This is a genomic window from Cryobacterium sp. TMB1-7 (assembly GCF_004402435.1).
In the GTDB taxonomy this organism is placed as follows: Bacteria; Actinomycetota; Actinomycetes; order Actinomycetales; family Microbacteriaceae; genus Cryobacterium; species Cryobacterium zongtaii.
Genome location: NZ_SOFZ01000029.1, coordinates 568696 through 768309 on the forward strand (window position 1 = coordinate 568696; position 199614 = coordinate 768309).

Below are 199614 nucleotides of genomic sequence, written 5' to 3' on the forward strand. Positions count from 1 at the left end.
CTAGTGATTGTGTCGATTCGCTGAGCCGGACCGGCCTAGCTGGCGATCGCCGGGATGATGGCGCCGGAGAACACCTGCCAGGCCAGCGCCGTTTTCGCGACCAGGCTCAGGGTGATGTAGGTGCGTTCGCCCTGCAGGTAGCTCTTCCACTTGCCCACCTGCTTGTATTGCAGCCACTGGTTGATGGCGAAGGTGTTGAAAAACACGAACAGGGAGATGACGATACCGACCACGAACCCGGGGGCCGCAACGTCACTGGCACTGCCCGGACGAAGGAAGTAGATCAACACCAGGATCCAGGGCACGATGCCCACCATGGACCCGAGGATGAACGGCAGCAGCCGCCCCGTACCCGGCTGCTCGTACTTCTCTTGCAGCGCGCCGAACATGATCATGGCGGCGTTGACGGCGAACACCGCGACCAGCGCGCCGATGTCGGTGACGCCGTTGATTTGTAGGATCAGCCAGATCATGATCGACGAGCTCAACGAATACTCCACCCAGCGGAAGTAGTTGTGGTTGTTCAGCAGTCCCTGCTTATAGCGTGCAAAGAACCCGGGGCTGGAAATGAGGAAGTGGAAGAAGGCGCTGAGCGCGAGGAACGCGACGACGCCGATGCCGATGTTCACCTCGAAGAGTGTCACCCGTTCCGGCGGGATCGGCACACCGGGAGGGCCGGCCAGGTAGTCGGCGGTCACGGCGAACAGAACCTGCGAGCTCAGCATGGTGAGAACCACCGTGAAGCCGATGGCCTGGATCAGATGCAGACTTCCGGCGACAACGTTATAGATGCGCAGCCGATCGATCTGCTCGTCAGGCGTGTTGACCCTTTTGGCCATGGGACGACTCCTTCGTTCGTGGGCGCCAGGGCCCCTGAGGACATCTTGGCACCGCCGTATCCGTTATTGGTTCGACGAGTGAGGAGCGGGCTGAGGCCGCCAGTTCTCCTGTACCCGCGTTCTAGGGTTAGCGACGATCAATACTCTTGCTTCCCCGCATATCCTTCAAAAACTCCACTCGACTTGGCCTTAAGCCGAGTGCCGGATTCATGTGCCTGCCCGTTGAGCCGGTCCCCCGCTCTCAAGCCGGGTTCGCTGTCCGGAGTTTGCGTGGGGCGGGGACAGTATTGAGGATTGTTGAGGTCAGGTCGGCGTTGCGGTCGGATAATGCTCAGGTACATTCCCACAGAGATGAGCAGAGTTCCAGCGGATCGTTGCGGCGGGTCAGCCGTGCTTCCGGTCACGTCTTCCGGTCGGTGGGTGGCGGGGTGTCCTTGAACAGGTCCGCTAGCCAGTTCTCGCCCCGGGATGCAGTCTTTTTGGATTGGCTGACAGGCGGGGTGTCCATATTCTCGCTCGCGGAGCTTGTCGCTCGCAGCGGGGGTAGTGACGGTGGCCGGCCTGGACGACTGCGGGCGCCGGCGAGGGCAATGACTTTGTCCAGTTCCCCGCGATCCAACCACACCCCCCGGCAGATCGGGCAGACGTCGATCTCCACGCCGGCTCGGCGAGCGACTGCCAGCATGGCTCCGTCGTGAGGGCAGTTCATGTGTGCTCCTTTTCTGTGGCTGAACAATACGGCGGCTGGCGAAGCGGGCGAATACCCCAAACATCACCAAAGGATCAGGGGTTTCGAAGAGAACAAAGGGGTGAGCGGGAACCACGCGACGCACAGTACCCCCCATTCGCTGACCCTTCCGGCGGGAGCCGGGAGCCGAAGTGTGGCGCGCGTGGCGCTAAAGGCCTCGACGTATACCTGCGATAGCGTCACCTCCACACCCGCCGTGCCTGCATCCCGAATTACCTCGGCGAGCATCGCCCGACGTCGGCGTTCACTCGATGCTGAGAGGACGGCCGGATCGATGCTGAATCCACCCCGTTCTGGCTGCGCGTGCACCCCGACGTGCGCGGTCCGTTCGGCCAGCACTCGTACGCCGGCAAACAGTCCCACCCAGCGGTCCCTGTCGCGGGGAAGAACGATGTGCACACACAGGTCATCGTGGCGGGTGAGCTTGAGGAGGTCTTCAGGCCACAGCTCCCCATCTAAGACCAGGCGGCCGACCGGCGCTTCGTACGCAGGGCCGCGGAGCTGGCAGTCGCGGGGAGAGTGCGTCATCGTGATCAGCTCGATTCCGGGCAGGGCCGGTCGTGCAGCTGCACCCGGGCGCCCCAGTCATCGACCGGATGCCACACCCCGGTCGCCTCAGTGGTGCGATCGATGACCGCCCGGACAGTGCCCGGAATATCTCCTGAATTGCGCAGACTGCCGCATCCCGGCACCGGACCCCCGCAGGTGTCGTCAACGCCGACGGTCCACGCGACGACCAGAATGCCGGCTACCGCGAGCAGCGGCAACGCAAGCACCGCCGGCGTTACACCTCGACGGCCTCTCCGCACTGTCTGCGGTTGAGAGTCCAGATCCACCGAGGGGTCCAGGTCACTCATCGAAGCGATCCTTTCCGCCCCCGGCGGGCACTCGGCCACGGCGGCCGAAGACCGGCTCAACCGCAGCAAGTTCCTCGTCGGTGGCGATCCGGAACGCCCCAGCGGCCTCGGCCTGCACCTCGCGTCGGCCTTGACCGCGGGTGGCGCGGAGGCTGGCCACGATGGACACCGTGATGATGGTCACGACTACGGCCAGGCTGATCGTGGTCGGGATGTAGAAGACATCCAGCAGCAGCATCTTGATACCCACCCAGATCAAGACGAAAGCGAGTCCGATCTTGAGGTAAATGAACCGATGGATCAGGTCCGCGAGCAAAAAATACATCGCCCGAAGCCCCAGGATGGCGAACGCGTTCGCGCTGAAGACCAGGAACGGTTCGCTAGTGACGGCGAAGATAGCCGGGATCGAGTCGACGGCGAAGATGATGTCCGTGATTTCCACCAGCACCAGCACGGCCAGCAGCGGGGTCGCCACCACGATTCCTGCCTTGCGGATCAGGAACTTCTGCCCGTGGTAAGCGTCGGTCATCGGCACGAACCGGCGAAACACCTTGAGAATGCGGGATTTCTCGGGGTGGACGTGGTCGTTGCGAGAGCGGAACATCCGCCACCCGGTGTAGATCAGGAACGCGGCGAATACGTACAGGATCCAGGAGAAGTTCTCGATCAGCGCGGCGCCGGCGGCGATGAAGATCCCGCGGAAAATCAGGGCGCCCAGGACGCCGAGGAACAACACTCGGTGCTGGTACTCGCGCGGGACCGCGAAAGCGGCGAAGATAATCGCCCAGATAAACACGTTATCTACCGCGAGGGATTTCTCGATCAGGTAGCCAGCGAAGTACTGCTGCCCGAATTCTGCCCCCCACAGCGTCCACACGAGCACGCCGAACGCGACACCGAGAGACACCCACACGATCGACCACACGGCGGCTTCCCGCACACCGATCACGTGAGCTTTGCGGTGGGCGACCAAGTCGACCGCAAGCATCAGCAGGATCACACCCAGGACAGTGAACCACGCCCACAGAGGGACAGTCATGACAAAGACCTCCACGAAATTATCGTGAAGGTCTCATCGGCCTTGCGGCCCTGCGCACCGGAACCCACGGAGGGAACGTATTGACGATGCGGAGCGAGGATTACTCCCCTTCTATGGATATTCAACACGAGAGGCGTGCTTCACGTCAACTGGGCCAGCCGAGGATTCCCTGAGCGAAGGATAGAAACTGCTTGTTTGACTCGCGCCGGGTATCTGGCTCGACTAGGCTCACCTCGCGGTTCAGCGGGCTGCAACACAAGAACGGTGGTTGCGGTGAAAGCTTCGGGACTCGACCTGAATTCGCGGTTGAGGCGCTACCCATGGGTGTCGCGGGCACTGAACGCGGAGGCCGTTTATGGCACCGTTTTGACCGCTGGCCTAATTTCTGCGTTCTCCCTCTACAACCCGGGACTACCCGTCCTGATCGCCCGCACTGTCGGCACCGTGTTGGTTTTTTGGGGCGCACACGTGTACGCCGAGATTGTCGGCAATCGGGAAACGAGCTGGCGGGAAGCGGTGCGTGAGGCTCTGCAACGCTCCGCCGGATTACTGTGGGCCCTCATCGTCCCGGTGGTCTGCCTAGCCTCAGCCGCAGCGCTTGGGCTTTCGATGGATGCCGGCGTCGACGTCTCGCTGTGGGGTGCCGTGATCACCCTGGCCGTGTTGGGATGGTGGGCAGCCCGACAACGTCGCGCCACCCTCGTGGCAAAGCTCGCCACCGCCGCCGCCACCGCCGGCATGGGTGTCGCATTGATCGCCCTCAAAGCGCTCGTACACTGACCGATCCCTTGCCGCCAGACTGGGCCGGGCTAACTAGTGCTCTTCGCAGCCTGCGGCCCAGGTCGTAACCTGCGTCGATGGGGCCGTCACAGAGAGTTACCTCGTGAAGGTCAGCGTCGACCTCGACGTAACCCCATGCTGCACGGACCAGCGCCAACGCACGACGGAACAGACGTCGAGTGCGTGTACCCGATGGCTTCTCAAGCTCGGCGACCAGGTGGTTTGACGCGCGATCCATTCCCTCATCTTGAGGCATATCAAAGCGCCTCGGTTGGTGTGCCTCCTGGTTGAGGTTGAGAGACGCTCCACAAATCAGTCGGGCGCCAATAGGCTGAATGGCCTACTTCCCAGAGCGGCCAGAAGTCTGGAACGTCTGCCGAGCGGCCCGAGGTCCCCAACGCGTAACGAATTTCAGCCAGCCACGCTACTTCGTTGTCGTCAATCTCTAAATGAAAACCAACTTCGCACGGGGCGTGCACTGGTATTCCTGTCGGATCGATCCGCTGCTGACGGCACCCTGTCAATCGACGCCGGCCACCGTGGCTGGTAGAGGATCGCCTAACAAACTTTCGTCCGCAGCCGGCGTCTCGTATCCAACCTTCGCCACAACGGTCAAGGGGGGAGATATCGGCGCACATCGGCGCTACCGTGAACCTCATGCTCCGCAGCGAATTAATTCACGCTCTGATTCAAGAGCGGATACGTACCTGCGAAGAAGCATGTGACGAACTGGTCCGTGTGAGCGAGATGTGCGCAGAGGAATGTCTAGCAGTGACCGGTGATGGGGAAATCACCACGTGTTTCCTAGCCGACTTGTACTGCGTTGAGATTGGACTTGTGACGGCCAGGGTTCTTTCATGGACGACCAGCGCCAATCACGCAGCAGCGATCTTGATCCTGGATGCCTGCGTGGAAGCCTGCACAGAGTCCGTGATCGCATGTGAGCGAATGGCTCAGCTCCACCCCAAGTGGGCAACCTGCACAAAAGCGTGCCACCGCGTGAGTAACGCCTGCACAGACCTGCTAGTAGCCCTCTCCGTCCGATAGACGATCGTCTATCGACCGTACGCCACGCGACGAGTGCGAGGGCGACGTCGTGAAGTAGCGCGAAGCGATCCAGATTACTCAAACGCGAATAGGCGTCTTCGGGCGGGGACTCCCCTCCCCATCGATTGCCGTAATCGATAAAGAGGCCCCGCTCGTCGCGATAGATCCCCACTGGGATCGTGGGGTGTCGATACTCACTCATGGTCACACGCCAGTCGTCAGCGTTCTCTCCATCGAGCGATCCCTTCCGGGCCCTCCTCCGCGGCTCGAAACCCAGGGGCTTTAAGGCACTAGGTTGCGAGACACTGGCGCCAGCTGACGGCACTGTGGCGCCAGGCTCACGGGCAACGACGGGCTCGAGCATCTGCTGGCAGCAATTGCCAGTTGAAACGGGGCTGTGGTGACCAAGACCAGTTGAAAAGGTACCGGTCTAACGGCGTATTTCTCTACCGAAGAGAATCAATGTGGACACGATCACAACGACAAGCAGTACAGACCAAATCGGGCTTTCTCGGTGCCCAGCAACGTTGTATTTCAGGGCCAGTATTCCGAAAATTGCTAGCAATCCCACTATCGGTATGAGAACCCTCTTCAATTTGCTCCGCTGTCTGTAGGGCGCGGCAACTCTGAAGCGAGTGGGGCCTCGAAGACCACTTCACCAGTTTGTGTCGCCGCCGGCCGGTCGTGTGTGGCCGCGCTTGCAGACGCTGATTGAGCCCCCCAAACACTGACCAAGATTAGGACACCTGCCGTGGCAAGGCTGGTCGCGCGATTCCTAACTCTCATTGCAATCCCCCTCATGGATCGAGAGCGCTCGGACGAGTGACTTACCCTGGTTCCGTCTGCAGTCTAGGCCGAACGCCATGGACTGCGACACCTCGGCCCGTGCGTAAATGCGCTTCAAACACACTCCCGTCCCGTTGAGCGCCGGCGGCGTGCCCCTCGTCGATTGAAAAGGTGGTCTTCAATATCGAGCATGCCATGGGATATGACACAGCGACGTTACAAGACACCTCACGCATGAATCGGACTGCATCCGCGGGCTGGCGCGCCCGTCTCGCGCGATCTGGGACATCGTTCACCCCGCGTTCACCGTCTTCAACCCTGAGCGAGAGACCTTTGCCAACGTCTGGTCACCGTTCCACGCTGACTTCCCGACCTTCCACGAACACACCGCCGACGTCTTAGCCAAGTACCGCACTTCCACGTCGTTTCGGCCGCAACCAGATATGCCCACAAATGTGTTCGACATATCCAGCGTTCCGTGGGCGTTAGATACGAGACAAATCATCTGCCACTCGTCGGCTGGAGAGGAATCTCCTACGTCTCGTATCCCATGGGTTTCGAAACACTCTCGTTTCGAGACAGCTCAGCTCACACGAAAAACCGCACTCTCGCCAACGTCTGGACGCGACAACGGCCGCTTCAGAAGTTTCGAACGCAGCCTGAAACCGGCCAGCTACCAGCCCAGAGAGATGGCGCGGAGCGCCCCAACGTGGGCCGAGTACGCGATGCGGCCGCTCTTGGTGAGCTTCACGAAAGTCGAGGTACGCGAGCAAGTGGCGATGGCTGCCGCTCCGAAACCAATCACAGCGGCAACAAGCCCTGCGATCGGCGCCGCTGCAGCCCCCACCCAGATCAGCAGGAGGGCTGCAGTCACGGCTCCAACTCCGGTTGTCCCAAGTCCAGTAGCAGCTATGATCTTGCTTGTGTTACAGCTGTTCGCCCCGAATTTGCGGTCAAAGTAACCGGCGTAACACCGGAGGCGACAGGTGTTGGCGGAGGTGTTTGCGGTGCGGCATTGGCCGCAGAGTTCGCCCCAGGAACAAGGGCGACCACCGTCGTGGCCGTGAGAAGGAGGGCCTGCCACTTGCGGCGGCCAGTATGAGCGTTTATCTGTGATCCCCTTTGAATACTGTCGGTTGTTTTCTTCTCTACGGGATGTCCGCCTAGGTCCGAAAGGTTCAATAGCAGAGACAATTTGCAGGCGGTAGTCCCTGTGCCGTAGCGATTAGCTGGTTACCTGTCGCGAAACCTAAGTCTTCGCCGACACCAAACGCAGCCGCCGGAGTATTGGGCCCCTCGAGCGCCACCAGTTATTGCGGTTGAGCGCCGCTGAATATCGCGTTTCAGCGCCAATGGGTAGCGCCGGTGAGCGCCAGCGGTTCAGCTCGAGCTCACCGGCGTGGGTCACGCCGCGTCGTAAGAGTCGGAGGGACGGGGAACGTTGCGGGTGGAGTCTGCGAGCTTTCGTAATCGCGACTAGCTCGTCTGCGAGCTCGGTCTGTAGGCTTTCTTCGTTGACTGCCACGGCTTTTCCTGGCCTGTCGGTCATCATTCGTGAGATACGGCTGCGCCTAAGCACGGCGGAAGGTTCGCACCGCGTCGCCACTGAGGAGCTGCTCAGGCTCAACCGCGACTCTGAGAAAGCTCAGGCTCCTCGAGTCGCTCCCGCGTCGTAGCGAACGTGCCGGCCGACCTTGAGGTAGGGCGGGCCCGTGTGGGTCGGTCGCCAGTCCTTCAGCGTTCGCTCGGGCAATTTGAATAGCTCGGCGACCTCGAGCTGGGTCAGGAACGTCGCGGTGATCTGCGTTGTCGCGTCCATACCCAGAAGGTCCGCGCACGAAGCCGTGGGCAGCCCGTTTGGTTCAGGACGGGTCCGTATGAGCCGGTGCAGCACGTCACCATAGCAACCGTGAGCGGGGGGGGGGGGGGGGTTGGACCGCTTCCGGTCACAGAGGCCGTTTAGGCCTAGTTGGGAGGAGGGACGATGGGCTGTTTCGCCGCGGAATCCTGCGCCTGTTACTGCTGGGGTACCTGGACTCGAACCAAGAACAAATGAACCAGAATCATCCGTGTTGCCAATTACACCATACCCCAATGCGTTGTCCGAGGACCGCGCCGAAAAGTAACTCTATCCCACTCCGGGGCGACCAGCCAAATTGACGGGAGGGTGTGTCGCAAGCGGGCCGAGAAGTTCCCGGTTTATCGCCACCGCGGCGCGAGCTCCCTCTCCGGCCGAGACCAGCAGTTGCTCCGGGCCGGGCGGAGTGGTGTCCCCCGCGGCGTAAAGCCCGGGCACCGAGGTGCGACCCTGATCGTCGACGACAAGCAGGCCGGCGGCATCCGTTGTCGGGGTCAGCGACGCAGCGAACGTGGCGGCAGCCTCGTACTTGGGGCGCACGAACCCGCCCTCTCTGGCCACGAACTCGCCGTCGGCGACCTGGATGCCGGTCATGACTCCCCGCTCCCCCACCACGTCGGTGAGCGGGCGGCGGTCGACGCGGATGCCGCGCGCGGCCAGTGCGGCCTCGTCGGCGTCGGTGACCTGGCCGACACCGTTGGTGAAGACGATCAGGTCGTCGGTCCACTGCGAGATGAGCAGGGCGTGTTCGGCGAGGTCGTCGGTCTCGCCGATCAGGGCCAGGGCCCGGTCGGCCTCTTCGTAACCGTCGCAGGCGATACAACTGTGCAGGTTGGTGCCGTACCAGGCGCGAATGCTCGGCAGCGCCGGCAGCGTCTCGGCCAGGCCCGTGGCGATGAGCACGGTGCGCGCGGTGACCACGCGGTTCTTCTCGCCCCGCATGCCCTTGGTGGACACGGTGAAGCGGGCGGCGGCGGCGGCGGGCAACTGCTCGACGGAGCGCACCAGGCCCATGTGGAACTCGGCGGCCGGGTAGGCCTCGTACTCCTCGCGGCCGATGCGGCGCAGCTCCAGCGGCGGCACGCCGTCGCGGGTGATAAAGCCGTGCGAACGCAGGGTGGCGGAGTGCCGGGGCCGGTTGCTGTCGATCATCAGGGTGCGGCGGCGGGCTCGCACGAGGTTGAGCCCCGCGGCCAGGCCCGCCGGGCCGGCACCGATGATGACGACGTCATACGGCGCCTCAACGGCACCGGCAGCGGAATCGCTGCCGGCACCGGCGCCCAGCAGACCGTCCGAGCTCATGACACCAGGGTCGCCGAGAGCCGATCCAGGCGAGCCAGCGAGTCGGCCCGGCCGAGGATCTCCATCGACTCGAACAGCGGCGGCGAAATCTTGCGACCGGAGACGGCGACACGCAGCGGGCCGAACGCGACCCGCGGCTTGAGGCCGAGGCCACCGATCAGGGTGTCAGTGAGGGTGCTGTGCACGAGTTCGTGGGTCCACTCCTCTTCGGGAATGTCGCGCAGCGCTGCCGTGGCGGCCGTGAGAATCTCGGCGGCGTTCTGCGGGAGCGAGGCGAGCGCATCCGGCTGGTGCTCGAGCTTGTCGGCGCTCTCGAAGAGGAAACCGAGCATGTCCGGCGTCTCACCGAGCAGGGCGATGCGCTCCTGAACCAGCGGGGCGGCGGCGGCGAGGATGGCCTGCTCGGTGTCACTGAGCGGCTCGGTGAGCACGCCGGCGTTCACCAGGTAGGGAACCACGCGGGCGGCGAAGTCGGCCGGCTCGAGCAGACGGATGTGGTCGCCGTTGAGCGATTCGGCCTTCTTGAGGTCGAAGCGGGCGGGGTTCGGGTTCACGTCGACCACGTCGAATGCGGCGATCATCTCTTCGATGGAGAACACGTCGCGGTCGTGGGTGAGCGACCAGCCCAGCAGGGACAGATAGTTCACCAGGCCCTCGGGGATGAAGCCCCGTTCGCGGTGCAGGAACAGGTTCGACTCCGGGTCGCGCTTGGAGAGCTTCTTGTTCTTGTCACCCATCACGTAGGGCAGGTGGCCGAAACGCGGCACGAAGGTGGTCAGGCCGATGTCGATCAGCGCGTGATACAGCGCGATCTGGCGGGGCGTGGACGAGAGCAGGTCTTCGCCGCGCAGCACGTGGGTGACACCCATCAGGGCATCGTCGACGGGGTTCACGAACGGGTAGAGGGGATGGCCGTTGGGGCGCACCACGACGAAGTCGCTGAACGAGCCGGCCGGGAAGGTGATCTCACCGCGGACCAGGTCGTCGAAGGAGAGCTCGGTGTCCGGCACCTTGAGGCGGAGCGCGGGCTCGCGACCCTCGGCGCGGAAGGCCGCCTTCTCTGCGTCGGTGAGGTCGCGCTCGTAGTTGTCGTAGCCGAGCTTGGCGTCCCGGCCGAGCTTGATGTTGCGCTCAGCGATCTCCTCGCCGGTGGCGAAGCTCTCGTAGATGTGGCCGGATTCGATGAGCTTGGCGATCACGTCACGGTAGATGTCGTAGCGCTGGGACTGGCGGTACGGCTCGTGGGGCCCGCCGGCCTCCACGCCCTCGTCCCAGTCCAGGCGCAGCCAGCGCATGGCGTCCAAGAGCTGGGTGAAGCTCTCCTCGCTGTCGCGGGCGGCGTCGGTGTCCTCCACGCGGAAGATGAACTTGCCCCCGTTGTGCCGGGCGTAGGCCCAGTTGAACAGGGCCGTACGGATCAGGCCGACGTGCGGCGTTCCGGTGGGCGAGGGGCAGAACCGCACACGCACATCAGTGCCGGTTGCGGTCGAGAACGGGTGCGCTGTTGTAGTAGACATACGACATTCATCCTACCGAGCGAGCGGCGCGCCCGGGGTGTGTTCACGGTCTGCCCCCACGAGTGACCAGGGCGCCGCGTCGATCTCGCCGATGGCCCGGATGGTGGCAGCCACGGCCGGAATCGACTCCGCGCCCTCCGTTCCCACCAGGTGAATCGTGCGGAAGTCGCCGCCCGCGGTCGGCCGGGCGACGATCCCGGCCGGCAGGGGCGACGCGGCGATGGCCAGGGCGGGCACCAGCGCCACCCCCAGGCCCGCCGCGACCATGCCGAACACCGCCACGACGTTGTCGGTCTCGTAGGAGATGCTGGGGCTGAAGCCGCTGCGGGTGGCGAGGTCGAGCAGGTGCGCCCGGCAGCGCGGGCAGCCGCCGATCCACTGGTCATCGGCCAGCAGGGCCAGGTCGATCCGGTCGCGGCCGGCCAGGGGGTGCTCGCGGGGCACAACCACGAGCATCTCGTCGCGCCAGAGCGGCACGACGGTGAGGCCCTGGGCGCTCTGCCGGTGCGGGTCGGCCTGGTCGCCCGTGTAGCTGAAGGTGATCGCGAGGTCGGCGGCCTGGTCGCGCACGGCCCGCACGGCCTCCGGCGGTTCGGCCTCGAGGTAGTTCAGCTGCACACCGGGGTGCCGCTGGGAGAGGCCGCGCAGCACCGTGGGGATGACCGTGGCCGAGGCGGAGGGGAAGGCGGCGAGGGTCACCCGGCCGCTCCGCAGGCCGGCCAGGTCGCTGAGTTCGCCCGCCGCGGCATCCAGCGCCTGTGTCACGGTGGCGGCGTGCCGGGCCAGGATGCGGCCGGCCTCGGTGAGCCGCACGCCGCGGCCGGCCTTGGTCACCAACGGCATGCCCAGGCGGGCCTCGAGCCGTTTGAGGTGCTGGCTCACGGCCGGCTGGCTGTAGCCGAGCGACCGGGCCGCCGCGGTGATCGAACCCAGCTCATTGATGCGGTGCACGATGCGCAGCGCGTGGGAATCTACGTCGAGTGCACGGTGAAGATTTTCGGGCATGCCCAAATCATAACCACTGGTTATCTGATTGATCGAGGACTGGGCGTTGCCGAATGGATCGAACGGGGCAACGCTGGATGGATGCGATCCACCGTTCCGTCCACTGTTCCGCCCGTAGCCCCGGCTCCCGCCCCGACCATGCCCCAGGTGCGGGCCGCCTACGCCCCCACGAACACGCGCTACCTGGCCGCGTGCACCTCGGGACTGCCCACCCTGGACACGGTGCGGGCGCTCCGCGAGGACGCCGGCATGTGGGGCAGCGGCCTGGCCTCCCCCGCGCACTACCAGGCCGAAATCGACCGGGCCCGGGCTCTCTACGCCGGGCTGGTCGGGGTGGGTACCGACCGGGTGGCGATCGGGTCACAGGCGTCGGTGATGGCAGCCGTGCTGGCCGCATCCGTGCCAGAGGGGTGCGAGGTCGTCTGCGTCGACGGGGACTTCACGTCGATGGTCTTCCCGTTCCTGCAGCAGGAGCACCGCGGGATCACGGTACGCCACGTTCCGGTGGCCCAGCTCGCCGCCTCGCTCACCGAGCGCACCTGGCTGGTCGCCTTCTCGCTTGTGCAGTCCGGCACCGGTGTGATCGCGGATGCACCGGCCATCCGCGCGGCAGCAGCCGCGGTGGGTGCATTCACCCTCTGCGACACAACACAGGCCACCGGCTGGCTGCCCGTACACGCCGGCGACTTCGATGCCACCATCTGCCACGCCTACAAGTGGTTGGGTGCACCGCGGGGCGCGGCCTTCCTCACCGTGCTGCCCGCGCTGGGCGAGGTGCTGCGCCCGGTGCAGGCAGGTTGGTTCGCGGGCGACGACCCGTGGGCATCCTGCTACGGCCCGACCATGACCCTGGCGACGGATGCCCGACGCTTCGACGTGTCACCGGCCTGGCCGGCCTGGGTGGGCACGCGGGTGGCTCTCGAGTTCTTCAGCTCACTCGACTCGGCCGCCGTGTACGCCCACGACACCGGTCTGGGCAATGCCCTCTGCGCCGGGCTCGGACTGCCCGAACACAATCAGGCCATCGTCACCTGGGCCGATCCCGCCGGAACCGACCTGGCCCGACTCACCGCCGCCGGTATTACCGCGTCCGGCCGGGCCGGCCGCGCCCGCGTGGCCTTCCACCTCTGGAACGACCCCACCGACGTGGCTGCCGTCTTGGCCGCCCTGGGGCGCTAGCCTCGCACGAAAGCGGCCCTGTGGTCGCCTCGGGATGGTGAGGCGACCATAGGACCGCTTTCGCGAAACTGCCTGGTACGGCTGAGCGCTGCTACTTCTGGGCGGCCACCGCGTCGATGATTGCACTGGCGAGCTTCACCGAGGAGGCCGGGTTCTGGCCGGTGTAGAGGTTGCGGTCGATCTCGATGTGCTCGGCGAACGAGGCACCCTCGACGAAGTCGGCCCCGAGCTCGACCAGCCGCGCCTGCACGAGCCACTTGGCCTTCGGGGCGAGTCCGCCCAGGGCCTCTTCGGCGTCGGTGAAGCCGGTCATGCGGTAGGCCAGGAACGGCCAGGTGCCGTCAGCGGCCGTGGCGGCCAGAAGTGCGGCAGGGGCGTGGCAGAGCACACCGAGAATCCGGCCGGATGCGATGGTGTCCGTCATGATCTGGCCGCTGGTCGTGTCGACCGCGAGGTCCTCCATGGGGCCGTGTCCACCGGGGTAGAAGACCACGTCGTAGTCGGCGGCAGTGACGTCGTCGATCGAGGCCGGGCTCTTCAGCGCGGGGATCGAGTCGAGATAGCTGCGGAGTTCGGTGGAGCGTTCTTCGCCTCCGGTGGCCCCGGCGGCCAGGCTGCCCTCGTCGACGGTGGGCGCGACGCCCTTCGGGGTGGCGATGGTGATCGACCAGCCGGCCTCGGTGAAGAGGCGGTGCGGCTCGGCGAGTTCCTCGGCCCAGTACCCGGTGGGGTGCAGGGTGCCGTCGTTGAGGGTCCAGTGGTCAGCAGCGCTGACAACAAAAAGTACGGAAGTCATGTTTCTCCTAGATCGAATTCAGTGAATCGGTTGCGGCGGTTGCGGATTAGTGCCCGGCCGCGGCGGAGTCAGAGGTCTTGACCACCATCTTGCCGGTGTTCTCTCCACGAAGCATGCCCAGGAACGCATCGACCGAGTTCTCGATGCCCACAACGACGGTCTCGTCGAAGACGATGTCGCCGGCCGTGAACCAGGCGCCCATCTGCTCGGTGAAGGCCGGGAAGTGCTGCAGGTAGTTGCCCACGGTGAAGCCCGTGAGGGTGAGCCCGCGGGTGACGATGTTGACCATGTTCTGCACGCCGGTGGGGCCATCGGTGCGGTTCATCTGCGAGATGGCGCCGCAGAGTGCGGCGCGGCCGCCATCCTTGAAGGCACCGAGTGCGGCGCTCAGGTGGTCGCCGCCGACGTTGTCGAAGTACACGTCGATGCCCTCGGGGGCGGCTTCGGCCAGCTGGGTGGCGAGGTCGCCGGTCTTGTAGTTGAAGGCCGCGTCGAAGCCGTACTTCTCGGTGAGCAGGGCCACCTTCTCGTCGGTGCCGGCGGAGCCGATGACTCGTGCGGCACCCTTGAGGCGAGCGATCTGGCCGACCATGCTGCCCACGGCACCGGCTGCGCCGGAGACGAAGACGGTGTCGCCTGCCTTGAACTTGGCCACCTCGAGCAGGCCCACGTAGGCGGTGAGAGCGGTCATGCCCAGCACGCCCAGGTACGCCGACGACGGCACGTTGGGGATCTCGGGAACGACGCGGAAGCCCGCGGCATCCTCCTGTACGACATCGCGCCAGCCGTACTGGTGCACAACGAGGCTGCCGACGGGCACGGACGCCGCGGCCGACTCGACCACGTGGCCGACGGCGCCGCCGCCCATGGTCTCCCCGAGCACGAAGGGCGGAATGTAGGACTTCACGTCGTTCATGCGGCCACGCATGTAGGGGTCGACGGAGATGAAGTCGTTAACAACGCGCACCTGGCCCGCCGCCAGGTCGGGCAGGTCGATGACCGCGGTGCTGAAGTCCGTTGCGGTGGGCCAACCGGTGGGCCGGGCGGCGAGCTGAATCTGAGTGCTGGTGGCTGTCGTCATGAAAAGAGTCCTTACTGTTCGCGATCGGTGCCGGGGGCGTCCCTGTTCTCAACGGATGGTTTTCTGCACCGATCGTTTTACTATAGCCGGGCTATCGTTTATAGTGAAACGAGCGGTACAGAACATTCACAGCAACACCGCTCGCAACACCCACGGACCAGACGTCCGCGGACGGAAGGCAGACAGCTCATGGGACGGCTCCAGACGTTCGACAGCACCACGGTCGTGCAATCCGCCCGCGACGTCTTCTGGGACCGCGGCTACGACGGCGCATCCCTGGCCGACCTCGAGACGGCGACGGGTGTAAACCGGTCGAGCCTGTACCACGCGTTCGGCAGCAAACGCGGGCTCTTCGACGCCGCCGTCGCCGATTACCGCGACACCGTCATCCGGCCGCGCCTGCGCGGCCTGCAAGCGGATGGCGCCGGCCGCCAGGAGCTGCTGGCCTACTTCGACGAACTGCGGGAGGCCGTGGCGACGCTGCCTCTGGACTCCCCCCGACGGGGCTGCCTCCTGGTCAACTGCGCCACGGGTCTGGCCACGCACGACGAACCCGCCCGGGAAGTGGTCGAGGCATACCGAACCGAGTTGGCCGGCGCACTTCGCAACGCCCTCGCCGGCGGACCAGCCGAAAACACCGACGAGCGGGTGCGAACCCTCGCGTCGCTCTCGATGAGCGCGATGCTGCTCGCGAGGGTCAATGCCGCCGAGTCGGCCGCGCTTCTCTCCACGGCCGCCGACCAGGTCCGCGCCTGGTTCCCGCTCTAACTGTTCCCCGTCCGGACAATTGGTCCCGGTGCGCCGGGCACAATTGTCCGCTTGGGCAACAGTCGCTGCCTAGGAGCGGGCGATTCCCCACTCCGCCGCGAAGACCTCTGGCGTGAATTCGTTCAGCTCGCGGCGCACCGTCTCCAGCATGGAGTCGGCCAGCTGCGAGTCGTTCTGCCCGGAGCGGTAGACCTCGCGCCCATCGGCCCTGACCCGGATGACGAGGTCGGCGACCGCCGGTCCGATCGGGGTGTCTCCCATGCCGAGCAGGCTGACCGCCAGCGACGCCACGGTGCCGGCGAGCATCCCTGCCCGCCGGGCCATGGTGACCTCGCGCGGTTCCAGGTCGGCCGTGTACAGCTCGGCAGCGTTCATCGGTCCCCCGTCGGTCCGGTCGGTCAGGCCGGGCGGCGAACCGGGTTGGTGAGCACGCCGAGGCCCGGGATCTCGATGCTCGCGGTATCGCCGTGCGACACTCGCCGTGCGGCGCTGGACGAGCCGGTGAGGATCACATCGCCGGGCAACAGGGTGAACGAGTGCGAGAGGAACGAGACGATTTCCGCCATCGAGAAGGCCAGCAGCGACACCTCTCCGCTCTGGAACTCCACGTCGTTGACCCGGCCGAGCACGCGGCCGTCCGTAGGGTCGAACTCGGTGTCCATAACCGGTCCGAGCGGGCAGAACGAGTCGAAGCTCTTGGCCCTGGCCCCGTGGCCACTGCCCTCGGCCAGGTCGACGGCGGTGACGTCGTTGGCGATTGTGTAGCCGAAGATGGCCCCGGGAGCGTCGGCGACGCTGAGATTCTTGGCGACCCGGCCGATCACGATGGCCAGCTCACCCTCGACGCGCACATCGTCGGAGGCCGCGGGCAGCACGATCGGGTCGTTGGGGCCTACGACGGTGGTGTTGGGCTTGAGGAAGAAGCGTGGCTCGGCGGGCTCCCCCGGCGCGGCAAGCGCCGCGGCCTTCTCCGCGGCATCCGCGAAATAGGCGCCGGCCAGGCCGACGACCTTGGAGCGCGGAATCACCGGCGCGAGCAGCGCCACATCCACCAGCGGCAGGCGCGCGCCGGTGGGGTTGTAGCCGGCGAACATCGGGTCGCCGGTCAGGACGACCAGTTCGTCGTCGTCGATGATGCCGAACGCGATGGTTCCGGCGTGGCTGAACCTGGCGATCTTCACGCCGTCACCTCCGCGTCCAGACGCATCAACCAGCCATGCCGGTCGGGCAGACGGCCGTACTGGATGTCGGTGAGCTCCTGACGGAGCGCCAGGGTGATCTCCCCCGCGGCAGCGTCGGCGTCGCCGATGGTGAAACCGACGGCCTTGAGCTGGGCGATCGGGGTGACCACGGCGGCGGTGCCGCAGGCGAACACCTCGGTGATCTCACCGGATGCCACGCCGTCGCGCCACTCGTCCACCGTCACGTCGCGCTCGATCACGGTCATTCCGCGGTCACGGGCGAGTTGGATGATGCTGTCGCGGGTGACGCCCTCGAGGATGGTGCCGGTGAGGCGGGGGGTGACGAGGGTGTCGGTGCCGTGCACGAAGAACACGTTCATGCCGCCGAGTTCGTCGATGTGGGTGCCGGTCTCCCCGTCGAGGAAGAGCACCTGGGCGCAGCCGTTGTCGTAGGCCTCCTGCTGGGGCAGCAGGGAGGCCGCGTAGTTGCCACCGCACTTGGCGGCTCCGGTGCCGCCGCGACCGGCGCGGGAGTACTCGGTGGACAGCCAGATCTTCACCGGGGCGACGCCGTCGGTGAAGTAGGCGCCGGCGGGGCTGGCGATCACGTAGTAGCCCACCTTGTGCGCGGCCCGCACGCCGAGGAAGCTCTCGTTGGCGATCATGAACGGGCGCAGGTACAGGCTGGTCTCCGGGGCGTCGGGCACCCAGGAGCCGTCGACGGCGATCATCTGCTTGACGGATTCGAGGAAATCGGCCACTGCGAGTTCGGGCAGCGCCAGCCGGCGGGCGGAGCTCTGCAGGCGTTCGGCGTTCTTCTCCGGCCGGAACGTCCAGATGGAGCCATCGGCATGGCGGTACGCCTTCATGCCCTCGAAGATCTCCTGGCCGTAGTGCAGCACCGAGGAGGCGGGGTCGAGCAGCAACGGCCCGTATGGCGTGACCCTGGCGTCGTGCCAGCCCTTCTCGATGGTCCAGTCGATGGTGACCATGTGGTCGGTGAAGTGCTTGCCGAAGCCGGGGTCGGCGAGGATCGTTTCGCGCTCAGCGATGCTGCGGGCGGTCTGTGACGGCGTGCGCTCGAACTGGAGCGGGAAAGATGTGGTCTGCTGGCTCATGGGAGTCCCTTGTGTTTAGACGGGAGTGCGGTTAGGCGGGAGTGCCGGTCAGGCGGGACACGATGGCATCGCCGACGGCGCTGGTGGATCGTGGCTCCGCTGCGACGCTGCGGGCGATGATGTCGGCCGTGACGGCCGCGCTCACCCTGGCCGACGCATCCGCCAGACCGAGGTGGTTCAGGAGGAGCGCGACAGAGAGGATCGCCGCCGTGGGATCGGCCAACTGCCGGCCCGCGATGTCGGGTGCCGAACCGTGCACGGGTTCGAACATGCTGGGGAAGCGACCTTCCGGATTGATATTTCCGGATGCCGCCAGGCCGATGCCGCCGCTGATTGCCGCTGCCAGGTCAGTGAGAATATCGCCGAAGAGGTTGTCCGTGACGATGACGTCAAATCTACTCGGATTCGTGACCAGGAAAATCGTTGCCGCGTCCACGTGCAGGTAATCCACGGTCACGTCAGGGTATTCGGCGGCAACCTCGGTGACGATGCGCTGCCAGAGGCTGCCCGCGAAGACGAGAACGTTGGTCTTGTGCACCAGGGTGAGCTTCTTTCGCGGGCGGTTCTGGGCCGCTTCGAAGGCGTAGCGCACGACCCGTTCCACGCCGAACGCCGTGTTGACCGAGACCTCGTTGGCGACCTCGTTCGGTGTGCCCTGACGGATGGCGCCGCCGTTGCCGACGTAGGGACCCTCGGTGCCTTCGCGCACGACGACGAAGTCGACGTCGCCGGGGTCGCCGAGCGGGCTGGGCACACCGGGGAAGAGGACGCTGGGGCGCAGGTTCACGTAGTGGTCGAGGGAGAAACGCAGTTTGAGCAGCAGCCCGCGCTCGATGTTGGCGTTCTTCAGCCGCGGGTCGCCGGGCAGCCCGCCGACGGCGCCGAGCAGGATGGCGTCATGGGCGCTGATCGCGGCCAGGTCATCGTCGGTAAGCACGTCGCCGGTCGCGAGGAACCGGGTGGCACCGAGTGAGAAGTGGGTGAGCTCGAACTCGACGGGGTCGGCGTGGGTCACGGCGTCGAGCACCTTCAGCGCTTCGGCGACGACCTCCGGGCCGATGCCGTCTCCGGCGATGACTGCGAGCTTGACTGAGCGGGACATGCGGCTCCGATTACGGTGAGGCAGCCGGTGGGCTGGCGATATTGGCGCGATATTGGCTTGGAGATACCCTGCAAATCAACCCTACTGTGCCCATTTGGCTGTCTATGCTTGAGGACCCTGACCATGTGCGTCGTCGGCGTGCGTGTGCCATCCCCGAAGAAAGCAGTTCACCATGAGTATCGGATTGGGAATCTTCCTGTTCGTCGTCGGCGCCATCCTGGTGTGGGCCCTGAACATCCAGGTCGACATGATCGACATCGACCTCGTCGGTTACATCTTGATGGGTGCTGGCGCGCTCATCTTCGTGCTCGGCCTGGTGTTGCTCACCCGCCGCCGCAGCAGCATCAGCACCACTCGCAGCGCCGTCGACCCGGTCAGCGGAGAGCGCGTCGTGCAGCGGGAGCGCTCGATCGACGACGTGTAACCCTCGCTTCACCAACGCTCCATCCACAAGAAAGCCCCGGATTCGCATCCGGGGCTTTCTTGTGTGTGCGGCCTGTGAGGCAGCGGTGTCCTATTCGGTGATGTCGATGGCGACCATCACGTCGGCAGTGATGGCTTCACGCACGGAGGCGAGCAGACTGGCCGGCACCGGCGAGTCGACGGTCAGCACGCTCAGCGCGGGGCCGCCGGCCTCGTGCCGCGCGATCTGCATGCCGGCGATGTTGATCTCGGCGTCGCCGAACTCACGGCCGTAGACCGCGACGATGCCGGGACGGTCGGTGTACAGCATGACGATGAGGTGCTCGGCGAACGGCACCTCCACGTCGTAGCCGTTCACTTCGACGATCTTCTCGATCTGCTTGGGGCCCACCAGGGTGCCGGACACCGAGACCTGCGAACCGTCGGCGAGGGCGCCGCGGAGGGTGATCAGATTGCGGTACTCGGGCGATTCGGCCTCGGTGATCAGGCGCACCGCGACACCGCGCTGCTCGGCGAGCAGGGGCGCGTTCACGTAGGAGACGGTTTCGCTGACCACGTTGGTGAAGATGCCCTTGAGCGCGGCGAGCTTGAGCACCGAGACGTCGAACTCGACGATCTCACCACGCACCTCGATGTCGACGCTGGTGAGCGGGCTGTGCGCGGCGAGTCCGGAGAACACCTGGCCGAGCTTCTCGACCAGCGGGATGCCGGGGCGGACCGTCGGGTCGATGATGCCACCGGCGACGTTGACGGCGTCGGGCACGAGTTCGCCCGACAGCGCGAGCCGCACCGACTTGGCGACCGAGACGCCGGCCTTTTCCTGAGCTTCGTCGGTGGACGCGCCCAGGTGCGGGGTGCTGATCAGGTTGTCGAGGCCGAGCAGCGGTGATCCGGTCGGCGGCTCGTTGACGAAGACGTCGAGGCCGGCACCGGCGATGGTCCCGTCGACGAGGGCCGTGTACAGGTCGGCTTCGTCGATGAGTCCGCCGCGGGCGACGTTGACGACGTACGCGGTGGGCTTCATCAGCTTGAGCTGCGGGGCGCTGATCATGCCCGTGGTCTCGGGGGTCTTCGGCATGTGGATGGTGACGAAGTCGGACTGCGCGAGCAGTTCGTCCAGGCTCACCGGGTGCACGCCCAGCTGCTGCGCACGGGCCGAGGTGATGTACGGGTCGAACGCGATGATGTTCACGCCGAAGGCCTGCAGACGGGCGGCCACCAGGGCGCCGATGCGGCCGAGGCCGATGATGCCGACGGTCTTCTCGTACAGCTCGATGCCGGTGTACTTGGAGCGCTTCCACTGACCCTGCGCGAGGGCGCCGTGGGCCGGCGGGATGTGGCGGGCCAGGCTGAGGATGTGGCCGACGGTGAGTTCGGCGGCGGAGATGATGTTGGAGGTAGGGGCGTTGACGACCATGACACCGGCCGCGGTCGCGGCCTTGATGTCGACGTTGTCGAGGCCGACACCGGCACGGGCGATGACCTTCAGGTTCGGTGCGGCGGCGAGGGCCTCGGCGTCGACCTTGGTCGCGGAGCGGACCAGGATGGCGTTGGCGGAAGCCAGGGCGGAGAGCAGTGCGGCACGGTCAGTGCCGTCGACGTTGACAACGTCGAAGTCGGGCCCGAGGGCATCGACAGTGGCAGGCGAGAGTTCTTCGGCGATTAATACGACGGGCTTCGACACGAAAACAGATCCTTAGAAAGCGTCGGGCGAGGGAAGCTCGCGCCTCGACGGTGGGGCGCCAGATACCACAACACCTTACTGGCACCACAATGGAGCCATGAGCCCCGAGTCAGTGACCTACGTCCTAACCGTGCTGAGAATCGTCCTTGCGGTGGTGTTCGTCGTCGCCGGGATCAGTCATTTCGTGCCCGCGGTTCAGCGCACGATGTCGGCCATGATCCCGCCACGACTGCGCGTGCGGGGCCTGTTGGCCCCGCGGAACCTCGTGATTTTCACCGGTCTGTGCGAGATTGCCGGCGGCATCGGGCTGCTTCTCGAATCCACCCGTGTTACATCCGGTGTCGCTTTGGCCGTGTTCCTCGTGGCCGTCTTTCCCGCCAACGCTTACGCGGCGCGGCACAAGGACCGGTTCGGCGCTGTCGCGATTCCGTTGGTTCCGCGGCTGCTCGGCCAGCTGGCGCTGATCGGTCTGGTGCTCGTGGCGGGTCTGGCCGGCTGAGCCAGCCTCTCAGGCCCTAGACGATCAGGCTGCCGAGGCCGAACACGAAGATGTCGAGGGAGATCGCCGAGACCAGGGCCAGCCCGGCCAGCAGCAGAAGCGCCTGCGGACCGGCTTCCCGGCGGCGGCCGAGCCAGAACGCGATCCCGAAGACCACGATCGGGACGAGCACACCCGCCAACAGCAGGCCCCAGCCGAAGCCGCTCAGGGTGGTGTCGAGCGACTGGGCGGCACTGTTGAGGCCCAGCAGGTTGCCCAGGCCCGACCACGCGCTGTACGCGTAGAACAGCCCGAACAGGATGGCGATGGTCGCGGAGAGCCACGCCGGCGTGCGACGGGTGCGCTGGGGTGCGGTGGTTGCAGTGCTCATCAGAGTCCCCCGGTTCCGGCGATGAAGGGCAGTGGGGCCAGCAGCACGACTCCCAGGATGAGCCAGGTCCAGCGCAGACGCGGCATGCCGCGGGTGAGCCAGTACGAGGCGGCGAACCACACGAGCGGTGCGGCCACGGCCAGCCAGGTGCCCAGTGAGAACATGAACTGCGACAGCGGGTCGGTCAGCGGATTCTCGATGCGCCCCACTCCGATGAACCAGCCGATCGTGTAGAGCAGGTAGACGCCCGCGAGGATGCCCAGACCAACGAGGGCCGGCGACGACAGGGCCGCCTTGCCCGCGGGTGCATCGACGTAGCCACCCGGTGATCCGGTGACGGTCCAGCCCTCGGGGAGGTCGGCAGCAGGCCCATCCGCGGGCTCGGGTGGGTTGGTGCTGCCGGACACGAGGGTGGGATCGTCGTCGCCGGCCCAGCCGAGCGCGTCGTCATCCCGGGAAGAAGTCATGCGCTCAGCCTATTAGTTCAGTGGCTGATCAGCACCTTGAGCGCGTGGGTTTCGGCGGCGCGGGAGAACGTGTCGTAAGCGTCTTCCACCTGGCCGAAGTCGAAGGTGTGGGTGGCCAACCGGTCTGCGGGGATCTTGTGCTGGGCCACCAGCTTCAGCAGCATCGGCGTGGTGTTGGTGTTCACCAGGCCCATGCTGATGCTGATGTTCTGGATCCACAGGTTTTCAACGTGCAGCGACACGGGCTTGCCGTGCACACCCACATTGGCCAGGTGTCCGCCGGGCCGCACGATCTCGGTGGCCATGGTGAAGGTCTCCGGGATGCCGACGGCCTCGATGGCCACGTCGACGCCGGCGCCGTCGGTGGCGGCGAGCACCTCTTCTCGCCACTCCGGTCGTCCGGAGCGCACGGTGTGGGTGGCCCCGAAGGTCTTGGCCTGTTCGAGCCGGTTCTCGTCGATGTCGACGGCCACGATCGACCCGGCGCCGTAGAGTCCCGCGGTGGCGATGGCGGCCAGGCCGACCGGACCGGCGCCGATCACGGCGACGACGTCGCCGGGTGCCACCTGGCCGTACTGCACACCGATCTCGAACCCGGTGGGCAGGATGTCCGAGAGCATCACGGCCTCGGCGTCGGTGACGGAGTCTGGCAGCGGGTAAAGCGAGTTGTCGGCGTAGGGCACCCGCACCAGTTCGGCCTGGGTGCCATCGATGAGATGGCCGAAAACCCAGCCGATGCCCGAGCGGCCCTCGTCGCCGAGACAGTGCGAGTAGAGGCCCGTCTTGCAGTTCGCGCAGTGTCCGCAGGACTTGATGCAGGAGATCAGCACCCGCTCGCCCACGATGATGGATTCCACCGACTCCCCCACCGCGACGACGGTGCCGACACCTTCGTGCCCCAGGATGCGCCCGGGCGTCACGGCGGGCACGTCGCCCTTGAGGATGTGCAGGTCGGTGCCGCAGATGGTGGTGGTGTCGATGCGCACGATCGCGTCGGTCGACCGCACGATCTGCGGGTCCGGCACGTCGGTCCAGGATTTCACGCCAGGGCCGCCATAAACGAGTGCTTTCACGATGACGCTCCTTCGAGTCAGTTGTGCGCTGCCCCCGCTGATGCGCGCCATAGTACTCGCGCGGTAGTCTGGTGGGCTCGTTCGACCCCGGGCGAAAACAGGTTGATCATGCAACACCATCTCGATACCAACCGCGCGAACTGGGACGATCGGGCCGCGGCCCACGCGGTGCGCACCGGGTTCGGTTACGGAGTGCAGCGGTACGTCGACGATCCCGCGCTTCTGTCGGATGTCGTCCGCTTCGACCGCGAGCGGCTAGGAGATATCGCCGGGCTGACGACGGTGCACCTGCAATGCCACATCGGAACCGACACGCTCTCGCTGGCCCGGTTGGGCGCCCGGGTCACCGGGCTTGACTTCTCGTCGGTGGCTCTTGCCGAGGCCCGCGCCCTGGTCGCCGAAACCGGGGACGCCGTCGAGTTCGTCGAGTCCGATGTGTACGCGGCCCTCGCCGTTCTTCCGCAGGCCGGCTTCGACCTGGTCTACACGGGCATCGGTGCCCTGTGCTGGCTGCCGAGCATCGACCGATGGGCGGCCGTCGTCGCCGGCCTGCTGGCACCGGGCGGTCGCCTGTTCATTCGTGAGGGTCACCCGATCCTGTGGACCATGGACGAGCGACTCGCCGATGACCTGCACCTGCGATTCCCCTACTTCGAGCAGCAGGAACCGTTGGAGTGGGACGACGATTCCAGCTACGTCGTGACGGATCGGCCGATCACCAACACGAAGACCTACGAGTGGAACCACGGGATCGGCGAGATCGTCACGGCGCTCTTGAACGCCGGCCTCACCCTGACGATGCTCGTCGAACACGACAGTGTGCCGTGGGAGGCCCTGCCCGGCCAGATGATCGAGCGACCCGACGGCGAGTTCGCGCTCGGTGAGCGAGCCGGGGTCGCACCGCTCAGCTACACGATCCAGGCCGTGAAGCCGCTCGGCTGACGGGCACCGCGGCGACTCAGCGGTGCCGCACGGCCCTGACCACGGCGATGCTCACCGCGATGACCCAACCCAGCACCCCGGCCAGGCAGACCCGCTCGGCCAGGCCCAGCAGGCCGGGGGCGATCGCGGCGGTGACGCCCAGCGACACCAGGCCGACGGCGGCGACCCCGGTGAGCCACGCGGCGGCCGGATACGCGCGCGGCAGCTCGCTGCCGCGGAGCCACCTCGTCAGCAGGGCGAACGCCACCAGCGCGGCGACGAAGCCCGCGGCCGCGACGATCAAGTGCGCGGCGCCCGGCGCGGTGGTCGGGGCGAGCCCCGGCGCATCGGCGGGTGGGATGTCGGTGGGCAGGAATGCCAGCGCGGCGGAGCACACCCCGGCGAACAGCATCAGGACCAGGCCGGCCTGCCGCAGCGGCGACCGCGGGCCGAACGAGGAGAGCGCGGCGACGGCGCAGAGCGTCACCACTCCCCTGGCCAGGAAGTTCAGGTTCATGATCCAGCCGTACGGCCCCACCGCGAGGTTGCTCTCGGCCTCCGAGATCACGCTGTAGTGCGGCGGTAGCAGCTGCAACACCACGTCTACCAGAACGTAGAGCACAGCGCCAACGAGGGCGACGGTCGCCAGCAGTCGGGTCCCGGGCCGGCCGGTGAACCGGGCCGTGACCGAGCTCTCGCCTCCGGCATTCATAGCGTTCACCTGCGGAAGCCTATCGGTCTGCCGGGGACGCTCGTAGACTTCCGCCATGGCTCGAGACGAGTCCCCCGGCGTCCCCTTCGCCATCCCTGGTGCTCCGGCCCCGACCGTGGGCCGGCACCACGTGAACGGATGCCGCCTGTACGCCGAGGTGCGCGGCGCCGGCCCGCCGCTGCTGATCATCGGCGCCGCCAGCGACGACGCCGAGATGTTCCGGCCGATCGCCGAGCGGCTGGCCGGGCTCACCGGCGTCGCCGGGTTCACCGTTGTGACCTGGGATCCCCGCGGCACCCGACGGAGCACGAGGCCGGGCTGGCCATGCGATTCGTATACCCACGCCGACGATGCCGCCGCGCTGCTCCAGGACCTCGGGGTCGTTCCCGCCGCGATCTTCGGCGCCAGCGCCGGTGGGATCGTGGCGATTCGGCTCGCCGTGCGGCATCCGGACCTGGTGCGACAGGTCCTCGTGTACGAACCGGGCTTCTTCCGCAGCACGGATTCGGGCGCCGCGCTGCTGGCCCGCACCACCGACGCCGTGCGAAAGCACCTGCGGGAGCGCACCGACGACTGGGCCGGCGCCCTCGCCGTGGTGGCGCGTATGGCGGGGCGGGACCCGGCCGCCCGGCTGAACAGCCCCGACGACTCCGCAGGCCGGGGTCCGCTCGACGCCCCGCCCGGGCTCGAGTGGTACACCGAGCGCGGGGCGGCCCTGGCCGAGAACTTCATTCGGGACGACCTGCCGCGCACCGGGGAGACCGTCGACCCCGCCCTCCTGCGCGCAACCGGCAGCGACATCCGTTTCGCGTTCGGCACCGACTCCGCCCCGGTGTTCCGGGAGATCGCCGAGACGCTCACCCGCGCCCGCCAACGCACCGGCGCAGATCCGCACCTGCCGGACGCGATCAATGGAGCCGCCCACCTCGCTTATCTCACCCCGGACCCGATCGCACGCTACATCCGCGCACGGTGCCTGCCCGAGGAAGAGGTCGACTAGCTCGCCGAGTCGCCGCAAACACCCCCTTCGGTGGCTCTGAGGGGGAAGGATGCCGCAACTCGACGCGAGGCCGTTTCCGTGAGTTGCCAGTTGGCGCCCCATCATGGCGTCCGAAGGGGCTTCAACTGGCAACTGACGGCGCATTCACCTTGTGAGCGGCGCCGGCACACGCCGAAGGGGCCAGTCGATTCGACTGGCCCCTTCGGGTGAAACAGGTACGGAGTTAGCGGGCAGCTTCGCCGTCGACGTAGTCGTCGTCGTTCGAGGCGTTCCAGGCGAAGAGCTTCCGCAGCTCGCGGCCGGTGGCCTCGATCGGGTGCTCTTCGCCCTTCTTGCGCAGGGCCAGGAACTCGGGAGCTCCGGCATCCTGGTCGTTGATGAAGCGCTCGGCGAATGCGCCGTTCTGGATGTCGGCGAGAACGGCCTTCATGTTCTCCTTGACGCTCGGGTCGATGACGCGCGGGCCGGAGACGTAGTCGCCGTACTCGGCGGTGTCGGAGACGCTCCAACGCTGCTTGGCGATGCCGCCCTCCCACATCAGGTCGACGATGAGCTTGAGCTCGTGCAGCACCTCGAAGTAGGCAACCTGCGGCTGGTAGCCGGCCTCGGTGAGAACCTCGAAGCCGTACTGGATCAGCTGCGACGCGCCACCGCAGAGAACGGCCTGCTCACCGAACAGGTCGGTCTCGGTCTCTTCGGTGAAGGTGGTCTTGATGCCGGCGGCACGCAGGCCACCGATCGCCTTGGCGTAGCTGAGGGTCAGCGGCCAGGCGTTGCCGGACGCGTCCTTCTCGACGGCGACGATGACGGGAACGCCACGGCCGGCCTCGAACTCGCGGCGCACGGTGTGGCCCGGGCCCTTGGGGGCGACCATGACCACGTCGACGCCCGCGGGCGCCTCGATGTAGCCGAAACGGATGTTGAAGCCGTGGCCGAAGACCAGGGCCTTGCCGTCGGCGAGGTTGGGGAGGATGTCGTCCTTGTACAGGTGACGCTGCACCTGGTCGGGTGCGAGGACCACGATGACGTCGGCCCAGGCGGATGCCTCGGCGGCACTGAGGACGGTGAAGCCGACCTCTTCGGCCTTGGCACGCGACTTCGAGCCCTCCTTGAGTCCGATGACGACCTCGACGCCGGAGTCGCGCAGGTTCTGCGCGTGGGCGTGGCCCTGCGAGCCATAGCCGATCACGGCGACCTTCTTGCCCTGGATCAGGGACAGGTCGGCGTCTTTGTCGTAGAAGATTTCAGACAATGTGGTGTTCTCCTTGGTTTGTGTATTTGTCGGGAAAATTTTGTTTGGCGTTCTTGTCGAGAAGGTGCGCTGGTCGAGCTTGTCGAGACCTTAGTTTTTGAAGACGCGTTCGGTGATCGATTTGGATCCCCGACCGATGGCGAGGAGGCCCGACTGGGCGATTTCCTTGATGCCGTATGGCTCGAGCACCCGCAGGAACGCCTGGGTCTTGCCGGAGTCGCCGGTCACCTCGATCACGACGGCATCCGTGGACACGTCGACGACCCGGGCACGGAACAGGGTGACCGCTTCGAGGACCTGGGAGCGGGTGGTGTTGTCCGCCCGCACCTTGACGAGCAGGTGCTCGCGCTGGACCGATTGGCTCGGGTCGAGCTCGACGATCTTGATGACGTTGATCAGCTTGTTGAGCTGCTTGGTCACCTGTTCCAGCGGGGCGTCCTCGACGTCGACGAGGATCGTGATGCGCGACAGGCCGGGGATTTCGCTGTGGCCGACGGCGAGGCTCTCGATGTTGAAGCCGCGCCGGGCGAACAGGCCCGCGACGCGGGTCAGCAGTCCGGGCTTGTCCTCGACGAGGAGGCTGAGAACGTGGGTACTCATCGGTTACTCCTCTTCCCAGGTGGGGGCGTGGTCCTTGGCGTACTGCACGAAGCTGTTGCTGACGCCCTGCGGCACCATCGGCCACACCATGGCGTCGCGGCTGACGATGAAGTCGATCACCACGGGCCGGTCGTTGGTGGCCAACGCAAGCTTGATCGCGTCGTCCACCTGGTCGGCGCGGGTGACCCGGATTCCCAGGGCACCGTACGCATCGGCCATCTTCACGAAGTCGGGCACCATCGCGGTGCCGTGACCGGTATTGAGGTCGGTGAAGGAGTGCCGGCCGTCATAGAACAGCGACTGCCACTGACGCACCATGCCGAGCGACGAGTTGTTGATGATCGCCACCTTGATCGGGATGTTGTTGATCGTGCAGGTGGCGAGTTCCTGGTTGGTCATCTGGAAGCAGCCGTCGCCGTCGATGGACCAGACCGTGCGGTCGGGTTCGGCGACCTTGGCGCCCATGGCCGCGGGCACCGAGTAACCCATGGTGCCGGCCCCGCCGGAGTTGAGCCAGGAGTTCGGCCGCTCGTACTTGATGAACTGTGCGGCCCACATCTGGTGCTGGCCGACGCCGGCGGCGTAGACGCCCTCGGGCCCGGTGAGCTCGCCGATGCGCTTGATCACGTACTGCGGGGCGAGCAGGCCGTCGGCCGGTTCGCTGTAGCCCAGCGGGAACTTCTCCCGGAGGCCCTTGAGGTAGGTCCACCACTCGGAGATGTCGGGGGTCGTCGTGGTGATCGCCTCACGGTAGGCCACGGTGAGGTCGGCGATGACGTCCTTGGCGTCACCCACGATGGGCACGTCGGCGGCGCGGATCTTGCCGATCTCGGCCGGGTCCACGTCCACGTGCACGATGGTGGCATTGGGCGCGAATTCGGAGGCCTTGCCGGTGACCCTGTCGTCGAAACGGGCGCCGAGAGCGATGATGAGGTCGGATTCCTGCAGTGCCAGCACGGCAGCGACGGTTCCGTGCATGCCGGGCATGCCCAGGTGCTGGTCGTGCGAGTCGGGGAACGCTCCGCGGGCCATCAGGGTGGTGACGACGGGGGTGCCGGTCAGTTCGGCCAGCTCGAGCAGTTCGGGTGACGCCTGGGCGCGGATGACACCGCCGCCGACGTAGAAGACGGGCTTCGCGGCGCCGGCCAGCAGCGCCGCCGCGGCCTGAACCTGCTTGCCGTGCGCCTTGGTGATCGGCCGGTAGCCGGGCAGGTCGAGCTTGGGCGGCCAGATGAACGGTGCCTTCATCTGCTGGGCGTCCTTGGTGATGTCCACCAGCACCGGGCCGGGACGGCCGGTGTTGCAGATCAGGAACGCCGAGGCGATGGCGGCGGGGATGTCTTCGGGCCGCTTCACCAGGAACGAGTGTTTGGTGATCGGCATGGTGATGCCGACGATGTCGGCCTCCTGGAAGGCATCCGTGCCCATCAGCGTGGAGAAGACCTGGCCGGTGATCGCCAGCAGCGGCACCGAGTCCATGTAGGCGTCGGCGATGGCCGTGACCAGGTTGGTCGCGCCGGGGCCGGAGGTGGCGATGGCCACCCCGACCCGGTTGCTCGAGGACGCATAGCCCTCGGCGGCATGGCCGGCGCCCTGTTCGTGGCGTACCAGGATGTGGCGGATGTCGTCCTGGTTCATCAGCTCGTCGTAGAGCGGGATGACGGCGCCGCCGGGCAGCCCGAAGACGTCGGTGACGCCGAGCATCTTGAGGCTGCGCAGAATTGCGCCGGAACCGGTGAGGATTTCAGGCGTTCCGGACACGGCGTCGGCGGACGGCGCGCTGGGGGTCGGGGCGGATGGCACGGGCAAAGGTTCCGTGGTCATGAGAGCAAATCCCTAATTCGAATGACGGATGGTGTCGATTATCCCGTGGTCGCACCCAGGGCCGCGGACTGCACGAGCTTGGAGTACTTGGCGAGAACGCCACGGGTGTAACGGGGAGGAAGTGGAGCCCAGCCTTCTCGGCGGGCGGCCAGCTCTGCGGGGTCGACCAGTAGGTCAAGCGAGCGAGCTGCGATATCGACCCGTATCAGATCACCATCGCGCACGAAGGCGATCGGACCTGCGTCCACCGCTTCGGGTGCTATATGGCCGATACACAGTCCGGTTGTGCCGCCTGAGAATCGACCATCAGTCAATAGTAGTACATCGGCTCCGAGCCCAGCGCCCTTGATGGCCGCGGTGATCGAGAGCATCTCGCGCATGCCCGGGCCGCCCTTGGGGCCTTCGTAGCGGATGACGACGACGTCACCCTTGAGGATCTCCCCCGCGGTGAGGGCGTCCATGGCCGCGCGTTCACGCTCGAAGACCCGGGCGGGGCCCTCGAAGATGTCGCTGTCGAAGCCGGCGGTCTTGACGACGGCGCCCTCGGGGGCGATGGAGCCCTTGAGGATGGTGATGCCGCCGGAGGCGTGGATCGGGTTGTCCAGGGTGCGCAGGACCTTGCCGTCGAGCTCGGGCGGGTCGATCTCGGCGAGGTTCTCCGCCACGGTCTTGCCGGTGACGGTGAGCGCGTCGCCGTGGATGAGACCGGCCTCGAGCAGGGCGCGCATCACGGCGGGCACGCCGCCGTGACGGTCGACGTCGTTCATGACGTACTTGCCGAAGGGCTTGAGGTCACCGATGTGCGGCACGGTGTCGCCGATGCGGTTGAAGTCGTCGAGGGTGAGCTCGACCTCGGCCTCCTGCGCGATGGCGAGCAGGTGCAGCACCACGTTGGTGGAACCGCCGAAGGCCATGGCCACGGCGATGGCGTTCTCGAACGCCTTCTTGGTGAGGATGTCGCGGGCCGTAATGCCTAAGCGCAGCAGGTTGACCACGGCCTCGCCGGAGCGGTGCGCGTAGTAGTCGCGGCGGCGGTCGGCGGAGGCGGGCGACGCGGAGCCGGGAAGGCTCATGCCCAGGGCCTCGGCGACGCTGGCCATGGTGTTGGCGGTGTACATGCCGCCGCAGGCACCCTCGCCGGGGGCGAAGGCGCACTCGATGCGCTTGGCGTCTTCCACGCTCATGCGGCCGGCCTTGACGGCGCCGACGGCTTCGAACGAGTCGATGATGGTGATGTCCTTCTCGGTGCCGTCGCTCAGCTTCACCCAGCCGGGTGCGATGGACCCGGCGTAGAGGAAGACGCTGGCGAGGTCCAGGCGCGCGGCGGCCATGAGCATCCCGGGCAGCGACTTGTCGCAGCCGGCCAGCAGCACAGAACCGTCGAGGCGTTCGGCCTGCATGACGACCTCGACGGAGTCGGCGATGACCTCACGGGAGACCAGGGAGAAGTGCATGCCCTCGTGGCCCATCGAGATGCCGTCGGAGACCGAGATGGTGCCGAACTGCAGCGGGTAGCCGCCGCCGGAGTGCACACCCTCCTTGGACGCCTGCGCGAGGCGGTCCAGGGACAGATTGCATGGGGTGATCTCGTTCCAGGAGCTGGCGATGCCGATCTGGGGCTTCTCCCAGTCCGCGTCGCCCATTCCCACCGCTCGGAGCATGCCGCGGGAGGTGGTGGCCTCGATGCCATCGGTGACGTCGCGGCTACGGGGCTTCATATCGAACTCAGACATGCACCGAGTCTAGAACGTCGCGGGCGGCACACCCGTCATGACGACCGGTGGCACGCCCGCGACGCGGGACCTACTGCTGCTGCGTGGCGGCGGCGCGGAAGTCTGCTAGGAGCGCCAGCACCTGGGTGACCTCCTTCGGGCCCCGCACCCGATAGCCGGCCTGGGTAGCGCCCGGGCCGATCTTGAGGCCCAGGTCGCCCTCGCCCAGCACCGTGAAGGCGTCTTCGTCGGTGACATCGTCACCGGCATAGAGCACCCTGTCGGCGCCGGTGTGCGCACGCAGGCGTTCGAGGGCGTCGCCCTTGGTGCTGGAGCGCACCGAGAACTCGAGCACGTTCTTGCCCTCGCGCACGGTGAGGGCAGGCAGCAGCTCGGCCAGCTGGTCGCGGGCCTCGCGCTGCACGGCCTGGCCGTCCTGCGCGGTGGCCAGGCGGGTGTGCAGCGCCAGGCCGGCCGGCTTCTGCTCGATCCAGGTGCCGAACACCGGGCCGGAGATGCGCTCAAGCACCCGGGTGAGGGTGTCGAGCTTCTCGACCTCTTCGGGTACCAGACCCAGCTCGATGCCGTTTGCGTCCAGCTGCACCTCGATACCGTGCGATCCGGTGAGCAAAACCTCGCTCTGCGGTTCGGCCACATGCTTGAGGCTCACCAGGGCCCGGCCGGAGACGAACGCGACACGCACGCCGGGCAGGTCGAGCAGCCGCTGCACCACGTCGTGGGTGCCGTCGACCGCGCGGGCGTCCTCGGGTTCGTCCACGTGCGGCGCCAGGGTGCCATCGAAGTCGAGGGCCACCAGGATGGTCTCGGCCGAGCTGATGTCCTTCAGCGCCGACACGAGGTTCTCCGGCACGCCGCTGGGCACGGCGGCCCCGCCGGTGAGGGTCTGCAGGAACGAGGCGGACCAGGTGGCCACGTCGTTGTCGAAGACCTTGCGGCGGAGGGCCCGCATGCGCCTCGTGCGTTCGCGCTTGGGCATGGTGACGGCCTTCATGATCGACGCCTTCATGCCGTCGATGTCGTGCGGGTTGATCAGTACGGCCTGCTTGAGCTCGTCGGCAGCACCGGCGAATTCGCTGAGCACGAGCACGCCGTCGCCGTCGTAGCGCACCGCGACGTATTCCTTGGCGACGAGGTTCATGCCGTCCCGGAGGGCCGTGACAAGCATCACGTCGGCGGCCAGGTAGAGCGCCACCATCTCTTCCCGCGGGTAGCCATGGTGGTGGTAGCTGATGGCGGTGTGGCTGATGGTGGAGTAGTCGCCGTTGACGCGGCCGACGGCGAGTTCGATCTCGTCGCGCAACTGCATGTAGGTGGCCACGCGCTCGCGGGACGGGCTGGCGACCTGTACGAGCGTGACGTCCTCGACGCTCAGAGTGCCGTCGGCGAGCAGCTCACCGAAGGCCTTGATGCGGTGACCGATGCCCTTGGTGTAGTCCAGACGGTCGACGCCGAGCATGATCGTTTTAGGATTGCCGAGGTCCTCGCGGATCTGGCGGGCGCGTTCCTGAATCTCCGGTCGCTTGGCCATTTCCTCATAGGCCTCGGCGTCGATCGAGATCGGGAAGTGCTTGGCGATGACCCGGCGGTGCTGGCCGTTCTGGCTGGGCACGTCCACGGCGACACCGCGGGTGGCGTAGCCGAACAGGCGGCGCACGGCGCGAGAGAAGTTGCCGGCATCCGCCAGCCGCTGGAAGCCGATCAGGTCGGCGCCGAGCAGGCCGTCGAGGATCTGCTTGCGCCAGGGCAGCTGGGCGAAGATGCCGTACGGCGGGAACGGGATGTGGTTGAAGAAGCCGATCACCAGGTCGGGGCGGGCGTCGCGGAGCATCCGCGGCACCAGCTGCAGCTGGTAGTCGTGCACCCAGACCGTGGCGCCGGGCGCTGCGGATGCCGCGGCCGCGGTGGCGAACCGGCGGTTGACCTGGACGTAGGCGTCCCACCATTCGCGGTGGTAGCTGGGTGAGGCGATCACGTCGTGGTAGAGCGGCCAGAGGGTGTCGTTGGAGAAGCCCTCGTAGTAGAGCTCGAGGTCTTCGGTGCTCAGGCGTACGGGCACGATCGAGATGCCGTCGTTTTCGAAGGGCTCGAATTCGCGGTCGGCCACGCCGGGCCAGCCCACCCAGGCGCCGTCGGAGGCGCGCATCATCGGTTCGAGGGCGGTGACCAGGCCGCCGGGCGAGGTGCGCCAGCTTTCGGTGCCGTCCTCGGCTACTTCGTAGTCGACCGGAAGCCGGTTGGAGACCACGACCAGGTCGAAGTGACCGGGCGCGACCGAATCGGGGCCGGGCTCCGCGCCGGCCTCTCCGGTGGTGTCGGGTGCGGTGACTGATGCGGTGGTGTCTGCTGCGATTTCGATGACTCATCCATTCCGGTGCCCGCCTGTGCGGCGCACCTGGCTGCATCTCGAGGTTACCAGCGAAGGCTATGCTGACGCCGTGATTCGCATCGGCATGAGCTCCACCTGCGTGTACCCGCTGGGGTTGGAAGACTCTTTCAGGTTGGCGAAGCAGGCAGGGTTCGACGGCGTTGAGATCATGGTCACCCGTGACGAAGCCACCCAGGATGCGGCGGCGCTGACCGCGCTATCCGAGCGGTACAGCCTGCCGATCTTCTCGATCCACGCACCGGTTCTGTTGCTCACCCACTTCGTCTGGGGCCGGGACCCCCGGGTGAAGTTGGAGCGGTCCGCCGAGCTCGCCGGGCTGGTCGGCGCATCGACGGTGGTTGTGCATCCGCCGTTTCGCTGGCAGGCCGGTTATGCGGAGGACTTTCTCGACATCGTGCGGGAGCTCGGCGCCGGCACCGGCCTTCAGATCGCCGTCGAGAACATGTTCCCGTGGAAGATCGGCGGGCGAGGGGTCAAGGCGTACTCCCCCGGTTGGGACCCCACGGTGATGGACTGCGCCGCGGTGACCCTCGATTTCTCGCACTGTGCGCTCAGCGGCCAGGACAGCCTCGCGATGGCCACGGCCCTGGGCGAGCGTCTGCGCCACGTGCACCTCTGCGACGGCACGGGCTCCCTCGACGAGGGCCGGGTCTTCGACGAACACCTGGTGCCCGGCCGCGGCACCGAGCCGGTGGCCGAGGTGTTGCGGAACCTCGCCGCGGTGAACTGGGACGGCACCATCGTGGCCGAGGTGAACACCCGGACCGCCCGCACCGAGCCGGAGCGCCTGGCCCTGCTGACCGAAACCCTCACCTTCGCCCGCGACCACACCCGAGAGCTGTGACTCAAGCACCTAAAACCCGAGTTTTTTGGGGCTTTTCTCTCAGTTCGCGGGTTGTCGGCTAGCGTGTAGCCATGCGAAAGTTCTTGTTCAACACCGCAATGATCAGCGTCGTCGTCGGCGGCTGGCACATCCTGCAGGCCACCAAGAACGGTCCGAGGGACTGGCGCCTGGTGCTCACCTGGATCGGCTGGGGACTCAGTGTCGCGGTCGCCGTCGGCAACGTGGTGAAGGACGCCGACGAGAAATCCGTGCCGGGCGCCACTGCCGTGAAGGTTAAGTAGCGGGCATCCCCCCGCCAGTCCCCGTTCTGCGGCGTGTCCCCCGTGATTTCGGGGTGGAGAAGGCGAAACTGGTCTTCTCGCGTTGTTAGTAGGAAGGGGCTCACGATGTTCGGTCGTCGACGTCGCACCGCACCCGTCATCCAGGCCCCGGTTGCTCCCGCTCCGGCAGAACTCAGCCGCGCCGAGGTCTTTGAACATCTCCACGCCGCGCTGGCCGATCTCGTCGGCGCCGAGGGAGCCTGGACCCTGGTCCCCCGCCGCTCCGATGACACCGATGTGATCTTCCACGGGCTCAAGGCCCACCAGATCGCCGAGACCCTCACCGAGCTCCTGGCTGCCGAGACCATGCGCCTGCGCACCGATACCCAGGCAGCGCCCCGCAACATCGCCGAACCCCGCACCGACACCCCGATGGACGGAATCACGGCCGTCAACACCGGCGCCCTCCTGGTGTCCTCTGGTGCGGAACCGACCGCACTGCCCTGGAACCCGGCTCCGATCTCGGTGTGGGCCGAACCGACGTCCGGCGCCCGCGCCGGATCGGCCACGATCAGTCGCCTCGTCGCCTAAGCACCACCCGCGCTGCAGATCAGGTCGAGCTGCTACTCCCGCGGTTGCGGGTAGCCGCGCCGTAGATGAGCAGCACGATGATCGACCCGAGAATGGCGATCACCCAGGTGCGCAGGTCGAAGAACGACCCCATGTCGACCCCGAAGATCAGGCCGGCCAGCCAGCCGCCCAGCAACGCGCCGACCACACCGAGCAGCAGGGTCACGAACCAGCCGCCACCCTGCGTTCCGGGGAGGATCAGCTTGGCCAGGGCGCCGGCCAAGAGGCCGAGCAGGAGAAATCCGAAGAAACCCATGAGAACTGCCTTCCGTGTCCCGGCATCGGTGAACTCTCCGTCCGGCTGCGACGATCATAAAACCGCACAGGTCCGACGGATAGGCGTGCCGATGGCAGCGGGAAACCGGACCGGAGACCCCGGCCGGGACCGGTGACCAGCGTTCCGCCGGATTTTTTGTAGGTATTCCACTGCGGCGCCCTGCCGAGGAAATCTAGATTGAAAACCATGACAGCCCCCACCGTTCCCGCCCGTAGAGTCACGGCCCGCCTCAGCGTGCGCGACCTGGCGCAGATCGCCATTTTCGCCGCCCTCATCGCCGCCCTCGGGTTCCCCGGCGCGCTTTCCCTGGGCGCCAGCACCGTGCCGATCACGTTCCAGACCCTCGGCGTGATGCTGGCCGGCGCAATCCTCGGAGCGCGCAAGGGTTTCTTGGCCGTGCTGCTGTTGCTGGTCCTCGCCGCGGCCGGGCTGCCCCTGCTCTCCGGTGGGCGCGGCGGCCTGGTCTGGTTCACCACCTCCCCCTCCGCCGGCTACCCCTACGGATGGCTGCTGGGCGTCGTCGTGATCGGCGCCCTCACCGCGTGGCTGCTGCCGCGCTACCCGTTCTGGCCGGCACTGGGCGCCACCGTTCTCGGCGGCATCGTGGTCGTCTACCTGATCGGGGTGCCCGTCACCGCCATCAACCTGGGCCTGCCGCTGTGGGCCGCCGCCGTCGACAGTACGAAGTTCCTGCCCGGCGACCTGGTGAAGGTCGTCGTGACGGTCCTCGTCGCCAAGCAGGTGCACCGGGCGTACCCGGGCCTGATCACCCCGCGCCGCACGGTTCCGGTCTCCGCGCCCGTCGACGCCCGGGCGTGAGCGTGAGCGCCGCCGGCATCCGTTTCGAGGACGTCTCGCACGGCTTCGACGACCAGCCCGTGCTGCGCGGCATCGACCTGCACCTCACCGAACGCCGGATCGGCATCGTCGGCGCCAACGGCAGCGGCAAGTCGACGCTGGCGCGCATGATCAACGGCCTGGTCACCCCCACTAGCGGCACCGTCACGGTGAACGGCCTGGACGTGCGCCGGCAAGCCAAGCTCGTACGGCGCGAGGTGGGCTTCATCTTCACCAATCCCGACAACCAGATCGTGATGCCGACCGTGCAGGAGGATGTGGCCTTCACCCTGCGGCGCCGGGGCCTGGCCGCCGACGAAATCACGGCGCGCACGGCAGAGGCGCTCGATAGGTTCGGTCTCACCGCTCTCGCCGAGCGCCCCGCGCACCGTCTGTCCGGCGGTCAGAAGCAGCTGCTGGCCCTCGCGGCGGTGCTGGTGGCCGGGCCCAGCATCGTAGTGGCCGACGAACCGACCACCCTGCTGGATGCCCGCAACACCCGTCTGATCACCGGGCTGCTGGTGTCGCTGACCCAGCAGGTGATCGTGGTGACCCACGACCTGGAGGTGCTGGACGGGTTCGACAGGGTGATCGTGGTCGACGAGGGCCGGGTCGTCGCCGACGACGTGCCCGCCACCGCTCTCACCGCGTACCTGAGCCTGCTGTCATGACCGGGCCGGCATGATCGGGCTGTACCGGCCGGGGACCTCGCTGCTGCACCGCGCGCCGGCGGTGTTCAAGCTGGCCGTGCTCGCCGTCGCCATGGTGCTGGTCGGCCTGGCGGCCGATCCCCTGGTGCTCGCGGGGGAATTCGTGGTCGTGGTCGCCCTGTACGCGCTGGCCGGCATCCCACCCACGGCGGCCTGGCCACAGATCGGTCCGATCCTGTGGATCCTGGTCTTCGCCGTGCCGGTGCAGGTGCTGGTCGCGAATGGTTCGGCGGAGGGCTGGACCACGGCCGGTCTGATGGCCGGCCGGCTGCTGGTGGCCGTGGCCCTCGCCGCCCTTTTCACCCTCACCACCACGGTCACCGCGGTGCTCGAGGCGTTCCAGCTGCTGTTGCGGCCGTTCCGGCGCTGGGTGGATGCAGACAGGGTGGGGCTGCTCGTAGCCCTGACCCTCCGGTGCATCCCATTGGTGGCGGAGATCGTGCGGGAGGTGCTCGACGCCCGGAGGGCGCGCGGCGCACAGGGGTCGATCATCGCCCTGGCCGTCCCCGTCGTCGTACGCTCGTTGTACGCCGCCGATGCGATCGGAGAGGCCCTCGCCGCACGCGGATTGGACGACTGATCGAATTGACCACTGACAGCAGCCCTCGAACCGTTCTGCGCACCCGCATCAGATTCGCCGGTTGGACCGCGCTCACCGCGCTGGCCCTCGGGATCGTGGCCGTCCTGTTCTGGACGCAGCTCGTGATGCCCGCCGACCGCACGGCCGCCCAGGCCGTGTTCGACGACCCCGCCGTCACGGTGACCGACACCGACGTCTCCGTCGTGATCGCCCCGGCCGAGGAACGCTCGGTCGCCGGCCTGGTCTTCATTCCCGGCGCCAAGGTCGACCCGTACGCGTACCTCGCCACCCTGGCTCCCACCGTGGCAGAGACGGGGATGACCGTGGTCATCACCAAACCGGTTCTGAACCTCGCCTTCTTCGACCAGCGTCCGCTGGACACCTTCACGGCCACCGCGCCCGATGTGGCGGCGTGGTTCGTAGGCGGCCACTCGCTCGGCGGCGTGCGGGCCTGCATGTACGCCGAGGACAACGAGGTCGCCGGCCTGGTGCTGTTCGGCAGCTACTGCGCCTCGGCCGTCGACGACGAGCTGCCGGTGCTGAGCCTCAGCGGGAGCGAGGACGGCTTGAGCACCCCGGCCAAGATCGAGGACACCGCCGACCTGCTGCCCGCCGACACGACCTTTGTGCGGATCGAGGGCGCCAACCACGCCTCCTTCGGAGCGTACGGGGCTCAGCCCGGCGACGGCGAGGCCACGCTGACCCGGGCGGCATCGGAGCGGGCCATCACCGAAGCGCTGTCGAGCTTCATCACGCTGCGAGCTCCGCAGTCGCAGTGACCCGGCAATCGCACTGACCCGCGGGACCTGCTGCTCTTGTCGGTCGCCGGGGCCGGGGCCACTATGACTCGTGTCGGCGAACGTCGCCACGACCCGGGAGGACTCATGCACGCACTCGTCGTCTATGACACGAACTATGGCAGCACCCGCACCATCGCCGAGGTGATCGCCACCGAATTGGGCCAGGGAACCACCACCCTCAGCGTGTCCGACATCACCGAGGCAAGCCTCGACGGCGTCGACGTCCTGGTGGTGGGATGCCCGATCAACGGCTGGAAGCCGACCGATCGGATGCGCCGGTTCCTGCGCACCCTCGCACCGGGCTCCCTCGCCGGTGTGCGGGCCGCCGCGTTCGACACCCGCATCAAGCTATTCATCCACGGGGATGCGGCGGCCAAGATCTCGCACGCCCTGCACGCCGCCGGCGCCACTATCGTGGCCAAGCCACACGGCTTCGTTGTCGACGGCACCGAGGGGCCGCTGGCCGCCGGAGAGACCGGCAAGGCCGGTGCCTGGGCGGCGTACATCGGCGCCGAACTGCGCGCCAGCGCCTGAGACGACCGCGCCAGAGACGACACAGAAACGGCCCGTGCCGAGGCACGGGCCGTTCATGGACGGGCAGTCGACTACGCGGTGAGCGAGTCCACATACTCCTGGTTGTCTTCGATCCACTTCGCGACGATGGGGCCGTAGTCCTGGCCGTCGTAGTCAACGAACATGGCGGCTTCGAGCGACTGGAGCTTGTCGAGGTCCATGGTGTAATCGGCGATCCACTTGGTGGCCTGCGGGAAGTCGGTGGAGAAGTCCTTCTTGCCGTAGGCGTGGATGGTCTCCGAGGCGCCGAGGGTGCCTTCGGGGTCTTCGAGGTTCTTCAGGTCGAAGGTGTCGTAGGCCCAGTGCGGCGCCCACAGGGTGACGGCGATGTTCTCGCCGGACTTCTCCGCAGCGGTCAACTCGGTGAGCATCGCTGCGGTCGAGGAGGTCTGGTAGTCCATGTCCTCGAGGCCGTAGGTGGGGATGGTGTTGTCGGTCACGGCCTCGGTGAGACCGGCGCCGGGCTCGATGCCCACGAGACGGTTGTCGAACAGGTCGGCGTTATCGGCCAGCTCGGCGAGGGTGTCGATCGGCGCATCGGCGTTCACGGCGATGGTGTTCTTGGCTTCGTCGTTCCAGGCCCCGAGTTCGGTGATGTCGTCGCCGTACTCCTCGAGGTAGGACTTGTGGGTGTTCGGCAGCCAGACGTCGAGGTTGAGGTCGTAGTCACCGGTGGAGAGCCCGGCGTAGACCGGTGCAACGTCGGCGTACTCGAGTTCGACGTTGTAGCCCTTCTCGTCGAGGATGGCCTTCCACAGCTCTGATGCCGCGATCCCCTCGTCCCAGCCGTTGAACACGGCGATGGTGAGGTCCTTGTTGTCCGAGTTGCCGTCGCCGACGGTCTCGGCCTCGGCCGCGGTGCAGCCGGCCAGGGCGAGCATGCCGATGGCACCGGTGGCGAGGATCTTGAGTGAACGGTTCTTCATGTGTCTGCCTTTCGTGTCACCTGCTGGTGGTGACCGGGGTTGAAGCTGCGGGGGTTGAAGCTATGGGTGGAGCTAGACCTGGGACGGCTCGCGCTCGGCGGCCTGCGTCGGTGTCACGGCCGGGGCTACGGTCGGTTCCACGGCGACGGCCGCGGCCGGAGCGTGGACCGGGTGGGCGCGGCGCTTGCGAGCGGCGAGCACCCTGCTGATCGGGGTGTTCCCGTTGCCGAGAGCCGCGGTGAGCCGGTCCAGGAAGATCGCGAGGATCACCACGGAGAGGCCGGCCTCGAAGCCGAGCGACACGTCGATGCGGTTCAGGCTGGCCACGACCTGCTGGCCGAGACCGCCGGCGCCGACCATGCCGGCGATGACGACCATCGAGAGCGACAGCATGATCACCTGGTTGATACCGGCCATGATGGTGGGCATCGCCAGGGGCAGCTGAATCTGACGCAGGATGCGCCACGGTGACGCACCGAAGGCCTGGCCGGCTTCGACCACCTCGCTGTCGACGCTGCGGATGCCGAGTTCGGTGAGCCGAACGCCGGGAGCCATGGCGAAGATGATCGTCGCCACGATGCCGGGAACAACACCGACGCGGAACAGGATCAGCGCGGGGATCAGGTACACGAAGGCCGGCATGGTCTGCATGAAGTCGAGGATCGGGCGGATGATGCTGGACGCCACGCCGGACTTGGCCGAGAGGATGCCAAGCGGCACGCTGAACAGGATCGCCAGGACGCTCGCGACGAGCACCAGGGCGAGCGAGTCCATCGCGTTCTCCCACTGGTCGACACCCACGATGACAACGAGGCCGACGACGGTGCCCACGGCGAACTTCCAGCCGCGGATCATCAGTGCCAGCGCCGCGGCCACGAGGATGATCACCCAGAACGGCGGTGTGGCCAGAATGAGGTCGACGAGGTCGTAGGCGCCGCTGAAGATGGCGCGCACGAAGTCGAAGAAGAACCCGAAGGTGTCGGTGATGAAGTCGATGAAGGTATCGGCCCAGGAGCCGAGGGGAATCCGGAAGTCGTTCACGGCTGTACTCCTTCCGACGCGGTTTCGCGCAGGGTTTCGGTGATGATGCTCATCGAGATGGTGGCCGGCGGTTCCATCACCGGCAGCTCACCGGTCGTCGGACTGACATTGCCGAGAGCCGCGAGCAGGGTCACCCGGGGGATCACGCCGAGCAAGCGGTTGCGATCGTCGACCACGGCGATGGGCAGGTCGCTCTCCACGGCCAGTTCGACGAGGTCGACCAAGGCGGTGTCGGCGGCCACCGCGGTGGCGTCCAGGATGATGGCCCGCAGGTCGCCGTCGCCGGCCTTGACCTGCTTGAGCACGTCCCGGTCGCGCACGACCCCCGCGAAGCTGCGGTCACGGCGCAAAACGAAAGTGGCCGAGGTCTGCAGGTCGCGCATGGTACGGAGAGCCGCACGCGGGCCGGCGGTGACGGTGACCACCGAACGCGCCGGCTCCATGACGCTGCCGGCGGTGAGCACCCGCGCCCTGTCGACATCCTGCACGAACTGGGCGACGTAGTCGTTGGCCGGGTCCGTGAGGATCTCTTCGGGCGTGCCGATCTGCACGATCCGGCCGTCGCGCATCACGGCGATGCGGTCGCCGAGGAACATGGCCTCGTTGAGGTCGTGGGTGATGAAGATGATCGTTTTGCCGAGTTCGGCCTGCAGCTCGATCAGCTGTTCCTGCATTTCGCGGCGGATCAGAGGGTCCAGGGCGGAGAACGCCTCATCCATCAGGAGAACGTCGGTGTCGGCGGCCAGGGCCCGGCCGAGGCCGACGCGCTGCTGCATGCCACCGGAGAGTTCGGAGGGCAGATTGTCGGCCCATCCGTCCAGTCCCACCAGGCGGATGATGGTGCGCGCCTTGGCGAGGCGCTCCTCACGGGGCATGCCCTGCACCTCGAGGCCGTAGGCGACGTTATCGATCACCGTGCGGTGCGGCAGCAGGGCGAAGTGCTGGAAGACCATCGAGATGCTTTGACGGCGCACGTCCCGCAGCTTGGCCGCCGGGATGCCGGTGATCGGGGTGTCTCCGACGGTGACAGTGCCGCTGGTGGCCTCGAGCAGGCCGTTGAGCATGCGGATGAGGGTGGACTTGCCCGAGCCGGAGAGGCCCATCACCACGAAGATCTCACCACGCTGCACCTCGAAGGAAGCGTCGATGACGGCGGCCGTTCCCAGGTGCGCGAGCTCGTCACGGCTCGCGCCGCTCTGGAGTTTCTTGACGATGTCGTGCGGTTTGCGGCCGAAGGCCTTGTAGAGCCTGTCCGCCTTCACGGCGATTCCCGGTGCTACTGCTGCTGCAGTTTCTGTCTGCTCCGCCTCGCTGGCGGGTACTTCTGCCTTGACGGCGATGATTTCGGTCACGGATTCTCCGGAGCACGCCGAATAGACCGCCTGAGCGGTCGACAACACGGGGCTCGCTGTGTCGGACGGGTAGGCCGAGACCGGCCTCGACACCGAGAAACGGCGTGGGCTGGAGCGACCATGGGATCGCGTCCGTCTGGGCCTCACCGTACGCACGCGGCCGTCCCAGTCGAGCTGGGGGCTACGCGTTCGCGTCCTGGTGAAGGGTCGGAAGACCGTCACCGAGCCTACCACGGTAGGGCACGCCAGACCCCTGGACCCCCGACTCGCCGACCCACAACGTGCACTCTCAAGTGCTGGTCAGCGGGGATAAAGCGTCCCGACTCAGATCAGCACGCCAGGGGCACCGGCCCCGGCGCGGCGGTCTGGGCGTACGTTCTCCCTAGAGGTCAGGATGGTCACGACGACGTGGCCCAGTGGTGCGGCCGGGAAGGATGGGTGCGAACTATGCACGGGTGGAGCATTACACGCCGGCTGTTCGTCGCTCATTCTGTCTTCATAGTGTCTTTGGCCGTGTTCGTGAGCACTGCCGCCTTCGTCGACGCCCGGGACCGCGGCTACTCCGAAAGGGCCGACCGGCTACTCGCGGTAGCGGCCGCGATCGCCGACAGCCCGTTCGTGGTGACGGCGGCGACATCGCCGGATCCGACGGCGGCGCTGCAGCCGTACACGCTCGAGGTCAACCGGGACGCCGCGCTGGACTTCATCACGATCATGAGCCCGGCGGGGGTCAGTTGGACGCACCCGGACCCCGCCGAAATCGGCCGGCAGTATGTCGGCCGCACGGGCCCCGCCACGGCCGGAATGTCGTTCACCGACGTCACGCCGGGCACCCCCGGCCCGTCGGTGCGCGCCGTGGTGCCAATCCTCGACTCCGACGGCGAAGTGGTGGGCATGGTGGCCGCCGGCGTGAGAACCAGCAACCTGCAGATCGCCCTCGACGCCCGGCTGCCCGCCATCCTGGCGATAACGCTCACCCTGCTCCTGGCGGGTTCGCTGGCCACCTGGGTTCTGCGACGTTACCTGCGCCGGGTCACCCTGGGCTGGGGGCCGGAAGAACTCGCCCGACTGTTCGTCCATAACGACTCCGTGGTCAACTCGGTGCCAGAGGGGCTGATTCTCGTGGACGGTGCCGGCGATCTGGTGCTCTACAACGATCGAGCCGCAGAGCTGCTCGGGCTGCCGCCGCGGCCCGCCTCCCGCGCCGCGGGCGCCTTCTCGCCACGCATCGACGACCTGGACCTGCCGCCCAGCCTCGCCGACCTGTTGCGGAGCGGCAGCACCGTGGCAGACGAGATCCACCTGTGCGGGTCCCGGGTGCTGGTGGTGAGCCAGAACCCGGCAGAGCCCACCCCCAGCCGGCTGGGTACGCGGGCGGCGCCGGTGGGAACCGTGGCGACGCTCAGGGAACGCTGAGCCCGGTCAGTGCAGGCGCCGCGCCCGCACCACGACGTCTTCGGTGTGGTGGGCACCGGCACCGGTGGCCACGTGGCGGGGCCGGGTTTCGTCGACCTCGATCCGCCAGGTGTCGTCCAGCAGGGCCGCGACCTGGGCCGGGCTCACGTACAGGTCGGGATCAAAACCGTGCGCGGCGGCCTCAGCGGCGGTGGGCGTGGGGTGGTGCACGATGAGCAGCACACCCCCGGGCGCGACGGCATCCAGCAGGGCGCGCTCCGCGATATTCTCGTCCGTGCGCAACAGGGCGGGGTACTGCGCGGAGACCAGGTCGAAGCTCGCCGCCGGCAGGGCCGCCTCGACGAGTCCGGCGTGCAGCCAGCGCACCGTGCCGCCGACCAGGTCGGCTCGCACGAGGTCGGCCTGGCGGGCGGCGCGCTCGAGTGCCACTCGTGAGACATCCAGCGCCGTCACGTCCCAGCCCTGTGCCGCCAGCCAGAGGGCATCGGCGCCCTCGCCGCAGCCGACGTCGAGGGCCCGCCCCGGCCGCAGGTGGTGCGTCTCGCTGACCAGCGCGGCGTTGGGCCGGCCGCTCCACAGGGTCTCATTTCCGGCGTAGCGCTGATCCCAGAAGTCTCCTATTGCGTCGGGCTCCTGGGGTTCACGGGCGGTGTCGTTGGTGTGCATGACTGCATCCTCCCTCGTCGGCGGCACGGCGACAAACTGGCTTGCCGAACCGGCAACCGGCCTGCGCCCCGGGGGCTCGTCGAAACGATAGCCTCGTCGCATGACAGCTGAGCCGGGGCGCCGTGGACGTGCCTGCTGAGAGCCGGGCGGCGCCCACGAAGGCCGATGTGCCCGCCGCCCGCCACACCCTGCAGATACTCACCCACCTGGCCGCCCAGCGCGGGCCGGTACCGGCGTCGACCATCGCGCAGACGCTCGGGCTCCCCCGGTCCACCGTCTACAGGCTGCTCGGCGTGCTCACCGAGCTCGGCTTCGTGCTGCACTTTCCCGAGGCCCGTCGGTACGGCATCGGCCTGGCCGCCTTCGAGCTGAGCAGCGGCTTTGCCCGGCAGGAGCCCCTGGCCCGGCTGGGCCGGCCAATCCTGGCCTCGCTCGTCGACACCATCGGCGAGAGCGCGCATTTGGCCGTGCTGCACGGTCGCGATGTGATCTACCTCGTGGAGGAGCGCGCTCCCCGCCGCCCCGCCCTGGTGACGGATGTCGGGGTGCGCCTGCCCAGCCACCTCACGGCCAGCGGCCGGGCGCTGCTCGCGACGCTGCCGGTCGCGCAGGTGCGGGCCCTGTTCCCCGACCCGTCCGCCTTCGTGCAGCGCGACGGCGGCAACACCCCGGCGCCGGGCGGCGTGAGCAGCTATCGCGAGCTGAGCCGGCTCCTGGCCGAGGTGCGCGCGCAGGGCTACGCGGCGGAGGACGGCGACGTCACCCTGGGTCTCGCATCCGTCGCGGTGGCCGTTCGGGACCACAGCGGCTGGCCCGCCGCCGGCATCGCCGTGACCTTCGCCCGGTCCAGCGTGCCGCCGGAACGCTGGCCGGAGGTCGCCGCCGCCGTGGAGCACGCCGCGGCCGAGTTGGGCCGCCGCATCAGCGGTCGAACCGGCTAATTTTTCGAAAAAGTGAACCGGTCTGAACCTTTTGGCCTGCCGTCTCGTTGTACAGAGTGGATGACCACCATCCGCTCGCCAATTACACGCGAAGACTATGAACGAGGGTGACATGCAGAAAAAGACGAAGATCGGGCTGTGGATTGCGGGCGGAGTTGTCGTCATCGGCGGTGCCGCCCTGGCCTTCGGGCCTGCGGTCTATGCCGACTACGCCAACAGCACCGTCGAGGCGGCCCCCACCATCGCCGCGGGCACCCCGGGCCCGACGGATGCCGGCGCGGCCACCGAGGTCAACGCGGACGACCTCTCCGGCACCTGGAGCGTGGCCGCGGACTCTTTCGCGGGCTACCGCGTCGACGAGGTTCTGCAGGGCAACGACGTGACCGTGACCGGTCGCACGGCTGACGTTTCCGGTGAGCTCACCGTCGACAACCTCTCGCTCACCGCCGCCACGATCACGGTGGACGTGGCGAGCATCGCCACCGACGAAGGCGCCAGGGATGCCTACTTCCGGGACTCCGCGATGGAAGCCGACGACTTCCCGACCGCCACCTTCACGCTTACCGCACCGGTCACCCTCGAGGCCCCCGTGGCCGGTGTCGCGCAGACCCTGAGCGCCACCGGCGAACTCACCCTGCACGGCGTCACCCAGCCGGTCACGGTGGAGCTGCAGGCCGCGCTCACCGAGGCCGGCGGGCAGGTTGTCGGCAGCATCCCGATCACCTTCAGTGACTACGGCGTCGACGCCCCCGACCTCGGCTTCGTCTCGGTCGAAGATGCCGGCTCCGTCGAGTTCGAGCTCTTCGTCGCGCAGAATTAGTCCAGCAGAGCCGTGTTCATTGTGGGCATCGGGCAGACCGGGAGGTGACCGTGGCAGAGCCACACGCGGAGCTCCTGCGGGCGCTGCACGACGCCCACGGGCCGGCACTGTTTCGGTACGTGGTGCGTTTGACCGGGGATTACGGGTTCGCGCAGGACGTGGTGCAGGAGACCCTGTTGCGCGCCTGGACGCGGCCGGCGTTGCTGGACCGGGATGACGACGCCGCTCGTGCCTGGCTGTTCACGGTGGCCCGCAACCTCGTCATCGACGACAGGCGCAGCGCTCGGTACGCCCGTGAGATCGCGACCGATGACCTGCCGGAGAGGTCGTCGACCGACGCCACCGAGGCCATCCTGGATCGCTGGCTGCTCACGGATGCCCTCACCGCGCTCACTCCCGAGCACCGCACCGTACTGGTGAGCGCCTACTACCTCGGGCAGTCGATCGCGGAAATCGCCCTCCTCCAACAGGTGCCGGAGGGCACCGTGAAGTCCCGCCTGCACTACGCCCTGCGAGCAATGCGGCTCGCCCTACAGGAAAGAGGGGTCACCGAATGACCTCCGACCGCTTCCGCGAGTGGGACGCCGCCTACCTGCTCGGCGCGCTCAGCCCCGAAGACCGGCACGCCTTCGAACGCCACCTGCCGACCTGCCCCGCCTGCGCCGTCGCCGTCGCCGAACTCGCCGGGCTGCCCGGCATCCTGGCGGCCCTGCCCGCGGCGGAGGCCGTGGCGCTCACCGAAACCACGCCCACCGAGATCGCCGCCTCTGCACCCCTGAGTGACGCGCATCTGCGCGCCGCGCCGCACCAGCCCGGAGCTGTGCAGCGGCTCGCCGGGGCGGCCGTCGCCCGCACGCGGCGCAACCGGCTGCGTCTGGCCGTGGCCGGCACGGCCGTCGCTGCCGGCCTCGCCCTGGGCGGCGGGTTCCTCGGCGCCACCCTGGGCACTCCGGCGACTCTCGAGGCCGCACCGCCCTCATCCGCACCGTCCGCCACCGCGCCGCCCACACCCGCCGACCCGGCCCCGACGATGGTCGTTGCCATGGAGCCCGTGGAGGACGACGCCCTCACCGCGGCCCTCACCATCACCGACACCGACTGGGGCACCCGGTTCGACTGGTCGTGCGTGTACCTCAATCAGCTCTGGAAGGACAACGGGCCCCAGGACTACGACATGGTGATGACCGATCAGGACGGCACCGCGACGGTGCTCGCGACCTGGACGGCGACGAGCCCGAGCACCGAGAACCTCGCCGCGTCGACCGATGTGACCCTCGACCAGATTCGGAGCGTCGAGATCCGGGCCGGCCTCAGCGGCCTGCCGCTGGCGCACACAGACCTGTAGGACCGTTCGGAGAGTCAGACCGTGAGCGGCCGCAGTGTCCGCTCAGCCTGAACGCGCACCGCCGTCGAAACCGCGTCGAGCAGCGGCGACGCCAGGTTCCAGCGCTGCCAGTAGAGCGGCACGTCCACCGGATGCGCCGCCGCCAGCTCCACCAGACGGCCGTCGGCGATCTCGTCCAGACACTGCTGCTCGGGCAGCACTCCCCAGCCCATGCCCAGCAGCACTGTGCGGGCGAAATCGTGGGAGGTGGGGATGACGTGCCGGGGTGGGTCACCGGGCCCGCCGGCGTGCGCCCGCAGGAAGGAGTCCTGCAGGTCGTCGTTGCGGTCGAAGGTGACCACGGGCGCCTCCGGCAACGCGGCGAGTCCGTGGGCGAGCCAGCGGGCCACGAAGGCCGGCGTGGCGACTGCACGGTAGCGCATCCGGCCCAGCGGCTCGGTGACACAGCCCTGGATCGATTCGCGGTCGGAGGTGACCGCGGCCATCACGGCGCCGGAGCGCAGCAGCGAGATCGTGTGCTCCTGGTCTTCGCGGTGCAGGTCGAAGGTGATGTCGAGTTCGTCGGCCACCCCGGCGAGCGCGCCGAGGAACCAGGTGGCCAGGCTGTCCGCGTTCACGGCGAGGGAGATCTGCACGGACCGTTCGGCGGACCCGTTCTCGCGCAGCGCTCGCTCGGTGTCGGCCTCCAGGAGTTCGACCTGGCGCGCGTAGCGCAGCACCACCGCACCGGCGGCCGTGAGGCAGACCGGGGTGGTGCGCTGCACGAGGACCCGGCCGCAGGACTGCTCCATGGCCTTGACCCGCTGCGAGACCGCCGACGCCGTGACGTGCAGCCGGCGGGCGGCCTTCTCGAAGGTGCCGTCCTGTACCAGGGCGCGCAGGGTCTCCAGCTGGTCGAGGGTGAAGCGTTGCATAAGTCCAGCTTACGCATCCTAAGAAAACGTAGCTGGACTGAATCACCGAGACTCCCTAGCGTGGGAGGCATGACACCTGCGACAACCCTCCTCCCCGCGCTGTTGGGCCTGGTCACGGGTCTGTCCCTCATCATCGCCATCGGCGCCCAGAACGCGTTCGTGTTGCGGCTGGGCATCGAGGGCCGCACCCGGGTGATCGCGCCGGTGGTGGCCATTGCCGCTCTGTCCGATGCGGCTCTCATCCTCGCTGGCGTGCTGGGAATGGGTGCCCTGGTGGCGGCGGCACCGGCGGTCATGGTGGTCGTGCGACTGGTCGGGGCCGCTTTCCTGGTCGGTTACGGCCTGTGGGCGGCGCGGCGGGCCATCCGTCCGGGCGCGCTTCTGGTGACCGGGTCCTCGGGCAGCACCGGGATGCGGGTCGCCGTGGGCACGGTTCTCGCCCTCACCTGGCTCAACCCGCACGTTTACCTGGACACCGTGGTGTTCCTCGGCGCCGTGGCCAGCCAACAGGACCCCGCCGAGCGCTGGTGGTGGGCCGGCGGCGCCATCACGGCTAGCATCCTGTGGTTCACCGGCCTCGGCTTCGGGGCTCGTCTGCTGCGCCCGATCTTCGCGCGCCCCGGTGCCTGGCGGGTGCTCGACGGCGCTATCGCTGTGCTCATGCTCGCCCTCGGCGCCCGGCTCGCGTTCGACCTCTGACCCCGGTCGGCCGGCGGAGCGGCGGTACGCTTGCCCCGTGCTTTCCAAGGACCTGATCCGCCTCTACCCCGAGCTGTACCACGTGGCAGCGGATGGGTCGTGGCCGTCGATCGAGCGGCACGGACTGCTCAGCACGTCCTCGCTGGTCACCCGATGGGGCGTGCGGCAGGGGGCACCGCAGGCCGCGATCCTCACCAAGCGGCGTGGTGAGTCGCTGGAGTTGGAACATCCGGACTACGGCACCGCCGTCATCCGGCACCAGAAGGCGATTCACGAGTCATCGCTGGCGGCCGCGCTGGAGGACCTCTCCCCCAGCGAGTGGTACACGATGCTCAACGACCGGGTGTTCTTCTTCCTGCAGAAGCCGCGGCTGAACGAGCTGCTCGCCGCGCGCTCCTACCGGGACGACGCCCACACCGTGATCACGGTGGACACCCGCAGCCTGGTCACCGCGCACGAGGCCGACATCGAGCTCACCAGCGTGAACACCGGCTTCGCGCAGCGATTCAGCACCGAGCCGCGCGGGCGGGACAGCTTCCAGTCGATCGAGGAGTTCGCGCATCCGACCCGGTCGCACGCTTCGACCAAGGTGGTGGATGTTGCCGAACTCGCGGTGTATCGCGGGGTGCGCGACATCGCCAAGCACGTGAAGCGCGTCGAGCGGATGCGCGAGGGCACGGTGCTCGAGCGCTTCGTCTAGCCGCGCGGCGTCCCGCCGCACTGTTCCCGTTCCGGACACGTTCGGCGGGCGCACCGGGACCATTTGTCCGCCGGCAACAGTTGCAGCCGCGGAGGCGGCTCAGACGCCCTCCCGGGCCTCCAGCCAGCCGGTGTGCACGGCCTCGAGGAAGGCCTCGTAGTCCTTCTCGTTCTGGTCGGCATACCGGTTGGAGAAGTCGGTGACTGCGCGGTCGAACGTGTCGCTCTTTCCGAGGTACGCCGCGATCGCGACGGGGTCGCCCGACCTGGCGTGGGCCCGGGCGAGGGTCCAGCCGCAGGCGTGCGCGTAGAACGTCATCCCCATCGGCACCATCGCCTCCACGATCGCCGAGCCCTTCATGTCACGCAGCTGACGCCAGTACAGGTACCGGTCGGCCTGCACTCCCTTGGTCCAGCCCAGGAAGATGTCGCTGGCGGCCTGCATCATCCGTTGCCCCTGCACCACCCGCTCCCCCGGCTGCTCGTAGACGCTCTTGGGCAGGTGGTCCTCGAGCACGGATGCCGTGGCCTCCTTCACCTGCAGGAACAACGGGTCCTGCTCGTCGCGGCCCTGCAGCAGGGCGATGAACGCCCGGTTGCCGACGCTGCCGACACCCACCACCTTGTGAGCCACATCCACCACCTCGAAGCGTTCGAGCAGCCGGCGCCTGTCGTCCTGCAGGCTCTCGCGGTACGACCTCAGCTGTTCCAGGACCGCCGCCTGCACATCGTCGGACGACAGGCCGAGGGACTCCGCGAGGTCGCGGACCGGAATGACGATCGGCGGTTGGCTGATGATCCGGTACTGGCCGTCGACGAGCTCGGCAAGCTTGGACAGAGCCTGCATGCTGTCGCGGGAGCGTGCCTTCGCGGCGTTCTTCAGCGCGGTCTTCTCCAGCCCCTTGGCCGCCTTTCGCGCCGCCTTGTCCTTCTGGGTGGCCCTGGCCATGTCCATGGCCTTGAGCATCTCCTGCTCGGTCATCCGGGCATACCAGATGTCCATGGTGCGCATCGCGGCGAACTGAGCCATCCCCTCCCGATAGGAGCGCACGGCTTCCAGCGTCACGCTCCGGATGTCCGCGGCACTGAACCCGTTGTTGCGGGCCGCGATCGTGAAGCTCGCCGTCATGCGCAGCACGTCGTATTCAAAGGGACCGGGCAGGGTCTCATCGAAGTCGTTGAGGTCGAAGAGCAGGTTGCGCTCCGGCGACGCGAACACGCCGAAGTTGGAGAGATGGGCGTCACCGCAGAGCTGGACTATGAGTCCGGCGCGCGGGGTGTCTTTGAGGTCGGTTGCCATGATCTTGGCGGCGCCGCGGTAGAAGGTGAACGGCGAGACCATCATCCGCCCGTGCCGCACCGGCACCAGATCGGGCACCCGGGTGCGATTCTGCTCCTCGATCAGAGCGACGGGGTCGGGGCGGTCGGCGGCCGGCTCCCACCCGTTGTGGCTGGCGCGGGGGGTCTCGGCTCTCGCCGCCTTGCCTCGAGCGGCGCGCGCGACCACGGTCGGGTGCTCGACGATGTGGGGCGCGCTGGTCCGGCGCTCGGTGCTCGACCGCGTGGTGGACGGCTTCTTGGCGGGGGCCTTCTTCGCGGGCGCTTTCTTGACGGGCGCTGTCTTAGCGGTCGCTTTCCTGACGGGCGCATTCTTCGCGGTCGGTTTCTTCGCGAGCGCTGCCTTGACGGGCGCTTTCTTGACGGGCGCTTTCTTGACGGGCGTTTTCTTCGCAGGCGCTTTCTTGACGGGCGCTTTCTTCGCGGTCGCTTTATCTGCCATGGTGGCGGCTCCTCTGTGGACGACGCTGGAGCCCTCGCGAGCGGCGAAACCCTCCGGCGGGCGGAAAGACCCTGTGAAGGGTCCACGATTGCCCGGGGGTCGGCGGCTGTCAATGCCCGCCGTGGCAAAAAGTGTTCAGCCGGTGGGTGCCCGGACACCACGCGTTGAGCCTGGACGCCGAGTCCGTCGATGCCCAACTCGAGGCCTCCACTATGACGGCAGGGGCTCGACGGTGGCGCCCTCGCCAGGGATACCGACGTCCCGAAGTACTGGATGCTTCGCGCCGGCCGGCCACTCCCGGTAGCGCCGAAAGGCCAGTGGCAGGCCTCGCGCGATAGACAGGTCCGGGCTGTCCATCACCTGCAGATGCAGGTGCGGCTGGGTCGAGTTGCCGGAATTCCCGCATTCGGCCAGAGGTTGCCCCGGGTTTACGGTGTCTCCCGGACGAACGCGAATGGAACCGGCCCGCAGATGCACGAGAGCCAGAAACCCGGCACCCCCGACGAGTTCGATGACGATGTGATTGCCGGCGATGGCTCCCACTCCGGCCCGGAGCCGCGCCACCTGGCCCAGGGCGTATGGCACGAGCGCCAGCTGAGATCGCCGGGCGGGGTGGTCGACCTCGCCGTCGAACGCCTCGACGACGACGCCGGCGGCCGGTGCCAGGATCGCCCGCCCGTAGGCGAAGAACCGCTCCGGTGGTTCTGTGCCGACGTAGGTGCCCCAGTCGCGGCTGGCTGCCGTGCGCCCGCGATCATCCACCCCGGTGAAGTCGATCGCGTAGCGCTCGCCGAGCAGGTCGGTGCCATGGCTCGGCACGCGTCGGGCCGGGCTGTTGCCCGCCAGCCACCGGCCCGCGAACGGCAGGGCGAGCACGACCGGGCCGCGCGCCGGGGGCTGGTTAGCTGGCGGTCTGCTCACGGCGCGGCAGGACCCAGCCCGGCCGCACGAAGTGGCAGGTGTAGCCGTTGGGGTAGTTCTGCAGGTAGTCCTGGTGCTCGGGCTCGGCCAACCAGAAGTCGCCGACAGGTTCCACCTCGGTCACGACGGGGCCCGGCCAGATACCGGATGCGTCGACATCCGCGATGGTGTCGCGGGCGACGCGCTCCTGCTCGGCATCCGCGAAGAAGATCGCCGAACGGTAGCTGCGGCCACGGTCGTTGCCCTGGCGGTCCTTCGTCGACGGGTCGTGGATCTGGAAGAAGAACTCCAGCAGTTCCCGGAAGCTGGTGCGCTCGGGGTCGAAGGTGATCTCGATCGCCTCGGCGTGGTCGCCGTGGTTGCGGTAGGTGGCGTTCGGGGTGTCGCCGCCGGTGTAGCCCACCCGGGTGGAGAGAACGCCCTCGCGCTTCCGCACCAGTTCCTCGACGCCCCAGAAACAGCCGCCGGCCAGTGTCGCCTTCTCAGTGGTTGTGCTCATAGTGTCTCTCCTCGTGTCGTGGACATTCCCTGGGCACAACGTGTCGGCGTACCGGCCTGTTCCGGCGCTCCCGTCACACACAGCCCGCTCACAGCTTAAGCGGTCGTTTGAGGGTACAGAAAAGCCCGGCCGCACACTCGCGGCCGGGCTTGTCTTTCGTGTGGTGCACCCCCCCGGACTTGAACCGGGAACCCGCTGATTAAGAGTCAGCTGCTCTGCCAATTGAGCTAGAGGTGCGTATTTTTGTGCATATCGTTCAGGCGGGGCATCCCCGCCGACATGAGACATTACCATCAGTTTCGGCGCTCGCGCCAATCGAGAGCTGACATCGGCGTGTCGCGCCCCAGTCACTATTCTGGGGAGCGTGACCGAGACCCTGCCGCCCACCCTCGCCGATGATCTCACGCTGGCCCTCGAGCTGGCCGATGCGGCCGACGCGATCTCGATGGCCCGATTCGAAGCCCTCGACCTTGTTGTCACCACCAAGCCGGACCGCACCCCGGTGACGGATGCCGACCAGGCGGTCGAGCGCGCCATCCGTGCTCTCCTGGCCGAGCGGCGCCCCGGCGACGGAATCCTCGGTGAGGAATTCGGCACGGCGGGGTCGACGACCCGGCAGTGGATCATCGACCCGATCGACGGCACCGCCGGCTTTTTGCGGGGCATCAGCATCTGGGGCACCCTGATCGCCCTCGCGATCGACGGGGTTCCGGTGCTCGGTGTGGTCAGCTCCCCCGCCCTGGGTAAACGGTGGTGGGCCGCGACCGGCGGCGGAGCCTGGGCGACCGATGCCCGCCGTCCCGAGGCCGCGCCCACCCGTCTGCACGTCTCCGGTGTCGAGACCCTCGCGGACGCGTCCCTCAGCTACGGCAGTATCCAGCAGTGGGATGCGGCCGGCCGGCTCGACGGGCTCGTGGCGCTGACCCGGCAGGTCTGGCGCACCCGGGCCTACGGCGACATGTGGTCGTACATGCTGCTCGCCGAGGGACACCTTGACATCGCCGGCGAATTCGACCTGCAGCCGTACGACATGGCGGCCCTGGTGCCTATTGTGCAGGAGGCCGGTGGCGTGTTCACCTCGGCCGATGGCGCGGCCGGCCCGTGGCACGGCAGCGCCCTGGCCACCAACGGCCTGCTGCACCAGCCGGCGCTGGACGCCATCGCCCCACCGGTTCGCTGAGCCGACCCCACTGGGCAGACGGCGCTAAGAGCCCGGACCTACGGCCCCGCGGTGTCGGCTCGGTCGACGGCGCCGGCCGACTGCCAGAGCTCGTACTGCAGCAACAGCGCCAACTCGCGCAACAACACCAGGTCAACGTCCTCCTGGGAGCGGGGGTTCTGGTCGTACACGCAGAGCGCGCCGATGCGTTCGCCCGAGGGTGATTCGATCGGGAAACCGGCGTAAAAGCGCAACCGGGGACCGGAGACGACCAGAGGATTGTCCCGGAATCTCGGGTCAAGCCGCGCGTCGGGAACAACCAGAGCCGCCGACTCGAGCACCGTGACGGTGCAGAACGACTCGCTGCGGGGAATGTCGAACACCGCGAGGCCCACCGTCGCCTTGTGCCATTGCCTGTGACCGTCGATCACCGTGAATGCGGCCGCGCTGGTGCCCAGCGACGAGCGGGCCAGCGCAACAATCCGGTCGAACCGCGCCTCCGGTGCGGTGTCGAGCAGGTTCAACGCCATCAGCGCCCGGTGCCTGGCCTGTTCGATCTCCTCGGGCGTGCGGCCCTGCACTTCGGGTGCCGGCACCCCATCGGTGCGTCGCAGGGGCTCCAGCGGGCCGGCCATCGGCTCGGCCAGCACCTCCGCCCAGAGGTCGTAGTCGCTCGCGGACCGGAACCGGCCGGACCTGGCGACCGGCGTGCCGGGCAGCCTCACGAAGGTCAGCCGGTCGACAGCGGCACAGACGTCTTCGCTCACAGCGTTGAGCTCCAGCGCGTGCCTGCCGGCCAGTGCGCCGAAGGGGCCGTTGAAGGCCGGAATCAACGCCACCGGGGCGATCCCGGCGACGAAGACCTCGGTGCCGAGGGAGCTCGAGTGCTGGATCTGCTCAACCAGGCTGGCGAGGTCCCGGCGCCAGGCCCGTGTGGACGTGAGCCGGCCCGCGTCGAACAGGCCGAGGGTGAGCACCACGGCGTCGTATCGCCACAGGTTGGCGAAGTCGATGTGCTCTGGCGCGTTGCGCGGCGTCATGTTCGACCGGGCGATCACGTCGACATCCACGCCGCGACCGGTGCGGGCCGTGAGCGCCCTGGCCAGAGCGCCCGGCAGTGCGAGGGTGTGACTGAGCACACCCCAGCCGATGGCCGGTCCGCCGCCGACGATGAGGATACGGTCACTGTCGATTCCCGGCGAGTGCGCCTGGGGAGCATCGTCCGGCACCGGGATGCCGCGGAACTTGCGCTCTAGAGTAGCGAGCCAGGCGAGCATCACGGGGACCATCGCGCACCGCAGGGCTTCGCGCACGTGACCCTCCAACTCGAAGTTGTTGGTACTGGACGGTCGTAGGCGTACATTGCATACAACTGGGTCTCATCATACGCATCCCCCGGTGTCATAAGATTCTGTAGTGTCCCCTGTTACAGATCCCCTGCGTATCGCCCTGGTTTCCCTGCACACCTCCCCCGGTGCCGAGCCCGGTTCGGGGGACGCCGGCGGCATGAATGTCGTGGTGCGGCACCAGGCCGAGGCCATGGCCGCGCTGGGCCACCAGGTGGAGATCCTGACCCGACGGTCCTCCCCCGAGATGCCCGCCGCCCGGAGCCTGGGCGCCGGCGTCACCCTGCGTTACCTCGACGCCGGACCGCTCCGCTCGGTGCCCAAGGGCGACCACGAGGGGTTCATCGACGAATTCCGTGCGCAGGCCGCCGCGCTGGGTCCGTGGGACGTCATCCACTCGCATCACTGGTTCTCCGGCATGGCGATGCTGCCACTGGCCCGCGAGCTGGGCGTGCCGCACGTACAGAGCTTCCACTCCATCGCGGCCGACGAGGCCACCCCGCTGTCGGCGGGCGAGCGGCCCGAATCCGGCGGGCGGATGGCCGGCGAAGCCTGGCTGGCCCGGGAATCGGACCTGATCGTGGCCGTGAGCGCCGCCGAGGCCGACACCGTCGTGCGTCGGCTCGGCGGGTCGATGAACCGCATCGCGATAGTCCCACCCGGCGTGGACGGGTCCCTTTTCCATCCCGTCGCGCCCGCAGCAGCCGGAGCGGACCGGGCCACGCCATCGGACCGCGGCTACGCGGTGGTCGCCGGGCGCCTCCAGCCGCTCAAGGGCCTCGACCTGGCCATCGAGGCCATCGCCGCCGTGCCGGCTCACCTGAGGCCGGAGCTCGTGATCGCGGGTGACGCCTCGGCCGACTACGACGGCTACATCGATGAGCTGAACCGGCTCGCGGCCCGGCACGGCATTGAGAACGGGGTGCGCTTCGTCGGTCCGCGGTCCCGCGTCGACCTGGCGGCCCTGCTCCGCGGCGCCCGGGTGGTGCTGGTTCCCTCACACTCCGAGACCTTCGGCCTGGTGGCCCTGGAGGCCGCGGCCAGCGGTGTTCCCGTCGTCGCCCAGGGCACGGGCGGACTGCGCGAAGCTGTGCTCGACGGCGACACCGGTCTGCTCATCGAGTCGCGCGACCCGCAGGTCTGGGCGGATGCGCTCACCGACGTGCTCGCGGACCCCGCCCTGGCGCGGCGCCTGTCGCTGGCGGCCCGCGCGCGCGCCGAGACCTTCGACTGGTCGCGCTCCGCCGCGTCCCTGCTCGACGTTTACTGCGCCCTGCTGCCGGTATCGGTCTGCGCGTGAGCCTGCTCGACGGCCAGCGGTCGGTGCTGTTCGTGCACGCCCACCCCGACGACGAGACCATCTCCACCGGCGCACTCATCGCCGAGTTCGTCGCCAGGGGCAGCCGGGTGTGCCTGCTCACCTGCTCACGGGGCGAACGCGGCGAGGTCGTCGACGGTCCGCTCACGGCCCTGGCCGGCACCGAGGAGCTGGCGCGCGAACGGGAACTGGAGCTCGAACGGGCCACCGGCATCCTGGGCATCACCGAACGGTTCTGGCTCGGTGAGCCGCCCGCCAGGGTCGACGGCCTCGAGCCCCGCCGCTACCGCGACTCCGGCATGGTCTGGATTCGCCCCGGCCTGGCCGGGCCGGCGGACGACGCCGCCGACGACGCCCTCTCGGTGGCGCCGCTGGCCGAGGTCACGGCCGACATCGCGGCCCTGATTGTGCGGCTGCGGCCGTCCCTGGTGATCAGTTACGACGACGGCGGCGGTTACGGGCATCCCGACCACGTGCGCGCCCACGATGCCGCCCACGCCGCGACCACGGCCACCGGCACCGCCTTCGCCGAGGTCCTCGAGGCACCCGCGGGCGACGAAGAATGGTTCGATCTGCCCCAGCACCTCGCGGTGGTGACGGATGCGCTGCGCGCGCACGCAAGCCAGCTCACCGTGCACGGCACCGAGATCGTGCACTCCGGCGGTCAGCGCGAGGCGATCGGCACCTCCGCCGGCCTGCGGCTGCACCCACACCCCGCCGTCTGACCATGGCGAGCGTCCTCAGCCGAGGATCGCTCCAGCGGCCACCGTCACCCTCTCGGCGCGCCGAGCCGGGGTCAACGTCCTGGTGAGCAGCCGGCGCAGCTCGGGCCGGCCGCCCCGGCTGAAGGCGGCACGCTGCTGTGCCGCACCGGTGCCGTCGACTCTGAGCCGGGCCACCGCCTCTCGCACCAGTTCGACGTCGCCCAGTTCTACGAGCTCGGGCTCGAGCATCCGCACGAATCGGCGGAGGCAGCCGTGAGCCGGGGCCAGCCCGCCGCGCAGCGGATCGAAGACCTGCCGGTCCATCCCGTGATGGGCCGAGTGCAGCAGGGCAGCGGAGAGGAGTTCGGAGGGCATCTGGGCGGATGCGCTCGCGGCGGCGGCCTGCGCGGCCGGCACCCCGAGTGAATGTGCCACGAACGCCCGGCACAACGCGGTGATGAACAGCGTGGTCTGCGCATCGAGCTGTGCGTCTGCCACCCGGAACTCGATCGTGGGCAGGTGCTCCGAGAGCCGTACATCCCACATGATCACACCCAGGTCGACGGTGCCGCCAATGCCCAGCAGTCGTGCGATGCGTCGGTCGTAGTCCGCGGCGTCGAGGAAGGCCGGCGGGCAGCCCGAAGTCGTCCACCGGCGCAGCAACACCGTGCGCCAGCTGTCATGCCCGGTGTCCTGCCCCCGCCACAGCGGCGAGTTCGCGGCGATGGCCGTGAAGAGCGGCAACCAGGGCCGCACCGCATTCAGGACGATCACCCCGGCCTCCCGGCTTGGGATGCCGACGTGCACGTGCAGACCGCTCACCTGATGGTCGGCGATCACGGCGTCCATGGTGCGCACGATTCGTTGGTAGCGCTCGGTGTCGGTGATCGTGGGGAACGCCGTCGTGTCGGGCGGGGTGCCGACACTCGCCACGATCACACCGAGTTCGGCCGCCTGGTCGGCGACCGCGCGTCGAAAGCCCGTCATGGCCGTGTGAGCGTCGTCCATCTCTTCGAACACCGCCGAAGCGTGCTCGATCTGGGAGGCCAGGAACTCCCGGTGCGTCACGCCCTGCCATTCGGGCATCGTCGACAGGTGCTCGAAGGCCTGGGCGCCCACATCCACGGGGAACAGGGTGTCAGGATCGAGGAATTGGAACTCCTCTTCGATGCCAAACGTAGCCACGTTGACCTCTTCCGTCGCCGTCGGATCACGACAGTGTGAACCGTCTGCGACGAGTGTGACCTGTAGCCGGATGGCGGTCAAGGGTCTTGCATCACCCTGTTGGGGGAACCGGACCGCCCTCGGTGGACGGGTGCACAATGGTCGCGTGCGCGCCACCGCGGCGGTGCCGGATGGGAGATGGACGGATGTGCAGATGGCTGGCGTACCTCGGGGAACCCCTGCAACCCTCAATGATCGTGCTCGACGCTAAGCACTCGATAGTCGCGCAATCGCTGAACTCCCCGCTCGGAGCCGAGACGGTGAACGGGGATGGCTTCGGCTTCGGCTGGTACCCCACGGGAGCCCCGAAGGGCACCGCACCGGCGCTGTTCCACAGCATCGAACCCGCGTGGAACGACGCGAACCTGAGCGAGCTCACCAGGGCTCTCACCAGCCCGCTCTTCTTCACCCATGTTCGCGCGGCAACCGCACCGCCGATCCAGCAGACGAACTGCCATCCGTATCGCTATCAGAACTGGATGTTCATGCACAACGGCGCCATTGCGGGGTGGCGCGAGCTCAGGCGCGACCTGACGTTGGCGATCGACCCGTCGCTGTACCCGAACGTGCTCGGCACGACGGACTCAGAGGTGCTCTTTCACCTCGCGCTGACCTACGGGCTCCGTGATGACCCTATCGATGCCATCGGGCGCGCCATTCGCACCGTCGAGTCTGTCGGCCACGATCACGATGTGCGTTTTCCCTGGCAGGGCACCGTCGCCGTCTCCGACGGCACCACCTTGTGGGCCTTCCGTTACTCGACCCAGGGACGCACGCGCACGTTGTTTCATTCGGCGGACATCCGCACGCTCCGCCAGATGTACCCCGACCAGGAGCGGCTGGCCGCCTTCGGTGATCATGCGAAGGTCGTGGTGTCCGAGCCGCTCAACGACCTGCCCGGCGCCTTCGTCGAGGTACCGGAATCGTCCGCACTCATTCTCGAAATGGACGGGTATCGGCATCAGCCCTTCCTGGTCGACTGACCACGTCGGGCCGGCCGCTCCTGAATACACAAAACGCCACCTCGAGAGGTGGCGTTTTGCATGTTGGTGGTCAACAGCGTGTGGCAACAACCCAATGGTGGAGATGCGGGGAATTGAACCCCGGTCCATTGCTGTGGTCATGTTTCTTCTACGGGTGTATCCAGTGAAGGCGTTCTACTCGGCTCCGGAACTTGCCACTGGCAGCTGATCCGACGAGCCCAGCCCTCGTTTGAGTCCCCCTATACCCCGAGGCTCAGGATAGGAGCAATCTCTCTAAATGACGTCAGGATCCGAGTAGAGAGCATTCCCGGTCTGACGGTCTCAATGTGGTTCTACTTAGGCCGCGAGGGCGAAAGCGGAACGCGAGACAGTGCGGTTTGAATTGGCACTTATTGTTTTGCAGAGATCGTTTACGAGATAACCCTGCATCCTCGACCCGCTTCTCACAGTTACGCAGGCAATGTCGAAACCGATCATCCCCATGTTCACGTGCTGCCGACTCGAATGAGTTGCGCAGAACGCGGTTGTTGTCACACGCTGTTGAGTTACCAATCCTGTTTCCAGAACCGCAGTGGCGAACATTGCAGCTCACCACCACGGCCTTTCAGGATACAACACTTTCGCGCCACCCCGGTAGCGACGGATGCCGCATGCCGTCATCGACAACGCGCCGTCTAGCGAAAATGTTTACGATACCTGGCCTACAGATTCATGACAAATTCTCGCATACTTCTACGATTTATGAGATAATGGGCGTATGGACGACGAGCTGGCTCCAGGCTCCCCCGCACCGACGGGAACTTCTCCCACCGGCTCCAATCTCCACGACTGGAACACCGGCCTGGCCGGGCCGGCACCGGATGCCGGCAGCGTGAGCGGCACCGCCGACACTCAGTTCGGCGGTGAGGGCAAGCCGGAGTGGCGGGATCCGTCGGCGATCCCGGGGGTGCAGCGTGCGTTCACCGGCGCCTTCGGTGAAAAGCTCCGGGTCCTCGCGGATGCCGCGGGGATGGTGCAGGCCGTTCTGGAGTCGACCGACCTCGACTCGCTCAGTGACGCGGAGGTGGTGGCGTTCACCCAGACGGTCGAGAATGCCGGCCGGCCCGTGGACGCGGCCCGGGTTGGCGCGGCGACCGTTGTCGGATACCGGTCCCGCCCCGGGTTGGGCCGGGATTCGATGGCGTGGCGGTTGGGGGCGTCGCATCAAAGCGACCTGCTCACCCGCCTCACCTTGGCGTCTCGGCAGGAGATGAAACGGCGCCTGGCGCTGGGTGAGAAGGTGGCCCAGAGGATGCTGGCCGGCCAGGTGCTGGAGCCGGAGTTCCCCGCGGTGGCGGCCGCGATGCGCGCCGGGGAATTGGGGATCGATGCGGCGGAGACGATCGTGAAGGGGCTGGCCGACTATAAGGTGCACGGCCGCTTCGATGCCGACCAGGCCGACGTCGAATCCGCCGAGCTCGGCCTCGTCGAGCGGGCGACAGGGTCGGTCTTCGATCGCACCCGCGGCCCCGGCGACAGCGACATCCGGTGCACCGGTCCGATTCTGCGGCGTGGCGATTCGGAGGGGTTCACCTATCCGGCCGATGATCTGCGGTCCCTGGCGGCACGGATGCAGGCGCTACTAAACCCCGACGGGGCCGCCCCGAACGCGACCACGGTTGAAGCGAAATCCACCATATCCTTCGGCGAGCTCACCCGGGGCCTCTACCCGCTGCGTGGCGGCGTGACCCCGGTCCTCAAGGGTGTCATCCAGAACCTGTTCAACACCTTCCAATCCGCCCGCTCCGCACCACGGTTCCCGTCCGCACAGGAACAGCAACGCATCGAAGCCGGCGAACTCGTGCCCGGCGAGCTGATCGACGAACGCACCGGCGGGGAGAAGCGCGCCGATATTCTCCGCGGCATCCTGGTGCAGGTCGCCCAAGACCCCCGCACCCCGACCATGGGCGGCATGCCACCGACGGTGATGGTGCATGTGAACGCGGCCGACCTCCTCAAGGACGCCGGCGTCGGTTGGATCGACGGCGTCGACGGGCCGGTCTCGATGAAGACCATTACGCAGATGATCGACAACGGCGGCTTCCAGCCCGTCTTCTTCGGCAGGGCCGGTGCCGTCCTCGGCCTGGGCTCCAAAGCCCGTTGTTTCTCCCCGATGCAACGCAAAATGATCACCGCCAGAGACGGTGGCTGCATCATCCCGGGCTGCGACTGCCCACCCCAGTGGACCGAAGTACACCATGTGGTGCCGTGGCAGGTCGGTGGGAAAACCCATGCTTCCAACGGGGTATTGCTGTGCTGGTACCACCACCACACCATCGACAGCAGCGGGTGGAGAATCCGGATGGTCGGCGGGCGGCCGCGAGTGATGGCCCCGCACTGGATCGACCCGTCCGGGACATGGCGCACACCCGGAAAACACCGGGCGCACGACCCGAAGACCCGACCACAAGACGAGTAGCGGCCAGATTGAGCGGGCGACTCGGGGCGGGGCGGGTCTGGCTAGTCGCCGAGGTTGCGGCGGGCGGAGATGGCTCGGTCGGACTCGCGCTTGTCCTGGCGTTCGCGCAGGGTCTGCCGCTTGTCGTATTCCTTCTTACCCTTGGCCACCGCGATCTCGACCTTGGCCTTGCCGTCGCTGAAGTAGATCTTCAGCGGAATCAGGGTGTAGCCGCCCTCTTTGGTCTTGTGGCTGATCTTGACGATCTCCGCCTTGTGCAGCAGCAGCTTGCGCTTGCGACGGGGCGGGTGGTTCGTCCAGGTGCCGGCGGTGTACTCCGGAATGTGCACGGCATCCAGCCAGGCCTCCCCGGACTCGATGAACGCGTAGCCGTCGACGAGGGACGCCCGTCCGGCGCGGAGGGACTTCACCTCGGTGCCGCTGAGCACCATTCCGGCCTCGTACGTATCCTCGATGAGGTAGTCGTGGCGCGCCTTGCGATTGGTCGCGACGACCTTCTCGCCTTTTTCCCTGGGCACGGCATTCTCCTCGATCGGTTCAGTGAAGCGGCCAGGCATCCGCCGGGCAGCCCATCAGTCTAGTGCATCGGATCAGACCTTCAGATAGCGGGTGATCGCGAAGTTGGCCGACGCCGCGGCCAGCGCCGCACCGAGCACCAGCAGGATCGGCACCACGGTGAACGCGTCATCGAGGCCGACCAGGGCGAAGCCAGTGAGACTGGCACCCAGGTAGCCCTGCACGAAGTAGTGCACGATCGCCACGATCGCCCCACCGGCCAGCAGTGAACCCAGCAGCGCCGCGAAGACACCCTCGAGGATGAACGGCGTTTGGATGAATCGGTTCGACGCACCCACCAGTCGCATGATGCCCAACTCCTTGCGCCTGGAGAACGCCGACAGCCGGATGGTCGTGGCAATCAGCAGGGCCGCCGCCACGAGCATCAACGATGCGATGCCGATGGCTGTATAGCTGGCCACGTTCAGCACCGAGAAAATCTGATCGAGGTACTTGCGTTGATCGGCGACATTCTCGACCCCGGCGACGCCGGACAGGCTCTCGACCAGCACTTCGGAGTCCTCGGGGTTGTTGAGGTTGACCCAGAAGGTCTGGTTGAGCTGTTCGGCTGTCACGTAGTCGGCCACGGGGTTGCCCGCGAACTGCGTTTTGAAGTTCTCGAACGCCTGCTCGTGCGTCTCGAAGTAGTACTTGTCGATGAAGGTTGCCAGGGTCGGGGACTCCAGCTGCGCCTGCACCGAGTCGATCTGCTCCTGGGAGGCTTCGCCTGCGGTGCAGGTCTCCCCCGGCGAGATGGCGGTGCACATGTAAATGCCCACCTGTGCGCGGTCGTACCAGAAGTTCTTCATCTGGCCGATCTGCATCTGCATCAGGATCGCCGCGCCCACGAAGGTGAGCGAGATGAAGGTGACCAGCACGACCGAGACGACCATGGAGGCGTTGCGGCGCAGGCCGTTGGATGCTTCGGAAAGCACAAGTCCGAGTCTCATCGGGTGGGTCCTACGTTCTGCTCACTGGTGGGATCGGCCTTTTCGCCCGGAGCCCGCAGGCCGAGCTTCTCGGCCAGGGTGAGCTGTTCTGGTTCGTCGTGTTGGGTGACCGGGAGCACCGGCCTGGACATCGTGGAGGTCGGCTGCTCGACCGGCGGCGCAGCGGCCTGCTGGTCGGGTTCCGGCTCAGGGGTTTCCGGCTGACGGTCAACCGCTGCGGGCTGCTCGGCCATGACCGGAACCGGCGGGATGGGCGCCACGACAGGGACCAATGGGGTGGAAGCCACGACCGACAGGGGCTCGGCCCGTTCGATCGCCGGTGCCGGTTCGGGCGTCGGCTCTACCGGCAGCGCGGTGCTCACCGCAACCGCGGCGGCCTCGACCTCGGCCGATGCCACCTCCTGGGGCAGCACCTCCGGCGCGGGGTGGGTCAGCGGCGTGGCCGGGGCGGAGCCCGTGGCCGGCATCCGCGAGGACCTCGACGCGGCCCGCTCGCCGGGGGGCAGCACCATCGGGATGGCCGCCGTGGCGTAGCCGCCCTGACGCTCGTCGCGCACGATCTGGCCCGCGGAGAGTTCGATCACGCGGCGCTTCATCTTGTCGACGATGCCGGCCTCGTGCGTGGCCATGATCACGGTGGTGCCGCCGGCGTTGATCCGGGCCAGCAGCGACATGATCTCCGCACTGGTGGTGGGGTCGAGGTTTCCGGTCGGTTCGTCGGCGAGAACGATCTGCGGTTTGTTCACGATCGCTCGGGCGATGGCCACGCGCTGCTGCTCACCACCGGAGAGTTCGTGTGGCAGACGCTGCGCCTTCTCAGCCAGGCCCACCATCTGCAGGGTGTCGGGCACGGCTTCCTGGATGTACCCACGGGACTTACCGATGACCTGCAGGCTGAACGCGACGTTGTCGTAGACGGTCTTGTTCGGCAGCAGACGGAAGTCCTGGAAGACCACCCCGAGGTTGCGACGGAAGTAGGGCACCTTGCGGTTGGAGATGGAGCGCAAATCCTGGCCGAGCACGTGAATGCTTCCGCTGGACGGCTTCTCCTCCTTCAACATCAGGCGAAGGCAGCTCGACTTTCCCGAGCCCGAAGCCCCGACCAGGAAGACAAACTCGCCGCGAAGAATTTCGACGTCGATTGAGTTCAGGGCCGGTCGGTTCGTACCGGGATATTTCTTGGTGATGTGATCAAATCGGATCATGGCGTTTCGAGCCTAGGCAGCCATCCGGGATTTACCTACTTGCGACATGCCTCAAGCAGCAAGTCCAAAGGTTGACACGCCTAGTCGGTGGGGGTCTTGCGCCAGCGGATGCCGGCGGCGATGAATCCGTCCAGGTCACCGTCGAACACGTTGGACGGGTTGTTGACCTCGTACTCGGTGCGCAGGTCCTTGACCATTTGATACGGCGCGAGCACGTAGCTGCGCATCTGGTCACCCCAGCTCGCGGTGATGATTCCGGCGAACTCCTTCTTGGTGGCCGCCTCCTGCTCACGCTGCAGCAACAACAGCCTGGACGCCAGCACCCGCATCGCCGCCGCGCGGTTCTGGATCTGGCTCTTTTCGTTCTGGCAGCTCACCACCAGTCCGGTGGGCAGGTGGGTGATGCGCACGGCGGAGTCTGTGGTGTTCACCGACTGCCCGCCGGGGCCGCTGGAGCGGAACACATCGACGCGGATGTCGTTGTCGGGAATCTCCACGGCCTCGGCCTGGGCGATCAGCGGGACCACCTCGACGGCGGCGAAGGAGGTCTGGCGCTTGCCCGCGGAGTTGAACGGGCTCATCCGGACCAGCCGGTGCGTGCCGGCTTCGACGCTGAGGGTGCCGAACGCGTACGGCGCGTTCACCTCGAACGTGGCGGACTTGATACCGGCCTCTTCGGCGTAGCTCACGTCGAGAACGTTGGTGGTGTAATCGTGCTGCTCGGCCCACCGCAGGTACATGCGCAACAGCATCTCGGCGAAGTCGGCGGCGTCCACGCCACCGGCCCCGGCCCGGATGGTGATCACGGCAGGGTTGGGGTCGAACTCACCGTTGAGCAGGGTGTGCACCTCGAGGTCGCCGAGGACCTTCTGCACGCTGCGCAGTTCGGCCGTGGCCTCATCGGCCGATTCCTGGTCGCCCTCGGCGTTGGCCAGCTCCACGAGCACCTCGAGGTCGTCGAGGCGGGACTCGATGCTGTCGATGCGTTTGAGCTCGCTCTGGCGGTGGCTGAGCTCGCTGGTCACCTTTTGGGCGTGCTCGGAGTCGTTCCACAGGTCGGGGGCACCCGCCTGGTCGCTCAACTCGGCAATGTCCAGCTTCAGCCTGTCGATGTCGATCACCGACCGGATGTCGTCAAACGTGGCCCGCAGCGCGGCGATCTGCTCAGAGAAATCCAGCTCAATCATTGTGGAATCCAGCCTACCGGGCGAGAGGTAACATCGAACGGATGAGCACCGAGCGCCCCTTCAGCCTCCGGGGAGTGGCTCTGGCCGCGTTTCTACCCACGCTGCTCTTCTCCATCGGCGAGGGTGCGATGATCCCGCTCATCCCCCTGGTTGCGGACGGCCTCGGCGCGTCGCTGGCCTTCGCCGGTTTCATCGCGGCCATGGTCATGGTCGGTGAACTCGTCGGCGACATCCCCAGCGGCGCGATAGTGTCCCGCATCGGCGAACGCAACTCGATGATCGGGGCGTCGCTGCTGGCGATCATCGCCGTGCTGGTCTGCATCGTCGCCCCCAACCCGGTCGTGCTGCTGGTGGGCATCTTCCTGATCGGCCTGGCCACGGCCGTGTTCGCTCTGGCCCGCCATGCCTTCATGACCAGCTACGTGCCCGTGGCCTACCGGGCCAGGGCGCTGTCGACCCTCGGCGGCGTCTTCCGCGCCGGTTGGTTCGTCGGACCGTTCCTGGCCGCCGGGGTCATCCACCTCACCGGCAGCACCACCGCCGTCTTCTGGGTGTTCATCGTCTGTTGCGTGGCCGCCGCCGTCGTGCTGATGCTGCTGCCGGATCCGACGATTACCTTCGCGAAGCCTGCTCCCGTCGCCGTCGCGGAGACCGCGGGACTGTTCAGCACCATCTGGCGCTACCGGGGCGTGCTGCTGCGGCTGGGCACCGGCGCGGGGCTGGTCGGTGCGATGCGGGCCACCCGCACGGTGCTGCTGCCGCTCTGGGCGGTCAGCATCGGCATCAACGAACCCGACACCGCCCTCATCATCGGCATCGCCGGCGGCATCGACTTCGCGCTCTTCTATGCCAGCGGCCAGATCATGGACCGCTTCGGGCGCATGTGGACCGCGATCCCGTCGATGACCGGACTGGGGGTCGGCATGCTCGGCCTCGCGTTCACCCACGATCTGCCCGAGAACGTGGCGTGGTTCATCGCCGTGGCGATGTTCCTGTCCGTGGCCAACGGTATCGGCAGCGGATTGCTGATGACCCTGGGCGCCGACCTGGCGCCGGCCGGCGGCCCGGCCCCGTTCCTGGGCGCCTGGCGGTTCACCGCCGACTTCGGCAGCGCCGCCGCTCCCCTGGCCGTCGCCGCCATGATCGCACTGTTGTCGCTGTCGGTGGCCAGTGCTGTGATGGGAGTGGTGGGCCTGGTGGGAGCCGGCGTGCTCTGGCGCTACATTCCGCGGTACGCCCCGCGCCACCCCCGTTTTCCCCCGAGAGAAAGATAGCCAGCATGCCCCTGCACGGAGAGTACGAGCCCAGCCCCGAGAAGTGGGTCCGCGACCAGGTCGAACTCTACGAGACCTCCGCCGGCACCAAGGGCACCACCATGCGCGGGATGCCCGTGATCGTCCTGAGCACCCTCGGCGCCAAATCCGGCAAGATCCGCAAGGCTCCGCTCATGCGCGTCGAACACGACGGCCGTTACGCCGCCGTGGCGTCGCTCGGCGGCAGCCCGAAGAACCCGGTCTGGTACGCCAACGTGCTCGCGCATCCGCTCGTCGAGGTGCAGGACGGTCCGGTGCGACGCGACATGCTCGCCCGGGAAATCACCGGCGACGAGAAGGCCCTTTGGTGGGAGCGGGCCGTTCTGGCGTACCCCGACTACGCCGATTACCAGGTCAAGACCGATCGGGTCATCCCGGTGTTCCTGCTCGAACCCGTCGCCGAGCGGGCCTCCTAGTGGCCAAGCCACCGGCCCGGTCGAAGCGGCGCGGACCCCAGCTGGACCGGATCCTGCTCGAGAACCTGCTCGACAACGACGGCGCGCTGGTGGGCCGCGGTGACGACCGTGAGGCCGAACGCTACAGCCGGGTGGACTTCTCCGGCCGGGACTTCACCGGCACCCGGTTCGCGGAGTGTGAGTTCCACGGCGTCGACCTGAATACCACGGTGCTGCGCGGCAGCACCTGGAACGAGTGCGTCGCCACCGAACTGCACGCGGCCGTGTTCAGCGCGCCACGATCGAGCTGGCGGGACGTGCGCATCGAGCACTCCAGGCTCGGCTCGGTAGAGCTCTACGACTCCAGCCTGCGCAGCGTTCAGCTGGACGGGTCGAAGCTGGACTTCATCAACCTGCGCAACGCCACCCTCACCGACGTGCTCATCTCCAACTGCATCATCGACGAGCTCGACCTCTCCGGGGCCACCGTGCAACGGCTGGAACTCCGCGACTGCCGGATCGGCACCCTCGACGTGGCCGGCGCACGGCTGACCGACGTAGACCTGCGCTCCAGCGACTTCTCGGCCATCCACAGCCTGGAAGGGCTCAGGGGCGCCACCATCGACGACGCCCAGCTCGCGCTGCTCGCTCCGTTGCTCGCGGCGCAGCTGGGCATCCTCGTTGAATAAAAGTAGGGCTCTCTAGAGCCACTTCTCGGCAAGGTGCTCGGCCACGACCCGGCGGATGGTGCCGGTACTGCCGCGCAACACGATGCTCTCGGTGCGGATCTTCGGCCCCATCTTGCGCACCCCGCCGACCAGCTGGCCGTCGGTGACGCCGGTGGCGACGAAATAGGTGTTGTCGCTGGTGACGAGGTCGTTCACGCCCAGGATGCGGTCAAGGTCGTGGCCGGCGTCGATGGCCCGCTGGGCCTCGTCGTCGTCCTTGGGGTGCAGCTTCGCCTGGATGAAACCGCCCAACGCCTTCAACGCACAGGCGGTGATGATGCCCTCCGGGGTGCCGCCGATGCCCACGCACATGTCGATCCGGGTCTCGGTGATGGCCGCGTTGATGCCGCCGGCCACGTCGCCGTCGAGCATCAACCGGGTGCCGGCGCCCGCCGCGCGCACCTCTTCGATCAGGCCGGCGTGCCGCGGCCGGTCGAGGATGGCGATGGTCATGTCGGACACATCCTTGCCCTTGGCCTTGGCCAGAGCGCGAATGTTCTCGCCGATCGGCTGGCGCAGGTCCACGACGTTGTGGCCCTCCCATCCGGTGACGATCTTGTCCATGTAGAACACGGCACTGGGGTCGTACATGCTGCCCCGGTCGGCGACCGCGATCATGCTCAGTGCGTTCTGACGCCCGTTGGCGGTGAGTGAGGTGCCGTCGATGGGGTCCACCGCGATGTCGCAGGAGGGCCCGCGCCCGCTGCCGACGTGCTCGCCGTTGTAGAGCATCGGCGCGTCATCCTTCTCGCCCTCGCCGATGACGACGACGCCGTCGAAATCGACAGTGCCGAGGAATTTGCGCATCGCGTCGACGGCGGCACCGTCTGCGGCGTTCTTGTCGCCGCGGCCGATGAACGGCACAGCGCGGATGGCGGCGGCTTCGGTGGCCCGCACCAGCTCCATGCCGAGGCTGCGGTCGGGGTGGAGGTAGAGAGAATCGTGTTCAGTAGTCACTGTGTATTGGTGTCCTTCGAGGTCGTATGTGGGTTGCTGAGGGACGCGCCGGAACTACGCCGGTACGGGGCCAGCATACCCAGCGTGCCTAGAGCGGGACCTTGTACCCCGAGCGCTCACACAGAAGCCCTCGCTAGACTTGACGGACACCCCCGCTCGATTTCGAGGAGAAGCAATGCCCATCGCAACCCCAGACCAATACGCCGAAATGCTGAACAAGGCCAAGTCGAAGGGGTTCGCGTACCCCGCATTCAACGTCTCCTCCTCGCAGTCCATCAACGCCGTTCTCCAGGGCCTGACCGAAGCCGGCTCTGACGGCATCATCCAGGTCACCACCGGTGGCGCCGACTACTTCGCCGGTCACACCGTCAAGAACCGTGCCGCCGGCGCCCTCGCGTTCGCCAAGTTCGCGCACGCCGTTGCTGACAACTACCCCGTCACCGTGGCCCTGCACACCGACCACTGCCCCAAGGGTGCGCTGGACGACTTCGTCCTGCCCCTCATCTCGGCCTCCGAGACCGCCGTCGCCGATGGCTTCAACCCGATCTTCCAGTCGCACATGTGGGACGGCTCGGCCATCGCGCTCGACGAGAACCTCGAGATCGCCAAGGGCATCATCACCCGCACCAAGGCGATCAACGCCATCCTCGAGGTCGAGATCGGCGCCGTCGGCGGCGAAGAAGACGGCGTTGAGGGCGACATCAACGACAACCTGTACACGACCTCCGACGACACCGTCAAGATGATCGAGGCCCTCGGCCTCGGCGAACAGGGCCGCTATATGGCCGCCCTCACCTTCGGCAACGTGCACGGCGTCTACAAGCCCGGCAACGTCAAGCTGCGTCCGGAGCTCCTTGCGGAGATCCAGGCCAGCGTCGCCGCCAAGTACGGCACCAGCGCACTGCCCCTCGACCTCGTCTTCCACGGTGGCTCGGGCTCGACCGATGCCGAGATCGCCGAAGCCGTCGCCAACGGTGTCGTGAAGATGAACGTCGACACCGACACCCAGTACGCGTTCACCCGCGCCATCGCCGACTACATGCTGAAGAACTACGACGGCGTGCTCAAGGTCGACGGCGAAGTCGGAAACAAGAAGCTGTACGACCCGCGCGCCTGGGGCAAGGTTGCCGAGACGGCCATGGCCGCTCGCGTTGCCCAGGCCACCCGCCAGCTCGGTTCCGCCGGGCACTCCAACAGCTAGTTCAACAGAAAACACCGGATGACGATGGCAGAGAACGCTTCAGACCAGACCCCGGCGGTCACCCCGCCGGTGGACTACCGCCCCCAGCCCCGCTACGGCGAGCTGGCTCCGGAGGGCTGGACCTGGACGCCGCCGCAGGACGAACCCGTTCCTGCGGCCTCTGCCGCCGCATCCACCACGGTGACGCCGGCCCGGGCGACGCGGGGATCGGCCGAACGGCCGGCCTCCGCGGCGCCAGGTTCGGTGCCGGGAACGGCGCCTGCCTGGGACCGACCCCTCACCATCAGCCTGCTGGTCTTCGGGCTGCTCGGCGCCTACTTCACCATCTCGATTCTCGGCAGCCTGCCGCAGGCCCTGGCGATGCTCTATTCGCAGGCCGAACTGGGTGAGTACACCGTGACGGACTCCGTCACCGCGATCATCACCGGCGGCAGCATCGGCCAGGCCGTCGTCTGGGTGGCCGCGGCCGTCTCGTCGATCCTGCTGCTGCTGCGCGGCCGACGCGCGTTCTACGTTCCGATCATCGGCGGCGTCGTCGCGTTTGTCCTGCTGGTCGCGGCCGTGGCCGTCGTGCTCGCCGGTGACCCGGCGTTGCTCGAGTACCTCAGCCAGCCGTAAGGCCCGGCCAGCCACCGACTACTCCGGTCGACTGACCCTGCCCCCGAGCGCACGCGCGTCGGTCTTGCCCTGCAGGTCTTTGCGCAGCTCCTTGGGCAGCGAGAAGAGCAGGTCTTCTTCGGCGGTCTTGATCTGCTCCACGTCGCCGTAGCCGGCGCCGGCCAGGTCGCGCAGCAGTTCCTCGACGAGTTCCTCGGGCACGGATGCTCCGCTCGTGACGCCCACGGTGTTCACGCCGTCGAGCCACTCCTGCTTCACTTCGTTGGCGTAGTCCACCCGGTAGGCTGCCTTCGCGCCGTACTCCAGCGCCACCTCCACCAGGCGTACCGAGTTGGACGAGTTCGCCGACCCCACCACGATCACCAGATCGGAGTCGCGGGCGACCTTCTTGATGGCCACCTGACGGTTCTGGGTGGCGTAGCAGATGTCGTCGCTGGGCGGGTCCTGCAGGTTCGGGAACCGGGCCCGCAGCCGGCGCACCGTCTCCATGGTCTCGTCAACGCTCAGCGTGGTCTGCGACAGCCAGACCACCTTGTCCGGGTCGCGCACGACGATAGTGTCGGCCTCGTCCGGGCTGCCGACGAGCGTCGTGTGCTCCGGCGCCTCGCCGGCGGTGCCCTCGACCTCTTCGTGGCCTTCGTGGCCGATCAGCAAGATCTCGAAGTCGTCGCGGGCGAAGCGCACAGCCTCGCGGTGCACCTTGGTGACGAGCGGGCAGGTGGCGTCGATGGCCGACAGACCGCGAGCGGCGGCGGCGTTGACCACGGCCGGCGACACGCCGTGCGCGCTGAAGACGATATGCGAACCGGTGGGGACCTCATCCACTTCTTCGACGAAGATGGCGCCCTTCTTCTCGAGTTCGCTCACCACGTGGGTGTTGTGCACGATCTGCTTGCGCACGTAGACGGGCGCCCCGTACAGTTCGAGGGCCTTCTCCACCGCGATGACCGCCCGGTCCACGCCGGCGCAGTAGCCGCGCGGGGCCGCGAGCAGCACCTTTTTCGGCCCGACCACCGGGGTATCCTTGAGCCTGTTGCGCAGGCTGGGAATTCTGGGCATGCCAAGGCCGATCACGGGCGCATTAGTACTGGTACTCACCCGAACAGTCTAAGCGGGCATGTCTGAACGGACCGTGCGAGCCCTCAGCAGACCAGGAGACCCATGAACGCTGTCACGATGCCCGCCGCGGGCGACGAGCCGCCCACCGTCGACGCCCCCTGGCCCGTCGCCGTGCTCTCCAACAAGATCCGCGGCTACATCGAACGGCTCGGCACCGCCTGGGTGGAGGGCGAGATCGTGCAGTGGGGCACCAGCGGCGGCAACGTCTACGGCAAGCTCAAGGACCTCTCGGTGGATGCGACGGTGAGCTTCACGGTCTGGTCGTCGGTGAAGGCCCGCCTGACCGGTGACTTCAAGCAGGGCGACAGGGTCATCGCCCTCGTCAAGCCCAACTACTGGGTCAAGGGCGGCTCCCTCACGATGCAGGTCTTCGAGCTGCGCCACGTGGGGCTCGGCGACCTGCTGGAACGGCTCGAACGCCTGCGCGCGCAGCTCAAGGCCGAGGGCCTCTTCGACGCGTCCCGCAAACGATCGCTGCCGTTCCTGCCGCACCGCATCGGGCTGGTCACCGGCAAGGACTCCGACGCCGAGAAAGACGTGCTCCGCAACGCCCAGCTGCGCTGGCCGGCCGTCGACTTCAGGGTGGTGCACGCCGCCGTGCAGGGCGACCGGATGGTCGGTGAGGTCACCGCGGCCATCAGGGCGCTGGATGCCGACCCCGAGGTGGACGTCATCATCGTCGCCCGCGGCGGCGGCGACTTCCAGAACCTGCTCGGCTTCAGCGACGAGTCACTCGTGCGCGCCGTCGCGGCCTGCACTACCCCGGTGGTCAGCGCCATCGGCCACGAGGCCGACCGGCCGCTGCTCGACGATGTCGCCGACCTCCGCGCCTCGACTCCCACCGACGCGGCGAAGCGGGTGGTGCCCGACGTCTCCGACGAACTCAACAGGGTGCAGCAGGCGCGGGCGCGGCTGAGCAGCCGGCTCACCGGTATCCTCGCCACCGAGGTCGACAGGCTCGGCCAATTGCGCAGCCGACCGGTGCTCGCCGGCGCGGACTGGATCATCGACAGTCGTTCGCAGGACCTCACCCGCTACGTGGCGCGCGGCACCGAGCTGATGCACCGTACTCTCGAACGCGCCGGGTCCAGCGTGGTCGAGCTGCGCTCCCAACTGCGCGCCCTCTCCCCCCAGGGCACCCTCGATCGGGGCTACGCCATCGTGCAGCTGCCGGACGGCCACGTGCTGCGCTCCAGCGACCAGGCCCCGGCCGGCACCGAGCTGCGCATCACCGTGGGCGTTGGCACCGTGCCCGCGGTCTCGAAATAGATGGAAAGAAATAGGATGGATGACATGACTTCGTCCGCAGCCCCGACTCCGACCACCGCCGGCACCGTCCCGGCGGTCGACTCGCTCAGCTACGAGCAGGCCAGGGACGAACTGATCCGTGTCGTCTCGGTCCTCGAGCAGGGTGCGTCCACGCTCGAGGAATCCCTGGCGCTCTGGGAGCGGGGCGAGGCCCTCGCCACCCGCTGTGAGGAATGGCTGATCGGCGCCAAAGCACGCCTGGACGCCGCCCGCGGCGCGGCCACCGCGGAATGAGCCGCAGTCCCCGCCCACCGCGCGTCGTCGCGGAGCTCGGCCGCCCCGAGACCGCCGAGGAACGCGCTAGGCGGCTGGCAACCAACTCCAAGAACTACCGGTCCCGCAAGACCATCAACAACCTCGTCTACTCGCTGTTGGCGACCCTCGGCGCGGTCATCGTGCTGGTGCTGATCGTGCCCCGCAGCGACACCCCGATCAATCGCGAGGTCGACTACACGAGCGTCGCCGAACAGGCGCAGTCCGGCGTCGAGGAACCGCTCGTCGTGCCCGAGCTCCCACCCGGCTGGACCGCCAACGCCGCCCAGTGGCGCCAGGGCGGCAACGACGGTGTCTCGAGCTGGTACCTCGGCCTGCTCACCCCCGAGAATGAGTTCATCGGGCTCACCCAGGCCGTCGACGCCAACCCCACCTGGCTGGCCGACCAGCTCGAAGACGTCGAACCGACCGACACCATCACCATCGCCGGTCTGGACTGGGCTGTCTACCGCAATCCCGCGCCGGCCGCCGACCGGGGCAACTTCGAATCCGCCCTCGTCACCGAGGCCGGCGACAGCAGCTATCTCCTCATCGGCACCGCCACCGACGAAGAGCTGACCGTGCTCGCCGCCGCCGTGGCCCGGCAGATCAACACCGAACCGACCGGCACCGAACAGAACGGCTCCAGCGAATGACCGACACACCGACTCTGACACCGGCCCAGGTCTGGAACGACCTCGCCGCGGGCAACGAACGCTTCGTGGCGGGCACACCGCAACATCCCCGGCAGGACGTCGACCGTCGCGCCGAGACCGCGTTCGTGCAGAACCCCATGGCCGCCCTGTTCGGTTGCAGCGACTCCAGGCTCGCCGCCGAGATCATCTTCGACAAGGGCCTGGGAGACCTGTTCGTCGTGCGGAACGCCGGCCAGGTCATCTCCGATTCGGTGCTCGGCTCACTCGAGTACGCCGTTGCGGTGCTCAAGGTGCCTTTGATCCTGGTACTCGGCCACGACAGGTGCGGCGCGGTCCGAGCCGCCATCGACTCGCAAGCCGAAGACGCCGAGGCCCTGCCGCCGCACATCAACAGCATCATCGAGAAGATCGTGCCGGCGGTGCGCCGCGTCAATGGACCCGAAACCGGTCCGCTCGACCCCGACGATGTGGATGCATCCGCCGTGGGCCGGGAACACCTGCGCGACACCGTGGCGGAGCTCGTGCAGCGCTCCGAGATGATCAGCGCCGCGATCGCAGAAGGTACATTGGCTATCGTCGGTGCGAACTACAGGCTCCTCGAGGGCCGCGCAGATCCTGACCTCGTCGTCGGCGTCGTCTAGGAACTCTCGACACCGACCGGCAACCCGCATGAATCGAAAGGTATGACACACCGTGGTGGACATTTCAGCTGAGACAGAATTCCGGATCGAACACGACACGATGGGCGAGGTCCGGGTTCCCGCCGACGCGCTCTACGGTGCGCAGACGCAGCGGGCGGTCGAGAACTTCCCGATCTCCGGATCCGTGCTCGAGTCCGCCCAGATCGCAGCCCTGGCCCGCATCAAAAAGTCGGCGGCCCTCGCCAATGCCCGTCTGGGCGTGCTCGACTCGAACATCGCCGACGCCATCGCGGCAGCCGCCGACGAGGTCATCACCGGTCGATACGACGCCCAGTTCCCCATCGACGTGTACCAGACCGGCAGCGGAACCTCGTCGAACATGAACATGAACGAGGTGCTCGCCACCCTCGCCACCCGCCGCCTGGGCAGCCCGGTTCACCCCAACGACCACGTGAACGCGTCGCAGTCCTCCAACGACGTCTTCCCCACCTCGGTGCACATCGCCGTGACCAGCGCCCTCATCGACGACCTCATCCCGGCCCTGGATCACCTCGCGGTCGCGTTCGAGGCCAAGGCCGAACTGTGGGCGACCGCGGTCAAGGCCGGCCGCACCCACCTGATGGACGCCACCCCGGTCACCCTCGGCCAGGAATTCGGCGGCTACGCCCGCCAGATGCGCCTGGGCATCGAACGGGTGCGCACCGCGCTCCCCCGCGTCGCCGAGGTGCCGCTGGGCGGCACCGCCGTCGGCACCGGCATCAACACGCCGGCCGGTTTCCCGCAGCTCGTCATCGAGCTGCTCTGCGACGAGACCGAGCTGCCGATCACCGAGGCCATCGACCACTTCGAGGCCCAGGCCAACCGTGACGGCCTGGTCGACGCCTCCGGTGCTCTGCGCACCATCGCCGTTGGCCTCACCAAGATCTGCAACGACCTGCGTTGGATGGGCTCCGGCCCCAACACCGGCATCGGTGAGCTGAGCATCCCCGACCTGCAGCCGGGCTCGTCGATCATGCCCGGCAAGGTCAACCCGGTCATCCCGGAGGCCGTGCTCATGGTCTGCTCCCGCGTGATCGGCAACGACGCCACCATCGCCTGGTCCGGCGCCTCCGGCGCGTTCGAACTCAACGTGGCCATCCCCGTGATGGGCACGGCGCTGCTCGAGTCGATCCGGCTACTCACCAACGGCGCCCGGGTGCTCGCCGACAAGACCGTCGACGGCCTCGAGGCCAACCTCGACCGTGCCCGCGCGCTGGCCGAATCATCGCCGTCGATCGTTACCCCGCTCAACCGGGTGATCGGCTACGAAGCCGCCGCCAAGGTGGCCAAGCACTCCGTGGCGCAGGGCCTCACGGTGCGCGAGTCGGTCATCGACCTGGGCTTCGTGGAACGCGGCGAGGTCACCCTCGAGCAGCTCGACACGGCCCTGGACGTCCTGAGCATGACCCGGCCGCCCCAGGCACGCTAACCCGTACCGCGAAAGCGGCGAACCGGTTGCTTCAGCTTCGCTGAGGCAACCGGTTCGCCGCTTTCGCGCCTCTATGCCAGCTCGTTTCCCTCCAGCATCTCGGTGACCAGGGCGGCGATGGCGCTGCGCTCGGACCGGGTGAGGGTCATGTGGGCGAACAAGGGGTGGCCTTTCAGCGTTTCGATCACACTCGCGACACCGTCGAAGCGCCCCACCCGCAGGTTGTCGCGCTGGGCCACATCGTGGGTGAGCACCACCCTGGAGTTCTGTCCGATCCGGCTGAGCACCGTCAGGAGCACGTTCCGCTCCAGCGACTGCGCCTCGTCGACGATCACGAAGGCGTCGTGCAGGCTCCGACCACGGATGTGAGTCAGCGGCAGCACCTCGAGGATGCCGCGCTCGACGACCTCCTCCAGTACGTTCTCGCTCACCAGCGCCCCGAGGGTGTCGAACACAGCCTGGCCCCAGGGACCCATCTTCTCCTGCGCGTCACCGGGCAGGTAGCCGAGCTCCTGGCCGCCCACCGCGTACAGTGGCCGGAACACCATGATCTTGCGGTGCTGCTGCCGTTCCAGCACGGCTTCCAGGCCGGCGCAGAGGGCGAGCGCCGACTTCCCCGTCCCCGCTCGACCTCCCAACGACAGGATGCCGATCTCCGGGTCCAGCAGCAGGTCGATCGCCAGGCGTTGCTCCGCCGAACGTCCGTGCAGGCCGAACAGGTCGCGGTCCCCGCGCACCAGGCGCAGCTCGCCCCGCCCGGTGACCCGCCCTAGGGCCGAGCCCCGGTCGGAGTGGATCACCAGGCCCGTGTTGACCGGCATGTCCTGCACCAGGCGGGTCTGCAGGGACTCCTTGTCGTAGAGGTCGTTGACCTGCTCGGCGCTCAGGGTGATCTCGTCCATGCCCGTCCAGCCGGAGTCCACAGCCAGCTCATGCCGGTACTCGTCTGCGGTCAGTCCGATCGAGGCGGCCTTCACCCGCAACGGCAGGTCCTTGGACACCACGGTGACGGCGAGTCCGTCGTTGGCCAGGTTCATGGCCACCGCGAGGATGCGCGAGTCGTTGTCGCCCAGCTGCAACCCGGAGGGCAGCACCGACATGTTCGAGTGGTTCAACTCGACCCGCAGGCTGCCGCCCTCCCCCACCGGGATGGCGAAGTCGAGTCGTTCGTGCTTGACCCGCAGTTCGTCGAGGTAACGCAGCGCCTGCCGGGCGAAGTAACCGATCTCCGGGTCGTTGCGCTTGGACTCCAGTTCGGTGATCACCACCACCGGCAGTACGACGGAGTGTTCGGCGAACCGGAAGATCGCCTTCGGATCGGACAGGAGAACCGAGGTGTCCAGCACGAAGGTGCGCTCGGTTTGGTCGACCCCTGACGGTGTGTGTTCTGCGTTCAGGTAGTCGGTTCGATTAGCGGTCACAACCACTCCCACCCCGCACCCGAGGGTGCGGATTTGTTGGCGAGCGGCCACAAGCTTTTTCTCGAGCCGTACTTATGTGGCCGTCTCGATCAGGTGCCATACCTGATGAGATGAACGTACGTCGAGTGGCTGGGAATTAGAAAAGCGACACGCCCAACGTCACGAGACGTTAACGTTCGTCGGGCGGGTGCCGGCCAGGTCAGTATCCGGCGGCGGCCGCGTACGCCGTGAAGGCGCCGCGCAGCATGCCGACGGTCTCGTCGGCGAGGTGCGCGTGCACGCTGAGCCGCACCGTGCCGCCCCGGGTCGTGACCGTCACGCCGTGGTTGTGCAGCGCGGCACCGAGCGCGGTGAGACGTTCCGCGGGCGGTGCGAGTACCACCAGGCCGGCCCGATCCCTGGCGTCCCTGGCGGACAGCACCGGAATGCCGAACTGGTCGGCCAGGTCGATCAGTCGCTCGACGTTGGCGCACACCAGGGCCTCGATGGCGGGCAGGCCCGCGACCTGGATCTCTTCCAGCGCCGTCGCGAACCGGGCCTGGGCGATGCCGTCCCCGTTGGTCACCCCGAACGCCGACGCCGCGTGTGCCGGCGGCGGCACCTGGTCCCACGGCTCGGTGATCTCGGTGCCGGTGAATCCGGAGACAACCGGGGTGAGCCGTTCCACGGCGCGGTCGCTCAGGGCGAGGAAGCCGGTGCCCCAGCCGGCCCTGACCCACTTCTGGCCGCCGGAGGCGACGACATCGGCCGCCTCGTAGGCGGCATCCACCACCCCGAAGCCCTGGATGGCGTCGACGATGAGCAGCCTGTCACCGATGACCTGCCGGATGCCTTCCAGGTCGGCCCTGAAGCCCGTGCGGGAATCGACGAGGCTGACGGCGACCGCGACGGTGGTCGGTGTCAGCTGGTCCCGCACCTGGCCGGGAGTGACCGCTCCGGCGCTGTTCTCGCCGCCGTCGGCCGTGAGCCACTGCGGCGTCGCCACGTGCAGGGCCTCCGCGGCACGGCTGGCCGCGAACGGCAGGCTCGGAAAGTCCGCCGGTGACAACAGCACGTCACCGGTCAGGCCGAACATGGCGTGCATGAGGCCCATGCTGGTGTTGGGTTGGGACACGATCTGGTCGGCCCTGAACCCCAGGCCCGCGGCCACGGCGGTGCGCATCCGCAGATCTTGCTCGCCGAAGTGGCCGAGGCTGCCGTGTCGGGCCCTGGCCAGGATCTCGGTCTGGCCGCGCGTTTCGGCGACGACGGCACTGGACATGGGGCCGATACGGCCGTAGTCCAGGTAGCCGGGGTCTTCGGTGAAGCCGTTCAGGAAGGCGGCGAGGGGCGTCTCGACCGCGCTCACCCGCCGAACCTGCGGTGCCGTTTGGCGAAGTCGCGCAGGGCCCGCAGGAAGTCGACCTGGCGGAGGTCGGGGCCGAGGGCCTCGACGAAATAGAACTCGCTGTGCGCGCTCTGCCAGAGCATGAAGTCGCTGAGGCGCTGCTCGCCCGAGGTGCGGATGACGAGGTCGGGGTCGGGCTGGCCGCCCGTGTACAGGTGCTGGCCGATGAGTTCGGGGGTGAGGGTCTCGGCGAGGTCCTCGAGAGTGCCGCCGTGGGCATGGTGGGTGGCGACGATGCTGCGCATCGCGTCGGTGATCTCGGTGCGGCCGCCGTAGCCGACGGCGAGGTTCACGTGCAGGCCCGTGTTGGCGTGCGTGCGGGCCTCCGCGGCGGACAGGGCGCCCTCCAGGGGCCCGGGCAGGCACTTCTTCGACCCGACCTGCTGCACCTTCCAGTCGCGGTAATGCGACAGGTCCTCGGCGAGGTCGGCGATGATCTCGAAAAGGGCGTCGAGTTCCTCGGTCGGGCGCTGGGTGAGGTTGTCGGCCGAGAGCAGGTACAGCGTGACGACGGAGATGCCGAGATCGTCGCACCACTCCAGGAATTCGCGCATCTTCGCGGCCCCGGCCCGGTGCCCGTGGGCGGCGGAGTCGTAGCCGAGCTGTTTGGCCCACCGACGGTTGCCGTCGATGATCATGGCCACGTGCCGCGGCAGGACCGCCGCGGTCAGCCCGCGACGCAGCCGACGCTGGTAGACCCTGTAGAGGAGTCCGCGTCCGAGGGAGAATTGCCGCATCTGCACACAGTTACGCTAGCTCAATCCGGCCCGCGTTCGCGCCGCGGCGCCGCCGAGGCTGCCGTATCCTGACAGCATGGCCGCTACGGATGACATCCCGAATCTCCCCCTCCTCGAAGACGAGATCGAGCATCCGGTTCCCGAAAAGCCCACCTGGCGGGGCTGGATCCACGCCGGCACGTTCCCGGTCACCATCGTCGCCGGCATCATCCTGCTGCTCGCGGCGGACGGCCCGGCTGCTAAATGGAGTTCGGCGGTCTTCGTGGCCAGTTCGATGCTCCTGTTCGGCAACTCGGCGCTGTACCACCGCTTCAACTGGCAGCCGCGCACCCGCATGGTGCTCAAGCGCATCGACCACGCCAACATCTTCCTGCTGATCGCCGGATCGTACACGCCCATCACGGTGCTGGCCCTGCCGCCGGACAAGGCAGTGCTGCTGCTGACCCTGGTCTGGGGCGGCGCGATCCTCGGCATCGCGTTCAGGGTGTTCTGGATCAACGCCCCGCGCTGGCTGTACGTGCCGCTCTACCTCGCGCTGGGCTGGGGCGCGCTGATGTTCATCGTCGACTTCTTCCAGGCCGATGCCCTGATGATGACCCTGATCATGGTCGGCGGGCTCTGCTACTCGGTCGGCGCCGTCGTCTACGGTCTCAAGAAGCCCAACCCGATCCCCGGGGTGTTCGGCTTCCACGAGATCTTCCACTCGCTGACCGTGGTGGCGTTCCTCTGCCACTGGTTCGCGATTCTGATCATCGCCACGCATCCGCTGTACCCGTAGGCGGGTACCCCTGAGCTCAGGCTTCTGGCGTGTCCTTCTTCTGGGCGGCCAGCGCGTCGCGTTCGGCGACCTCGGCCTGCAGCCGTTCCTGCATCTCCGCACGGTATGTGGTGCGGCGGATGCGGCGGGCCAGGTCCATGCCCAGCAGCAGGGTCACGGCCGCGACGAAGAAGATCGCGAAGAAGCCCCACGGGCCCGGTGTGACGGTGTCGGGGTTGAACTCGGGCGCCGGGGTGTTGGACAGGATGAAGCTGACCACGGGAGAGTACATCCCGCTCACGCGTCGTCCCTCACACCACTGAAAAGATCGGATTCGGGCATGTTCGTGTCAACTTTCGATTCGACGAGTTGGAAGTCCTCGTAGGGCCAGGCCTTGCGCACCATGTCATTGGGCCAGAAGAAGAAACTGCTCGTCGGCGACACCTGGCTGGCATGTGACCGCAAGGCATCGTCGCGCACCTCCAAGAAGTCCCCGATCGGCACGTGCGTCGTGGCCAGGTTCGGGTACTCGCTCATCCGTTCCCTGGCGCTGGCCAGCGGTTCGAGCAGGTCGGAGTCCGGTTCGGTGATGCTGAGTTCGAGGTACATGGCGTCCATGCGCTCGAGGTTGAAGATGCGGTCGTAGTACAGCTTGTCGATCTGCCACGGCGCGCCGGCATCGGGATACCGGTCGGCGTCGGCCGCGGCGCGGAACGCCTCGACGGAGACCTGGTGGCAGCGAATGTGATCGGGGTGCGGGTAGCCGCCGTTCTCGTCGTAGGTGATGAGCACCTGGGGACGGAAATCGCGGATGATGCGCACCAGGGGTTCGGCCGAGTACTCCAGGGGCACGTCGGCGAAGGAGTTCTTGGGCACCCCGCCGTCGTCGGCCATGCCGGAGTCCTGGTAGCCCAGCCAGAGGTGTTGGATGCCCATCGTCTGCTGGGCCGCCGTCATCTCCCGGCGGCGGAGGCCGGCGAGGTCGCGCTCGGCCATGGCCACGTCGGCCAGGTCCTCGTTGAGGATACTGCCGCGTTCACCGCCCGTGCAGCTCACGATGAGAACCTCGGCGCCGAGGCTTCGGTAGTACGCGTACGTCGCGGCGCCCTTGCTCGACTCGTCGTCGGGATGGGCGTGCACTGCCAAGAGCCGCAGGGTCATGAAACTCCTCAGAAATGCCAGCTAACCTAAGGTACAAGCCTAATCGTTGAACCGTGAGTGTGGAGTCTGAGTGGCCGTGAGCAGCAACCTCGACGAACGCTATGGGCGAACCCCCGGCAGCACCCGCCGCGACCGCCGGGTGTTGTGGGTCGTTGCCGGACTCTTCGCCCTGATCCTCACCGGATGGGTCGTCTGGGCGGGCCTTGACGGCGCGGGCCCGGAGATCGAAGCCAGGGACACCAGGCACCAAATCATCGACGAGAACGGCATCAGCGTGACCTTCGAGGTGTCGCTGCCCCCGGAGAAGGCCGCCAGCTGTGCTGTGCAGGCGCTCAACGAGTCGTTCACCGTGGTGGGCTGGAAGGTCATCGATCTGGCGCCGTCCGCCGACTACACCCGCTCGTTCACGGAGATCGTGAAGACGACCGAGTTGAGCAACACCGGATTGATTTACCGCTGCTGGTTGACCTAGACTGATGTATTCGCCCTGACAGAAGTCGGGGCGTCCGCTGTATGTCGTGACGTACTAGGCCGCGATGTTCTAGGACGTGACGTGTCAGGCCGTGACCTGCCCAGCGACGAACGGCCGCTTCCTGCGGCACCATCGGCGCACTATCTGCCGGCGCACCACCGATCAGCACGAGAAGGAGAGAACCATGACTACCGAAACCTCGGTCACCTGGCTAACCCAGGAGGCCTATGACCGCCTCGCTGCGGAGCTGGACACTCTCAGCACTGTTGCTCGGGTGGACATCGCCAACAAGATCGAGTCCGCGCGGTCGGAGGGCGACCTCAAGGAGAACGCCGGCTACCACGCGGCCAAGGAGGAGCAGGGCAAGATGGAGGCGCGCATCCGCACCCTCACCCTGCTGCTGCGCACCGCAGAGGTGGGCCACGCCCCCGAGAGCAAGGGCGTCGTCGAGCCCGGAACCGTCATCACCGCCACCATCGCCGGTGACGAGAGCCGGTTCCTCATCGGCAGCCGGGAGATCGCCGGCGACAGCGACCTGGACGTGTACAGCGAGAAGAGCCCCCTGGGCGAAGCCATCATCGGGCTCAAGGTCGGCGCGAAGACGAGCTACGAGACCCCCAACGGAAAGCAGATCGCCGTGGAGATCCACCTCGTGGAGACCTTCACCGGCTAACTGCCCCTGGTGACTCGAACGGCCGGCTGCTCACGCAGCCGGCCGTTTTTGTGTGCCCGGTCTAGTCGGTGCGGGGATCGTACCCGGCGGCGCGCAGGGTGTCGACGACGTGTTGGCGGTGTTCGGGGCCGCGGGTCTCGACGCTGATGTCCAGCTCGACCTCGCTGATCTGCAGGCCGGCGCCGTGGCGGGTGTGCAGGACCTCGATGACGTTGGCGTGCGCCTCGGCGAGCAGCTCGGAGATCCGGGCGAGCTGGCCGGGACGGTCGGGCAGCATGATCCGCAGCTTGAGGTACCGGCCGGATGCCGCCAAGCCGTGGCTGATCACGCGCTGCATGAGCAACGGGTCGATGTTGCCGCCCGAGAGCACCGCAACGGTGCGGCCGGTGTTCGTGATCTTGCCGGCCAGGATGGCGGCGACCGAGACGGCTCCGGCCGGCTCGACGACGAGCTTGGCCCGCTCGAGGAGCACCAGGATCGCCCTGGCCATGTCGTCCTCGCTGACGGTGACGATCTCGTCGACGGCGTCGCGGATGATGGCGAAGTTCAGCAGGCCCGGCTTGGCCACGGCGATGCCGTCGGCCATGGTCGGGGTGATGTCGATGGCGAGGGCCTCCCCCGCGGCGATGGACGGCGGGTACGCTGCAGCGTTCTCCGACTGCACCCCGATGACCCGGATCCGACGGTTGTGCCGTGCCGAGTACTGCTTGAGCACACTGGCCATGCCGGAGGTGAGCCCGCCGCCGCCGATCGGCACGATCACGGTCTCGAGGTCGGGCATCTGGTCGAGGACCTCGAGGCCAAGGGTGCCGGCGCCGGCCACCACGTCCGGGTGGTCGAACGGGGGAATCAGGACCGCGCCGGTCTCGCGGGCGTACTCGGCGGCGGCCAGGAGCGGCTCCGCGACCGTGTGCCCGCGCAGGATCACCTGGGCGCCGTAGTCGCGAGTGGCCTGCAGCTTGGGCAGCGCGACGCCGACGGGCATGAAGATGGTCGCCTCGATGCCGAGCTCCCTGGCGGCGAACGCCACCCCCTGGGCGTGGTTGCCGGCGGAGGCGGCGACGACGCCGCGAGCCTTCTCCTCGTCGGTGAGCTTGGACAGCCGGTGGTACGCGCCGCGGATCTTGTACGATCCGGTGCGCTGCAGGTTCTCGCACTTGAGGAAGACCGGTGCACCGAGGATCGCCGAGAGGTAGCGGGAGCTTTCCATCGGCGTGACATCGGCCACCCGCGACACCACGGTGCGGGCGGTCTCGAAGTCGTCGAGGGTGGGGCCGGCCAAGGTTGTGTCGGCACGGGCTGCGCCGGCGAGAACTGCGGGGGTGTCTGTCATGGACGGGTCTCTCTTACTCTGCTCTCGGTGACGGCGACTGTGCGCTGCGGCCGGAAGCCCGGCCGCTGCGGAATCGTCTGCCACAGAATGGAGCCGGGTGCAGCGCCGGCCGGCGGCACTCCCCCGCGCCAGGCACCGCTATGGATGTAGCTGATCATAACGTTCAGCACGGCAGCGACGGGAACCGCGAACAGGGCGCCGGGGATGCCGGCCAGCAGCGCACCGGCCGCCACGACCAGCACCACGCCGAGCGGATGCACCTTGACGGCGGTGCCCATGATCAACGGCTGCAGCACATGGCCTTCGATCTGCTGTACGAGCAGCACCACCCCGAGCATCAGCAGGGCCACGAACCAGTCGTTGAAGATCAGCGCTATCAGCACGGCCACGGCGCCCGTGGCCACGGCGCCGACGATCGGGACGAACGAGCCCAGGAACACCAGCACGCCGATCGGGATGGCCATCGGCACGCCCAGGATCGCGGCTCCGGCGCCGATGCCGATCGCGTCGATCGTGGCGACCAGGATCTGCACCCTGGCGAAGTTGCCCAGGGTCGTCCAGCCGGCCGCGCCGGCTCCGGCGACGGCAGGTCGCGCCCGGCGGGGGAAGATCCGGACGATCCAGTTCCAGATGCCCTTACCGTCGATGAGGATGAACAGCAGACTGAACAGGGTGAGGAGCGCACCCGTGGCCAGGTGCCCCAGCGACGACCCCAGCGACAGGGCGCCGCTGATGAAGATCTGGCTGTCGGCCTGGAGGGCGTCGACGGCCTGGCTGAGATAGCCATTGATCTCGGCGTTGCTCAGCTGCAACGGCGACGCCGCCAGGACCTCCTTGAGGTTCGCGTACGACGCCGCGAACCGGGCGCTCAGCCCCACCGAGCCGGCGGCGATCTGCGTGACGGCCAGCGTCACGAGACCGGCGATCACCGCGAGGGTGCCGACCAGAGCCGCCGCGACGGCGAGCCCCTTGGGCCAGTGATGCCGGGTGAGGAAGCCGACCAGCGGTACGAGCAGGGCGGACACCAGCACCGCCACGAGCAGCGGGATCACGATGAAGCGCAGCTGCACGATGAGGTACAGCAGCACGGCGATCACGGCGGCGATCACGAGAAGACGCCACGCCCACGCGCCGGCCAGGCGGATGCCCGCCGGGATGTTCTCGTCCACGCCGTTGGTCTCCGGCTGCACCGGCGTGAGGACCGCCGTGATAGGCGCGGTCGAGGGGGTCGTTCGGAGTTTACGCCGGCGGCCGAACCAGCCGGGACTTCCCGTGGGTGTGCTCACCGAACCAGTCTAGGACGGCGTGGGAGCGCGGCGGCGAGGTCCTGCACAGCTTCCACCGGGACGGGTGCGCCGGCAAAGCGCACCAGCACGCTCTCGCCCACCTGATGGCGGTCGCGGACGTCGTGTTGCACCACGACGGTGCCGCCTTGCTCGAGTTGCACGCTGGTGCGGCGCAACGAGCCGAGGAAGCTGGAGACCAGCACGGTGCCCGCCAGGCTCATGCCTGCCGGAGCGTCGCCTGGCGTCCCGGCAGTGACCAGCGTCAGGTCCTCTGGACGCACGAAGACCCGCACCGGCCCATCGGCGTGGGACGGGTCGAGCAGCGGCAGGACCACCCCGTGCACCTCGGCGAAGCCGTGCCGCACCGCTCCGGGCAGCCGGTTGCTCAGCCCCACGAAATCCGCGATGAACGGCGTCGCCGGCCTGGTGTAGAGCTCCTCCGGCGTGCCCACCTGCTCGATCCGGCCGTCCCGCATCACCGCGACCCTGTCGGCGACGGCGAGGGCCTCGTCCTGGTCGTGCGTCACGAAGAGGGTGGTGATGCCCAGTTCGGTCTGGATGCGCCGGATCTCATCGCGCAGCTGCACCCGCACCTTGGCGTCCAGCGCCGAGAGCGGTTCGTCGAGCAGCAGCACCCGGGGCCGGGTGACCAGCGCCCTGGCCAGGGCCACCCGCTGCTGCTGGCCGCCGGAGAGTTCGTGCGCGAACCGGCCGTAGTGGGCGTCCAGGCCGACCAGGGCCAGGGCCGCCGCCGCCCGTTCGCGGCGCTCGGCGGCCGGCACCCGGCGCATTCGCAGTCCGAATTCGACGTTCTCGCCGGCGCTCAGGTGCGGGAACAGCGAGTAGGACTGGAACACCATGCCCATGTCGCGGCGGCTGGTCGGCAGCCCGGAGACGTCGTCGCCGTTGATCAGGATGCGTCCGTCGTCGCAGCTCTCCAGGCCAGCCAGCACCCGCAGCGCCGTGGTCTTGCCGCTGCCGCTGGGGCCGAGCAGGGCCACGAGTTCGCCGGGCTGCAGGGTGAGGTCGAACTCGGTCAGCGCAAGGTGGCTGCCGTAGCGCTTGGCCACGCCGGCGAACTCGACGACAGTCTTCTGCTGAACTGTGGGCGTTTGGATGTGACTCATGACTGGTCTCCGCCGGAGGTCGGGGTGGTCGGGGTGAGGGTGGTCGGGGTGCGGGCCGGCCGGCGACGTTCGGTGCCGAGCCGGCCGATGGCCAGCAACAGCAGGAACGCCGCGAACAGTGCAAGCAGCGAGAGGATCACGGCGCTGTACGGGTCGTTCTTGCTGACCACCACGAGCGCGGTCTGCAGGTTGACCCGGCTCAGTAGCGACGCGATGGTGAACTCGCCCAGCACCACGGCCACGGCGATGAACGCGCCGGCCAGGATGCCGCGGCGGAGGTTCGGGACGAGCACCCGCACCAGCACACTGGCCCAGCCGGCACCGAGGGTGCGCGCCGCCTCGCTGAGCGTGCGCACGTCCACACCGTCGAGGTTGGCCTGGATCGCCCGGTAGGCGAACGGCAGCACGGTGATGCCGTACGCGAATGCCAGCGTCCAGACGCCGCTGCCCGCGAACCGGGCCAGCACGCTGAACACCGGGGCCAGGCCCACCACGAGCACGATCGCGGGGATGGAGATGGGCAGGATGCACACGATCTCCAGCGTGCGGCGCAGCCGGGGGAACCGGATGTGCACGAGCAGCATCGTCGGCACCAGCAGCACCAGCACGATCATGACGGTGCCGACGGCCAGACCCACCGAGTTGCCGAGGGCGACCAGAACCGGGGCGTACTCGCCGGTCAGCCCGTTCTGGAACAGCTCGATCCAGCGCTGGAAGTCGTAGCCGCCGACCAGGCCGCGCCGCAGGGTGAACTCGATCATCGCGAGGATCGGCACCGCGAAGACCAGGCCGACCCCGCCGAGGATCAGCAGCCTGGTGAGCCGACCGGGCGCGTGCGCGACGCCGCGCACCGACCGGAGACCCGCCGTCATCGCTGCCACCTCGCGGCGCGGGACGCCAGCTTGGAGTAGCCGATCATCACGACGGTCATCACCAGGATCATGCCCAGCGCCAGCGCACCGGCGAGGTTCTCCCGGCCGAGCATGGTCTCGCTGGTCAGCGCCGACCGGATCTGCAGCGGCACGATCTGCGCGCCCTGGCTGGTGAGGGTGGCGGCGGTGGCGTACGAGGAGAACGCGTTGGCGAACAGGAGTAGCAGGCCGCCCAGGAACGACGGCGCCAGCACCGGCAGGCCGATGCGCAGCCAGTAGGTGCGCGTGCTGCCGCCGAGGGTGGCGTTGGCTTCCGCCCAGGTCGACTTGAGCGACGCGAGCGCCGGCATGAAGGTGATGATCATCAGGGGCACTTGAAAGTAGATGTACGGCAGCACCAGGCCGGGCAGTTCGTAGAGCCAGACCCCGTCGGCGAAGATGTCGATGCCCAGACGCTCCTGCAGCAGCAGGGTGACCATGCCCTGGATACCGATGGTCGCGGTGAACGCGAAGGCGAGCATGGCGCCGCCGAACTGGGCGATGACGCTACTGAGGGAATCGACGGTGGAGCGCAACGCCCCGTCCGGGCGGGCGCCGAGCAGGGCGTAACAGACCAGGGCGCCCACGACGGCGCCGATGATCGCGGTCAGCGCCGACAACCAGATCGAGCTGCCGAAGGCGGCCAGCACCACGGGGTCGCCGAGCGCGGCGACGGTGCCGAGGGTGAAGCCGCCGTCGTTGCCGATGAAGCCGGTGCCGACGGCGATCAGGGTCGGCAGGGCCAGGAAGAGCAGCACATAGACCGCGAACGGCAGCAGCCCGAAGGCTGCTGCCGGCACACGGAACCTACTGGACAGCCGCGGCCCACTTTTCGCCGAGCAGCGTTGCCGCGGCTTCGCTCTGCGCGGCGGTCGGGACCACTGTGGTGTCCGGCACGGCGGGCAGGGCGTCGAACAGGTCGGCGTCGATGGTGCCTTCCGCCGCCATGGCGTCGGCGCGCGCCGGGCGGGCGCCTCCTTCGAGCCAGAGGTTCTGCGCTTCGTCGCTGTAGAGGAATTCCTGCCAGAGGCGCGCGGCGGCCGGGTGCGGCGCATCCACGTTGATCGCCTGGTTGTAGTAGCCGGCGTAGCCGGTGCCGGGGAAGACCACGACCTCCCAGTTGCGCTCACCCTCCAGCTGGGCGCCGTAGCCGACGTTGAGGTAGTCCCAGTCGAAGACGACGGGGGTCTCGCCCGAGGCGATGGTGGCGGGGGTCGGGTCGACCTTCACGAAGTTGCCGGCGGCGTTGAGGCCACTGAAGAAGTCGATGCCGGCCTGGAAGTCGTCCACCGAGCCGTCGTTCTGGACGGCGGCCATGCCGACGGCGGCGAAAGCCGCTCCGGCCTGGGTCGGGTCGCCGTTGATGGCGACCTTGCCCTTGTAGTCGGCGCCGAGCAGGTCGGCCAACGACTCGGGTGCGGGAACGGCGTCGGGGTCGTAGCCCACGGCCATGTATCCGCCGTAGTCACCGACGTACAGGCCGCTCTCTTCCTTCAGCGCGTCGGGGATGTCGGACCAGGTGGCCACCTGGTAGGGGGCGAACTGGTCGGTGTTGGCCAGGGCAACGGCCAGGCCCAGGTCGAAGACATCGGGGGCGGTGTCCTGGCCGGCCAGGTTCTCGGCGGCCTGGATTTCCTCGGCGCTGGAGCCGTCAGGGGCGGCCTCGGTGATGGTGATCTCGGGGTACTTCTCGGCGAAGAGGTCCAGAACAGCGCCGTAATTGGCCCAGTCCCGCGGGAGGGCGATGACGTTCAGGGCGCCCTCCTCGATGGCGGCGGCCTCGAGGCCGGCCAGGTCGCCGAAGGCGGAGATGCTGGTGGCGGTGGCCGCGTCGACGGAACCGTCGGTGCCGGTCGCCTCGGCGGTGCCGCTCGCGCAGCCCGTAAGGGTGAGAGCGACGATGGCTGTCGCGGCGAGGGAAGCGGCCAGGGTGCGGGTGGTAAGCAAGGGTCCTCCGTATGAGAGAGCAGGGTGATGGCCGGCTGTACCGGTCGCTGCGAGACTAGAAGCGGCGGGTTGCGCAGGCACACCGCAGGGTTGAACGCGGCGTGAACGTCGGATGTCGCCGGCCGCCGGTAGGGTCGAGGCGTGCTCCAGACGATCTCGCCTGCCCTCGCCCGCCGTGTCGCCCTCGCCGCGCAGGGCTTCGGCCGCCCGGCCGCGCCCACTCCAGGCATCCGCCAGCTCGGCGCCCTCGTGGAGCGGCTCGGATTGCTGCAGATCGACTCGGTGAACGTCTTCGAACGCAGCCACTACGTGCCGGCCTTCAGCCGTCTCGGCCCCTACGACAAGGCCCAGCTCGACAGGTTGAGCACCGGCGCCAAGCCGCGGCTCACCGAGTACTGGGTGCACGAGGCGTCGCTGATCCCGGTGGATGACTGGCCGCTGTTCCGCTGGCGGATGCAGGCATACAGGGACAAGGCCGCCGCCGACGACACCCACTGGTCGCAGGAGAACGCACCCATGCTGGCCTGGCTGCGGGCCGAGCTGGCCGCCAACGGCCCCATGCGCGCCAGCGCGATCGAGCACGACGCCAACAAACGCAGCGGCCCCTGGTGGGGCTGGTCGGATGTGAAGATCGGCCTGGAGACGCTGTTCCGCTGGGGCGACGTGGTCAGCGGCGGCCGCCAACGGTTCGAGAGGGTCTACGCGTTGCCCGAGCAGGTCTTCCCGACCGCGCTGCTCGACCGCGAGGTACCGGCCGCCGACGCGCACCGTGCGCTCATCTCGCAGGCGGCCCGGGCCCACGGCATCGGCACTGTGAAAGACCTGGCCGACTACTTCCGGTTGCGCACCGAGCCCGCCCGCGCCGCCATCGCCGAGCTCGAGGATGCGGGTGAGCTGATTCCGGTCGAGGTTCCCGGTTGGGGCCGGGGCGGGGCCGCCGGCGCCGCCTGGTTGCACCGGGACGCCCGGCTGCCCCGCCGGCTGGACGCCGCGGCGGTACTCAGCCCGTTCGACCCTGTGGTCTGGGAACGGGCGCGGGCGCTACGACTGTTCGGCTTCCACTACCGCATCGAGATCTACACCCCCCAGGAGAAACGGCAGTTCGGCTACTACGTGCTGCCGGTGCTGCTCGGCGACACCATCGTGGGCCGTGTCGACCTCAAGAACGACAGGCAGGCCGGGGTGCTGAGGGTGCAGGCCAGCTGGGCCGAGCCCACCGCGCCCGCCGACACCGCCGCACGCCTGGCCGAGGTTCTGCGGAGCACCGCGGCCTGGCAGGGTCTGTCCGACATCGAGGTGGTCCCCCGCGGCAACCTCGCGGCCGCTCTCGCCGCGGAGTTCTAGCGCCAGAGATCTAGCGCTTTAGAAGGTGCTGCCCATCGCGTGCAGTCGCTCGATGCGCTCGGTAAGCGGCGGGTGGGTGGCGAAGAGCTTGTCCATCACACCGGGTTTGAGCGGGTCGGCGATCCACAGGTGCGCCATTGAGGTGTTCTGCTTGCGCATCGGGCGGCCGTACTCGCCCAGCTTGGCCAGGGCGCTGGCCAAGGCATCCGGCTGACGGGTGGTCAGCGCGCCGGTGGCATCCGCGAGGTACTCGCGCTGCCGCGACACGGCCAGTTGCACGACCGAGGCGATCAGCGGGGCCACGATCATGGCGACCAGGCCGAACACCAGCACGATCGGGTTGCCGTTGTTGTTGTTGCCGCGGCCGAAGAACGCCATTCGCAGGAAGATGTCGGAGATGAAACCGACGGCCACGACCAGGCCGAAAACGATCATCGAGACGCGGATGTCGTAGTTGCGCACGTGCCCGATCTCGTGGGCCATGACGCCCTCCAGTTCGGCGTCGTCCATGATGTCGAGCAGACCGGTGGTGGCGGCCACGATGGCGTGTTTGGGGTCCCGGCCGGTGGCGAAGGCGTTGGGCGCCGGGTCGTTGATGATGTACACCTCGGGCATCGGCGTGCCCGTGGTGATGGACAGGTTCTCCACGATGCGCCAGAGCCGGGGGTGATCGGTGACGCTGTTCACCCGGATGCCCCCGCTCATGGCGATCGACTGCCGACCGGCTGCGAAGTACTGGATCAGCGCGTAACCGCCGGCGATCACCAGGGTGAGGATGAGCACGCCGGGACCCTGTACGCCGTAGGCAAGACCGGCGAGCCAGCCGAGCCCGGAGATGATCACCACGAACAGCACAATGATGAAGACGGTGTTGCGCTTGTTACGCGCGATCGCGCTGTACATGGGTCCTCTTCGGGGCTGCGGTTACAGGTGTGGCGGCTAGAACTGCACGCGAGGCGGTTCGGCGATGGCCGCGGCGTCGCTGACCTCGAAGAACTCGCGCTGGCTGAAGCCGAGGTTCTTCGCGAACAGGTGGTTCGGGAAGACCTGGATCTTGGTGTTCAGCTCGCGCACGCCACCGTTGTAGAACCGGCGGGAGGCCTGGATCTTGTCTTCGGTGTCGACCAGCTCGCCCTGCAACTGCAGGTAGTTCTGGCTGGCCTGCAGCTGCGGGTACGCCTCGGCGACGGCGAAGATGCTCTTCAGGGCCGTCTGCATGTGGTTCTCGGCCGCGGCGGCGTCCACCGGGCCCTGCGCGGAGAGAGTCTCGGCGCGCGCCTTGGTCACGTTCTCGAAAACCGACTTCTCGTGAGCCGCGTAGCCCTTGACGGTTTCGATCAGATTGGGGATGAGGTCGGCACGGCGCTTGAGCTGCACAGTGATGTCGCTCCACGCTTCATCCACCCGCACCTTGAGGGTGATGAGCGAGTTGTAGGTCGCCCACAGGTAGATACCCGCGATCGCAACGAGTGCGACGACGATGAGGACCGGGATGAGCCATTCCATGGCAGCGTCTCCTTGCGATTTGACCTGGGCGATACGTGTTCGAGCCCCATCATAACGAAGCCCGCTGGGGCTCCCATGTGCTTCCCATCACACTCCAAGGAATCATCCCGCCCGGGTCCGCTAAGTTTGAGAAAAGCACCCATCCGGGCCGGTTTTTGGGGCTTATCTCACACCTCGCGAACCTATCTTGCGCTGAGGACTTCCTGGAGCCAGCGGTAGGAGAGTTTGGGGGTGCGCTTGCGGGCGGGGTCGGTGAAGTCCACGTGGACCAGGCCGAAGCGTTGGGTGTAGCCGGCCGCCCATTCGAAGCCGTCCAGCAGCGACCAGACCAGATAGCCGCGAAGGTCAACCCCCTCGGCCGGTCCGCCGGGCGCGACGGCGTCCACGGCCGCGACGAGGTGCTCGGCCAGGTAGTCGATGCGGGCCAGGTCGGTCACCGCGCCACGGACATCCGCTGTGTCGGGATAGCTCGCGCCGCCCGCGGTGAGGTAGACCGGCGGCAGGGCCTCGCCGTAGCGGTCCTGCAATTCGGCCAGCAGCACCGGCAGGTACTCGGGTGCGTTCGGCCAGCCGAACCCGGTGACCGGATGCTCGCGGAACGAGGTCAGGTGGAACGGCAACCGGCTGCTCATCGGGCGTTCCTCAGCGGGACGGTCCTCGGGCGCGCGTACCGGTTTGGCCGCTCCGGCCGCAACCCGGCTGGGCTGGAAGTACTCGACGCCGTAGAAGTCCAGCGGCTGGTGGATCGTGCGCAGGTCGTCGGGTTCGATCTCGTGCAGGTAGCGCAGCTCGTTCTCGAACACCCCGACGGGGTCCGGATAGCGGCCGAGCAGCACCGGATCGGCGAAGAGCCGGTTGTGCAGCAGGTCGTAGAGGGCCGCGGCGTCACGGTCGGCTTCCCGGTCGGTGGCGCTCTGCACCGGCGAGTGCACATTGGCGAGGCCGATCCCGCCGCGCACGTCGGCGGCGCGCAGCCCCTGCACGGCGAGGCCGTGACCGAGCAGCTGGTGGTGGCCGGCCGGTAACGCGTCGAACAAGAGGGCCTGGCCCGGGGCGTGCACGCCGATCATGTAGCCGTTGAACATCACCGTCGCCGGGTCGGCGATGGTGACCCACCGGTCGATGCGGTCGCCGAAGACCGCACCCATCTCGTGGGCGTAATCGCCGAATCTCATCGCGGTGTCACGGTTCAGCCAGCCGCCACGGAGCGCAGCGGGGGTGTCCCAGTGCGACAGGGTTGTCATCGGGCTGATGCCGTTGCCGAGCAGCTGATCGAGCAGCCTGTCGTAGAACGCCAGACCCGACCGGTTCAGCGTCCCACGACCGTCGGGTTGCAGGCGCGGCCAGGCGAAGGAGAACCGATAGCTGTCTGCGCCCAACTCCCGCAGCAGGGTGACGTCCTCGGTCAGCTTGCCGATGTGGTCGGCGGCGACCGACGCGTTCTGGCCGTCCAGGATGCGGCCGGGCTCGCGGGTGAAGGCATCCCAATGGGATTCGCCGCGGCCGCCGTCACGCGCGCCGCCCTCGATCTGGAAGGCCGAGGTGGCCGTGCCGATCTGAAAACCGGTGGGGAGCCGATCGCCCAGTTCGGCGGCCCGGTGCTGCCAGGCGCGGGACGCCGGGGTGTTGCTGCTCATGGCCCAAGAACTCTTTCCAGGTAACGGTTGGTGAATCGACGCTCCGGGTCGAGCCGGTCCCGCACGGCGAGGAAGTCGTCGAAGCGCGGGTAGACCTGGCGGAGCGTGTCCGCGTCCAGGTTGTGCATCTTCCCCCAGTGTGGGCGACCGTCGTGCGCGCGCATAATCGCCTCGACGTCGGCGAAGTACTTCTGCGGGTTCTCGCGGAAGTACCTGTGCACGGCGATGTAGCCGGTGTCTCGGCCGTAGCCGGTGGAGAGCCAGACATCGTCGGCCGCGCTCGAGCGCACTTCGAGGGGGAAGGAGATGCGCCAGCCGCGCTTCTGGATGAGGGCGCGCACCTCGCGGAGCGCGTCCGGCACCGCCTGGCGCGGCAGCGCGTACTCCATCTCGTGGAATCGCACGGTGCGGTTCGTGACGTAAACCCGGTGCGAGTGGTCGGTGACGTCGCGGCGGCCGGTGAGCCGTTCCACGAGGCGGTTGACCCTGGGCACCAGCGGCGGCAGGACCACTCCCGCCGCGCAGGTGGCGCGGAACACCGCGTTGCCGAGCAATTCGTCGTCGACCCAGCGGTTCAGCCGGCCCAGCAGGTCCCGGCCGGTGCGCGGCGGCAGCCGGGTGTTGGTCTTGGTGAGGGCGGTCTCGGTGTGCGGGAACCAGTAGAACTCGAAGTGGTCGGCCGAGGTGCTGCGCTCGAGGTAGCCGTCCAGAACGGCCTCGAACGGCTCCGGTGCGTCGACGGCGTGCAGGAGAAAAGCCGGCACGCACTGGATGGTGAGGTCCACGAGGATGCCCAGGGCGCCGAGCCCCAGTCGCACCGCGGGTAGCAGCTCGGGATTCTCGGTCTCGGTGACGCGCAGCACCGAACCGTCGCCGGTGACCAGCGTCACGGCGACGATCTGGGCGGCGAGGCCGGCAAAGGCGCCGCCGGTGCCGTGCGTGCCGGTCGAGGTGGCTCCGGCGATGGTCTGCCTGTCGATGTCGCCCATATTCTCCAGGGCGAGCCCGTAGGGGGCCAGCAGCGCGGGCAGCTGGTGCAGGCGGGTGCCGGCGGCGATGGTCACCCTGGCCGTGGCCTCGTCGACGTCGATCAACCCGCCCCAGGCCAGGTCCAGTTGCACGCCGGGCGAAACCGCGATGCCCGAGAAACTGTGTCCGGAACCGACGGCCTTGATCCTGACGCCCGATTTCACAGCGGCGAGCACGGCGCGTTGCGTGGCGGCCGCGCTGGTCGGCCGCTCCACCCTGACCGGCACGACGGACTCGCTGCGTGCCCAGTTCTGCCAGCGGGCGCCGCTGGCCGTCACAGGAAGGCCTTGCCTTCGCCTCGGTAGGTCGGCAGCATGTCGACCACGATACCGTCCTCGACCAGCGCGAATTCGTTGAGATGTTCGCTGAGTTCGCCGGACTTGGTGTGCCGCATCCAGACACGCTCGCCGACCCGCAGTGCGGCGGCGGCAGACCCGGTGACCGGTGACTGCACCTCCCCCGCCATCTCGCGCGGCACCAGGCTCAGACCCTCCGGCCAGACCAGGCGCGGTGAGCGATCCGCCCCCGGCGGACCGGAGGCGATCCAGCCGCCGCCGAGCAAGGCCGCCGTCTGCGCGGTGGGCTTCCGCACAACCGACAGGGCGAATGCGGCGGCCGGTGCCGGCCGGAAGCCCGAGTAGCTGTCGAACAGGTGGCCGCCGAAAAAACCGCTCCCGGCCGCGATATCGGTCACCGAAGTGTCGGCGTGGGTGCTCTCCAGCGAGCCGGTGCCGCCGCCGTTGACGAATTCCAGGTCGGCGACCTGCCGCACCGCGGCGACCGCCGCGGCGCGCCGGGCCGTGATGTCGACGATCGACCGATTGCGCACCCACCGGTTCAGCCCGCCCTGCACGGGGTGGCCAGGGGGTCTGTCGCCGAGACCGGCGATCTGCGCCTCATACGCCATCAGCCCGACCAGCTCGAAGCCGGGCCTGGAGACGATGGCCAGGGCCAGGGCCCTGGCGTGCTCCGGCGTGTGCACGGGCGAGCGCCACACCCCCAGGTGGCCGAGCACCGGCGCGTTCCAGGACGCGTCCAGTTCGAGGCAGACCCGGATGCGTTCACGCTGCGACGGCGCGAGCACGGCGTCGACGATGTCGAGGTGGTCGATCGAGTCCACCATCAGGGTCACTCGGGCGGCCAGGTCGGCCGAGCGGGCCAGCGTGTGAAGCGCCGCCCTGTCGACGCTGGGGTAGCCGACCACGATATCGTCGTGGGTCTGGGCGAGCCAGAGGGCCTCGGCCAGGGTGAAGGCGAGAATGCCGCGGTAGCCGGGCAGGGCGAGCACGGCGTCGAGCACGCCGCGTACCCGCAGTGACTTGCTGGCCACCCGGATCGGGGTGCCCTGGGCGCGGCCGAGCATGTCGTGGGTGTTGTGCCGCAGGGCCCCGAGGTGCAGCGCCCCCACGGGGGTGTCCAGGCCCCGGGTGGCCTCGGTCAGGTCCGGCCAGTACTGCTGCGGGTCGAGCCAGGGCGTGGCAGCCGGACCGGTCGGCCGCGGTGAGAGGTCGAGGCTCATGCGGGCCGGCCCAGCGCGGCGACGGAGTCCGCGGCGAAATCGAGCAGGGTGGCGGTGGCGGTGTCATCCCGATCCACCAGCCAGGCGATGGTGAGGCCGTCGGTGAGGGAGACGAGAAGGCGGGCCACCTCGCCGACGGGATGCTGCCAGACCGAGCCGCTTCGCCGGGCCGCGGTGTCCAGCGCCTCGGCCGCGAGGGCGTGGTAGCGCTCGTACTGGGCCACGGCGAGGTGGTGCAACCCCGGGGACCTGAGGGCGTACTGGGTGAGTTCGAGCATGGCCTTCTCTCTCAGGGGGTCGCGGCTCATGTGATCGGCGTAGCGTTGCAGTCCGTCGCGCAGGATCTGCCGCAGCGACTGGATGTCGTCCTGTCCCTGCGATTCCGTGCTGGACGGCTCAGGTAGCACGGCGGTGGCTTCCTCAGCCACGACGTGCCTGATGAGTTCGACCATCAGCTCGTCGCGGCTCTGGAAGGCGTAGTGGAAGCTTGCCAGCGACATCCCGGCCTCGGCCACGATAGCCCGAGTGGTGGCCTGGGCCACGCCCCGGTCGGCGACGACCCGTAACGCGGCACGCACCAGGGCGCTGCGCCGGTCCGCGGCGGGAATGCGTGTCACCTGGTCACCTTGTCCTGCGTCGTTAACGTCGAATAGTGGGGCAGTTGACCCAGTGCACATTATGGCGCAGGATCTCCTCGGTCGGGCGCGCCACATTGACATTCCTGGCCATGGCCCATGGAATGGTCTGAGGGAGTCCATTGCAGAGGTCACGCCGTTTCAGCGCGCACGGGTCGAACACACGAACCGGTCGGGGTCTTCGGCGACCCACACGCACGCGGGTGGCCTCGTTCGGGATCCTGCTCGCGGCTCTGGTCGGCACCGTGCTGATCGGCCCGCTCGCCGGTGCGGTCCAACCGGCCATGGCCGTCACGACCGAGACGGCGCCTGCCACCGCGACCGAACCGGCACCCGCCGAAACCACGACTCCCGACGCCTCGCTGGCGCCGTCGGAGCCAGACTCGCCGTCAGAGTCACCAGCGGAGACGCCGTCCGAGTCGCCGGCTCCGCCCGCCCCCGCCGCGCCCACCATCGACAGCCCCGGCGCCAACGCCTTCGTGGCCGGGAGCGTCACCGTCTCCGGCACCCGTGACCCCACACACGACATTCAGCTGCTCTCCCCCACCGGCGGTGCTCCGCTGTGCACCGTCGCCGCCGACGGGTCGTCCACCTGGCAGTGCCCCGGAGTGGTCCTGCCCAGCGGACCCGCCGTCGACCTGCGGGCGGAGGTGCCCGGGGACTCCGCCCTCGCGGCGGTCCACACCGTGCGGGTGCTGCAGGCCCCGACGATCACGGGCGGCTCGACCGGCCATTCCTCTTCGAGCGGGATGGTGCGCGGCACCGGCTATCCCGGCGCCACCGTCACCGCCACTCTCGCCGCGGGAGCGAGCTGTTCGTTCACCGTCGACACCTCCGGGGTGTGGGCCTGCCTGCTGGAGGGCGCAGTGTCGAGCGGGGCGCAGCAAATCACCGCCTCACAGCAGACCTCGTTCAGCGCCCCGGAGTCGTCGCCGGCAAGCGATCCGATCAGCCTGACCTTCGACGTCGACGCCCCGGCCGCGCCCGTCGTGACGAGTCCCGCCGCCGACGCCACGCTGACCTCCGCCGCCGGGCCGTTCTCCGGGCGGGGCGAGAACGGGGCCACCGTCACGGTCTTCGCCGGCGCCTACTCGGTCTGCAGCGCCGTCGTGTCCGGTGGCACCTGGTCGTGCACAGGGTCCGGCATTGCGAACGGCTCGTACGACCTGCGCGCCGTGCAGCAGGATGCCGCCGGCAATGTGAGCCCCGGCAGCTCGGCGATCCGGGTGACCTTCGGTGCCGCGACCGCGGCGCCCGCACCGGCACCGACACCGACCGCCGCCCCGCCCGTCGTGCCTGCCCCGACGGCGACCGCACTGGCGACCCCCACGGCCACACCGGGCAGCGGTTCGCCCAGCCCGCTGCCCGCCGCCCCCAACGACGGCGACGCCGCCGCACCGCCCGAGCTGACCGTGCCAGGAGGCGGCTGGAACGACCCCACCCAGTTCAGCACCGCGGTGATCCCGCCCTGGACCGTGGCGCAATTCCCTTGGCTGCAGGCGGCGATGCTCACGCTGGGAGCCCTGCTGCTGCTCGTGATTCCGGCCCGGCTGCTGGCCGGCACCATCACCCGGGCGCGAGACGGCCGGCCGCTCCTTCGCGGCCACCAGCTCGCCGGCCGCAACCGCGCCGGTGAGGAATTCGAGGTCGCCCCCACCCTGCAGGTCAACCGCTGGGTGGCCTACGGCGGCACCGTCGTCGCCGCCGCCGTGTTCGTCCTGTTGTCTGGCCCGGTGTCCGCGACGCCGGCCTATCTCCGGCTGCTGCTGGCCGTGGTTCTCGCCCTCGTGGTGGTGAACGCCGTGGCCGCCCTGGTGCCGCAGTGGTGGGGGTCCAGGGCGCTGCACATCGAGGTGACCACGACGATCCTGCCGCGGTACCTCGCGGTCGTCGCCGTCACCGCGCTCGCCTCCAGACTGTTCGAGCTCCAGCCCGCCCTGCTCTTCGGCCTGCTGGGCAGCGTCGTCGTGGGCGCGGGGCCCGGCCTGGCCCAACGGGGCCAGTTGGCCGCCATCCGGGCCGGCAGCCTGTTCGCCCTGGGACTGGCGTCGCTGCTGGTCGTCGGCACCCTACCGGCGGCCGACGGTTTCCTCAGCACCCTGGCCGCTGAGGTCGCGAACACCGTCGTGCTGGCCTCGATCGGCTCGGCCGTGCTCGTGCTCATTCCGATCGGGAATACGAGTGGACGCAGCATCCTGGCCTGGTCGCCGCCGATCTGGGCCGCCCTGACGGTGCCGGCCTTCCTCACCCTGTTCACGCTGCTCTCGCCCATGCTTCCGCGTTGGACGGGCACCGGCACCGCGATGCTGCTCTGGGTGGTGGCGACAGGCTTCGCCGTGGTCAGCGTGGCCGCCTGGGCGTGGCAGCGCTTCGTACTGCCGGGCCGACGCTGAGGCGCGCCGCGCCGGGTGATTCCTGGTGCCCCCGCTGGGATTCGAACCCAGACTGTGACGATTTTAAGTCGCCTGCCTCTGCCGGTTGGGCTACGGGGGCACGCCCGGACTAGCCGGGCATCACGAGTGGATGCCGCACCGGAGTGCGGCATCCACCGGTGACTCTACGGTGCTGCGATGGTCTCCGTGCCGGACTCGGCAGCGGCGACCTCGACGACGGGCTTCTTGACCGGGGCCTTGCGCGGTGCACGCGGGGCCTTGACCGCGGCCGGGGCGACGACCGCGGGTGCGGCTGCCGGCGGCTTCGGACGGGACGCGAACTCCTGGAACACGGCGCGAGGCGTCTGCACGGCCTCGAGCGACACGATGTCGCGGCCCAGGAAGACGTTCAGGACCCAACCTCCGACGACGCGGATCTTGCGCTCCCAGCTCGGCATGGCCAGGCCGTGGTAGCCGCGGTGGGCGATCCAGGCCGGGAAACCCTTGAGGGCGAATTTGCCGGACTGGAATGCTCCGACGCCCACACCGAGACCGGCGACGGCTCCGAGGTTCTTGTGGTTGTAGTCCGCGGGGCCCTCACCGCGGAGGACCGCGACGATGTTCTTGGCCATGAGCTTGCCCTGGCGCACGGCGTGCTGGGCGTTCGGCACGCAGAAGCCGCCGACGCCGCCGCCGGAGAGGTCGGGAACCGCGGTGATGTCACCGGCGGCCCAGGCGTCGACGACGATCTCGTCCTCGGTGCCGACACGCAGGTCGGCGCGCACACGCAGTCGGCCGCGCTCTTCGACCGGGAGGTCGGTGTTGCGCACGATGCCGGGGTTCGCCATGACGCCGGCGGTCCAGACGATCAGGTCGGTCTCGAAGGACTCCCCGGTGGAGAGCTCGATCTTGCCGTCGACGGCGGAGGTGAGCTGGGTGTTCAGGTGCACCTCTGCACCACGCTCGGCGAGGTTCTTGATGACCCACAGCGCGGTGGTTTCGCTCACCTCCGGCATGATGCGACCCATTGCCTCGATGAGGTGGAAGTGCGTGTCCTCGAAGGCGATCTGCGGGTACTTGGTGAGCAGCGAGCTGGCGAAGGAGCGCAGCTCGGCGAACACCTCGATGCCGGCGAAGCCGCCACCGATGACCACGAAGGTCAGCAGGCGGTCGCGCTCGGGGCCGGCGGGCAGCTGGGCTGCCTTGTCGAAGTTGGTGAGGACGGTGTCGCGGATCGCGACGGCTTCCTCGATGGTCTTCAGGCCGATGGCCTGGTCCGCGACCCCGGGGATCGGGAAGGTGCGCGACACGGCGCCGGCGGTGACCACGATGATGTCGTAGTCGAAGACCCACGGTTCGCCGACCGGCGGCGTGATGGTGGCCTTCTTTTCCGCGTGGTTCACGTTGGTGACCTTGGCGGTGAGCACATTGGTCTTCTTGAGGTGGCGACGGTGGGCCACGACCGAGTGACGCGGATCGATGGATCCGGCGGCCACCTCGGGGAGGAACGGCTGGTAGGTCATGTACGGCAGCGGATCGACCATGGTGACCTCGGCCTCGCCGGGACGCAACCACTTCTCAAGCTTCCAGGCGGTATAAAAACCCGCGTAGCCGCCACCGACGATGAGAATTTTGGGCACGATTAGAAGGCCTCCTACAGGGATTGGATACGCGAAAGTTTAGAGATGAGAACGAATTCGCTTGAAATGCCGCGTGGCCCCAATGCCGAACAGCGTTACTAGGATAGCAAAACCCACCAGGACGGCGAGCGGCACGCTGACATAGGTGAGGGTGAGTGGGCTGGGCAGCCAGCCGGCGGCGCTGTTCTGCTCCGGCAGGGGCGGGTCGGCATCCGGGACAACGGGCACCGGAGTTCCCGGTGTGGTGGGCGTCATCGGCGCGGCGTCGGCACGGCGGTGCAGGGTGATCCACTCCTGCAGGAGCTCGGCGGGCGTGGCGGAGGTGGACTTCGGCACGTACGCGGAGACCGCGGCGGCGGCGTCGATCAGGCCGTTGCCGTAGATCGGGCTCGGCACCGTGTGCCCGTTCGGGTTCGCGGTCTCGATGATCCGGTTCATCACCTCGGTGGCATCCAGCTTCGGGTAGGCCGAGCGCACCAGGGCCACCAGCCCGGAGACTATCGGCGCGGCCGCGCTGGTGCCGTTCCATTCCATGTAGCCGCCGCCGGGCGCGACACCGACGAGCTTCTCGCTGGGCGCGGCGACGGCGATGGTGATGCCCTGCGAGGAGGCGTCGAAGCTGGCCTCCTTGGACTGGTCGACACCGGCGACGGTGAGTACGCCGGGAATGGTGGCGGGGGCGCCGACCTCGGTCGTTCCGCTGCCCCTGTTGCCGGCCGCAGCGACAACCACGACGTCGTTTTCGAACGCGTACATGAACGCGTCATCCCAACTGGTCGGCCAGTCCAGGGTGTTGCGGGTGAGTGACATGTTGATCACGTCGGCGCCGTTGTCGACGGCCCACCGGATGCCCGCGGCGATCTGGTCGTCATTGCTGAGCACGGCGTCACTGGTGCCGAACGCCACCGAGACGGCGAGGATGGACGCCTCTGGCGCCACGCCGATCAGGCCGCCGCCCGTTGGCGTGCCACGGCCGGCGAGGAGGGATGCCACCAGGGTGCCGTGTTCGTTCTCGGCGCCGACCGGGGTCTGGCCGTTCGACGAGCCGACACCGGAGACGTCGGTGCCGCCGACGACGGCGCCGTTGAGCTCGGTGATGCTGCCGTCGACACCGGTGTCGATGACGGCGACGGTGACGCCGGCTCCCTTGGTGGTGGTCCAGGCTTGGCTGAAGCCGTAGTCATTCAGCCAGTATTCGAGGTCGCGTACCTGGTCGGCGCGGGCGACGGAGGTGTCGCCGACGACGCCCACGACCGCGACGGCTGCCGCGAGGGTGATCGCGACGCCGGTGAGGATGCGGCGCGCGGCGCCGGTCACGCGTCGGCCGGCGGGACCGCCGGCGGAGCGTAGTCCAGGCACTCGCACACCTGGGGCGACCAGGCGGCCCGCAGCAGGGCCAGGTCGCCGATCGGGTTGACGCCGGGACCGGCCGCCAGGGCGTGCGCGGCCAGGGCGTGCAGGCACTTGACCCGCACCGGCATCCCGCCGGAGGAGACGCCGGCGAGCTCGGGGACCACGCCGATCATCTCGCGATCGGCCAGGAAGCTTTCGTGCGCGGCGCGGTAGTGGGCGCGCAGGTCCTCGTCGTCGGCGAGCATCTGGTTGTACTCGTTCATCACCTGGGTGGCTTCCAGGAACGACAGCGCGGCCGTGGCGGCGGGGTGCGATAGGTAGTACAGGGTGGGGAACGGGGTGCCGTCCTCCAGCCGCGGCGCCGTGGCCACGACGGTGGGCGCGCCGCAGGTGCAGCGGGCGGCGATGCCGATCACGTTGCGGGCGGGGCGGCCGAGCTGCGCGGAGACCGTGGCGATGTCGGCCTCGGAGGCGGGGTCGAAGGGCGGTCGGGTCATTGTGCTGCCTCCTGGGGGGCCAGTGCGGATGTCATCACCGATCGGAAGACGGAGTCGACCCAGTCGACTTCGGTGTCCTGGATGGCGGTACTGATGGGTGCGGTGTCGGCGGCGTCCTCGACGCTGGCTCCGCTGTCGTTGATCACGAGAAAACTGATGTCACCGGGCAGCACGTAGGAGAGCCGGTCCCGCGCCTGGGTGGTCACGAAGGTGCGGTCGTTCCACCGTTCCCGCTCCGCCTTGAGGTCGTCGACCGAGTCCTGTTGCGCTGCGACGGTGTCGCTGAGCTGGTCGATTTGTTTGCGCTGTTCGGCGTAGGTGCGCACACTGGGCGCGAGCACGACGACAGCGAGCACCAGAAGACCCATCATCACGAAGGAGAATCCGCTCAATCGCAGGCCACGGAGCCAGCTGCGCACCGCGGTCTCGTCGGTGGCGAGTTTGACCGCCCTCTGCTCTGTTCGGCGGGGCTCGGTCCGGCGGGGCTCGGTTCCGCGGGACTCGGTTCCGCGGGACTCGGTACTGTGCGGCTTCGCCCGGCGCGGTTTGGGCAGGCGCGGTGGGGTCATGCCAGAACCGGTGAAGGTCACGGTGACTCCCGTCGGGTGCTCGGTGGGTGATGCTCGCCGGGGCACACAGAAATGCCCCGGTTCTAGAGTGCCAGATCTTTCGGCCCGCACCGTTCGCCACGGCCCGCGAACCCGGATCCTGTGCAAACCCGCAGCCTGGCGGTGGCGCACGCCCCAAAAAAAAGCTCCCCGCCCCGGACGATGTCCGATGAGCGGGGAGCCCGGGTGGTTCAGAGGGGATTAGCCCTTGAAACGCGGGAACGCGGAACGGCCGGCGTAGACCGCGGCCTCGCCGAGTTCTTCTTCGATGCGCAGGAGCTGGTTGTACTTGGCAACGCGCTCGCTGCGGGCCGGGGCGCCGGTCTTGATCTGGCCGGCATCCGTGGCGACCGCGAGGTCGGCGATGAAGGTGTCTTCGGTCTCACCGGAGCGGTGCGAGATGACGGTCGTGTAGCCGGCGCGCTGGGCGAGGGCGACGGCGTCCATCGTCTCGGTCAGGGTGCCGATCTGGTTGACCTTGATGAGGATGGAGTTCGCTGCCTTGATCTCGAGGCCCTTGGCCAGGCGGATCGGGTTGGTGACGAACAGGTCGTCTCCGACGATCTGAACCTTGTCGCCGAGCTGAGCGGTGAGGTGGACGTAGCCTTCCCAGTCCTCTTCCTCGAGCGGGTCTTCGATGGAGACGAGCGGGTACGCCTCGAGGAGTTCGGCGTAGTACGCGACGATCTCGGTGGAGGTCAATTCCTTGCCCTCGAAGTGGTAGACGCCGTCCTTGAAGAACTCGGTGGCTGCGCAGTCGAGCGCCAGGCCGATGTCGGTGCCGGGCGTGTAGCCGGCCAGCGTGATGGCTTCGACGATGAGGTCGAGCGCCGCACGGTTGCTGGGCAGGTTGGGGGCGAAGCCACCCTCGTCGCCGAGGCCGGTCGCCAGGCCCTTGCTCTTCAGCAGGCCCTTGAGGGCGTGGTAGACCTCAACGCCCCAGCGCAGGCCCTCGCTGAAGGTGGGGGCGCCGAGCGGGACAACCATGAATTCCTGGATGTCGACGTCGTTGTCGGCGTGCGAGCCACCGTTGATGATGTTCATCATGGGAACGGGCAGGGTGTGCGCGTTCGGGCCGCCGAGGTAGCGGAAGAGGGGCAGGTCGGCCGAGCTGGCGGCGGCCTTGGCGACGGCCAGGCTCACGCCGAGGATGGCGTTGGCGCCGACGCGCTCCTTGTTGACGGTGCCGTCGGTCTCGTTGAGGACCATGTCGATGATGCGCTGGTCGGCGGCGTCGAGGTCCTCGACGGCCGGGCCGAGCTCGTCGGTGACGGAGCCGACGGCCTTGAGCACGCCCTTGCCCAGGTAACGCTTCTTGTCACCGTCGTGCAGCTCGTAGGCCTCGAAGGCGCCGGTCGAGGCGCCTGAGGGTACGGCGGCACGGCTCAGCGTGCCGTCCTCGAGCAAAACCTCGACCTCGACGGTCGGGTTGCCCCGAGAGTCGAGGATTTCGCGTGCAACAACTGCGTCAATAAGAGCCACAACTATCTCCTGTGTCTGTCTGTGTATCGATTTTTGGATTCTAAGTCCGTGTGGATTTTGAGGAAGACGCCGCTGTGTTCCAGTCCGTAGAACAGTCTAGTGACCGGTTCGCCGGCCCGCTCAGGACTGAAGTCCCGTTCACCGCCGGAACATCAACCGTTCAGCCGGTGCTCGGTTCAGCCGGCCAGCGGCTTGAAGACCAGGTCGTCGGGCTCGACGGAGTCATCGGTCACGAACGCGAACCGGCCGTAACCCGCGGCACCGGCCCGTTCGAGCAGAGCCTTGAGGTTCTTGGTGCGCTTGTCCAGCCGCACCCGGAGGCCCTCTGCCACGAGGGCGGTCTTGAGCGCGACGAGGGCGGCCGGGTCGGCATCCTTCTCGTGAACGAGCAGGACGGCGGACTCGGTGTCGTCGTCGGAGCCGGCGAGCAGGTCGACGATGCGTTCGAACCCGATCGAGAAGCCGCAGGCGGGCACGTCGGTGCCGAGGAACCGGCCGATCATGCCGTCGTAACGGCCGCCGCCGCCCAGCGAGTAGCCCAGGTCGGGGTGCTTGATCTCGAAGATGGTTCCGGTGTAGTAGCCCATCCCGCGCACCAGGGTGGGGTCGAACTCGAGCGCGACTCCGGGCAGCGCGGCCCGCAGCGCGGACAGGTCGGCGTACGCGGCGGCGTCCAGCCAGGCCGGCGCATCCTGCGGGTCGGGCCAGCCGCCGTCGCTAAACCCGGCGAGGGTGTCGGCCAGGCCGGTGGTGTCGATTCCGAGGCCGCCGAGCTCGGTGACGACGCCGTCCACACCGATCTTGTCGAGCTTGTCGAGGGTGATCAGGGCGCGTTCGGTGAGGTTGCCGGCCACGCCCCAGGTGCTGAGCATGGCGGTGAGGATGCGGCGATCGTTGATGCGGATCGAGCAGCCGGTCAGGCCCAGGTTGTCCAGGGCTGCGACGGTGGCGGTGATCAGTTCGATCTCGGCAAGCGGGCCGGCCTCGCCGATGATGTCGATGTCGCACTGCACGAACTGGCGGTAGCGGCCCTTCTGCGGGCGTTCGGCGCGCCAGACCGGGGCGATCTGGATGGAGCGGAACACCGTGGGCAGCTCGGCGCGGTGGCTGGCGTAGAACCGGGCCAGCGGCACCGTGAGGTCGAAGCGCAGCCCCAGGTCGGCCAGGGAGAGCAGGTCGTCGGCCTCGGCGGCCGTCACGAGGTCGGCCGGGCCGATTCCGCGCTTGAGCACGGCGAAGCCGAGCTTCTCGTTGTCGCCGCCGAGGCCGGAGTGCAGCCTGATGGTGTCTTCCATCACGGGCGTTTCGATCTCGTCGAAACCGTGCGCGGCAAAGCTGGAGCGGATGATGCCCAGAGCCCTTTCGCGGGTGGCCTTGTCGGCCGGGAGGAAGTCGCGCATGCCGCGGGGAGGGGTCACTGCTGTTGCCATGCCCCAATTCTGTCAGGTCGCCCGGCCCGACCCCGCCGCGGCGTTAGAGCGCGCCGCCGGCGGCTCCGGGCGCGTCGGCGTCGCCGCCGGCGTCACCGACCTGCTCGCGGGCGATGAAGTTCTCGATGTCGAACAGGTTGTCCTTGGCGCGCTTGGCGATGGTCAACAGGGTCGACATGGAGGCGACCTCCTCGACCTGTTCCTTGAGGAACCAGAGCATGGCCTGCTCGCCGAGGGCGTCGCCGTCGGTGCGGGCGGCTTTGAAGAGCGCCTCGATCTGAGCGGTGACCTGCTGTTCCTGCGCGAGGGCCAGCGCGATCGGTTCGACGATGTCAGCGAAACCGTTGATCACGGCGGGGATCCCGGGGATCACGACCTCCAGGCCCCGGTCGAGCCGGTACTGCACGAGCATCATCGCGTGGTTGCGCTCTTCTACGGACTGCCGGTAGAAGTGTGCGGCCAGCTGGGGCAGGTCCTGGCTGTCGAACCAGGTGGCGATGGCGATGTATTGCTGGGACGCGGCGAACTCGTTGCCGATTTGCTGGGTGAGGAGCGCGTTGAAGGTCGTTTCGGTCATGCTGCGACGTTAGCGGGCCGCACCGCCTGGCGCTATGCGGTGGGGAACGCGATAACGCCGGCGTCGGCCGGGTCGCCGTCGGCCACGCCGAAGGACCCGTCGCCGCTCTCCTGCTCGGCCGCGCGGATCTCGTCCTGCAGGTCGCGGAGCGCGGTGCGCAGCGCCCGCTCGGAGTCCAGCCCCTGGGCCTTGGCCGCGGACACGATGGCGAGCAGGATCGGGCCCAGCTCGGCCTCGCTGTCGATGGGCAGCAGGGCGGGCGCATCCGTCTCGAGCAGGCCGATCTTCTGGGCCCGGCCGAGCACCTTGTCGGCCAGCGCCAGCGCCGGCATGCCCTGCGGTATGCCGTCGAGCACGCTGGTGCGGTGCGGCTTCTCGGCGGCCTTCACGTCATCCCAGCCGGCGATGACCTCGTCGGTGGTCTTCTGAGCGCCGCTCTCGGCGAAGACGTGCGGGTGCCGGCCGACCATCTTGCGAGTCATCCGGGCGGCCACCTCCTGGATGTCGAAGTCCTCCCCCGGTGTCTCGGCGGCGATGCTCGCGTGGAAGACCACCTGGTAGAGCACGTCACCGAGCTCCTCCAGCAGGTCGTCGCGGCTGCCGCTCTCGATCGCCTCGATCAGCTCGTGAGTCTCCTCGGTGAGGTACTGCACGAGCGACGCGTGGGTCTGCTCGGCGTCCCACGGGCAACCGCCCTGCGCACGCAGGCGGGCGACCGTGGCGACGAGCTCGTCGAAAGCGGATGGCGTGGGCTGGGCGTATTCGGTCACACTCCATCGTAGGCGGCGGGACTAAACTGAACGCTGGTGTGCCGGGAAGTCTGGTCGGCGGGCGAAATGTTTCGCTCACGACGTACGACCGACCCGCTTTTACCGTGGGTGGACAGGATCTCCATGACTTTCATCCGTTCCGAACGCTACGCCGCCGGGTTCCTGCTTCTCGCCGGTGTGCTCGGCCTGATCATGGCCAATCTCGCCTTCGGTCCGGCGCTGATCGAGGCGGCCAACGAACATCTGCACACCGGCCTGTTCGGGCTGGACCTGTCGGCCAAGCACTGGATCAGCGACGGACTGCTGTCGATCTTCTTCTTCCTCATCGCCATCGAGCTCAAACGCGAACTGGTGATCGGCGACCTGAACAGCTTCGGCAAGGCGGCGCTGCCCGCCCTCGCCGCGCTCGGCGGGGTCGCGGTTCCCGCCGGCATCTACCTGCTGCTCACCCAGGGCTCGGGGCTGGCCGCGGGCTGGCCGGTGCCCACGGCCACCGACATCGCGTTCGCGCTGGGGGTGCTGGCGGTGTTCGGCCGCGGGATCCCCACCCGGGTGCGGGTGTTCCTGCTGGCCCTGGCGGTGCTCGACGACCTCGTGGCGATCCTGATCATCGCGTTTTTCTTCACCCAGGACCCCGAGCTGCAGTACATCGGCTTCGCGGCGATCACGGCCACCCTCTTCGGGGTCACCAGCCGGCTGCTCAAGCCGCGTTCGCCGTGGGTGCTGGGCCGGAAGCCGGTCTGGCCGATCATCGTCCTGCTGATCGTCCTCGGCGTGGCCACCTGGTACTTCACCTATCTCTCCGGCGTGCACGCCACCATCGCCGGCGTGATCCTCGGCCTGGTGATGGCCCGGGTGCCCGGTGGCCGCACCCACCACGTGCTCGAGCCGTACTCCAACGCGGTGATCCTGCCGCTGTTCGCGTTCTCGGCGGCCCTCGTGGCCATCCCGCAGGTGAGCCTGGCCGAGCTCAGCCCGGCGTTTTGGGGCATCCTGGTGGCCTTGCCGGTGGGCAAGCTGATCGGCATCACCCTGGCCGGGAGCCTGGGTAGCCTGATCTCCCGGCGCCCCAACGGGTCCAGGTCCGGGCTCAAGTTCATCGACATCGTGATGGTCGCCTGCCTGGGCGGCATCGGCTTCACAGTGTCACTGCTGATGGGCGCGCTCGCCTTCGCCGGCAGCGTCGAGGTGGTCGACGAAGCCACCCTCGCCGTGCTGCTGGGCTCGGGCTTCGCGATCCTGGTCTCGGCCGTCGTGGTCAGTGCGCGGGCACGGCAGTATCGACGGGCCGCGGAAACACCGCGTCCAGCAGCGAGCCCGTCCACGCTATAAGGGCGGCGTCGGCCAGCGGCTCGCCGTTCAGGCGCGGCAGCGGCACGATCATCGACCCGGCCGCGGCTGAGTACTTGGCACCCGGGTACATCCGCTGCACCCGAACCTGCATGGAGTCGGCCAGGTCGACCGGCGCCACCCGCAGGTTGGAGCCCATCGCGACGACCTCACCGAGGCCGGCCTGTTGCGCGTGCCTGCGCAGCCTGGACACGGCGATGAGGTTGGTGACGGCTTCGGGCGGTTCGCCGTAGCGGTCGGTGAGCTCCTCGAGCACGAGCCCGATCTGGTCGTCGGCGGCCGCGAGCCCGCTGGCGCCGGAGAGCTTCTGATACGCCTCCAGGCGCAGCCGCTCGCTGTCCACGTACTCCTCGGGGATGTGCGCGTCCACGGGCAGCTCCAGCCGCAGCTCCGTCTGGCCCTCGGCCACGTCACCGCGGAAGGTCGACACGGCCTCGCCGATCATGCGCAGGTAGAGGTCGAAGCCGACCCCGGCGATGTGACCGGCCTGCTCGCCGCCGAGCAGGTTGCCCGCACCGCGGATCTCGAGGTCCTTCAGCGCCACCTGCATGCCGGCGCCGAGTTCGTTGTTGGCCGCGATGGTGGCCAGCCTGTCGTGCGCGATCTCGGAGAGCGGCTTGTTCTCGTCGTAGAGGAAATAGGCGTATGCACGCTCCCGGGCACGGCCGACCCGGCCGCGCAGCTGGTGCAGCTGGCTGAGCCCGTACTTGTCGGCCCTGTCGATGATGATGGTGTTCGCGTTGGCGATGTCCAGGCCGGTCTCGATGATGGTCGTGGAGACCAGGATGTCGAACTTGTTCTCCCAGAAGTCCACCACCACCTGTTCCAGCTGCGCCTCCGGCAGCTGCCCGTGCGCCACGGCGACGCGGGCTTCCGGCACCAGTTCGGCCAGCTGCGCGGCCACCCGGTTGATGCTGGAGACGCGGTTATGCACGAAGAAGATCTGGCCCTCGCGAAGCAGTTCGCGGCGGATGGCGGCGGCTACCTGGCGGTCGGAGTACGGCCCGACGAAGGTGAGGATCGGGTGCCGGTCCTCCGGCGGGGTGGCCAGGGTGGACATCTCCCGGATGCCTGTGACGGCCATCTCCAGGGTGCGCGGGATGGGCGTGGCGCTCATGGCGAGGATGTCGACGTTGGTCTTGAGCTTCTTGAGAGCGTCCTTGTGCTCGACACCGAAACGCTGTTCCTCGTCGATGATGACCAGGCCGAGGTCCTTGAAGATCGTGTTCTCCGACAACAGCCGGTGGGTGCCGATGACCATGTCGACGGTGCCGTCGAGCATGCCGGCCACGGTCTCGCGGGATTCCTTGTCGGTCTGGAACCGGCTGAGCGCCCGCAGGTGGATGGGGAACCCGGCGAAGCGCTCCTGGAAGGTCTCCATGTGCTGGCGCACGAGCAGGGTGGTCGGCACGAGCATGGCCACCTGCTTGCCGTCCTGGATGGCCTTGAACGCTGCGCGCACGGCGACCTCGGTCTTGCCGAAGCCCACGTCACCGGACAGCAACCGGTCCATCGGGATGGGCCGCTCCATGTCGGCTTTGACCTCCTCGATGGTGGTGAGCTGGTCGGGCGTCTCCGCGAACGGGAACGCCTCCTCGAGCTCCCGCTGCCAGGGCGTGTCAGGGCCGAATGCGTGACCCTTGCTGGCCATCCGTGCCGAGTAGAGCTTGACGAGTTCGACGGCGATGTCGCGCACCGCCCGCCGGGCCTTTGTCTTGGCGGCCGACCAGTCGCTGCCGCCCATCTTGGACAGCGCGGGTGCCTCGCCGCCGACGTAGCGGGAGACCAGGTCGAGCTGGTCGGTGGGCACGTAGAGCTTGTCGCCGCCGTGACCGCGCTTGGACGGCGCGTACTCGAGCACCAGGTATTCGCGGGTGGTCTTGACCGGGTTGCGGCCGCCGCTGGAGACCTCACGCTGGGTGAGTTCGAGGAACTTGCCGATGCCGTGGGTCTGGTGCACGACGTGGTCGCCGGTCTTGAGCTGCAACGGATCGACGACGTTCTTGCGCCGACTGGCGAGCTTCTTGATCTGGCGGGCGTCGTAACCGACGGTGCGGCCGTAGAACTCGCTCTCGCTGACCAGGGTGAGCTTGGTCTCGGGGATCTCGAACCCGTGAGTGATGGAGGCCTTGATCAGGTAGGCGATGCCCGGTTCCGGGTTCGCCGGGAACTCCTCCACGATGCGGGCGGGCAGTTCGGCGCCGGAGAGGACGTCGGCGGCGCGGTCGACGAGGCCGGCGCCCTGCGCGACGACGGCGACGGTCCAACCGTCCTTGAGGCGCGTGGAGAGGTGCCCGACGGCGCCCTCGACGCTGCCGGCGAAGCTCGGCACGGCGTCGCCCTCGATGCGGATGGTGAGCAGTTCGTCGATCTCGCGGTGTTCGGGCAGCACCGGGATGTCGGTGGGCGCGGCCTGGAAGGAGCTCAACGTCCACCAGACCCGTTCGCTGGCCCCGGCGCCGGGGGCCGAGTACCGCACGGCGTCGCGCAGGGTGCCCAGGGTGAGGAAGTCACCGCTGGCGAGGTCGATGGGGGCCTCGGCGCCGGCGGTGGCGGCGTTCCAGGCGGCGGAGAGGAACTCCCGGTTGGTCTCGGCGAGGCTGATGGCGCGGGAGGCGACCCGTTCCGGCGAGATCACGGCGACGGCGGCCTGGCGGGGCAGGTAGTGCGTGACGGGCACCAGCCTGTCGACGAGGGCGGGCGCGAGGCTCTCCATGCCCTCGACGGGGATGCCCTCGGCCACCTTGGCGAGCAGACCCGCCAGGCTGGGGAACTCGTGTTGCATCTCCCGGGCGCGCTGGCGCACGGCGGGGCTGAGCAGCAGTTCGCGGCTGGGCGGCAGGGTCACCGACTCGATGGGTTCGGGCATCGAGCGCTGGTCGGCGACCGCGAAGGCGCGGATCTGCTCGACCTCGTCACCGAAGAACTCGATGCGGTACGGGTGCGCGGCCATCGGCGGGAACACGTCGAGGATGCCGCCGCGCACGGCGAACTCGCCGCGCCGGGTGACCATGTCCACTCGGGCGTACGCCACGTTGACGAGGTCGACGGCGATGGCGGCGAGGTCGTGGCCGCGGCCGCCGGCCGTGAGCTCGAGCGGGTCGTAGTCGGTGAGGTTGTCGGCCACAGGCTGCAGGGCGGCGCGCACCGAGGCCACCACGATGAGGGGGCGCCGGGTGGCGGCGTCCGCAGCCTCCCAGTCGCGCATCCGCCTCAGGGCGTAGAGGCGGCGGCCCACGATCTCGGCACTGGGGCTGAGCCTCTCGTGCGGCAGGGTCTCCCAGGCGGGGAACTCTACGATCTCGGCGTCGTCGGAGAAGCAGCCCAGGTTCTCCCGCAGCGCCTCGGACTCACGGCCGGTGGCGGTGATGATCAACAGCGCCCGGCCCTTGTCCAACCTGTCGCGCTGCTCGAGCAGCGCGGCCAGCAGCGGGGCGCGGAGGCCCTCGGTGAGCGAGAAGTCGGCGTCACGGGCCGCAAAGGCGAGGGCGGCATCGAACGTGGAGGCACGCGAAAGCGCCGGAATCAAGCCCTGAAGAATCACCGCACAAGTCTACGGGTAGTTTTCTACGCGGGTGGGGCGTGGAACTTCTGCTGGGCGGCGGTGACACCCTCTGCGGCGATCATCTCGATCGCATCCGCCGCGTCCTCGAGCATGATCCCCAGGGTGGTGCGTTCGGTGCTGGAGAAGTCGTGCAGCACGAAGTCGGCGGCGTTCTGCCGGCCGGGCGGGCGGCCGATGCCCATCCGGATGCGGGTGAACTCGTTGCTGCCGGTGGCCGCGATGATGTCGCGCAGCCCGTTGTGACCGCCGTGGCCGCCGCCCACCTTGATCTTGAGGGTGTCGAAGGGCAGGTCCAGCTCGTCGTGCACGACGATGAGGCGGGAGACGTCCAGGGAGTAGAACCGGAGCAAGGCCGCGACTGGTCCGCCGGAAAGATTCATGAAGCTGTTCGGCTTGGCCAGGATCAGCTTGGGACCGCCGGGGAAACTGCGCCCCTCGGCGACGGCGGAATTCGCCTTGTGGTTCTTGAAATTCGCGCGCATCCGGTCGGCGAGCACGGCCGTGACCATGTGGCCGACGTTGTGGCGGTTACCGGCGTAGCCGGGCCCGGGGTTACCGAGCCCGACTACGAGCCAGAGATTCTCGTCCAGGGGGTTCCTTTACAAAAGTTTCTGTCCGGTGTTGAAGGGGGAAGACTACTCGGCGGCAGCTTCCTCGGCGGGAGCTTCTTCGCCCTCGACGGTCTCCTCTTCCTCTTCTTCCTCGGCCGGCAGGTGCACGCCGACGACGACCATCTCGGGGTCGGAGATGAGCGACGCGCCGTCGGGCAGGGTGATCTCGCTGGCGTGGATGAGGGTGCCGTCTTCGAGGCCCTCGACGTCGACGCTCACGCTCTGCGGGATGTTGGTGGCTTCGACCTCGAGCAGCAGGGTCTTGGCGTCGAGGTCGGCGGTGGTGCCGGGGGCGGTCTCACCGATGACGTGCACGGCGACCTCAACCTGGACCTTCTCACCCTTGCGGATGACGATGAGGTCGAGGTGCTCGATGATCTGGCGAACCGGGTCCTTCTGCACGTCCTTGACCAGGGTCAGGTGGGTGGTTCCTTCGACGTCGAGCTCGAGCACGGCGTTCGCGCGACGCAGCAGCAGGCCGATCTCGTGAGCCGGCAGGGCCACGTGCACGGGCTCGGTGCCGTGGCCGTAGATGACGGCGGGGATCTTGCCCAGCACGCGCAGCTTGCGGGCCGCGCCCTTGCCGAAGCTGTTGCGTGCGTCTGCGGAAATCTTGTTGTTGCTGTTCTTGGCCTCGGCCATAATGTGTCTCCTTGCGGGCCTCGTGTGCCCGTATTGGTGTTGCGGGCACGGGGCCCGCAGTACGGATGCTGGTTCAACTCGAACGCATGTCAGCGTGAGGAAAGGCCTGAGAGGACTTTTCGCCGCGTCGATTACGGATTTCGCAGGCACCGGTTTCCCGGCTGGCGCGAATCCCTCGCCGAAGTTCAACTCAACAGTCTAGGCGATAAAGTGACGACCATGCCGCCCAGCCTGCACACCCGAGTGACCGAAGACGTCGGACGGTCCATCGTCGATGGGACGGTTCCAGCGGGAACCGTCCTGCTCTCCGACGAGATCGAGCGCCGACAGGGGGTGAGCCGGTCGGTCATCCGGGAGGCCATCCGGGTGCTGGGGTCGATGGGCCTCGTCGAGTCCGTCAAACGGGTCGGCATCAGGGTTCTGCCACCGTCCAGCTGGAACGCCTACGACCCGACCATCATCCGTTGGCGCCTGCTCGGCCCCGGCAAGGGCGAACAGCTGCGCTCGCTCACCGAATTGCGCTCCGCGGTGGAACCGATGGCTGCGGAACTGGCCGCTCGGCATGCGGCGGCCTCGGTCGCGGCCGAGCTGATGGACGTGGCCGACCTGATGCGGGCCGCGGGTGACTCGGGTGACCTGTCCTCGTTCCTGGAGCTCGACATCCGGTTTCACCGGCTGGTGCTGCGGGGCTCGGGCAATGAGATGTTCGCCAAGCTCGACGGAGCCGTCGCCGCGGTCCTGTCCGGCCGCACCGACCTGGGCCTGCAGCCGGACCGCCCGCACGAGAACACCCTGCAGTTGCACGCCGAGGTCGCCGAGGCGATTTCGGGCGCGCAACCGCAGAAGGCTCGGGAGGCGATGGAGCGGATCATGCGCCGCACCTACGCCGAGGTGCAGCCCACCTGGGCCGCCGATCCGACCTCCGCGCTATAAATATGATTACATGGGCTATGTAAGCCACTAATCTTGAACATGATCACAACTCACAGATCTAAGGGAGAACACGTGTCAGAAACCGGTTCAGCAAACATCGGCGTTGTCGGACTGGCGGTGATGGGCTCCAACCTCGCCCGGAACCTCGCCAGCCGCGAAGGCAACACCGTGGCCGTGTACAACCGTTCGCCCGAACGCACCCGGCTGCTCATGGATGAGCACCCCGAGGCCGGTTTTGTCGCCTCCGAGACCATCGAGGCATTCGTCGCCTCGCTCAAGACCCCCCGCACCGCGATCATCATGGTGCAGGCCGGTAAGGGCACCGACGCCGTCATCAGCCAGCTGACCGAGCTGTTCGAGCCCGGCGACATCATCGTCGACGGCGGCAACGCCCTGTTCACCGATACCCTCCGCCGCGAGAAGGCCGTGCGCGAGACCGGTATCAACTTCGTCGGCGCCGGCATCTCCGGTGGTGAGGAAGGCGCCCTCAAGGGTCCCAGCATCATGCCCGGCGGCTCCGCCGAGGCGTACGTCACCCTCGGCCCGATCCTCGAGTCCATCGCCGCTGTCGTCGACGGTGAGCCCTGCGTCACCCACGTCGGCACCGACGGCGCCGGCCACTTCGTCAAGATGATCCACAACGGCATCGAGTACGCCGACATGCAGCTCATCGGCGAGGCGTACGACCTCATCCGTCGCGGAACCGGCAAGACCCCGGCCGAGATCTCCGAGATCTTCACCGAGTGGAACAAGGGCGACCTCGAGAGCTACCTCATCGAGATCACCGCGGAGGTCCTCAAGCAGGTCGATGCGGAGACCGGGAAGCCGCTCGTCGACGTCATCCTCGACCAGGCCGGCAGCAAGGGCACCGGCGTGTGGACCGTGCAGACCGCCCTCGACCTCGGCATCCCCGTGTCGGGCATCGCCGAGGCCGTGTTCGCCCGCTCCGTCTCCTCCAAGCCCGCGCAGCGTGCCGCTGCCGCCGCTCTGCCCGGCCCGACCGTCAACCCCGTCGAAGATGTGGATGGCTTCATCGAGGGTGTCCGCCAGGCGCTCTACGCGTCCAAGGTCATCGCCTACTCGCAGGGCTTCGACGCCATCGTCGCCGGTGCGGAGCAGTACAACTGGGACATCAAGAAGGGCGACATCGCGAAGATCTGGCGCGGTGGCTGCATCATCCGCGCCCGCTTCCTCAACCGCATCACCGAGGCCTACACCGAGAACCCGGGACTCGTCTCGCTCGTCACCGCCCCGTTCTTCACCGATGTCGTCGCCACGGCCCAGGACTCCTGGCGCAACGTTGTCGCCGACGCCGCCCACGCCGGCATCCCCGCGCCGGTGTTCGCGTCGTCGCTGGCGTACTACGACAGCCTGCGTGCCGACCGCCTTCCCGCTGCGCTCACCCAGGGCCAGCGCGACTTCTTCGGGGCGCACACCTACAAGCGCGTCGACAAGGAGGGAACCTTCCACACCCTGTGGTCCGGCGACCGCACCGAGATCGTCACCGAGGGCTCCTCGCACTAGGGCTCCTTCGACCAGGGGGCCCTCCCCCGGAGTTCCTCGCTCCCGCACCACCCGCTCGGCAACTGTTGCCCGTGCGGACATTTGCGCCCGGCACACCGGCCGCAGAAGTCCGCACGGGCAACACGTGTTGGCGTGGGCACCGAGGCAGGTCAGCGGATGATGGGCAGTCCGGCTTTCCGCAGGATGCGCCGCAACACTGCCCGTTCGGTCAGCTCGGCCCATCCCCAGCGCACCACGGTGAAGCCCTCGGCACGCAGGTGGTCCTCACGAATCTTCTCCTCGTAGACCACCTCGCCGGGACTCCGGCCGCGCAGGTACTCCTCCTTGAGATATTTGCCCTTCCCGTCGAATTCCCCGATCACCATGAACGCCAGCCACTCGTGGTCGGTGAAGTACCAGCCGCCGCGGGGGTTGGGATGCCTGGTCTGCAGGGCCGGGTCGGGAAAGCCCAGCTCGAAGATCGAGACCCGGCTCAGCGACTCCCCAGGGTTGGCCGCGTTCGGGCGGGCAAAGTCGATGGCCCGCCGCGCCCTGACCAGCCCTCGCGCCGAGGCGACCCTGGCCAGGGACTCGGACAGCTCCTCGGCGTAAAGGAGTACCCGAGGGTCCGCGCGGTCCGGGTTGAGTGCGTGGTCGAGCGCCACGACGGCATCCGCGAAGCTCACGGTTCTGGCGAGGTCGAGCAGGGTGCGCGCCGGGCTGGTCACGAGCACTCCGTCGATCTCGACGATCTCCTCCCACGCGAACTCGGAACGGTGCACCAGCACCCCGTTCTTGCTGCGTGCGTGCGACGCCGGCCGCGCAAGCACATGTACGGCGTGCGGCCACGGACTGCCAAGCGGGATTCCCCAGAGTGCCGCCGCAGACTGATGGCTGACCACGGGATCGTATTTCCGGGTCTCCACGACGGCCCGGATCCGATCCAGGTATCTCTGCCCGGGGTCGATGCTCCGCCAGCGCTCAGCCGTCGTGAAGACGCCACGCCTGAGCCGCGTGGCCGAGCCAAGGTCGACCTCCCGCCGGGCGAGCCTCGCGTCAGTGTCGCTCACGCCGATCTTCTTCACGAGGAACAGGCCTGTTTCTGGGTCCAGCCGGTCAATGGTCATGGCTGGAGCGTCACATCCGACGCTCCAGAACCACGGAATCTACCGCCGCCTGTGCACAATCGCGCAGCCGGTACCCTGTGGAGGCCGGGCCGCCGCCCACGCGGTCGCCTACTTCTGTTGCCGAAGCGGACATTTGCGCCCGGCGCACCGGACGCACATGTCCGATCGGGCAACAGTTAGCTCGGGGCGGAGCGGGACAGGCGCAGGGCGCGTCCGACCAGGCCCAGCGCCAGCCAGCCGAACGCGGCGACGACCCCCGGCCAGGGCAGGGTCAGGGCCAGGAGCAGGCAGCCGGCCACGCCCAGGTACTGCACCCAGCGCGGCAGCCAGCGCTGCTCGCCCGGCTGCCGTAGAGCGGCCAGATGCGCGATTGCGTAGTAGACCAGCACCGCGGAGGCCGAGAAGCCCACCAGCCGGGCGGCATCCAGCAGCAGCACGCCGAGCACCGCGACCAGGCCCATGGCCATCTCCGCCGACACCGGGGTGTTCAGGGTCGGCGACACGCGGCTGAGTGCGCCCGGCAGGTCGCCTTCCCTCGCCATCGCCAGCCCGGTGCGGCTGAGTCCGGCCAGGATGCCGGCTAACGAGCCCAGGCAGGCGATGGCCGCCAGCACCCGGACGATGACGGTCCACGGCTCCGCACCGCCGACGAGGTCGGCCAGCGGCGAGACCGAGTCCGCCAGGACCGCCGGTCCGAGCACGAGCACGCAGAGCACTCCGATCACCGCGTAGACCACCAGGGTGACGCCGAGGGCGGCCACGATCGCGCGGGGCAGGGTGCGGCGGGGGTCCCGCACCTCCTCCCCCAGCGTGGCCATGCGGGCGTAGCCGGCGAACGCGAAGAAGAGCAGGCCGGCCGACTGCAGGATGCCCGCCCCGCCGCCGGCCAGCAGCGACCCGGTGTCGAACGAGGCCGTGAGCGACCCGCCGGCAAGCCCGGCAGCCACCACGACCACCAGCATGAGCAGCCCGCCGAGCACCAGGAACACCACCGCAGCGCTGAGCCTGGCGGTGCTGCGCACACCCGCCAGGTTGACGGCTCCGAGCACCAGGATCGCCATTACCGCCACCGGCCGGGCCTGCTCCGGCCACAGGTAGCCGCCCAGGATCGAGGCGATGGCCGCGGCCGAAGCGGTCTTGCCGGCCAGGAACAACCAGCCGGCGGAGAACCCCCACCACGGGCCGAGGGTCGCCCGCCCGAACACATAGACTCCCCCGGACACCGGATGGCTCATCGACAGCTGCGCCGAGCTCAGGGCATTGAGCGAGGCGACCAGCCCCGCCAGGACCAGCCCGATCAGCAGACCGGAGCCGGCGGCGGCCGCCGCGGGCACCCACACGTAGAACACCCCGGCGCCGATCATCGCGGCCAGGCCCAGCACCATCGCCCCGACGGTACCGAGGTGCCGCTGGAGGGCACCCTGGCCCTCCCGCCGATCCGTAGCGTGCATGCGGCAAGGATACGGCCGCAAGGTGAACCGCAGGCATCCGCGATCGGGCGCCCGATCTGATTTACTGGAGGGCACTCATGAGCGACTTTCACCCCGAACTCTCCGGTTACGAACCGACGGACTCCTCCCGGCCCCTCCGCGGCCGGCGGATGGTGCTGCTCATGCGCATCACCGTGATCCTCGGCCTCGTCGCCCTGCTCGTGCCCGGCGTGCTCACCACCATGAGCATCGCCTCGGCCACGGCCGCCAGGGCCTGCGCCGCGGCCGTGACGCGCTACTACCCGCTCTCTGAGGGCATCGACGCCAGGTTCGAGCTGGTCGGGGCGGGCGGCTTCGGCTGGCAGTGTTACGCAATCGACCAGAACGAACGCCAGACCTTCGTCATGCCGCTGGGCATCATCCCGGGCCCGTTCCGGCCGCCGGGCGCCGGCGTCACGACCTAGTCCGACGAAAGGCGCCCGATGGGACCCACCTTTACCTTCACGACGGCACTGTGGAACACCGAGAGCATGAACGCGTGGGTGTTCGTCTCGCTGCCCGCCGACCAGTCCGACGAGATTCGGGAGCTCACCGACGGACTGCGGGTCGGCTTCGGCTCACAGCGAGTGCGGGTGGCCATCAACGGCTCAAGGTGGGCCACCTCGATCTTCCCCGAGAGCGCCACGGGCCGGTTTGTTCTGCCGGTGAAGAAGGCCATCCGCGAGGCCGAGAGGATCGGCGTGGGCGACACAGCGACGGTCACCGTCGAACTCGTGCTCTGAAACGCGAAAAGGCCGGCCCCGAAACGGGACCGGCCAACCGCGAACGTGCTGAGTGCGAGCCTTACGCGGCGCCCTCGAACATCGATGTGACGGATCCCTCGTCGAAGACCTCGTGGATGGCGCGCGCCAGCAGGGGCGCGATCGGCAGCACGGTCAGCGTCGGGAAACGCTTGTCCTCGGGGATCGGCAGGGTATCGGTGACGACGACTTCCTGGATGGCGTCGTTCTGCAGCAGCTCGAGCGCGGGCGGGCTGAAGACGGCGTGCGTGGCGGCGACGACGACACCGATGGCGCCGGCGGCCATGAGCGCCTCCGCGGCCTGCACGATGGTGCGGCCGGTGTCGATCAGGTCGTCGACGATCAGGCAGACCCGACCCTTGACCTCTCCGACGATCTCGTGAACGGTGATCTGGTTGGGCACCAGGGGGTCGCGGCGCTTGTGGATGATGGCCAGCGGGGCGCCGAGCTTGTCGCTCCAGATGTCGGCGACGCGCACGCGGCCCATGTCCGGCGACACGATGGTAAGGGTGGACGGGTCCAGCTTGGCCCGGAAGTGCTCGAGCAGCACCGGCATGGCGAAGAGGTGGTCGACGGGGCCGTCGAAGAAGCCCTGGATCTGGGCGGCGTGCAGGTCGACCGACATGATGCGGTCGGCGCCGGCCACCTTGAACAGGTCGGCGACGAGGCGGGCGGAGATCGGCTCGCGACCGCGACCCTTCTTGTCCTGACGGGCGTACGGGTAGAACGGGGCGACCACGGTGATCCGCTTGGCCGACGCACGCTTGAGCGCATCCACCATGATCAGCTGTTCCATCAACCACTCGTTGATGGGGTTGGTGTGCGACTGGATGACGAACGCGTCGGCACCGCGCACACTCTCGTCGAACCTGGCGTAGATCTCGCCGTTGGCGAAGGTACGCGCGTCGGTGGGGATCAGCTCCGAACCAAGTTCTGCGGCGATGTCGATCGCGAGTTGTGGGTGCGCTCGCCCCGAGATGAGCACCAATTTCTTCTCGCCGCTGCTCTTGATTCCAGGCACCTAGTCTCCGCTCTGTGACGCGGCTGTCGCCGCATCTGTTCCCGGCCGGTTGGTCTCTACCCAACCGACCATATTGCGTTGCGGAGCCACGTTGATCGCGAGCGCCCCGGCCTGCACGTCCTTACGGACCACAGTTCCGGCGCCCGTGTAGGCTCCGTCACCGATTCTAATCGGCGCGACGAACACGTTGTGCGACCCGGTGCGCACATGGGACCCGATCACCGACGGGTTCTTGGTCACGCCGTCGTAGTTCGCAAAGATCGTGCCTGCGCCGATGTTGGAGTGCACCCCGACCGTGGCGTCGCCCACGTAGCTGAGGTGCGGCACCTTGCTGCCCTCGCCGATGACGGCGTTCTTGGTCTCCACGAAGGTGCCGATCTTGCCGTCGGCGCCGAGCCAGGTGCCCGGCCGCAGGTAGGCGAATGGGCCGACGGTGGCGCCGGCGCCGATCACCGCGAGAGTGCCGTCGGTGCGCTTGACCGTGGCCCCTTCGCCGATCTCGCAGTCGAGCAGGGTGGTGTCCGGGCCGACGATCGCTCCGGTGGCCACCGTGGTGGAACCGAGGATCTGGGTGCCCGGCAAGAGGGTCACGTCGTTCGCGAGCGTGGCCTTGAGGTCGATCCAGGTGGTGGCCGGGTCCTGCACGGTCACACCGGCCAGCTGCCAGCCCCGCACGATGACGGCGTTGAGCTTGGCGGCGGTGTCGCTGAGCTGGGCCCTGTCGTTGATGCCTGCAACGAGCCAGGCATCCGCCACCGGCACGGCGCGCACCTCCGACCCGGCGGCGCGCAGCAGACCGATCACGTCGGTGAGGTACTTCTCGCCCTGTACGTTGTCGGTGGTGAGTCTGGCCAGCTGGTCGCGCAGTTCGGACAGGCCGAAGATGTACACGCCGGCGTTGATCTCGTCGACGGCGCGTTCGTCGTCGTTGGCGTCCTTGTGTTCCACGATCCGGTCGAAGCCGCCGTCGTCGCTGCGGATGATGCGGCCGTAGCCGGTGACGTCGGTCGGGAACGCCGACAGCACGGTGGCGGACACCTCCGCGCGTTCCCGGTGCGCCTCGATGAAGTTCGCCAGGGTCGCGGCGTTCAGCAGCGGCACGTCACCGCTGATCACGAGCACGTCACCGTCGAAGTCGGCGGGCAGCGCGGCGACGGCCTGCTCCACGGCGCGACCGGTTCCGGGGATCTCGTCCTGATCGACGAGCAGGCTCTCCGGCAGGTCGAAGGCGACGAGCTCGGCCAGGCGCTCACGCTCGTGCCGGAGCACCGTGATCACGTGCGCGGCATCCAGGGCACGGGCCGTGGCCAGCACATGGCTGATGATCGGCAGTCCGGCGAGCGGATGCATGAGCTTGGGCAGGCTGGACTTCATGCGGGTGCCCTGGCCGGCGGCCAGCACGATGATAGCGAGGCGGGAATCGGTCACTGTGGTCCTCTCAACTGTGCTCTCACACATGAGCTCCGCCGCCAGGACTCGAACCTAGACCTAACAGCTCCAAAGGCTGTCGTGCTGCCATTACACCACGGCGGATTGCATCGGCTCGGGGCCGGGCAACGGAGTCAAGTCTGCCAGATGCGCGGACGCCCCGCGTCATCCGCGGTTTCCGGGGTCGACGAAAACCGGATAATGGACGGATGCCTGCTCATGACGAAGTCGACCGGATCGTTGATGCCTGGTTGCGGGAGCGCCCCGACCTGGATTTCGCGCCGCTTCAGGTGTTCTCCCGCGTCGCCCGGCTGAGCAAGCATCTGGACCGTGCCCGCCGCACCGCGTTCTCGCGGTCGGAGCTGGACTCCTGGGAATTCGACGTGCTGTCGGCGCTCCGCCGGGCCGGCGCCCCGTTCGAGCTGAGCCCGAAGCTGCTGCTGCAGCAGACCCTGGTGTCCAGCGGAACCATGACCAACCGTATCGACAGGCTGGTCGAACGGGGCCTGGTCACCCGCCGCACCGACCCCAACGATGGCCGCGGCATCTTTGTGGGCATGACCGCCGGCGGATTGACCCGGGTGGATGCCGCGATCACCCGTCTGGTAGACGCCGAGGCCGCCCTTCTGGCCAGCCTGCCCTCAGCAGACCAGGAGCGCCTCGCCGCCCTCCTGCGCAAGCTCAGTCTCGACTTCGACTGAGCGTCACGCCGGCTATCCGAACCGGCCGTTGACGTAGTCCGCCGTGCGGCTGTCGATCGGGTCGCCGAACATCAGGTCGGTCGGCCCGTGCTCGACGATCCCGCCGGGGGTGCCCTGGGCGGCGAGGAAGAACGCGCAGTTCTGGGAGACCCGCTGGGCCTGCTGCATGTTGTGGGTGACGATGACGATAGTGACCTCGTGGGCCAGCTCGAGCATGGTCTCCTCGATCACCCGGGTCGACGTGGGGTCCAGGGCCGAGCACGGTTCGTCCATCAGCAGGATCCGAGGCGTCACCGCGAGGGACCGGGCAATACACAGACGCTGCTGCTGCCCGCCGGACAGCCCGCCGCCGGGGGCACGCAACCGGTCCCGAACCTCGGTCCACAGCCCGGCCTTGGTCAGGCAGCTCTCGACCAGATAGTCCTTCTCGTCGTTCGAGGCACGGACGCCGGTGAGGGTGAGCCCGGCAATGACGTTGTCGTAGATCGACATGGCCGGGAACGGGTTGGGCTTCTGGAAAACCATGCCGATGTGCTTACGGGCGTCGACGAGTTTGCGTTCCGGATCGTAAATGTCCTCTCCGTCGAGCAGCACCTCGCCGGCCAGGCTCGCTGACGGCACGAGCTCGTGCATCCGGTTCAGGATGCGCAGGAATGTCGACTTTCCGCAGCCGGATGGGCCGATCAGGGAGGTGATGACGCCCGCCGGCATGGTCAGGTTCACCCTGTCGAGCACCTGCCGCTCGCCGAACCAGGCCGACACGTTGCGCCCCTCCAGGGTGGCCAACGGTCGCGGCTCCACCGCGATGGGCAGCCCGACGGTCGGGGTTCGTGTGCCCATGCGGGCCGGAAAGGCGAAGCCGCGGGACCGCCGCGCCCGACGGTCTGGCTGAGCCCGGTCGGCCGGGTGAGCGGGGCGAGGGGCCGTCGTCACGGCCGACAGCACCTGCGTCAGCTCGGCATCCTGGGTGGACTGGGTCATGAGGACTCGTTTCGTTCGCTAGAGCAGGTTGGGGAGGAGCCGAACGGCCTGGTCGGCGACGAAAAGCCCACCGACTGCCACGACCGGGATGAAAACCGTCCAGGCCTTCTGCAGGCCGACGCGGCGGAAGGACCAGATCATCGCCAGTTCAATCAGGAGGAAGAATTGGAGAGCGAAGGCCAGCGCCCACACCGTCGTGGTGTCCGTTGCCAGTTCCTTGTGCGACGCCGGCAGGGTGACATAGCTGGTCTGGCGGATGCCCGCCGGCTGTGTCTCGCTCGTCAGAACGGCATCCACCCTGGCCACGCCGCCCGGCACGAAGGCCGCCCCGCGCGCGGTCTCCAGGATCAGACGGCTCTCCCCCGCGGCCAGCGGGGTCGGTGCTGGATCTCCGGCGTAGCGCACCCCGATCACTTCGAAGGTCTGCTCGCCCTGGCCGGTCAGCACGGTGAACACCTGGCCCGGCGCCAGTTCCTGGATGCGCGCGAACGGCCCGCCGTACGCGGCGGCCCGGCCCATGACCACGCTGATGCCGGCCTGGCCGGGCAGCACAGTGTCGCGGCGGTGCCCGGGACCCAGGCGGGTGGTCCCGGAATCGGAGCCCTCGACAATAACCTCGTGCACACCGAGCGAGGGGATGTCGATGATCGCGAGCGGGGCGCCGTCGGCCAGGAGCACCTTGTCGACGGTTCCCTCGCTCACCGGCGCCGTTCCCTGGGCCAGTTCCACCCGCAGCGTGTCGGTGAGCTGCTGCTGGGAGACGAGGTGCTGCAGGTTTCCCAGCACCGTGAGGTTGGCGAGGAAGCCGAAGATCAACGCCGCGACAATCGCCAGGATGGTGCGCAGCAGCAGGTCAGCCGGGGTGAGGACCAGCACGGTCGGCGGTGCCGGCATGCGGCGCGGGGGTTTCGGCGGCTGGCGCGGGCGCCATCCCTTGGGCGGCTGCGATCCGACGGGCGTTGGAGCGTCAGGCTGTTCGTAGGACGGCTCAGGAGCCCGGCCCGGCTTCCAGCCGCGCGGCGGCCTGGTCAGGGTCACGATGCGGTTTCCGCGACGCTGACGGGAAAGAGCCTCTTGGTGAGGAACGCATAGCGAGCGGCGACGGACAGGCCGACGACCAGACTGGCGACCAGCAGTACGAAGTATGGCGGAACCAGAAGCAGTGCGTCCCGGGTGACCGGTGTCATCGCGGTGCCGTCGACACTGTCCGGCGGTGTCAGGGTCACGTGGCTGTTGAAGACGCTCCACTGGCTCACATCGGTGAAGGTCGTGGTGACGGTGCGGGTTTCACCACCGGCCAGGTCGGTGAGCGAGGCGTCATTCGCGGCACGGATTTGTAGGCCGACGGCGTTGTCCACCCAGAACCGGAGGGACGAGCTGATCGGATTGTCGGTGAGGTTTTTCACCGTGAACGTGAGCACGATGTCCCCGCCGTCGGGACCCGCGGTCGGGTGTGCGGTCGCGGTGAGCCCGCTCACGGCAAGGACGCCGGCCACGACGACGGGGTCCGTTCCCAGCGCCTCCGTGGCCGCGGAGCCCACCGGGGTCACCTGCGTAGTCGGGGAGGTGACGGGCGAGGCGGGCCTGGTGCTCGCCCGAGTCGTGGCTGCCGGGCTGGGTGCTGAGGTGGAGCCGAGGACGCTGACCGTGAGGCTCACCCCATCCGGGTCTTCGTTCGCCTGGGCGCTGACGGAGAGTCCCATCAGGCCGATCACGGGCACCAGCGCGCAGAGCGCCACGATCAGGAGGTGACGCACGGTGTGGGAGATGAGCACAGTCAAGTTAGTCTGGTCCGGTTTTCTCTGAGCTGTTGGGCGAGCAAACTACAAGCAAACGCGCGGGGAAGAAATGGCGGCGCACGCTCGAATGATCTGCCTCGGAATGGATGAGATCTGGAAATAGCGGCTAGGCCGTGGCTTCCTCGCGGGCTTTTCGGCGGGCCTCGGCCTCTGTGTAGGCGATCCAGGCCGTGGCGCGAGCCGAATCCCTGGAACGACTCAGTCGCACGACGAGCAGGACGAACCCGGCAAGGACCAGCACGATCACGAAGGCCCACGGCACAACGAACAGATCGCTGCTGCGCTGGGCGGAGGGCAGGAGCCCTGGCGGCATGGCATCTTCGTCGACAGTGGCTGCGAGGGAGACCTGCGGGTTGAGGTAGATCCATGGGCCCACTCCCGGCACGACGATGGTGACGGTGCGGGAGCTGCCGGGGAGCATCTCGGGGATCGGCGTCCGGGTCAGGTCCGACAGCGGGATGCCGAAGATGCCGCGCACCTGGGCGACGGTGTTGGCGCCCAGCGAGACGTTTCCGGTGTTCTGCAGGCTGATGGTGAGTGATGTTTCGCCGGCGAACGGATTCAGCTCACCGCGGTAGGACGAGGAGATGCTGCTGATGGTGAGACCGGGCTGGAGTTCCCCCTTCACCCTGGCGTAGAGCCGGATGGCGACCCGGCGGTCCACCGTCACCTGGCCGGCCGGGGAGAGGGCAGAGACGATGATGCCGCCGGCGTGGTCGCCGGGCTGGGCGTCGGCGGGCACGGTGACCGTGAACGGGATGATCTGCGAGCCGCCGGGTTCCAGCGTGACCTCGACCTTGTTCGCGCCGTTGTCGAAGCTGACCCAGTGCCCGACATCGACGGTCTCCACCCCGCCGTCGAGCAGGGAAAAGCTGCCGTCTTCAGCGTTGAAGGCGTCGGTGGCGTAGACGGTGACGGCCTGCGCGGTGGTGCCGGTGTTCTGCACCAGGTATTCGTCTGCCACCTGCTGGCCGGGGTCGACCTGATAGCTGTAGCGCGAACGGGTCTGGTCGACGCTGCCGTTGGCCGCCGGGGATCCGGCGATACCGTCTGAGTCATCCGCCCAGGCGCCGGCGGCACCGAGGCCCACGGTCAGTCCCAGGGTGACGAGCAAACCCGACGAGACGAGGGCGAGGCGGCGGGAGCGGGTGCGGCGGTTAGTCACGGTCGGCGATCTCTTTTCTGGCGGAAGGTACGGGGTGAGGAGGGGAGGGACGGCGTCAGACACCGCCCCTCCCCCGTCATTCAGGTGCTGATTACTTCGAGACGACCGTCAGGGTCATGGTCGACGTGTAGGTACCCGCCGCCTTCGCCTGGGGAGCGACAAAGGTCAGTCCGGCGTTCAACACGCTGGCGCCGACGGTGCTGCCTGCCGCCGCCGCGGCGAAAGCCGCCGGGTAGGAGGCGGAACCGGCGACCTGCGCGGCGGCGGCGGTGACACCAGTCGCCGTGGTGCCCGTCGCGGTGACCGACGGTGCAACGCCGAGCTGGGTCTTGCCGATGATGCTGGTTGTGTCCGCGGAGTTCACGAAGTCAGCGACATTGGCGGTCAGGTCCCAGCCGTTGAGGGTCAGAACACGACCGTCGTTCACCGTGACGGCACCGAGGGTACCGGTGGTGGTCGACTTGTTGTCCACCAGGGACGGGGTGCCGAAGGTCGCCGCGGCGCCCGCCGGAACCGTCAGCGCCAGCACGCCGTTGGTGGCACCGACGACAGTCGGTGCCAGGGCGATCGTGCCGGAGGTGCCCTCAGGGGCAGGGTCGGTCGGGTCGGTCGGGTCGGTCGGGTCGGTCGGCGTGGCGTCTGCGACCGCCGCAGCGCGCCAGACACCGGTGCCGGCGTCGACCGTGATGGTGCGGTAGAACGCGCCCACGACGGTGACGTCGTTGTTGATGGTGCAGGCCACGCCGAGGCTGTAAGTTCCGCCGGCAGCCTTGGCCGCGGCCTGGCCGGGAAGACCGTTGATCAATCCCTCAGGCATGAGCGGAGCCAGCAGCACCGACAGGTCGAGGGAGGGGTCGAATCCACCCGGGGAGAAGGCCGTCCAGTTGAGCACGGTGCGCTCCTGGCCGACCGGGGAGAGGAACTGCTGGGCGCCTTCAGAGCCGACCGGGCAGAACAGGGGTTCGCTGGGGTCTGTGGCGGAGTTGGAGGACACGGCGGATTCGTCCCACGCGAACGGCGAGCCGGCGGGGATCAGTTCGCCGGTTGCGCCGTCGTAGAGGTACATGGGTCCGTCGGAGCCGTTGGTCTGCGGGGCGGCCTGGGCCGCCGTCGCTGCACCGGCTACGAGGGCCAGGGACATCAGGCCGGCTGCTGCGATGCTGGCTTTTCTGCTGATCTTCATTGTCATATTCCTTTTGTGAATGTGCGCGGGTGCGGGCTAGGCAGTTTTGAGAACGCGGAAGGCGGTGGTGTTGGACGGGGCGAGCATGCCGAACTTCTTCTTGACCGCGCCCGGCTGGTTGGCCAGAACCGAGGCGGTGTTGGTGAGGCTGGTGACCTTGGTCGGGTCGACCAGGCCGGCAAGCTTGGCGTCGTACTTCGCGTTGGTCGGGTCGACCCGCGCGAATTCGACAACCAGGTAGGTGTCGCGGCCCCAGGTGCCGTTGCTGTAGTAGGAAGCGTTGGGAACCATGGCGGTTCCGGTGCCGGTGACCGGCGCGACGCCGGAGACGAGGGAGCCCAGGGTGCCGCTGCCGCGCTTGTCGTAGCTGGCGCCGGTGTTCATGGCGATCCAGCGCGAGACGGCCATCGGCATGACGGACTCGGCCGTCAGGGTGGTCGCGTCGTGCTCCTGGCCCTCAACGACACAGCCACCCTCCGCGACCGTCAGCATGCTGGCCTCGGTGACGCCGATCTTGCTGATGAAGTCCTTGCGGGTTCCCGATCCGGCCTGCGGAATGATCGGGGTGACGGTGACGCCGCCGATCTTGAATCCGGCCGAGCACTCATAGAGGCTCTTCATCTGGGTGGCGGTGATCGAGCCGATGCCGCTGGCCGAGCCCTGGTAGGCGTAGGCGATGGCGTCGCGGGCGAACGGCACATACAGCAGCTCACCGTTCGCGTTACTCGTGCCGGCGCTGGACGAGCGGGCGATGTCGACCTGGCCGGTGATGGTCACGTTGGCCGGTCCGCCGGCGGTGCCAGAGGTGTATGCGGCGCCGTCGATGGAGCGGCTGAGCGCCTTGACGCCGTCGCCGGAGCCGTTGGGCCGGCCGAGACGAACGCCGGAAGACTTGGTGGTGATGTAGGGCGTTCCGGTGGCGTCGAACGAGCCGAGCGTCGAACCGGATGCGGTGGTACGCACGGTGGATCCGGTGATTCGAGTGCCGTTGGCCAGTGCGCCGACAACGTCTTCGAGGGTGTCGGATCCGACGATGGAATAGCTATTGGAGACGGGCTCGGCGTATGCCGGTGCAGCGAGGGCAATTCCAGACAGGGTGACGCCGACAGTCGCGCAGAGCGCAATAGCCTTCTTCGAAATCACGGTGATGCCTTTCGGATGTGATGCAAGGAACGGAGTCCGGGCGGATCCGTTTGTCCCGACGTGCGCGCCCTGGGCGTGTGCCCGGGGTCGAACCGCCAAGCTGTGGCGCATCAGAGCCGCTTTCGTCTGAGGCGCGAAATCATGGGGACAGCCCCTGCGGCTACCAGGCCGGAGAGAAGTCCGGCCGGAACCGCCATGGCCACGGGGCCGACGACGGGGTCGTCGGGAGTCTTCGACCCCAGCAGCGGCCCGGCCACGGTTCCGGTGGCCGTGGGGTCGGTGGCCGCCGCGACAGTCGCCGCAGCGGCGGCAACGGCTCCCGTCACACTGGCTGCTGCGGGCACCGCCGCCGGCTTGGTGACCGGCACCGTCACAGCAGCGGCAGGGGCAGGGGCGGGGGTCGGCTTGGTATTGGGGCTGATGCCCTTCTCGATGGCCGTGGCTGCGACGAGCGCCTGGTCGATCCAGGGCTGAGGCATGGGCGCATACCCGGCGGGCAACTGGCCGAGTGCGGTGCCCGGCTTCTGGCCGTCCGTGGCCGCGTACCGAATCAGATTCGCGAACTTCGCCCGCAGGGTGGCGTCCGTCTGCAACGGATTCAGCGCGGCGTAGATCGGCATGGTCAGCGGGTACGCGGTGGTGGCGCCCTCTGCGGCGGCGGTGGCCGGGTCGAATTCCAGGACCTTCGCCTGCTGGCTGGTCGGAGTCATGGCCGCGGCGGCGGCGAGGAGCGCTTCGCTGGTCGGGGCCACGAAGGAACCGGCCGGATTGCGCAGCGAGGCAGTGACGTTCTGGTACCGGGCAGCGGAGGCAGCGGTGCTCAGGCCGATCACACCCTGCTCGCCGACCAGGCTGCGAGCCGTTTTCAGGTACTTCGGTGGTGTGCTGGTTTGGTCCCAGCCACCGAGCTGCTGACCGTCACCGCGCAGGGTGAGGTAGGCGCCGTTCTCGAAGTCGGAGGTGTAGGGCCGCCAGGTCACGAGGTTCACCGGGCCGACCCCATTCGAGCCGGTCGTAGCCGGCTTCTCCACCGGGTCGGCCTTGGGGAAATTGTCCCTGGGCAGAGTGAAGCCCGCGCCGGTCGGGTTGATGCCGGCGTTGGTCGAATACCACGGGTTGACGATCATGCCCCACTCGTCCGGGGTGCCGTCCAGGAAGGCCACGGCGTCGGCATCCGCCATCACGTACCGCCACAGTTGGGTGGCGAGGTCCGACCGGCCGGACGGCGCCATCGAATCGGACAACGAGGCGCTGTTGAGGTCCTGGGCAGCCCACTCGGCGTCGTTGATCTCGAGGAACTCGGGGTCGCTGGTGATGTTGCGGGCGTTGTCGCCCTGGTGCGCGTAGTCGATGTAGTTGATGTGGGTGAGGTCGGCGCCCGGCGGCAACGCAGAGATGTAGGACGCCGTGAGCAGCTTGGCGATCAGGCGAGGGGTCAGGTTGAGGGAAGTGAAGGCCTGGGTTTCCCGGTCCTTGTACTCCTGGCTGATGCCCTCGACCGGTTTGACCCGGCGGTCGATGGCGAAGGACACGGTGACCCCCGAGATTCCGACCGGGGCGTATTGCAGCGGATCGGCCACGGTCGTGCTGGCCGGGAAAGAAGTCAGCGCGAGCGGGCTCGGCGCGGTGCCGCTCGCCTTGGCGAGCACGTCTGCCTCGTTGCCCGTGCTCAGCACGAACGCGGATCCGGTCGCGCCGGAACAGAGGTTCGGTTGCCAGGACGAGATGGCACCGGCCACGAGCGCGCTGCCGCCGAGCTGGGCCTCCGCACTGCCGATCTCGCAACGGACCCCGACGGGCTTGAAGTCCAGCTTGACCGCGACGTGGTGCTGCCAGGCATCCCAGAACAGACCGGGCCGGACGATCTCGTTGGTGCCTGAATCTCCCACGGGGCGGGGAATGACGACCAGCCAGCAGGATTTGCCGCTGGTCACGCCGTCCGCCACCTCCGGCTCACCGCAGCCGAGACCGGGAGACTGCATGGTGGTCTGCACCTCGAACTTGGCCGAGCCGGTACCGGTGTCGTCTGAACCGGCCCATTTGACCTCGTTGGAGGTGTACTCGGTGAAGTACTCGTTCTTGTTCACATCGACGGTGGTGTCGTGCACCAGCACGCCGTCCTTCTCGATCACCGAGGCCACGATGGCGCCGTTGCGGGGCTGGAAGGGGATCGACGTGTATGGCGGCACGGCGAACCCGGAGCCGGCCGAGGTGTATTGCTCGTCCTCCGGCGCGATGTTCGGCGCCACATCCGGCTTGTCCGGGTCAGGGGCGACGTTGGCGTTGACGTTGGCGTCGCGGCCCGCATTGGGGAAGGCGCCGTATTGGCAGGTGGTGCGGTCGGGGTGCCCGGGGTGGTCCTTGTCTTCGCCCCAGCACTGCGCGATCTGCAGGAAGTTCTCTCCGCCGACGTTGCCCTGTGGCCGCACCGACTTCTTGCCGCCGGTCCAGCTCACCAGGATGCCCTCGGACACGAGGTCGGTGGTTTTGGAGACGGTCACGGCGAGATCGGGAAAAGGTGCCCCGTCCGGGTCGAGCTCGTAGTCAGCGGAGGTCACGGTGACGGCACTTGAGTTGTCGGCCACGGCGGGGACGGGGGCCAGTGAGGTGAGCGCGGCAACGCCGACGCCGACCAGAAGGCCCACGACGATGCCGCCGGCACCGGCTCGGGTCCAGAGCGAGGTTTTCACGGTTGCGTGGCGGCTCATTTGAGGCCGCCCTTGCCACCGCGCGGCGCCAGGCGTCGCCAGAAGACCGGCGGCAGCACTGCCGCCGCCACCAGGAGGGTCGCGGCCAGGAGCATCAAGGATTGCTGTGTCCCCCAGCCTTCGTCGGCCAGTGCGAAGGGCGTGGCCACGGCAGCACCGGCCAGGGTCGACCCGGCTGCCCCGCCGGAGATCAGGGCGCCGTTTGCGTCGTACACCGCCGCGGCACCCGTCGAGGCGGCGGCAGCGCCGCCGGTCGCGGCGGCCGCCGCCGCGGCGGTCTCCGTGGTTCCACCGGTGGCGCTTCCGCCGGTTCCCGAGCCGGAGACCGGGGTCTCCGCCGGGGCGCCGGCGGTCCCGGTGGTGCACTGGTTGGGACCCACCTTGTCGCAGTCCTGCGGTTGCGCGGCGGTGAGGGCGAGCTGGTTGCTGGAGGGTGAATCCCCGGGTTTGAAGGTGGGGTTGTTGCACTTATTGATGTCCACACCCGACGTGTCCGCCCCCGGGATGCGCTTGATCTGGTCGAACCCGGCCAGCACCAGGTTCATGGGAAGCGGCGAGTAGCCCAAATCGGCGGCCTGCTGCTGGCCCTCGCAGAGCATGTAATTCGCGAACGCGCCCAGGGTGAAGCCCTTGCTGGCCGAGAAGACGCCGCCGACCTCCGTGGGAACGATCATGTACGAGTAACTCGACAGTGGGTAGGTTCGTGCGTCGGCGCTGTTGTACACTCCGTCCAAGATCTGAGTGAGGTAGTTCGGACCGGGGGTCTGGTCGATTTGGGCTGTCGTCAGGGCAACGGCCACCGAAGAGGCAGTGGGCTCGACGTAGTAGCCGGCCTGGTTGAGCACCTTGGCCACGGGAAAGCCGGACTCGAGGGCGTACGAGTACTCGACGTAGGTGATGGCGCCTTCGCCGTAGTCCTGGCTGACGTAGCCGGCCACCCCTGAGGACAGGCTCTGGGCCTTGGCGTTGCCGAAGGTGGGGTACTGGGAGGTCAGCCCGCAGGGTGTTGGACGGTTGACCGAGGTGCAGAATGCGTTCCACAGGTCGGGGTGCTGCTTGGACATCCAGAGGGTGAACTGGGCGGTAGAGCCGGAGCCGTCGGAGCGGACAACCGGCACGATGCCCTTGTCTGGCATGGCCAGGCCGGGGTTGTCAGCCTGGATGGCCGGGTCGTTCCAGTTGGTGATAACGCCGGTGAAGATCTTGGTGACGACCTCGCCGCTCAGCCGCAGGTTGGATACTCGCACCCCGTTGATCTTGAGGTTGTACATGAAGGAGGTGCCTCCAGCCACGATGGGCATGTACGCGTATCCCCTGGTAGGTACTTCTGGTGCCGTACCGTTTTCCGGGGCGAGCTGGAAGGGGACCTCGCTCACAGCGAAGTGGACGACGCCGGCGATGAAGTCGCTGCGACCGGTCGAAGAACCGCCGCCGTTGTAGTTCACGGTCATCCCGTAGTTCGACGCCACGTTGGTGCGCCACTGGTCGAGGGCGTTCTGCGACCAGGTCGAGCCGCTGCCCGAGATCGGGTCGTAGCTGACAGCCTGCGCCGGCAGGGCGCCGGTCAGGCTCACGATCACGACGGCGCTGAGTGCGAACAGGGCGTGGATTACACGAATCCACCGGGTTTTCGGCGTCACGAGGACGACTCCTTCTTCTTTGGGGCAGGCGGGAGCGGGGCAGGCTGGTGCGGATGGCGGAGGTCGCCCCGGATCGTGATGCGCTGCAGGTCACGCAACGAGGCCGCCACCACCCGCTGCTGTTGGCGGCGCGACAGGTCGCCCGGGCCGCGCCCACCGATCAGCCTGGCGATGGCGAACAGGGCGAGCACCAGCAGGATCAGAACCGCCGCCGCCCCGAAGCCGCGGGCGATCATGTTGGGCTCAGGTGACTTGACGAAGTCGAACACCTGAAGCGGCAGCGAGATCATCGGGCCCTCGAACGGGTTGAGGTTGACGACCGCGGTCACGCCGCTGGTGAGCAGGACCGGGCTGGTCTCACCGATTCCCCGTGCGGTGCCCAGGATCACGGCCGTGGCCAGCCCGGGCCGGGCCGTGGGCAGCACAACGTGCCAGATGGTGCGCCACCGGGTTGACCCCAGGGCATATGCGGCCTCGCGCAGGTTGCCGGCCACCAGGCGCAGCACGATGTCGGAGGCCCGGATGACGATGGGCAGCATCATCACCGTGATCGCCATCGCTGCGGCAAAACCCGACCGCTGGTGGGTGATCAGTACGATGATCGCCGAGTAGACGAAGAGGCCGGCCACGATCGAGGGCAGCGCGGTCATGGCATCCGAAATCGTGCGCACGAACCGGGCGAACCGGCCGCCGACCTCGTTGAGGAAGAGCGCGGTGAGGATGCCCAGCGGAACCGTGATGATCAGCGCCATGCCGATCTGCATCAGGGTGCCGACGATGGCGTGCAGGATGCCACCGACGTCGAGTCCGTCGAGGGGCCCGGCCATCTCCATGCTCTCGGTGAAGAAGTTGAGGTGGGGCAGCGCCTCCTGCCCGCGCACCAGGGTGAAGGCCACGACAAAGACCAGGGCGCCGAAGAGCACAACACCGGCGCTGGAGAGCAACACGGCCATCACCCGGTCCTTCACCTCCTGGAAGTCAGCCGTGAAGCTCACCAGCAGGGCGTAGAAGCCGATGAAGGAGAGGAAGGCGACAATCGTCCATCCAATGCCCCCGGACAGCGGCGTGACCCAACCGAAGATCAGGGTGGCAAGGGCCATGGCCGCGGCGGCGGCGCCCAACACGTTGAAGCGGTCGCCCACCCGCGCTGAGCGCACCCGGCGGCGTTGGCCGATCGCGATTCCGTCGGGTGACGGGATGTGGGTGCTGCGCGCAGCCGGCGTCAGGGTGGTCTCTGTCAGTGTCATGGTCAGTCGCTCTCTGCCCCTGAGCGGGACCTGGCCACAATGGAGGAGGCTGTGAAGTTGATGACCAGGGTCAGCAGGAACAGCACCAGACCGGCCGCCATCAGCGCGGAGAGGCCGAACGCGCTCGATTCGCCGTAGCGCAGGGCGATGAGCGCCGACACCGAATTGCTACCGGTCTTGAGCAGCTGCCAGTTGATGGTGAAGATCGGCGAGATGATCATGTAGACGGCGATGGTCTCGCCCAGGGCCCGGCCGAGGCCGAGCATGGTGCCGCCGATGATTCCGCCGCGTCCGAAGGGAAGAACGACGGCCTGGATCATGCCCCAGCGGGTCGACCCGAGGGCGAACGCCGCCTCGCGTTCCCCGATCGGGGCCTGGGAGAAGGCCTCGCGCATGACCGAAGTCTGGGTGGGCACCACCATCAGCCCGACGACGATGCCGGCGATGAACGCCGAGGAGGTGAAGGCGCTGGCGTCGGTGAGGGCATCGCCGGACGCATCCGAGACCCTGAAGAACGGGATCCAGCCGAAGTAGGTCGAGATCCAGCTGGCCACCGGGATGACGTTGGCTTGCAGGAAGAAGACTCCCCAGAGCCCGAAGACCACGCTCGGCACGGCGGCCATCAGGTCGACGAGGGTGACCAGGGTGGACCGCAACCGGCCCTGGGCGACCTCGGAGATGAGCAGCGCGGTGCCCAGCGCGAGCGGCACCGCGACACACATGGCGATGAGGGCGATCGTGATGGTGCCGAAGAGCACAGAGGCGATGCCGAAGGACTGGGACTCCGGTGACCATTCCTGTTCGGTGAGGAACGAGAAGCCCGCGACGCCGAGGGCGTCAGAGGCCCGGATCGAGAGGAAGACCCCCACGGCGAGCATGATCGCGACGGTGATGCCACCGGCGGCGAACGCCACCGAACGAAACACGGAGTCCGACACCGACGGCCGGGACACCAGCGTGCGCCGACGTTCCTTCTCGAAGGGGAACGCTTCGGTGTCCGGCGCGGGGCGCGCAGACAGAGAAGCATTGATCGTGCGTGGCATGGGTGTCCTCGGGAGCGACAGGGGGGAAAACGTGGGCAGGGCCGTGCGGACCGGGTAAGCGGCCGCACGTCCGAAACATATGTTTGGGTTGCCGGGTGAATTCGCGGAGTCGGTTTCGCTACCGAGCCATGGACACGGTGTGTTGACTTGGCGCCGGTCGACGCTCAGGGCGACGGAGCCGGCGGTGCGCTGTCCGTGGGCGTGTTGCTCGGGCCCGGCGACGACGACGGCGTGGGCGTCGGATGGACCGGGGCCGCGGCGGCCACGGTGATCGTCACGCTCGTTCCGAGGCGCAGCACCGCTGCCGTGTCCGGATGGCTCGCGAGCACCGTGCCAGGCACCGTATCCCCGTCGACGCGGGTCTCGACGACGGCGACGAATCCCGCGTTCTGCAGCGCAGCCACAGCCTCAGCCGAGGCAAGCCCGACGGTGGCGGGAACGCTGTTCGAGCCGGACGCCACCACCAGGTTGACGGTGTCCCCCGCGTTCAGCCACGACCCTGGCCCCGGCTCAAGGGCGAGAACGGTGTCGCCGGTCCGTACCGAATCCGCCGGTGTCAGGCTGCCCAGACGGAGACCGGCGGCCTCGAGGGCAGCGCGGGCCTCGCCGAGCGGCATGATGGTGAGCTCGGGCACCTGGACCGATGGGGATGGGGCATCGACCGGCGCTGGGGGTGCCGTCGACATGTCGGTGCTGACCTCCGCAGCGGTCGCCGATGGCGTGCTGCTCACGGCCACGAACGACCGGGCAGAACCGCCGGCGGCCGCCACCCAGCCTGCCGCGATCACCACCGTGACGAGCACCAGGGCGACCCAGCCGCCCGCCTTCCCTCCGCCCGGTCGCCGGGGTCCGGGCCGAGGCACGGCGGGCGATCCGGCCGCGGAACCGGTGACCGACCCGGCCGTCGCCCCACCCGGCGGACGTTGCGCGGTGCGCGGCAGCACGGTGGTGCGGCCGGGATCGATGACGGCGTGGGGCAGCCCGTCAACCAGGCGGTCGAACCGGCGAGTGCGGTCGTCGCCGAAACCGGTATCGGCTGGCGCGGGCGGTGTCAGGGCCAGAATGGCGTTCCGCATCTCAGCCGCGGAGGCGAACCTGTCCTCCCGGTGCTTGAGCAGCGCCCGCACCACGATCCGGTCGACGCCCCGAGGGATGCCGGCCCGTGCCACCGACGGAACCGGTGGCGGTGCGAGCGCGTGGGCGCGCATCACCGCGGCCACGGTGTCGCGGACATAGGGCGCCTCCCCGGTCAGCGCGAAGTACAACACCCCGCCCAGCTGGTAGAGGTCACCGCGCTCGTCGACGGGAACACCGGCGGCCTGCTCGGGTGAGAGGTAGTTGACACTGCCCAGCACGCCCACGGGCCGGTCCGCGTCGGCATCCGGATCGTGGCCGTCTGCCGGTTCGCTGCCCAGCACGTCCGACCCGACCGCCACCCGGCCGGCCGCATCCGCAGGCCGAAATCGAGCAGTCGTACGCCAGCTATATCGAGTCGGCCATCGCCGCCGGGTGCGATCATGATGTTCGCCGGTGATACGTCGCGGTGGATCAGCCCGGCGGCGTGGGCTGCGGCCAGCGCCTGCAGCACGGCTAGAGCGACCGTGAGGGCATCCGGGACCGGCAGCGGGCCGGTGCGTCCGACGTGCTCGGCGAGGCTCTCGCCCGGTGCGAGATCCAGGGCGATCCAGGCGAGCGGCTCGGCGGCATCGTCGTGCACGCCCACGTCGAGGACAGCCACGATGTTCGGGTGCCGGACCGAGGCCGCCGCACGGGCCTCCCGGAAAAACGCCTCCCGGAGCCTCGGGGAGCTGGACAACACCGGATGCAGGATCTTGAGCGCGATGGTGTCGCCGGAACGGGTGTCGACTGCGGCGAAAACCGACGCGGATCCGCCCGTGCCGAGCAGCGCGCCCAGCCTGTAGCGCTCGGAGATCAGGCCGGCGACCGGGCCGGACAGCCGGTTCACGGCATCCGCGCTGCGTAGCCGTTCGCCGCCACGGCGACGGAATCGACGTAGCTCTCGACGTGGTTGTACGAGTAGACGGCCGCCCGCCAGGCCGTCGCGGCCGAGAGGTCGCCCGAGTCGCAGAGGTACCGGCCGGTCGCCAGCGCGGCGTCGTCGATCTGTTGGGGGTCGGCGGTTCCGTCGCCATTGCCGTCCGCACCCCACCGGTCCCAAGTGGCCGGGATGAATTGGAGCGGGCCGACGGCACGGTCGAACTCGGTATTGGCGTCCCAGCGGCCGGCGTCGGTGTCGACGAAGACGTCGTAACCGGACCCATCCAGCAGCGGCCCGTAGATCCCCGGCGCCGCGACGCCGTCGGCGCCGATCGCTGAGCCGTCGTGGCTGCCGTGGTCGGATTCGATCGATCCCAGCGCCGCGAGGGTAGTCCAGCCCAGGCGACAGTCGGGCTGTTCGTTAGCCAGCCGCAGTGCTGCGCCCGCGTACCCGAGCAGAGCCCTGTGCGGGATGCCGGTGGCCGATGCCGCCGCCCTGGCCCAGTCCGCCGACACCAGGCCGGCAGCGGGGACTCCGACCAGGACGGAAGTGCCGACGGCCACGTTCTCCGGCTGGCTGACGGGTTCCGTTGGCGCCGGGGCAGGCAGCAATACTGCCGGCGCAGCTGCACTGCTCGACTCGACCGCACTGCTCGACCAAGCCGTCCTGGACGCCCCTGGACCTCCCACCGATTCCAGCAGGGCTCCCCCCACCAGCCAGGCCGTCAGGACCAGGAACAGGCCGAGGGGCACCCAGTCGGCCCAACGCCGGCGGGCGCTCACCAGACGCCGGTCAGTTCTGCGTCGCCACGGGGCCGGCGGGAACGGCGGGCTCCGGGCTCGACCATTCGCCGAGGATCAGCCGTCACCACTGCGCTGCGCAAGGCGGCCAGAGCGCCCGCGCAGGCATCCCGGCTGGCCGACGTCGTTCCGTACCACCGTCCACTCGTCATCACGGCGACGTCGTCGACGGTCACAACCCAGCCGTGGGTTCCGGATACCGGCCCGGTCACGGCGCGCATGGCCATCCGGTCGACCCCCAGCTGCAACACGAGCACGTGCGCCCGAGCCGTGGCGAAGGACGAATACACGGAGGAACTGCGCCCCAACTCCCGGCTGTTCGACGCGAGAAGACGCCAGATCCCGGAGTGTGCCGACCAGGACCCGTCGGTGGCCACCGTGCCGCGCGCGCCGCCGCGGCGTGGAACCGGCACGATGCGGGCAAGCCCGACCTCGCCCGATTGCAGGTGTTGCCTAAACGACAGCCAACCCTGCAATCGGGGGTCAGCGGCCGAGCTGAAGGCGCAAAAGATCACGCTGGCGCTCGTTGACACGCTGCTCCTCGAAACCCTGGATTGACTCGGTACGAGGACAAACCCAGCGGGTGTCGGTGATGACAACGCTGACGTGGCCGGCCTCAGCGAGAACATTCGTGGGACGAGGTGACCGTAACCGGTCAGTTGACTGAACGAGAGGTGTACGCTCCCTGACCGAACCCTGTGCCTATCGGCGCAGCGCCTTGCGGGCCAGTCGGTTGCCGAGGAACTGCACAACCTGCACGAAGATAACGATCAATAGCACCGCGGCCCAGGTGACGACGGGGTCGAACTGGCGCCAGCCGTAGAGCAACGCGAACGCACCCAGTCCGCCGCCGCCGACGTAGCCGGCTACCGCTGACATGTCCACGAGCGCGACGAAGATGAACGTGTAGCCCAGGATCAGCGGGCCCAGAGCCTCGGGCAGCAGCACCGTGAAGATGATCCGCACGGGGCCGGCGCCCACGCTGCGGGCCGCTTCGATCACACCGGGCGTCACGGTGAGCAGGTTCTGCTCCACGATGCGCGCCATCGCGAACATGGCCGCGAGGGCGATCGTGAAGATCATCGCGTTGTTGCCGATCCCGGTGCCCACCACGGCGCGGGTGAGCGGTTGCACGGCGGCCAGGAAGATGATGAACGGGATGGGCCTGATGGTGTTGACCAGAACGTTGAGCACGCCGAACACCATTCGGTTGGCCAGGATGCTGCCCGCCCGGGTGAGGTAGAGGCCGAGGCCCACGAGCAGGCCGCCGAACCCGCCCAGGAGCAGGGTGAGGCCCACGATGTACAGGGTCTCCCACGCGGCTACCCACAGCTGGGGCAGAAGATCGATGAGTCCGTCCATGGTCAGCGCACCTCGGTGACTGTCGTGAGCGCGCGCACCCTGTCGAGTGCGGCGTCGATGGTCGTGTCGTCGCCGGTCAGCGCGAGGGTGAGGTGCCCGAACGGGCGCCCCTGGATTTCGTTGATGCCACCGTAGACGACCTGGAAGGCGATACCGTCGCGGGACAGTTCGCCGAACACCTGGGTCTGGTCGACGGTGTCGCTGCGGAACGCGAGGGTCACGATGCGGCCGGTGTGCCTGGCGCGGAGCACCTCCAGCTCGGGCTTGGACGGCAGCCCCTTCACCACCGTTGAGACGAAACGAGCGGATGCGGCCTGCTGCGGGTTCGAGAACACGTCGAACACGTCGCCGCGTTCGATGATGCGACCCTGGTCCATCACGGCGACCTTGGTGGCCAGCGTCTGGATGACATCCATCTCGTGGGTGATGACGATGATGGTGACGCCGAACTCGCGGTTGACCCGCTTGAGCAGTTCGAGGACCTCGTGGGTGGTCTCGGGGTCGAGGGCGCTGGTGGCCTCATCGGCCAGCAGCAGCGCGGGCGATGAGGCGAGGGCACGGGCGATGCCCACCCGCTGCTTCTGTCCGCCGGAGAGCTGGTCGGGATAGGCGCCGGCCTTGTCGGCCAGTCCCACGAAGTCGAGCATCTCGGCGACCCGTTTGGTGCGCTCGGCCTTCTCTCGACCGGCCACCTCGAGCGGATACGCCACATTCCGGGCCACGGTGCGGGAGTTCAGCAGGTTGAACTGCTGGAAGATCATGCCGATACCCAACCGGACCGGCCGCAGTTCGCGTTCGGGCAGCTGGGCGACGTCCCGACCGTCGATGAGGATCTGGCCCGCGGTTGACCGCTCGAGCACATTCACCAAGCGCACCAGGGTGCTCTTGCCGGCACCCGAGTAGCCGATGATGCCGTAGACGTCGCCGGCGTCGATTCTGATGCTCACGTCGTCGATCGCCGTCACATCCGGGGCTCCCTTGACGGTGGCCGGGTACACCTTGCTGACGTTGCGCAATTCTACGAGTGGGGTTGAAACGGTCATGCAGATCCTTCGGTTGGAACGGGGAAAGGCCGGCCGCGCCTCACGGGGAGGGGCGACCGGCCGGGACTGCCTACTTCTGTGCTGCGGTGTCCTTCTCGACCGTGGCCAGGGCGGCCTGCAGGTCGGCGGGCGACGTGGTGGCCAGGACCGCGGAATTGCCGGAGACCTCGAGCAGGCCGTCGGTGACGGTCGTCGTGGTCTGGAACAGCTCGACGAGCTTGGCGTAGGTCTCGTTGTCCTTGTCGTCGGCGCGCACGGCGAACACGTTCACGTAGGGCAGTGCGGACTCGTCGGAGGGATCGTCCTTGACGAGGGCGTCCTCGAACTTGAGGCCGGCCTTCTCCACGAAGTCGTTGTTGATGATCGCGGCATCCACGTCGGGCAGCGACGTCGCGGTGAGGGACGGCTCGAGCGCGGTGACGGTGACGAGGGACTTCTCGGTGTCGACGTCGTCGAGGGTAGAGAAGATCGTGCCGCCGTCCTTGAGGGTCAGCAGGTCGGCGCTCTGCAGCACGAGCAGCGCGCGGGCCAGGTTGCTGGCGTCGTTGGGCACGGCAACGGTGTCGCCCTTGCCCAGGTCGGCCACGTCGGTGACCTTGGTGGAGTACAGGCCGAGCGGGTAAATGGCCGTCGCGCCGATGGGCGTGAGGTCTTCGCCGCTGGAGACGTTGTAATCGGCCAGGTAGACCAGGTGCTGGAACTGGTTCATATCGATGTCACCGTTGGTCAGCGCCGGGTTGGGCTGGTTGTAGTCGGCGAAGTCGACGACCTCTACGGTGATGCCCTCTTCGGCGGCGGCCTCGGTGTAGTCGGCCCAGTAGGGGTCGCTGGCCCCGACAACACCGATTTTCACGGTCTCGTCGTTGCCGCCGGCGCCACCGGCGCAGCCGGCGAGCAGGGTCACGCTGGCGCCGAGCGCCAGGGCTGCCAGGATGCTCTTCTTCGTTGTGATGTTTTTCACTCTGATGTTCTCCACGTTTCGTTCGCTGTGTGTGCGCCCGCGCACGACGATGCGTTCACAGGCACAGCGCAACCACGGAGTCTTCGCGTGGGGGTTCTGTGCCGCAGCGTCGGGTGGCACTCTTCTACGGTAGCCGCAGCTCGGTCGAGCCGTTGGCCGCTCGGACACGAAACGTCACAGGAACTTCGACGAAAGCCGCCCAGTCACAGAATCTGCGAGCCGGGCGGCGGGTCGAGCAACCGGGGGGTGCCGGTGGTGAGGCCGGTGACCTATTTTTCGAGCAGCACCGAGAGTTCCACCCACCGGGTTTCGAAGCCGGCGACGGCGTCTTCGGCCGCGGCAACCTCGGCCTGCAGTTTGCCCAGGCCCGTGTAGTCGCTCTGGTCGTGCGCGGCGAGGGCGTTATGGAGTTCCTTGATCTTGGCCTGCTGCTTGGCGACCTTGCGGTCGATGGAGGCGAGTTCCTTCTGGGCGTTGCGCAGCTCGGCGCCGCCGAGCGCCGGCTTACCGGAACCCTTGGCGGTGGCGGACGTCGGGGACGCCGCATCCGCCGTGAAGGAGCCGCCTGCGACCTGGCGCTTGCGCAGCTCGAGGTACTGGTCCACACCGCCTGGCAGGTGGTGGAAGCCGCCGTCGGAGACCGCGTACTGGTTGTCGGTGACGCGCTCGATCAAGTACCTGTCGTGCGAGACCACCAGCAGGGTGCCGGGGAAGGAGTCGAGCAGGTCTTCCATGGCCGCGAGCATGTCGGTGTCCAGGTCGTTGGTGGGCTCGTCGAGGATCAGCACGTTCGGCTCGTCCAACACGATCAGCAGCAGCTGCAGGCGACGCTTCTGGCCGCCGGAGAGGTCCTTGACCTGGGTGGAGAGCTGCGCGCTCATGAAGCCCATCCGCTCGAGCATCTGGCCGGGCGTGATCTCTTTGCCACCGGCCATGTACGAGGTGCGCTGGCGGGCGATGACGTCGCTGACCCTGTCATTGCGGATGTCATCTAGTTCGAACAGCTGCTGGGTGAGCACGGCGACCTTGATGGTCTTGCCGCGCTTGACCTTGCCACTGTCGGGCGTGAGGGTGCCGGCCACGAGGTTGAGCAGGGTCGACTTGCCGGCGCCGTTGACACCGAGGATGCCGGTGCGTTCACCCGGTGCGATCAGCCAGGTGATGTTGTTGAGCACCGTCTTCTCACCGAAGGTGACGGAGACATCGACGAGGTCGACGACATCCTTGCCGAGGCGCTGCATGGCCATCGACTGCATCGACACGGTGTCGCGGGGCGGCGGCTCGTTCTCGATCAGTTCGTTGGCGGCGTCGATGCGGAACTTGGGCTTGGCGGTGCGGGCGGGAGCGCCGCGGCGCAGCCAGGCCAGTTCCTTCTTCATCAGGTTCTGGCGTTTGCCCTCCATCACGGCGCTCATCCGGTCGCGCTCGACGCGCTGCAGGATGTAGGCGGCGTAGCCACCCTCGAACGGTTCGATCAGGCGGTCGTGCACCTCCCAGGTCATGTTGCAGACCTCGTCGAGGAACCACCTGTCGTGGGTGACGACCACGAGGCCGCCGGAGTTCTGGGCCCACCGGTTCTTGAGGTGGCCGGCCAGCCAGGCGATGCCTTCGACGTCGAGGTGGTTGGTGGGCTCATCGAGGAAGACCACGTCGTGGTCGCCGATGAGTACCTGGGCGAGGGCCACCCGGCGGCGCTGGCCACCGGAGAGGTCGTCGACGAGGGTGTCCCAGGGGATGTCGCGCACGAGGCCCGCGATCACGTCGCGCACCTTCGAGTCGCCCGCCCAGACGTGCTCGTCGATGCCGCCGACGATGGTGTGCCCCACGGTCTGGCCGTTGACGAGGTCGTCGGACTGGTCGAGGACGCCGATGGTGACGCCGCGTCGGCGGGTCACCCGGCCGGAATCCGGCTCCATGCGACCGGCGAGCAGGCGCAGGAGGGTGGACTTGCCGTCGCCATTACGGCCGACGATGCCAATGCGGTCACCCTCGTTCAGTCCGGCGGTGACGCTGTCGAAGATGACGCGGGTGGGAAATTCAAGGTGCAGGGACTCGGCCCCGAGCAAATGTGCCATAGGGTTCGAGCCTATCCCCCGCAGCTGAGCGCCAGTACCGCGCGGGCGGGCTAGGAGGTGAGGATTCGGGCGCCGTGCACGGGGCCGGTGGCGCGCACCACGTTCAGGCGGGCGGCGCTCAGCGCCACCGTCAGTTCGAGGCCGGCGTCCAGGTCAGGCACGAGGAACGCCACGGTGGGTCCTGACCCCGAGAGAATGCCGGCCAGCGCGCCGTTGGCCTCGCCGAGCTCGAGCACCCGGCCCAGACCCGGCGCCAGCTGCAGCGCCGGGGCCTGCAGGTCGTTGTGCAAGGTGTCGGCGAGCATGGCCGGGTCCCCCGCGCGCAGGGCCTGCAGCACGTCAGCATCCACGGTGGGCTGCTGTGAGGCGGGGAAGATGTCCTGGGCGTGCCGGGTGCGGTGCCGGTCGAGCTCGTTGTAGACCGAGGGTGTCGACATGCCGAACTCGGCCAGGGCGAGCACCCAGTGGAAGGTGCCCTTGGCCAGGGCGGGGCTGAGCTGGTCACCACGGCCGGTGCCGATGGCGGTGCCGCCGGTGAACGCGAACGGCACATCCGCGCCGAGGGTGGCCGCGATCTTCAGCAGCTCGTCGCGGCTCAGCTCGGTGCCCCAGAGCGTGTCGCAGGCGAGCAGCGTGGCCGCGGCATCCGCAGAGCCGCCGCCCATGCCGCCGGCGATGGGCACGTTCTTGTCGATTTCGAGGTGCACCCCGCCGGTGTAGCCGGTGGCCCTGGCCAACGCACGGGCGGCCTTGATCGCCAGGTTGCTGCCGTCCACGGTCAAATTCGACGTGTCGATGGTGCCGGTGAACTCGACGCTGAAGTCGTCGGAGGCCGAGGCACGCACGTCTTCGTAGAGGGAGACGGCCTGGAACGCCGTGGCGAGATCGTGGTAGCCGTCGTCCATCACGGCTCCCACTTTGAGGAAGACATTGATTTTGCCCGGTGCCCGCGCATGCACAACCGGTGAGGTCGCCGTGTTGGTCATGTTCCTAACCTAGGCCAGCCAGGCCCGGGCGATCGCCAGGAAGTCGTGGACGGTGAGCTGCTCGCCGCGCTCGGTGGGGTCGATGCCCGCCTTGCTGAGCACGTCCGTCGCCTGGGCCGAGTCGCCGAGCACGCCCGACAGCGACTGGCGCAGCATCTTGCGGCGCTGCTGGAATGCACCGTCGACCAGGGCAAACGTTGCCAGGCGCAGTTCCTCGGATTCGAGTTCCTCTGCACGACGTTCGAAGGCGATGAGGATCGAATCGACGTTGGGGACCGGCCAGAAGACCTGCCGGCTCACCTTGCCGGCGGTGCGGAACTGCCCGTACCAGGCGGCCTTGACGCTGGGACTGCCGTAGATCTTCGAGCCCGGCGCGGCGGCGAGGCGCTCGCCCACCTCGGCCTGCACCATCACCACGCCGGCACGGATGAAGGCGAAGTGCTCGAGCAGGTGCAGCAGCACCGGCACCGACACGTTGTAGGGCAGGTTCGCCACCAGGCGGGTGGGGTCGCCGGGCAGCTCGGCGATCTTCAGAGCGTCGGCACGGATGACGGTGAGCGCGGCGCCCGGCTGCATCAGCTGCACGGTCAGCGGCAGCTGCTCGGCGAGGCGGTCGTCGATCTCCACGGCCACGACGGCGGCGCCCACCTCGAGGATGCCCAGGGTGAGCGAGCCCAGGCCTGGACCCACCTCCACCACGGTTTCGCCGGGCTTCACGGCGGCGACCTTAACGATCCGCCGTACGGTGTTGCCGTCGATGACGAAGTTCTGGCCGAGCTTTTTGGTCGGGTTCACCCCGAGCATCTCGGCGAGGTCGCGGATCTCGGCCGGCCCGAGCAGGGTGGGCGCGGTCGGTTCTTTGGCTGAGTTGTGGGCAGAGTCGGTCATGCGAGGCCTCCGGCCGGGCTGATGCGGGGGTCTCGGGGGGTGTCGGTCAACACCACGGGTTCCGCGTCCCAGCGGCCGTAGACGAGTTCGGTGTTCGAGGTGATCTGGGCGGCGAGCACCGCGACATCCGTCTGCAGGTGCTCGGCCATGGCGCGCAGGGTGTGCGGCAGCAGGTAGGGCGCGTTGGGGCGACCGCGGTGCGGGGTGGGCGTGAGGTAGGGCGCGTCGGTTTCCACCAGCAGCAGGGCGCGAGGGGCGACGTCGAGTGCCTCCCGCAGCGTGGCGGCGTTTTTGAAGCTCACCGGTCCGGCGAACGACATGTACCAGCCTTGGTCGGCGCACAGCCGTGCCAGTTCGGCGTCGCCGGAGAAGCAATGGAAGACCGTGCGCTCGGGGGCTCCCACCCTCAGCAGGGTCGCGACGACCTCGTCGTGGGCGTCCCGGTCATGGATCTGCAGGGCGAGACCGTGTCGTTTGGCGATCTCGATGTGCGCCTCGAAAGACCGGAACTGGGCCGCCCGGCCGTCGGGGCCGGTGCGGTAGAAGTCCAGCCCGGTTTCGCCGATGGCGACCACCCTGGGGCGGGCGGCGAGCTCGTCGATCACCGCGAGGGCGTCGTCGAGGGTGCCGGCGGTCTCCAACTCCGGTGTGTCGTTGGGGTGGATGGCGACGGCGGCGAGCATCCGTGGTTCATGGGCCGCCATCTCGGCGGACCAGCGGGAGGTGGCCACGTCGGTGCCCACCTGGATGACGCCGCGGACGCCAACGCTGGAGGCCAGGTCCAGTTGCTCGGCCACCGAGAGCGGCGTGATTCCGTCTGAGATTTCGAGGTGGGTGTGGTTGTCGTAGACGCCAACGACCAGCGGCACCGGCGCCGGCGGGTAGACCAGGTCGCGGCCGGCGGTGGCCTCGCGCGAGCGGATGTGGGTGCTGTCGGCCGAACCGTTAGCCAACAGTGGCCTCGATGCGCGGGAACAGGGCGGCTAGCGGCGAGACGTGGCTGCCGCCGGTCCATTCCCAGGCCCGGTCGATCTGTGCGTCCTGCACGTCGCCGGTGCCGCCGAGGGCGGCCCATAGCGTCGCGGTGGCCTGCGGGGTCACCGGGGAGAGCAGCACGGCGAGGGTGCCGAGGCCGCGGACCACGGTGTGCAGCACGGTTTCGAGGCGTTCGCGGTCGTCAGGGTTCTTGGCCAGCGCCCACGGTTCCTGGGTGGTGATGTAGCCGTTGAGCTCGTCGACGAGCTCCCACACCGCGGCGAGGGCCTCGTGCAGGGCGAGCCTGTCGATGGCCGCGTCGGCGGTCTTGGTGACCCGAATTTCGGTGTCGCGGATGGCGGTATCCGCGTCACGCGGCGTACCGCCGGCCGGGATCTCGCCGTCGCAGTAGCGCACGACCATGGCGATGACGCGGGATGCCAGGTTGCCGAAGCCATTGGCGAGCTCGGACTGGTAACGCGCGGACAGGTCCTCCCACGAGAACGAGCCGTCCTGGCCGAAGCTGATGGCGCGCATGAAGTAGTACCGGAACGTGTCGGAGCCGAAGACGTCGGTGATCTGGTTCGGGGCGATGCCGGTGAGCTTGGACTTGCTCATCTTCTCGCCGCCGACGAGCAACCAGCCGTGACCGAAGACCTGGGTGGGCACCGGCAGCCCGGCGGCCAGCAGCATGGCGGGCCAGATGACGGCGTGGAAGCGCAGGATGTCCTTGCCGACGATGTGCGTGGCGGGCCAGAGCCGGCTGAACTTCTCATCGTCCTGGCCGTAGCCGGCGGCGGTGATGTAGTTGAGCAGGGCGTCGAACCAGACGTAGACGACGTGGCTGTCGTCCCACGGCACCTTGATGCCCCAGTCGAAGCTGGACCGCGAGATCGACAGGTCGCTCAGGCCCTGCTTGACGAAGGAGATGACCTCGTTGCGGGCCGATTCGGGCTGGATGAAGGTGGGGTTGGCCTCGTACATGGCCAACAGCTGGTCGGTGAAGGTGCTCATCCGGAAGAAGTAGTTCTTCTCGTGGAGCAGCTCGACGGGGATGGAGTGGATGGCGCAGACCTGCTGGCCGGTGTATTCGCCGGCGCCGGCCACGAGGTCGCCGGGCTGCTTGTACTCCTCACAGCCCACACAGTAGAAGCCCTCGTACTCGCCCGTGTAGATGTGGCCGGCGTCGAAGAGGTGCTGCAGGAACTTCTGCGCGTTCTCCTCGTGGCGGACGTCGGTGGTGCGGATGAAATCGTCGTTTCGGATATCGACGGTCTTCAGCAGCGGCTTCCACGCGGTCTCGACCAGCCGGTCGGCCCACTCCTTGGGGGTGACGCCGTTGGCGGTGGCGGTGCGCAGGATCTTCTGGCCGTGCTCGTCGGTGCCGGTGAGCAGCCAGGTGTCCTCCCCCCGCTGGCGGTGCCAGCGGGCAAGCACATCCGCGGCCACCTCCGTGTAGGCGTGCCCGATGTGCGGGACATCATTCACATAGAAAATAGGCGTGGTGATGTAAAAAGATGAGCCGTCGGACATGCTCATATCTTATGGGGGCCTGCGTAGGCGTCAGACCCTGTTACGCCGCGCGGCAGCTCGGCCCGGCTCAGCCCATTGCTCAGTCCAGCGGCAATTCGGGCTGCGGGGCGGCTTTCTGGCGCGGCGCGGCGGTCCCGGCGGCCTTGCCGGTGAGCGCGGCCTCGTACAGGTCGCGCTTGCCGAGCCCGGATGCGGCTGACACGTCGGCAGCTGCGTCCTTCAGGCGAGCCCCGGCCGCGACCAGCGCCAGAACCTCCTCGACGCCGGTGGCCAGGTCGAGCACCCGCGGCGTCGCCCCGGCGACGACGATGCAGATTTCGCCGCGGACGCCCGCCGCGGCCCACTCGGCCAGCTCGGCGGCGGTGCCCCGCTTGACCTCTTCGTAGAACTTGGTCAGCTCCCGGCAGACCACCACGCGGCGGTCGCCGCCGAGCGCGACGGCGAGGTCGGTGAGCGACGCGGCAAGCCGGTTGGGTGATTCGAAGAAGACCATGGTGCGGCGTTCGGTGGCCACCTCGCGCAGCGCCTGCATCCGCTCACCGTGTTTGCGGGGCAGGAAGCCCTCGAAGGTGAACCTGTCGGTGGGCAGGCCGGAGACGGCCAGCGCGGTGAGCACGGCCGACGGTCCGGGCAGCGCGGTGACGGTCACACCGGCGGCGATCGCGGCATCCACCAGGTGGAAGCCGGGGTCGGAGACCGTGGGCATGCCCGCGTCGCTGAGCACGAGCAGGTCGGTGTCGCGGGCGAGTTCGACGAGTTCGGCGGCCTTGCCCCGTTCGTTGTGGTCGTGCAGGGCGATCAGACGGGGCCGGTTCTCCACGCCGAGGGCCTTGAGCAGGTGCACCGTCACCCGGGTGTCCTCGGCGGCGATGACGGTGCTGGTACGCAGCGCCTCGATCAGGCGGGTCGAGGCGTCCCCGAGGTTTCCGATGGGCGTGGCAGCCAGAATGATCATGGTCCCAGTCTCGCAGCACAGTCACGCAGCAGTGGCTCACTACGATGGTCAGGTGCTCCTCACCCCCGTTGCGACCGCCCGTGTGACCGAGCGTTGGAGTGCCCTGTGGGGCAACCGGTGGGTTCGCCTGGCCGGGCCGGCACTGGTGGTTCTGCTGGCCGCGGGCTTACGGTTCTGGAACCTCGGCCACCCCGGCACCCTGGTGTTCGACGAGACCTTCTATGTGAAGGACGCCTGGAGCCTGTTCAACAACGGTTACGAGTCCACCTGGCCGGATGGCGCCGACGCCCTGTTCGCGGCGGGGCAGAGCAATATCTTCGGTACCGCCCCGTCGTTCGTGGTGCATCCGCCGCTCGGCAAATGGCTCATCGCCCTGGGGATGGCGGTCTTCGGCGCCGATAACCCGTTCGGTTGGCGGGTCGTCACGGCGCTGGTCGGGGTGCTCGCCGTCGTGCTGCTCATGCTCATCGCCCAGAAGCTGTTCGGCTCGGTGTTGCTGAGTACGATCGCCGGTTTCCTCTTCGCCATCGACGGCAACGCGATCGTGATGAGCCGGGTCGCCCTGCTCGACAACTACGTGATGTTCTTCGCCCTCCTCGGCTTCGGCGCGGTGCTGATGGACCGGGACCACCACCGGGCCAGGCTCGGGGCGTGGCTGAACGAGAAACGGGACAACGAGGTCGACCCCACCTGGGGCCCCACGCTCTGGTGGCGGCCGTGGGTGCTGGCCGCGGGCCTGGCCTTCGGGCTGGCCTGTTCGGTGAAGTGGTCTGGGGCCTATTTCCTGGCCGCCTTCGGCATCTACCTCGTGGTGGTCGACGCGCTCGCCCGCCGCCGGGCCGGGCTGCCGTTCTGGGCCAGCGGAGCGATCCTCAAGCAGGGGCCGGTGACCTTCCTGCTCCTGGTTCCCGTGGCGGCGCTGACCTTCCTGGTCTCCTGGACCGGCTGGTTCGTCACCCGCGGCGGCTACTACCGGGACTGGGCCGATCAGGCCGGACAAGCCTGGACCGGGGCTCTGGCCTGGGTTCCGCACAGCCTGCAGAGCTTCTGGCACTACCAATCGGCCGCCTACGGCTACCACGTTGGCCTGGTGACCCCGCATCCGTACCAGGCGAACCCGCTTACCTGGCTGCTGATGAGCCGGCCGACGAGCATGTACTACCAGGGCTCGTCCCTGGGCGAGAACGGCTGTGGTTATGCCACCTGCTCCGAGGCCATCACCGGCATCGCCAACCCGCTGATCTGGTGGGCGGCGACGGCCGCGATCCTCTATTTGGTCTACAGGTTGGTGCGGTACCGGGAGTGGCGCGTCGGCCTGATCCTGATGGGCATGGTCGCCGGTTACCTGCCCTGGCTGATGTACCTGAACCGCACGGTGTTCCAGTTCTATACGATCGCGTTCGAGCCGTACTTGATCCTCGGGCTGACCCTGGTGATCTCTCTGCTGATCAAGAATGGATCCGGTCGGGCGATCGTGGCGGTGTTCCTGGCCCTGGCCACGATAGTGAGCGCCTACTACTTCCCGCTCTGGACCGGTGCCCAGGTTCCGTTCGCTTTCTGGCAGGCGCACATCTGGCTGCCGAGCTGGCGCTGACCAGCATTAACGCTGTGATTGCAACACATTCCCAGCCTCGAACATATGCCAAAATTGGAATACATCCCCTGTTAAAGGCGTGTGAATTCACGCTATTTTCGGGTCTCGAACCCGTAGGATGGCCGTTATCTGCTTGACGAGTGATTGCTCTACAACCGACTGAGAAGTCCAGATACAAACCAAAGGCCTCATGTCGGAAGCATCTGCCGCACCCACGGTGCGTATTGTCCGCACCCGCAAGGGTGGCGACTCCCAGAACCCCACCACCGAGTACTCCTCCCTGCTGCACACCGTGCGGAATCTCGGCCTGCTCGGCCGCCGCACCGGCTTCTACTGGGGCGTCTTCGCCGCCCTGGTCCTGATCACCATCGGCCTCGGCGTCGGCTTCGTGCTGCTCGGCGACTCCTGGTACCAGCTGATCATCGCCGGCGTACTCGGCATCATCCTCACCCAGTTCGCGTTCCTCGCCCACGAGGCGTCGCACCGCCAGGTCTTCCAGTCCGGCCCCGCCAACGACAGGGCCGGCCGTGTCCTCGCCAACCTCTTCGTCGGCATCAGCTACGCCTGGTGGATGACCAAGCACAGCCGCCACCACGCCAACCCGAACGTGGTCGGCAAGGACCCCGACATCGACCCCGACTTCATTGTGTTCCGCGAGGAAGACGCCGCGAAGGTCAACTGGATCACCTCGTTCATGACCCGCAAGCAGGGGTACCTGTTCTTCCCGATGCTCACCCTCGAGGGCATCAACCTGCACATCCAGGGCTTCAAGACGGTCTTCGGCAAGGGCAAGGTCGACAAGCGTTGGCTCGAGATCAGCATGCTCACCAGCCGCATCGTGATCTACCTCGCCGTCATCTTCTACTTCCTGCCGCTGGGCATGGCGTTCGCCTTCGTCGGCGTGCAGATGGCCGTGTTCGGCGTCTACATGGGCGCCTCCTTCGCCCCCAACCACAAGGGCATGCCGCAGCTGCCACACGAGAGCAAGGTCGACTTCCTGCGCCGCCAGGTGCTCACGTCGCGCAACATCCGAGGCGGCACCCTCATGGACACCTTCATGGGCGGCCTGAACTACCAGGTCGAGCACCACCTGTTCCCGAACATGGCCCGCCCGCACCTGAAGAAGGCGCAGGAGATCACCAAGGAATATTGCCAGTCCAACAAGATCCTCTACACCGAGACCGGACTGTTCGAGTCCTACGGCATCGTGGTCGCCTACCTCAACAAGGTGGGCCTGGCCGCCCGTGACCCGTTCGACTGCCCGATGGTGCAGCGCTTCCACCACCGCTGACCCTCCTCTCGGACTGAGAGAGAAGCCCCGAGAATCCTCGATTCTTGGGGCTTTTCTCACGCTTCACGGGCGATGGGTAAAGTTGACCCAATGTGGATCTGGGGAGTGGGCGCGGCCGGGGTGGCCGCGCTAGTCGCGTGGGGCGTGCACGCCGCGCTTCCCGCGGTACCGCTGCTGACCGCGGCCGTGCTGCTCGGCATCGTGGTGGGGCAGCTGCCCGTGCTGCGTCCGGCGGTCACCGGGATGCTCGCGCCCGGCCTGACCCTGGCGTCCCACCGGCTGATGCGCCGGGGCGTGGTGTTGCTGGGCCTCAAGCTCAGCCTGGTCGACATCCTCGGTCTGGGCTGGGTCACCATCACCAGCACGGTCCTCATCGTGGTGCTCACCTTCTTCGGCACCCTGTGGCTCGGCCGCCGCGTCGGCCTACCCGGACACCAGCCGTTGCTCATCGCCACGGGCTTCGCCGTCTGCGGCGCGTCTGCGATCGGAGCGATGAGCGGCGTGGTCAAGGCCAAGGACCAGGAGACCGCCACCCCGGTGGCGTTGGTGACCCTGTGCGGCACCCTCGCGATCGGCGTGCTGCCGTTGCTCTGGCATCCGCTGGGCCTGACCGACCTCCAGTTCGGCCACTGGGTCGGCGCCGGTGTGCACGATGTGGGCCAGGTGGTCGCCACGGCGCAGATCGCCGGGTCGGCGGCCCTCGCCGTGGCCGTGGTCGTCAAGCTCACCCGGGTGCTGATGCTGGCGCCACTCGTGGCCGGCGTGGCGGTGTACGAGCGGCGGCGGGCGGGCACCGTCGATCGCACGGTCCGGCGGCCGCCGGTGGTTCCCCTGTTCGTCGCGGGGTTCCTGGCCATGGTGCTGGTGCGCACCTTCGTTCCGCTGCCCGCCACCGTGCTCGAGTCCATCGATCTGGTACAGACGGTGCTGCTGGCCATGGCGCTGTTCGGCCTGGGCACCGCGGTGCGCCTGTCCGAGCTCCTGCGCACCGGCGGCAAGGCCCTCGGCGTGGGCCTGGCCTCCTGGCTGCTGATCGCCCTGCTCGCTCTGGCCGCCGTCCTCATCAGCTGACGGTCGCTGCTGTGCAAGCCGGGCGGAGGTCATGTGGCGCACTGTTACGCCACTCCGCCCGCGGTCCCGCGCCGGGCCAGTAGCGTAACCGCATGGCAGATCGCGAGTACGGCTTCACCACCAGGGCAATCCACGCCGGGAACATCCCCGACGCAGTGACCGGGGCCCGGGCCCTGCCCATCTACCAGACCAGCGCGTTCGTGTTCGACGACACCGCGGATGCCGCGGCCCGGTTCGCGCTGCAGAAGTACGGCAACGTCTACTCCCGGCTGTCGAACCCCACCGTGGCGGCGTTCGAGGAGCGCATCGCGAGCCTCGAGGGGGGCCTGGGCGCCGTCGCCACGGCATCCGGCCTGGCCGCGCAGTACATCACCTTCGCCAGCCTGGCCGGGGCCGGCGACCACATCGTCTCCAGCGCCAACCTCTACGGCGGTTCGATCACCCAGCTCGACGTGACCCTGCGCCGCTTCGGCGTGGAGACCACCTTCGTGCAATCCGCCGACCCGGCCGACTACGCCGCCGCGATCACCGACAAGACCAAGCTGATCTTCGCCGAGACCGTCGCCAACCCGTCCGGTGAGGTCGCCGACATCGAGGGCCTCGCCGCGGTGGCGCACGCCGCCGGAATCCCGCTGATCATCGACTCCACCATCGCCACGCCGTACCTCTGCCGGCCCATCGAGTGGGGCGCCGACATCGTCATCCACTCCGCCACCAAGTTCCTCGGCGGCCACGGCACCACACTCGGCGGCGTGGTCGTGGAGAGCGGCCGGTTCAACTGGCACAGCGACAAGTTCCCGCTCTTCACCGAGCCGGTGTCCAGCTACGGCGGCCTGGAGTGGTCGGGCAACTTCGGTGAGTACGCCTTCCTCACCCGCCTCCGCGCCGAACAGCTGCGCGACATCGGGCCGGTTCTCGCGCCGCACTCCGCGTTCCTGCTCGCCCAGGGTGTCGAGACGCTGCCCTACCGGCTGCAGGCGCACGTGAACAACGCCCGCATCGTGGCCGAGTGGCTGGACGCCGACCCGCGCGTCGACTTCGTCAACTGGGCCGGGTTGCCCAGCCACCCGCACTACGAGCGCGGCCTCAAATACCTGCCCAAGGGCCCCGGCTCGGTATTCAGCTTCGGCGTCAAAGGCGGCCGCGACGCCGGTCGTACCTTCATCGAGTCCGTCGACCTGGCCAGCCACCTGGCCAACATCGGCGACGCCAAGACCCTCGTCATTCACCCGGCCTCCACCACCCACGCCCAGCTCAGCGAGCAGCAGCTCGCCGATGCCGGGGTTCTGGCCGGCCTGGTGCGCATCAGCGTGGGCATCGAGGATGTCGACGACATCATCTACGATCTCGACCAGGCGCTCAGCCAGGCCTCAGCGGGGGGACGCTCATGAGCACCGAGACAGTCCAGCTCACGAACGGTTTGAGCTGCAGCGTTCCCACAAATTCGCCGCTGGCCAAGCTGCTGCGCACCCAGCGCACCTGGGAGGGCCCGGACGCCAAGGCGCGCCTGGGCATCCTGCGGCGGGCACAGTCGATCGCCATCGTGGGTGCCTCCCCCAACCCGGCCCGGTCCAGCTACTTCGTGGGCACCTACCTGCAACAGTCGAGCGACTACAGGGTCTACTTCGTCAATCCGCGTGCCGACACCATCCTGGGCCAGAAGGCCTACCCCGACCTGGCGTCGCTGCCCGAGGTACCCGACATCGTCGATGTCTTCCGCAAGGCCGCCGACATCCCCGCCGTGATCGACGACGCCCTCGCCGTGGGCGCCACGACGGTGTGGGTGCAGCTGGGCATCTGGAACCAGGAGGCCGCGGAGTACGGCGAGGCGAAGGGGCTCACCATTGTGATGGACCGCTGCATCAAGATCGAGCACGCCCGCTTCCACGGCGGCCTGCACCTGCTCGGTTTCGACACCGGGCAGATCACGGCGCGCAAGACCATCAGGTAGCCGCCCGCGTACGATAGAGCGGGTGACTGCGTACGTATCGGCTCTCGACCTCTTCTCCATCGGAATCGGTCCATCCAGTTCCCACACTGTCGGCCCGATGCGGGCCGCCCTGGCCTTCGCCCAGCACCTCGCCGAGAGCGGGCGGCTGCCCGAGGTGCGCCGCATCCGCTGCTCGCTGTTCGGCTCGCTCGGCTCCACCGGTCTCGGCCACGGCACGCCCGACGCGATTTTGGCGGGCCTGGCGGGCCTCACCCCGGAGACCTGCGACCCCGCCGAGGTGCGCAACAGCTGGGTCGATCTCACCGACGGGTCCACCCTGCGCCTGAACGGCAGCCACCCGGTTGCTGTGCAGAAGAGCGACGTGGTCTTCGAACCACGCACCCGGCTGCCCGGACACCCCAACGCGATGACGCTGTCGGCCTGGGACGACGACTCGAGCGGCACCGCGCTGCTCGAGGAGACCTACTACTCCATCGGCGGCGGCTTCATCCGCCGCGACGGCGACCCGGTCCGGCCTGTAGCCACGGTGGTCCAGCCGATGCCGTACGCCTCGAGTGCCGCCCTGCTCGCGCTCTGCGACAGCCACGGCATCGGCATCTGCGATGTCGCGCGCGCCAACGAGGAAGCCATCCACGGCGCCGACGGGTTGGATGCCGGGTTGGACGCTATCTGGGCTGCCATGCACGCCTGCGTCGAGGCGGGCCTGCGCGTGGACGGCACCCTGCCCGGCGGTCTCGGCGTCAAACGCCGCGCCTCCGCCATCCGTATGCAGCTGGAGGAATACGACGGTCTGCAGCAACGCGAGCGGGACACCTCGACCGAGTGGCTGCACGCCTTCGCCCTCGCGGTCAACGAGGAGAACGCGTCCGGCGGCCGCGTCGTGACGGCGCCCACCAACGGCGCCGCGGGCATCATCCCCGCCGTCGCCCACTACTACCTGCGTTTTGTGCCCGGCGCGAGCGCGGCCGGCATCCGTCGGTTCCTGCTCACCGCGGTGGCGATCGGCTCGCTGGTCAAGGCGAACGCCTCCATCTCCGGCGCCGAGGGCGGCTGCCAGGCCGAGGTCGGCTCGGCCTGCGCCATGGCCGCGGGGGCGCTCTGCGCGGTGCTCGGCGGCACGCCCCGCCAGGTGGAGAACGCGGCGGAGATCGCGATGGAGCACCACCTCGGCCTGACCTGCGACCCTGTCGGTGGACTCGTTCAGGTGCCCTGCATCGAACGCAACGCCATCGCCGCGTCGACGGCGGTGTCGGCAGCCCGGCTGGCCCTGCACGGCGACGGCACCCATCTGGTCTCGCTCGACACCGTCATCGAGACCATGCGACAGACCGGCCTGGACATGATGACCAAGTACAAGGAAACCAGCGAGGGCGGCCTCGCGGTCAACGTCATCGAGTGCTGAGCGCCCGGCCTTTCGGGTCAGCGACCGCCGCCTCCACCACCGCCGGAGAAGCCGCCACCTGAGGTTCCTCCGGAGGAACTGCTGCCGCCGGAGCCCGACCGTGACGACCCCGAACCCGACCCCGAACTCTTCGTCGGTGTTGTGGCGAAGCTCACCCGACCTATCGAGCGGGTGAACCCGGCGACGTTCTGGGTGAACACGGCGGTGCCACCCGCGCCGGAATACCAGGTAGTCGCGCAGGCCCAGCAGGTAGTCCCGCTGCCTGGCGCCCTTCTCGCTGGTCGGTGATCGAACCGCGCAACCGTTCGAGCCGGTCGCCGAGTTTCTGGTCCGTGGTGTCCAGCCGCAGCCTGGCACCGTTTTTCGGCTTGGGGCCCAGGGCAGTGAGGATGACCGACAGATCCTCCGGCGGGGTGTACTGCACGATGATGATGCCGGGGGTGAAGCCGACCGCGATGATGATGTTCTCCCCCGCAACCAGATCGCGGGAGGGCGCGATGATTACGGTGCCTGCCGCATCCGTGCTCGTCTCGATGGCGCACGGGTCGCCGCCCCCGTAGTATCCGGCGTAGCAGGCCGCGTCGCCGGTGAGAGCCTTCGTGAGCGCCCCGGCGGATGCCCCGGCCAGGGCCAGGACCGCGGCCAGCACACGCCGGCGCTGCAGAATCTGTCGGTGTGTCGTGGTTCCCCCGGCTCGATCATATCCAGCGGGTACCTGGCGACGCGGCCCGGTGTCCCCCGTATTAGGCACAGCACGCCGGCTGCGCCGGGAGAATCCTGACCTAAACTGTCTTCTCGGGGGTACACCATCAACAATCTCACCAGTTCACCGCAGTCGGCCGCGCCGCGCCTCTCTGTTCCGCGACCAGCTGCACCGCGTCGCACTGCCCAGACCCGGCCGACCCGACGGGCCGTCGTGCTGTCGGTGATGCTGATCGGTGGCCTGGCCTTGGCCGGCTGCGCCGCCGCGCCCGCACCGGTGGTGACGGCGACTGTCGTGGTCACCCAAACACCGACCCCCACGCCGACGCCCACGCCCACACCGACCCCGACCCCGACGCCGGTGGCCGAGGCGCCCGCGCCGGAGCTCACCGCAAACCCCGAGGTGCCGGCCGAGCCCATTCCGGAGGGCCCCGCCGTTGACCTCGGCGCGATTCCCGGCGCCCAGGCCGCGCCGGAATACGACGGCGCCGGCAACCCGATCAGCTACACGGTCATCGAGGGCGATTCGTTCTTCGATATCGCCCAGCGCTTCGACCTGCCGATGCAGCAGCTCCTCCGCATGAACCCGAAGGTCGCCGGGCTCGGCGAGGACATCTACCTCCGCCAGGTCATCAACCTCGACTGGACCAAGAACGGCTGAGCCCGCGGGCCGGCGGTGACAAGCGCGGGTCAGCGCACGGACGCGTGAATGCGTTCGATCAGCTCGATGGTGTGTGCCGAGTCGACAGCGTTGACCGGCAATGGCGCTCCGCGCAACAGCGCATTCGCCAGGCCCTCGTAGAAGGCCGTGTACTGGCCGCGCTGGGTCGGCACGACCTGGCTGGCGCCGTCGGCGCCGAGCCGGCCCCAGGTGGCTTCCGGTTCGAGGCCGAAGTCGGCGTCGCTGGGCAGGTTGCCGGCCTGGATGGCGGCCTCCTGGCCGTCCACTCCCCATTTGGTGTACCCCGCGGCCGAGCCGAGCACCCTGAACCGTGGGCCGGTCTGGGCCGCGAACGAGCTTACCCAGAGGTGCGAACGCACCCCGGAGCCATGGTGCAGCGACACAAACGAATCGTCGTCGGCGGCGCCGCCCGGCCGGCGGGTGGACAGTTCGGCGGTGAAGTCATCGACCGGGCCGAAGAGCAGCACGGCCTGGTCGATCAGGTGCGCGCCGAGGTCATAGAGCACGCCGCCGCCCGCGGCCGGGGTCGCCCCGGCCTTCCAGCTTCGCGGGGTGCCGGGCTTGAAGAACTCAAACCTGGACTCGAATCTGTAGACGTCGCCGAGGGCGCCATCGGCCAGGAGCGCTTGAAGGGTGAGGAAGTCACCGTCCCAGCGTCGGTTCTGGAACACCGTGAGCGGAAGCCCCAGGCTCTCGGCCCGGTTCAGCAGCGCCCAGCCCTGCTCGGAATCCACCGCGAACGGCTTGTCGATGACCACGGCGAGGCCCGCATCGAGGGCGGCGTTGGCCAGCGCCACATGGGTGTCCGGCGGGGTGCCGATGATCACGAGGTCGAGGTCGGCCGCCTGAGCGAACAGCGCCTCGGCGGTGGGTACGATCCGCACCCCCGGGTAGCTCTCGATGGCCTTGGCGCCCCGATCGGGGTCGCCGGTCACGATGGCCTCGAGCGAGAAGTCGGGGTTGGCCGCGAGGAACGGTGCGTGGAAGACCCGGCCGGAGAGCCCGAAGCCGATGACGGCCGCGCGGATCGGGCCGGTCCGCGGGGTAGGCGTTCCCCCGGTGGCCGCCGAATTCGGCTGGGCGCCGTGCTGCGGTCCCGGACCGGGCCGCGGGCCCGGCTTGGGTGCCGGCTTCGGCGTCATGATCGGGGTTTCCGGCTGGTTGTCTGAAGTGGCCATGGCCCGAGGTTACGCCGGTTCGGGCGCCCTCCCGCCCACAACTGTTCCCGTTCCGGGCAATTGCACCCGGCACACCGGGCGCACTTGTCCGCTTCGGGAACAGTTGGGCGCGGTGAGGAGCGGGCGAGGAGCGGGACCGGCGGCTAGAGCCGGTTGATCCCGGTCACCGTCAACGCCGGCACTCCCAGTTCGTCGGACTCGGCGAGGTCGATCATGGCGCTGATGCCCCAGTCGTGGTCGCCGGCCGGGTCGTCGAAGATCTGCCGGGCGGTCCACACAGTGGCACCCTCGTCGAGGATGAGCAGTCCGGCGCCGCGGGCATTCGCCCCGGCCAGCAGTTCGTCATGATCGGCGTAGTAGCCGTCCATGGCGTCGGCCCAGGCATCTGCCCCGAAACCGCTGTCGCGGTCGAGGTCGCCGAGGGCGTCGTAATTCTCCAGCGCGGCCAGCTGCACCCGGCGGAAAAGTTCGTTCCGCACCAGGATCCGGAATGCCCGGGTGTTGGTGGTGAGCCGGTGCGGCGCGGGCGGCACCACGGCGTGCGCCGTCGACTCGTGCGCGGCCAGGTCGGGGTGGATGAGTTCCTCCCACTCGTCGAGCAGACTGGAGTCCACCTGCCGCACGAGCTCGCCGAGCCACTCGATCAGGTCGAGAAGGTCTTCGGTCTTGGCCTCGTCGGGGATGGTCTGCCGGGCGGCCCGGTAGGCATCCGAGAGGTAACGCAGCACCACACCCTCGCTGCGTGCGAGCTTGTAGTAGGCCACGAACTCGCCGAACGACATGGCCCGCTCGTACATGTCACGCACCACGGTCTTGGGCCGCAGCGGGAAGTCGGCGATCCAGGGCTGGGACTGCTTGTAGGTCTCGAACGCGTAGCTGAGCAGCTCGTCCAGGGGCTTGGGCCAGGTGATCTCCTCGAGCAGCTCCATCCGCTGGTCGTACTCGATGCCCTCCTGCTTCATCGCGTTCACGGCCTCACCGCGGGCGGCGAACTGCTGACCCATCAGCACCGGCCGCGGGTCGTCGAGGGTGGACTCCAGCACCGAGATCATGTCGAGGGCGTAGGTGGGCGCCTCGATGTCGAGCAGGTCGAACGCGGCAAGCGCGAACGGCGACAGCGGCTGGTTGAGCGCGAAGTTCGCCTGCAAATCGACGGTCAAACGGATGCTGCCGTCCGCACCCTGCTCCACGATCCCGGCCGCACGCAGGGTCTTGTAGATCCCGAGGGCCCGGCGAGCGTGGGCGAGCTGACGTTTCCACGGCTCGTGGTTGTCGAACACCAGCGAGTACACGTTCGCGAAAGCGTCGCCGCCGCGGGCGATCACGTTGATCAGCATGGCGCTGGTCATCTGCATGCTCGAGGTGAGGGTCTCCGGCTCGGCGTCGACGAGGCGCCTGAACGACGGCTCGCCCCAGGATACGAACCCCTCCGGGGCGCGCTTGCGGATGATCTTGCGCTTCTTCTTCGGGTCGTCACCGGCCTTCTGGATGGCCTTGAGGTTCTCGGTCTCGTGGTCGGGCGCCTGGATCATCACGGTGCCGGCGGTGTCGAAGCCGGCCCGGCCGGCCCGCCCGGCGATCTGGTGGAACTCGCGGGCGTTGAGCTGGCGCATTTTGACGCCGTCGTACTTGGTCAGGGCGGTGAACAGCACGCTGCGGATCGGCACGTTGATGCCCACGCCGAGGGTGTCGGTGCCGCAGATCACCCGCAGCAGGCCGCGCTGGGCGAGCTGCTCCACCAGCCGGCGGTACTTGGGCAGCATGCCGGCGTGGTGCACGCCGATGCCCATCCTGATCAGCCTGGAGAGGGTCTTGCCGAAGCTGGTGGTGAACCTGAACTCGCCGATGAGTTCGGCGATGGCCTCCTTCTGCTCCTTGGTGACCACCTTCACGCTGGAGAGCGCCTGGGCGCGTTCCAGGGCGGCCGCCTGGGCGAAGTGCACGATGTACACCGGCGCCTGGCCGGTCTTGATCAGGTCCTCCACGGTCTCGTGCACGGGCGTGGTCTCGTAGAAGTAGTGCAGCGGCACCGGGCGCTCCACACCGGTGACCACGGCGGTGTCCCGGTTGGTGCGGCGGGACAGGTCGGCGGCGATGTCGGTGACGTCGCCGAGGGTGGCCGACATCAGGATGAACTGCACCCGCGGCAAGAGCAGCAATGGCACCTGCCAGGCCCAGCCGCGGTCGGGGTCGGAGTAGAAGTGGAACTCGTCCATCACGACCTGGTCGACCGGGGTGTCCTCGCCGTTCCGGAGCGCCAGGTTGGCCAGGATCTCGGCGGTGCAGCAGATGATCGGGGCGTCGGAGTTGACCGACGAGTCGCCGGTCATCATGCCCACGTTCTCGGCGCCGAAGATCTCCACCAGGGCGAAGAACTTCTCGCTCACCAGCGCCTTGATCGGGGCCGTGTAGAAGGTGCGCTTGCCGGCCGAGAGGGCGGCGAAATGCGCCCCGATCGCCACCAGGGACTTGCCGGTGCCGGTCGGGGTGGACAGGATCAGGTTCGCGCCCGACACGATCTCGATGACAGCTTCCTCCTGCGCCGGGTAGAGCCGGAGGCCCGCATCCGCTGCCCACGCTTCGAAGGCCTCGAAAAGCTGGTCGGGATCGGTGTTGTGCGGGAGGGCGGTGAGGGTTGCCATGATCCCCCAATCCTCCCCTATCCGGCCGGAGGAGTCCTCCACCGCATCAGCCAGGCCATCAGGTAGGCGCGGCTGTTGCCGTCGTCGATCCGCTCCTCCGGCAGGCTCGCCGCCGCGGTCAGGGCGTCGGATGCGGCCTCGGGGCCGCGCAGGCCGGCGTACATCAGTAGGTAGTCGCCGAACATCACGTCGTAGTTGCCTTCCGGCAGGGCGTCGGCGAGGTTGGCGCTCACCCTGTCGGGGTCGCCGCCGAGGTAGCCGGCGACCGGGCTCATCGGCAGCACCAGGATGCCCAGCATGGCGCTGGGCTCGGCGCTGAACCAGGTGGCGTAGTCGCGCTTACCGCCCCAGACCAGCGACGTGACGGTGTGGTCGAAGCCCGCATAGACCGGGTCGTCGAGGTCGAAGTCGGTCCAGTAGGCACGGGACGAGGCCGCCTCACTGGAGAGCATCCACTCGGCCTCGGCCGCGAGGTCGGCCTGGTCACTGGCGGCGGCCCAGAGCGCCAGTCCGTTCCACGCGGTCACGGCCTCTGAACTGGATTCCTGGTTGTTCCCGTCGCCGAACGGCGAGGTGCCGCTGGCCCAGGAGTGGCCGGCGTAGGCGTCGAACACCCTTCGGTCCGGGAAGTACTCGCTGCCGCCGCTGGTGGCGAGGTCGGCGGCGAGCAGATTCAGCACCGGCGCCCAGCGCTGTGCGGCCTCGGGATCGTCGGCCGCGACCACCGCCGCGGCATAGAAGAAGTAACCGTAGTGGAAGTGGTGGTCGTTGAACTCCTCGGAGCCGAACGACGTGGCCAGGCCCACGATCCCCTTCGCGTCCGGGTCGTAGACGAAGCACCGTTCGGTGCGCTGGGCACAGGCGTCGGGGTCCGTCCAGTCGTCGAGGGCGGTGCTGAGCCGGTCGGTGAGCGTGGCCACCGCATCATCGGCACCCACCTGCCGGGCCACCTCGAGCAGGTTCGCGGCCCGGTAGAGGGACTTGCCGCCGAAGTAGGTGTCGGCGGCGAAGGTCGTGGTGGCCGCCACATCAGCTCGCACCTGGTCGGCCAGCGCGGCGCGGTCCTCGTCACCGAGAGCCGAGAGGTCCAGGGCGCCGCTGGGAGCGACCGCGGGCACCGACCAGCTCAGCTGCCGGCCCTCGCACACCGTGAGCGCACCGTAGATGCTCGGGTACTCCCCCGCGGTGCACGACGCACCGTCGGCGAGACCCTGTGCCTGGTGCGGCAGCGCGGCGATCAGGGTGTCGCCGCCGTCGCCGGTGTCGTAGTGGATGGTCGTGGTGGCCGTATCCGTGCCGGCGCCGTACTCGACGCTGGTGCCGATGACCGGGTGCCGGGCCGCTTCGGCGAAGGCCGTGAGCGTGCCGCTGTCCGGCAGTGCAAACCAGGTCACGGATTGGCCGGCCGTGAGGGACAGGTCGGTGCCGGACGAAAGTGTTCCCGCACTGACCATGCCGTAGGTGCTGCCGGCCACGTCGACACTCCACACGCCCTTTTCGGCTTCGCTGAAGGCTGTCGGCATGGTGAGGGCGACGTCCGCAGCGGCAGCGAAGGACACGAACGGCGACCCCTCGGCGATCACCGTGCTGCCGACCGTGGCGCCGTCGATGGACTGGCCGATCGTGACGGATGCTTCGTCGTAGGCGGTCACCGCCTGCTCCAGCCCGTCGCCGTCGCCGACCTGCACGCCGATCTGACCCGCGAAGCCGCCCCTGATCACGTTGGTGTCCGCGGACACCTCCGGCAGTCCGAAGCCGAAGCCGGAGTCGCTCAGTTGGAAGGAGAGGGGCAGCGGGAACACCGGCATCGATTCCTCGCCGAAAACCAGGCCGGAGAACCACCGGTTGGTCGGCGGGATGAGCCCGTCGGACAGGCGCGCTGTCGGCAGGGCCTTCAGACTCTGCTGAGGAAGGGCGTCGACCAGCGGCGCGACCTCGTTGCCGGGGAAGATGGCCGCGCCGGGGGTCGAGGCCTCGGTGTCGACCGGTTCAACGGCATCCGTCGTGGTGCACGCGGTGAGCGCGGCAGCGATCACGAGGCAGGTGGCGACGGCGAGGATGCGCGGTGTTCTCTGCACGATCACAGCCCGATCGTCCGGAGGAACCCGAACAGGCCGTCGCTGGCGCCGGCGAGGAGGCCGTCGTCGCGCAGTTCTATCGTCGCCGTGACCGGGGTGCCGGGTGCGATGAGCCCGTTCGCGGCGCCGTCGACCAGGTCCGGGCTCAGGACCCTGGCCGTGGTCTCGGCATGGCCGTTCGCCGTCTGCACGTCCAGGGTGTCCATGGTCCCGGCCACCCTGGTCTGGTTCGGCAGCACGATGTCGACGGCGGCGCCGGGTTCGATCCGCGCGTAGTCGCCGCTGGTGAGGAGGAAATCGGCCGACACGAACAGGGACCCGGCCTGGTCGATGACGGCGAGCACCTGCCCGGCCTGCACGAAGGAGCCGCGCTCGGTGCTGACGTCGGTGAGGGTGCCGTCGACGGCGGCGGTCAGGGTGAGCACGCCGTCCTCGGCCACCGAGTAGGCCACGCTGTCGACGGTGACCAGCCCTTCGGCAAGGTCGGCCTGCAGGGTGGGGCTCTGCAGGGTGAACAGCGCCTGACCCGCCCGCACCTGGTCGCCGTCCTCGACGAGTCGCTCCATGACGGTTCCGCCATAGTCGGAGCCCACCGGATACTCCGCCGCCTGAATCGAGGCGGAGGCGCTCATCACCTGGGCCTGCCGCTGGTTGAAGACGAGCGTGAGGACCGCGACGACGCCGACGACGACGACGAGTCCGAAGAAGAGCTTGAACCGGTTGGCCCAGGTCATCAGGACACCATCCTTCGGGTCAGGGCGCGGGTGCGTCGTGCCAGGTGCGCCTCGTGCATTGCCGTGCCGACGAAAGTGCCCAGGATGAGAGTGTTGGTCACATTCCAGGCCGTGGCCAGGGTGAGGGTGCCGATCGAGAGGTCACGCCACACCGCCACCACCGAGGTGAGCAGGAGGAATACGAAGAAGAGCACCTGCGGGATCATGAAGTTGAACGGCGATCTCACCCGGGACCGGTTGCCCGTGGCGCTCCAGTGCTGTTCCTTGCCGACCAGGACGTTCATCAGCGCGGCCACGTAGATGGGGAACGACGCCGTGGCGAGCATCAGGGTCTCCCAGCGGAACGAGCCCATCGTGTAGAACGCCAGAAGCACCTGCATCAGGTAGAAACCCGCGTAGTACAGCAGCCAGGTCACCACCGTGGTGGAGAGGTTCATCGGGCGCAGGTCGAGGTAGATCTCCAGCGGTGGCACCAACAACAGCAGCAGCGGCGCGATCCCGGTGAGGTAGAAGGATGCCGTCACCAGGTACTGCAGACGCTGATCGAAGGTGAGACGGCGCCGCGGGCTGAGCGGGTTGCTGTGCAGCAGGATCTCGAAGCCGCCCGTGGCCCAGCGCAGTTGCTGTTTCGTGTACGCCTCCACGGTGTCCGGCGCGTGTCCGGTTGCCAGCACGGTGGGGATGTAGATGGTTTTCCAGCCCGCCTCGTGCAGCTTCAACGACGTCCAGACGTCTTCGGACTTGGAGTCGGTGTACATGCCGCCGATGTCGTTGATCGCATCTCGCCGGAAGATCACGTTGGTGCCCACGCAGAAAGCGGCGTTGAATCGGTTGCGACCGGGTTGGATGAACCTGTAGAAGACCGCCTGCATGTATCCGGCGCCGCGGGAGATGACGTTGTGCAGGTTGCGGTAGGCCTGGGGGGTCTGCACGAAGGCGACCTTGTCATCGATGAAAAACGGCAGGGTCTCGATGAGGAACTCCCGCTTGGGCACGAAGTCGGCGTCGAAGATCACGAAGTACTCCGCAGTGCTCGCCGTGAGCGCGTGATTGACGTTGCCCGCCTTGGCGCCGTTCGAGCTCAGCCGGCGCAGGTAGCGCACGCCCAGCTCGGCGGCCAGATCACGCACCTCGTCGGAACGGCCGTCGTCCAACACCCAGGTGAGGTGCTCACCGTGCATCGCCCGCACCGCGGTCACGGTCTCCCGGATCACGTCGATGTCCTCACCATACGTGGTGACGAACACGTCGATGGTGGCCGGGTGGTCCCCCAGGTGCAGGGGCCACCGCTCGGGCTGGTCCTTCAAGCCGTCCCGCGCTATTGATCTGCCGCGCACCAGAGTTGCCTGGGTACGGTGAAAGTCGAAATCCCGAGTATCTGTAGACCCGGACAGGATCGTCCACATCGACAGCAGCGCCTGGAAGATCAGGATCGACTCGGCCATGATCACGAGCGAGTATGGCAGCCAGTCGCCGCGGCTGGCCGGATTGAGCAGGAAGTGGGCGTAGGCCAGGATTCCTACCGTTGCGATCAGAACCAGCATGACGAGGGACGGCGAGTGCGCGTGCCCCGTCGACTTGGGTCGAACCGGGTGATCGTCGATCGCCAGTTGGTGGGTGGGGATCCGGTGCATAGCCTCGGGCGGCACTACTGAATCCACCGGGGATTCGGGTGGAGTGGGTATGCCAAGGCTGGGATGAAGGGAAGTCATCCGTCTCTCTTTCGGTACCGGATTCGGGTCCGGGGTTCGCGAACGGGATCTCGGGCGAGGTTCGCGTGCTGGTTCTGAGCGCGAGCATGAGCGGGTTCGACAGGGCCCTGAAACACGCGGCAACACCGACCGGGTCTGGCCTGGGTGTCGGCCGACCGGAGAGTGTGGGCATCGTCGTCCGGGTTCGCGGGATCTATCGGGATCGGGATCCGTGAGGGATCGGGATGCGGATGGAGCGACGAGGTGCCGTAGGGTGCGGCGAAGACGACGGAACAGGGGAGGTCGGGTGCGACCGTTCGTCGTGGCGGGTAGGTTCACCATAGGTCCGTGGCGAGAGTTCTGACTATCGGTTCCCTCAACGTTCTCGTGTTCGTAACACGGCTGTAACCCGGTGCTCGGCCCCGCTCTCACCCCCAGTCTCGTAAGGGATTCGTAAGGGCGGGTGCGCCCGTCTCACAGGCGGTAAATCTAAGCTGATCCCATGTCCAGCTCCGCCTCCCCGACACCGGCTCGCGCGCTGCCCGCCTTGGCCGGCCTGGCCGCGGTTCTGGCCGGATTCGGTCTCGCCGAACTTGTCGCCGGGCTCATCGCACCCGGTGCCAGCCCGGTGCTGGTGGTCGGTGCTCTGCTGATCGATCTGGCGCCGGTCTGGGCCAAGGAGTTGGTGATCTCGCTCTTCGGCACTGCCGACAAGGTGGCGCTGATCGTCTTCATCGCCCTGGTCGCGGCGTTACTGGCCGCGCTGGCCGGCGTCCTCGAATACCGGCGTGCCCCGTTCGGCCGGTTCGTGATCGTGGCCGCCGGCTTGGTCGCGCTCGCCGCGGCGCTCACCCGCGCCGGGGCATCCCCGTTCGACGCCGTGCCTCCGGTGCTGGCGATGGTAGTGGCCGCCCTGGTGCTCACGATGCTGATCAACCGGCTGCGCGTCCGCCGGGCCCCCACGGCGGCGACGGCCGAGCTGGACCGTCGCCGGTTTCTCGTCTACACCGGCATCAGCGCCGGTGCCGGCGTGCTCGCGGCCATCGGTGGCCAGCTGCTCACGGCCGGCAGCCGGGCAGCGGATGCGGCCAGGGCACTGTTCCCCCTGCCGGCACCTTCCACGCCGGGCACCCCGATTCCCGCCGGAGCATCGTTCGACATCGATGGCCTCACGCCGATCATCACCCCCAACGCGGAGTTCTACCGCATCGACACCGCCCTCTCGGTGCCGCGCATCGACCCGTCGACCTGGACCTTGAGGATCACCGGGCTGGTCGAGAACGAGGTGGAGATCAATTTCGCCGAGCTGCTGGCCCTGCCACTGGCGGAGAGCACCACCACGTTGGCCTGCGTGTCGAACTACGTGGGCGGCGACCTGATCGGCAACGCCGTCTGGCTCGGCTACCCGATCCGTGACCTGCTCGCCAGGGCGAAGCCGCTCGCCGACGCAGACATGGTGCTGTCGCGCAGCCAGGACGGCTGGACCGCCAGCACCCCGCTCGAGGCCCTCACCGACGACCGCGACTCGATCCTCGCCGTGGGCATGAACGGCGAGCCGCTGCCTCTCGAACACGGCTACCCGGTGCGGATGGTGGTGCCCGGCCTCTACGGGTACGTGTCGGCCACGAAGTGGGTCACCGAGCTGGTGGTCACCCGGTTCGACCAGGAGACGGCGTATTGGTCCACCCGCGGCTGGTCCCAGAAGGGTCCGGTGAAGCTGTCCTCGCGCGTGGACGTGCCCCGCGAGAATGCGAGCGTTGACGCCGGAACGGTGACGGTCGCCGGCGTCGCGTGGAGCCAACACGTGGGCATCTCGGCCGTCGACGTGCAGGTGGACGACGGCGACTGGAACCCCGCCACCCTGGCCGACGCGATCTCCGTCGACACCTGGCGGCAGTGGCGCTGGGATTGGGACGCCCCGAGCGGCTCGCACACCCTGCGGGTGCGCGCCACGGATGCCAACGGCTTGGTACAGACCAGCAAGCTCGCCGATGTCGCGCCGGACGGCGCCACCGGCCTGCACGAGATCAGCGTGTCGATTTCGTGACCACGTCGAAGCAGGTGCCCGGGTTGAGCCCGAGCGACATCGCCCATTTCGAGGGTCTAATGCGCGGTCAACGGTTCGATCTCGAGCGGGAGCTGGGCCGGCAGGGCGACACCCTGAACGCCGTGCGCGCGGCGCGCAGCGGCGGGGACGCCGACGACGAGCACGATCCCGAAGGCCCGACCCTCTCCGACGAGTGGTCGCTTCGGGCGGGGGTGCACGCCGAACTGGCCGCCTCCCTGGCTGCCATTGACGCGGCCCTGGTGCGCGTCGAGGACGGCAGCTACGGCCGGTGCCTGCGCGGGGGTGAGCCGATCGGCCGCGAGCGGCTCGAGGCCCGCCCGGCTGCGGAGCTGTGTATCGACTGTGCTCGGGAGTCGTGACCGATTCGCGGGCATGGATGGCTCACCCTTCCTCCACAGGGCGGTCTTTTTCGACCCTTCCACAGCTTGGTTTCTGGGCCTGGGAGTGTCGGTGCTGGGTGCTTCACTGTGCCTATGGCCACCTCAGCTGCCACACCCGATCACACCCCCGATGACCCTGCGGACCCCGCGGTGGATCCTGTCGCGGCGGCGATCAGCGCGGTCATCGACCCGCTGATCGTGAACGAGAAAGTGATCGCGGCCGGCTACGCCGAGCGCAGTCGGCTGCTGACCGAGCTGGACCGGCTGGGCCACGAACCGCGCATCCTGGCGGGTCTGTGTGGTGACCCTGTCGAGTCCGGCCGGAACGACCCTGACACCGGCGCGCACGGTCCGGCCTGGGACGACGAGGAGCTCGCCCGCCGCAGCATGGCCGCCGAGGCCGCCGGGGCGCTACGGCTGACGGCCACCACGGCGGGCATGATGATCTTCGACGCCGCCCGCCTCACCGGCCAACTGCCCGGCTTCCACCAGGCGCTGAGCCGCGGCAGCATCACCTGGGGCCACGCGGTGAAGATGCTCACCCTCACCGACGGGGTCCCGGAAGAGATCCTGCCCGACGCCTACCGTGACCTGCTCCTGGACGGTGTCGGGCCCAGTGGCCTCGGCCACGGCATCCGCGGCACGGTCAGCATCACGGTGCCGGCACTGACCCTGCTGGGCCGAAGCGACGAACCCGCCATCCTCGACGGCTACGGCCCCATCGACCCCGAAACCGCCCGCCGGATCGCGGGCACGGCAACCAGCTGGTCCCGCATCCTCACCCACCCCGAAACCGGCTGCCGGCTGAGCATGGGCCGCGACACCTACAACCCGCCCGCCGACATGCGCCGCTACCTCGACGCCCGCGACCAAACCTGCCAGGGCATCGGCTGCAACCGGCGAGCCACGCTCAGCGACATCGACCACACCCGGCCCTGGTGCACCGGCGGCCCCACCGACGTCGACAACCTCGTACACCTCTGCAGGGCCTGCCACCGCCTCAAACACCAATCCAGCTTCCCCACCCGCCAAGGCCCCGGCGGCGCCCTCACCTGGACCACCCCGGCCGGCAAGACCTACACCTCAGCCCCCACCAACACCGACCCCACCACCTACGACCCCGCCAGCTACGTCACCGCCCGCCACGACAGCCGCACACCGAGACTCGGAATCGACGGCCCTCCCCCGTTTTGACCGCCGCCTCTGGCCGGATTCCGGTGCACGCGCTACAACTAGGGCATGAACGAGCCCGTTGATACCCCGGACGCCACCACCCGATGGATGCAGGGGTACCTCAAGGCCTGGTCCTCGAACGATCCCGATCACATCAACGCACTCTTCACCGAAGATGCCGAGTACTACACCGACCCGTTCGGGGAACCACGGCGCGGACGCCCAGCGATTGTCGCTGGGTGGCTGGATCACGCCGACGAGCCCGACAGTTTCACCTTCGAGTGGTCGCCGCTGATGATCACCCCCGAGATGTCCATCATCGACGGCGTCACGCGCTACGCGGCCGGTCCGGTCTACAGCAACCTCTGGGTGATCCGCTTCGCTCCAGACGGCCGGGCCCGGGAGTTCATCGAGTGGTGGATGGACCAGGCCCGGCCGACCGAAGACAGCTGAGGGCCACGCCCGACTGGAGTCGTGACACTGGTGAATCGTCCCGGCACACGCTACAACAGGGGTGACACAGGAACCCGCCGCAGAAAGGACACCGTCATGGGAATCGTCTCCTCAGGCTTTTTCGGCCGCGGCCGCCGCGACGACCCGACTCTCCCACCCGGCCAGCACCTCACCGACGGGTTCCCGGTGCTTTCAGCCGGCCCCACCCCGCGGATCACTCCGGAGGAGTGGGAGTTCACCATCACCACCGAGACCGGCCAGGTGCACCGCTGGAGTTGGACGGAGTTCCTCGCGCTCCAGCAGGATGACGTGAGCCGCGACATCCACTGCGTCACCAGTTGGTCGAAGCTCGGCACCAGCTGGCGCGGCGTCTCGCTCGACACCCTTTTCGAATCGGTCGAGTCCGACTGCGAATTCACCATGGCGCACTCCTACGGCGGTTACACGACCAACGTTCCGCTCGACGACCTGCTCGACGGCAAGGCCTGGATCGCGCACGAGTTCGACGGTGAGGCACTCGAACCGGCCCATGGCGGCCCTGCCCGCCTGCTGGTTCCGCACCTGTACTTCTGGAAAAGCGCCAAGTGGGTGCGCGGACTCGAGATGCTCCGGCAGGACGAACCCGGTTTCTGGGAGAGCAACGGCTACCACATGTACGGCGACCCCTGGCGCGAAGAGCGCTACTGGTGAGAACTGGTTGGAGAGTGGCGGAGGTGATCGGCGTGACCCCGGAGACCCGGACCGCCCGCACCCTGCGTCTGCGCTTGCCCGGCCTGACCGGGCACCGCGCCGGCCAGCACGTCGACGTGCGCCTCACCGCCACAGACGGGTACACCGCCGTGCGCTCCTACTCGGTCGCGTCGGCGTCACCCGGGGACGAATTCGACCTCACGGTGGAGGAGCTGGCCGACGGTGAGGTGTCGCCCTATCTTGTGCACCAGGTTGCCGTGGGCGACCAGCTGGAGGTGCGGGGCCCGGTCGGCGGCTGGTTCGTCTGGGACCCGGCCGATCCCTCGCCCGTGCAACTCATCGCCGGCGGCTCCGGAGTGGTGCCGCTGATGGCCATGCTCCGCGCCCACGCGGCCGCCGACCCCGCCTCCCCCGGCGCCGCCGCCCCGTTCCGCCTGCTCTACTCGGTGCGCGCACCCGACGCCGTCTACTACGGTGCCGAACTCGACGACCTGGCCCGCTCGCCGCTCGCCGATGTCTCCGTCGTGTACACCCGCCAGGCACCGGCCGGCAGTGGCCGGCCACCCCGGCGCCTGGATGCGGCGACCCTGGTGGAGAGCGTGCTACCGGTCGCCGACAACCCCGCCGTGTTCGTCTGCGGCGCCACCGCCTTCGTCGAAAGCGTCGCCGACTGGCTCGTGCAGGCCGGCCATTCCCCCGATCGGATCAAAACCGAACGCTACGGCGGCACCGGGACCAGACCGTGACCGACAACCTCGACGACCTCGACTACCTGGACGGCAACGCCGCCGCCGGTCCGCTCAGCGAGTTCTTCGCCATCGACGTCGTCAGCGCCCGCGGCCGCTGCGCCTCCTGCGGCCGCATCGATGCCCTGGCCACCGCCCGGTTGTACCCCAACTCCCACGGACTGCTGTTGCGCTGCCCAGGCTGCGCCGAGATCCTGATGCGGCTCGTCGACACCGGCGACAGCGTCTGCCTCGACCTGCACGGCCTGAGCTTCATCGAGCTGCGCCGCGGCTGACGGGCTTCCCAGCTAATACCCGCTTCCACCCGCTTAGGCTGAGTTCGGCGGTTCCTCCGCCCTTCGAGCTGGAGTGTGCATGCAGGGATCGGTCATTCTCGACGTCATTCTGGTCGTGCTGCTCGTCGCCAGTCTGGGCGCCGGCTACCGCAGCGGCCTGATCGGCAGCCTGAGCGGCGTGCTGGGCCTCGTCGCCGGCGCCGTCGCGGCGTACTTCGTGGTGCCGCTGGTGCCCACCTGGGTGTCCGCCGCCGAGTGGCGCACTCCGGCCTCCATCGCCGCGGCGCTGCTGCTGGTGATTGCCGGGCTCACCATCGGTGAGTCGATCGGTCTGGCCCTCCGCCGCCGCACCCCGCGCAAGCTGCGCGGCGTCGACAGGCTCTTCGGCGCCGTGATCGGCGTGGCCGCCGCCGCCGCCGTGATGTCGATGGTCGCGTTCAGCGTCGGCGCCCTGGGCATTCCCCCGCTCACCTCCGCCATCGCCTCGTCGGGGGTCGTGCGCACCATCGACTCGGTCACCCCCGATCCAGTGAAGAGCTTCCTCGCACAGCTGCGTTCCACCGTCGTCGACGACGGCCTGCCCCTTATCGCGGATGCCTTCGGCGGCCAGAGCCCGACCCTGCCAGAGGCCCAGCTCGACAGCGCCGCGCTCGACACTGCCGCGGCATCCGTGCTGCGTATCACCGGCAACGCCGTCGCCTGCGGCCAGAGTCAGTCCGGGTCGGGTTTCGTGATCGCCCCCGAACGCGTGATGACCAACGCCCACGTTGTGGCCGGGGTCACCGAAGCCGTCGTGGAGGTGCCGGGAGCCGGTGCCTTGACCGGCGAGATCGTCTACTTCGACCCCGTCGACGACCTCGCGATCATCGCCGTACCCGGTCTGGCCGCCGCACCGCTGACCCTGCAGGGTGACCTGGCCGTCGACAGCGAGGGCGTCAGCCTGGGCTACCCGTTCGGCGGGCCGTTCGACTCCGATCCGGCCAGGGTCATGTCGGTGGGTTCGGTGCTCGTCGCCGACATCTACGGCCAGTCCCCCACCGCCCGGGCCGTGTACACGCTCGCCGCGGACGTGCAGCAGGGCGAGTCGGGCGGGCCGCTGCTCAGCGCCGACGGCCGGGTGGCCGGCGTGATCTTCGCCAAGGCGGCCAATACCGCCAACGTGGGCTATGCCCTGGCTATGTCCGAGGTTGCCCCGGTCGTCGACCAGGCCGACGGCCTCTCCGCTATGGTCAGTTCCGGTACCTGCATCCAGGGCTAGGTCCACCGGAAGCGGGGGTATGGTGACCGCATGACTTTTCGGCCAGAGGACTACCGGGCCCCGCTCGAGCAGGCGGTTCGGTCCGCCGCCGAGTGGTTGGATTCGCTGCCGTCCCGGCCCGTGAAACCGGCGGCGCCGGTCGACCAGCTGGCGGCGGCCTTCGCTCGCGCCCTTCCAGAGGAACCTGCCGATCCCGCCGCGGTGGTGGCCGAGCTGGCCACGCTGGCCGAACCCGGACTGATGGCCATCGGCTCCGGCCGCTTCTTCGGCTGGGTGATGGGCGGCACCCTACCCGCGGCCCTGTCGGCGGACTGGCTGGTGAGCGCGTGGGACCAGAACGGCGGACTGCGCTATGCGACACCGGCGACCGCGGCGATCGAGGAACGAGCCGGTGCCTGGATTCTCGACCTGCTGCATCTGCCAGCCTCGAGCGCAGTGGGCTTCACCACCGGCGGCACGATGGCTAACTTCGTCGGCTTGGCCGCCGGCCGAGGCGCGGTGCTCCGCGCGGTCGGCTGGGACGTCAACCGGGATGGCCTGACCGGCGCACCACGGGTGAGCGTACTGGCCGGCGCCGAGGTGCACAGTTCGGTGATCCTCGCCCTGCGCTACCTGGGCTTGGGCGAACCGACCCTCGTCGCCGCCGACCCGCAGGGGCGCATCCGTCCCGACGCCCTGGCGGACGCACTGGCGACGGTCACCGGTCCCAGCCTGGTCGTCCTTCAGGCCGGCAATCTGCACTCGGGCAGCTTCGACCCGATGCGCGAGTCGATTCGGTTGGCCCACGATGCCGGGGCCTGGGTGCACGTCGACGGCGCCTTCGGGCTGTGGGCGGCAGCGAGCCCCCGCTGGGCTCCCGCCCTGGCCGGACTGGACACCGCCGATTCGTGGGCGACGGATGCCCATAAGACCCTCAACGTTCCCTACGATTGCGGCATCGCCATCGTCGCCGACCCGGCCGCCGCGCGGTCCGCGTTCGCGGCACACACCAGCTACTTCGTGCGGGACGACGCCGGCACCGCCGACCCGATGGATCTGGTGCCCGAGCTGTCCCGACGCGCGCGCGGCGTTCCGGTGTGGGCGGCGATGCGCTCCCTCGGTCGCAGCGGCACGGTGGCCCTCGTCGAGGGACTCGCCGACAACGCCAGCGCCCTCGCCACAGGGTTGGCGGCGCTGCCCGGTGTCGAGGTGCTCAACGACGTGGTCTTCACCCAGGTGTCGGTCTCGTTCGGCACCGATGACCGCACGGTCCGGGTGACGCAGGCCCTCATCGCGGACGGGGCGGTCTGGATGTCCGGGTCGGTCTGGTCGGGGCGGGCGGTGTTGCGCATCTCGGTCAGCAACTGGTCCACGGATGCCGCCGATGTGGCTGTGGCCGTCGACGCCGTCGCGCGCGCCCTGGCCACGGTCACCACCGCCGACCGGGAGTGACCCCACTCGCCCAGCTGGCAGACTGGATTCATGACTATCACCGCCGCCGCAGACGGCTCGGCCCTTGGCAACCCCGGACCGGCCGGCTGGGCCTGGTACATCGACGACAACAACTGGGCCGCCGGCGGCTGGAAGCACGCCACCAACAATCAAGGCGAGCTCAAGGCCGTCCTCGAACTGTTCCGCGCCACCGCGCATGTGGACGACGACCTGCTCGTGCTCTGCGACAGCCAGTACGTCATCAACGCCATCACCAGGTGGATGCGCGGCTGGAAGGCCAAGGGCTGGCGAAAGGCCGACGGCAAGCCCGTGATGAACCTCGACCTGTTGCAGGAGCTCGACGAGGCCCTGGTGGGCCGCAAGTACCGGTTCGAGTGGGTCAAGGGCCACGCGAACCACCCGCTCAACGAGGCCGCCGACTCCCGCGCCCGTGCCGTCTCCGAGGCGTACCAACGGAATGCCACGATCCCCACCGGGCCTGGCTTCGTGGCCGGCGGGCCGGTGCCGGCTGCCGCGGTTGTGAAGACGGCCCCAGCAACGACCCCGGCTGCGAAGACCGCGCCGGCGAAATTCGCCGCACCACGCGCATCCGCCGACCTCGGCCTGTTCGACTTCGAGGTCGAGCGCCCGCACACCGTGCAGGTCTCGCTGAGCGCCGAGGAACTCGGCCGGCTCAAGCGCCGGGCGAGCGGCCGCGGAGTCAGCCCGGAAGAGCTGCTCCGCGACCTGATCTGACTAGCGCCGCGGCTTGACCTTCGGCTTCGCGGCGTTCTTGTTCGGCAGCAGCGTATTGGCCTCGTCCAGCGACATCCCGTTGGTCTCCGGCACCTTGGTGAGCACGAATAAGAAGGACAGGCCGGCGAACAGGGCGTACATGCCGTAGGTGAGCGGCAGCGACCAGGCCGACATCGGCGGGAACGTCACGGTGATGAGGAAGTTCGCGATCCACTGCGCGGCCGCGGCCAGGCCGAGAGCCTTGGCGCGGATGGTGTTCGGGAAGATCTCCCCGAGCAGCACCCAGACCACCGGTCCCCAGGAGGCACCGAAGGAGATCACGAAGACGTTCGCAGCCACGAGGGCGATCGGTCCCCACGCACCCTGCAGCGCGAGCTCGCCATCGACCATGACCGATTGGCTGAACGCCACGGCCATAGTCGCCAGCGACACCGTCATGCCGATGGAACCGGTCAGCAGGATGGGCCGGCGGCCGACCCGGTCGACCAGCGCGATCGCCACCAGGGTGACCAGAATGTTCGTCACGGACGTCGCGACCGAGATGGCCAGCGAACTGGACTCTTCGAAGCCCACCGCGCTCCAGAGCGTGGTCGAGTAGTAGAAGATCACGTTGATGCCCACGAACTGCTGGAACACCGACAGGATGATGCCCACCCAGACGATGGGCTTGAGACCGAGCATCGGGCCGCGCAGCGACCCGGTGCGCTTGGCGCGGGTGTCGTCCTCGATCGAGGCCTTCATGTCGCGCAGCTCACGGTCCACGTCGCCGTGCGGCCACACCTTGTGCAGCACCTCGCGCGCCTTCTCCTCCTTGTCGTGCAGCACCAGGAAGCGCGGCGATTCGGGCAGCAGCAGCGCGATCACGCCGTACACGACCGCGGGGATAGCCGCGACCAGGAACATCCAGCGCCAGGCCTCCAGCCCCCACCAGAACATCTCGCTGGCGCCGCCGGCCGTCGACGCGAACACGGCGTCGGAGAGCAGGGCGGCGAAAATACCGATGGTGATCGAGAGCTGCTGCAGGGAGCCCAACCGGCCACGCATCTGCCGTGGCGAGATCTCGGCGATGTAGGCGGGGGCGACCACCGAGGCGAGCCCGATACCGATACCCCCGACGACGCGCCAGACGATCAGATCGACCACCCCGAACGCGAGTCCGGAGCCGATCGAGCTGGCGAAGAACACGATCGCGCCCACGAGCATCACCGGGATGCGCCCGAACTTGTCCGCGAACCGTCCGCCGAGGAAGGCGCCGGTGGCCGCGCCGAGCAGGGCACTGGCTACGGCGAACCCGGTGATGGCCTCGGTGAGGCCGAACTGCCCCTGGATGGCCTCGACCGCACCGTTGATCACCGAAGAGTCGAACCCGAAGAGGAACCCTCCGAACGCGCCGGCGATGGCCAGCGCGATGACCTTACGATTTGTCGCTGGTTTGCCATCCCCGCCAGCCGATGTGCCGGCCGGCGTCCGGTCCTTCTTCGGTTCTGTCCTGTTAGTCATCGCCACTTCCCCCGCATTCGCTGGTGTCTTCGCCGTCTGGGCAACCCGAAAATCCTACGCCTGCCTCGCACCAGCGGATGACACACAGCGGGATGCCGCCGTTCCGACGATCACCCGACTAACGCCGCAGCACCGGCTTCGCCTTCGTCGCTGCCTTCGGCTTTGCGGAGTTCTTGTTCGGCAGCAGAGTGTTTGCCTCGTCCAGCGACATCCCGTTGGTCTCGGGCACCTTCGTGAGCACGAACACGAACGACAGCCCGGCGAACAGGGCGTACACACCGTAGGTGAGCGGCAGTGACAGCCCTGCCATCGGCGGGAATGTCACGGTGACGAGGAAGTTCGCGACCCACTGGGCGGCGGCAGCCAGGCCGAGGGCCTTGGCACGGATGGTGTTCGGGAAGATCTCCCCGAGCAGAACCCAGACCACCGGTCCCCAGGAGGCACCGAACGACATGACGAAGACGTTCGCCGCGACGAGGGCGATCGGTCCCCAGGCGCCCTGCAGGGCGAGTTCGCCGTCGATCATGACCGACCGACTGAACGCCATCGCCATGGTGGCCAGCGACACCGTCATGCCGATGGAACCGGCCAGCAGGATGGGGCGGCGGCCGATCCGGTCGACCAGGGCGATCGCCACCAGGGTGACCAGGATGTTCGTCACCGACGTGACCACCGAGATGGTCAGCGAGCTGGACTCCTCGAAGCCCACCGCGCTCCACAGCGTGGTCGAGTAGTAGAAGATCACGTTGATGCCCACGAACTGCTGGAACACCGACAGCAGAATGCCCACCCACACGATGGGCTTGAGGCCGAAGACCGGGCCACGGAGCGAGCCGGTGCGCCTGGCCCGCACATCGTCCTGGATCGAGGCCTTCATCTCGCGCATCTCACGGTCGACATCTCCGTGCGGCAGCACCCGTTCGAGCACCTCGCGGGCCTTGTGCTCCTTGTCGTGCAGCACCAGATAGCGCGGCGACTCGGGTAGCAGCAGAGCGACGACTCCGTAGATGAGGGCCGGTACCGCGCTGACCAGGAACATCCAGCGCCAGGCCTCCAGGCCCCACCAGAACATCTGGCCGGCGCCGCCGGCGGTAGCGGCGAAGATGGCGTCGGAGAGCAATGCGGCGAAGATACCGATGGTGATGGAGAGCTGCTGCAGCGAGCCCAACCGGCCACGCATCTGCCGTGGTGAGATCTCGGCGATGTACGCGGGCGCCACGACCGAAGCGAGCCCGATGCCGATGCCGCCGACGACCCGCCAGAGGATGAGGTCGACGACGCCGAAGGCGAGCCCGGATCCGATAGAGCTGGCGAAGAAGATGATCGCGCCGACGAGCATGACCGGGATACGGCCGAACTTGTCCGCGAAACCGCCGCCGAGGTAGGCGCCCGTCGCAGCTCCGAGCAGGGCGCTGGCGACAGCGAACCCCGTGATGGCTTCGGAGAGGCCGAATTGACCCTGAATGGCCTCGACCGCCCCGTTGATCACGGAGGAGTCGAACCCGAAAAGGAACCCTCCGAACGCCCCGGCGATGGCCAGCGCGATGACCTTACGATTTGTCGCCGGCGTGACCGTCGGTGTCGCTTCTCTCGTCAATTCCGTCGTGGCTTGCATAGAAACTTCCTCGTTTTCGCTGGTCATCGCCGTCTGGGCAATCCGTGAAGACTACGCCTGGCCCGCACTCGGGGGGACCAAGAGATGGAGTCCAACGCCCTAAATGTTGCGGGAGCCGCTATATTCGGTCATCTTTCGCGGGCGCATCGAGCGTGGTAGGTATGGCCCATGACGCGATTCCTCGGGGTGGATCTGGCTTGGGCAGAAGGCACGGCCGCGAAACCGGCCAACGAGAGCGGGCTCGCCTGCATAGACGAGACCGGCCGGGTGATCGAGGCAGGGTGGGCCCGCGGCATCGACGAGGTCGTCGACTGGATCCAGCGGCTAGGCGAGCCGGGCGCAGTCCTCGCCATCGACGCACCGCTCGTGGTGAACAACCCCACCGGAATGCGGGAGTGCGAACGGGAAACCGGGTCTCGCTACGGTCGCTGGCACGTGGCGGCCAACACCTCAAATCAGGCCCTGCCGCGTCTCGGCGGGGTCACCCTGCGCGGCCGGCTGGAGCAGCTCGGCTGGGCCTACACCGATGGCCTTGCCCCCGTCGGTGCACAGATGTGCAGTTTCCTGGAGTGCTACCCCTACACCACCCTGGTTGGCGCGCCGGAGTTCGGCTACGACGACAAACGGCCCCGATACAAGCGGATGGGGTCTGCCCTCCCGGTCCTCGAACGTCGCGCCGAGCGTGCCCTGGTCTGCGACGACCTCATCGAGCGGATGTGGCGACTGCACGCGGCCTCGCCGCCACTGGACCTGGCCACCCACGCGGCATCCGACAGCCTGGTCACCGAGCCGACACCGTTGGCCGATGCCGCCTACAAGCACCGCGAGGATCTCATCGACGCGCTGCTCTGTGCCTGGACGGCGTCGCTCTGGCACCGCTACGGCACCGCACGCAGCCAGGTCCTCGGTGCCGCTGACCCGCTGGTCGTGGACGGTCGCCGGGGCACCATCATCGCGCCGGCCCGCCTTGAGCAGCGTCGCGGCGACGACCGTGTCCGGGCCGCCGCACTCGCTGCCGCCGCGTTCAGCGCACCGGCAGCCAGCGCCCCTTCACTCGTTCGGTGACCAGCCAGCTCACCGGGGCGGCGACCCGCCGGGTCTTCGCAACGACGTGGTCGCCGATGGCCAATGCGGCGGTGCCGTCGTCGGCGGTGAAACGCACCGTGGCGCGGGCCGACCCGGCCACCACGGCCAGGTCGGAGGCCTCCACGGTGGTGAGCTCCGCGGCGGCGCCGGCGGCGGCGGGCAGTACGGCCTCCGGTCGCACCCCAGGCTGCAGGGCGCCGATAGACATGATCACGCGGTAGGACGGCATTGCCCCAGAGTACGGGGCCTCACTCAGGCGGCGGCAGCTGCTGCAACGACCAGGTGTTGCCGTCGGGGTCGGAAAAGTACACGAATCGACCCCAGTCCTGCTCGTCCACCTCGCTGGCCTCCACGCCTGCGGCCACCAGCTGGGCCCTCGCGGCATCGGCGTCGGCGACGACCATCTGCACGCCCCGCTGCGAGCCGGGCGGCATATCGGTCATGCCCTCGCCGAGCACGATCGAGCACGCGGATCCCGGCGGGGTCAGTTGCACGAACCGCATGGCCTCGTTGACCCTCTGGTCGTAGTCGGCGTTGAAGCCGACCTGGTCGACGTAGAACGCCTTGGCCCTGTCGACGTCGGTGACCGGGATACTGACGAGTTCGATCTTCATGTCCATGGCGAACCTCCGGTGATGGGCTGAGTGTCACTCGAACGGCGCCAGCCTACGACGGAGCGGGTGCCGCCGCTAGAAGCGGATGTCGCGGCGCGACCGGGTGACCTCGGCCAGCACGTCGGGCAGCACCTGCACCCCGGTGCCCGGGCCGGTCGGCACCCGCAGGTGCCCGTCCTCGAGTACGAACGGGGCGGTGAGGTCCTGGGCGTAGTAGCGGTCAGAGGCCGAGGTGTCCCCCGGCAGCACGAAGTTGGGCAGGCCGGCGAGGGCCACATTGGCGGCCCGGCCGATTCCCGTCTCGAGCATCCCGCCGCACCAGACCGGCACCCCGTGCGCGGCGGCCACGTCGTGGATGCGGCGGGCCTCGAGGTAGCCGCCCACCCGCGACGGCTTGACGTTGATAATGCTGCACGCGCCCAGGCTGATCGCCGCAGCGGCGTCCTGCGCCGACTCGATCGACTCGTCCAAGCACACCGGGGTGCCAATCAGCCGGGCCAGCGCCGCGTGCCCGAGCAGGTCCCGCTCGCCCAGCGGCTGCTCGATCAGGAGCAGGTCGAACGGGTCGAGCCGGGCGAGGTGCCGGGCATCCGCCAGCGTGTATGCGGTGTTCGCATCGACCTGCAGCAGCAGGTCGGGGCCGAACCTCTCGCGCACGGCACGCACCGGGGCGAGGTCCCAGCCCGGTTCGATCTTGAGCTTGATGCGCAGGTAACCCTGGGCGAGGTAGCCGGCCACGGCCTCGAGCAGCTCGTCGACGGTGTCCATGATGCCCACCGAGACGCCGGCCGGCACCGTGTCGTGCACGGCGCCGAGGTAGCCGCCGAAGGATTGGCCGCTCTGGCGCAGCTGGGCGTCGAGGATGGCCGCCTCCAACACGGCCTTGGACATCTGGTGGCCCTTGACCGGGGCGAGGGCGGAGCCCACCCGCTCGGCAGTGAGGTCGTCACCGAGGGCCTGCAGCCGCGGGATGAGGTGGTCGCGGATCACCAGGTCGCTGGCATCGATGAACTCCGAGCTGTACAGCGGCCGCACCTCGGCGGCACACTCCGCCCAGCCCTCGGCGTGGGCGGTCGACACCTGCACCAGGGTGATTTCCCGTTCGGTGATGGTGCCGAACGAGGTGCGGAACGGCCGCACCAGCGGCAGGCTCACCCGGCGCAGCTCGATGTTCTCGATTCTCATGTGCCGGCGCTTTTCATGAACGGAGTCTAGCCACACCGGATTTCGGGGCGCATGCCCAGCCATCCGCACGGGATCGTCGATTAGGGTTCGAAGAATGAGCAGCCTCGTTGATGGATTCGTGAGCAGTTGGCGTTCGCACCTGCTTGTCACCCTCTCGGGCAACGACGAGGGCCGACCGGCTTGGGTCGGCACCATGGAGCTGGGCGACGATGCCGGCTTCTTCGGCCCGGGTTCGGCGTCCTGGGCGGTGCACGGCGGCATGGCCACCATGGTCGCGGGCATCCGGGCGCTGCTCATGCAGACCCTGCACCCTGGCGCGATGGCCGGCGTGCACGACTGGTCCAGGTACCGGGAGGATCCGCTCGGCCGGCTCAGCGGCACCATCCAGTGGTTGGTCACGGTGACGTTCGCCGCCACGGAACAGGCCGAGCGTGAGTCGGGCCGGGTGGGCCGGTTCCACGAACGGGTCGTGGGCAGCTACGTCGACGCGCAGGGTGTTCAGCGGCCCTACTCTGCCGGCGACCCCGAGCTGCTGTCCTGGGTGCACGTGGTGTTCACGGATGCCTTCCTGGCCAGCCACAGGCTCTGGGGCGGCCCGATCCCCGGCGGCGCCGACAGATACGTGCGGGAGTGGGCCAAGGCCGGCGAACTCGTCGGCGTGCAGGACCCGCCCCGGACGGACGCCGAGCTCGCTTCGCAACTGCGGGCGTTTTCCGACGCGGGTGTGCTGATGGGCGGCGACCGGGTCGCGGAGGCCGTGCGGTTCATCAGGCACCCGCCGCTCCGGCGCGGCATGCTGCCGTTCTACCGCATCATGTTCGCCGGCGCCGTGGCATCGATCCCGGTCGAATACCGACGGATGCTGGGCCTTCGCCGCAGCCCCCTACCCGTGGTCTGGGCCACCGGCGCTGTGCTCGGCCTGGTGCGGCTGCTGCTCGGCGCGTCCTCCACCTCGGAGGACGCGGCCCGGGCCCGTATCGCCCGCCTCGCCGTGTCCTAGCCGCGCGCCCGGCGGGATTCTCGGAGGAGGGTGCGGGTGATGGCTCCGGCGCTGGCGGCGACCAGGGCCGCCGCGATGGCCAGGACCGGCGCACTCGGCTGCACGATCGACTGGCCGGCGAGGGCCTGGCCGGTCACCAGGGCCAGCACGCCCAGGTAGAGGCCGACCAGGGCGCGCAGAATGCCGCGGCGCGCGAGCGGACGGGCGAGGGCGGGCATCCGTCGGGCGAGGGCTTCGAGCAGCAGGGCCGCCAGCGGCAGCACCTGCAGGGCGTGCATACCCACGAAGTGCGGGATGCGCAGGTCGCCGGCCACGGTGCTCCAGCCCAGCAACGGCAGGCTCGGACCGCCGTCGGCGACTCCGACGGTGTGCGCGCCCACGATGCCCTGGTAGTCGTCGAGCTGGGCCGCGGTGGGTCCGGTCATCAGGAACGCCAGGCCCATGCCAACCAGGGCGATGAGCAGCCCGGAGCGGATCGCGAGGGCCCGGCCCGCGTCGCCGAGGTCGGCGCGGAGCAACAGGATGGCGATGGGCACGGCGGCGACCCAGACCGTGACGATGGATGCCGCCATGACCGACCAGAGGGCAGCGTGGAACCCCGTCGACACGTTGAAGTGGCTGGTCAGGCCGGCCGCGGCCGCTCCCACGATGATCACCATCTCCACGACCAGGAACACGGCCGCGACGGTGCCGGCCCACCAGGCCAGTCGACGAGACCGAGCCTTAGCCGCTGGCAACAGCCCGATCAGCCAGGACAGGGTCACAGCGTAGACGCCCACCGAGATGGCGAACTTGAGCGGCTTGGCCCAGAGGGGCGCCCCGGTGACGGTGCGGGGATCGACAGCGAGGCCCACCAGAGCGCCGGCGGCGACCACGGCCATCGTGAGAGCGAGCCAGAGCAGCGGTCGGTGCCACCTGATGGTGGGCGGGGCGCCGGACGCGGGGCCGGTGAGCAGGGTGCTGCGAAACGCGGTTCTGGTTCCGGTGCGAGTACTGGCCATGATGACGAACTCCTGACGGGATGGGGGGACTTACGGGTTGGGCGGTGCTGGATACCGGCGGGCGGAGACGTGCTCCTGCGCCGCTCGGCGGAGGGCGGCAAAGAGGGCATCGCCGAGCACTGTGCCCACGACCACCATCTCCGTCTTGGATTCGCGGTCGGTGCGGGCGTCGATCTCGTCGAGGTCGGCCTCGGCCACGGCGAGCGCCGCGGCCGCGTAGCCGGGCACCCAGCCGCTGAGGTCGGGCTGGCCGAGCTCGGCGAAGGTCTGCAGCACCCGGGCCGCGGCCAGGCGGCCGGGATTGTCCGGCGACACGTGCCATCCGCTCAGCACCGCATCGACCTGGGCCACGGCCTCGGGCGACAGCGCCGCACCGTCGATCTGGGGCGAGACCGTGCGCTGGGCGATGTCGAATGTGTGGGACAGGCCCAGGTCCGAGTCGATGGCATCGATCACCTGGTGGGCGGCGGCGATGCTGAGTCCGCCCACCTCCAGCAGGCCACGGATGACGCGCAGCCGGCGCAGGTGCTCCGGCCCGTACAACGACTGGTTCGGACCCTGCCGCTCCCCCGCCGGCAGCAGGCCCTCCCGCAGGTAGTACTTGATCGTCGCCACCGGGATCCCACTGGTCGTGCTCAGCTGCGCCATCCTCATGCAGATAGTTTAGCTATCGGATAGTGACACTGTCTATACCTGGGAGCTGCGGCGCGATCACAGTTACACCGCGATTACAGTTGCACAGTGTCCCAACGCCCCGCCATCCCCATCCCGCCGACAGTGCGCGCCACCCTACGTCGGCCGAAGGCCCTCAGCGTCGAGGTGCTCGCCGGAGTGGTCACCACCCTGGCGCTGATCCCCGAGGTGATCTCGTTCTCGATCATCGCCGGTGTCGACCCGAAGGTGAGCCTGATCGCCTCGGTGGTTCTGGCCATCTCGATGTCGTTCCTCGGCGGCCGCTCCGCCATGATCACCGCAGCCGCGGGCGCCGTGGCCCTGGTGGTGGCGCCGCTCGTGAAGGACCACGGGGTGGAATACCTGCTGCCCGCGGTGTTGTTGGCCGGGATCGTGCAGATCCTCTTCGGTGTCACGGGCCTGGCCCGGCTGATGCGGTTCATCCCGCGGTCGGTGATGATCGGCTTCGTCAACGCGCTGGGCATCCTGATCTTCGTCGCCCAGGTGCCGCACCTTCTGGATGTTCCGTGGCTGGTCTACCCGCTGTTCGCCCTCACCATCCTCATCGTGCTCGGGCTGCCCCGATTCACCAGGGTGGTGCCCGCCCCGCTGGTGGCCATCGTGGTGGTCACCGCGATCGCCATGACCTGGCACCTGGCCGTGCCCACCGTCGGCGACCAGGGCGACGTGTCCGGCGGCCTGCCCGGCATCACCCCGCTGCTCGTACCGCTGAACCTGGAGACCCTGCAGATCATCTGGCCCACCGCGCTGAGCGTGGCCTTCGTGGGGCTCGTGGAGACACTGCTCACCGCCAAGCTCGTCGACGACATCACCGACACCCGCTCCCCCAAGGGCCGCGAGGCGTGGGCGCTGGGGATCGCGAACATGCTCGCGGGCCTCTACGGCGGCATCGCCGGCTGCGCGATGATCGGCCAGACCGTCGTGAACGTGAAGCTCGGCCGGGCCCGCACCCGCATCTCCACCTTCGTGGCCGGGGCCTTCCTGCTGTTGCTGGTCACCGCGCTCAGCGGCCTGATGGAGCAGATCCCCATGGTGGCCCTGGCCGCCGTGATGATGGTCGTGGCCATCACCACCGTCAACTGGCACAGTGTGCGTCCGGGCACTCTGCGCCGGATGCCCGTGCCCGAGACCGTCGTGATGCTCACCACGGTCGCCGTGGTCGTGGCCACCCACAACCTGGCCATCGGCATCGGCGCCGGCGTCGTGCTGGCCATGGTGCTGTTCGCGCGGCGGGTGGCGCACGTGGTGCGTGTGGACCGGGTGCTCGCCGACGACGGCCAGTCGGTGCGCTACGCGGTGAGCGGACCGCTGTTCTTCGGCAGCAGCAACGACCTCGTCGAGCAGTTCTCCTACGGGGTCGACCCCGCCGTCATCGACGTGGACCTGTCCCAAGCGCAGATCTGGGATGCGTCCACCGTCGCGGTGCTCGACTCCGTCGAAACGAAGTACCGCCAGCACGGCGCCACGGTCACCTTCCACGGCCTGGACGAGCGTAGCCGGGCAATGCACGGGCGACTCACCGGGCAGTTGTAGCCCGGCCAGGGTGCCGCCACCCGCTCGTGACATGTGAAGTGCGCGGCGGCACGTGTTGTGCGTCGCGGCACACGTTGTGCGCGGCGGCACATGTTCTAGCGCGTGCCGCCGGAACTAAGGTGTGCCGCGGGAGCCAACGCGTGCCGCGAGCCGCCCTACGCCCCGGCGAAGAACGCGCCGATCGCGGCGGACAGCGAGAACGGGTCGTTCACATGGGCAAGCTCCCGCGCCGAGTGCATCGACAGCAGCGGGATGCCCACATCCACGGTGCGGATGCCCAGCCGGGTGGCCGTGAGCGGCCCGATCGTGGAGCCGCAGGGCACCGTGTTGTTCGACACGAACTCCTGAAACGGCACGCCGGCAGCGGCACTGCAGCGCGCCCAGAGGGCCGCACCGGCCGCATCCGTCGCGTAGCGCTGGTTACCGTTGATCTTGAGCAGCGGGCCCCGGCCGGCCAACGGCACGTTGGCCGGGTCGTGCCGCTCCGGGTAGTTCGGGTGCACGGAATGGCCGGCGTCGGCCGAGACGCACCAGGAGTCGGCGTAGGCGCGCTTCCGCTCCGACATCGTGGCACCGAGGTCATCGCCGATGCGGCTGAGGATGTCGTCGAGCATCGGCCCGCTCGCCCCCGACCTGGACTGCGACCCCAGCTCCTCGTGGTCGAACGCGGCGAGCACGTTGATGGTCTCCTCGCTGCCCGAGGACCGGATCAGCGCCACCAGGCCGGCGTGCACCGAGGAAAGGTTGTCCATCCGGCCCGCGGCGAAGAGCTCGTTGTGCAGGCCGAACCGGGCCGGCGGGTTGGTGTCGGCGGTGAGGATGTCGTAGCCGGCGACGTCCTCAGGCGCCACCCCGGCGAGCGCGGCCAGATGCCCGACCAGGTCGGCCTGGCGGAGGTCACCCACCCCGAACACCGGGTTGAGGTGCCGCTGCCGGTCGAGGCTGAGAGCCTCGTTGGCGGTGCGGTCCAGGTGCACGGCCAGCTGCGGGATGCGCAGGAACGGGCCGGTGCGCACCAGGTGCGCCACCCCGTCGGTGCTGACCAGCCGGCCGGCGAGCTCGAGCTCACGGTCGAGCCAGGAGTTGGCCAGCGGACCGCCGTACACCTCGACGCCGGCCTGCAGCCAGCCGTAGGACCCGGTGGTGGGCTTGGGCTTGAGCTTGAAGCCCGGTGAGTCGGTGTGCGACCCGAGGATCCGGAACGGAGTGGTCGGCGTGGCCCCGGCCGGTTGCACCCACGCGACGATGGCGCCGTCCCGCACGACGTAGAAGCGGCCGGCGCTCGTGCCGGCCGTCCAGTCATCCGCCTCGTCGCGGCGCTCGAATCCGGCGTCGTCGAGCCGCCGGGCGGCCTCGGCTGCCGCGTGGTACGACGACGGCGACGCGGTGATGAAGCTGGCGAAGTCGTCGATGTATGCCGAGAGTGAAGTCATGACTCCATCCAACCACCCGCACCTCGACAAGCGCGGCCAGCGGTGCGACTCTCGGGACCAGACGAGGAGGCCACCGTGACCGAGACCGAGGACGAGAACGACAACCCGGTCGACCCGTGGCTGCTGCGCTTCGACGGGTTCGACCCGGAGGCGGAGGGCTACCGCGAGGCGCTGTGCACCCTCGGAAACGGCTACTGGGGCACCCGCGGCGCCGCTCCGGAGGCGCGCACGGATGCCGTGCACTACCCGGGCACCTACCTCGCCGGGGTCTACAACCCGTTGAGCACCGAGGTACACGTGGGCGAAGCCATCGGCGAGACCGTGGCCGCCGGCGAGCCCGGTATCCGCACCCCGTTCGAGCCCTCGCCCGGCGCGCCGACGGCGGGGGTTCCCGGTGAGCACGTGCGCGACGACGAACACCTGGTGAACGCCCCCAACTGGCTCTCCCTCTGGTTCCGCACCGGCGGCGGCAGCAGCAGTGTGGGCGACTTCACCGCCCCCGACACCGGCTGGTTCCATCCGGAGACCGCGGACCTGCTCGACTACAACCAGGAACTCGACCTGCGCCGTGGTCTGCTCACCCGGCTGATGCGGTTCCGTGACGCGCGCGGCCGTGTCACCCGGGTGCAGAGCCGGCGGTTCGTGTCCCAGGCGTCGCCTCACGTTGCGGTGCTCGAGACCACCTTCGTCGCCGAGGACTGGTCGGGGCCGCTGACCGTGCGTTCGGCCATCGATGGCCGGGTGGCCAACCGCAACGTGGCCACCGACAGACTGCTCGCCCACCTGCACCTGATGCCTCGCACCACGCGGGAGCTGAGGGGGGACGCGGTGCTGCTCGAGGTGGAGACCACCCGGTCGGGCATCCACATCGCCATGGCCGCCCGCACCCGCGCCTATTCCGGCGACACCCTGCTCGAACCCGAGAGACGATTTCTCACCGACTCCAGCCGCTGGGTCGCCCACGAGTTCGACCTCACCCTCGAGAGGGGCGTCCCCCTCCGGGTTGAGAAGGTCGTCGTCGTGAGCACCTCCAGGGACCGTGCGATCCTCTCCCCCTCGATGGCGGTGGCCACCTGGCTCGGCCGGCTTCCGGAGACCGCCGAGCTCCTCGCCGCGCACGAGCGGGAATGGGAGATTCTCTGGGACGAATTCGCGGTGCACCTGCACGATGGTTCGCGGCAGTCGCTCGCGCTCAACGTCAACACCTTCCACGTTCTGCAAACCGTGGCCGCTGTGGATGCCGACCTCGACGCCGGTGTGCCCGCCCGCGGACTGCACGGTGAGGGGTACCGCGGCCACGTCTTCTGGGATGAGATGTTCGTCTACCCGGTGCTCACCCTGCGCCGGCCCGACCTCAGCCGCATCCTGCTGGGCTACCGGTACCGTCGGTTGGGCGAAGCCAGGGCCGCCGCGACTGCCGCCGGCCACGAGGGCGCCAGGTTTCCCTGGCAGAGCGGCATCGATGGCCGCGAGGTCACCCCCACCGAGCTCTTCAACCCGCGCACCAACCGGTGGATGCCGGACCACTCGGGCCTGCAGCACCACGTGGGCCTGGCGATCGCCTACAGCGTGTGGGGCTACTACCAGGCCACCGGAGATGTCGAGTACCTGATCGAGCAGGGCGCCGAGCTGCTGCTGGAGATCGCCAGGTTCTTCGCGTCCCTCACCGACTACGACGACGTGTTCGACAGGTTCGACATCGGCGGGACGATGGGGCCCGACGAGTTCCACGACGGGCTCCCCGGCCACCCCGGCGGGGGTGTGCGCACCAACGCGTACACCAATGTGATGGTCGCCTGGCTGATGCGTCGCGCCGTCGACACCGTCGCCGTGCTCGAGGGCCGGGCCTGCCGGCCGTTGTGGAACCGGCTGCGGCTCGGGCCCGACGAGGTGGACACCTGGGAAAGGATCGGCCGGCGCCTGCGGCTGGCCTTCCATGCCGACGGGGTGATCAGCCAGTTCGACGGGTACGAGGCCCTGCCCGAGCTGGACTGGGCGCACTACCGGGACACCTACGGCAGCACTGACCGTTCGTTGGGCCGCCTGGACCTGATCCTCAATGCCGAGGGTGACAGCAGCAACAACTACAGGGTCGCCAAGCAGGCCGACGTACTGATGCTGCTCTACCTGTTCTCGGCCGAGGAGCTGCGCGACCTGGTCGAGGAGCTGGGCTACTCGCTCTCCCCCGACCAGATCCGGCGCACGGTCGAGTTCTATCGCACCAGGTCGACGCACGGCTCGACGCTGAGCAATGTGGTGCATTCCTGGGTGGATGCCCGCGCCGACCGCGAACGCTCCTGGGACTCGCTCTGCCGGGCGCTGACCAGCGACCTCGACAACGGCCGGGGCGGCACCACCCACGAGGGCATCCACCTGGGCGCGATGGCGGGGTCCGTCGACATGGTCGTGCGCTGCTACACCGGCCTGGAGATCCGCGACGACATGCTCTGGCTGCACCCCGTGCTGCCGGCCCGGCTCGAGAAGATCGCCTTCAGCATCAACTACCGAGACCAATCGGTGCACGTCGAGGTCACGCCGACCACCCTCAGGCTTCAGCTGCCCAGCGGCGGGGCCACGCCCATCCGGGTGCGCGTCGAGGGGCGGGAGGCGCAGCTGTATCCGGGGCAGACCCACGATTTTGTACTCGGCACGGCGTGAAGCGTGTCAGGGGGTCCCGTTAGCCTGAGGGAATGGCCAGAAACGTCGCAACCAGCACCACCGTCTCCCTGCCCGACCTGCTCGATTTTGTGCGGCCGCGGCACCGGATGCTGCTCGCCACCACCCGCAGCGACGGCCGGCCGCAGATGTCGCCGGTCTCCGGCGGCGTCGACGATGCGGGCCGCCTGGTGATCTCCTCCTACCCGTCGCGGGCAAAGACCCGAAACGCCGAACGCGACCCGCAGACGTCGGTGCTCGTGCTCTCGGACGAGTGGGACGGCGCCTGGGTGCAGGTCGACGGCACCGCCGAGATCCTGCACATGCCGGCCGCCGGCGACGGACTGGTCGATTACTACCGCTGCATCGCCGGCGAACACCCGAACTGGGTGGAGTACCGCCGGGCCATAGCCCTGCAGGACAAGTCCTTGATCCGGATCACGCCCACCCGGTGGAGCCCGATCGCGACCGGCGGGTTCCCCGCCGATGTGGCCGCCAGGCTCGACGCGCTGTGACGCCGAATACCCGCGAGGCCGCCCTCGAGATCCTGCGCACCCTGGTGGGCCGGCCCGACGCCGACTTCCACGAGGGCCAGTATGAGGCCATCGAAACCCTCGTCGACCAGCGCCGCCGGGCCCTCGTGGTGCAGCGCACCGGCTGGGGCAAGTCGGCGGTCTACTTCGTCGCGACCCTGCTGCTGCGCCGCCAGGGTGCCGGCCCCACCATCCTGGTGTCCCCGCTGCTGGCCCTGATGCGTGACCAGGTGGCCGCCGCTGCCCGCGCCGGCGTGCGGGCCGTGTCGATCAACTCTGCCAACGCCCACGAGTGGACCGACGTGCTCGCTGCGCTCCGCGCGGACGAGGTCGACGTTCTGCTGGTCTCCCCCGAACGCCTGAACAACCCGTCCTTCCGCGACGAGCAGCTGCCCGCGCTGCTCGAGCGGGTGGGGCTGCTCGTGGTCGACGAGGCGCACTGCATCTCGGACTGGGGCCACGACTTCCGGCCGGACTACCGGCGCCTGCGGGACCTGATCGCGGCGATGCCGGCCGGGGTGCCGGTGCTGGCCACCACGGCCACGGCCAACAGCCGGGTGGTGACGGATGTGGCGGAGCAGGTAGCGGTCGGGGGCAGTGACGTCGTCACCATCCGCGGCCCCCTCGCCCGCGCGTCACTGCGCCTGGGCGTGTTGCGCCTGCCGGACTCCCGCGCCCGGTTGGCCTGGCTGCTCAGCCACCTCGCCGAGTTGCCCGGCAGTGGCATCATCTACACCCTCACGGTCTCGGCCGCCGAGGACACCGCCCGGCTGCTGCGGGATGCCGGCCACGCCGTCCGTGCGTACACCGGCCAGACCGACACCACCGAACGCGAGGAGTCCGAGGGGCTGCTCAAGGCCAACCAGGTGAAGGCCCTCGTGGCCACCAGCGCCCTGGGCATGGGCTTCGACAAGCCCGACCTGGGCTTTGTGCTGCATCTCGGCGCCCCCAGCAGCCCGGTCGCCTACTACCAGCAGGTCGGCCGTGCCGGCCGTGCCACCGAGAATGCCGACGTGTTGCTGCTGCCGGGTGTCGAAGACGAGGCCATCTGGCAGTACTTCGCCACCTCGTCGATGCCCAGCCAGCACAAGGCCGAGGCCGTGCTGCAGGCGCTACACGCCAACGGTGGCGCCCCGCTGTCCACGCCCGCCCTGGAGTCCCGGGTCGACCTCCGGCGTTCCCCGCTGGAACTGCTGCTCAAGGTGCTCGACGTCGACGGCGCCGTGCGCCGGGTGACCGGCGGCTGGCTGGCCACCGGACAGCCCTGGGTCTACGACAGCGATCGCTACGAGCGCATCGGCGCGGCAAGGGTGGCCGAGCAGAACGCCATGCTCGACTACGAACGCATCTCCGGCTGCCGGATGGAGTTCCTCCAGCGCGCTCTCGACGACGACACCGCCGTGCCCTGCGGCCGCTGCGACAACTGCACGGCCCCCTGGTACCCCACCGACGTTCAGGCCGATGCGGCGAGCACCGCGGCCTCGGCCCTGGACCGGGTGGGCGTGGCACTGGAACCCCGCGCCCAATGGCCCACCGGCGCCGACAGGCTCGGCGTGAGCGCCAAGGGCCGCATCGACGCCGGCGACAGGGTGCTGCCCGGTCGCGCTCTGGCCCGACTCACCGACCTGGGCTGGGGCAACACCCTGCGCGATACTTTCGCGCCCAACACCCCGGATGCGCCCGCCTCGCCGGCGCTGCTGGCCGCCTGCGTGCGGGTGCTCGCCGAGTGGGGCTGGGCCGAACGGCCCGTGGGAGTGGTGGCCATGCCGTCCCGCCGGCATCCGCTACTGGTGGCCTCGGTGGCCGCCGAACTCAGCCGGGTGGGGCGGCTGCCGCAACTGGGCACGCTGAGCCTGGTGGGCGCAGGGCCCACCGGCGAATCCGGCGGCAACAGCGCCTATCGGCTCTCCAGCGTCTGGGGTGCCTTCGAGGTCGGCCCGGAGCTGGCCGCCAACCTGGCCGGAGCCGACGGGCCGGTGCTGCTGGTCGACGACCTCGGCGACAGCCGGTGGACCCTCACCGTCGCCGGCCGGCTGCTCCGCCGCGCGGGCGCGCCGGGCGTACTGCCGTTCACGCTGGCGCTGCGGTCGTAGCCGAGCTACTTCACGGCGTGGAGCCGAAAACTCTCCCGCTCGCCGGCCTCGTTGGTGTCCTGGCTGTGCGCGGCGAGCACCGACAGACGTACCAGGTCGGCTCCGCGCAGGCCGGGCCAGCCCTGCACCAGTCGGCGCCATTCGCTGGGCACCGCGGCCAGGCCCCACTGGGCGGCGAGCAGCGCACCGGCTATGCCGGCCACAGCGTCGGTGTTACCGCCGCCGCGCACGGCCGCCTCGATGCCCAGACGGTACTGGCCGGCATCCGCTGTCGCGCCGGGCTCGTCACGGGTGTGCACGATGGCCGACCAGGCACCCTGCACCGCCTGCACGACCCAGCCGTTGCGCGTGAAATCGCGGGGCTGGCGGCGCTCGGCGTGGTTGATGCGCGCCGACCAGAGTTCACGCCGGCCCGGCGACAGGGTGCCCAGACCCACCCGCAGGTCGAGTTCTCCGGTCAGGACGGTGTGGCGGATGGCCAGCCCCCAGAGCACGCAGGCGTCCCCGGCGTCGGTCTCGCAGTGTGTGAGCTCGCTCAGCCGGCGTGCGGCGTCGGCCAGGCCGTCGGGATCGTGCAGGAACGCCAAGGCCACCGGGGCGGTGCGGAGCAGGCAACCGTTGCCGGCGCTTCGGCCCACTCTGTCGTGCCGAGCGCGGGCGGCGGCTCGTACGGCGGCGGCCGTCCGGTCCGGTCCGGACAACGCGGCGTCGAGCTGGTTGCCGGCGTACGGCGCGGTGTCGGCCCAGTCCACCCACTCCGCGGTGATGAGGTCGAGAGTGGACTCCTGGCGCAGATCGAGTCCGTCGGCCACGGCGCGCGCCACCGGGACGGCCAGGGCCGTGTAGTCGGTCCACTCCCCTCGGGCCCAGGTCGTGCCGGCTCCGCCGCGCATCCCCACCACCGCGGTGGGCGGCAGCGGACCCCCGTAGGCGTATCCGGCACCGAGGGCATCCCCACAGGCCATGCCGAGCAAAACAGCGGCCGAACGATCGTGCTGAGCCGACGACAATTTCATGCGTACTCCTTCGGGTTGAGTGCGACGGCGGCAGCATATGCCGAAAGCCCCGGAGCCGACAGGTTCTCGAACGGGGGGGGCACGGGAATCGTCACAGCGTCATCCGGCGTCATCGGAATATTCAGAACCGGGCCGGGCTTGTTAACCTGGTACGTACGCCCGCATCTTGATCAGCACATTGGATGAACACATACATGAAGCGCCACCTCGTCTCCGCCACCGTCCTCACCATTGCCGCCGCGGTGGCCCTGACCGGGTGCAGCGCTTCCGCCGGTGATTCCGGCAGCGACGGCGCCGCGGCCGGCACCGACGAGTCGTTGAGTTCGGTCCTCGAATCCGGCACCCTGACCATCGGCACCGAGGGCACCTACCGGCCGTTCTCGTACCACGCCGACGGTTCCGGCGAGCTCACCGGTTATGACGTCGAGGTGGCCCGCGCCGTCGCCGACCAGCTGGGCGTTGAGGCCGAATTCGAAGAGACCCAGTGGGACGCGATCTTCGCCGGCCTCGAAGCCGGCCGTTTCGACACCATCGCCAACCAGGTGTCGATCACCCCGGAGCGCGTGGAGGCTTACACGTTCTCCACCCCGTACACCTACTCCACCGGCGTCATCGTGGTACCGGAGGACAACACCTCCATCGCGTCGTTCGCCGACCTGGCCGGCAAGACCACCGCCCAGTCGCTCACCAGCAACTGGTACACGCTGGCCACCGAGAGTGGCGCCACCGTGCAGTCCGTCGAGGGCTGGGCCCAGTCCGTCGCCCTCGTGGAGCAGGGCCGCGTCGACGCCACCGTCAACGACAAGCTGACCTACCTCGACTACAAGAAGCAGACCGGCGCCGCGGGCCTGAAGATCGCCGCGGAAACCGAGGAGCGCTCCGAGAGTGCCTTCGCTTTCGCCCCCGAGGGCACCGCTCTGGCCGAGGCCGTGTCGGATGCCCTCGCCACGCTCAGCGAGGACGGTACCCTGGCCGCCATTTCCGACACCTACTTCGGAGCTGACGTCTCGCAGTGAGCGAGTCCACCTGGCAACTCCTGCTGGATTCGCTGTGGCCCCTGATCCACGGTGCCATCACCGGAACGATCCCGTTGGCCCTGGCGTCGTTCGCGATCGGACTCGTGCTGGCCCTGGGCCTGGCGTTGATGCGTCTGTCGAAGCGCCGGTGGCTGTCCTCGATCGCACAGGTCTATATCTCCATCGTGCGTGGCACCCCGCTGTTGGTGCAGTTGTTCGTGATCTTCTACGGCCTGCCCTCGCTGGGCATCGTCATCGACCCGTGGCCCAGCGCCATCGTCGCGTTCTCGATCAACGTCGGCGGCTACGCAGCCGAGGTGATCCGAGCCGCCATCCTCTCGGTGCCCAAGGGCCAGTGGGAGGCCGCGTACATGATCGGCATGTCGCACCGGCGTGCCCTTACCCGCATCATCCTGCCGCAGGCGGCCCGGGTGTCAGTGCCGCCGCTCTCCAACACCTTCATCAGCCTGGTCAAGGACACCTCCCTGGCCTCGCTGATCCTGGTCACCGAGCTGTTCCGCGAGGCCCAGCAGGTGGCGGCCTTCAGCCAGCAGTTCATGGCCCTGTACCTCGAGGCCGCCCTGCTCTACTGGGTCATCTGCCTGGTGCTCTCCAGCGGCCAGGGCGTGCTTGAAAAGCGATTGGACCGCTATGTCGCCCACTGACCAGAAGCTGCTCACGGTTCGAGGCCTGCAGAAGAGCTTCGGGGACAACCAGGTCTTGAAATCCATCGACCTCACCGTCGCGCGCGGCGAGGTGCTCGCGCTGATCGGGCCGTCAGGCTCGGGCAAGACCACCGTGCTCCGCTGCCTGAACGGCCTGGAGATCGCCGACGGCGGCACCATCGAGATCATCGGAGCGGATGACGCGACTCACGCACCCGTGACCATCGACTTCGCCGCTGCCCACGGATCCCGCGCCGGCGTTCCGAAGAAGACCCTCGGCACATTGCGGGACCGCTCGGCGATGGTCTTTCAGCACTACAACCTCTTTCCGCACAAGACCGTGCTCGAAAATGTGATGGAAGGACCCGTCGTCGTGCAGCGGCGCCCCCGCGCCGAGGTCGAGACCGAGGCCCTGGCGCTGCTGGAGAGGGTCGGCCTCGGTGAGAAGCGCGACAGCTACCCGTTCGAACTGTCCGGCGGGCAACAGCAGCGGGTAGGCATCGTCCGGGCCCTGGCCCTCCGACCTACCCTGCTGCTCTTTGACGAGCCGACCAGTGCCCTGGACCCCGAGCTTGTCGGCGACGTGCTGCGCCTGATCAAGGAGCTCGCCGCCGAGGGCTGGACGATGGTGATCGTCACCCACGAACTCGAATTCGCCCGGGAGGTGGCCACCGAGGTGGCTTTCGTCGACGGCGGCACCATCGTGGAGCACGGCGATCCGAAGGAGATGCTGCGGAACCCCCAGCACGAGCGCACCCGCCAGTTCCTGCACCGGCTGCTGTTCCCCTTCTGATCTGCACGTGCATTTTTGGGCCCTGCACTAACCTGATCAGGTGAATTCCGCTGCTGTGCCCGCCGGGCTCGACGACTCCCCGACCCCTTTCCGACGCGCTGTGGGGGTGCTGCGCATCTTGCTCGCCGCGCTCGTGCTGGCCGCTATCGTGACCCAGATCACCGACCAACTCCTGAACGACGCGTTCGACCCTGCCGCGTACTTCGGTTTCTTCACGATTCAGTCCAGCCTGATGAACGTGGTGGTGCTCTTCGTCGGCGGTGTTCTCGCGCTGCGCCTGGCTGCCGAACCCGAGCTGCTGGCGCGGGTGCGGATGTCGACGCTCGCGTACGCCGTGATCACCGGGGTGGTCTACAACCTTTTGCTGCGCAACCAGCCCGCCGACGGCACCTTCGAGGGGCTCACCTGGCCCAACGAGGTCCTGCACGTGTGGGCGCCGGCCCTGATCCTGCTCGACTGGCTGCTGGCACCGGGCCGCCCGGCGCTGGCCTGGAAGCGGATCTGGTTCGCGCTGATCTACCCGCTGGTGTGGCTGGCCTATGCGTTGTTGCGCGGCACGTTCACCGACTGGTGGACCTACCCGTTCCTCAACCCCGACGAGCCGGGTGGCTGGCCGTCGGTGTTCCTCTACGTCCTGGTGATCGCCGTCGTCATCGCGGGCATCTCGGCCATCGCGATCGGGCTGAGCCGGCTGGGTCGGCGCACCTCGCCGGATCTGGAGCCGGGATTGGCCTGAGCGTCACCTGCCGTTCACCTCGGCGACGGAGACTGCAGCATGACTAATCCCGTCACGCAGCGAGTACAGGACTACACCGACCTGGTCGCCCATGGCGGCCGTGAGCTGACCGATGCCGTGGCCGTTCTCGCTGCGGGCGACGGGCCGCTCGTGGCGCACGGCCCCGGCGGTGAACATCCGGCCGGCCTGGTTCTCGCGTTGACCCTGCTCGCCGCGGGACTGCCGCACGACGAGGCCGTGGCCGCCGCGCTGCTCGCCGAGCCGCAGCCGGACGCCCTGCGGGCTGCCCTGGCCACCATCGACGCTCTCGGCGGTGCCGAACCGTACCTACTCCGGCACGGACTGACCGTGTCGCACTTCCACGCCCTGCGGGAACGGTTCGCGGGTGACGACGCCGGCCTCGCGGCCGGCGATGTGAGCTGAAGGCTCAGGTCGTCATCACCAGCCGGCGCTGCCGCATGGCCAGGAACAACGGGAACGTGAACGCGAACGCCGTGATCAACCCGAATACGACGTAGGCCCAGCCTGCGCGCATGCCGAGCCGGCGGGCCTCCACGATGATGAAGACGCTGCCGGCGATCGCCGCCACGAGCAGGTCGGTGGTCAGCGACGACACCGCCGGTCCGCTCATGGTCCAGTCGCCGATGAAGTCGCTGGCCTGCATGATCGCCTGGATGTTCCAGGTCCAGGTGCCGATCAGTCCCACGATGGCCAGGGCCAGGTAGACGAACGTCAGGGTCGTCCAGCCCGCGGCGGCGGACGAGGAGGCGGGTTGCGCGGCGGGCTCGGAAGGGGTGCGGCTCATGAACACAGTGTGCCGCGATCCGCTCGATCGCGGCGTGCCTACGGGATTATTTCGCTGTAGCCCTGCGCGGTCACCCTGATCGCGAGCTTCGCCGGGATCTGCTCCTTCATCGACTCGACGTGGCTGATCAGGCCGATGGTGCGGCCGCCGGCCCGCAGGCTGTCGAGGGTACTCATGGCCGTCTCGAGGGTCTCGGCGTCCAGCGACCCGAATCCCTCGTCCACGAAGAGGGTGTCCAGCGCGATGCCGCCGGCCTGGTTGGAGACCACCTCGGCGAGCCCGAGTGCCAGGGCGAGCGACGCGAGGAAGGTCTCGCCGCCGGACAGCGAGTGAGTCGCCCGGGCCCGGCCGGTGTGCTCGTCCCGGATCGCCAGCCCGAGTCCGGCCTGGCTGCCACGGTATTGCAGTGCGTCGTCGTGTTCGAGCGCGTACCGGCCGCCGGTCATGGTGCGCAGCCGGTTGTTCGCCGCGGCGATGATCTCCTCGAGCTGCGCGGCCAGCACGTAGGTCTCCAGCTTCATGCGCTTGGTGTTCGGGTCGTCGCCGTGCACCACGGCGGCGAGCTGACGCACCTGGGCCTGGGTGGTGAGCAGGTCCGCGGCGAGGGCGAACCGGGCCCGGGCATCCCCCACCAGGGCGGTGAGCGCGGTGGCACGTTCACGCAGCGATTCCCGGCGGGCTAGGGCGTCGTCGCGGGCGGCGCCGGCGGCCTGAAGGGCGAGCCGGGTCGGGTCGAGGTCGATGGGGTTCTCGGGCAGCCCGGCCAGGTCGGCCTCGGCCAGCACCCCGCGGGCGCCGGCGAGGTCGTCGTCGTAGGCACGGATGGCGGCCTGACCAGCCTGCATCTCGGCCGGGCTGAGCCGGGCGAGTCCGGCGGCGGCCTCGTCGGCGAAGCCCTCCTCGTGCAGCTGCGCCGCCAGCGCCTCGGTGCGTGCCTCGGCCGCCCGCCGGGCCGACGCGGAGGTGGCCAGCGCGTCGGCCAGTGCG

At 68.4% G+C, this 199614-nt stretch carries 191 protein-coding genes, 4 tRNA genes, 1 other RNA gene and 1 pseudogene; 77 read left to right on the top strand and 120 right to left on the bottom strand.

All coding sequences use genetic code 11. From position 1 onward, the window contains the following. Positions 1-35: 35 nt before the first annotated feature. The 4 genes from heR to E3O60_RS15800 all read right to left on the bottom strand — a co-directional run bounded on the left by heR (position 36) and on the right by E3O60_RS15800 (position 3483). Entirely contained in the window at positions 36-839 is an 804-nt protein-coding gene (gene heR / locus E3O60_RS15785) for a heliorhodopsin HeR (protein ID WP_088456600.1), read from the bottom strand. Positions 840-1239: 400 nt separating this feature from the next. Then, on the bottom strand, positions 1240-1548 hold the full coding sequence (locus E3O60_RS19155) for a zf-TFIIB domain-containing protein (RefSeq protein WP_134498591.1): 309 nt from the start codon (positions 1546-1548) through the stop codon (positions 1240-1242). 572 nt (positions 1549-2120) lie between these two features. Continuing rightward, positions 2121-2444: a hypothetical protein gene (locus E3O60_RS15795; RefSeq protein WP_134498593.1), complete on the bottom strand. Its 324-nt coding sequence runs from the start codon at positions 2442-2444 to the stop codon at positions 2121-2123. Continuing rightward, positions 2437-3483: a TerC family protein gene (locus E3O60_RS15800; RefSeq protein ID WP_134498595.1), complete on the bottom strand. Its 1047-nt coding sequence runs from the start codon at positions 3481-3483 to the stop codon at positions 2437-2439. Before E3O60_RS15800 ends, E3O60_RS15795 begins: the two co-directional genes overlap by 8 nt. Positions 3484-3849: 366 nt before the next feature. On the opposite strand from E3O60_RS15800, the gene E3O60_RS15805 reads away from it, so the two are divergent. Then, on the top strand, positions 3850-4263 hold the full coding sequence (locus E3O60_RS15805; RefSeq protein WP_134408449.1) for a hypothetical protein: 414 nt from the start codon (positions 3850-3852) through the stop codon (positions 4261-4263). Between the two features lie 790 nt (positions 4264-5053). On the opposite strand, the gene E3O60_RS19160 is transcribed toward E3O60_RS15805, so the two are convergent. Further along, a complete protein-coding gene (locus tag E3O60_RS19160) occupies positions 5054-5674 on the bottom strand; it encodes a DUF6226 family protein (RefSeq protein WP_370448663.1) in 621 nt (206 codons plus the stop codon). A gap of 700 nt (positions 5675-6374) precedes the next feature. Here E3O60_RS19160 and E3O60_RS19165 point away from each other — a divergent pair. Then, a pseudogene (locus E3O60_RS19165) lies at positions 6375-6569 on the top strand (CatA-like O-acetyltransferase); the annotation flags it as partial. A 200-nt stretch (positions 6570-6769) separates the two neighbouring features. Here the strand turns inward: E3O60_RS19165 and E3O60_RS18915 are convergent. The 6 genes from E3O60_RS18915 to E3O60_RS15835 all read right to left on the bottom strand — a co-directional run bounded on the left by E3O60_RS18915 (position 6770) and on the right by E3O60_RS15835 (position 11778). Continuing rightward, a complete protein-coding gene (locus tag E3O60_RS18915; RefSeq protein WP_241983556.1) occupies positions 6770-6970 on the bottom strand; it encodes a hypothetical protein in 201 nt (66 codons plus the stop codon). 771 nt (positions 6971-7741) lie between these two features. Continuing rightward, positions 7742-7915, bottom strand: a complete 174-nt coding sequence (locus E3O60_RS15815; RefSeq protein WP_134479724.1) for a DNA-binding protein — start codon at positions 7913-7915, stop codon at positions 7742-7744. 203 nt (positions 7916-8118) lie between these two features. Then, a tRNA-Gln gene (locus tag E3O60_RS15820) sits at positions 8119-8190 on the bottom strand. Between the two features lie 34 nt (positions 8191-8224). Continuing rightward, positions 8225-9256: an NAD(P)/FAD-dependent oxidoreductase gene (locus E3O60_RS15825; protein ID WP_134498597.1), complete on the bottom strand. Its 1032-nt coding sequence runs from the start codon at positions 9254-9256 to the stop codon at positions 8225-8227. Continuing rightward, complete coding sequence (gene gltX / locus E3O60_RS15830) at positions 9253-10773, bottom strand: glutamate--tRNA ligase (RefSeq protein WP_088456643.1); 1521 nt, start codon at positions 10771-10773, stop codon at positions 9253-9255. The genes E3O60_RS15825 and gltX overlap by 4 nt, the downstream gene beginning before the upstream one ends. 12 nt (positions 10774-10785) lie before the next feature. Next, positions 10786-11778, bottom strand: coding sequence for a LysR family transcriptional regulator (locus tag E3O60_RS15835; protein ID WP_088456644.1), 993 nt, complete (start codon positions 11776-11778; stop codon positions 10786-10788). 81 nt (positions 11779-11859) lie between these two features. Between E3O60_RS15835 and E3O60_RS15840 the strand changes: the two genes are divergently transcribed. Continuing rightward, positions 11860-12957 carry an aminotransferase class V-fold PLP-dependent enzyme gene (locus E3O60_RS15840; RefSeq protein ID WP_370448664.1) on the top strand — a complete coding sequence of 366 codons (1098 nt, stop codon included), beginning with the start codon at positions 11860-11862 and terminating at the stop codon, positions 12955-12957. A 91-nt stretch (positions 12958-13048) separates the two neighbouring features. On the opposite strand, the gene E3O60_RS15845 is transcribed toward E3O60_RS15840, so the two are convergent. Both E3O60_RS15845 and E3O60_RS15850 read right to left on the bottom strand, forming a co-directional pair. Next, entirely contained in the window at positions 13049-13753 is a 705-nt protein-coding gene (locus E3O60_RS15845) for a type 1 glutamine amidotransferase domain-containing protein (RefSeq protein ID WP_103479375.1), read from the bottom strand. 46 nt (positions 13754-13799) lie between these two features. Next, positions 13800-14834 carry an NADP-dependent oxidoreductase gene (locus E3O60_RS15850; RefSeq protein ID WP_088456646.1) on the bottom strand — a complete coding sequence of 345 codons (1035 nt, stop codon included), beginning with the start codon at positions 14832-14834 and terminating at the stop codon, positions 13800-13802. A 189-nt stretch (positions 14835-15023) separates the two neighbouring features. Between E3O60_RS15850 and E3O60_RS15855 the strand changes: the two genes are divergently transcribed. Continuing rightward, the gene (locus E3O60_RS15855; RefSeq protein ID WP_134498599.1) at positions 15024-15602 is read left to right on the top strand and encodes a TetR/AcrR family transcriptional regulator; all 579 of its coding nucleotides are present in this window, start codon (positions 15024-15026) and stop codon (positions 15600-15602) included. Between the two features lie 69 nt (positions 15603-15671). Here the strand turns inward: E3O60_RS15855 and E3O60_RS15860 are convergent, their stop codons facing one another. The 4 genes from E3O60_RS15860 to E3O60_RS15875 are packed head-to-tail and all read right to left on the bottom strand — an operon-like array spanning position 15672 to position 19003. Continuing rightward, entirely contained in the window at positions 15672-15977 is a 306-nt protein-coding gene (locus E3O60_RS15860; RefSeq protein ID WP_103461529.1) for a hypothetical protein, read from the bottom strand. 23 nt (positions 15978-16000) lie between these two features. After that, on the bottom strand, positions 16001-16783 hold the full coding sequence (locus E3O60_RS15865; RefSeq protein WP_134498601.1) for a fumarylacetoacetate hydrolase family protein: 783 nt from the start codon (positions 16781-16783) through the stop codon (positions 16001-16003). Further along, on the bottom strand, positions 16780-17901 hold the full coding sequence (locus E3O60_RS15870) for a branched-chain amino acid aminotransferase (protein WP_134498603.1): 1122 nt from the start codon (positions 17899-17901) through the stop codon (positions 16780-16782). The genes E3O60_RS15865 and E3O60_RS15870 overlap by 4 nt, the downstream gene beginning before the upstream one ends. Positions 17902-17932: 31 nt before the next feature. Beyond that, positions 17933-19003 carry a 3-isopropylmalate dehydrogenase gene (locus tag E3O60_RS15875; protein WP_088456651.1) on the bottom strand — a complete coding sequence of 357 codons (1071 nt, stop codon included), beginning with the start codon at positions 19001-19003 and terminating at the stop codon, positions 17933-17935. Between the two features lie 172 nt (positions 19004-19175). Here E3O60_RS15875 and E3O60_RS15880 point away from each other — a divergent pair, with 172 nt between their 5' ends. Next, positions 19176-19427, top strand: a complete 252-nt coding sequence (locus tag E3O60_RS15880; RefSeq protein ID WP_088456652.1) for a DUF6458 family protein — start codon at positions 19176-19178, stop codon at positions 19425-19427. Positions 19428-19517: 90 nt separating this feature from the next. On the opposite strand, the gene serA is transcribed toward E3O60_RS15880, so the two are convergent. After that, positions 19518-21110, bottom strand: a complete 1593-nt coding sequence (serA, locus tag E3O60_RS15885) for a phosphoglycerate dehydrogenase (RefSeq protein ID WP_088456653.1) — start codon at positions 21108-21110, stop codon at positions 19518-19520. A gap of 97 nt (positions 21111-21207) precedes the next feature. On the opposite strand from serA, the gene E3O60_RS15890 reads away from it, so the two are divergent. Further along, positions 21208-21609 carry a DoxX family membrane protein gene (locus E3O60_RS15890; RefSeq protein WP_088456654.1) on the top strand — a complete coding sequence of 134 codons (402 nt, stop codon included), beginning with the start codon at positions 21208-21210 and terminating at the stop codon, positions 21607-21609. Positions 21610-21625: 16 nt separating this feature from the next. On the opposite strand, the gene E3O60_RS15895 is transcribed toward E3O60_RS15890, so the two are convergent. Genes E3O60_RS15895 through E3O60_RS15905 form a run of 3 tightly spaced genes read right to left on the bottom strand, consistent with a single transcriptional unit; the run spans position 21626 to position 23519 of the window. Then, on the bottom strand, positions 21626-21979 hold the full coding sequence (locus tag E3O60_RS15895) for a bacitracin resistance protein (RefSeq protein ID WP_134409226.1): 354 nt from the start codon (positions 21977-21979) through the stop codon (positions 21626-21628). After that, positions 21979-22446 carry a DNA polymerase III subunit gamma/tau gene (locus E3O60_RS15900; protein ID WP_088456656.1) on the bottom strand — a complete coding sequence of 156 codons (468 nt, stop codon included), beginning with the start codon at positions 22444-22446 and terminating at the stop codon, positions 21979-21981. Before E3O60_RS15900 ends, E3O60_RS15895 begins: the two co-directional genes overlap by 1 nt. Positions 22447-22463: 17 nt before the next feature. Further along, the gene (locus tag E3O60_RS15905) at positions 22464-23519 is read right to left on the bottom strand and encodes a zinc-dependent alcohol dehydrogenase family protein (RefSeq protein WP_134498605.1); all 1056 of its coding nucleotides are present in this window, start codon (positions 23517-23519) and stop codon (positions 22464-22466) included. Positions 23520-23627: 108 nt separating this feature from the next. Between E3O60_RS15905 and E3O60_RS15910 the strand changes: the two genes are divergently transcribed. Beyond that, positions 23628-24461 carry a bifunctional 2-polyprenyl-6-hydroxyphenol methylase/3-demethylubiquinol 3-O-methyltransferase UbiG gene (locus tag E3O60_RS15910; RefSeq protein WP_088456658.1) on the top strand — a complete coding sequence of 278 codons (834 nt, stop codon included), beginning with the start codon at positions 23628-23630 and terminating at the stop codon, positions 24459-24461. Between the two features lie 16 nt (positions 24462-24477). Here the strand turns inward: E3O60_RS15910 and E3O60_RS15915 are convergent, their stop codons facing one another. After that, a complete protein-coding gene (locus E3O60_RS15915) occupies positions 24478-25152 on the bottom strand; it encodes a DUF998 domain-containing protein (RefSeq protein ID WP_241980289.1) in 675 nt (224 codons plus the stop codon). A gap of 55 nt (positions 25153-25207) precedes the next feature. Between E3O60_RS15915 and E3O60_RS15920 the strand changes: the two genes are divergently transcribed. Next, a complete protein-coding gene (locus E3O60_RS15920; RefSeq protein ID WP_134409222.1) occupies positions 25208-26152 on the top strand; it encodes an alpha/beta fold hydrolase in 945 nt (314 codons plus the stop codon). 223 nt (positions 26153-26375) lie between these two features. On the opposite strand, the gene ilvC is transcribed toward E3O60_RS15920, so the two are convergent. From ilvC to E3O60_RS15945, 5 genes are all read right to left on the bottom strand, one after another. Further along, the gene (ilvC, locus tag E3O60_RS15925) at positions 26376-27404 is read right to left on the bottom strand and encodes a ketol-acid reductoisomerase (protein WP_088456660.1); all 1029 of its coding nucleotides are present in this window, start codon (positions 27402-27404) and stop codon (positions 26376-26378) included. 90 nt (positions 27405-27494) lie between these two features. Beyond that, positions 27495-28004 (bottom strand): acetolactate synthase small subunit, encoded by a 510-nt coding sequence (ilvN, locus tag E3O60_RS15930; protein WP_088456661.1) that lies wholly within the window; start codon positions 28002-28004, stop codon positions 27495-27497. A 3-nt stretch (positions 28005-28007) separates the two neighbouring features. Beyond that, positions 28008-29828 (bottom strand): acetolactate synthase large subunit, encoded by a 1821-nt coding sequence (locus tag E3O60_RS15935; RefSeq protein WP_088456662.1) that lies wholly within the window; start codon positions 29826-29828, stop codon positions 28008-28010. A gap of 38 nt (positions 29829-29866) precedes the next feature. Further along, the gene (ilvD, locus tag E3O60_RS15940) at positions 29867-31561 is read right to left on the bottom strand and encodes a dihydroxy-acid dehydratase (RefSeq protein WP_103461537.1); all 1695 of its coding nucleotides are present in this window, start codon (positions 31559-31561) and stop codon (positions 29867-29869) included. Positions 31562-31631: 70 nt separating this feature from the next. Continuing rightward, the gene (locus E3O60_RS15945) at positions 31632-33917 is read right to left on the bottom strand and encodes a bifunctional alpha,alpha-trehalose-phosphate synthase (UDP-forming)/trehalose-phosphatase (protein WP_370028282.1); all 2286 of its coding nucleotides are present in this window, start codon (positions 33915-33917) and stop codon (positions 31632-31634) included. A 79-nt stretch (positions 33918-33996) separates the two neighbouring features. Here E3O60_RS15945 and E3O60_RS15950 point away from each other — a divergent pair, with 79 nt between their 5' ends. The 3 genes from E3O60_RS15950 (at position 33997) to E3O60_RS15960 (ending at position 35642) form a co-directional block, all read left to right on the top strand. Further along, a complete protein-coding gene (locus E3O60_RS15950) occupies positions 33997-34791 on the top strand; it encodes a sugar phosphate isomerase/epimerase (RefSeq protein ID WP_134409221.1) in 795 nt (264 codons plus the stop codon). Positions 34792-34862: 71 nt separating this feature from the next. Continuing rightward, positions 34863-35072: a hypothetical protein gene (locus E3O60_RS15955; protein WP_088456665.1), complete on the top strand. Its 210-nt coding sequence runs from the start codon at positions 34863-34865 to the stop codon at positions 35070-35072. A 105-nt stretch (positions 35073-35177) separates the two neighbouring features. Beyond that, on the top strand, positions 35178-35642 hold the full coding sequence (locus E3O60_RS15960) for a hypothetical protein (protein ID WP_134409220.1): 465 nt from the start codon (positions 35178-35180) through the stop codon (positions 35640-35642). A 19-nt stretch (positions 35643-35661) separates the two neighbouring features. Here E3O60_RS15960 and E3O60_RS15965 read toward each other — a convergent pair whose 3' ends face one another. Beyond that, positions 35662-35937, bottom strand: coding sequence for a GlsB/YeaQ/YmgE family stress response membrane protein (locus E3O60_RS15965; protein WP_088456667.1), 276 nt, complete (start codon positions 35935-35937; stop codon positions 35662-35664). 207 nt (positions 35938-36144) lie between these two features. Between E3O60_RS15965 and E3O60_RS15970 the strand changes: the two genes are divergently transcribed. The 5 genes from E3O60_RS15970 (at position 36145) to E3O60_RS15990 (ending at position 39419) form a co-directional block, all read left to right on the top strand. Further along, the gene (locus tag E3O60_RS15970; RefSeq protein WP_088456668.1) at positions 36145-36777 is read left to right on the top strand and encodes a biotin transporter BioY; all 633 of its coding nucleotides are present in this window, start codon (positions 36145-36147) and stop codon (positions 36775-36777) included. Further along, positions 36774-37466, top strand: a complete 693-nt coding sequence (locus E3O60_RS15975) for an energy-coupling factor ABC transporter ATP-binding protein (protein ID WP_240632217.1) — start codon at positions 36774-36776, stop codon at positions 37464-37466. The genes E3O60_RS15970 and E3O60_RS15975 overlap by 4 nt, the downstream gene beginning before the upstream one ends. A 10-nt stretch (positions 37467-37476) precedes the next feature. Further along, a complete protein-coding gene (locus tag E3O60_RS15980; protein WP_134498607.1) occupies positions 37477-38085 on the top strand; it encodes an energy-coupling factor transporter transmembrane protein EcfT in 609 nt (202 codons plus the stop codon). Between the two features lie 5 nt (positions 38086-38090). Further along, positions 38091-38864 carry an alpha/beta hydrolase gene (locus E3O60_RS15985; RefSeq protein ID WP_240632218.1) on the top strand — a complete coding sequence of 258 codons (774 nt, stop codon included), beginning with the start codon at positions 38091-38093 and terminating at the stop codon, positions 38862-38864. Between the two features lie 105 nt (positions 38865-38969). Further along, positions 38970-39419: a flavodoxin domain-containing protein gene (locus E3O60_RS15990; RefSeq protein ID WP_088456670.1), complete on the top strand. Its 450-nt coding sequence runs from the start codon at positions 38970-38972 to the stop codon at positions 39417-39419. A 71-nt stretch (positions 39420-39490) separates the two neighbouring features. Here E3O60_RS15990 and E3O60_RS15995 read toward each other — a convergent pair whose 3' ends face one another. From E3O60_RS15995 to E3O60_RS16005, 3 genes are all read right to left on the bottom strand, one after another. Then, entirely contained in the window at positions 39491-40384 is an 894-nt protein-coding gene (locus E3O60_RS15995) for a glycine betaine ABC transporter substrate-binding protein (protein WP_088456671.1), read from the bottom strand. Between the two features lie 72 nt (positions 40385-40456). Beyond that, entirely contained in the window at positions 40457-41425 is a 969-nt protein-coding gene (locus tag E3O60_RS16000) for a proline/glycine betaine ABC transporter permease (protein ID WP_134498609.1), read from the bottom strand. Next, on the bottom strand, positions 41422-42693 hold the full coding sequence (locus E3O60_RS16005) for a glycine betaine/L-proline ABC transporter ATP-binding protein (protein WP_088458059.1): 1272 nt from the start codon (positions 42691-42693) through the stop codon (positions 41422-41424). The genes E3O60_RS16000 and E3O60_RS16005 overlap by 4 nt, the downstream gene beginning before the upstream one ends. 603 nt (positions 42694-43296) lie before the next feature. Here E3O60_RS16005 and E3O60_RS16010 point away from each other — a divergent pair. Beyond that, positions 43297-44193 carry a PAS domain-containing protein gene (locus E3O60_RS16010; protein WP_206750853.1) on the top strand — a complete coding sequence of 299 codons (897 nt, stop codon included), beginning with the start codon at positions 43297-43299 and terminating at the stop codon, positions 44191-44193. A 6-nt stretch (positions 44194-44199) separates the two neighbouring features. Here E3O60_RS16010 and E3O60_RS16015 read toward each other — a convergent pair whose 3' ends face one another. Beyond that, entirely contained in the window at positions 44200-44859 is a 660-nt protein-coding gene (locus tag E3O60_RS16015; RefSeq protein ID WP_103461544.1) for a bifunctional 2-polyprenyl-6-hydroxyphenol methylase/3-demethylubiquinol 3-O-methyltransferase UbiG, read from the bottom strand. Between the two features lie 122 nt (positions 44860-44981). On the opposite strand from E3O60_RS16015, the gene E3O60_RS16020 reads away from it, so the two are divergent. The 4 genes from E3O60_RS16020 (at position 44982) to E3O60_RS16035 (ending at position 47965) form a co-directional block, all read left to right on the top strand. Next, positions 44982-45800 carry an IclR family transcriptional regulator gene (locus E3O60_RS16020; RefSeq protein ID WP_241993288.1) on the top strand — a complete coding sequence of 273 codons (819 nt, stop codon included), beginning with the start codon at positions 44982-44984 and terminating at the stop codon, positions 45798-45800. 112 nt (positions 45801-45912) lie between these two features. Further along, entirely contained in the window at positions 45913-46620 is a 708-nt protein-coding gene (locus tag E3O60_RS16025; RefSeq protein WP_088456676.1) for a YceI family protein, read from the top strand. A gap of 50 nt (positions 46621-46670) precedes the next feature. Further along, positions 46671-47177 carry a sigma-70 family RNA polymerase sigma factor gene (locus E3O60_RS16030; RefSeq protein ID WP_088458060.1) on the top strand — a complete coding sequence of 169 codons (507 nt, stop codon included), beginning with the start codon at positions 46671-46673 and terminating at the stop codon, positions 47175-47177. Continuing rightward, on the top strand, positions 47174-47965 hold the full coding sequence (locus E3O60_RS16035; protein WP_134498615.1) for an anti-sigma factor: 792 nt from the start codon (positions 47174-47176) through the stop codon (positions 47963-47965). The genes E3O60_RS16030 and E3O60_RS16035 overlap by 4 nt, the downstream gene beginning before the upstream one ends. Positions 47966-47979: 14 nt before the next feature. Here the strand turns inward: E3O60_RS16035 and E3O60_RS16040 are convergent, their stop codons facing one another. Next, on the bottom strand, positions 47980-48879 hold the full coding sequence (locus tag E3O60_RS16040) for a LysR family transcriptional regulator ArgP (RefSeq protein WP_088456678.1): 900 nt from the start codon (positions 48877-48879) through the stop codon (positions 47980-47982). A gap of 69 nt (positions 48880-48948) precedes the next feature. On the opposite strand from E3O60_RS16040, the gene E3O60_RS16045 reads away from it, so the two are divergent. Both E3O60_RS16045 and E3O60_RS16050 read left to right on the top strand, forming a co-directional pair. Next, positions 48949-49578, top strand: a complete 630-nt coding sequence (locus E3O60_RS16045) for a LysE/ArgO family amino acid transporter (protein ID WP_103461548.1) — start codon at positions 48949-48951, stop codon at positions 49576-49578. Between the two features lie 37 nt (positions 49579-49615). Next, positions 49616-50278, top strand: coding sequence for a hypothetical protein (locus E3O60_RS16050; RefSeq protein WP_134498617.1), 663 nt, complete (start codon positions 49616-49618; stop codon positions 50276-50278). A 99-nt stretch (positions 50279-50377) separates the two neighbouring features. On the opposite strand, the gene E3O60_RS16055 is transcribed toward E3O60_RS16050, so the two are convergent. From E3O60_RS16055 to E3O60_RS16070, 4 genes are all read right to left on the bottom strand, one after another. After that, positions 50378-52057, bottom strand: coding sequence for a DUF2252 domain-containing protein (locus E3O60_RS16055; RefSeq protein WP_134498619.1), 1680 nt, complete (start codon positions 52055-52057; stop codon positions 50378-50380). A 210-nt stretch (positions 52058-52267) separates the two neighbouring features. Then, on the bottom strand, positions 52268-52978 hold the full coding sequence (locus E3O60_RS16060) for a M23 family metallopeptidase (protein WP_134498621.1): 711 nt from the start codon (positions 52976-52978) through the stop codon (positions 52268-52270). Beyond that, positions 52959-53477, bottom strand: a complete 519-nt coding sequence (gene msrA, locus E3O60_RS16065) for a peptide-methionine (S)-S-oxide reductase MsrA (protein ID WP_134409317.1) — start codon at positions 53475-53477, stop codon at positions 52959-52961. The genes E3O60_RS16060 and msrA overlap by 20 nt, the downstream gene beginning before the upstream one ends. A gap of 161 nt (positions 53478-53638) precedes the next feature. After that, positions 53639-53714: transfer RNA gene (locus E3O60_RS16070), tRNA-Lys, on the bottom strand. Positions 53715-53841: 127 nt separating this feature from the next. On the opposite strand from E3O60_RS16070, the gene E3O60_RS16075 reads away from it, so the two are divergent. Next, a complete protein-coding gene (locus E3O60_RS16075) occupies positions 53842-54657 on the top strand; it encodes an inositol monophosphatase family protein (RefSeq protein WP_240632220.1) in 816 nt (271 codons plus the stop codon). Between the two features lie 38 nt (positions 54658-54695). On the opposite strand, the gene E3O60_RS16080 is transcribed toward E3O60_RS16075, so the two are convergent. Further along, positions 54696-55949, bottom strand: a complete 1254-nt coding sequence (locus tag E3O60_RS16080) for a GAF domain-containing protein (protein WP_134498623.1) — start codon at positions 55947-55949, stop codon at positions 54696-54698. Between the two features lie 103 nt (positions 55950-56052). Here E3O60_RS16080 and E3O60_RS16085 point away from each other — a divergent pair, with 103 nt between their 5' ends. Continuing rightward, entirely contained in the window at positions 56053-57282 is a 1230-nt protein-coding gene (locus E3O60_RS16085; protein ID WP_134409319.1) for a glycosyltransferase, read from the top strand. Then, positions 57279-58025: a PIG-L family deacetylase gene (locus tag E3O60_RS16090; RefSeq protein ID WP_241983553.1), complete on the top strand. Its 747-nt coding sequence runs from the start codon at positions 57279-57281 to the stop codon at positions 58023-58025. The genes E3O60_RS16085 and E3O60_RS16090 overlap by 4 nt, the downstream gene beginning before the upstream one ends. 15 nt (positions 58026-58040) lie before the next feature. On the opposite strand, the gene E3O60_RS16095 is transcribed toward E3O60_RS16090, so the two are convergent. Continuing rightward, a complete protein-coding gene (locus E3O60_RS16095) occupies positions 58041-59189 on the bottom strand; it encodes a YbdK family carboxylate-amine ligase (RefSeq protein WP_166788902.1) in 1149 nt (382 codons plus the stop codon). 230 nt (positions 59190-59419) lie between these two features. Between E3O60_RS16095 and E3O60_RS16100 the strand changes: the two genes are divergently transcribed. Continuing rightward, positions 59420-60211: a class II glutamine amidotransferase gene (locus tag E3O60_RS16100; protein ID WP_240632222.1), complete on the top strand. Its 792-nt coding sequence runs from the start codon at positions 59420-59422 to the stop codon at positions 60209-60211. Positions 60212-60306: 95 nt separating this feature from the next. On the opposite strand, the gene ssrA is transcribed toward E3O60_RS16100, so the two are convergent. Then, positions 60307-60692: a transfer-messenger RNA gene (gene ssrA / locus E3O60_RS16105) on the bottom strand. Between the two features lie 276 nt (positions 60693-60968). Here ssrA and E3O60_RS16110 point away from each other — a divergent pair. Further along, on the top strand, positions 60969-62669 hold the full coding sequence (locus tag E3O60_RS16110) for an HNH endonuclease signature motif containing protein (protein ID WP_134498625.1): 1701 nt from the start codon (positions 60969-60971) through the stop codon (positions 62667-62669). Between the two features lie 41 nt (positions 62670-62710). On the opposite strand, the gene smpB is transcribed toward E3O60_RS16110, so the two are convergent. From smpB to prfB, 4 genes are all read right to left on the bottom strand, one after another. Beyond that, positions 62711-63187 (bottom strand): SsrA-binding protein SmpB, encoded by a 477-nt coding sequence (gene smpB / locus E3O60_RS16115; protein WP_088458063.1) that lies wholly within the window; start codon positions 63185-63187, stop codon positions 62711-62713. A 72-nt stretch (positions 63188-63259) separates the two neighbouring features. Beyond that, positions 63260-64174: a permease-like cell division protein FtsX gene (ftsX, locus tag E3O60_RS16120; RefSeq protein WP_088456690.1), complete on the bottom strand. Its 915-nt coding sequence runs from the start codon at positions 64172-64174 to the stop codon at positions 63260-63262. Further along, positions 64171-65379 carry a cell division ATP-binding protein FtsE gene (gene ftsE, locus E3O60_RS16125; protein ID WP_134498627.1) on the bottom strand — a complete coding sequence of 403 codons (1209 nt, stop codon included), beginning with the start codon at positions 65377-65379 and terminating at the stop codon, positions 64171-64173. Before ftsE ends, ftsX begins: the two co-directional genes overlap by 4 nt. An 80-nt stretch (positions 65380-65459) precedes the next feature. After that, the gene (gene prfB / locus E3O60_RS16130) at positions 65460-66566 is read right to left on the bottom strand and encodes a peptide chain release factor 2 (protein WP_088456692.1); all 1107 of its coding nucleotides are present in this window, start codon (positions 66564-66566) and stop codon (positions 65460-65462) included. A gap of 41 nt (positions 66567-66607) precedes the next feature. Here prfB and E3O60_RS16135 point away from each other — a divergent pair, with 41 nt between their 5' ends. The 3 genes from E3O60_RS16135 to E3O60_RS16145 are packed head-to-tail and all read left to right on the top strand — an operon-like array spanning position 66608 to position 68963. Next, positions 66608-67840 (top strand): MFS transporter, encoded by a 1233-nt coding sequence (locus E3O60_RS16135; protein WP_134498629.1) that lies wholly within the window; start codon positions 66608-66610, stop codon positions 67838-67840. Between the two features lie 5 nt (positions 67841-67845). Continuing rightward, complete coding sequence (locus E3O60_RS16140) at positions 67846-68295, top strand: nitroreductase family deazaflavin-dependent oxidoreductase (protein ID WP_088456694.1); 450 nt, start codon at positions 67846-67848, stop codon at positions 68293-68295. After that, positions 68295-68963, top strand: a complete 669-nt coding sequence (locus E3O60_RS16145; RefSeq protein ID WP_088456695.1) for a pentapeptide repeat-containing protein — start codon at positions 68295-68297, stop codon at positions 68961-68963. Before E3O60_RS16140 ends, E3O60_RS16145 begins: the two co-directional genes overlap by 1 nt. Positions 68964-68975: 12 nt before the next feature. Here E3O60_RS16145 and glpX read toward each other — a convergent pair whose 3' ends face one another. Further along, a complete protein-coding gene (gene glpX, locus E3O60_RS16150) occupies positions 68976-69908 on the bottom strand; it encodes a class II fructose-bisphosphatase (RefSeq protein WP_174776216.1) in 933 nt (310 codons plus the stop codon). A 226-nt stretch (positions 69909-70134) separates the two neighbouring features. Between glpX and fbaA the strand changes: the two genes are divergently transcribed. Together fbaA and E3O60_RS16160 are read left to right on the top strand one after the other, a co-directional pair. Beyond that, positions 70135-71160: a class II fructose-bisphosphate aldolase gene (fbaA, locus tag E3O60_RS16155; protein WP_134498631.1), complete on the top strand. Its 1026-nt coding sequence runs from the start codon at positions 70135-70137 to the stop codon at positions 71158-71160. A gap of 18 nt (positions 71161-71178) precedes the next feature. Continuing rightward, positions 71179-71778: a DUF6264 family protein gene (locus E3O60_RS16160; protein ID WP_121678487.1), complete on the top strand. Its 600-nt coding sequence runs from the start codon at positions 71179-71181 to the stop codon at positions 71776-71778. 18 nt (positions 71779-71796) lie between these two features. Here the strand turns inward: E3O60_RS16160 and E3O60_RS16165 are convergent, their stop codons facing one another. Continuing rightward, a complete protein-coding gene (locus E3O60_RS16165; protein WP_088458064.1) occupies positions 71797-72837 on the bottom strand; it encodes a 4-hydroxy-3-methylbut-2-enyl diphosphate reductase in 1041 nt (346 codons plus the stop codon). A 102-nt stretch (positions 72838-72939) separates the two neighbouring features. Here E3O60_RS16165 and xseA point away from each other — a divergent pair, with 102 nt between their 5' ends. Genes xseA through E3O60_RS16190 form a run of 5 tightly spaced genes read left to right on the top strand, consistent with a single transcriptional unit; the run spans position 72940 to position 77222 of the window. Continuing rightward, positions 72940-74166 carry an exodeoxyribonuclease VII large subunit gene (xseA, locus tag E3O60_RS16170; protein ID WP_240632223.1) on the top strand — a complete coding sequence of 409 codons (1227 nt, stop codon included), beginning with the start codon at positions 72940-72942 and terminating at the stop codon, positions 74164-74166. Positions 74167-74190: 24 nt separating this feature from the next. Further along, positions 74191-74439 (top strand): exodeoxyribonuclease VII small subunit, encoded by a 249-nt coding sequence (locus E3O60_RS16175; protein ID WP_088458066.1) that lies wholly within the window; start codon positions 74191-74193, stop codon positions 74437-74439. Further along, on the top strand, positions 74436-75113 hold the full coding sequence (locus E3O60_RS16180) for a DUF4245 domain-containing protein (RefSeq protein ID WP_134498633.1): 678 nt from the start codon (positions 74436-74438) through the stop codon (positions 75111-75113). The genes E3O60_RS16175 and E3O60_RS16180 overlap by 4 nt, the downstream gene beginning before the upstream one ends. Next, on the top strand, positions 75110-75754 hold the full coding sequence (locus tag E3O60_RS16185; protein WP_088456700.1) for a carbonic anhydrase: 645 nt from the start codon (positions 75110-75112) through the stop codon (positions 75752-75754). The genes E3O60_RS16180 and E3O60_RS16185 overlap by 4 nt, the downstream gene beginning before the upstream one ends. 52 nt (positions 75755-75806) lie before the next feature. Further along, positions 75807-77222: an aspartate ammonia-lyase gene (locus tag E3O60_RS16190; RefSeq protein WP_174776212.1), complete on the top strand. Its 1416-nt coding sequence runs from the start codon at positions 75807-75809 to the stop codon at positions 77220-77222. A 71-nt stretch (positions 77223-77293) separates the two neighbouring features. Here E3O60_RS16190 and E3O60_RS16195 read toward each other — a convergent pair whose 3' ends face one another. The 3 genes from E3O60_RS16195 to E3O60_RS16205 all read right to left on the bottom strand — a co-directional run bounded on the left by E3O60_RS16195 (position 77294) and on the right by E3O60_RS16205 (position 80767). Beyond that, positions 77294-78643 carry a PhoH family protein gene (locus E3O60_RS16195; RefSeq protein WP_370291286.1) on the bottom strand — a complete coding sequence of 450 codons (1350 nt, stop codon included), beginning with the start codon at positions 78641-78643 and terminating at the stop codon, positions 77294-77296. A gap of 199 nt (positions 78644-78842) precedes the next feature. Next, entirely contained in the window at positions 78843-79991 is a 1149-nt protein-coding gene (locus E3O60_RS16200; protein ID WP_241993289.1) for an aminotransferase class V-fold PLP-dependent enzyme, read from the bottom strand. Next, entirely contained in the window at positions 79988-80767 is a 780-nt protein-coding gene (locus E3O60_RS16205) for an isoprenyl transferase (protein WP_103429803.1), read from the bottom strand. The genes E3O60_RS16200 and E3O60_RS16205 overlap by 4 nt, the downstream gene beginning before the upstream one ends. Positions 80768-80843: 76 nt before the next feature. Here E3O60_RS16205 and E3O60_RS16210 point away from each other — a divergent pair, with 76 nt between their 5' ends. Beyond that, complete coding sequence (locus E3O60_RS16210) at positions 80844-81545, top strand: hemolysin III family protein (protein WP_088456701.1); 702 nt, start codon at positions 80844-80846, stop codon at positions 81543-81545. 16 nt (positions 81546-81561) lie between these two features. On the opposite strand, the gene E3O60_RS16215 is transcribed toward E3O60_RS16210, so the two are convergent. Both E3O60_RS16215 and mca read right to left on the bottom strand, forming a co-directional pair. Further along, positions 81562-81816 (bottom strand): hypothetical protein, encoded by a 255-nt coding sequence (locus E3O60_RS16215; protein WP_088456702.1) that lies wholly within the window; start codon positions 81814-81816, stop codon positions 81562-81564. A 5-nt stretch (positions 81817-81821) separates the two neighbouring features. Next, positions 81822-82685 carry a mycothiol conjugate amidase Mca gene (gene mca / locus E3O60_RS16220; RefSeq protein ID WP_174776211.1) on the bottom strand — a complete coding sequence of 288 codons (864 nt, stop codon included), beginning with the start codon at positions 82683-82685 and terminating at the stop codon, positions 81822-81824. A gap of 76 nt (positions 82686-82761) precedes the next feature. On the opposite strand from mca, the gene E3O60_RS16225 reads away from it, so the two are divergent. Continuing rightward, on the top strand, positions 82762-83157 hold the full coding sequence (locus E3O60_RS16225) for a DUF4307 domain-containing protein (protein WP_166788903.1): 396 nt from the start codon (positions 82762-82764) through the stop codon (positions 83155-83157). A 184-nt stretch (positions 83158-83341) separates the two neighbouring features. Further along, a complete protein-coding gene (greA, locus tag E3O60_RS16230; RefSeq protein ID WP_088456704.1) occupies positions 83342-83830 on the top strand; it encodes a transcription elongation factor GreA in 489 nt (162 codons plus the stop codon). Positions 83831-83891: 61 nt separating this feature from the next. Here the strand turns inward: greA and ilvA are convergent, their stop codons facing one another. The 6 genes from ilvA to E3O60_RS16260 are packed head-to-tail and all read right to left on the bottom strand — an operon-like array spanning position 83892 to position 90434. Next, a complete protein-coding gene (ilvA, locus tag E3O60_RS16235; protein WP_088456705.1) occupies positions 83892-85163 on the bottom strand; it encodes a threonine ammonia-lyase in 1272 nt (423 codons plus the stop codon). Continuing rightward, positions 85160-86449, bottom strand: coding sequence for an AI-2E family transporter (locus tag E3O60_RS16240; RefSeq protein WP_240632225.1), 1290 nt, complete (start codon positions 86447-86449; stop codon positions 85160-85162). Before E3O60_RS16240 ends, ilvA begins: the two co-directional genes overlap by 4 nt. Continuing rightward, complete coding sequence (locus E3O60_RS16245) at positions 86446-87576, bottom strand: ABC transporter ATP-binding protein (protein WP_088456706.1); 1131 nt, start codon at positions 87574-87576, stop codon at positions 86446-86448. The genes E3O60_RS16240 and E3O60_RS16245 overlap by 4 nt, the downstream gene beginning before the upstream one ends. Continuing rightward, entirely contained in the window at positions 87573-88448 is an 876-nt protein-coding gene (locus E3O60_RS16250) for an ABC transporter permease (protein WP_088456707.1), read from the bottom strand. The genes E3O60_RS16245 and E3O60_RS16250 overlap by 4 nt, the downstream gene beginning before the upstream one ends. Continuing rightward, positions 88445-89287: an ABC transporter permease gene (locus E3O60_RS16255; protein WP_370291284.1), complete on the bottom strand. Its 843-nt coding sequence runs from the start codon at positions 89285-89287 to the stop codon at positions 88445-88447. The genes E3O60_RS16250 and E3O60_RS16255 overlap by 4 nt, the downstream gene beginning before the upstream one ends. Before the next feature lie 7 nt (positions 89288-89294). Beyond that, positions 89295-90434, bottom strand: a complete 1140-nt coding sequence (locus E3O60_RS16260; RefSeq protein WP_134498635.1) for an ABC transporter substrate-binding protein — start codon at positions 90432-90434, stop codon at positions 89295-89297. A gap of 141 nt (positions 90435-90575) precedes the next feature. Between E3O60_RS16260 and E3O60_RS16265 the strand changes: the two genes are divergently transcribed. Further along, on the top strand, positions 90576-91778 hold the full coding sequence (locus E3O60_RS16265; RefSeq protein WP_088456710.1) for a winged helix-turn-helix domain-containing protein: 1203 nt from the start codon (positions 90576-90578) through the stop codon (positions 91776-91778). Between the two features lie 18 nt (positions 91779-91796). Here E3O60_RS16265 and E3O60_RS16270 read toward each other — a convergent pair whose 3' ends face one another. From E3O60_RS16270 to E3O60_RS16295, 6 genes are all read right to left on the bottom strand, one after another. Next, a complete protein-coding gene (locus E3O60_RS16270) occupies positions 91797-92681 on the bottom strand; it encodes a M48 family metalloprotease (RefSeq protein ID WP_103429758.1) in 885 nt (294 codons plus the stop codon). A gap of 36 nt (positions 92682-92717) precedes the next feature. Beyond that, a complete protein-coding gene (locus E3O60_RS16275) occupies positions 92718-93284 on the bottom strand; it encodes a LemA family protein (RefSeq protein ID WP_088456712.1) in 567 nt (188 codons plus the stop codon). A 182-nt stretch (positions 93285-93466) separates the two neighbouring features. Then, entirely contained in the window at positions 93467-94921 is a 1455-nt protein-coding gene (locus E3O60_RS16280) for a glycoside hydrolase family 1 protein (RefSeq protein WP_134498637.1), read from the bottom strand. Continuing rightward, positions 94918-96228, bottom strand: coding sequence for a D-arabinono-1,4-lactone oxidase (locus E3O60_RS16285; protein WP_134498639.1), 1311 nt, complete (start codon positions 96226-96228; stop codon positions 94918-94920). The genes E3O60_RS16280 and E3O60_RS16285 overlap by 4 nt, the downstream gene beginning before the upstream one ends. Beyond that, on the bottom strand, positions 96225-97469 hold the full coding sequence (locus E3O60_RS16290) for an alanine racemase (protein ID WP_088456715.1): 1245 nt from the start codon (positions 97467-97469) through the stop codon (positions 96225-96227). The genes E3O60_RS16285 and E3O60_RS16290 overlap by 4 nt, the downstream gene beginning before the upstream one ends. Continuing rightward, positions 97466-98086 (bottom strand): TetR/AcrR family transcriptional regulator, encoded by a 621-nt coding sequence (locus tag E3O60_RS16295; protein WP_166788904.1) that lies wholly within the window; start codon positions 98084-98086, stop codon positions 97466-97468. The genes E3O60_RS16290 and E3O60_RS16295 overlap by 4 nt, the downstream gene beginning before the upstream one ends. A gap of 221 nt (positions 98087-98307) precedes the next feature. On the opposite strand from E3O60_RS16295, the gene E3O60_RS19015 reads away from it, so the two are divergent. Beyond that, positions 98308-100497: an Ig-like domain-containing protein gene (locus E3O60_RS19015; protein ID WP_134409329.1), complete on the top strand. Its 2190-nt coding sequence runs from the start codon at positions 98308-98310 to the stop codon at positions 100495-100497. A gap of 23 nt (positions 100498-100520) precedes the next feature. Here the strand turns inward: E3O60_RS19015 and E3O60_RS16305 are convergent. From E3O60_RS16305 to E3O60_RS16345, 9 genes are all read right to left on the bottom strand, one after another. After that, positions 100521-100597, bottom strand: a tRNA-Leu gene (locus E3O60_RS16305). Between the two features lie 64 nt (positions 100598-100661). Continuing rightward, on the bottom strand, positions 100662-102116 hold the full coding sequence (locus tag E3O60_RS16310) for an NAD(P)/FAD-dependent oxidoreductase (protein ID WP_103429767.1): 1455 nt from the start codon (positions 102114-102116) through the stop codon (positions 100662-100664). A gap of 39 nt (positions 102117-102155) precedes the next feature. Next, a complete protein-coding gene (locus tag E3O60_RS16315; protein WP_370028145.1) occupies positions 102156-103481 on the bottom strand; it encodes a S8 family serine peptidase in 1326 nt (441 codons plus the stop codon). Beyond that, a complete protein-coding gene (locus E3O60_RS16320) occupies positions 103430-103966 on the bottom strand; it encodes a DUF501 domain-containing protein (RefSeq protein ID WP_088456719.1) in 537 nt (178 codons plus the stop codon). The genes E3O60_RS16315 and E3O60_RS16320 overlap by 52 nt, the downstream gene beginning before the upstream one ends. After that, positions 103963-104535, bottom strand: coding sequence for a septum formation initiator family protein (locus E3O60_RS16325; protein ID WP_134498641.1), 573 nt, complete (start codon positions 104533-104535; stop codon positions 103963-103965). The genes E3O60_RS16320 and E3O60_RS16325 overlap by 4 nt, the downstream gene beginning before the upstream one ends. Positions 104536-104775: 240 nt before the next feature. Next, entirely contained in the window at positions 104776-106056 is a 1281-nt protein-coding gene (gene eno / locus E3O60_RS16330) for a phosphopyruvate hydratase (protein ID WP_088456721.1), read from the bottom strand. Between the two features lie 176 nt (positions 106057-106232). Beyond that, positions 106233-107486 (bottom strand): histidine--tRNA ligase, encoded by a 1254-nt coding sequence (gene hisS, locus E3O60_RS16335; protein ID WP_134498643.1) that lies wholly within the window; start codon positions 107484-107486, stop codon positions 106233-106235. 43 nt (positions 107487-107529) lie between these two features. Beyond that, positions 107530-108063 carry a ferritin gene (locus tag E3O60_RS16340; RefSeq protein ID WP_134498645.1) on the bottom strand — a complete coding sequence of 178 codons (534 nt, stop codon included), beginning with the start codon at positions 108061-108063 and terminating at the stop codon, positions 107530-107532. Positions 108064-108095: 32 nt separating this feature from the next. Further along, positions 108096-108833 carry a MazG family protein gene (locus tag E3O60_RS16345; protein WP_134409331.1) on the bottom strand — a complete coding sequence of 246 codons (738 nt, stop codon included), beginning with the start codon at positions 108831-108833 and terminating at the stop codon, positions 108096-108098. Positions 108834-108956: 123 nt separating this feature from the next. Between E3O60_RS16345 and E3O60_RS16350 the strand changes: the two genes are divergently transcribed. Beyond that, positions 108957-110165, top strand: a complete 1209-nt coding sequence (locus tag E3O60_RS16350) for a Na+/H+ antiporter NhaA (protein WP_134409332.1) — start codon at positions 108957-108959, stop codon at positions 110163-110165. Here E3O60_RS16350 and mfd read toward each other — a convergent pair. From mfd to E3O60_RS16365, 3 genes are read right to left on the bottom strand one after another with little or no spacing between them, the layout of a single operon-like run. Beyond that, positions 110092-113727 carry a transcription-repair coupling factor gene (gene mfd / locus E3O60_RS16355; protein WP_103429772.1) on the bottom strand — a complete coding sequence of 1212 codons (3636 nt, stop codon included), beginning with the start codon at positions 113725-113727 and terminating at the stop codon, positions 110092-110094. The genes E3O60_RS16350 and mfd overlap by 74 nt on opposite strands. 23 nt (positions 113728-113750) lie before the next feature. After that, the gene (gene pth, locus E3O60_RS16360) at positions 113751-114338 is read right to left on the bottom strand and encodes an aminoacyl-tRNA hydrolase (RefSeq protein ID WP_088456727.1); all 588 of its coding nucleotides are present in this window, start codon (positions 114336-114338) and stop codon (positions 113751-113753) included. A gap of 45 nt (positions 114339-114383) precedes the next feature. Then, positions 114384-115001: a 50S ribosomal protein L25/general stress protein Ctc gene (locus tag E3O60_RS16365; protein ID WP_103429773.1), complete on the bottom strand. Its 618-nt coding sequence runs from the start codon at positions 114999-115001 to the stop codon at positions 114384-114386. A gap of 219 nt (positions 115002-115220) precedes the next feature. On the opposite strand from E3O60_RS16365, the gene E3O60_RS16370 reads away from it, so the two are divergent. Together E3O60_RS16370 and gndA are read left to right on the top strand one after the other, a co-directional pair. Beyond that, the gene (locus tag E3O60_RS16370) at positions 115221-115934 is read left to right on the top strand and encodes a FadR/GntR family transcriptional regulator (RefSeq protein WP_103479458.1); all 714 of its coding nucleotides are present in this window, start codon (positions 115221-115223) and stop codon (positions 115932-115934) included. A 72-nt stretch (positions 115935-116006) separates the two neighbouring features. Continuing rightward, a complete protein-coding gene (gndA, locus tag E3O60_RS16375) occupies positions 116007-117458 on the top strand; it encodes an NADP-dependent phosphogluconate dehydrogenase (protein WP_255453176.1) in 1452 nt (483 codons plus the stop codon). 149 nt (positions 117459-117607) lie between these two features. On the opposite strand, the gene E3O60_RS16380 is transcribed toward gndA, so the two are convergent. Next, positions 117608-118564: a hypothetical protein gene (locus E3O60_RS16380; protein WP_134498647.1), complete on the bottom strand. Its 957-nt coding sequence runs from the start codon at positions 118562-118564 to the stop codon at positions 117608-117610. Positions 118565-118740: 176 nt separating this feature from the next. Then, entirely contained in the window at positions 118741-120015 is a 1275-nt protein-coding gene (locus E3O60_RS16385) for an APC family permease (RefSeq protein WP_134498649.1), read from the bottom strand. A gap of 77 nt (positions 120016-120092) precedes the next feature. Between E3O60_RS16385 and E3O60_RS16390 the strand changes: the two genes are divergently transcribed. After that, positions 120093-120458, top strand: coding sequence for a hypothetical protein (locus E3O60_RS16390; RefSeq protein ID WP_134498650.1), 366 nt, complete (start codon positions 120093-120095; stop codon positions 120456-120458). Between the two features lie 18 nt (positions 120459-120476). Beyond that, the gene (locus E3O60_RS16395) at positions 120477-120776 is read left to right on the top strand and encodes a DUF1905 domain-containing protein (protein WP_134498652.1); all 300 of its coding nucleotides are present in this window, start codon (positions 120477-120479) and stop codon (positions 120774-120776) included. 61 nt (positions 120777-120837) lie between these two features. On the opposite strand, the gene E3O60_RS18675 is transcribed toward E3O60_RS16395, so the two are convergent. From E3O60_RS18675 to E3O60_RS16405, 3 genes are all read right to left on the bottom strand, one after another. Next, positions 120838-121815: a ribose-phosphate diphosphokinase gene (locus tag E3O60_RS18675; RefSeq protein ID WP_134479672.1), complete on the bottom strand. Its 978-nt coding sequence runs from the start codon at positions 121813-121815 to the stop codon at positions 120838-120840. After that, positions 121816-123273, bottom strand: a complete 1458-nt coding sequence (gene glmU, locus E3O60_RS18680) for a bifunctional UDP-N-acetylglucosamine diphosphorylase/glucosamine-1-phosphate N-acetyltransferase GlmU (RefSeq protein ID WP_198415067.1) — start codon at positions 123271-123273, stop codon at positions 121816-121818. 3 nt (positions 123274-123276) lie between these two features. Next, positions 123277-123348, bottom strand: a tRNA-Gln gene (locus tag E3O60_RS16405). Positions 123349-123452: 104 nt separating this feature from the next. On the opposite strand from E3O60_RS16405, the gene E3O60_RS16410 reads away from it, so the two are divergent. After that, positions 123453-123944 (top strand): MarR family winged helix-turn-helix transcriptional regulator, encoded by a 492-nt coding sequence (locus E3O60_RS16410; RefSeq protein WP_088456734.1) that lies wholly within the window; start codon positions 123453-123455, stop codon positions 123942-123944. A 12-nt stretch (positions 123945-123956) separates the two neighbouring features. On the opposite strand, the gene E3O60_RS16415 is transcribed toward E3O60_RS16410, so the two are convergent. The 23 genes from E3O60_RS16415 to rsmI all read right to left on the bottom strand — a co-directional run bounded on the left by E3O60_RS16415 (position 123957) and on the right by rsmI (position 150430). Further along, positions 123957-124925 carry a phosphate ABC transporter ATP-binding protein gene (locus E3O60_RS16415; protein WP_241993290.1) on the bottom strand — a complete coding sequence of 323 codons (969 nt, stop codon included), beginning with the start codon at positions 124923-124925 and terminating at the stop codon, positions 123957-123959. An 18-nt stretch (positions 124926-124943) separates the two neighbouring features. Continuing rightward, a complete protein-coding gene (locus tag E3O60_RS16420) occupies positions 124944-125819 on the bottom strand; it encodes a sortase (RefSeq protein WP_103461594.1) in 876 nt (291 codons plus the stop codon). A gap of 140 nt (positions 125820-125959) precedes the next feature. Continuing rightward, positions 125960-126700, bottom strand: coding sequence for a hypothetical protein (locus E3O60_RS16425; protein ID WP_166789006.1), 741 nt, complete (start codon positions 126698-126700; stop codon positions 125960-125962). Between the two features lie 130 nt (positions 126701-126830). Further along, positions 126831-127889, bottom strand: a complete 1059-nt coding sequence (locus E3O60_RS16430; RefSeq protein WP_166789007.1) for a WxL protein peptidoglycan domain-containing protein — start codon at positions 127887-127889, stop codon at positions 126831-126833. Between the two features lie 91 nt (positions 127890-127980). Then, a complete protein-coding gene (locus tag E3O60_RS16435; RefSeq protein WP_166788906.1) occupies positions 127981-129072 on the bottom strand; it encodes a WxL domain-containing protein in 1092 nt (363 codons plus the stop codon). A gap of 36 nt (positions 129073-129108) precedes the next feature. Next, entirely contained in the window at positions 129109-130215 is a 1107-nt protein-coding gene (locus E3O60_RS16440; RefSeq protein WP_088456739.1) for a hypothetical protein, read from the bottom strand. Between the two features lie 110 nt (positions 130216-130325). Beyond that, on the bottom strand, positions 130326-132923 hold the full coding sequence (locus E3O60_RS16445) for a hypothetical protein (RefSeq protein WP_134409336.1): 2598 nt from the start codon (positions 132921-132923) through the stop codon (positions 130326-130328). Then, the gene (gene pstS, locus E3O60_RS16450) at positions 132920-134563 is read right to left on the bottom strand and encodes a phosphate ABC transporter substrate-binding protein PstS (RefSeq protein WP_241993291.1); all 1644 of its coding nucleotides are present in this window, start codon (positions 134561-134563) and stop codon (positions 132920-132922) included. Before pstS ends, E3O60_RS16445 begins: the two co-directional genes overlap by 4 nt. Then, positions 134560-135810: a phosphate ABC transporter permease PstA gene (pstA, locus tag E3O60_RS16455; RefSeq protein ID WP_134409337.1), complete on the bottom strand. Its 1251-nt coding sequence runs from the start codon at positions 135808-135810 to the stop codon at positions 134560-134562. Before pstA ends, pstS begins: the two co-directional genes overlap by 4 nt. Before the next feature lie 2 nt (positions 135811-135812). Then, complete coding sequence (pstC, locus tag E3O60_RS16460) at positions 135813-136853, bottom strand: phosphate ABC transporter permease subunit PstC (protein ID WP_088456742.1); 1041 nt, start codon at positions 136851-136853, stop codon at positions 135813-135815. A 164-nt stretch (positions 136854-137017) separates the two neighbouring features. After that, positions 137018-138061, bottom strand: a complete 1044-nt coding sequence (locus E3O60_RS19170) for a PASTA domain-containing protein (RefSeq protein ID WP_370448670.1) — start codon at positions 138059-138061, stop codon at positions 137018-137020. A 41-nt stretch (positions 138062-138102) separates the two neighbouring features. After that, the gene (locus E3O60_RS18930; protein ID WP_241993292.1) at positions 138103-138819 is read right to left on the bottom strand and encodes a protein kinase; all 717 of its coding nucleotides are present in this window, start codon (positions 138817-138819) and stop codon (positions 138103-138105) included. Then, positions 138816-139634 (bottom strand): lytic transglycosylase domain-containing protein, encoded by an 819-nt coding sequence (locus E3O60_RS18565; RefSeq protein ID WP_166789009.1) that lies wholly within the window; start codon positions 139632-139634, stop codon positions 138816-138818. The genes E3O60_RS18930 and E3O60_RS18565 overlap by 4 nt, the downstream gene beginning before the upstream one ends. Further along, positions 139631-140185, bottom strand: a complete 555-nt coding sequence (locus E3O60_RS16475; RefSeq protein WP_134409338.1) for a hypothetical protein — start codon at positions 140183-140185, stop codon at positions 139631-139633. The genes E3O60_RS18565 and E3O60_RS16475 overlap by 4 nt, the downstream gene beginning before the upstream one ends. A 169-nt stretch (positions 140186-140354) precedes the next feature. Then, a complete protein-coding gene (locus E3O60_RS16480) occupies positions 140355-141014 on the bottom strand; it encodes a methionine ABC transporter permease (protein ID WP_088456745.1) in 660 nt (219 codons plus the stop codon). A gap of 2 nt (positions 141015-141016) precedes the next feature. Beyond that, entirely contained in the window at positions 141017-142057 is a 1041-nt protein-coding gene (locus E3O60_RS16485; RefSeq protein WP_088456746.1) for a methionine ABC transporter ATP-binding protein, read from the bottom strand. A 70-nt stretch (positions 142058-142127) separates the two neighbouring features. Next, a complete protein-coding gene (locus tag E3O60_RS16490; RefSeq protein WP_370028148.1) occupies positions 142128-143018 on the bottom strand; it encodes a MetQ/NlpA family ABC transporter substrate-binding protein in 891 nt (296 codons plus the stop codon). A 269-nt stretch (positions 143019-143287) separates the two neighbouring features. Beyond that, complete coding sequence (locus tag E3O60_RS16495) at positions 143288-145093, bottom strand: ABC-F family ATP-binding cassette domain-containing protein (protein WP_103429582.1); 1806 nt, start codon at positions 145091-145093, stop codon at positions 143288-143290. Positions 145094-145143: 50 nt separating this feature from the next. After that, positions 145144-146079, bottom strand: coding sequence for a 4-(cytidine 5'-diphospho)-2-C-methyl-D-erythritol kinase (locus E3O60_RS16500; protein ID WP_134498662.1), 936 nt, complete (start codon positions 146077-146079; stop codon positions 145144-145146). A gap of 9 nt (positions 146080-146088) precedes the next feature. Continuing rightward, positions 146089-146967, bottom strand: a complete 879-nt coding sequence (gene rsmA, locus E3O60_RS16505) for a 16S rRNA (adenine(1518)-N(6)/adenine(1519)-N(6))-dimethyltransferase RsmA (RefSeq protein ID WP_134498664.1) — start codon at positions 146965-146967, stop codon at positions 146089-146091. Further along, positions 146964-147920 (bottom strand): TatD family hydrolase, encoded by a 957-nt coding sequence (locus E3O60_RS16510; protein WP_134498665.1) that lies wholly within the window; start codon positions 147918-147920, stop codon positions 146964-146966. The genes rsmA and E3O60_RS16510 overlap by 4 nt, the downstream gene beginning before the upstream one ends. Further along, positions 147913-149475, bottom strand: coding sequence for a methionine--tRNA ligase (gene metG, locus E3O60_RS16515; protein ID WP_134498667.1), 1563 nt, complete (start codon positions 149473-149475; stop codon positions 147913-147915). The genes E3O60_RS16510 and metG overlap by 8 nt, the downstream gene beginning before the upstream one ends. Before the next feature lie 79 nt (positions 149476-149554). Then, complete coding sequence (gene rsmI, locus E3O60_RS16520; protein ID WP_103461613.1) at positions 149555-150430, bottom strand: 16S rRNA (cytidine(1402)-2'-O)-methyltransferase; 876 nt, start codon at positions 150428-150430, stop codon at positions 149555-149557. A 31-nt stretch (positions 150431-150461) separates the two neighbouring features. Here rsmI and E3O60_RS16525 point away from each other — a divergent pair, with 31 nt between their 5' ends. The 6 genes from E3O60_RS16525 (at position 150462) to E3O60_RS16550 (ending at position 157739) form a co-directional block, all read left to right on the top strand. Continuing rightward, positions 150462-152024, top strand: a complete 1563-nt coding sequence (locus E3O60_RS16525) for a dolichyl-phosphate-mannose--protein mannosyltransferase (protein ID WP_241993293.1) — start codon at positions 150462-150464, stop codon at positions 152022-152024. A gap of 190 nt (positions 152025-152214) precedes the next feature. Further along, on the top strand, positions 152215-153315 hold the full coding sequence (locus tag E3O60_RS16530) for an acyl-CoA desaturase (RefSeq protein WP_134498671.1): 1101 nt from the start codon (positions 152215-152217) through the stop codon (positions 153313-153315). A 90-nt stretch (positions 153316-153405) separates the two neighbouring features. After that, a complete protein-coding gene (locus E3O60_RS16535) occupies positions 153406-154386 on the top strand; it encodes a YeiH family protein (RefSeq protein WP_241993294.1) in 981 nt (326 codons plus the stop codon). A gap of 92 nt (positions 154387-154478) precedes the next feature. Beyond that, positions 154479-155777: an O-acetylhomoserine aminocarboxypropyltransferase/cysteine synthase family protein gene (locus E3O60_RS16540; RefSeq protein ID WP_134498675.1), complete on the top strand. Its 1299-nt coding sequence runs from the start codon at positions 154479-154481 to the stop codon at positions 155775-155777. Next, positions 155774-156337 carry a CoA-binding protein gene (locus tag E3O60_RS16545; protein ID WP_088456757.1) on the top strand — a complete coding sequence of 188 codons (564 nt, stop codon included), beginning with the start codon at positions 155774-155776 and terminating at the stop codon, positions 156335-156337. Before E3O60_RS16540 ends, E3O60_RS16545 begins: the two co-directional genes overlap by 4 nt. A gap of 22 nt (positions 156338-156359) precedes the next feature. Further along, positions 156360-157739 (top strand): L-serine ammonia-lyase, encoded by a 1380-nt coding sequence (locus E3O60_RS16550; RefSeq protein ID WP_134498677.1) that lies wholly within the window; start codon positions 156360-156362, stop codon positions 157737-157739. 160 nt (positions 157740-157899) lie between these two features. Here the strand turns inward: E3O60_RS16550 and E3O60_RS18570 are convergent, their stop codons facing one another. Continuing rightward, on the bottom strand, positions 157900-158388 hold the full coding sequence (locus E3O60_RS18570) for a hypothetical protein (protein WP_166789010.1): 489 nt from the start codon (positions 158386-158388) through the stop codon (positions 157900-157902). Between the two features lie 267 nt (positions 158389-158655). Here E3O60_RS18570 and E3O60_RS16565 point away from each other — a divergent pair, with 267 nt between their 5' ends. Beyond that, positions 158656-159102, top strand: coding sequence for a LysM domain-containing protein (locus tag E3O60_RS16565; RefSeq protein ID WP_166788909.1), 447 nt, complete (start codon positions 158656-158658; stop codon positions 159100-159102). Positions 159103-159131: 29 nt separating this feature from the next. Here the strand turns inward: E3O60_RS16565 and E3O60_RS16570 are convergent, their stop codons facing one another. The 5 genes from E3O60_RS16570 to E3O60_RS16590 all read right to left on the bottom strand — a co-directional run bounded on the left by E3O60_RS16570 (position 159132) and on the right by E3O60_RS16590 (position 167404). Further along, a complete protein-coding gene (locus tag E3O60_RS16570; RefSeq protein ID WP_240632231.1) occupies positions 159132-160301 on the bottom strand; it encodes a Gfo/Idh/MocA family oxidoreductase in 1170 nt (389 codons plus the stop codon). A gap of 143 nt (positions 160302-160444) precedes the next feature. After that, the gene (locus E3O60_RS16575; protein ID WP_103461621.1) at positions 160445-162943 is read right to left on the bottom strand and encodes an RNA helicase; all 2499 of its coding nucleotides are present in this window, start codon (positions 162941-162943) and stop codon (positions 160445-160447) included. Positions 162944-162960: 17 nt separating this feature from the next. Further along, complete coding sequence (locus E3O60_RS16580; protein ID WP_134409349.1) at positions 162961-165027, bottom strand: glycosyl hydrolase; 2067 nt, start codon at positions 165025-165027, stop codon at positions 162961-162963. Continuing rightward, on the bottom strand, positions 165024-165755 hold the full coding sequence (locus E3O60_RS16585) for a biotin/lipoyl-binding protein (protein ID WP_134498681.1): 732 nt from the start codon (positions 165753-165755) through the stop codon (positions 165024-165026). Before E3O60_RS16585 ends, E3O60_RS16580 begins: the two co-directional genes overlap by 4 nt. Continuing rightward, entirely contained in the window at positions 165755-167404 is a 1650-nt protein-coding gene (locus tag E3O60_RS16590; RefSeq protein ID WP_240632232.1) for a glycosyltransferase, read from the bottom strand. The genes E3O60_RS16585 and E3O60_RS16590 overlap by 1 nt, the downstream gene beginning before the upstream one ends. 544 nt (positions 167405-167948) lie before the next feature. Here E3O60_RS16590 and E3O60_RS16595 point away from each other — a divergent pair. The 10 genes from E3O60_RS16595 to E3O60_RS19175 all read left to right on the top strand — a co-directional run bounded on the left by E3O60_RS16595 (position 167949) and on the right by E3O60_RS19175 (position 176655). Continuing rightward, complete coding sequence (locus tag E3O60_RS16595) at positions 167949-169493, top strand: molybdopterin-dependent oxidoreductase (protein WP_134498683.1); 1545 nt, start codon at positions 167949-167951, stop codon at positions 169491-169493. After that, positions 169490-169873 carry a TraR/DksA C4-type zinc finger protein gene (locus tag E3O60_RS16600; RefSeq protein ID WP_198415731.1) on the top strand — a complete coding sequence of 128 codons (384 nt, stop codon included), beginning with the start codon at positions 169490-169492 and terminating at the stop codon, positions 169871-169873. Before E3O60_RS16595 ends, E3O60_RS16600 begins: the two co-directional genes overlap by 4 nt. 114 nt (positions 169874-169987) lie before the next feature. Further along, positions 169988-171088: an HNH endonuclease signature motif containing protein gene (locus E3O60_RS16605; RefSeq protein ID WP_134498685.1), complete on the top strand. Its 1101-nt coding sequence runs from the start codon at positions 169988-169990 to the stop codon at positions 171086-171088. Positions 171089-171133: 45 nt separating this feature from the next. Continuing rightward, the gene (locus E3O60_RS16610; protein WP_088456768.1) at positions 171134-171520 is read left to right on the top strand and encodes a nuclear transport factor 2 family protein; all 387 of its coding nucleotides are present in this window, start codon (positions 171134-171136) and stop codon (positions 171518-171520) included. 96 nt (positions 171521-171616) lie between these two features. Beyond that, complete coding sequence (locus E3O60_RS16615; protein ID WP_088456769.1) at positions 171617-172210, top strand: sulfite oxidase-like oxidoreductase; 594 nt, start codon at positions 171617-171619, stop codon at positions 172208-172210. A 32-nt stretch (positions 172211-172242) separates the two neighbouring features. Next, positions 172243-172956 carry a ferredoxin reductase gene (locus E3O60_RS16620; RefSeq protein WP_241993295.1) on the top strand — a complete coding sequence of 238 codons (714 nt, stop codon included), beginning with the start codon at positions 172243-172245 and terminating at the stop codon, positions 172954-172956. Continuing rightward, a complete protein-coding gene (locus tag E3O60_RS16625; RefSeq protein WP_088456771.1) occupies positions 172953-173231 on the top strand; it encodes a DUF6510 family protein in 279 nt (92 codons plus the stop codon). The genes E3O60_RS16620 and E3O60_RS16625 overlap by 4 nt, the downstream gene beginning before the upstream one ends. 79 nt (positions 173232-173310) lie before the next feature. After that, entirely contained in the window at positions 173311-174489 is a 1179-nt protein-coding gene (locus E3O60_RS16630; RefSeq protein ID WP_088456772.1) for a MarP family serine protease, read from the top strand. Positions 174490-174519: 30 nt separating this feature from the next. Further along, positions 174520-175920: an aminotransferase class V-fold PLP-dependent enzyme gene (locus tag E3O60_RS16635; RefSeq protein ID WP_088456773.1), complete on the top strand. Its 1401-nt coding sequence runs from the start codon at positions 174520-174522 to the stop codon at positions 175918-175920. 30 nt (positions 175921-175950) lie between these two features. Beyond that, complete coding sequence (locus tag E3O60_RS19175; RefSeq protein ID WP_134498687.1) at positions 175951-176655, top strand: RNase H family protein; 705 nt, start codon at positions 175951-175953, stop codon at positions 176653-176655. Here the strand turns inward: E3O60_RS19175 and E3O60_RS16645 are convergent, their stop codons facing one another. Continuing rightward, on the bottom strand, positions 176656-178155 hold the full coding sequence (locus E3O60_RS16645) for a sugar porter family MFS transporter (RefSeq protein WP_134408672.1): 1500 nt from the start codon (positions 178153-178155) through the stop codon (positions 176656-176658). Positions 178156-178273: 118 nt separating this feature from the next. Further along, on the bottom strand, positions 178274-179770 hold the full coding sequence (locus E3O60_RS16650; protein ID WP_134498689.1) for a sugar porter family MFS transporter: 1497 nt from the start codon (positions 179768-179770) through the stop codon (positions 178274-178276). Between the two features lie 168 nt (positions 179771-179938). On the opposite strand from E3O60_RS16650, the gene E3O60_RS16655 reads away from it, so the two are divergent. Continuing rightward, positions 179939-180835 (top strand): DUF429 domain-containing protein, encoded by an 897-nt coding sequence (locus E3O60_RS16655; protein ID WP_134498691.1) that lies wholly within the window; start codon positions 179939-179941, stop codon positions 180833-180835. Here E3O60_RS16655 and E3O60_RS16660 read toward each other — a convergent pair. The 3 genes from E3O60_RS16660 to menC all read right to left on the bottom strand — a co-directional run bounded on the left by E3O60_RS16660 (position 180795) and on the right by menC (position 182655). Beyond that, complete coding sequence (locus tag E3O60_RS16660; protein WP_088456778.1) at positions 180795-181085, bottom strand: hypothetical protein; 291 nt, start codon at positions 181083-181085, stop codon at positions 180795-180797. The genes E3O60_RS16655 and E3O60_RS16660 overlap by 41 nt on opposite strands. Before the next feature lie 19 nt (positions 181086-181104). Further along, entirely contained in the window at positions 181105-181476 is a 372-nt protein-coding gene (locus E3O60_RS16665; protein ID WP_103461632.1) for a glyoxalase superfamily protein, read from the bottom strand. A 69-nt stretch (positions 181477-181545) separates the two neighbouring features. Further along, positions 181546-182655 carry an o-succinylbenzoate synthase gene (menC, locus tag E3O60_RS16670; protein WP_088456780.1) on the bottom strand — a complete coding sequence of 370 codons (1110 nt, stop codon included), beginning with the start codon at positions 182653-182655 and terminating at the stop codon, positions 181546-181548. 94 nt (positions 182656-182749) lie between these two features. On the opposite strand from menC, the gene E3O60_RS16675 reads away from it, so the two are divergent. Next, positions 182750-183655, top strand: a complete 906-nt coding sequence (locus tag E3O60_RS16675; protein ID WP_134408676.1) for an oxygenase MpaB family protein — start codon at positions 182750-182752, stop codon at positions 183653-183655. Here the strand turns inward: E3O60_RS16675 and E3O60_RS16680 are convergent. After that, positions 183652-184656, bottom strand: coding sequence for a hypothetical protein (locus E3O60_RS16680; RefSeq protein ID WP_134498693.1), 1005 nt, complete (start codon positions 184654-184656; stop codon positions 183652-183654). The two genes, E3O60_RS16675 and E3O60_RS16680, sit on opposite strands and share 4 nt — an antisense overlap. Before the next feature lie 30 nt (positions 184657-184686). Then, positions 184687-185310, bottom strand: a complete 624-nt coding sequence (locus E3O60_RS16685) for a MerR family transcriptional regulator (protein WP_088456783.1) — start codon at positions 185308-185310, stop codon at positions 184687-184689. Between the two features lie 87 nt (positions 185311-185397). On the opposite strand from E3O60_RS16685, the gene E3O60_RS16690 reads away from it, so the two are divergent. After that, positions 185398-186882, top strand: coding sequence for a SulP family inorganic anion transporter (locus tag E3O60_RS16690; protein WP_088456784.1), 1485 nt, complete (start codon positions 185398-185400; stop codon positions 186880-186882). A gap of 155 nt (positions 186883-187037) precedes the next feature. Here the strand turns inward: E3O60_RS16690 and E3O60_RS16695 are convergent, their stop codons facing one another. Then, entirely contained in the window at positions 187038-188315 is a 1278-nt protein-coding gene (locus E3O60_RS16695) for a M18 family aminopeptidase (RefSeq protein WP_103461635.1), read from the bottom strand. A gap of 75 nt (positions 188316-188390) precedes the next feature. Here E3O60_RS16695 and E3O60_RS16700 point away from each other — a divergent pair, with 75 nt between their 5' ends. Genes E3O60_RS16700 through E3O60_RS16710 form a run of 3 tightly spaced genes read left to right on the top strand, consistent with a single transcriptional unit; the run spans position 188391 to position 193596 of the window. Continuing rightward, complete coding sequence (locus tag E3O60_RS16700) at positions 188391-190973, top strand: glycoside hydrolase family 65 protein (RefSeq protein WP_174776286.1); 2583 nt, start codon at positions 188391-188393, stop codon at positions 190971-190973. A 32-nt stretch (positions 190974-191005) separates the two neighbouring features. After that, positions 191006-191485 carry a PPOX class F420-dependent oxidoreductase gene (locus tag E3O60_RS16705; RefSeq protein WP_134498695.1) on the top strand — a complete coding sequence of 160 codons (480 nt, stop codon included), beginning with the start codon at positions 191006-191008 and terminating at the stop codon, positions 191483-191485. Further along, the gene (locus E3O60_RS16710; protein ID WP_194087781.1) at positions 191482-193596 is read left to right on the top strand and encodes a RecQ family ATP-dependent DNA helicase; all 2115 of its coding nucleotides are present in this window, start codon (positions 191482-191484) and stop codon (positions 193594-193596) included. The genes E3O60_RS16705 and E3O60_RS16710 overlap by 4 nt, the downstream gene beginning before the upstream one ends. A 5-nt stretch (positions 193597-193601) precedes the next feature. On the opposite strand, the gene E3O60_RS16715 is transcribed toward E3O60_RS16710, so the two are convergent. After that, the gene (locus E3O60_RS16715) at positions 193602-194612 is read right to left on the bottom strand and encodes an ADP-ribosylglycohydrolase family protein (protein WP_088456789.1); all 1011 of its coding nucleotides are present in this window, start codon (positions 194610-194612) and stop codon (positions 193602-193604) included. Positions 194613-194794: 182 nt separating this feature from the next. Between E3O60_RS16715 and E3O60_RS16720 the strand changes: the two genes are divergently transcribed. Genes E3O60_RS16720 through E3O60_RS16740 form a run of 5 tightly spaced genes read left to right on the top strand, consistent with a single transcriptional unit; the run spans position 194795 to position 198245 of the window. Beyond that, on the top strand, positions 194795-195628 hold the full coding sequence (locus E3O60_RS16720; protein WP_370289880.1) for a transporter substrate-binding domain-containing protein: 834 nt from the start codon (positions 194795-194797) through the stop codon (positions 195626-195628). After that, a complete protein-coding gene (locus E3O60_RS16725) occupies positions 195625-196293 on the top strand; it encodes an amino acid ABC transporter permease (protein WP_088456791.1) in 669 nt (222 codons plus the stop codon). Before E3O60_RS16720 ends, E3O60_RS16725 begins: the two co-directional genes overlap by 4 nt. Beyond that, positions 196280-197086, top strand: coding sequence for an amino acid ABC transporter ATP-binding protein (locus tag E3O60_RS16730; protein WP_088456792.1), 807 nt, complete (start codon positions 196280-196282; stop codon positions 197084-197086). The genes E3O60_RS16725 and E3O60_RS16730 overlap by 14 nt, the downstream gene beginning before the upstream one ends. A gap of 40 nt (positions 197087-197126) precedes the next feature. Further along, complete coding sequence (locus E3O60_RS16735; protein ID WP_133159786.1) at positions 197127-197822, top strand: Pr6Pr family membrane protein; 696 nt, start codon at positions 197127-197129, stop codon at positions 197820-197822. Positions 197823-197861: 39 nt separating this feature from the next. Beyond that, entirely contained in the window at positions 197862-198245 is a 384-nt protein-coding gene (locus tag E3O60_RS16740) for a hypothetical protein (RefSeq protein ID WP_103461639.1), read from the top strand. Between the two features lie 4 nt (positions 198246-198249). On the opposite strand, the gene E3O60_RS16745 is transcribed toward E3O60_RS16740, so the two are convergent. Then, positions 198250-198627: a DUF2834 domain-containing protein gene (locus tag E3O60_RS16745; protein WP_088458080.1), complete on the bottom strand. Its 378-nt coding sequence runs from the start codon at positions 198625-198627 to the stop codon at positions 198250-198252. Between the two features lie 38 nt (positions 198628-198665). Further along, positions 198666-199614, bottom strand: a 949-nt coding sequence (locus tag E3O60_RS18940; RefSeq protein WP_304991392.1) for an SbcC/MukB-like Walker B domain-containing protein, incomplete at its 5' end; no start/stop codon positions are given.

Excerpts from the sequence above, each read along its gene's own strand:
- E3O60_RS16500 (WP_134498662.1), bottom strand. The coding sequence starts at position 146,079 with ATGACCAACACGGCGACCTCACCGGTTGTGCATGCGCGGGCACCGGGC.
- E3O60_RS15980 (WP_134498607.1), top strand. The coding sequence starts at position 37,477 with ATGATCGGGCTGTACCGGCCGGGGACCTCGCTGCTGCACCGCGCGCCG.
- E3O60_RS16695 (WP_103461635.1), bottom strand. The coding sequence starts at position 188,315 with ATGACTTCACTCTCGGCATACATCGACGACTTCGCCAGCTTCATCACC.
- E3O60_RS16035 (WP_134498615.1), top strand. The coding sequence starts at position 47,174 with ATGACCTCCGACCGCTTCCGCGAGTGGGACGCCGCCTACCTGCTCGGC.
- E3O60_RS16615 (WP_088456769.1), top strand. The coding sequence starts at position 171,617 with ATGGGAATCGTCTCCTCAGGCTTTTTCGGCCGCGGCCGCCGCGACGAC.
- E3O60_RS15900 (WP_088456656.1), bottom strand. The coding sequence starts at position 22,446 with ATGACTTCTTCCCGGGATGACGACGCGCTCGGCTGGGCCGGCGACGAC.
- E3O60_RS19175 (WP_134498687.1), top strand. The coding sequence starts at position 175,951 with ATGACTATCACCGCCGCCGCAGACGGCTCGGCCCTTGGCAACCCCGGA.
- E3O60_RS16370 (WP_103479458.1), top strand. The coding sequence starts at position 115,221 with ATGCCGCCCAGCCTGCACACCCGAGTGACCGAAGACGTCGGACGGTCC.
- E3O60_RS16655 (WP_134498691.1), top strand. The coding sequence starts at position 179,939 with ATGACGCGATTCCTCGGGGTGGATCTGGCTTGGGCAGAAGGCACGGCC.
- xseA (WP_240632223.1), top strand. The coding sequence starts at position 72,940 with ATGAACGCTGTCACGATGCCCGCCGCGGGCGACGAGCCGCCCACCGTC.
- pstA (WP_134409337.1), bottom strand. The coding sequence starts at position 135,810 with ATGACACTGACAGAGACCACCCTGACGCCGGCTGCGCGCAGCACCCAC.
- hisS (WP_134498643.1), bottom strand. The coding sequence starts at position 107,486 with ATGGCAACAGCAGTGACCCCTCCCCGCGGCATGCGCGACTTCCTCCCG.
- greA (WP_088456704.1), top strand. The coding sequence starts at position 83,342 with ATGACTACCGAAACCTCGGTCACCTGGCTAACCCAGGAGGCCTATGAC.
- E3O60_RS16665 (WP_103461632.1), bottom strand. The coding sequence starts at position 181,476 with ATGGACATGAAGATCGAACTCGTCAGTATCCCGGTCACCGACGTCGAC.
- E3O60_RS16545 (WP_088456757.1), top strand. The coding sequence starts at position 155,774 with ATGAGCACCGAGACAGTCCAGCTCACGAACGGTTTGAGCTGCAGCGTT.
- E3O60_RS15965 (WP_088456667.1), bottom strand. The coding sequence starts at position 35,937 with ATGGGTTTCTTCGGATTTCTCCTGCTCGGCCTCTTGGCCGGCGCCCTG.
- E3O60_RS16705 (WP_134498695.1), top strand. The coding sequence starts at position 191,006 with ATGGCCAGAAACGTCGCAACCAGCACCACCGTCTCCCTGCCCGACCTG.
- E3O60_RS16325 (WP_134498641.1), bottom strand. The coding sequence starts at position 104,535 with ATGACCCCACCGCGCCTGCCCAAACCGCGCCGGGCGAAGCCGCACAGT.
- E3O60_RS15915 (WP_241980289.1), bottom strand. The coding sequence starts at position 25,152 with ATGAATGCCGGAGGCGAGAGCTCGGTCACGGCCCGGTTCACCGGCCGG.
- E3O60_RS16270 (WP_103429758.1), bottom strand. The coding sequence starts at position 92,681 with ATGTACAGCGCGATCGCGCGTAACAAGCGCAACACCGTCTTCATCATT.
- E3O60_RS16745 (WP_088458080.1), bottom strand. The coding sequence starts at position 198,627 with ATGAGCCGCACCCCTTCCGAGCCCGCCGCGCAACCCGCCTCCTCGTCC.
- E3O60_RS16215 (WP_088456702.1), bottom strand. The coding sequence starts at position 81,816 with ATGTACTCTCCCGTGGTCAGCTTCATCCTGTCCAACACCCCGGCGCCC.
- E3O60_RS16650 (WP_134498689.1), bottom strand. The coding sequence starts at position 179,770 with ATGCAAGCCACGACGGAATTGACGAGAGAAGCGACACCGACGGTCACG.
- E3O60_RS16720 (WP_370289880.1), top strand. The coding sequence starts at position 194,795 with ATGAACACATACATGAAGCGCCACCTCGTCTCCGCCACCGTCCTCACC.
- E3O60_RS16575 (WP_103461621.1), bottom strand. The coding sequence starts at position 162,943 with ATGGCAACCCTCACCGCCCTCCCGCACAACACCGATCCCGACCAGCTT.
- E3O60_RS16025 (WP_088456676.1), top strand. The coding sequence starts at position 45,913 with ATGCAGAAAAAGACGAAGATCGGGCTGTGGATTGCGGGCGGAGTTGTC.
- E3O60_RS15835 (WP_088456644.1), bottom strand. The coding sequence starts at position 11,778 with ATGCCCGAAAATCTTCACCGTGCACTCGACGTAGATTCCCACGCGCTG.
- E3O60_RS16320 (WP_088456719.1), bottom strand. The coding sequence starts at position 103,966 with ATGACCCGACCGCCCTTCGACCCCGCCTCCGAGGCCGACATCGCCACG.
- E3O60_RS16605 (WP_134498685.1), top strand. The coding sequence starts at position 169,988 with ATGGCCACCTCAGCTGCCACACCCGATCACACCCCCGATGACCCTGCG.
- E3O60_RS16340 (WP_134498645.1), bottom strand. The coding sequence starts at position 108,063 with ATGACCGAAACGACCTTCAACGCGCTCCTCACCCAGCAAATCGGCAAC.
- E3O60_RS16045 (WP_103461548.1), top strand. The coding sequence starts at position 48,949 with ATGACACCTGCGACAACCCTCCTCCCCGCGCTGTTGGGCCTGGTCACG.
- E3O60_RS15960 (WP_134409220.1), top strand. The coding sequence starts at position 35,178 with ATGTTCGGTCGTCGACGTCGCACCGCACCCGTCATCCAGGCCCCGGTT.
- E3O60_RS16570 (WP_240632231.1), bottom strand. The coding sequence starts at position 160,301 with ATGGCCACTTCAGACAACCAGCCGGAAACCCCGATCATGACGCCGAAG.
- E3O60_RS15895 (WP_134409226.1), bottom strand. The coding sequence starts at position 21,979 with ATGAGCACTGCAACCACCGCACCCCAGCGCACCCGTCGCACGCCGGCG.
- E3O60_RS19170 (WP_370448670.1), bottom strand. The coding sequence starts at position 138,061 with ATGCGCGCCCACGCGCTCGCACCGCCACCGGTTCCGTCGGTGGCACGG.
- pstC (WP_088456742.1), bottom strand. The coding sequence starts at position 136,853 with ATGCCACGCACGATCAATGCTTCTCTGTCTGCGCGCCCCGCGCCGGAC.
- ftsX (WP_088456690.1), bottom strand. The coding sequence starts at position 64,174 with ATGAGACTCGGACTTGTGCTTTCCGAAGCATCCAACGGCCTGCGCCGC.
- E3O60_RS19160 (WP_370448663.1), bottom strand. The coding sequence starts at position 5,674 with ATGCTCGAGCCCGTCGTTGCCCGTGAGCCTGGCGCCACAGTGCCGTCA.
- E3O60_RS15920 (WP_134409222.1), top strand. The coding sequence starts at position 25,208 with ATGGCTCGAGACGAGTCCCCCGGCGTCCCCTTCGCCATCCCTGGTGCT.
- E3O60_RS15795 (WP_134498593.1), bottom strand. The coding sequence starts at position 2,444 with ATGAGTGACCTGGACCCCTCGGTGGATCTGGACTCTCAACCGCAGACA.
- E3O60_RS16730 (WP_088456792.1), top strand. The coding sequence starts at position 196,280 with ATGTCGCCCACTGACCAGAAGCTGCTCACGGTTCGAGGCCTGCAGAAG.
- E3O60_RS16415 (WP_241993290.1), bottom strand. The coding sequence starts at position 124,925 with ATGACCCAGTCCACCCAGGATGCCGAGCTGACGCAGGTGCTGTCGGCC.
- metG (WP_134498667.1), bottom strand. The coding sequence starts at position 149,475 with ATGTCCGACGGCTCATCTTTTTACATCACCACGCCTATTTTCTATGTG.
- E3O60_RS16205 (WP_103429803.1), bottom strand. The coding sequence starts at position 80,767 with ATGCGGCAATTCTCCCTCGGACGCGGACTCCTCTACAGGGTCTACCAG.
- gltX (WP_088456643.1), bottom strand. The coding sequence starts at position 10,773 with ATGTCTACTACAACAGCGCACCCGTTCTCGACCGCAACCGGCACTGAT.
- E3O60_RS15890 (WP_088456654.1), top strand. The coding sequence starts at position 21,208 with ATGAGCCCCGAGTCAGTGACCTACGTCCTAACCGTGCTGAGAATCGTC.
- E3O60_RS16645 (WP_134408672.1), bottom strand. The coding sequence starts at position 178,155 with ATGACTAACAGGACAGAACCGAAGAAGGACCGGACGCCGGCCGGCACA.
- E3O60_RS16165 (WP_088458064.1), bottom strand. The coding sequence starts at position 72,837 with ATGCCCAGAATTCCCAGCCTGCGCAACAGGCTCAAGGATACCCCGGTG.
- E3O60_RS16135 (WP_134498629.1), top strand. The coding sequence starts at position 66,608 with ATGAGCACCGAGCGCCCCTTCAGCCTCCGGGGAGTGGCTCTGGCCGCG.
- rsmI (WP_103461613.1), bottom strand. The coding sequence starts at position 150,430 with ATGATCATTCTGGCTGCCACGCCCATCGGAAACCTCGGGGACGCCTCG.
- ilvD (WP_103461537.1), bottom strand. The coding sequence starts at position 31,561 with ATGTCTGAGTTCGATATGAAGCCCCGTAGCCGCGACGTCACCGATGGC.
- E3O60_RS16685 (WP_088456783.1), bottom strand. The coding sequence starts at position 185,310 with ATGAGGATGGCGCAGCTGAGCACGACCAGTGGGATCCCGGTGGCGACG.
- E3O60_RS15815 (WP_134479724.1), bottom strand. The coding sequence starts at position 7,915 with ATGGACGCGACAACGCAGATCACCGCGACGTTCCTGACCCAGCTCGAG.
- glpX (WP_174776216.1), bottom strand. The coding sequence starts at position 69,908 with ATGGAGCTGGTGCGGGCCACCGAAGCCGCCGCCATCCGCGCTGTGCCG.
- E3O60_RS15955 (WP_088456665.1), top strand. The coding sequence starts at position 34,863 with ATGCGAAAGTTCTTGTTCAACACCGCAATGATCAGCGTCGTCGTCGGC.
- E3O60_RS16410 (WP_088456734.1), top strand. The coding sequence starts at position 123,453 with ATGCCTGCTCATGACGAAGTCGACCGGATCGTTGATGCCTGGTTGCGG.
- E3O60_RS16210 (WP_088456701.1), top strand. The coding sequence starts at position 80,844 with ATGGCCGCTACGGATGACATCCCGAATCTCCCCCTCCTCGAAGACGAG.
- E3O60_RS15875 (WP_088456651.1), bottom strand. The coding sequence starts at position 19,003 with ATGTCCCGCTCAGTCAAGCTCGCAGTCATCGCCGGAGACGGCATCGGC.
- E3O60_RS16390 (WP_134498650.1), top strand. The coding sequence starts at position 120,093 with ATGAGCGACTTTCACCCCGAACTCTCCGGTTACGAACCGACGGACTCC.
- msrA (WP_134409317.1), bottom strand. The coding sequence starts at position 53,477 with ATGAGCACAACCACTGAGAAGGCGACACTGGCCGGCGGCTGTTTCTGG.
- ftsE (WP_134498627.1), bottom strand. The coding sequence starts at position 65,379 with ATGATCCGATTTGATCACATCACCAAGAAATATCCCGGTACGAACCGA.
- E3O60_RS15860 (WP_103461529.1), bottom strand. The coding sequence starts at position 15,977 with ATGAACGCTGCCGAGCTGTACACGGCCGACCTGGAACCGCGCGAGGTC.
- E3O60_RS15990 (WP_088456670.1), top strand. The coding sequence starts at position 38,970 with ATGCACGCACTCGTCGTCTATGACACGAACTATGGCAGCACCCGCACC.
- E3O60_RS16660 (WP_088456778.1), bottom strand. The coding sequence starts at position 181,085 with ATGCCGTCCTACCGCGTGATCATGTCTATCGGCGCCCTGCAGCCTGGG.
- E3O60_RS16160 (WP_121678487.1), top strand. The coding sequence starts at position 71,179 with ATGACGATGGCAGAGAACGCTTCAGACCAGACCCCGGCGGTCACCCCG.
- E3O60_RS16540 (WP_134498675.1), top strand. The coding sequence starts at position 154,479 with ATGGCAGATCGCGAGTACGGCTTCACCACCAGGGCAATCCACGCCGGG.
- E3O60_RS16185 (WP_088456700.1), top strand. The coding sequence starts at position 75,110 with ATGACCGACACACCGACTCTGACACCGGCCCAGGTCTGGAACGACCTC.
- E3O60_RS16535 (WP_241993294.1), top strand. The coding sequence starts at position 153,406 with ATGTGGATCTGGGGAGTGGGCGCGGCCGGGGTGGCCGCGCTAGTCGCG.
- E3O60_RS15910 (WP_088456658.1), top strand. The coding sequence starts at position 23,628 with ATGCAACACCATCTCGATACCAACCGCGCGAACTGGGACGATCGGGCC.
- E3O60_RS16585 (WP_134498681.1), bottom strand. The coding sequence starts at position 165,755 with ATGACCTGGGCCAACCGGTTCAAGCTCTTCTTCGGACTCGTCGTCGTC.
- E3O60_RS15870 (WP_134498603.1), bottom strand. The coding sequence starts at position 17,901 with ATGAGCCAGCAGACCACATCTTTCCCGCTCCAGTTCGAGCGCACGCCG.
- E3O60_RS16715 (WP_088456789.1), bottom strand. The coding sequence starts at position 194,612 with ATGAAATTGTCGTCGGCTCAGCACGATCGTTCGGCCGCTGTTTTGCTC.
- E3O60_RS15855 (WP_134498599.1), top strand. The coding sequence starts at position 15,024 with ATGGGACGGCTCCAGACGTTCGACAGCACCACGGTCGTGCAATCCGCC.
- ilvN (WP_088456661.1), bottom strand. The coding sequence starts at position 28,004 with ATGAGTACCCACGTTCTCAGCCTCCTCGTCGAGGACAAGCCCGGACTG.
- E3O60_RS16480 (WP_088456745.1), bottom strand. The coding sequence starts at position 141,014 with ATGGACGGACTCATCGATCTTCTGCCCCAGCTGTGGGTAGCCGCGTGG.
- E3O60_RS16380 (WP_134498647.1), bottom strand. The coding sequence starts at position 118,564 with ATGACCATTGACCGGCTGGACCCAGAAACAGGCCTGTTCCTCGTGAAG.
- E3O60_RS16445 (WP_134409336.1), bottom strand. The coding sequence starts at position 132,923 with ATGAGCCGCCACGCAACCGTGAAAACCTCGCTCTGGACCCGAGCCGGT.
- E3O60_RS16680 (WP_134498693.1), bottom strand. The coding sequence starts at position 184,656 with ATGGCCAGTACTCGCACCGGAACCAGAACCGCGTTTCGCAGCACCCTG.
- E3O60_RS16100 (WP_240632222.1), top strand. The coding sequence starts at position 59,420 with ATGATCGTGCTCGACGCTAAGCACTCGATAGTCGCGCAATCGCTGAAC.
- E3O60_RS16015 (WP_103461544.1), bottom strand. The coding sequence starts at position 44,859 with ATGCACACCAACGACACCGCCCGTGAACCCCAGGAGCCCGACGCAATA.
- E3O60_RS16280 (WP_134498637.1), bottom strand. The coding sequence starts at position 94,921 with ATGAGCAGCAACACCCCGGCGTCCCGCGCCTGGCAGCACCGGGCCGCC.
- E3O60_RS19155 (WP_134498591.1), bottom strand. The coding sequence starts at position 1,548 with ATGAACTGCCCTCACGACGGAGCCATGCTGGCAGTCGCTCGCCGAGCC.
- E3O60_RS16385 (WP_134498649.1), bottom strand. The coding sequence starts at position 120,015 with ATGCACGCTACGGATCGGCGGGAGGGCCAGGGTGCCCTCCAGCGGCAC.
- fbaA (WP_134498631.1), top strand. The coding sequence starts at position 70,135 with ATGCCCATCGCAACCCCAGACCAATACGCCGAAATGCTGAACAAGGCC.
- ilvA (WP_088456705.1), bottom strand. The coding sequence starts at position 85,163 with ATGACAGACACCCCCGCAGTTCTCGCCGGCGCAGCCCGTGCCGACACA.
- E3O60_RS15825 (WP_134498597.1), bottom strand. The coding sequence starts at position 9,256 with ATGAGCTCGGACGGTCTGCTGGGCGCCGGTGCCGGCAGCGATTCCGCT.
- E3O60_RS16435 (WP_166788906.1), bottom strand. The coding sequence starts at position 129,072 with ATGAAGATCAGCAGAAAAGCCAGCATCGCAGCAGCCGGCCTGATGTCC.
- E3O60_RS15850 (WP_088456646.1), bottom strand. The coding sequence starts at position 14,834 with ATGACGACAGCCACCAGCACTCAGATTCAGCTCGCCGCCCGGCCCACC.
- E3O60_RS16055 (WP_134498619.1), bottom strand. The coding sequence starts at position 52,057 with ATGGCAGATAAAGCGACCGCGAAGAAAGCGCCCGTCAAGAAAGCGCCT.
- E3O60_RS16365 (WP_103429773.1), bottom strand. The coding sequence starts at position 115,001 with ATGGCCGAGGCCAAGAACAGCAACAACAAGATTTCCGCAGACGCACGC.
- mca (WP_174776211.1), bottom strand. The coding sequence starts at position 82,685 with ATGACCCTGCGGCTCTTGGCAGTGCACGCCCATCCCGACGACGAGTCG.
- E3O60_RS16420 (WP_103461594.1), bottom strand. The coding sequence starts at position 125,819 with ATGCCGGCACCGCCGACCGTGCTGGTCCTCACCCCGGCTGACCTGCTG.
- E3O60_RS16595 (WP_134498683.1), top strand. The coding sequence starts at position 167,949 with ATGTCCAGCTCCGCCTCCCCGACACCGGCTCGCGCGCTGCCCGCCTTG.
- E3O60_RS16610 (WP_088456768.1), top strand. The coding sequence starts at position 171,134 with ATGAACGAGCCCGTTGATACCCCGGACGCCACCACCCGATGGATGCAG.
- E3O60_RS15970 (WP_088456668.1), top strand. The coding sequence starts at position 36,145 with ATGACAGCCCCCACCGTTCCCGCCCGTAGAGTCACGGCCCGCCTCAGC.
- E3O60_RS15800 (WP_134498595.1), bottom strand. The coding sequence starts at position 3,483 with ATGACTGTCCCTCTGTGGGCGTGGTTCACTGTCCTGGGTGTGATCCTG.
- E3O60_RS16245 (WP_088456706.1), bottom strand. The coding sequence starts at position 87,576 with ATGAGTCACATCCAAACGCCCACAGTTCAGCAGAAGACTGTCGTCGAG.
- E3O60_RS16395 (WP_134498652.1), top strand. The coding sequence starts at position 120,477 with ATGGGACCCACCTTTACCTTCACGACGGCACTGTGGAACACCGAGAGC.
- menC (WP_088456780.1), bottom strand. The coding sequence starts at position 182,655 with ATGAGAATCGAGAACATCGAGCTGCGCCGGGTGAGCCTGCCGCTGGTG.
- E3O60_RS15845 (WP_103479375.1), bottom strand. The coding sequence starts at position 13,753 with ATGACTTCCGTACTTTTTGTTGTCAGCGCTGCTGACCACTGGACCCTC.
- rsmA (WP_134498664.1), bottom strand. The coding sequence starts at position 146,967 with ATGACCGACTCTGCCCACAACTCAGCCAAAGAACCGACCGCGCCCACC.
- E3O60_RS16250 (WP_088456707.1), bottom strand. The coding sequence starts at position 88,448 with ATGACGGCGGGTCTCCGGTCGGTGCGCGGCGTCGCGCACGCGCCCGGT.
- E3O60_RS16675 (WP_134408676.1), top strand. The coding sequence starts at position 182,750 with ATGAGCAGCCTCGTTGATGGATTCGTGAGCAGTTGGCGTTCGCACCTG.
- glmU (WP_198415067.1), bottom strand. The coding sequence starts at position 123,273 with ATGTGTGAGAGCACAGTTGAGAGGACCACAGTGACCGATTCCCGCCTC.
- E3O60_RS16180 (WP_134498633.1), top strand. The coding sequence starts at position 74,436 with ATGAGCCGCAGTCCCCGCCCACCGCGCGTCGTCGCGGAGCTCGGCCGC.
- E3O60_RS15935 (WP_088456662.1), bottom strand. The coding sequence starts at position 29,828 with ATGACCACGGAACCTTTGCCCGTGCCATCCGCCCCGACCCCCAGCGCG.
- E3O60_RS16530 (WP_134498671.1), top strand. The coding sequence starts at position 152,215 with ATGTCGGAAGCATCTGCCGCACCCACGGTGCGTATTGTCCGCACCCGC.
- E3O60_RS16485 (WP_088456746.1), bottom strand. The coding sequence starts at position 142,057 with ATGACCGTTTCAACCCCACTCGTAGAATTGCGCAACGTCAGCAAGGTG.
- E3O60_RS15880 (WP_088456652.1), top strand. The coding sequence starts at position 19,176 with ATGAGTATCGGATTGGGAATCTTCCTGTTCGTCGTCGGCGCCATCCTG.
- E3O60_RS16110 (WP_134498625.1), top strand. The coding sequence starts at position 60,969 with ATGGACGACGAGCTGGCTCCAGGCTCCCCCGCACCGACGGGAACTTCT.
- E3O60_RS16140 (WP_088456694.1), top strand. The coding sequence starts at position 67,846 with ATGCCCCTGCACGGAGAGTACGAGCCCAGCCCCGAGAAGTGGGTCCGC.
- E3O60_RS16635 (WP_088456773.1), top strand. The coding sequence starts at position 174,520 with ATGACTTTTCGGCCAGAGGACTACCGGGCCCCGCTCGAGCAGGCGGTT.
- E3O60_RS15995 (WP_088456671.1), bottom strand. The coding sequence starts at position 40,384 with ATGAAGAACCGTTCACTCAAGATCCTCGCCACCGGTGCCATCGGCATG.
- E3O60_RS15840 (WP_370448664.1), top strand. The coding sequence starts at position 11,860 with ATGCGATCCACCGTTCCGTCCACTGTTCCGCCCGTAGCCCCGGCTCCC.
- E3O60_RS16175 (WP_088458066.1), top strand. The coding sequence starts at position 74,191 with ATGACTTCGTCCGCAGCCCCGACTCCGACCACCGCCGGCACCGTCCCG.
- E3O60_RS16040 (WP_088456678.1), bottom strand. The coding sequence starts at position 48,879 with ATGCAACGCTTCACCCTCGACCAGCTGGAGACCCTGCGCGCCCTGGTA.
- E3O60_RS16630 (WP_088456772.1), top strand. The coding sequence starts at position 173,311 with ATGCAGGGATCGGTCATTCTCGACGTCATTCTGGTCGTGCTGCTCGTC.
- E3O60_RS16350 (WP_134409332.1), top strand. The coding sequence starts at position 108,957 with ATGACTTTCATCCGTTCCGAACGCTACGCCGCCGGGTTCCTGCTTCTC.
- E3O60_RS16290 (WP_088456715.1), bottom strand. The coding sequence starts at position 97,469 with ATGAGCCTCGACCTCTCACCGCGGCCGACCGGTCCGGCTGCCACGCCC.
- E3O60_RS16495 (WP_103429582.1), bottom strand. The coding sequence starts at position 145,093 with ATGGCACATTTGCTCGGGGCCGAGTCCCTGCACCTTGAATTTCCCACC.
- E3O60_RS16740 (WP_103461639.1), top strand. The coding sequence starts at position 197,862 with ATGACTAATCCCGTCACGCAGCGAGTACAGGACTACACCGACCTGGTC.
- prfB (WP_088456692.1), bottom strand. The coding sequence starts at position 66,566 with ATGATTGAGCTGGATTTCTCTGAGCAGATCGCCGCGCTGCGGGCCACG.
- E3O60_RS16275 (WP_088456712.1), bottom strand. The coding sequence starts at position 93,284 with ATGGAATGGCTCATCCCGGTCCTCATCGTCGTCGCACTCGTTGCGATC.
- heR (WP_088456600.1), bottom strand. The coding sequence starts at position 839 with ATGGCCAAAAGGGTCAACACGCCTGACGAGCAGATCGATCGGCTGCGC.